This window comes from Chryseobacterium gilvum, from assembly GCF_025628965.1.
Classification (GTDB): Bacteria; Bacteroidota; Bacteroidia; order Flavobacteriales; family Weeksellaceae; genus Chryseobacterium; species Chryseobacterium gilvum.
This window is the reverse complement of the sequence record NZ_JAOTEN010000001.1, coordinates 230,686-461,371: the sequence shown is the minus strand read 5'-3', so window position 1 is coordinate 461,371 and position 230,686 is coordinate 230,686. Positions and strand designations below refer to the sequence as shown.

The 230,686-nt window shown below is 36.4% G+C and carries 213 protein-coding genes, 9 tRNA genes and 1 pseudogene (2 of these 223 running past the window's edge); 101 read left to right on the top strand and 122 right to left on the bottom strand.

Going from position 1 to position 230,686, the window contains the following annotated elements; translation table 11 throughout:
* Positions 1-352, bottom strand: partial view of an ATP-binding protein gene (locus N0B16_RS02195; RefSeq protein WP_262989081.1) — the beginning only. It extends 1,013 nt beyond the left edge of the window; 352 of the gene's 1,365 nt are visible here — the first part of the coding sequence; it begins with the start codon at positions 350-352; the stop codon falls past the left edge of the window.
* Between the two features lie 160 nt (positions 353-512).
* Between N0B16_RS02195 and N0B16_RS02190 the strand changes: the two genes are divergently transcribed.
* Together N0B16_RS02190 and N0B16_RS02185 are read left to right on the top strand one after the other, a co-directional pair.
* Complete coding sequence (locus tag N0B16_RS02190; RefSeq protein ID WP_262989080.1) at positions 513-1,421, top strand: ABC transporter ATP-binding protein; 909 nt, start codon at positions 513-515, stop codon at positions 1,419-1,421.
* Positions 1,414-2,259, top strand: a complete 846-nt coding sequence (locus N0B16_RS02185; protein WP_262989079.1) for an ABC transporter permease — start codon at positions 1,414-1,416, stop codon at positions 2,257-2,259. Before N0B16_RS02190 ends, N0B16_RS02185 begins: the two co-directional genes overlap by 8 nt.
* Before the next feature lie 134 nt (positions 2,260-2,393).
* Here the strand turns inward: N0B16_RS02185 and msrB are convergent, their stop codons facing one another.
* Positions 2,394-3,482, bottom strand: coding sequence for a peptide-methionine (R)-S-oxide reductase MsrB (gene msrB / locus N0B16_RS02180; RefSeq protein ID WP_262989078.1), 1,089 nt, complete (start codon positions 3,480-3,482; stop codon positions 2,394-2,396).
* Positions 3,483-3,791: 309 nt separating this feature from the next.
* On the opposite strand from msrB, the gene alaS reads away from it, so the two are divergent.
* The 3 genes from alaS to N0B16_RS02165 all read left to right on the top strand — a co-directional run bounded on the left by alaS (position 3,792) and on the right by N0B16_RS02165 (position 7,887).
* Entirely contained in the window at positions 3,792-6,395 is a 2,604-nt protein-coding gene (alaS, locus tag N0B16_RS02175; protein ID WP_262989077.1) for an alanine--tRNA ligase, read from the top strand.
* A gap of 74 nt (positions 6,396-6,469) precedes the next feature.
* Positions 6,470-7,219 carry a hypothetical protein gene (locus N0B16_RS02170; protein ID WP_262989076.1) on the top strand — a complete coding sequence of 250 codons (750 nt, stop codon included), beginning with the start codon at positions 6,470-6,472 and terminating at the stop codon, positions 7,217-7,219.
* Complete coding sequence (locus N0B16_RS02165) at positions 7,219-7,887, top strand: hypothetical protein (RefSeq protein ID WP_262989075.1); 669 nt, start codon at positions 7,219-7,221, stop codon at positions 7,885-7,887. The genes N0B16_RS02170 and N0B16_RS02165 overlap by 1 nt, the downstream gene beginning before the upstream one ends.
* A gap of 33 nt (positions 7,888-7,920) precedes the next feature.
* Here N0B16_RS02165 and N0B16_RS02160 read toward each other — a convergent pair whose 3' ends face one another.
* Genes N0B16_RS02160 through N0B16_RS02150 form a run of 3 tightly spaced genes read right to left on the bottom strand, consistent with a single transcriptional unit; the run spans position 7,921 to position 10,607 of the window.
* On the bottom strand, positions 7,921-8,826 hold the full coding sequence (locus tag N0B16_RS02160) for a hypothetical protein (protein ID WP_262989074.1): 906 nt from the start codon (positions 8,824-8,826) through the stop codon (positions 7,921-7,923).
* A gap of 5 nt (positions 8,827-8,831) precedes the next feature.
* On the bottom strand, positions 8,832-9,710 hold the full coding sequence (locus N0B16_RS02155) for a hypothetical protein (RefSeq protein ID WP_262989073.1): 879 nt from the start codon (positions 9,708-9,710) through the stop codon (positions 8,832-8,834).
* Positions 9,711-9,722: 12 nt separating this feature from the next.
* Entirely contained in the window at positions 9,723-10,607 is an 885-nt protein-coding gene (locus tag N0B16_RS02150; protein WP_262989072.1) for a hypothetical protein, read from the bottom strand.
* A gap of 235 nt (positions 10,608-10,842) precedes the next feature.
* On the opposite strand from N0B16_RS02150, the gene N0B16_RS02145 reads away from it, so the two are divergent.
* Together N0B16_RS02145 and N0B16_RS02140 are read left to right on the top strand one after the other, a co-directional pair.
* Positions 10,843-13,065 carry a hypothetical protein gene (locus tag N0B16_RS02145; RefSeq protein ID WP_262989071.1) on the top strand — a complete coding sequence of 741 codons (2,223 nt, stop codon included), beginning with the start codon at positions 10,843-10,845 and terminating at the stop codon, positions 13,063-13,065.
* Position 13,066: 1 nt separating this feature from the next.
* Entirely contained in the window at positions 13,067-13,303 is a 237-nt protein-coding gene (locus N0B16_RS02140; RefSeq protein ID WP_262989070.1) for a hypothetical protein, read from the top strand.
* Positions 13,304-13,328: 25 nt separating this feature from the next.
* On the opposite strand, the gene folP is transcribed toward N0B16_RS02140, so the two are convergent.
* Positions 13,329-14,174: a dihydropteroate synthase gene (folP, locus tag N0B16_RS02135; RefSeq protein WP_262989069.1), complete on the bottom strand. Its 846-nt coding sequence runs from the start codon at positions 14,172-14,174 to the stop codon at positions 13,329-13,331.
* Between the two features lie 77 nt (positions 14,175-14,251).
* Here folP and N0B16_RS02130 point away from each other — a divergent pair, with 77 nt between their 5' ends.
* The 4 genes from N0B16_RS02130 (at position 14,252) to tpiA (ending at position 17,140) form a co-directional block, all read left to right on the top strand.
* Positions 14,252-14,818, top strand: coding sequence for a DUF1599 domain-containing protein (locus N0B16_RS02130; protein ID WP_262989068.1), 567 nt, complete (start codon positions 14,252-14,254; stop codon positions 14,816-14,818).
* Between the two features lies 1 nt (position 14,819).
* Positions 14,820-15,929: a BT_3928 family protein gene (locus tag N0B16_RS02125; RefSeq protein WP_262989067.1), complete on the top strand. Its 1,110-nt coding sequence runs from the start codon at positions 14,820-14,822 to the stop codon at positions 15,927-15,929.
* A 35-nt stretch (positions 15,930-15,964) separates the two neighbouring features.
* Positions 15,965-16,315: a tellurite resistance TerB family protein gene (locus N0B16_RS02120; RefSeq protein ID WP_262989066.1), complete on the top strand. Its 351-nt coding sequence runs from the start codon at positions 15,965-15,967 to the stop codon at positions 16,313-16,315.
* 66 nt (positions 16,316-16,381) lie between these two features.
* Positions 16,382-17,140, top strand: a complete 759-nt coding sequence (gene tpiA / locus N0B16_RS02115) for a triose-phosphate isomerase (protein ID WP_262989065.1) — start codon at positions 16,382-16,384, stop codon at positions 17,138-17,140.
* A 71-nt stretch (positions 17,141-17,211) separates the two neighbouring features.
* On the opposite strand, the gene clpP is transcribed toward tpiA, so the two are convergent.
* Entirely contained in the window at positions 17,212-17,898 is a 687-nt protein-coding gene (gene clpP, locus N0B16_RS02110) for an ATP-dependent Clp endopeptidase proteolytic subunit ClpP (RefSeq protein WP_262989064.1), read from the bottom strand.
* A gap of 87 nt (positions 17,899-17,985) precedes the next feature.
* On the bottom strand, positions 17,986-19,962 hold the full coding sequence (gene dnaG, locus N0B16_RS02105) for a DNA primase (protein WP_262989063.1): 1,977 nt from the start codon (positions 19,960-19,962) through the stop codon (positions 17,986-17,988).
* A gap of 78 nt (positions 19,963-20,040) precedes the next feature.
* Between dnaG and tsaE the strand changes: the two genes are divergently transcribed.
* The 8 genes from tsaE to N0B16_RS02065 all read left to right on the top strand — a co-directional run bounded on the left by tsaE (position 20,041) and on the right by N0B16_RS02065 (position 27,473).
* Entirely contained in the window at positions 20,041-20,448 is a 408-nt protein-coding gene (gene tsaE / locus N0B16_RS02100; protein WP_262989062.1) for a tRNA (adenosine(37)-N6)-threonylcarbamoyltransferase complex ATPase subunit type 1 TsaE, read from the top strand.
* Positions 20,449-20,516: 68 nt separating this feature from the next.
* Complete coding sequence (locus tag N0B16_RS02095; RefSeq protein ID WP_262989061.1) at positions 20,517-21,710, top strand: alanine dehydrogenase; 1,194 nt, start codon at positions 20,517-20,519, stop codon at positions 21,708-21,710.
* Positions 21,710-22,081: a hypothetical protein gene (locus N0B16_RS02090; RefSeq protein WP_262989060.1), complete on the top strand. Its 372-nt coding sequence runs from the start codon at positions 21,710-21,712 to the stop codon at positions 22,079-22,081. Before N0B16_RS02095 ends, N0B16_RS02090 begins: the two co-directional genes overlap by 1 nt.
* 7 nt (positions 22,082-22,088) lie before the next feature.
* The gene (locus tag N0B16_RS02085) at positions 22,089-22,862 is read left to right on the top strand and encodes a histidine kinase (protein WP_262989059.1); all 774 of its coding nucleotides are present in this window, start codon (positions 22,089-22,091) and stop codon (positions 22,860-22,862) included.
* On the top strand, positions 22,828-23,547 hold the full coding sequence (locus N0B16_RS02080) for a LytR/AlgR family response regulator transcription factor (RefSeq protein ID WP_262989058.1): 720 nt from the start codon (positions 22,828-22,830) through the stop codon (positions 23,545-23,547). Before N0B16_RS02085 ends, N0B16_RS02080 begins: the two co-directional genes overlap by 35 nt.
* Positions 23,548-23,651: 104 nt before the next feature.
* On the top strand, positions 23,652-24,041 hold the full coding sequence (locus tag N0B16_RS02075) for a hypothetical protein (RefSeq protein WP_262989057.1): 390 nt from the start codon (positions 23,652-23,654) through the stop codon (positions 24,039-24,041).
* Between the two features lie 100 nt (positions 24,042-24,141).
* On the top strand, positions 24,142-26,424 hold the full coding sequence (locus tag N0B16_RS02070; protein ID WP_262989056.1) for a cation:proton antiporter: 2,283 nt from the start codon (positions 24,142-24,144) through the stop codon (positions 26,422-26,424).
* 203 nt (positions 26,425-26,627) lie between these two features.
* Positions 26,628-27,473 (top strand): prephenate dehydrogenase, encoded by an 846-nt coding sequence (locus tag N0B16_RS02065; RefSeq protein ID WP_262989055.1) that lies wholly within the window; start codon positions 26,628-26,630, stop codon positions 27,471-27,473.
* Positions 27,474-27,486: 13 nt separating this feature from the next.
* Here N0B16_RS02065 and N0B16_RS02060 read toward each other — a convergent pair whose 3' ends face one another.
* The 6 genes from N0B16_RS02060 to N0B16_RS02035 all read right to left on the bottom strand — a co-directional run bounded on the left by N0B16_RS02060 (position 27,487) and on the right by N0B16_RS02035 (position 32,878).
* Positions 27,487-28,905 carry an L-serine ammonia-lyase gene (locus tag N0B16_RS02060; protein ID WP_262989054.1) on the bottom strand — a complete coding sequence of 473 codons (1,419 nt, stop codon included), beginning with the start codon at positions 28,903-28,905 and terminating at the stop codon, positions 27,487-27,489.
* Positions 28,906-29,010: 105 nt separating this feature from the next.
* Positions 29,011-29,652 carry an alpha/beta fold hydrolase gene (locus N0B16_RS02055; protein ID WP_262989053.1) on the bottom strand — a complete coding sequence of 214 codons (642 nt, stop codon included), beginning with the start codon at positions 29,650-29,652 and terminating at the stop codon, positions 29,011-29,013.
* 106 nt (positions 29,653-29,758) lie between these two features.
* Positions 29,759-30,370: a YceI family protein gene (locus N0B16_RS02050; RefSeq protein WP_262989052.1), complete on the bottom strand. Its 612-nt coding sequence runs from the start codon at positions 30,368-30,370 to the stop codon at positions 29,759-29,761.
* 78 nt (positions 30,371-30,448) lie between these two features.
* The gene (locus N0B16_RS02045; protein WP_262989051.1) at positions 30,449-31,015 is read right to left on the bottom strand and encodes a YceI family protein; all 567 of its coding nucleotides are present in this window, start codon (positions 31,013-31,015) and stop codon (positions 30,449-30,451) included.
* A 128-nt stretch (positions 31,016-31,143) separates the two neighbouring features.
* On the bottom strand, positions 31,144-32,199 hold the full coding sequence (locus N0B16_RS02040) for a glucokinase (RefSeq protein WP_262989050.1): 1,056 nt from the start codon (positions 32,197-32,199) through the stop codon (positions 31,144-31,146).
* Between the two features lie 115 nt (positions 32,200-32,314).
* Positions 32,315-32,878, bottom strand: a complete 564-nt coding sequence (locus tag N0B16_RS02035; RefSeq protein WP_262989049.1) for a hypothetical protein — start codon at positions 32,876-32,878, stop codon at positions 32,315-32,317.
* Positions 32,879-33,115: 237 nt separating this feature from the next.
* Between N0B16_RS02035 and N0B16_RS02030 the strand changes: the two genes are divergently transcribed.
* Together N0B16_RS02030 and N0B16_RS02025 are read left to right on the top strand one after the other, a co-directional pair.
* Positions 33,116-34,489 carry a DUF1800 domain-containing protein gene (locus N0B16_RS02030; RefSeq protein WP_262989048.1) on the top strand — a complete coding sequence of 458 codons (1,374 nt, stop codon included), beginning with the start codon at positions 33,116-33,118 and terminating at the stop codon, positions 34,487-34,489.
* 79 nt (positions 34,490-34,568) lie between these two features.
* A complete protein-coding gene (locus N0B16_RS02025) occupies positions 34,569-35,759 on the top strand; it encodes a DUF1501 domain-containing protein (RefSeq protein WP_262989047.1) in 1,191 nt (396 codons plus the stop codon).
* Between the two features lie 33 nt (positions 35,760-35,792).
* Here the strand turns inward: N0B16_RS02025 and N0B16_RS02020 are convergent, their stop codons facing one another.
* Positions 35,793-35,924, bottom strand: a complete 132-nt coding sequence (locus N0B16_RS02020) for a hypothetical protein (RefSeq protein ID WP_262989046.1) — start codon at positions 35,922-35,924, stop codon at positions 35,793-35,795.
* Positions 35,925-36,248: 324 nt separating this feature from the next.
* Positions 36,249-39,026 (bottom strand): HD domain-containing protein, encoded by a 2,778-nt coding sequence (locus N0B16_RS02015; RefSeq protein ID WP_262989045.1) that lies wholly within the window; start codon positions 39,024-39,026, stop codon positions 36,249-36,251.
* Positions 39,027-39,383: 357 nt separating this feature from the next.
* On the opposite strand from N0B16_RS02015, the gene N0B16_RS02010 reads away from it, so the two are divergent.
* The gene (locus tag N0B16_RS02010) at positions 39,384-40,106 is read left to right on the top strand and encodes a hypothetical protein (protein ID WP_262989044.1); all 723 of its coding nucleotides are present in this window, start codon (positions 39,384-39,386) and stop codon (positions 40,104-40,106) included.
* A 157-nt stretch (positions 40,107-40,263) separates the two neighbouring features.
* Positions 40,264-40,497: a hypothetical protein gene (locus N0B16_RS02005; RefSeq protein WP_262989043.1), complete on the top strand. Its 234-nt coding sequence runs from the start codon at positions 40,264-40,266 to the stop codon at positions 40,495-40,497.
* A 93-nt stretch (positions 40,498-40,590) separates the two neighbouring features.
* On the opposite strand, the gene N0B16_RS02000 is transcribed toward N0B16_RS02005, so the two are convergent.
* The 4 genes from N0B16_RS02000 to rpsO all read right to left on the bottom strand — a co-directional run bounded on the left by N0B16_RS02000 (position 40,591) and on the right by rpsO (position 44,644).
* Positions 40,591-41,025 (bottom strand): cold shock domain-containing protein, encoded by a 435-nt coding sequence (locus tag N0B16_RS02000; RefSeq protein ID WP_262989042.1) that lies wholly within the window; start codon positions 41,023-41,025, stop codon positions 40,591-40,593.
* A 418-nt stretch (positions 41,026-41,443) separates the two neighbouring features.
* Positions 41,444-41,803, bottom strand: coding sequence for a hypothetical protein (locus N0B16_RS01995; protein ID WP_262989041.1), 360 nt, complete (start codon positions 41,801-41,803; stop codon positions 41,444-41,446).
* A gap of 94 nt (positions 41,804-41,897) precedes the next feature.
* Positions 41,898-44,141 (bottom strand): polyribonucleotide nucleotidyltransferase, encoded by a 2,244-nt coding sequence (locus N0B16_RS01990; RefSeq protein WP_262989040.1) that lies wholly within the window; start codon positions 44,139-44,141, stop codon positions 41,898-41,900.
* A 233-nt stretch (positions 44,142-44,374) separates the two neighbouring features.
* The gene (gene rpsO / locus N0B16_RS01985) at positions 44,375-44,644 is read right to left on the bottom strand and encodes a 30S ribosomal protein S15 (RefSeq protein ID WP_262989039.1); all 270 of its coding nucleotides are present in this window, start codon (positions 44,642-44,644) and stop codon (positions 44,375-44,377) included.
* A 173-nt stretch (positions 44,645-44,817) separates the two neighbouring features.
* Between rpsO and N0B16_RS01980 the strand changes: the two genes are divergently transcribed.
* From N0B16_RS01980 to N0B16_RS01970, 3 genes are all read left to right on the top strand, one after another.
* The gene (locus tag N0B16_RS01980) at positions 44,818-45,375 is read left to right on the top strand and encodes a pyruvate decarboxylase (RefSeq protein WP_262989038.1); all 558 of its coding nucleotides are present in this window, start codon (positions 44,818-44,820) and stop codon (positions 45,373-45,375) included.
* Between the two features lie 83 nt (positions 45,376-45,458).
* Positions 45,459-46,781 (top strand): magnesium transporter, encoded by a 1,323-nt coding sequence (gene mgtE, locus N0B16_RS01975; protein WP_262989037.1) that lies wholly within the window; start codon positions 45,459-45,461, stop codon positions 46,779-46,781.
* Between the two features lie 22 nt (positions 46,782-46,803).
* Positions 46,804-47,532: an ABC transporter substrate-binding protein gene (locus tag N0B16_RS01970; protein ID WP_262989036.1), complete on the top strand. Its 729-nt coding sequence runs from the start codon at positions 46,804-46,806 to the stop codon at positions 47,530-47,532.
* 107 nt (positions 47,533-47,639) lie between these two features.
* Here the strand turns inward: N0B16_RS01970 and N0B16_RS01965 are convergent, their stop codons facing one another.
* On the bottom strand, positions 47,640-48,089 hold the full coding sequence (locus tag N0B16_RS01965) for a GAF domain-containing protein (RefSeq protein ID WP_262989035.1): 450 nt from the start codon (positions 48,087-48,089) through the stop codon (positions 47,640-47,642).
* A gap of 13 nt (positions 48,090-48,102) precedes the next feature.
* Positions 48,103-49,530 (bottom strand): TonB-dependent receptor, encoded by a 1,428-nt coding sequence (locus N0B16_RS01960; protein WP_262989034.1) that lies wholly within the window; start codon positions 49,528-49,530, stop codon positions 48,103-48,105.
* A gap of 53 nt (positions 49,531-49,583) precedes the next feature.
* On the opposite strand from N0B16_RS01960, the gene N0B16_RS01955 reads away from it, so the two are divergent.
* A complete protein-coding gene (locus N0B16_RS01955) occupies positions 49,584-50,351 on the top strand; it encodes an MBL fold metallo-hydrolase (protein ID WP_262989033.1) in 768 nt (255 codons plus the stop codon).
* A gap of 67 nt (positions 50,352-50,418) precedes the next feature.
* Positions 50,419-50,498: transfer RNA gene (locus N0B16_RS01950), tRNA-Leu, on the top strand.
* Positions 50,499-50,596: 98 nt separating this feature from the next.
* Here N0B16_RS01950 and N0B16_RS01945 read toward each other — a convergent pair.
* Positions 50,597-51,601 (bottom strand): SDR family oxidoreductase, encoded by a 1,005-nt coding sequence (locus tag N0B16_RS01945; RefSeq protein WP_262989032.1) that lies wholly within the window; start codon positions 51,599-51,601, stop codon positions 50,597-50,599.
* A gap of 471 nt (positions 51,602-52,072) precedes the next feature.
* Between N0B16_RS01945 and N0B16_RS01940 the strand changes: the two genes are divergently transcribed.
* Positions 52,073-52,675: a Crp/Fnr family transcriptional regulator gene (locus N0B16_RS01940; RefSeq protein ID WP_262989031.1), complete on the top strand. Its 603-nt coding sequence runs from the start codon at positions 52,073-52,075 to the stop codon at positions 52,673-52,675.
* 45 nt (positions 52,676-52,720) lie between these two features.
* On the opposite strand, the gene N0B16_RS01935 is transcribed toward N0B16_RS01940, so the two are convergent.
* From N0B16_RS01935 to queG, 3 genes are all read right to left on the bottom strand, one after another.
* Positions 52,721-53,797, bottom strand: coding sequence for an acyltransferase family protein (locus tag N0B16_RS01935; protein ID WP_262989030.1), 1,077 nt, complete (start codon positions 53,795-53,797; stop codon positions 52,721-52,723).
* Between the two features lie 147 nt (positions 53,798-53,944).
* On the bottom strand, positions 53,945-54,628 hold the full coding sequence (locus tag N0B16_RS01930) for a TIGR02117 family protein (RefSeq protein WP_262989029.1): 684 nt from the start codon (positions 54,626-54,628) through the stop codon (positions 53,945-53,947).
* Positions 54,629-54,924: 296 nt separating this feature from the next.
* Positions 54,925-55,869, bottom strand: coding sequence for a tRNA epoxyqueuosine(34) reductase QueG (queG, locus tag N0B16_RS01925; protein WP_262989028.1), 945 nt, complete (start codon positions 55,867-55,869; stop codon positions 54,925-54,927).
* A gap of 106 nt (positions 55,870-55,975) precedes the next feature.
* Here queG and N0B16_RS01920 point away from each other — a divergent pair, with 106 nt between their 5' ends.
* Positions 55,976-56,275: a rhodanese-like domain-containing protein gene (locus tag N0B16_RS01920; protein WP_262989027.1), complete on the top strand. Its 300-nt coding sequence runs from the start codon at positions 55,976-55,978 to the stop codon at positions 56,273-56,275.
* 40 nt (positions 56,276-56,315) lie between these two features.
* Here N0B16_RS01920 and N0B16_RS01915 read toward each other — a convergent pair whose 3' ends face one another.
* From N0B16_RS01915 to N0B16_RS01840, 16 genes are all read right to left on the bottom strand, one after another.
* Positions 56,316-57,260 (bottom strand): NAD(P)H-dependent flavin oxidoreductase, encoded by a 945-nt coding sequence (locus N0B16_RS01915; RefSeq protein WP_262989960.1) that lies wholly within the window; start codon positions 57,258-57,260, stop codon positions 56,316-56,318.
* Between the two features lie 135 nt (positions 57,261-57,395).
* Positions 57,396-58,763 (bottom strand): peptidylprolyl isomerase, encoded by a 1,368-nt coding sequence (locus N0B16_RS01910; RefSeq protein ID WP_262989026.1) that lies wholly within the window; start codon positions 58,761-58,763, stop codon positions 57,396-57,398.
* Positions 58,764-58,852: 89 nt separating this feature from the next.
* On the bottom strand, positions 58,853-59,773 hold the full coding sequence (locus N0B16_RS01905) for a PfkB family carbohydrate kinase (protein WP_262989025.1): 921 nt from the start codon (positions 59,771-59,773) through the stop codon (positions 58,853-58,855).
* 122 nt (positions 59,774-59,895) lie between these two features.
* Positions 59,896-60,453, bottom strand: a complete 558-nt coding sequence (gene gldD, locus N0B16_RS01900; RefSeq protein ID WP_262989024.1) for a gliding motility lipoprotein GldD — start codon at positions 60,451-60,453, stop codon at positions 59,896-59,898.
* A 251-nt stretch (positions 60,454-60,704) separates the two neighbouring features.
* Positions 60,705-61,751 (bottom strand): A/G-specific adenine glycosylase, encoded by a 1,047-nt coding sequence (mutY, locus tag N0B16_RS01895; RefSeq protein ID WP_262989023.1) that lies wholly within the window; start codon positions 61,749-61,751, stop codon positions 60,705-60,707.
* Between the two features lie 38 nt (positions 61,752-61,789).
* Positions 61,790-62,245, bottom strand: coding sequence for a hypothetical protein (locus N0B16_RS01890; RefSeq protein ID WP_262989022.1), 456 nt, complete (start codon positions 62,243-62,245; stop codon positions 61,790-61,792).
* A gap of 83 nt (positions 62,246-62,328) precedes the next feature.
* Positions 62,329-63,690 (bottom strand): DUF5458 family protein, encoded by a 1,362-nt coding sequence (locus N0B16_RS01885; protein ID WP_262989021.1) that lies wholly within the window; start codon positions 63,688-63,690, stop codon positions 62,329-62,331.
* Between the two features lie 19 nt (positions 63,691-63,709).
* Positions 63,710-64,156, bottom strand: coding sequence for a type VI secretion system contractile sheath small subunit (locus N0B16_RS01880; RefSeq protein WP_262989020.1), 447 nt, complete (start codon positions 64,154-64,156; stop codon positions 63,710-63,712).
* Between the two features lie 218 nt (positions 64,157-64,374).
* A complete protein-coding gene (locus N0B16_RS01875) occupies positions 64,375-66,462 on the bottom strand; it encodes a M13 family metallopeptidase (protein WP_262989019.1) in 2,088 nt (695 codons plus the stop codon).
* 168 nt (positions 66,463-66,630) lie between these two features.
* Positions 66,631-68,667: a M13 family metallopeptidase gene (locus N0B16_RS01870; RefSeq protein WP_262989018.1), complete on the bottom strand. Its 2,037-nt coding sequence runs from the start codon at positions 68,665-68,667 to the stop codon at positions 66,631-66,633.
* A gap of 122 nt (positions 68,668-68,789) precedes the next feature.
* Positions 68,790-70,043, bottom strand: a complete 1,254-nt coding sequence (locus tag N0B16_RS01865) for a CinA family nicotinamide mononucleotide deamidase-related protein (RefSeq protein ID WP_262989017.1) — start codon at positions 70,041-70,043, stop codon at positions 68,790-68,792.
* Between the two features lie 158 nt (positions 70,044-70,201).
* Positions 70,202-70,582, bottom strand: coding sequence for a SpoIIAA family protein (locus N0B16_RS01860; protein WP_262989016.1), 381 nt, complete (start codon positions 70,580-70,582; stop codon positions 70,202-70,204).
* Between the two features lie 81 nt (positions 70,583-70,663).
* On the bottom strand, positions 70,664-71,857 hold the full coding sequence (locus N0B16_RS01855; RefSeq protein ID WP_262989015.1) for a VWA domain-containing protein: 1,194 nt from the start codon (positions 71,855-71,857) through the stop codon (positions 70,664-70,666).
* A gap of 30 nt (positions 71,858-71,887) precedes the next feature.
* Positions 71,888-73,483 carry a DUF4139 domain-containing protein gene (locus N0B16_RS01850; RefSeq protein ID WP_262989014.1) on the bottom strand — a complete coding sequence of 532 codons (1,596 nt, stop codon included), beginning with the start codon at positions 73,481-73,483 and terminating at the stop codon, positions 71,888-71,890.
* Between the two features lie 113 nt (positions 73,484-73,596).
* Positions 73,597-74,559 (bottom strand): hypothetical protein, encoded by a 963-nt coding sequence (locus tag N0B16_RS01845; RefSeq protein WP_262989013.1) that lies wholly within the window; start codon positions 74,557-74,559, stop codon positions 73,597-73,599.
* Between the two features lie 186 nt (positions 74,560-74,745).
* Positions 74,746-75,321: a hypothetical protein gene (locus N0B16_RS01840; RefSeq protein ID WP_262989012.1), complete on the bottom strand. Its 576-nt coding sequence runs from the start codon at positions 75,319-75,321 to the stop codon at positions 74,746-74,748.
* A gap of 130 nt (positions 75,322-75,451) precedes the next feature.
* Between N0B16_RS01840 and N0B16_RS01835 the strand changes: the two genes are divergently transcribed.
* From N0B16_RS01835 to N0B16_RS01825, 3 genes are all read left to right on the top strand, one after another.
* Positions 75,452-77,218, top strand: a complete 1,767-nt coding sequence (locus tag N0B16_RS01835) for a tetratricopeptide repeat-containing sensor histidine kinase (protein WP_262989011.1) — start codon at positions 75,452-75,454, stop codon at positions 77,216-77,218.
* A 52-nt stretch (positions 77,219-77,270) separates the two neighbouring features.
* Positions 77,271-78,005, top strand: coding sequence for a LytR/AlgR family response regulator transcription factor (locus tag N0B16_RS01830; RefSeq protein WP_262989010.1), 735 nt, complete (start codon positions 77,271-77,273; stop codon positions 78,003-78,005).
* A gap of 61 nt (positions 78,006-78,066) precedes the next feature.
* The gene (locus N0B16_RS01825) at positions 78,067-78,609 is read left to right on the top strand and encodes a lipocalin family protein (RefSeq protein ID WP_262989009.1); all 543 of its coding nucleotides are present in this window, start codon (positions 78,067-78,069) and stop codon (positions 78,607-78,609) included.
* 42 nt (positions 78,610-78,651) lie between these two features.
* Here N0B16_RS01825 and lipA read toward each other — a convergent pair whose 3' ends face one another.
* Positions 78,652-79,518: a lipoyl synthase gene (lipA, locus tag N0B16_RS01820; RefSeq protein WP_262989008.1), complete on the bottom strand. Its 867-nt coding sequence runs from the start codon at positions 79,516-79,518 to the stop codon at positions 78,652-78,654.
* Positions 79,519-79,627: 109 nt separating this feature from the next.
* Between lipA and N0B16_RS01815 the strand changes: the two genes are divergently transcribed.
* Positions 79,628-80,266, top strand: coding sequence for a hypothetical protein (locus tag N0B16_RS01815; protein WP_262989007.1), 639 nt, complete (start codon positions 79,628-79,630; stop codon positions 80,264-80,266).
* Between the two features lie 24 nt (positions 80,267-80,290).
* Here N0B16_RS01815 and N0B16_RS01810 read toward each other — a convergent pair whose 3' ends face one another.
* Positions 80,291-80,851 (bottom strand): RNA polymerase sigma factor, encoded by a 561-nt coding sequence (locus N0B16_RS01810; RefSeq protein ID WP_262989006.1) that lies wholly within the window; start codon positions 80,849-80,851, stop codon positions 80,291-80,293.
* A gap of 145 nt (positions 80,852-80,996) precedes the next feature.
* On the opposite strand from N0B16_RS01810, the gene tyrS reads away from it, so the two are divergent.
* Positions 80,997-82,292 (top strand): tyrosine--tRNA ligase, encoded by a 1,296-nt coding sequence (tyrS, locus tag N0B16_RS01805; protein ID WP_262989005.1) that lies wholly within the window; start codon positions 80,997-80,999, stop codon positions 82,290-82,292.
* An 82-nt stretch (positions 82,293-82,374) separates the two neighbouring features.
* Here the strand turns inward: tyrS and N0B16_RS01800 are convergent, their stop codons facing one another.
* Positions 82,375-82,821: a hypothetical protein gene (locus N0B16_RS01800; protein ID WP_262989004.1), complete on the bottom strand. Its 447-nt coding sequence runs from the start codon at positions 82,819-82,821 to the stop codon at positions 82,375-82,377.
* 261 nt (positions 82,822-83,082) lie between these two features.
* Here N0B16_RS01800 and N0B16_RS01795 point away from each other — a divergent pair, with 261 nt between their 5' ends.
* The 3 genes from N0B16_RS01795 to N0B16_RS01785 all read left to right on the top strand — a co-directional run bounded on the left by N0B16_RS01795 (position 83,083) and on the right by N0B16_RS01785 (position 85,689).
* On the top strand, positions 83,083-83,721 hold the full coding sequence (locus N0B16_RS01795; protein ID WP_262989003.1) for an alpha/beta hydrolase: 639 nt from the start codon (positions 83,083-83,085) through the stop codon (positions 83,719-83,721).
* A 116-nt stretch (positions 83,722-83,837) separates the two neighbouring features.
* Entirely contained in the window at positions 83,838-85,163 is a 1,326-nt protein-coding gene (locus N0B16_RS01790) for a PDZ domain-containing protein (RefSeq protein WP_262989002.1), read from the top strand.
* 1 nt (position 85,164) lies between these two features.
* Complete coding sequence (locus N0B16_RS01785) at positions 85,165-85,689, top strand: hypothetical protein (RefSeq protein ID WP_262989001.1); 525 nt, start codon at positions 85,165-85,167, stop codon at positions 85,687-85,689.
* On the opposite strand, the gene N0B16_RS01780 is transcribed toward N0B16_RS01785, so the two are convergent.
* The 4 genes from N0B16_RS01780 to N0B16_RS01765 form a co-directional block, all read right to left on the bottom strand.
* Positions 85,686-86,702 (bottom strand): L,D-transpeptidase, encoded by a 1,017-nt coding sequence (locus tag N0B16_RS01780; protein WP_262989000.1) that lies wholly within the window; start codon positions 86,700-86,702, stop codon positions 85,686-85,688. The two genes, N0B16_RS01785 and N0B16_RS01780, sit on opposite strands and share 4 nt — an antisense overlap.
* Positions 86,703-86,893: 191 nt before the next feature.
* Complete coding sequence (locus tag N0B16_RS01775; protein WP_262988999.1) at positions 86,894-87,085, bottom strand: cold-shock protein; 192 nt, start codon at positions 87,083-87,085, stop codon at positions 86,894-86,896.
* Between the two features lie 327 nt (positions 87,086-87,412).
* Entirely contained in the window at positions 87,413-87,829 is a 417-nt protein-coding gene (locus N0B16_RS01770) for a hypothetical protein (RefSeq protein WP_262988998.1), read from the bottom strand.
* Between the two features lie 55 nt (positions 87,830-87,884).
* Positions 87,885-88,667: a Rossmann-fold NAD(P)-binding domain-containing protein gene (locus N0B16_RS01765; RefSeq protein WP_262988997.1), complete on the bottom strand. Its 783-nt coding sequence runs from the start codon at positions 88,665-88,667 to the stop codon at positions 87,885-87,887.
* 127 nt (positions 88,668-88,794) lie between these two features.
* Between N0B16_RS01765 and xth the strand changes: the two genes are divergently transcribed.
* Positions 88,795-89,565, top strand: a complete 771-nt coding sequence (gene xth / locus N0B16_RS01760) for an exodeoxyribonuclease III (protein ID WP_262988996.1) — start codon at positions 88,795-88,797, stop codon at positions 89,563-89,565.
* Positions 89,566-89,573: 8 nt separating this feature from the next.
* Here the strand turns inward: xth and N0B16_RS01755 are convergent, their stop codons facing one another.
* The 26 genes from N0B16_RS01755 to N0B16_RS01630 form a co-directional block, all read right to left on the bottom strand.
* Positions 89,574-92,366, bottom strand: coding sequence for a hypothetical protein (locus tag N0B16_RS01755; RefSeq protein ID WP_262988995.1), 2,793 nt, complete (start codon positions 92,364-92,366; stop codon positions 89,574-89,576).
* Between the two features lie 9 nt (positions 92,367-92,375).
* Positions 92,376-93,398 carry a hypothetical protein gene (locus tag N0B16_RS01750; protein WP_262988994.1) on the bottom strand — a complete coding sequence of 341 codons (1,023 nt, stop codon included), beginning with the start codon at positions 93,396-93,398 and terminating at the stop codon, positions 92,376-92,378.
* On the bottom strand, positions 93,391-94,182 hold the full coding sequence (locus N0B16_RS01745) for a fimbrial biogenesis chaperone (RefSeq protein WP_262988993.1): 792 nt from the start codon (positions 94,180-94,182) through the stop codon (positions 93,391-93,393). The genes N0B16_RS01750 and N0B16_RS01745 overlap by 8 nt, the downstream gene beginning before the upstream one ends.
* A 64-nt stretch (positions 94,183-94,246) precedes the next feature.
* Entirely contained in the window at positions 94,247-94,768 is a 522-nt protein-coding gene (locus N0B16_RS01740) for a hypothetical protein (RefSeq protein ID WP_262988992.1), read from the bottom strand.
* A gap of 301 nt (positions 94,769-95,069) precedes the next feature.
* Entirely contained in the window at positions 95,070-95,513 is a 444-nt protein-coding gene (locus N0B16_RS01735; protein WP_262988991.1) for a hypothetical protein, read from the bottom strand.
* Positions 95,514-95,554: 41 nt separating this feature from the next.
* Entirely contained in the window at positions 95,555-96,400 is an 846-nt protein-coding gene (locus tag N0B16_RS01730; RefSeq protein ID WP_262988990.1) for a helix-turn-helix domain-containing protein, read from the bottom strand.
* 232 nt (positions 96,401-96,632) lie between these two features.
* Positions 96,633-96,706: transfer RNA gene (locus tag N0B16_RS01725), tRNA-Asp, on the bottom strand.
* A gap of 32 nt (positions 96,707-96,738) precedes the next feature.
* A tRNA-Asp gene (locus N0B16_RS01720) sits at positions 96,739-96,812 on the bottom strand.
* A 32-nt stretch (positions 96,813-96,844) separates the two neighbouring features.
* Positions 96,845-96,918: transfer RNA gene (locus tag N0B16_RS01715), tRNA-Asp, on the bottom strand.
* Positions 96,919-97,048: 130 nt separating this feature from the next.
* Complete coding sequence (gene trxA, locus N0B16_RS01710) at positions 97,049-97,366, bottom strand: thioredoxin (RefSeq protein WP_262988989.1); 318 nt, start codon at positions 97,364-97,366, stop codon at positions 97,049-97,051.
* A gap of 69 nt (positions 97,367-97,435) precedes the next feature.
* The gene (locus N0B16_RS01705) at positions 97,436-98,611 is read right to left on the bottom strand and encodes a cysteine desulfurase family protein (RefSeq protein WP_262988988.1); all 1,176 of its coding nucleotides are present in this window, start codon (positions 98,609-98,611) and stop codon (positions 97,436-97,438) included.
* Between the two features lie 52 nt (positions 98,612-98,663).
* Complete coding sequence (locus N0B16_RS01700; protein ID WP_262988987.1) at positions 98,664-99,251, bottom strand: HAD family hydrolase; 588 nt, start codon at positions 99,249-99,251, stop codon at positions 98,664-98,666.
* A 7-nt stretch (positions 99,252-99,258) separates the two neighbouring features.
* Positions 99,259-99,984, bottom strand: coding sequence for an SDR family NAD(P)-dependent oxidoreductase (locus tag N0B16_RS01695; protein ID WP_262988986.1), 726 nt, complete (start codon positions 99,982-99,984; stop codon positions 99,259-99,261).
* 1 nt (position 99,985) lies between these two features.
* Positions 99,986-101,302, bottom strand: coding sequence for an FAD-binding oxidoreductase (locus tag N0B16_RS01690; RefSeq protein ID WP_262988985.1), 1,317 nt, complete (start codon positions 101,300-101,302; stop codon positions 99,986-99,988).
* A gap of 82 nt (positions 101,303-101,384) precedes the next feature.
* Entirely contained in the window at positions 101,385-102,272 is an 888-nt protein-coding gene (locus N0B16_RS01685; RefSeq protein ID WP_262988984.1) for a decaprenyl-phosphate phosphoribosyltransferase, read from the bottom strand.
* Between the two features lie 112 nt (positions 102,273-102,384).
* Complete coding sequence (locus N0B16_RS01680; protein ID WP_262988983.1) at positions 102,385-103,074, bottom strand: YiaD family glycine zipper/OmpA-like lipoprotein; 690 nt, start codon at positions 103,072-103,074, stop codon at positions 102,385-102,387.
* 18 nt (positions 103,075-103,092) lie between these two features.
* Positions 103,093-103,584 (bottom strand): lipocalin-like domain-containing protein, encoded by a 492-nt coding sequence (locus N0B16_RS01675; RefSeq protein WP_262988982.1) that lies wholly within the window; start codon positions 103,582-103,584, stop codon positions 103,093-103,095.
* A gap of 121 nt (positions 103,585-103,705) precedes the next feature.
* Positions 103,706-105,388 (bottom strand): S8 family serine peptidase, encoded by a 1,683-nt coding sequence (locus tag N0B16_RS01670; protein ID WP_262988981.1) that lies wholly within the window; start codon positions 105,386-105,388, stop codon positions 103,706-103,708.
* Positions 105,389-105,457: 69 nt separating this feature from the next.
* Entirely contained in the window at positions 105,458-106,072 is a 615-nt protein-coding gene (locus N0B16_RS01665; RefSeq protein ID WP_262988980.1) for a WbqC family protein, read from the bottom strand.
* Positions 106,073-106,128: 56 nt separating this feature from the next.
* On the bottom strand, positions 106,129-107,853 hold the full coding sequence (lepB, locus tag N0B16_RS01660; protein WP_262988979.1) for a signal peptidase I: 1,725 nt from the start codon (positions 107,851-107,853) through the stop codon (positions 106,129-106,131).
* Positions 107,854-107,928: 75 nt separating this feature from the next.
* Positions 107,929-108,630, bottom strand: a complete 702-nt coding sequence (dapB, locus tag N0B16_RS01655; protein WP_262988978.1) for a 4-hydroxy-tetrahydrodipicolinate reductase — start codon at positions 108,628-108,630, stop codon at positions 107,929-107,931.
* Between the two features lie 16 nt (positions 108,631-108,646).
* Entirely contained in the window at positions 108,647-109,285 is a 639-nt protein-coding gene (locus tag N0B16_RS01650) for a DUF5683 domain-containing protein (RefSeq protein WP_262988977.1), read from the bottom strand.
* The gene (locus tag N0B16_RS01645; protein ID WP_262988976.1) at positions 109,286-110,176 is read right to left on the bottom strand and encodes a ParB/RepB/Spo0J family partition protein; all 891 of its coding nucleotides are present in this window, start codon (positions 110,174-110,176) and stop codon (positions 109,286-109,288) included.
* Positions 110,177-110,204: 28 nt separating this feature from the next.
* Positions 110,205-110,978: a ParA family protein gene (locus N0B16_RS01640; RefSeq protein WP_262988975.1), complete on the bottom strand. Its 774-nt coding sequence runs from the start codon at positions 110,976-110,978 to the stop codon at positions 110,205-110,207.
* 166 nt (positions 110,979-111,144) lie between these two features.
* The gene (locus tag N0B16_RS01635) at positions 111,145-111,981 is read right to left on the bottom strand and encodes an energy transducer TonB (RefSeq protein WP_262988974.1); all 837 of its coding nucleotides are present in this window, start codon (positions 111,979-111,981) and stop codon (positions 111,145-111,147) included.
* Between the two features lie 232 nt (positions 111,982-112,213).
* On the bottom strand, positions 112,214-113,500 hold the full coding sequence (locus N0B16_RS01630; protein ID WP_262988973.1) for an adenylosuccinate synthase: 1,287 nt from the start codon (positions 113,498-113,500) through the stop codon (positions 112,214-112,216).
* Positions 113,501-113,880: 380 nt separating this feature from the next.
* Between N0B16_RS01630 and hpt the strand changes: the two genes are divergently transcribed.
* The 5 genes from hpt (at position 113,881) to N0B16_RS01605 (ending at position 118,217) form a co-directional block, all read left to right on the top strand.
* The gene (hpt, locus tag N0B16_RS01625; protein ID WP_262988972.1) at positions 113,881-114,435 is read left to right on the top strand and encodes a hypoxanthine phosphoribosyltransferase; all 555 of its coding nucleotides are present in this window, start codon (positions 113,881-113,883) and stop codon (positions 114,433-114,435) included.
* Between the two features lie 114 nt (positions 114,436-114,549).
* Positions 114,550-115,128: an adenylate kinase gene (locus tag N0B16_RS01620; RefSeq protein WP_262988971.1), complete on the top strand. Its 579-nt coding sequence runs from the start codon at positions 114,550-114,552 to the stop codon at positions 115,126-115,128.
* Between the two features lie 79 nt (positions 115,129-115,207).
* Positions 115,208-116,191: a GTPase ObgE gene (gene obgE / locus N0B16_RS01615; RefSeq protein ID WP_262988970.1), complete on the top strand. Its 984-nt coding sequence runs from the start codon at positions 115,208-115,210 to the stop codon at positions 116,189-116,191.
* Positions 116,192-116,309: 118 nt separating this feature from the next.
* Entirely contained in the window at positions 116,310-116,798 is a 489-nt protein-coding gene (locus tag N0B16_RS01610) for a DUF6438 domain-containing protein (protein ID WP_262988969.1), read from the top strand.
* 159 nt (positions 116,799-116,957) lie between these two features.
* Positions 116,958-118,217, top strand: a complete 1,260-nt coding sequence (locus tag N0B16_RS01605; protein WP_262989958.1) for a DEAD/DEAH box helicase — start codon at positions 116,958-116,960, stop codon at positions 118,215-118,217.
* Positions 118,218-118,270: 53 nt separating this feature from the next.
* Here the strand turns inward: N0B16_RS01605 and N0B16_RS01600 are convergent, their stop codons facing one another.
* The 6 genes from N0B16_RS01600 to N0B16_RS01575 form a co-directional block, all read right to left on the bottom strand.
* On the bottom strand, positions 118,271-119,032 hold the full coding sequence (locus N0B16_RS01600; protein WP_262988968.1) for a TatD family hydrolase: 762 nt from the start codon (positions 119,030-119,032) through the stop codon (positions 118,271-118,273).
* 9 nt (positions 119,033-119,041) lie between these two features.
* On the bottom strand, positions 119,042-119,992 hold the full coding sequence (locus N0B16_RS01595; RefSeq protein ID WP_262988967.1) for a GSCFA domain-containing protein: 951 nt from the start codon (positions 119,990-119,992) through the stop codon (positions 119,042-119,044).
* Positions 119,993-120,049: 57 nt separating this feature from the next.
* Positions 120,050-121,021: a polyprenyl synthetase family protein gene (locus N0B16_RS01590; RefSeq protein ID WP_262989957.1), complete on the bottom strand. Its 972-nt coding sequence runs from the start codon at positions 121,019-121,021 to the stop codon at positions 120,050-120,052.
* Between the two features lie 237 nt (positions 121,022-121,258).
* Positions 121,259-122,401: an inorganic phosphate transporter gene (locus N0B16_RS01585; protein ID WP_262988966.1), complete on the bottom strand. Its 1,143-nt coding sequence runs from the start codon at positions 122,399-122,401 to the stop codon at positions 121,259-121,261.
* A gap of 13 nt (positions 122,402-122,414) precedes the next feature.
* Positions 122,415-123,053: a DUF47 domain-containing protein gene (locus tag N0B16_RS01580; protein ID WP_262988965.1), complete on the bottom strand. Its 639-nt coding sequence runs from the start codon at positions 123,051-123,053 to the stop codon at positions 122,415-122,417.
* Between the two features lie 160 nt (positions 123,054-123,213).
* Positions 123,214-124,929: a DEAD/DEAH box helicase gene (locus tag N0B16_RS01575; protein WP_262988964.1), complete on the bottom strand. Its 1,716-nt coding sequence runs from the start codon at positions 124,927-124,929 to the stop codon at positions 123,214-123,216.
* A gap of 263 nt (positions 124,930-125,192) precedes the next feature.
* Here N0B16_RS01575 and N0B16_RS01570 point away from each other — a divergent pair, with 263 nt between their 5' ends.
* From N0B16_RS01570 to N0B16_RS01560, 3 genes are all read left to right on the top strand, one after another.
* A complete protein-coding gene (locus N0B16_RS01570) occupies positions 125,193-125,870 on the top strand; it encodes a DUF2461 domain-containing protein (RefSeq protein ID WP_262988963.1) in 678 nt (225 codons plus the stop codon).
* Positions 125,871-125,964: 94 nt separating this feature from the next.
* Positions 125,965-126,759, top strand: coding sequence for an FkbM family methyltransferase (locus tag N0B16_RS01565; protein ID WP_262988962.1), 795 nt, complete (start codon positions 125,965-125,967; stop codon positions 126,757-126,759).
* 5 nt (positions 126,760-126,764) lie between these two features.
* Positions 126,765-128,246, top strand: a complete 1,482-nt coding sequence (locus tag N0B16_RS01560; RefSeq protein ID WP_262988961.1) for a lipopolysaccharide biosynthesis protein — start codon at positions 126,765-126,767, stop codon at positions 128,244-128,246.
* Here the strand turns inward: N0B16_RS01560 and N0B16_RS01555 are convergent.
* The 4 genes from N0B16_RS01555 to N0B16_RS01540 are packed head-to-tail and all read right to left on the bottom strand — an operon-like array spanning position 128,236 to position 132,673.
* Positions 128,236-129,306 (bottom strand): hypothetical protein, encoded by a 1,071-nt coding sequence (locus N0B16_RS01555; RefSeq protein WP_262988960.1) that lies wholly within the window; start codon positions 129,304-129,306, stop codon positions 128,236-128,238. The two genes, N0B16_RS01560 and N0B16_RS01555, sit on opposite strands and share 11 nt — an antisense overlap.
* 21 nt (positions 129,307-129,327) lie before the next feature.
* On the bottom strand, positions 129,328-130,182 hold the full coding sequence (locus N0B16_RS01550; protein ID WP_262988958.1) for a glycosyltransferase family 2 protein: 855 nt from the start codon (positions 130,180-130,182) through the stop codon (positions 129,328-129,330).
* Positions 130,183-130,200: 18 nt separating this feature from the next.
* Positions 130,201-131,601 (bottom strand): aspartate ammonia-lyase, encoded by a 1,401-nt coding sequence (aspA, locus tag N0B16_RS01545; RefSeq protein ID WP_262988957.1) that lies wholly within the window; start codon positions 131,599-131,601, stop codon positions 130,201-130,203.
* A 49-nt stretch (positions 131,602-131,650) separates the two neighbouring features.
* Positions 131,651-132,673 (bottom strand): N-acetylmuramoyl-L-alanine amidase, encoded by a 1,023-nt coding sequence (locus N0B16_RS01540; protein WP_262988956.1) that lies wholly within the window; start codon positions 132,671-132,673, stop codon positions 131,651-131,653.
* Between the two features lie 132 nt (positions 132,674-132,805).
* Here N0B16_RS01540 and N0B16_RS01535 point away from each other — a divergent pair.
* The 6 genes from N0B16_RS01535 (at position 132,806) to N0B16_RS01510 (ending at position 134,240) form a co-directional block, all read left to right on the top strand.
* Positions 132,806-132,892, top strand: a tRNA-Ser gene (locus tag N0B16_RS01535).
* A gap of 10 nt (positions 132,893-132,902) precedes the next feature.
* Positions 132,903-132,977: transfer RNA gene (locus N0B16_RS01530), tRNA-Pro, on the top strand.
* A 238-nt stretch (positions 132,978-133,215) separates the two neighbouring features.
* A tRNA-Arg gene (locus tag N0B16_RS01525) sits at positions 133,216-133,289 on the top strand.
* Positions 133,290-133,335: 46 nt separating this feature from the next.
* Positions 133,336-133,584 carry a GIY-YIG nuclease family protein gene (locus N0B16_RS01520; protein ID WP_262988955.1) on the top strand — a complete coding sequence of 83 codons (249 nt, stop codon included), beginning with the start codon at positions 133,336-133,338 and terminating at the stop codon, positions 133,582-133,584.
* Between the two features lie 166 nt (positions 133,585-133,750).
* A tRNA-Pro gene (locus N0B16_RS01515) sits at positions 133,751-133,825 on the top strand.
* Between the two features lie 341 nt (positions 133,826-134,166).
* Positions 134,167-134,240 (top strand) — tRNA-Arg (locus N0B16_RS01510).
* Between the two features lie 39 nt (positions 134,241-134,279).
* Here the strand turns inward: N0B16_RS01510 and N0B16_RS01505 are convergent.
* Positions 134,280-134,648 carry a helix-turn-helix domain-containing protein gene (locus tag N0B16_RS01505; RefSeq protein WP_368407539.1) on the bottom strand — a complete coding sequence of 123 codons (369 nt, stop codon included), beginning with the start codon at positions 134,646-134,648 and terminating at the stop codon, positions 134,280-134,282.
* A gap of 244 nt (positions 134,649-134,892) precedes the next feature.
* Here N0B16_RS01505 and N0B16_RS01500 point away from each other — a divergent pair, with 244 nt between their 5' ends.
* The 10 genes from N0B16_RS01500 to N0B16_RS01455 all read left to right on the top strand — a co-directional run bounded on the left by N0B16_RS01500 (position 134,893) and on the right by N0B16_RS01455 (position 143,460).
* Positions 134,893-135,093: a bacteriocin-like protein gene (locus N0B16_RS01500; protein ID WP_262988954.1), complete on the top strand. Its 201-nt coding sequence runs from the start codon at positions 134,893-134,895 to the stop codon at positions 135,091-135,093.
* Between the two features lie 66 nt (positions 135,094-135,159).
* A complete protein-coding gene (locus N0B16_RS01495) occupies positions 135,160-135,978 on the top strand; it encodes a GLPGLI family protein (RefSeq protein ID WP_262988953.1) in 819 nt (272 codons plus the stop codon).
* A gap of 99 nt (positions 135,979-136,077) precedes the next feature.
* The gene (locus tag N0B16_RS01490) at positions 136,078-137,247 is read left to right on the top strand and encodes a TlpA disulfide reductase family protein (protein WP_262988952.1); all 1,170 of its coding nucleotides are present in this window, start codon (positions 136,078-136,080) and stop codon (positions 137,245-137,247) included.
* Between the two features lie 37 nt (positions 137,248-137,284).
* Entirely contained in the window at positions 137,285-138,790 is a 1,506-nt protein-coding gene (locus N0B16_RS01485; RefSeq protein WP_262988951.1) for a vitamin K epoxide reductase family protein, read from the top strand.
* Positions 138,791-138,886: 96 nt separating this feature from the next.
* Positions 138,887-139,030 (top strand): bacteriocin-like protein, encoded by a 144-nt coding sequence (locus tag N0B16_RS01480; RefSeq protein ID WP_262988950.1) that lies wholly within the window; start codon positions 138,887-138,889, stop codon positions 139,028-139,030.
* 32 nt (positions 139,031-139,062) lie between these two features.
* Positions 139,063-139,209 carry a bacteriocin-like protein gene (locus N0B16_RS01475; RefSeq protein WP_262988949.1) on the top strand — a complete coding sequence of 49 codons (147 nt, stop codon included), beginning with the start codon at positions 139,063-139,065 and terminating at the stop codon, positions 139,207-139,209.
* Between the two features lie 10 nt (positions 139,210-139,219).
* Positions 139,220-139,372: a bacteriocin-like protein gene (locus N0B16_RS01470; RefSeq protein WP_262988948.1), complete on the top strand. Its 153-nt coding sequence runs from the start codon at positions 139,220-139,222 to the stop codon at positions 139,370-139,372.
* Between the two features lie 116 nt (positions 139,373-139,488).
* Positions 139,489-141,681, top strand: a complete 2,193-nt coding sequence (locus N0B16_RS01465; protein ID WP_262988947.1) for a peptidase domain-containing ABC transporter — start codon at positions 139,489-139,491, stop codon at positions 141,679-141,681.
* A 75-nt stretch (positions 141,682-141,756) separates the two neighbouring features.
* Complete coding sequence (locus N0B16_RS01460; protein WP_368407538.1) at positions 141,757-142,059, top strand: four helix bundle protein; 303 nt, start codon at positions 141,757-141,759, stop codon at positions 142,057-142,059.
* A gap of 105 nt (positions 142,060-142,164) precedes the next feature.
* Positions 142,165-143,460, top strand: coding sequence for an HlyD family secretion protein (locus N0B16_RS01455; RefSeq protein WP_262988946.1), 1,296 nt, complete (start codon positions 142,165-142,167; stop codon positions 143,458-143,460).
* 10 nt (positions 143,461-143,470) lie between these two features.
* Here the strand turns inward: N0B16_RS01455 and N0B16_RS01450 are convergent, their stop codons facing one another.
* From N0B16_RS01450 to N0B16_RS01420, 7 genes are all read right to left on the bottom strand, one after another.
* Entirely contained in the window at positions 143,471-144,310 is an 840-nt protein-coding gene (locus tag N0B16_RS01450) for an SH3 domain-containing protein (protein WP_262988945.1), read from the bottom strand.
* Positions 144,311-144,324: 14 nt separating this feature from the next.
* A complete protein-coding gene (gene prmA, locus N0B16_RS01445) occupies positions 144,325-145,152 on the bottom strand; it encodes a 50S ribosomal protein L11 methyltransferase (RefSeq protein ID WP_262988944.1) in 828 nt (275 codons plus the stop codon).
* 197 nt (positions 145,153-145,349) lie between these two features.
* Entirely contained in the window at positions 145,350-146,063 is a 714-nt protein-coding gene (locus N0B16_RS01440; protein ID WP_262988943.1) for a 3-ketoacyl-ACP reductase, read from the bottom strand.
* 152 nt (positions 146,064-146,215) lie between these two features.
* Positions 146,216-147,793: a calcineurin-like phosphoesterase C-terminal domain-containing protein gene (locus N0B16_RS01435; protein WP_262988942.1), complete on the bottom strand. Its 1,578-nt coding sequence runs from the start codon at positions 147,791-147,793 to the stop codon at positions 146,216-146,218.
* A gap of 32 nt (positions 147,794-147,825) precedes the next feature.
* Positions 147,826-149,277 (bottom strand): SusD/RagB family nutrient-binding outer membrane lipoprotein, encoded by a 1,452-nt coding sequence (locus N0B16_RS01430; RefSeq protein ID WP_262988941.1) that lies wholly within the window; start codon positions 149,275-149,277, stop codon positions 147,826-147,828.
* A gap of 11 nt (positions 149,278-149,288) precedes the next feature.
* Complete coding sequence (locus N0B16_RS01425; protein ID WP_262988940.1) at positions 149,289-152,261, bottom strand: SusC/RagA family TonB-linked outer membrane protein; 2,973 nt, start codon at positions 152,259-152,261, stop codon at positions 149,289-149,291.
* A 309-nt stretch (positions 152,262-152,570) separates the two neighbouring features.
* A complete protein-coding gene (locus N0B16_RS01420) occupies positions 152,571-153,314 on the bottom strand; it encodes a glycerophosphodiester phosphodiesterase family protein (RefSeq protein ID WP_262988939.1) in 744 nt (247 codons plus the stop codon).
* A gap of 233 nt (positions 153,315-153,547) precedes the next feature.
* Between N0B16_RS01420 and ligA the strand changes: the two genes are divergently transcribed.
* The 7 genes from ligA (at position 153,548) to N0B16_RS01385 (ending at position 164,023) form a co-directional block, all read left to right on the top strand.
* Positions 153,548-155,554, top strand: a complete 2,007-nt coding sequence (gene ligA / locus N0B16_RS01415) for an NAD-dependent DNA ligase LigA (RefSeq protein WP_262988938.1) — start codon at positions 153,548-153,550, stop codon at positions 155,552-155,554.
* 86 nt (positions 155,555-155,640) lie between these two features.
* Entirely contained in the window at positions 155,641-158,103 is a 2,463-nt protein-coding gene (locus N0B16_RS01410; protein ID WP_262988937.1) for a DUF7619 domain-containing protein, read from the top strand.
* Positions 158,104-158,214: 111 nt separating this feature from the next.
* The gene (locus N0B16_RS01405) at positions 158,215-158,859 is read left to right on the top strand and encodes an MgtC/SapB family protein (RefSeq protein ID WP_262988936.1); all 645 of its coding nucleotides are present in this window, start codon (positions 158,215-158,217) and stop codon (positions 158,857-158,859) included.
* Between the two features lie 96 nt (positions 158,860-158,955).
* A complete protein-coding gene (locus N0B16_RS01400; RefSeq protein ID WP_262988935.1) occupies positions 158,956-159,534 on the top strand; it encodes a Crp/Fnr family transcriptional regulator in 579 nt (192 codons plus the stop codon).
* 199 nt (positions 159,535-159,733) lie between these two features.
* On the top strand, positions 159,734-161,875 hold the full coding sequence (locus N0B16_RS01395) for a S46 family peptidase (protein ID WP_262988934.1): 2,142 nt from the start codon (positions 159,734-159,736) through the stop codon (positions 161,873-161,875).
* A gap of 82 nt (positions 161,876-161,957) precedes the next feature.
* Positions 161,958-162,947, top strand: a complete 990-nt coding sequence (locus N0B16_RS01390; RefSeq protein ID WP_262988933.1) for a polysaccharide deacetylase family protein — start codon at positions 161,958-161,960, stop codon at positions 162,945-162,947.
* Entirely contained in the window at positions 162,944-164,023 is a 1,080-nt protein-coding gene (locus N0B16_RS01385) for a GNAT family N-acetyltransferase (protein WP_262988932.1), read from the top strand. Before N0B16_RS01390 ends, N0B16_RS01385 begins: the two co-directional genes overlap by 4 nt.
* A gap of 56 nt (positions 164,024-164,079) precedes the next feature.
* Here N0B16_RS01385 and N0B16_RS01380 read toward each other — a convergent pair whose 3' ends face one another.
* Positions 164,080-166,947, bottom strand: coding sequence for a M16 family metallopeptidase (locus tag N0B16_RS01380; RefSeq protein ID WP_262988931.1), 2,868 nt, complete (start codon positions 166,945-166,947; stop codon positions 164,080-164,082).
* Between the two features lie 191 nt (positions 166,948-167,138).
* On the opposite strand from N0B16_RS01380, the gene N0B16_RS01375 reads away from it, so the two are divergent.
* From N0B16_RS01375 to N0B16_RS01335, 9 genes are all read left to right on the top strand, one after another.
* Complete coding sequence (locus tag N0B16_RS01375) at positions 167,139-168,464, top strand: sigma-54-dependent transcriptional regulator (protein WP_262988930.1); 1,326 nt, start codon at positions 167,139-167,141, stop codon at positions 168,462-168,464.
* A gap of 521 nt (positions 168,465-168,985) precedes the next feature.
* Complete coding sequence (kdpA, locus tag N0B16_RS01370; RefSeq protein ID WP_262988929.1) at positions 168,986-170,680, top strand: potassium-transporting ATPase subunit KdpA; 1,695 nt, start codon at positions 168,986-168,988, stop codon at positions 170,678-170,680.
* 142 nt (positions 170,681-170,822) lie between these two features.
* The gene (gene kdpB / locus N0B16_RS01365; RefSeq protein WP_262988928.1) at positions 170,823-172,862 is read left to right on the top strand and encodes a potassium-transporting ATPase subunit KdpB; all 2,040 of its coding nucleotides are present in this window, start codon (positions 170,823-170,825) and stop codon (positions 172,860-172,862) included.
* 12 nt (positions 172,863-172,874) lie between these two features.
* A complete protein-coding gene (gene kdpC / locus N0B16_RS01360) occupies positions 172,875-173,432 on the top strand; it encodes a potassium-transporting ATPase subunit KdpC (protein ID WP_262988927.1) in 558 nt (185 codons plus the stop codon).
* Positions 173,433-173,473: 41 nt separating this feature from the next.
* Complete coding sequence (locus tag N0B16_RS01355; RefSeq protein WP_262988926.1) at positions 173,474-174,844, top strand: outer membrane beta-barrel protein; 1,371 nt, start codon at positions 173,474-173,476, stop codon at positions 174,842-174,844.
* Between the two features lie 173 nt (positions 174,845-175,017).
* The gene (locus N0B16_RS01350) at positions 175,018-176,139 is read left to right on the top strand and encodes a sensor protein KdpD (RefSeq protein WP_262988925.1); all 1,122 of its coding nucleotides are present in this window, start codon (positions 175,018-175,020) and stop codon (positions 176,137-176,139) included.
* A gap of 2 nt (positions 176,140-176,141) precedes the next feature.
* On the top strand, positions 176,142-177,863 hold the full coding sequence (locus N0B16_RS01345) for an ATP-binding protein (RefSeq protein ID WP_262988924.1): 1,722 nt from the start codon (positions 176,142-176,144) through the stop codon (positions 177,861-177,863).
* A 141-nt stretch (positions 177,864-178,004) separates the two neighbouring features.
* Entirely contained in the window at positions 178,005-178,568 is a 564-nt protein-coding gene (locus N0B16_RS01340; protein ID WP_262988923.1) for a DUF4256 domain-containing protein, read from the top strand.
* 78 nt (positions 178,569-178,646) lie between these two features.
* A complete protein-coding gene (locus N0B16_RS01335; RefSeq protein WP_262988922.1) occupies positions 178,647-179,045 on the top strand; it encodes an immunity 22 family protein in 399 nt (132 codons plus the stop codon).
* A 328-nt stretch (positions 179,046-179,373) separates the two neighbouring features.
* On the opposite strand, the gene N0B16_RS01330 is transcribed toward N0B16_RS01335, so the two are convergent.
* From N0B16_RS01330 to N0B16_RS01320, 3 genes are read right to left on the bottom strand one after another with little or no spacing between them, the layout of a single operon-like run.
* Positions 179,374-179,826, bottom strand: coding sequence for a hypothetical protein (locus tag N0B16_RS01330; protein ID WP_262988921.1), 453 nt, complete (start codon positions 179,824-179,826; stop codon positions 179,374-179,376).
* Between the two features lie 2 nt (positions 179,827-179,828).
* The gene (locus tag N0B16_RS01325; RefSeq protein ID WP_262988920.1) at positions 179,829-180,428 is read right to left on the bottom strand and encodes a DUF6705 family protein; all 600 of its coding nucleotides are present in this window, start codon (positions 180,426-180,428) and stop codon (positions 179,829-179,831) included.
* Positions 180,429-180,438: 10 nt separating this feature from the next.
* A complete protein-coding gene (locus N0B16_RS01320; protein WP_262988919.1) occupies positions 180,439-181,938 on the bottom strand; it encodes a hypothetical protein in 1,500 nt (499 codons plus the stop codon).
* Positions 181,939-182,118: 180 nt separating this feature from the next.
* Here N0B16_RS01320 and N0B16_RS01315 point away from each other — a divergent pair, with 180 nt between their 5' ends.
* A complete protein-coding gene (locus N0B16_RS01315) occupies positions 182,119-182,484 on the top strand; it encodes a helix-turn-helix domain-containing protein (RefSeq protein WP_262988918.1) in 366 nt (121 codons plus the stop codon).
* A 53-nt stretch (positions 182,485-182,537) separates the two neighbouring features.
* Here N0B16_RS01315 and polA read toward each other — a convergent pair whose 3' ends face one another.
* From polA to tssO, 17 genes are all read right to left on the bottom strand, one after another.
* Entirely contained in the window at positions 182,538-185,405 is a 2,868-nt protein-coding gene (polA, locus tag N0B16_RS01310; protein ID WP_262988917.1) for a DNA polymerase I, read from the bottom strand.
* A 99-nt stretch (positions 185,406-185,504) separates the two neighbouring features.
* Positions 185,505-185,894 carry an META domain-containing protein gene (locus N0B16_RS01305; protein ID WP_262988916.1) on the bottom strand — a complete coding sequence of 130 codons (390 nt, stop codon included), beginning with the start codon at positions 185,892-185,894 and terminating at the stop codon, positions 185,505-185,507.
* Positions 185,895-185,995: 101 nt separating this feature from the next.
* Positions 185,996-186,400 (bottom strand): type VI secretion system tube protein TssD, encoded by a 405-nt coding sequence (tssD, locus tag N0B16_RS01300; protein ID WP_262988915.1) that lies wholly within the window; start codon positions 186,398-186,400, stop codon positions 185,996-185,998.
* A gap of 248 nt (positions 186,401-186,648) precedes the next feature.
* On the bottom strand, positions 186,649-187,533 hold the full coding sequence (locus N0B16_RS01295) for a lytic transglycosylase domain-containing protein (RefSeq protein ID WP_262988914.1): 885 nt from the start codon (positions 187,531-187,533) through the stop codon (positions 186,649-186,651).
* 60 nt (positions 187,534-187,593) lie between these two features.
* Positions 187,594-190,092 (bottom strand): ATP-dependent Clp protease ATP-binding subunit, encoded by a 2,499-nt coding sequence (locus tag N0B16_RS01290; protein ID WP_262988913.1) that lies wholly within the window; start codon positions 190,090-190,092, stop codon positions 187,594-187,596.
* Positions 190,093-190,246: 154 nt separating this feature from the next.
* Positions 190,247-190,936 (bottom strand): hypothetical protein, encoded by a 690-nt coding sequence (locus N0B16_RS01285; protein ID WP_262988912.1) that lies wholly within the window; start codon positions 190,934-190,936, stop codon positions 190,247-190,249.
* Positions 190,936-192,267 carry a zinc metalloprotease gene (locus tag N0B16_RS01280; RefSeq protein ID WP_262988911.1) on the bottom strand — a complete coding sequence of 444 codons (1,332 nt, stop codon included), beginning with the start codon at positions 192,265-192,267 and terminating at the stop codon, positions 190,936-190,938. The genes N0B16_RS01285 and N0B16_RS01280 overlap by 1 nt, the downstream gene beginning before the upstream one ends.
* A gap of 11 nt (positions 192,268-192,278) precedes the next feature.
* Complete coding sequence (locus tag N0B16_RS01275; protein WP_262988910.1) at positions 192,279-194,219, bottom strand: type VI secretion system Vgr family protein; 1,941 nt, start codon at positions 194,217-194,219, stop codon at positions 192,279-192,281.
* Between the two features lie 275 nt (positions 194,220-194,494).
* Positions 194,495-194,899 (bottom strand): type VI secretion system tube protein TssD, encoded by a 405-nt coding sequence (gene tssD / locus N0B16_RS01270; RefSeq protein WP_262988909.1) that lies wholly within the window; start codon positions 194,897-194,899, stop codon positions 194,495-194,497.
* Positions 194,900-195,075: 176 nt separating this feature from the next.
* The gene (locus N0B16_RS01265; RefSeq protein ID WP_262988908.1) at positions 195,076-196,041 is read right to left on the bottom strand and encodes a hypothetical protein; all 966 of its coding nucleotides are present in this window, start codon (positions 196,039-196,041) and stop codon (positions 195,076-195,078) included.
* Between the two features lie 59 nt (positions 196,042-196,100).
* Positions 196,101-197,030 (bottom strand): hypothetical protein, encoded by a 930-nt coding sequence (locus N0B16_RS01260; protein WP_262988907.1) that lies wholly within the window; start codon positions 197,028-197,030, stop codon positions 196,101-196,103.
* The gene (locus N0B16_RS01255; RefSeq protein WP_262988906.1) at positions 197,030-200,215 is read right to left on the bottom strand and encodes a glycoside hydrolase family 19 protein; all 3,186 of its coding nucleotides are present in this window, start codon (positions 200,213-200,215) and stop codon (positions 197,030-197,032) included. Before N0B16_RS01255 ends, N0B16_RS01260 begins: the two co-directional genes overlap by 1 nt.
* Positions 200,216-200,234: 19 nt before the next feature.
* Entirely contained in the window at positions 200,235-200,738 is a 504-nt protein-coding gene (locus N0B16_RS01250) for a DUF4280 domain-containing protein (RefSeq protein WP_262988905.1), read from the bottom strand.
* A 92-nt stretch (positions 200,739-200,830) separates the two neighbouring features.
* A complete protein-coding gene (gene tssR, locus N0B16_RS01245; RefSeq protein ID WP_262988904.1) occupies positions 200,831-203,230 on the bottom strand; it encodes a type VI secretion system protein TssR domain-containing protein in 2,400 nt (799 codons plus the stop codon).
* Positions 203,231-203,277: 47 nt separating this feature from the next.
* Positions 203,278-204,189, bottom strand: coding sequence for a PKD domain-containing protein (locus tag N0B16_RS01240; RefSeq protein WP_262988903.1), 912 nt, complete (start codon positions 204,187-204,189; stop codon positions 203,278-203,280).
* 38 nt (positions 204,190-204,227) lie between these two features.
* The gene (locus N0B16_RS01235) at positions 204,228-204,746 is read right to left on the bottom strand and encodes a type VI secretion system transmembrane protein TssO (protein ID WP_262988902.1); all 519 of its coding nucleotides are present in this window, start codon (positions 204,744-204,746) and stop codon (positions 204,228-204,230) included.
* 18 nt (positions 204,747-204,764) lie between these two features.
* Positions 204,765-205,295: a type VI secretion system TssO gene (tssO, locus tag N0B16_RS01230; RefSeq protein ID WP_262988901.1), complete on the bottom strand. Its 531-nt coding sequence runs from the start codon at positions 205,293-205,295 to the stop codon at positions 204,765-204,767.
* 165 nt (positions 205,296-205,460) lie between these two features.
* Between tssO and N0B16_RS01225 the strand changes: the two genes are divergently transcribed.
* The 7 genes from N0B16_RS01225 to N0B16_RS01195 all read left to right on the top strand — a co-directional run bounded on the left by N0B16_RS01225 (position 205,461) and on the right by N0B16_RS01195 (position 211,824).
* Positions 205,461-206,132, top strand: coding sequence for a response regulator transcription factor (locus N0B16_RS01225; protein ID WP_262988900.1), 672 nt, complete (start codon positions 205,461-205,463; stop codon positions 206,130-206,132).
* A 138-nt stretch (positions 206,133-206,270) separates the two neighbouring features.
* Positions 206,271-206,561 (top strand): HU family DNA-binding protein, encoded by a 291-nt coding sequence (locus N0B16_RS01220; protein ID WP_034674127.1) that lies wholly within the window; start codon positions 206,271-206,273, stop codon positions 206,559-206,561.
* Between the two features lie 347 nt (positions 206,562-206,908).
* Positions 206,909-208,468, top strand: a complete 1,560-nt coding sequence (locus N0B16_RS01215; RefSeq protein ID WP_262988899.1) for an Rne/Rng family ribonuclease — start codon at positions 206,909-206,911, stop codon at positions 208,466-208,468.
* 104 nt (positions 208,469-208,572) lie between these two features.
* Complete coding sequence (locus N0B16_RS01210; protein ID WP_262988898.1) at positions 208,573-209,202, top strand: NUDIX hydrolase; 630 nt, start codon at positions 208,573-208,575, stop codon at positions 209,200-209,202.
* Between the two features lie 29 nt (positions 209,203-209,231).
* Entirely contained in the window at positions 209,232-210,035 is an 804-nt protein-coding gene (locus N0B16_RS01205; RefSeq protein WP_262988897.1) for a lysophospholipid acyltransferase family protein, read from the top strand.
* Between the two features lie 7 nt (positions 210,036-210,042).
* The gene (locus N0B16_RS01200) at positions 210,043-210,477 is read left to right on the top strand and encodes a hypothetical protein (RefSeq protein ID WP_262988896.1); all 435 of its coding nucleotides are present in this window, start codon (positions 210,043-210,045) and stop codon (positions 210,475-210,477) included.
* 9 nt (positions 210,478-210,486) lie between these two features.
* Positions 210,487-211,824: a UDP-N-acetylmuramate--L-alanine ligase gene (locus tag N0B16_RS01195; RefSeq protein WP_262988895.1), complete on the top strand. Its 1,338-nt coding sequence runs from the start codon at positions 210,487-210,489 to the stop codon at positions 211,822-211,824.
* A 59-nt stretch (positions 211,825-211,883) separates the two neighbouring features.
* Here the strand turns inward: N0B16_RS01195 and N0B16_RS01190 are convergent, their stop codons facing one another.
* Positions 211,884-212,759 (bottom strand): aldo/keto reductase, encoded by an 876-nt coding sequence (locus tag N0B16_RS01190; protein WP_262988894.1) that lies wholly within the window; start codon positions 212,757-212,759, stop codon positions 211,884-211,886.
* A gap of 122 nt (positions 212,760-212,881) precedes the next feature.
* Positions 212,882-213,784 carry a LysR family transcriptional regulator gene (locus N0B16_RS01185; protein ID WP_262988893.1) on the bottom strand — a complete coding sequence of 301 codons (903 nt, stop codon included), beginning with the start codon at positions 213,782-213,784 and terminating at the stop codon, positions 212,882-212,884.
* Between the two features lie 195 nt (positions 213,785-213,979).
* On the opposite strand from N0B16_RS01185, the gene N0B16_RS01180 reads away from it, so the two are divergent.
* From N0B16_RS01180 to N0B16_RS01170, 3 genes are all read left to right on the top strand, one after another.
* On the top strand, positions 213,980-214,594 hold the full coding sequence (locus N0B16_RS01180) for an NAD(P)H-dependent oxidoreductase (protein ID WP_262988892.1): 615 nt from the start codon (positions 213,980-213,982) through the stop codon (positions 214,592-214,594).
* Positions 214,594-214,881 carry a putative quinol monooxygenase gene (locus tag N0B16_RS01175; RefSeq protein WP_262988891.1) on the top strand — a complete coding sequence of 96 codons (288 nt, stop codon included), beginning with the start codon at positions 214,594-214,596 and terminating at the stop codon, positions 214,879-214,881. The genes N0B16_RS01180 and N0B16_RS01175 overlap by 1 nt, the downstream gene beginning before the upstream one ends.
* Positions 214,882-214,995: 114 nt before the next feature.
* A complete protein-coding gene (locus N0B16_RS01170) occupies positions 214,996-215,751 on the top strand; it encodes a type 1 glutamine amidotransferase domain-containing protein (protein ID WP_262988890.1) in 756 nt (251 codons plus the stop codon).
* Positions 215,752-215,826: 75 nt separating this feature from the next.
* Here N0B16_RS01170 and N0B16_RS01165 read toward each other — a convergent pair whose 3' ends face one another.
* Positions 215,827-216,264, bottom strand: coding sequence for a carboxymuconolactone decarboxylase family protein (locus N0B16_RS01165; RefSeq protein WP_262988889.1), 438 nt, complete (start codon positions 216,262-216,264; stop codon positions 215,827-215,829).
* 65 nt (positions 216,265-216,329) lie between these two features.
* Positions 216,330-216,902, bottom strand: coding sequence for a Crp/Fnr family transcriptional regulator (locus tag N0B16_RS01160; RefSeq protein ID WP_262988888.1), 573 nt, complete (start codon positions 216,900-216,902; stop codon positions 216,330-216,332).
* A gap of 66 nt (positions 216,903-216,968) precedes the next feature.
* On the opposite strand from N0B16_RS01160, the pseudogene N0B16_RS01155 reads away from it, so the two are divergent.
* Positions 216,969-217,330, top strand: a pseudogene (locus N0B16_RS01155) (DUF1304 domain-containing protein).
* Here N0B16_RS01155 and N0B16_RS01150 read toward each other — a convergent pair.
* Positions 217,319-217,810 carry a thioredoxin fold domain-containing protein gene (locus N0B16_RS01150; protein WP_262988887.1) on the bottom strand — a complete coding sequence of 164 codons (492 nt, stop codon included), beginning with the start codon at positions 217,808-217,810 and terminating at the stop codon, positions 217,319-217,321. The pseudogene N0B16_RS01155 and the gene N0B16_RS01150 sit on opposite strands and share 12 nt — an antisense overlap.
* Complete coding sequence (locus N0B16_RS01145) at positions 217,807-219,879, bottom strand: TonB-dependent receptor plug domain-containing protein (protein ID WP_262988886.1); 2,073 nt, start codon at positions 219,877-219,879, stop codon at positions 217,807-217,809. Before N0B16_RS01145 ends, N0B16_RS01150 begins: the two co-directional genes overlap by 4 nt.
* Before the next feature lie 121 nt (positions 219,880-220,000).
* On the opposite strand from N0B16_RS01145, the gene N0B16_RS01140 reads away from it, so the two are divergent.
* From N0B16_RS01140 to N0B16_RS01110, 7 genes are all read left to right on the top strand, one after another.
* Positions 220,001-221,188, top strand: a complete 1,188-nt coding sequence (locus tag N0B16_RS01140; protein WP_262988885.1) for a homogentisate 1,2-dioxygenase — start codon at positions 220,001-220,003, stop codon at positions 221,186-221,188.
* Positions 221,189-221,287: 99 nt separating this feature from the next.
* On the top strand, positions 221,288-222,073 hold the full coding sequence (locus N0B16_RS01135; RefSeq protein ID WP_262988884.1) for a hypothetical protein: 786 nt from the start codon (positions 221,288-221,290) through the stop codon (positions 222,071-222,073).
* A 221-nt stretch (positions 222,074-222,294) separates the two neighbouring features.
* Positions 222,295-223,425, top strand: coding sequence for a 4-hydroxyphenylpyruvate dioxygenase (hppD, locus tag N0B16_RS01130; protein ID WP_262988883.1), 1,131 nt, complete (start codon positions 222,295-222,297; stop codon positions 223,423-223,425).
* A 67-nt stretch (positions 223,426-223,492) separates the two neighbouring features.
* Positions 223,493-223,951: a hypothetical protein gene (locus tag N0B16_RS01125; protein WP_262988882.1), complete on the top strand. Its 459-nt coding sequence runs from the start codon at positions 223,493-223,495 to the stop codon at positions 223,949-223,951.
* Positions 223,952-223,986: 35 nt separating this feature from the next.
* Positions 223,987-225,234, top strand: coding sequence for a fumarylacetoacetase (gene fahA, locus N0B16_RS01120; protein WP_262988881.1), 1,248 nt, complete (start codon positions 223,987-223,989; stop codon positions 225,232-225,234).
* Positions 225,235-225,336: 102 nt separating this feature from the next.
* The gene (locus N0B16_RS01115) at positions 225,337-225,747 is read left to right on the top strand and encodes a GxxExxY protein (protein ID WP_262988880.1); all 411 of its coding nucleotides are present in this window, start codon (positions 225,337-225,339) and stop codon (positions 225,745-225,747) included.
* A 96-nt stretch (positions 225,748-225,843) separates the two neighbouring features.
* Entirely contained in the window at positions 225,844-226,665 is an 822-nt protein-coding gene (locus N0B16_RS01110) for a flavin reductase family protein (protein WP_262988879.1), read from the top strand.
* Between the two features lie 101 nt (positions 226,666-226,766).
* Here N0B16_RS01110 and N0B16_RS01105 read toward each other — a convergent pair whose 3' ends face one another.
* Positions 226,767-227,627 (bottom strand): alpha/beta hydrolase family protein, encoded by an 861-nt coding sequence (locus N0B16_RS01105; RefSeq protein ID WP_262988878.1) that lies wholly within the window; start codon positions 227,625-227,627, stop codon positions 226,767-226,769.
* 126 nt (positions 227,628-227,753) lie between these two features.
* Here N0B16_RS01105 and N0B16_RS01100 point away from each other — a divergent pair, with 126 nt between their 5' ends.
* Genes N0B16_RS01100 through N0B16_RS01090 form a run of 3 tightly spaced genes read left to right on the top strand, consistent with a single transcriptional unit; the run spans position 227,754 to position 229,916 of the window.
* Complete coding sequence (locus N0B16_RS01100; protein ID WP_262988877.1) at positions 227,754-228,527, top strand: HipA family kinase; 774 nt, start codon at positions 227,754-227,756, stop codon at positions 228,525-228,527.
* Entirely contained in the window at positions 228,514-228,897 is a 384-nt protein-coding gene (locus tag N0B16_RS01095; RefSeq protein WP_262988876.1) for a DUF3037 domain-containing protein, read from the top strand. Before N0B16_RS01100 ends, N0B16_RS01095 begins: the two co-directional genes overlap by 14 nt.
* 20 nt (positions 228,898-228,917) lie before the next feature.
* Entirely contained in the window at positions 228,918-229,916 is a 999-nt protein-coding gene (locus tag N0B16_RS01090) for an alpha/beta hydrolase (RefSeq protein ID WP_262988875.1), read from the top strand.
* Positions 229,917-230,039: 123 nt separating this feature from the next.
* On the opposite strand, the gene N0B16_RS01085 is transcribed toward N0B16_RS01090, so the two are convergent.
* Positions 230,040-230,686 carry the 3' portion of an alpha/beta hydrolase gene (locus N0B16_RS01085; RefSeq protein WP_262988874.1) on the bottom strand. It continues 181 nt past the right edge of the window, so 647 of the gene's 828 nt are visible here — the last part of the coding sequence; the start codon falls outside the window, past its right edge — the gene reads right to left on this strand; the stop codon is at positions 230,040-230,042.

Below are 230,686 nucleotides of genomic sequence, written 5' to 3'. Positions count from 1 at the left end.
AGACAAATTTGTAATTCCCCCCTAATTTATGATCAATTCCGTAGCTGGAAACGGAAGAGCGGAACAAACCGTTATCAAAAATATTAACGTGGGATTCTTTCAGTGCTTCCTCTACTTTTTCTTTCGGTTGATTGATGAGGTCTGCAATCTGTTCGGCGGTTTTATTCTCATTTAAATCTTTATCGTATTGTCTTAAAAAATCTCCGTTTTCGTACGCAAATTTTTCGAAATCTTCTTTTACGTCAAAGCGGGTATTGATGCAGTCTTCCAGATCAAGATCAAAATCCTGGATAAACTGTTTGATACTTTCTGCAGAGATCTGTAAATCTTCTGCGAGTGCGGTAAGCTTCATAAAATCATCGTTAGTTCTATCAAATTTAATATTTTTGAGTGACTTTTGAAAGATTAATTTAATAGAAAAAAGTACTGTTTCCGTTTTATCCTCTACCTTTTAATATCATCCTGTAACATTTTATAAAAAACACGACTATTTATGATGTAAAACAAATTACATGGAAACAATCTTATCGGTAAAGAATCTGACCAAAAAATTCAAAAGAGTGGTCGTCAACAATATTTCCTTTGATGTGGAGAAAGGAAATGTGTACGGACTTCTCGGTCCCAACGGAAGCGGAAAATCTACCACTTTCGGGATGTTGCTTTCAACCATTAATCCTACCAGTGGAGACTGGTTTTGGTTTGGTAAAAAAGGAACGGATGCCGAAACCCTGAAAAGAATCGGGGCCATTATCGAGCAGCCCAATTTCTATCCTTATCTGAGTGCGGAAACCAATCTGAAAATCGTTGCCGAGATCAAAGGGACTCCCCATTCAAGAATTGATGAAGTTTTGCAGACGGTGGGACTTCTTGAAAGAAAAAAAGACACCTTTAAAACTTTTTCTCTGGGTATGAAACAGCGTTTGGCGATAGCCTCTTCTTTGCTGAACAATCCTGAAGTTCTGATTTTGGACGAACCTACGAACGGACTGGATCCGGAAGGAATCATTCAGATCAGGGAAATCATAGGAACCATTGCCAAACAGGGGATCACGATTATTATCGCAAGTCACCTTCTGGATGAAATCGAGAAAATATGCAGCCACGTTATTGTTTTAAAAGACGGAGATGCAATTTATTCGGGATTGGTAGACGGAATGACCAGCAACAGCGGGTATTTTGAATTAAAAGCGGATAATAATGCTTTGCTTTTAAATACTTTAGAAGAACTTCAGTGGTTTGTTTCCGTAAAGATCGATGGCGAAATCATCAAAGCTCAGATCCGTGAAGATGTTTCTGTTTCCGCTTCAGGGCTGAATCAGAAGCTTAGCGAGAAAGGCATTTTTCTTTCCCATCTTGCTAAGAAAAAACAGTCGCTTGAAACTCAATTCCTTGAACTTGTAAAAAACACTCCTCATGCTTAAACTATTAAAACTCGAATATTATAAAAATCTGAATTACAAGCCTTTTAAGATTTTTACAGCATTATATTTTGCAATTTTGATTGCTTTTCTTTTTATAGGTCTCGTTGATCTTGAGGTCTTTGGAGAAACGATTAATCTAAAAGAACAGGGGATTTACAATTTCCCGGAAATCTGGAATTTTACCACATGGATTGTAGCGCTGCTCAAGATTTTCCTAGGGCTGATTATTGTTTTTTCAATTTGCCAGGAATTCAGCAACAGGATGTTTAAGCAAAATACGATTGATGGGTTGAGCAGAGAAGAATTTATCGGATCCAAATTATTAACGATCAGTATATTCACCATTGTTTCTACTGTAATTGTATTTGGGATCACTATGTTTTTGGGATATCAGTATTCTAAAGTGACTGATTCTGCAAAGGTTTTTGCAGAGATTTTCTTTATTGGAAATTATTTTCTAAAGCTGTTTACCTTCTTTTGTTTCCTGATGTTTCTCTCTGTATTGCTGAGAAAATCAATCTTTGTATTTCTTGCTTTTTTTGTTTTTTGGATACTTGAAGGTATTTTATCTGCAGTAGAAAAATACCAGAAAGTAAGTGGTGTAAAGCCTGCTGAAAGAATGAAAATTTTGCATGACGACTTTTTTATTACTCATCTTTTGCCTCTTGAGAGTATGTCTAATCTGATTCCCAATCCTATGATGAGACTGAATATGGCAAAAATGATGGGAATGAAATATGAATTCCACTATCCTACAGAAAGCCTAATTGCCTGTCTGGTTTGGTGTGCTATTTTTATCTTCGGATCTTATTTTATTTTGAAGAAGAGAGACTGGTAATTTATTTAATTAAAAAATAAAAGTGGTTCATTTTTGAATCACTTTTATTTTGTCATCCGAAATAATCAATGTTCGATTCAGTGTTGAAATAAAAAAGGCTGTCTTCCGACAACCTTTATTTAATCACTTTAAAACTACTTTTTATCTAAAAGAGAAATATATTCTCCGTACCCTTTTTTCTCCATTTCTGCTTTAGGGATAAACTTCAGTGAAGCACTGTTAATACAGTAACGAAGTCCGCCTTTATCTTTAGGGCCGTCTGTGAAAACGTGTCCCAAATGCGCGTCACCGGTTTTACTTCTTACTTCTACCCTATCCATACCTACAGAGCTGTCGAGTTTTTCTTCAATCAGTTTTTTGGTAATCGGTTTTGAAAAGCTCGGCCATCCGCAACCGGATTCAAATTTATCGGTTGAGATAAATAATGGTTCTCCTGTGGTAATATCTACGTAAATCCCTTCACGGGTTTCGTCCCAATATTCGTTTTGGAAAGGCATTTCCGTAGCATTTTCCTGGGTTACCTTATATTGTTCAGAAGTTAATTTTTCTTTTAAAACTTTTTTATCCTGCTTCTGGTATTTTGCTTTTGGAAGCGGATTTGCATTTTTTGCCATTTCAAAAAGTCCCGGCTCGATATGACAATATCCTCCAGGATTTTTATCCAGATAATCCTGATGATAATCTTCTGCTTTATAGAAATTTTTCAGAGGAACGGTTTCTACCACGACAGGCTTATCATACGCAGCAGCTAATCTCTTAACTTCTGCTCTTATAATTTCTTGAGTATCTTTATCGGTAGAATAGATTCCTGTTCTGTACTGGTCTCCCCGGTCATTTCCCTGTTGGTTTAGGCTTGTAGGGTCAATGGTTTTAAAATACAAATCGATCAGAAGTTTTAGGTCTACCTGTTCAGGGTCATATTTTACTTTCACCGTCTCTGCAAAACCTGTGGTGTGGCTTACCACTTCCTCATACGTAGGATTTATTTTATTTCCGTTGGCATATCCTACTTCGGTTCCTACAACACCACGGATCTGTTGAAAAAAGTGTTCAGTTCCCCAGAAACATCCTCCTGCAAAATAAACTTCCTTTACATTTTTACTGTCCATATTGGTCTCATTTTCTATTTTTGTCTTTGTTTTTGAGTGTAAAGAATCTCCACAACCTGTAGCAAATACGGCTATTCCCAGAATCACTCCAAGTAATACTAATATATTTTTCATTTTAAATTTATTGTTCATTTTAATTATTTTTTCTTCATTTAAAAACCTACAGATTCTTCTGCAAATTTCGGACTAAAAGTCATTATTTTCTAACGATACTGTCTATGATAATGATGGTTCAATTTCCAGCTTTTACCTGTAATTATATACGAGTAATAATGAAAAATAGTTTTAGAATTAAGAATTTTATCCGTTCGGTTACGTCTGTTTCGTTATGCAATAAGCATATAATTTATTGATATAAAATCAGGTAAAAACATTAAATTTGCATCTTATCGAAAATTTTTAAAAGCAAAGCAAATATATCATATGACATCACAAGAGATCCGTCAAAAATTTTTAGATTATTTTAAAAGCAAAGACCACCTTATCGTTCCTTCGGCTCCTATCGTGCTGAAAGACGACCCTACTCTCATGTTTTCAAATTCGGGCATGACGCAGTTTAAAGATTTTTTCTTAGGCTATAAAACTCCGACGGCGCCAAGAATTGCCGATACTCAGAAATGTCTAAGAGTTTCCGGGAAGCACAATGATTTGGATGATGTGGGGAGAGACACGTATCATCACACCATGTTTGAGATGTTGGGAAACTGGTCTTTCGGGGATTATTTTAAAAAAGATGCTATTGCTTTTGCCTGGGAATTATTGACGGAAGTGTACGGAATTCCGAAAGAGAATTTATACGTTACCATCTTTGAAGGGGATGCTTCCGAGAATCTGGAAAGAGATCAGGATGCCTATGATTTCTGGAAATCCCATATTTCCGAAGACCGAATTATTAATGGAAACAAAAAAGATAATTTCTGGGAAATGGGTGAAAGCGGGCCATGCGGACCGTGCTCAGAAATCCATATTGACATTCGTTCGGAAGAAGAAAAAGCCAAAGTTTCAGGATTAGAGCTGGTGAATAATGACCACCCGCAAGTGGTTGAAGTATGGAACCTGGTTTTCATGGAATTCAATAGAAAAGCTGACAAATCTTTAGAAAAACTTCCTCAACAGCATGTAGATACAGGAATGGGTTTCGAACGTCTTTGTATGGCGCTTCAGGGAAAATCTTCCAATTACGATACCGATGTTTTCACGCCTTTAATTGCTAAAGTTGAAGAACTTTCCGGTAAAAAATATACCGGAATTTTAGAAGATGAAAAAGATATTGCGATTCGTGTTGTAGTCGATCACATTAGAGCGGTTTCATTCGCAATTGCAGACGGACAATTGCCTTCAAACGGCGGTGCCGGTTACGTAATCAGAAGGATTTTAAGAAGAGCTATTTCTTATTCTTACCGATTTTTAGACATGAAAGAGCCTTTCCTTTTTGAATTAGTGGCAGTGCTTCAAAATCAAATGGGAAAATTCTTCCCTGAGCTTGAAAAACAAGGTAAACTGGTCACTGAAGTAATAAAAAGTGAGGAAGAATCATTTTTGAGAACCATTGAAACTGGCTTGATCAGAGTTGAAAAACTAATTCAGCAGACGATTTCGGAAAATTCCAAGGTTTTACCAAGCGAAGAAGTTTTTGAATTGTATGACACATACGGTTTCCCGGATGATTTAACGAGAATTATCGCAGAAGAAAAAGGTTTGACGATCGATGAAGATGGTTTTAACGATGAAATGAAAAAGCAAAAGCTTCGTTCAAAAGCAGATTCTGCCCAAAAAGTGTACGATTGGGTTACTTTAGAAGAAAGAGAAGAAAAATTCGTAGGGTATGATCAGATCGAGGCTGAAACCTACATTACAAGATACAGAAAAGTAGAAAACAAAGACGGCGAATTTTATCAGGTGGTACTTAGCAATTCCCCTTTTTACCCGGAAGGCGGCGGACAGATTGGTGATAAAGGTATTTTGGAAAATGCGGTAGAGCGTTTCGAGGTATTGGAAACAAAAAAAGAAAACGGATTGATCATTTCGTTAATTAATGGTCTTCCGAAAGATGCAGGTGCTGTTTTTTATGCCAAAGTAAATGCATCTGAAAGAAAAAATTCTCAGGCAAACCACTCTGTAACTCACCTGTTGCACGAAGCCTTGAGAGATGTTTTGGGAACGCATGTAGAGCAAAAAGGTTCTTACGTTGGCCCTGATTATCTGCGTTTTGACTTTTCTCATTTTAATAAAATGACGGAAGAAGAATTGGCTTTGGTGGAAGAAAAAGTAAATGCAAAGATTAAAGAAAGCATTGCTTTACAGGAATTTAGGAATATTCCGATCAAAGAAGCGATTGAGAAAGGCGCAATGGCTTTATTTGGTGAAAAATATGGCGATACTGTGAGAATGATTCAATTCGGAAGTTCAAAAGAGCTTTGCGGAGGAACGCATGTGAAAAATACAAGTGAAATCGGCCATTTCAAATTGACTTCAGAAAGTTCTGCAGCAGCAGGAATCAGAAGAATTGAAGCCATCTCTGGAGATCAGTCTGATAAATATTTTAAAGGTTTGGAAAATCAGATTACCGAGCTTTCTCAATTATTAAAATCTAAAGATGTCGTAAAATCGGTCGAAAAATTAATTGAAGAAAACGCTTCATTAAAATCAGAAATTGAATCTTTCAAAAAAGAAAAAGCAAAAGGGGAAATTGGCGATTGGAAAAATGCGTATGAACATAAAGGCGACAAACAGCTTTTAGTAAAAAAAACGTCTCTTGATGCGGGATCTGTAAAAGATATCGTGTTCCAGCTGAAAAAAGAAATCCCGACTTCGGTAACGATTATTCTCTCTGATGCAGACGGAAAACCGATGATAACAGTGGGAGTTTCCGATGATTTGGCAGCAAGTTATCAAGCCGGAACTATTGTAAAAGATTTAGCGAAAGAAATTCAGGGCGGCGGCGGCGGAAATCCTGGTTTTGCAACCGCTGGAGGAAAAAATCTTGACGGGCTTGAAAGTGCGTATCAGAAAGCCTTAGAAATATAGCCCACTTGATCAATAAAATCACTCAACAGAGACTCAGGTCTCTGTTTTTTTATTATCTTTCCAAAAAAATTAATATGAAAAATTTCTTACTAGTATTTGTAACGGCATTTCTTTTAGTGGCCTGTAAAACAAAGAACGATAAAGTTCAGGATTTTGTGAAAATGTATAACCGTTCTTCAGAAATGATGCACAGTCCTATGATCAAGTCTACAAAAGCAACTTCATCCAATGCCGAAGAAGTAAATATTGAGGTTAATACATCGTATCAAAGCAATGATATGGAAAGCAGCCTTGTAAGTTCTGCACTTCCGGATCTGATTGGTCAGGCGATAAAAAGCGACCCTCTGGGAAAAGAACTTTTTGAAAGCGGAGTAAAATTTAATCTGAAAGTATACGGTTCTGATGCAAGAGTGATTGTAGATAAAACCATTGACCAAAAAAACCTTGACAAATCCTCTGTTGATTTTAATGCCATTGCCAAAGGAGATAAGCCCAACAGCTCAGAACTTAATCAAATTCTTGAAGTGTTCAACAAAAACCTTCCTATGGAAGACAAAGCGACGGGCACAAAAATTATAAGCATAAAAGCAGACGAAAATAACAATATTGTGTATACCAACGAAGTTCCCGAAAGCTTTAAAACAATGCTTCAAGCCGATGGTGCAGAGCAAATGCTAAAAGATGAAATGCTAAGATCTCCACAAATTCAGCAGATTTTTGCCAAAACATCCGTACTGGGAGTTAATAATCTGAAATATGTGTATACAGATACTAAAGGTAACGTCATCAAAGAAGTTACCATCTCTAAAAACGACGTAAAATAGTGGATAATAAACCGATATGGAGAACTATACTCAGCGTAGGATTATGCCTGTTTGCAGTGGTAAGGCTTGTCATGACCTGCAGTAAATCTTCCAGAAACGGCAGCTATACCGATACCAGTTATCAGGACATGAACAGATTGATGGAGCAAAGCAGAGGATATCAGAATGAATCCCAACATTCAGATAATGATCTTTTCTATAAAAGTTATGAAGATCTTGCCCTCTTAACGGAGCCTGAGAAAGCCTTAAATAATGTAATGAAGCTGGACAAGGACACCCTGTTTCCTCTAGATATGACAGCTAAAATAAAAGTTATAAAAAACAGCTACATTCAGAAAAGTTACGATGATACCCTGAAAACAGCCATTAAGCTTCCGGATAATACTTCAATATTTGTGCATAGTTACGAAGGCAATGGAGACCTTGTTGATAATTTTAAAAGTGTAAAAAGAAAAAAGGAAATCAAGAATCTTACCTTTAAATTAGATCATCCTGATACAAAATATGTAAGTTACAACTATACAGATCAGGGTGAAAGATACAATGGTTTGGCATTGGTAACCAAAGAAAATAATCATTTTACCTTTATAGAATTTGAAAATAATAAAATCTCTAAAGATCAGCTGGAATTAAAAACGCTGGCTTTTATTGCAGAAATTGCAAAATAAAAAAAGACCTCTGAAAATTTCAGAGGTCTTTTTTTATTTTAATCTGTTAATCGTAAGTACTGTACGAGAAGAATTCCCAGAAGAGCCCAACGGAATAAATGATTTATACAAATGAAAATTGCTGTTATTCACTTCCAATTTAAAATTAATAGTTGCTCCGGCTGCAGGAACACTTAAAACTTCCTGGAAATCTGCAGTTTTCCTTGCATCAGTATCTTCAGGATTGGGTTGCCCACTGAATCCATCTGCACCTTCTCCTCCATATCCAGACACAATTCCCGGTTGGTAAGCATATAGATTATTATTTACCAGAAAATGAACAGAAGCGGTATTATTATCATTCAGCCCTTTAAAAATACCCACCAGTTTCAGGTTTAGGGAATACACCCCTTCAGGTAAAAAAATAGTATTACTGCCATCATTTACAGCACTTCCTGAAATAGTATTTATAACATTGTTGGCCCCATTAGGAGCGGTATCGTTTACTGCAGTAAAATCCAGATCTGTAATCGTGGTATTATAAATTTTATCAACAAAAGGCAGTCTGATAAACTGACCGAGTGAAGAGGGATTTGCCCTCACTCCTATTTCTGACGTGGAAGCATTAATAACCAAAAAATTAGTTAGATCTGAAGCAGAAAGTGATTTTAAATTTTGAAATTTTAAAGAATTGTTATTTGCGTTGATGTCTAGAGGATAAAGCGGAGTATTTTGGTTGAAACCTACATTTCCTGAATTATCTAGCGTAATTCTGGGAAGATTTCCTGTGAAAAAGGAAATATTATCCGTAGAATTTCGTTGAATCCCCGTATCATCATCGGTAATTGCCAAAGTGATTTTAGGAACAGTGTAGCTTGAATTATTCTGAAAAATTCCTACTTGTGCGTGAAGATTTTGCAACAGCAATCCAAAAGTAAAAAGAGATATATATTTTTTCATTATTCTTAAAGTCTTTCAATTATTAAAACATTTCTGTAAAGATTACTGGGAGCGCCATCCATATTAAATTGGTTATCGTATACTTTAAATTTGAACCTTATAAAATTTACAGCACCGGTAAATTTTATTACATCACGATAGTATCCTGTTTTTGTAGCACTGTTGCTCCAGTTTGAAATAATGCCTTCATTGTAAGAATAATCTACCCACGTTGTTCCATTGGTAGAATATTCCATTCCCATATCAATTCTCTGATTATCAGAACCATTTAGAAAAGTCCCGGCAAAACGAAGCGTGATTTTATAAGTTCCCGGCAAAAATCCGGTGATATTTCCGCTGTTTACCGTTACCGGAAAAGTGGTAAAATCATCACTTATGGTATTTGTGTAATTAGGAAATGTACCAAGACCAACTGGAGAAGGAATTGCGTTTCCTGCAGTATTGAAGCTCACAAAATAATCTGATCCGCTTACAGGATAATTATTACTGACAAGTGGTACACGCAAAACCTGACCTGCATAATTTTTAATGGTTGTTTTATTTATTTCTCCTGTTGCAGGATTATATACCAGAAAATCTTGTGTCGCAGCTGTATAATCTTTTGGATTCTGCAGCTTTAAAAAATCATTTTCAGTATTGAGATCCAGTATTCTGGTAGGGTTTTCATTATTAATTCCTATAAAACCATTATCCATTATTTTGATGCGGTTTTGTCCGGATGTTACTATAGATAAAACATTTTCTGCATTCTCCTGCAGTCCGGAATCATCATCACCCAAAGACAGATTTTGTTTTGGAGTACTCGTACTGATGCCTACATTTCCCGTTTGTGCTTTAGCAAACGTCACAGAAATAAATGTGAGACAAACTAATATTTTTTTCATATTTTTTTTGGATTATTTTAATCTTTCAATGGTGATGATACTTCGTACAGCATGATCTCCGGAATCCGGGAAAAGAGATGAATTGGATCCCGCATTATTGGCACCGGTTTGCTTTACATAGGTAAAATCTAGTTTACTGGTTTGCAGAAGATTTACCGTTTCCATGAAATAGCCGGTTTTATAAGCTGTTCCATCCCCATAGTTTACTCCATTGGCAAAAGAATACTCATTGTTATCTACTGCCAGTTTTATATCGAGAGAATTGTTTTTGTGATGTGCAGAAAATCTGCCGGTAAGCTTTACCATTATTCTGTAGACCCCTGCAGGAAGCTGAATCTGATCTGTAGTTCTGGCTGAAGTTCCGTTTCCTGCCGGTAAATTTTGTGCATATAAAATAGCAGATCCTGAGATATCATTAAAAAAATTGCTAAAACCGTTGATGGTAGAATTTACAGATTTCAGCGTAAGCGGCGTTTCCTGAATCGTAGTAGAATTTCCTGCTATATTTTGCGTCTCATTTACTACAATTCTCAATGTCTGAATACCGGTATACACATTTGAATTATTAAGATATCCTAAAGTTCCATCTGCAGGATTATGTTTTAACGGATACGCAAGCTGATTGTTTACGGAAGCCACATTCGCAAGATTTTCAATTCTCAGAAATTTGTTTCCGGCATTGATATCCAGAATTTTAGTAGGATTTACATTGTGAATGCCGACATACTTACCATCAACAGTGAGACGATCTGCATTAGCCGTAAGAGTGGAAATTTTATCATTTGCAGGGTTACTAAAACCGGTATTGCTGTCTCCAATACTCAATAACAGTTTTGGATCTGTTGTATTAATCCCTACTTGTGCAAATATTTTTGGAAACAGTAGTATTGTTCCCATCAGAAATGTTTTTTTCATCATTGTTAAATATCGTTGTGTTTTTAAAAAATCAAATATATAAATATATTTTATTTTAATGCATTTATTTTAGAATTTTAATAACAAAATTGACGAATACCTGATAAAATATCTGTAACTCACTATCAGATCATAATTATGATGTCCGAAAAAAATGTAAACTTTAAAAAATAAACAAACCGCTTTTTTGCTTTATGTATATTTGCAAAAATTATTTATGAGCTTTCTGAAAAATTTTTTAATCCTTTTTGTGTTGACTTTCTTTTTTACTTCTGCATTTTCTCAGAAAGAGCTACAAGTAAAAGATATCGAAGAGATTACCATAGTTGATAAAAGTGATCCGAGAGCCCTGGAAATTTTACGGAAAGTAGATCATCTTTTCAAAAGCAATTCGCCCCAAAGCCTGGAATCTTATACTTATAAGTCGTACGAGAAAGTTTCTTTAGATATTGATGAAGACAGCATTTCTGCATTCAACCAGGTATTTAACCAAAATTTTAATTTATTCAAAAAACAGAAAACCAAAGATTCTATCAGTGATGTTTCTGCAAAAAAAATCTTCTCAAAAAGTAAATTATTTCTCTGGGAAAGAGCGCAGGAATTTTTATATTCTAAAAAATACGGTGAAAAAGTAAACATTCTCGACAACCGCATTTCCGGGCTGAAGCAGCCCATTTACGAAATGATCGCACTTCAGGGTAACAGAAACAGAATCCCCTCCCAGATCAAACAGGAAAACAGGGGTTTATACAGATTCTACCTTACCGATACCATTGAAATTGAAGGCCGAGAAAACTACGTAATCCGGTTTCGGGAAGTGAATTATAAGAAAAGTGCAAAAAAACGCAAATTCAGTGGGTATCTTTATATTGATACGGAAACGTTCGGCATTAAGAAAATTGAAAGCATCGGTAAAAACGAAAATGAAGGAAATATAACCAGTACATGGACTTTTTTCCGAAACAAATGGTTCTTATCCGAGGAAAGTGTAAAGCTGAGAATGAGCAGAATGATGATGGAGGATGAGGGAAAGCCTGAAAAAGCAGAACAGCATTCAAAAAAAGACAAAAAAAGTTTTGGAACGTACGCGTATCTCAATTCAAAATATTTTGACTACGAATCTCCGATCAAAGAAGATCCTAGTGATTTTAAAGGCTACAGCATTGCGGTAAAAAATGCTGATGGAAAAACCCTCGATCTCTACAGAACAGAACCCCTTTCTGAAAGAGAGCGAAACACATACACCACCATCGACAGTTTAGGAAAAATGTATAATATTGACCGAAAAGCAAGAATTTTAACCGGTTTGATAAACGGACAGGTTCGTGTAGGAAGCTTTGACTTTGATGTGGGCGAAATCGTGAATTACAATTTATATGAAGGGTTCAGAGTAGGCTTAAAAGCTAAATTAAATGAAAATTTTAATCCTTATTTTTCTCCGGATTATTATCTGGCTTACGGATTTAAAGATGACAAATGGAAATACGGAATCGGACTCGACATCAAAACTACATTAGATAAAAACTCATTTTTCAGGATAGAATATAATGACGATGTCAACTCATCCGGCGAATTTTACCGCCGTCTCTGGAATTTTAAAATGAGAATGATGAATTATGGGAACAACATCAATAATGACAAATATTATCAATACAAAGGCGTTTCAGCATCCTATCTGAATGATATTACGAACGGATTGACGCTCGTTTTTGCGGCAAAAAGATATTCGGAAGAAGCAAAGTTTGATTATCAGTTTCGGGAAAGAGGCGCTGCTTTTGAAAATTTTAATACTTTGTTTACCCTAAAGTATTCTCCGAATTCTACCAACATCATGACTCCACAAGGGAAATCTATGATTGAGCAAAAATATCCCGAGCTTTATTTTAACTATGAACAGAGCTATAAGATTTTTGGGGGAGATTTTAATTATACCCGGTTTGATGCGCTTTTCGTCCATAACTTCAAAACCCGCCTCGGAACAACAGGGATGAGATTTTACGGAGGCCTCGTTTTGGGTGAAGCCCCGATCTGGAAACATTTTACGATGAACGGTTTGGCATCTCCAAAACGCGATATTAATTTTAACCTCACTTCTTACCTTGGCTTTGCGACTCTGGAAGGCGGAAAGTTTTATAATGATAAATTTATCGCATATTATTTTACGCATCAGCTTCCGTGGTATTTCAAAAGCATCGGCCAGAATGTTTCGAGCTTTAATGTCGTTTTACGAGGAACCATCGGTGATATGCAGCATCCTGAATATCATGATTTCAGATTCAAAAAATTAGACCATCTTTATCAGGAAGCCGGTATAGAATGGAACAATTTTCTCTCCTCCTACTTCAATCTGGGATTATTTTACAGAGTGGGATATTACACCACCAAAAATTTCAAACAGAATTTTGCCATACAGTTTAAACTTAAATTATTAGAATTTTAAAATGCAGAAAATAGAAATAAAAGCAGATCAGTTTTTTGAATTATTGAGACTAAAAGACGTATCAATGTGGGAAATTTTTGCCCAAATGATTACTGAAAATGAAAAAGAGCTTATTTTTCTAGATCATGAAGATAAAATCTTATTTAATTATATTTTGCCAGACAACAAAGAAAAACTCGAAGAAGACCGAAAAGAATTTTCGAAGCAGTTTTCGGATAAGCTGAATCATTTAAATTAACATGTAAGTTTTGTACATGACGCAATTATTTCTGTAAAAAAAGATCGATGGTTTTCTTCGCTTCGGCAACATCGTGCACCCTTAGAATTTTTGCACCTTTTTGTAAAACTTTCAGATGCAGTTTCTGGGTTTCTTCATTAATGTCTGAAGGTGATTTCCCTAAAGGTTTATAAATGAATGACTTTCTGGAAATCCCTATTAGCAGCGGAAATCTTTCAAAGCCAAAATATTCTGTTTCATCGATCATTCTCATTTGATCTTCAACCGTTTTTCCAAAACCGAAACCAGGATCAAAAATGATATCTTTCACGCCGGTTTTAAGCAATTCATTCTTTTTCTCAAAAAAATAACGGTTGATTTCCAAAGTTATATCTTTTGACTGTATTTTCTGATGCATCTTATCATATGAAGGATTGATATGCATTAAAATATAAGGAAGGCCTGTATTGGCAACCGTTTCAAACATCTTCTGATCAAACTGCCCGCCGGAAATATCATTGATAAGGTCAATTCCTTCATCAAAACCGAAATTCACCGTTTCCGCATAAAAAGTGTCGAGGGAAACCAAAATTCCGGGAAATTCCTTTTTGATTTTAGAAATCACTTTTCCTATCCTTCTGATCTCTTCATCGCTGCTCAAAAATTCCGCTTTCGGGCGTGTAGACTGTGCGCCGATATCAATTATTTCAGCACCCTCAAGAATCATCTTCTCGGCATGTTGCAAAGCTGATTTCTCATCATTAAACTGTCCGCCGTCAGAAAAAGAATCGGGAGTTAGATTCAGGATTCCCATAATTTTAGGAGTTTCTAGTAAAATGAGCTTTCCGTTGCAGTTCAGGGAATGAGGGATTATTTTAGATGCATGATTCATATCACAAATTTAAAAAACTAAACCTAATTCCTGCTACCTAAAACCTAATTCGTATATTTGGACTATTAAGAGAATGTATGCTAAAAACCTCAGTACAGTTCGAGAAAGTTATAGGAGAATGTCGTAATCTTTTCAGTAAAAAGTTATATGATTACGGTGCAGCTTGGCGTGTTTTAAGGCCGAGTTCGATTACCGATCAGATTTACATCAAGATCAACAGGATCCGCACGTTGCAGATGACGGAAATTCAAATGGTGGATGAAAGCGAAGAAAGTGAATTCATCGCTATAGTTAATTATTCCATCATCGGATTAATTCAGCTTGAAAAGGGAATTTCAGATGATTTTAATGAAAACAGGGACGAAGTTTTGTCGCTTTATGATCATTATGCCCAGGAAGCCAAAGCTTTGATGGAGCGAAAAAATCATGATTATGGTGAAGCCTGGAGAGATATGAGAATTTCATCAATCACCGATTTAATTTATCAAAAAGTACTGAGAACCAAACAAATAGAAGACAATTCCGGGAAAACGCTTGTTTCAGAAGGATTGGATGCCAATTATTTTGACATGCTCAATTATGCTGTTTTTTGCCTGATCAAATTCTCGGAAAAAGAAAATAATATAGAACACAAATTTATTTAATATGATTAAAAATATATTGCGTTTTTTAATTGCAGTCATTTTCATCCTTTCTGGTTTTGTGAAAGCCGTTGATCTGGTAGGTTTTTCATTTAAAATGGAAGAATATTTTTCACCATCGGTATTTAATATGCCTTTTTTTGAAAAATTTGCTTTGCTTTTTTCAGTTATCGTAGTGGTTTTAGAACTCTTTTTAGGCTTTATGCTTCTTTTAAAATTAAAGCTTAAATTCACACTTTCTGCATTAATAGTGCTTTGTGTTTTCTTTGGATTTCTCACGTTTTATTCAGCCTATTATAATGTTGTTACCAACTGCGGATGTTTTGGTGATGCGATTAAATTTACACCTTGGGAGAGTTTTGTAAAAGACATTGTACTTTTGGCAGGCCTTATCATTTTGTTCTTTTTATACAGAAAAGAATGGAGTAAAAAAGAAGAATATCATATCGAAAACCCGTCACAAAATAAGGTTAAATATATCCTTTTAGCCGTATTTTCTCTCGTAATGATATATTTTATGGCACAGGGAATCATGCATGAACCGCTGATTGATTTCCGGGATTATAAAACAGGGACCGATTTGGTAAAAGAGAAAAATAATATTGCTAAAAACCCTTCCGAATACAAAACATTCTACTCTCTTAAAAATCAGAAAACAGGGGAAGTATTAAAAATAAATCAGGACGATTATATCAAAGAAACAAAATATTGGGAAGAAGGTTCACCGTGGAAGATTGAAGAAGGTAAAAACGAATCTAAAATGGTAAAAGAAGGCTACAAATCTGAAATTTCAAAATTCAAAATCGAAGATGTTACCGGAAATGATCTTACCGACCCAATCATCAAAGCTCCAAAAGCCATATTGGTATTCTCTTATCATCCTAAAGAAGTCTCCAAAGATGTGCTTCAGAAAGTAGAAGCTAAAGTGAGTGCTCAAAAAAATGCCGTAGTGTATGGTGTTTCCACAGATCAGAATACATTCAAAACTATTAAAAATGTCATGATGGACGGTACTGCCATTAAAACCATTGCGCGAAGCAACCCATTTGTTCTCGTTTTACAAAACGGAAAAATTGTAGAAAAAATTCCTGCAAAGGATTACGTGCAAAATTAACACATTCAACTTTCATTATATTAAAATATATTTCAATGCAAAAATCAAATAAATCAATTGCTGGATATCACTTATTAATGATTCTTTCATCTGTAGACGGAGAATTTGCTCCCGAAGAAGGAATGATGGTGCAGCAATATTTAGCCGACGAATTTCCTTTCAATATTGATCTTGATAATGAGCTGGAAACCATTGCTCTTTTACAGCCTGAAGAATGGAAAAGCCATTTTGAATTTCACGGACGTTGTTTCTTCGACGATTCTACGGAAGATGAGCGTAAAAGCTTTATTCAGTTTGCAAAAACTCTGATCAAAGCTGATGACGTGGTGAGTGACGAAGAGCATACTTTTTATACCCTTTTGAAAAATCTTTGGAATATTAAATAAAAAATAATGTGAGATCATTGAATTCTAAAAAAAAGAATTTGGTATTTTTACCTTAATATAATAACTATGAGAAAAAAAATAGTTGCAGGAAACTGGAAAATGAACAAAAACGTAATCGAAGCACAACAGCTGATGATTCAATTATTAGGCTACAAAAATGACAACACTACAAATTGTGAAGTGTGGATCGCACCTCCGTCTTTGTACTTAATGATGGCAAAAGATATTTTTGAAAAAGAAGAAATCGGCGTTTTTTCTCAGGACATGAGTGAATTTGAAAGCGGCGCTTATACCGGTGAGCTGTCTGCAGATATGCTGGAATCAATTGATGTAAACGGATCTTTAATCGGTCATTCCGAAAGAAGACAATATCACGGTGAAAATGATGAAAGCTGCAATAAAAAAATAAAATTAGCCTTAGATAGAGGATTGACTCCTGTTTACTGTAATGGTGAAACACTGGAACAAAGAAAGGCAGGTCAACATTTAGAAGTAGTAAAAACGCAGACCGAAACTGCACTTTTTACGCTTTCTGCAGAAGAGATCAAAAAAGTTGTGATTGCTTACGAACCGGTTTGGGCCATCGGAACCGGAGAAACGGCAAGTCCGGAACAGGCACAGGAAATCCATGCGCACATCCGTGGCATTATTGCGGAAAAATATGGAAAGGAAGTCGCGGATGAAATTTCTATTCTGTATGGAGGTTCTGTAAAACCAGATAATGCCAAAGAAATTTTCTCGCAACCGGATATTGATGGCGGACTTATTGGAGGAGCCGCTTTGAAACTGGAAGATTTCTCTAAAATTATTGAAGGGTTTAATTAACATGAAATAGCTAAATTAAAAACCCGGCGCGCCTCTTCGAGGCGCGCCGGGTTTTTAATATTTAGAAAAAATTATTTCTTCTCTTTCGATCTCTGTAAAACCTCATCTACCATCCCGAAATCTTTTGCTTCGGTAGAAGTCATCCAATAATCACGGTCAGAAGCTTTTTCTACCCATTCATAGGTTTGTCCGGAATGTTCAGAAATGATATCGTACAATTCTTTTTTCAGCTTCAGCATCTCTCTCAGGTTGATTTCCATATCGGAAGCAACTCCTTGTGCGCCACCGGAAGGTTGGTGAATCATTACTCTGGAGTGCTTCAACGCAGAACGCTTTCCTTTTTCACCAGCAACCAATAAAACGGCTCCCATCGAAGCGGCAATCCCGGTACAGATTGTAGCTACATCCGGTTTAATGATCTGCATCGTGTCATAAATTCCTAATCCTGCATACACGCTTCCTCCGGGAGAATTGATGTAAATCTGAATATCTTTTGAAGGATCTGCACTTTCTAGGAATAAGAGTTGAGCAGTCACGATATTCGCAACCTGATCGTCAATTCCTGTTCCCAAGAAAATGATCCTGTCCATCATAAGACGGGAGAAAACGTCCATCTGGGCCACGTTTAATCTTCTCTCCTCCATAATGTACGGAGTGAGATTTGTAGGACCATAAATTCCCATATACTGATCGGTAGCCAAACCGCTGTTTCCTAAATGCTTTACAGAGAAATCTCTGAATTCTTTTTTAATGTCCATATTTCTATTGGTATTTTTTTTAATTAATTAAGCTTTAAATTACAACTTTTATTCCTAAAATTTTATAGGACTTTTTGGCAGAGATTATTATCTTTTTACGTAAATTCCTTTAATAGGAGAATATCCTAAAATCTCTGAAAGCTGCATAGAAGCCTGTTTCAGAATGGTTATTTTTTTGATCGATTCAAAATATTGCATTTCGTCATTATTTTGATTCTGAAGATCATCACTGATTGTTTTAATAAGGTAATCAATATATCTGAATTTATGAATAAGAATATCTCCTTCTACCTGCCCGTTGATCTTATCACCGTAATTTGGGGGATAAATATTTCTTGAAGCCCAGTTTTCAAGCTCATTTAATGGCATGATGGCGTCAACTACTTTTGAGGTGATGTCTTGGTTCTCATCCATATAGGTCATAAAAAAATTTCCCTTACGCAGTTCGTCGTTTTGAATCCCTTCTTTAATGCTGTCGATGATGATTTTATTTAATTCTACCTGAAATTCATAATGTTCTTCCTCAAAATGATGAAGAATTTCTTCTATGACCGTAATATCATATTTTTCCTGCGCTTCATTAACTTTATGAAGAACCACATCTCCAAAATTCAGCATGAGATTGATTAAAGTATTCTCCTGTTTTAACAGATCAAACAAAATAGGATCAACTTGTTCTACAGAAGCAGGAACAATTTCCAGTTTAGGCTGAATATTTTCTTTCGGCTGATTTTTAGGGGTTTGGTTCTGGGTGATTTGTTTCTGAATATCCAGCTCATTAAAAAGGCTTTGTTCAGAAAGGCCAAATTTATTGGACACTTCCTTTAAATAAACTTCTTTTTTTAAAGCATTCTGTACAAACCCCACAGACTTTACGATATTCCGGATGGCTTCCGCTTTTTTAATCGGGTCGTTTCCGGCTTCTTTTAAAAGAATTTCAGCTTTAAAATCGATGAAATCAGTCGCTTCATTTTCAATAAAATTCTCAACATATTCCTGAGGATGCTTTCGGGCAAAAGAATCGGGGTCATCGCCTTCCGGAAAGAGCAGAACACGGATATTCATCCCTTCCGTCAGCAACATGTCAATACTCCTGAAACTCGCTTTTATTCCTGCATTGTCACCATCAAAAAGTATGGTTACATTTTCTGTCAGCCTTTTGATGAGTTTAATCTGCTCAGTGGTGAGAGAAGTTCCGGAACTTGCCACCACGTTTTCAATCCCTGAAAGATGGAGCGAAATCACATCCATATAGCCTTCCACGAGAAGACACACATTTTTCCTTGAAATGGCCTGTTTTCCCTGATTTAAACCATATAAAACATTGGATTTATGGTAAATTTCGGTTTCCGGAGAGTTGAGATATTTGGCAGTTTTGATATTGTTTTTAAGAATTCTGGCTCCAAAACCCAGAACTCTTCCCGAAAAACTGTGAATCGGAAACATCACTCTTTCACGAAAACGGTCGATTCCGTTGGGTGAATTTTCAGGGAAAATAGAAAGACCGGATTTTTCTAAAATTTCTTTCGAATATCCTTTTTCTAATGCAAATTCTGTAAACGCATTTTTCTTTTCGGGAGAATACCCCAGTTGGAATTTCCTGATGATATCATCTTTCAGCTCGCGCTCTCTGAAATACGATAAGCCAATTGACTTCCCCTCTTCATTTTCCCACAAAATATTCTGAAAATATCCATTGGCAATTTCATGTATTTTATACAGCAGATCTCTTTCAGACTGTGCTATTTTAGCTTCTTCTGAAAATTCGCGCTGGTCTTCTTCAATTTCAATCCCGTATTTTTTGGCCGCGTGCCGAAGTGCTTCCGGATACGTGAAATTTTCAATTTCCATTAAAAAAGAAATGGCGGTGCCTCCTTTACCGGTAGAGAAATCTTTCCAGATCTGTTTGCTGGGAGAAACTACGAAGCTGGGTGATTTTTCATCATGAAACGGACTCAATCCTTTAAAATTGGATCCCGCTCTCTTCAACTGCACATATTCTCCTACAATCTCTTCTACTCTGATCGTGGAAAATATTTTGTCTATCGTCTGCTTGGAAATCATGTGGTAAAAATTCTAAAATAGAAATTTAGCTGATACAAATGTAATAGTTTATAATTAATTTTGCATCAAATTACTTGTATGCAATTTACTATAAAAAGTGTGAATGACTGGCAAAAAATTGCTGATGAAGTACAATCTCAGCTCAAACATCCAATTCTTTTATTAAAAGGAAACCTGGGTGCAGGAAAAACGACTTTTACTCAATTTTTACTAAAAAATTTAGAAAGCCAGGATGAAGTAAACTCTCCTACGTATTCTATTGTCAATGAATACAATACGCCAAAAGGAAAGGTTTTTCATTTTGATCTGTACCGTTTGAAAAATATTGAGGAAGCCTATGATATCGGGATTGAAGAGTATCTCGACAACGCTTTTTTATGCATTATAGAATGGCCGGAAGTGTACGAAGATGAGCTTTATGATGTAGGTTTTCATACGATGAGCATTCATAATACAGGTGATACACGTGAAATTACATTCGACTAAATAATATGTATCTTTGCCTGAAGAAATCAAATAAAATCATTGTCTGAAGTTATAAGTTAGTTTAAAAAATGAGTACTACCAATATTTTTACCCCTTTCACTGAAGAAGAGCTGATCCCGAAAGAAGAAAAACTTGAGGTCATAAAAAAAGGCAAACAATTCGGCATAGGAATCCCTAAAGAAACCTGCCTTAATGAAAGAAGAACTTGCATCACACCGGATGCGGTACAGGTTTTAGTAGAACACGGCCATGAAATTATTGTGGAATCCGGAGCAGGAGAATGCTCATTTTTTACCGATTTACAGTATTCAGAATCAGGGGCAAAAATTACCAATGATCCTAAAGAAGCTTTCGGACAGGATCTGGTTCTTAAAATAAACCCACCCACAGAAGAGGAAATTGATTTTTTCAAACCCAACAGTTACCTCGTTTCTGCGCTTCAGATTAACCTGAGAGACAAAGATTATTTTATAAAAATGGCAGAGAAAAAAATCAATGCCATTGCTTTTGAATTTATTGTTGACGAATACAAACAGCTTGCTTTAGTTCGCCTCATAGGTGAGATCGCAGGATCGGTTTCCATTTTATATGCATCAGAATTATTGGCATTATCCAACGGATTAATGTTAGGCGGGATTACAGGAGTAAGGCCGACTGAAGTAGTCGTTTTAGGAGCCGGAATCGTAGGTGAATTTGCCACGAAAGCTGCCATCGGTTTAGGCGCAAGTGTAAAGGTTTTTGACAATTCATTATCAAAACTCAGAAGGCTTCATACCTTGGTTGACAGCAGAGTTCCCACTTCCATTATTGATCCTAAAGAGCTTAGTAAAAGCCTTAGACGTGCAGATGTGGTGATCGGCGCACTTCCAAGGCTGAATATGCAACCCATCGTTACCGAAGAAATGGTGATGAAAATGAAAAAAGGCAGTGTGATCATAGATATCGCCATTGATAACGGTAAGGTGATTGAAACTTCTGAGCTTACCACGATGGATGATCCATATATCATTAAACATGGGGTAATCCATTGCGGGCTTCCGAATCTCACCTCGAAAATGCCGAGAACGACGACCAAAGCGATTTCAAACTTTTTCCTATCCTATATCTTAAATTACGACGAAGAAGGCGGTTTTGAAAACATGCTGATCCGCAAAAACGAAATGAAACAGAGTTTGTATATGTACAAAGGACGACATACCAAGAAAATCATCTGCGACCGTTTCGGACTTACCTATCATGATATCAATCTTTTAATTTTCTAATGAAAAAGCTGAAATTTTACCTTATCGGTCTCATTCCGGGACTTGTCATCGTATTTTTTATTTTAAACAAAAAAGGCGCAAGCTGCAGCGGATATCTTCCGAACAGCCGCGTTATTGCAGAAACACTGTCTAAAGATTTTACCTATTCCGAAAATTTCAAAGCTGAAATGAATACACTGAAAATCAGCGATAAATTTATAAAAGACAGTATCATTACCAAAGGAAAAATAGATTTTGAGCGCAGCCATGCGCAGCAAAAACCTTGTCCGGATTATGTTTTGGTATACCCGGAAACCCATCCGAAATATGAGATTACTTTTGAAAAGTGCAAAGAAAATGCAGTGTTCAACACCCTGAAAAAGTTAAAATAATTTTTCAATGGACGGCAATTATTACATGATTCAAGATCATTTGATTTTTATAGGAGTATTTGCCGTATTCTTTTTTCTCACCATAAGCATTTATTTGTGGATCCAAAACCGGAAAATCAAACAGAACAATAATAAACTTTCAGAAGCCAACAGCCTGATCGAACAAAGATTAAACGATGTTCAGCTGGAGCAGATCGGTAATAAGCTCAATCCTCATTTATTTAAAAACATTCTCAATTCTGTACAGTCACATGCTTACCAAACGTACATGTCTCTGGATAAACTGGCCAACGTTCTGGATTATATCCTATATGAAAGCAATCATAAATTTGTAAGCCCGAAAGAAGAATTCGGCTTTGCATTAAGCCTGATTGAGATTAATAAAATTAAAGTTAATCCGCTTTTTGATTTTAGAATTAAATCAAAGATCGACAAATCAGACCCCATTTATGAAGAAAAGGTTCTTGCACCGCTCATTTCCGTAGACCTCATCGAAAATGCTTTCAAACATACCGATTTTTTGGCGCAGGATTCTTTTATTGCTATACATATGGAACTTGAGGAAAGAGTTTTTACCATGAAAGTAAGCAATAAAGCTTCGCTGAAAAACATTCTTGAAAAGGAAAAAAGCGGCTTTGGCAGCCAGTCTTTGGATCAGAGATTAAAAATGATCTATCAAAACTTTTATCATATCAGCAAAAGCTCAAAAAACGGTATCTTCACAGCAGAATTAAAAATAAACTTAGGTGAATTCTACGATAAAATGCGTTATACTCGATGACGAGCTTCTTGCAATAAGCTATCTCAAACTTCTCTGCGAACAGATCGAAAATGTAGAAGTAATCAAAGCTTTCAATGATCCTAAAACCTTTTTAAATGAAGTTGAAGGCCTAGATTGCGATGTATGTATTTTAGACATCGAAATGCCCGGAATGACGGGACTTCAGGTAGCAGAACTCATTTCCGGCTCCAAAAAAATAATCTTTACCACAGCTTACAAAGAATACGCAGCAGAAGCTTTTGACCTGAATGTAGTAGATTACGTGAGAAAACCCATCAAAAAAGAAAGATTGGTACAGGCATTTGAAAAAATTAAGGAAATCAGCACCGTACCCCAGACAAAGGATTTTATAGAATGGAATACCAATATCGGGAAAACCATTATTTTTACAGATCAGATTGTTTACATTAAAACTTCAGAAATTGACAGCCGCGACAAAGATATTGTTTTGAAAGACGGTGCTGCAATCGTTCTGAAAAATCTCAGCTTCAGATCACTGCTGGAAATGTTACCCTCAAAAGATTTTGCACAGGTTAACAAAAAAGAGATCATTGCCGTCTCAGCCATCAAAGTATTTTCTACCAATGAGATTATTACTGCAGTTCCTGCTGAAGGAGATCAATATCTTAAACTCCAGATTGGAGACACCTACAGAACTTCCCTGAGAAAGCTTTTCGAAAAGTAAATCTTTCAGACCATCACACTTTCGCTTCAAAATATAACCTTTTGTTTACATCGATGTATTTAGAAGAAATCATACTGCTAATTTTATGAAATTTTAAAATTCTCATGAGAAAAAGTTTCACAATAACCGCATTGTTGATTTCTGCCTTATTCCTTGCCCAGGAAAATACAGATTCTGTAAACCTCGCATTCTTTGACGGCACCGCTGTTGCAGGATATGTAGACCACGGTGCATTTATTAATTTTACAGGGCCTAATGTAAGTTTTACGCATAAAAAAACTAAATATATGTTGGGAATGCTTCCTTCATTAAGGATAAAGGAAGATCATTCATCCGGAACCAAAAACAGTATGGTAACTCCAAATCTCGGAGCAGGATTTGCCATAATATACAGAAAAATAGTGTTCCAGATTCCGTTTTATTATAATGCTAAAACGGCTGCTCAGAACGGGAAATGGGAAATGGGTGTAGGGCTCGGTTACCGTTTCAGGTGACTTTTATTACATAATTCAGGATATTCATTACATTTAAAAAAAAATATGATGATCATCCGTTTATTCTTTAGAAATTTACATGATATAATTGATTATGATTATGGGGAAATATAAAAATATCATCTTTTACGTTGCAACAATTACGTTCTTTTCGTGTCTGATGTATTGGTTTTTTATCGAAGGCAAAACATTGGAAATCGGAGAAAATCTGGCCCCGGTTAAAACGAGCGGCTCTACGATGTGGGAGAATTTTGCAGATTCTTTTATGACCAATCTTCATCATCCTTTAGCACTTTTGCTGGCGCAGATTGTAACCATTATTCTGGTCGCAAAACTTTTCGGATGGATTTGCGTTAAACTGAAACAACCCTCAGTAATTGGCGAAATGATTGCAGGGATTGTTTTAGGCCCTTCCCTTTTCGGAATGTATTTTCCTGAACTTTCTGCTTTTATTTTTCCTAAAGAATCTTTACCCAACTTACAGTTTTTGAGCCAGATCGGCCTGATCCTGTTTATGTACATCGTCGGGATGGAACTTGATTTAACCATTCTGAGAAAAAAAGCGCACGACGCTGTTGTGATCAGTCATGCAAGTATCATCATTCCCTTTGCATTGGGTGTCGGTCTTTCTTATTTTATTTATAAAGAATTTGCACCGGAAGGCATTCAGTTCAGCTCATTTGCCTTGTTTATCGCCATTGCGATGAGCATTACCGCATTCCCTGTTTTAGCGAGAATCGTTCAGGAACGGAATCTTCATAAAACAAAAATAGGGACTGTTGTGATTACCTGCGCCGCTGCAGATGATATTACGGCATGGTGTATTTTAGCAGCGGTAATTGCTGTAGTAAAAGCAGGATCTTTTTCAGGATCTGTATTTGTAATTCTGATGGCCATTCTGTATGTTTTTATCATGATAAAAGCGGTACGGCCGTTTCTTAATAAAATCGCAGAATCACAAAAAGGAAAGGGGTTTATCAGCAAAGCGCTGGTTGCGGTGTTTTTCTTAATTCTGATTATCTCTTCTTATGCCACGGAAGTGATTGGGATTCATGCTCTTTTCGGGGCATTTATGGCAGGTGCGATTATGCCGGAAAACGTAAAGTTCAGAAATTTATTTATCGAAAAAATAGAAGATGTCGCATTGGTATTATTGCTTCCGCTGTTTTTCGTTTTCACCGGATTAAGAACTCAGATCGGGTTATTGAATGACGTGCATCTCTGGAAAATCGGCGGACTGATCATCTTAACGGCCGTTACAGGAAAATTTGTAGGAAGCGCGCTCACCGCAAAGTTTCTTAAACTTAGCTGGAAAGACAGCCTTACAATAGGCGCATTGATGAATACGAGAGGACTTACCGAGCTTATTGTACTCAATATCGGGTATGATTTGGGAGTTTTAGGCCCGGAACTGTTTGCAATGTTGGTGATTATGGCATTATTTACCACCTTTATGACGGGGCCGTGTCTCGATCTTATCAATTATCTTTTTAAAGGAAAAAAATCAATGCTGGAAGACGATGAAGATGACAATGATCCTAAATATAAAGTGCTCTTGTCTTTCGAAACAGCAGAATCCGGAAGTACGTTGCTGAAACTGGCAGATAATTTTACCCAGAAAATGAACGGCAATAAAAGTGTAACCGCCATGAATATTGCCCCGGTTGATGAACTGCATGCGTTTGATATCGAAGATTATGAAAAAGAGCAGTTTAGAAATATCATAGAAACTTCCAATGAGCTGCAGCTTGAGGTAAATACCTTGTTTAAAGCTTCTACGGATATTGAAAGTGATCTTACCTCTATTTCAAATAAGGGAAACTATGACCTGCTTCTGATCATGCTTGGCAAATCAATGTATGAAGGAAGTTTACTAGGAAGGCTTTTAGGATTTACCACAAAAATTATTAATCCTGAAAAGCTGCTGAATACCGTAAAAGGTAAAAGTTCTATCTTCAACAATTCTCCGTTTGACGATTTTACGCTGCAAATTTTAGACAAAACCAATATTCCTGTGGGCGTTCTGGTAGATAAAGGATTTATTTCTGCTGATAAAGTCTTTGTCCCTATTTTTAACCTGAGTGATTTTTACCTTCTGGAATATGCTAAAAGATTAATCAACAACAATAATTCCCAGATCATTATTCTGGATGTTGCAGGGCAGATCAGAAACAATATTGAAGTCAAAGAACTAATCAGAAGCATAGAACAGGTAGCGCCTAATCACATTACTTTATACAATGAAAAAAAGATCGAAAAAGAATTCTTAAACACGCAGGATCTGATGCTGATCAGCAAAAAAAGCTGGCGAAGCCTTATAGATACCAAAAGCTTATGGTTATCTGATATCCCTTCTACGCTGATTATTTCAAATCCGCAATAATTCATATCAAACCTAAAATAGCATAAGGCCGGAACTGTATTCGTTTCGGTCTTTTTATAGAAAATAATTATCTTTGCGCTGTAATAATATTAAAAAGAACATCATTATAGAATTTTTTAACTCAAACACGGGGATAAAAATTCTTGACCATAACATGAAACCTCGTTCTCGGACGGGGTTTTTTTTATTTAATACTTCAAAAAATGAAAATAGGAATTGTTGGAATCGGCTTAATCGGAGGCTCAATAGCATTAAAGTTAAAACAAAAAGGAATTGCTGATTTCATTTACGGAATGGATAACAGTGATAAAAACTTAGACGAAGCATTACATCTCAATATCATTGATGAAAAAACAGATGTAAAAAACGGAATTCAGCAGTCTGATGTTATCATCATTGCTATTCCGGTAGATGTCACGCGAAAAATTTTACCGGAAGTTTTAGATATAATCTCCGAGTCGCAAACGGTGATGGATGTAGGTTCTACCAAAGCAGGAATTGTAGATGCTGTCAAAAATCATCCGAAAAGATCCAGATTCGTTGCCTTTCACCCGATGTGGGGAACCGAGAACAGCGGACCGAAAGCGGCCATTGCCGAAAGCTTTTCAGGAAAAGCCGGGGTAATCTGCAATAAAGAAGAATCTGCAGCAGACGCGCTGCTTCTGGCAGAAAATATCATAAAAAACCTTGACATGCACGTGATGTATATGAACGCAGAAGCGCATGACATGCACACGGCTTACATTTCGCACATTTCACATCTTTCTTCTTATGCGCTTGCCAATACGGTCCTCGAAAAAGAAAAAGAAGAGGAAACTATTTTCCAGCTGGCAAGTTCCGGTTTTTCAAGTACCGTACGATTGGCAAAATCACATCCTGAAATGTGGGTTCCGATTTTCAAACAAAATAAAGAAAATGTGCTCGATGTGTTGAATGAACATATGTTGCAACTTCAAAAATTTAAATCTGCCTTAGAGAAAGATGACTTCGAATATGTAGGTGAATTAATAAAAAACGCCAATAAAATCAGAGAAATTCTGGATAAATAGCTTTTTTAGGAATTTAGCATTCCGGAACATTCACTGCAATTGCCAATCCGCCTTCAGAAGTTTCCTTAAAACGGTCGCTCATGGCCAAAGCGGTTTCCCACATCGTCTGAATTACCTGATCTAAACTTACTTTTGCCTTTGCAGGATCACTTTCGAGAGCAATATTGGCTGCTGTAATTGCTTTAATAGCACCCATTGTATTTCTTTCGATACAGGGAATCTGCACAAGTCCCATAATAGGATCGCACGTTAATCCCAGATGATGCTCCATAGCGATTTCTGCTGCCATAAGAACCTGCTGTACACTTCCTCCTAAAATTTCAGTTAAACCCGCTGCTGCCATTGCCGAAGAGACCCCTACTTCAGCCTGACAACCGCCCATCGCCGCAGAAATGGTGGCATTTTTCTTAAATAAAGTTCCTATTTCTCCGGCAACCAGTAAAAATCGTACGATGTCATCGTCACTGGTTTGGGGCGTAAAAGCCTGCGCATACATCAGAACTGCCGGAATAACGCCGCTTGCGCCGTTCGTAGGAGCTGTAATGATCCGCCCGAAACTGGCATTTTCTTCGTTGACAGCCAGAGCAAAGCACGCAATCCATTTATTGATATTGGTAAATGTTTCCTCGGCATCTACAACCTGCTGAAACCATTCGTCTTTGTTTCTATAAATTTTTTCTCCTAAAAGTCTTCTGTTGATTCCGGCCGCTCTTCGGGAAACATTGAGGCCTCCCGGTAAAATGCCTTCTTTATTGACTCCTTTATAAATGCATTCTTTAATATTGTACCAGATGTTTAACGCTTCCTGTCTGGTTTCCTCCTGCGTTCGCCAGCTTTCTTCGTTTACTAAAATAAGATCTGAAAATTTCTCAAACCCAAATCTTTCACAATATTTGATGACATCGGAACCATGATGACAAGGATATAAAGTACGGATGCAGTCTTTTTCGATAGAATTTTTTTCCTGTGTGGCGATAAAACCGCCGCCTACTGAATAGTAATCTTGAACAAGTTCGGTTCCGTCTTCAAAAAAGGCTTTAAAGATCATTCCGTTGGGATGAAAATCAAGGGATTTGGATTTATTTAAAATTAAATGATGACCGTATATAAAAGGAATTTCTTTTTCACCGCCTAAATTGAGGGTTTGGTGTTCTTTAATGAAATTTACTTTTTCATCAATCTTGGTAGTATCAATGGTTCTGAAATTTTCACCGTTTAAGCCCAACATTCCTGCGATATCTGTACCATGTCCTATTCCTGTTTTGGCCAGTGAACCGAAAAACTCCAGGAATACTTCTTTGACTTCAGCAATAGATTTTTCTCTTTTAATTAAGTTGATAAAAGAGGTTGCCGCATTCCACGGTCCCATAGTATGAGAGCTGGATGGGCCGATTCCTACTTTAATAATCTCAAAAACCGATATAGACTCCATAAGAAACTTTCATTTTCATTAAAGCAAATATACATGATAAATTGTTAAAAAATCCATTTTTGGCAGCAGGTTAATTCAATAAAAATACCGTAAGAAGCTTAACTCTTAAACAAAAATATCAGTCAGCAGTTTTGAGACTTCTCTGTACTTGGTAGCGGGAAAAAGATGGGTACCACCTTTGATAACATGATTGGGTTTTGAATTTTTTAACGGAAAAACAATATCCCGGTCTCCTAAAATCTGTATTACATTTGGGCTTTCATCAAACTTCCATTCTGAGATTCTTTCAACAGACCATTTAAGGTAATACGGGTCGCGTACTTTGAAATACTGTGTGATTCTGGGATTTTTCGGATCAAAAAAATTTCTCATTACCGCATAAAAACTGGTCGTCTTATCAGTGAAAAAACCAATGGGCATTAATTTTGGGATTTTGGTAATCTCACCTGCTTTTATGAGTTTTGATTTTTCTTTGTCAGATCTAATGCTTCCCAGAATGACTACTTTTTCTGCAGGTTTCAACAGATTGATTTCCTGTACGATAATTCCCCCGAAAGAATAACCTAAAAGGTAAAACGGCTCTGAAGAATCTACTTTGTCTGCCATTTTCTTTACATAATCTGCAAAGTTTTCATTTTTTTCGGGAATGATCCAGTCTAAAAAAACAATCTCATGATGTTCGGGAAATTTTAATTTTTCCAGGACTTTAAAATCGGCTCCCAAACCACTTACTACATATATTTTCATCAGAGAATTCTATTTATCCGCAAGTAACTGCGATTTCGTCCTACTAAAATAAAAAAAATGGACAACTTAATGAAAAGCTGTCCATATAGATTGTATTAAATTCTGATTAAAGCGGTCTCGCGTTGTCTACTTTCTGGGTAGAAAGGTTGAACTGGATGTCCATCTCGTCTTTAATAAAATAATCTTTTAAAGAATTCTGATAGAAAATTCTAAAATCTTTTCTGTTCAGAGAAAATCTTGATGATTCAATCTCTACGGTAAACTGGGTAATATGAGCATTCGCAGGGAAAGAAATTGTTTTTCTGATTCCTTTAATGGTAATATCGCCGATAATGGTAGAATTGTATTCGCTGTTGGCAAGCGGAATAATTTTTTTAAGATGGAATTTTGCAATCGGGAATTTTTTAACTTCAAAGAAATTGGTGCCTTTCAGCTCATTTGTCAGTTTTACCTGATCGTCTCCCGAAAGATCGGCTACCACAAGGCTTCTCATATCAATCACAAATTCACCATCTACCAAAACTGTCTTATCGAAGGTAAATTTTCCGCTTTTCAGTTTTAGGCTTCCATAATGAGAGGTAGCCTGGGTTTTTACCACTTTGTGCCCCCACCATTTTATTTCTGATGTAACGACTTTTGAAATCTTATCTCCTTTTTTTTGTGCAAAGGCAAATGATATACTTGCACACATCATCACAAACAATAGTAATCTTTTCATTCTTTTTTATTTACAATTCAACAAAAATAAAAAAAAGTGTAGAACTTCTACACTTTTAACAATCTTTTTTTAATTAAATTATTTAGCACTCACTTTTACGAGCATATCGATATCATCTTTCACAAAAACATCTTTCATGGTAGATTTGTACGCAACATCATATTTTTGTCTGTCGAAAGAGAATTTATTAGATACTAAACTCACCACTCCATTGGTATATGTGATTTTTGCAGGGAAAGAAATTGGGCTTGTTTTCCCTTTCACCGTTAAATCTCCGGTAACAAGATTGGGATACGCCTTATCGTTGTTTTTCTTTACAGAAGTAATTTTAAAAGATGCGGTAGGATATTTTTCCACTTCAAAGAAGTCACCGTTTTTAAGGTGTCCGTTCAGTTTTGTCTGGTATTCTCCGGAAAGATCTGTTGAGGTGATAGAATTCATATCTAAAACGAAAGATCCGCCTACCAATTGGTTTCCTTTCATAACCATGTTTCCGGATTTTACTTTTACCGTCCCGTCATGAGAGCTTGCTTCAGATTTTGCAACTTTGTATCCCCACCAGTGAACGTCAGAAGATACTACTTTTTTTGACTGCCCGAAAGCCAATCCACCCGCTAAAACGGCTAACAAAAATATTTTTTTCATGAATAAAATTTATTTAATTATTATTTGAGACTGCAAATGTAAGATCTTCTGTAGAAACATGATCTTGATGTACATCAATAAATCATTATTTTTAAATAAAAAAACCCCGAATGAATCGGAGTTTACTATTATTCTTGAGAATAGGCAGTGTAAAGCGCTGCACCATGCAGACTGGTATTGTCCGGATCGACCAGATAAATGGGAATGTTTTTAAGCATATTTTCCATTTTATCACTGATCATGAATTTCTCGTAAAATTTGTCTTTATTAATGTAATTTTTTATAATCTGCGGGATATCACCGGTAATCAGCAATCCGCCGGTTGCTTTCAGCTTTAAAGTAAGATTGTTAGCTTCTCTTGCCAGAAATTCCAGAAAGGTATCTAAAGCGATTTTACAGATCAAAATATCTTCATTTATAGCAGCTTTAAAAATCTCTTCAGTAAAATTGCTGTTACCGTTGTTTAGTTTTTCAGCGAGCCATTCCGGTTCAGGATGTCTTTTCACATCACGTAAAAATCTGTAAATGTTGAATAATCCCGTTTTAGATAAAACATTCTCCCAGCTTACGATCCCGTAAATATTGTTCAGGAACTGATAAAATTCTACCTCAACATTGGTTCTCGGGGAAAATTCTGAATGCCCTCCTTCTGTTGCAAAAGGTCTGAGATATTTTCCGTCAAAAAAATAGCCTGCCTCTCCCAAACCATTTCCCGGCGCCAAAATGGCAACGTTGCCTTTTTCCAGATGGCCGCTGCTGTAAATGGCATCCAGATCCTGATCTTCCAGCAAGCCGATTCCGTATGCGGAAGCTTCCTGATCATTCAGCATATTGACTGTTTCAAAACCGAACTGATTTTTATACTCTTCAATATCCAAATCCCAACCCAATCTCGCAGGGCTGCTTTTTCCGTCAAATACAGGTCCCGGAACAGATATTCCCAAACGCTGCACATTTTCAAGCTGCTCATCTTTAATAAACTGAGAAAGGATATCTGAAAAAGAAGAAAATTCTTTAGTAGGATAGTTTTTTTGAATTTTAGTTTCGATTCCACCGTTATTTGACATATAATAAGCCAACGTCGTCATATCTTCACGGAGGTTTGCACCAATGATGGAAACACGATCATTATTACTGTTTTTTACACCCGGTAAAAAAAGTGGAAATTTTGGATTTAAGTTCATAATCACAAATTTTATCAAATATAATAATTGTTTTGGAATTCTGTCCCGGTAAAAGAAAACCTTTTCAAAATTTTCGAAAAGGTTTTGGTTTCTAACTCGTTATCGTTTTATCTCATTACTTTCCTAACGGGATATTGTAGGAAAATCCTGCTCCGATGCTTCCCACATTGTAATCCTGGCTTACAAGATTTCCGTTATCCCCTGTAAATACTTTCTGGTACTGAAGGAAAAAGTTCCAGCTTCTGTTATGATACCCGATTTCAGGTTTTAGGTAAAAACCTCCATCCGGCCGGTCTGCTAATGTATTTGAAGCGACTTTATCATCTCCTACAAGGAAACCGTATCCCAAATCTGCTCCGAAGTAAAAACCGGTCTGTTTAGGATAAATTCTAAACAAAGCCGCTACAGGAACCACCCCAACATCATTATTATTATATCCGTTATTTTCTTTACCAAAATAATGGGTATAGCCAGTTGCAATCCCCAAACCGAATCCCGGTGTAACAAGATTCTGATAAGCAACATCAAAACCAACTGCGGCAGAAAGATTATCTGAAGGCACAGCGGCACCTACAGTTGCCCCCACTTTGATCATATTATTCATCTGAGCACTTTGAGCGCTTACTAAACCTGCTGTTAGAATTCCGGCTCCTGCTATAACTTGCTTTAACATTTTCATAACTTTGATTTTAAAAATTTACTGAGTGTCAATATGTAAAAATCATGCCAAATTAACATAATAATAGGTTTAGAAAAACTTGCAAACACTGTAAAATACTGATAATTTGCATATTAAAATAGGTAATAATTAATAAGTGTTTAATGATCAAAATCGCTTTACAATAAATAATTGTTAACAGAACGATTTTTATTTTAACCTCATCTGTATTTCCTGATCAAAAATAAAATAACCATAATGGCTTCAACCTTTTTAAACAACAAACATCTCCTCTGGCGCGCCGGCTTCGGAATCGGGATTGAACAAATAGAAAACATAAAAGACCAAAAAACTCAGGATATCCTCAAAGAACTGTTTGCGGAACAGAAGTTTTCTCCCATTGATTATGACACGCAAGATCCTGAATCGGTAGAATATACCGATCCTAAAGCAACTGCAGAGCAAAAAAGAGCCATTCAGAAGATCAATCAGAAACAAAATGTAGAACTGAATCTCAATTTTCTGGAAAAAATGATCAACAGTAAAGATCAGCTCAGAGAAAAGATGGCTTTTTTCTGGCACGGTCATTTCGCAACGAGAGTTAATAATCCAAAATTCAACAGACAGCTTATTAATGTACTCAGACAAAATGCACTGGGAAGTTTCAGGACCCTTTTGTTTGAAGTGAGCCGTTCTCCCGCCATGCTGAATTTTCTGAATAACCAGCAAAATAAAAAAGACCATCCCAACGAAAATTTTGCCCGCGAAGTCATGGAACTGTTTACCATGGGAAGAGGGCATTACACCGAAAAAGACATCCGCGAAGCGGCAAGAGCATTTACAGGATGGGGATATGATAAAGAAGGAAATTTTAAAGAACGTACCAATCTTCACGATACCGGAACAAAAACTTTTCTCGGGAAAACCGGAAATTTCAACGGTGATGATATCCTGAACATTATTTTGGAGCAGAAGGCAACGGCAAGATTCATAACAACCAAAATATTCACTTTTTTTGTGAATGAAAAGCCTGATGAAAAAATCATCAATACCCTCAGTGAAAACTTCTATCAGTCAGATTATGATCTTACAAAACTGATGTCTGACATTTTTTCAGGCTCATGGTTTTATGACAAAAAAAATATCGGCAACAGAATAAAATCTCCTACCGAACTAATGGTTGGGATCATGAGAATCCTGCCGATGGATATTCAGAATCCTGAAAATATTACCGTTTATCAGAAACTATTGGGACAAATGCTGCTGTTTCCCCCCAATGTTGCGGGATGGCCCAATGGAAAGTCATGGATCGACAGTTCAACGTTAATGCTCCGGATGCAGGTTCCTCAGATCTGGTCGGGTTTAAGGCCATTGGAACTTTCACCAAGGGAAGATGATGATATGGATATGGGAATGAAATCCCGGGAAGCGTTAACAAAATCTTTTAAAAGCATGAACATCACCATCGACTGGAACCGTGTAGACAAAGCGCTGCAAAATAAAAAAGCGGAAGACTACCTGATTCTGAATTCTCAATCTGTAGACATAAAAACTGTCAGCAGCTTTTCTGATAAAAGCACAAAAATAAATGTCATCAATCTGATGTCTACACCGGAATACCAATTAATGTAAATATGGGTTAGCAGGTGATAGATTTAATAATCTAATTACAGTAACTGCAACCTAATATCTATAATCTAAAACCTAAGTTATGCTTATCAAAAGAAGAGAGTTTTTAAAAATAAGTTCATTGGCATCCGCATCATTGCTGATTCCTAACTTTTTGCAGTCGATGACGCTTGATCATGCTTTCAAACCAAGTCAGAAAATCCTGATTGTCCTCCAGTTTACGGGCGGAAATGATGGCTTAAATACCATTATTCCTACCAAAAATGATATTTATTTTAAGGAAAGAAACAACATTGCCATTACAGATTCTCTACCACTGAATGATGAAACCGGCATCAATCCTTCCCTGTCCTATTTCAAAGAGCTGTTTGATAACGGAGAACTTTCCGTGATGAATAATGTAGGATATCCCGATCCTGAAAAATCCCATTTCAGAAGTATGGATATTTGGCATTCGGCAAGCAGAAGCGATCAGTTTCTGGAAACGGGATGGCTCGGAAGATATTTAGACGAAGAATGTTACCAATGCGAACATCCGACGCAGGCTTTGGAAGTGGATGATATGCTGAGCTTAGCTTTAAAAGGCGAAAACAACAAAGCATTTGCTTTTAAAGATCCTAAAAAACTGTATCAGACCAGCCAGGAAAAATATTTCAAATCATTATACGATCAAAACCATCATCATGATGATGAGACGGTCTCCTATTTGTATCAGACTTTAGGCTCAACCATCAATAATGCCGATTATATTTTTGAAAAAAGCAAATCTAAAAAGACCGTCCAGGAATATCCGAATTCTAAACTGGGAAAAGATTTCAAAACGGTAGCTTCACTGATAAAATCAGACATCAATACACAGGTGTATTACCTATCCATCGGGAGTTTTGATACCCATGTCAATCAAAACGAAAGACAGCAGAAGCTTTTCGGGGAGATTAATGATGCTATAAAATCTTTTGTTGCGGATATGAAAGCCAACGGACTTTTCAATGACATTTTACTGATGACTTTTTCAGAATTCGGACGTCGTGTCGCTCAGAACGCCAGCAAAGGGACAGATCACGGCACGGCAAACCAGATGTTTTTCATCAGTGGAGGTTTAAAGAAAAAAGGAATATTAAATGCACTTCCCGATCTTCAGAATCTGAACGAGGGAGATCTGATCTTTACGGAAGATTTCAGAAAAGTATATGCGACTATTCTTAAAAACTGGCTCAATGCCGATTCTTCAAAAATTCTGGGCTGGAAAAACGGGATCTACGATTTTATATGAAAAAGCCTTACATTTTGTAAGGCTTGGAATAAATTAGTGTGGAGAAGGAATTTGTCTGTTCGGATCTTTCACGACATCCTTTTTTCCTGTAAATTTCTTGATAACATATTCAATAGCAATAGGAACAACCATTGCCAATACTGCTTTTAATATTCTTGATTTCATATCATATTTATTTTCAGAATAATTACAATTTCTGCGCCACAATTTTTACGTAATGATTACTTACAAAAGCGCCAAAAACGTAAGAGCGCAGATTGAAGAATACGGATTGTGCGAAGTACTTGATGAAGTGATGCCTTACGGATGTATTATGGCGTGAGATATGCAGATGATGCGCCTTGGAAGAGGAAGAGGGAGTTTATGAAAATTAAAATTAACAACCGCTACCTTGTGCAGGCGGTTGTTAATAGTTTGAAAAACATCGTTTTTCAAATCTCTTTATTATTTTTGTATCGATTACTCATAATAATCTACAATTCATATTCACTATTTAGTAAAATAGTAAGATAATTCTTTAAAGGCTTCTTTATATAATTCTCTACGTTTAGACATCTCGTAAGGAATAATATAATGTGTTTTAATATACTTTTTAAAAAGTTCATTTAGAATATTTCCCTCTTTTTTGGTAAAGGACAAATTTGTAATCTCTTGTATAGAAGTTGCTCTACTCAAAAGATTTTTATCAATATTATTTAATCCTGTTAGTATTTTTGGATTAGTATAATCGTAATCATACATTGTATAAAGAACATATTTCTGATTTTGATCAATTATATTAACATTATCTAAAACATATCTATTGAGTCTTTTAACTTTATCTTGAAATAACGATTCATATTTATTTTTCTCCAATAATATTAAACCTCCACCATGGGGAGCAACATTGTTCTCCTGATAAGTGAGATTAATTTTAGTATCTAACTTAAAGTCAAATAGGCAATCTTCATATCCTGAAATATCAACTTCAATTTGTTTATCATCACTAATGATTCGTATAAATTGAAAATCATCTTTTACGCCATTAATAAAATATTCTGAATCGATAATGAAACCGTCAGTTCCAAATAAAAAATGAGGGCTATGAATGATTTTGGGATCAGTAAAGGATTTAGTATCAATTTCTCTGAATAGTAATTGAGCAATAAAATGTTTAGCAGTTTCTATCTTTAAATCATTTTCGAATGGAAATTCATCGCAATCAATATCATTTCTATCAAGTTTGACTGGAAATACTCCCTCCTTATCTACAATAAGTAAACTTGGTTTCCGATTGATAAGCATTTCCTGATAGTAACCATAGGGAGAAGTTTGATAATTTTCTGGATATCTAAAATAATCGGAACTGTGATTTTCAGTGATTATAATTCCATTACAAGCAATTAAACTTGAATAATTTCTATTTCTAATATTTAGATCATATGACCAAGATACTTTTTCAAAATCGTTAGTAGAAAAATCAAAAAATTGAATATTTTCTAGAATGTTTTCACGACTTACGCTTTTTTGATCTACAGAAAAGTTTATTTTAGGTTCATCATACAAATACCAATTGGTCCATTTTATAGAGTTATCTCGATAGTCCCATTTGGGATTAATTAATTTATTCCTGTCCTCATTATTAATTACAACAGATATTTTAGTGCCAAAATCATCTTCTGAATTTCCTTTATTTATATTTATATATGGTGCATCAATAGTCGCTGCAAAAAAATGGTATTCGCTATTGTAAATATTCTTAGTCTCGACTTTAATTTCTTTACCTAGTAGAAAGGATGCTAAAACACCAATACCAAATTTTCCATTACGATTTATTTTAGTTTTACCATCTTCATTAACAAATTGTTTCTTCCATTCCATACTTTTACGAAACGAATTCCCAACGTTTAAAAAATAATTAATAATTTCATCAGAAGACATACCTTTTCCATTATCCTCAATTATAAAGATACTTTCATCATCATTTAGCCTATCAATTGAAATTTCTATTTTTGGAAGATAATTATAATTCTTATTTTGATACTCAATCTCTTTCCTTTCGAAACATGCATCAATTGAATTTTGCAATAATTCGCGGACACCGAACGTTGGATTATCACCATATAGTGGAGCTACAAGCAATTTTGACAAATTGTTGTCGGCATTAAAAGTTATTTTTTTAGGAACATATTCTAGTTTACTTAGAAATTTTTTATTATCCAAATTTGATAAAATTCTTCTAAACTTTATCGATGGTTTATTTTGAGGAATGAATCCGTAAACTTCACCTAAAACTGCCCAAGATTTATCTAATTCATTTTGTATATCTGCTATAAGCGTTTTGATTTTAACAAACATTTTACTATCATTCGGACTACAGTCTACATAAATACTTTCCTCATCCACATTATTGAAGTTTATTGAATTTACAGCTAAATGACTTTGATTTTCTAACTGTGATATTGGACTATTAAATGTTTTTAGTTTTAACAGATAAGGATTAACACGAGAATTATCTATTTGTATATAGTCTGCAATTCTCAAAATGACCATCAAATAAATTATATTAACTCCATGTGGATTCCTCCAACTATCATGACCTATATCCATTAAGTAAGCAAAAGTGTCTCTAATATTCATACCATGACTTCTTGCCAATATTCCTGCTAACTCTTTTGTTTGTACATTTAATTTATCTGTTCCAAAGTTAACATGACCTTTCTCACTTTTTAGACCTCCTAATGAAACTTCCTGAGCAAATCTACAATGATGTCTACGAATGAATTCTCCGATTAATTTTTTATCGTAGCCCGTTAAATTATCTTTGTTATCAAGATTAGGATTTAAAAAAGGTATTGAGCTATCTCCAAAAATATTTTGTTTCTGTACACTACTAAATCTTTTTACCTCTGTTAAGTATTCATTCCATAACTGGCTCCAAGCTTTATCGTCTATAATATTGTTTTTACATTTATCATAATCACCATTAAGCATACCTTTAAAAGTAGCTAACTCAACATGCATCCCTATATCATGTAAAATGATTGAGAGTATTAAAATTGAAATTTCAGTAGCTGTAATATTTTTAAAAGAATCAATAGAAATAATAAATTCTGCAGATTCTAAAACCTTTTCAATATGGTCTATACCATGATCTGTATATTCTTCAAAAAAATATAATTTATTGTCTTTAAATATGGGTTCAAAAGAAGAAATAACATCTAGCACAACCGAATTAGCAATTTGATTTTTTGATAGGATATCTTTAAATTTGTCAGGTATTTTCATAAGAATTTAATAATATTATAAATAACTAAATCATACATTGCCTTTTGTTGTAAACTGTACACAAATATATTTATATTTCCAATAATAAATCATACCGACGGAGATTTAAATATAATATTTCACCTTCATTTTAGCACCATATTCAACAAACATCGATAGCACAGATTTGTAATATACATTATCCCTGCTATCGCAAGTCTCCATCGTGCTACCATAAAAATAGGCCCAGCCTCCGCGCCGTGGTTTTCCACTACCCTATTTAACAGAATATTTCGAATATCAAAATATTTTACTCCTAAAACTATTTTATTCAAAATAAATTTTATATTTGAAGCACTAATTTAAAAAAACACAAATATGTCAAGTACTTCCGAGGTAGGGCACGCCAAAAATGTGGCGAACCTGCAAAAAATTACACAGCAGGTTGCCGTGTATTCCCTCTACAATCCGCCGGTTGAAAACCTTACCGTAGCCAGTCTTCAGGCACTCTATGCAACGGCAACAGCCAGATTAAACGACGTGGAAAGTAAAAGAAATGCCAACAAAAACACTATTACCGCACGTCAGCTGGCGTTCGAAAATTTAAAACCCATCTGCACCAGAATCATCAACCTGCTTGACATTTTGGGACTGCCGGAAGGAACGCTGGATCAGGCAAGATCCCTCAAACGCGCCATCCAGGGCGGACAAAAGAAAGCCACCACACTACCCGAAGAAGGCAAAGAAACACCCACAACAGTTTCGAATTCCCGCCAATCCTTCACCCAGCAGACTGAAAATTTCGGGATTCTGTTGCAGCTATTGGCAACCATTTCCAACTATAATCCCAACGAAGAAGATTTACAGTTGAATAATCTTACGGCCTATCATCAGGCTTTAATGAGCGCGACACAGGCGGTAGACCAGACCGAAGCCGCGCTCAATACCAGCTTCATAGACCGGGACAAGATTTTATATGCAGACGGAACCGGGCTGTACACCATCGTTCAAAACGTAAAAAAATATGTAAAAAGCCTGTACGGAGCCACCTCTCCCGAATATGAAAACGTAGCGGGAATTAAATTTACCTCCCCGAAATAGTAAAAGAAAAACAGTTAAAGCATTCTCCAAACCAAATAACAATACCACCTTTCAAAATTGATATACTCCCATCCTCTCAGAACCTTCTGACAGGATGTTTTTATATACACCCATGCGAAAATTATAAACCTTCATCCGGTACGCATATTCTTGCATCATGACAGCATATTTCCCATCCGGAAACAATATTCTTGCGTCCGTAAGTTATCTTCTTCTGTCTGTAAGTTATATTCCTGCATTCGTAACTTATATTCTTGTATCCGTAAATTATATTTTTGTATCTGTAGGTTATATTCCTGTACCCGTAAGTTATATTCTTGTATCCGTAAGCAATATTCTATTCCGTGAACGGATATTTCAGGAAATCCAAAAACGATCTGTTTTAAGATAGAGAGCTATGCTGAGCCAAAGAGATTCAGAGGTTTACTAAAAACAAAAAACCGTTTCATCACTGAAACGGTTGTGTTTATTATAGTTTTAAAAACTATCTGATAATTTTAATATTAATTGCAGAGAAACCTTTTGGTGACCTTTCCTTTTCGAAAGCGACCTTGTTTCCTTTCTTAATGATATCAATACAGTTGTTGCTGTGGAAGAATACATTCTCTTTAGAATTGTCTTCCGTGATGAATCCGTATCCTTTATCGCTGAAAAAAGTAACGATCCCGGATTTAATCGGATCTTCCTCCTGGATAGGAGCTGCACCCAGCTGAATGTTGTTTACATCAATAACGCTTGCATTGCTGTTATCGGGAGGAGTGCTTGTCAACTGACCATTTGCATCTACGTACATGATCATATCATCAAGGCTTTTCCCTTTGTCATTGGTGTTTTTTCGGTCTTCGCGACGTATCGCTTTTTCCTTTTGCTTTTGTAATTTTTTCTTAAAGTTTTCTTTTTTTGAGAAAGAATCCGCCATATAGTATTGTATATTAATTGTTATTCTGAGTATGTATATAATGATTAAACAGTGAAATCATCGGTAATATCAAAGAGAAATTATTACATTTCCTTTTGTGCAGTTTCATTCAGATGATAAATGCAAATATTTATAACCTGCTTCAGAAAATCATTGATGGTATGATCAATTCATTTCCTGAAAATAAAAAGGTTTCTAAGAGCTTTTCAGTATTGATGATTACGTTGCCTGCAAAGAGATTAAGTAATAAAAATGCAGCAGTCAGAATAGTGAAAACTGAGGAAAATAAGTATCTCAACTTTATGGGTTAAAAACAGAAACCTCCTTAATTAAGATACAAATATACGACATTTCTATGAAATAATCACCATTATCTTGTGATGGAATTTTAAGCTCTTCAGAAATATATACTTTACATTCACGGACGGCCTTTTTTCTTAAGAATATAATACACGGCGTTGTCTTTCTCATCATTGGTGGTGTAGGCAAACTGAAAGGCATATCCGTTTTCAGACATAAAATTAAGCGCATCCATCATCGAATTGAATTTTACATTCCTCCCCTTTTCATCCTTGATATTGGTTCCGTTTTTAAACGAAATCGATTTGGTTTCCTGCCCGAAATCAATCTCTACATTGACCTTTGTGCTCAACGATCTTCCCGTTCCGATAATCTGAACGTATTCCACATCAATATCTTTAAGTGGAACATCATTCACGGTCTGTGAAAACGAATAGGAAGACAAAATAAGTGCGGAAAGAAGGAGTAGCCTTTTCATAAGTTTTTGTTTAAAGATAAATAAAAATCCTGATCATCATTGCATAAAAAAATCCCTCAACATTGAGGGATTCTATTATAGATAAGATTTAATCTTAAGCTTCATTTAGAGGTTTATGTTCACCGGGCTGATCTCTGCCTTCAGGATTTGTTTTTCCCTCCGGTCTTCTGTCACCTTGAGGCCTGTCTTGGCCTTCCGGTCTTGGTTTAGATTCCGGTCTTGGTGGTCTTGGCAATAAAACTTTTCTTGAAAGCTTCATTTTCTTACGATCATCAAATCCCATGAATTTTACTTCCACTTCATCACCTTCATTATAAGGCACTTTATCCAGACGCGCCCATTCGATTTCAGAGATGTGAAGAAGGCCTTCCGTTCCTTTCGCAATCGCTACAAAAGCTCCGAAATCCATTACTTTCACCACTTTACCCTGATAAACCTCACCAACTACCGGTACGAAAGTTATCTCATTGATCTTCGCAATCGCATTGTTGATTTTTTCTCTGTCTTTACCGGAGATTTCAATTCTTCCGATCTCACCCACTTCTTCAATAGCAATAACGGTATCGGTATCTTTCTGTAACTGCTGAATGATTTTTCCTCCAGGTCCGATAACAGCACCGATGAAATCTTTAGAGATCTCAAGCATCACCATTTTCGGAGCATGTGGTTTCACATCAGCTCTTGGAGCAGAAATCGTCTCATTCAATTTATCTAAGATATGTAATCTTCCGTCTTTCGCCTGTAAAAGGGCTTTTTCCATGATGTCCATAGACAATCCCTGGATTTTGATATCCATCTGACAAGCGGTAATTCCGTCTGCCGTTCCGGTTACTTTAAAGTCCATATCTCCCAAGTGATCTTCATCACCCAAAATATCGGAAAGTACCGTGAATTTTCCTGTTTTAACATCCGTTACCAATCCCATCGCAATCCCTGAAACCGGTTTTGTGATCTGAACACCCGCATCCATTAATGCTAATGTTCCTGCACAAACCGTTGCCATAGAAGAAGAACCGTTCGATTCTAAAATATCAGAAACAATACGGATCGTGTACGGGTTTTCTTCCGGGATCATGTTTGCCAAAGCTCTCTGAGCCAGGTTTCCGTGTCCTACTTCTCTTCTTGAAGTTCCTCTCAAAGGTCTTGCTTCCCCTGTTGAGAACGGCGGGAAGTTATAATGTAAGAAGAATCTTTCGTCGTAATTTACCATTACGCTGTCTACCATATTTGCATCTTTCACCGAACCTAACGTTACAGCAGTCAAAGATTGGGTTTCCCCCCTTGTGAAAATTGCAGAACCGTGCGCTCCCGGCAAATAATCGATTTCGCTCCAGATCGGGCGGATCGTTTGAGGATCACGGCCGTCAAGACGGATTTTGTCATTCAAAATCATCTGACGCATCGCTTCTTTTTCCACATCGTGGAAATATACTTTAGCAAAAGGCGTTACTCTTTCTAATTCTTCAGCATTTTCTACATACTGCGCTAAAAATTCAGCTAAAACCGCTTTGAACTTTTCCCCTCTTTCTTCTTTTCCGGAAGGGTGCTTAGCAACTTCGTATACTTTATCGTAAGTTTCTTTCCACACTTTCTCACGAATCGCTTCATCGTGATTTTCGTGGCTGTATTCTCTTTTTGGGAATGATTTGCCTACTTTTTCGGCTAATCTTTCCTGAGCTTCCACCTGTTTTTTAATTTCAACGTGAGCAAACTGGATCGCTTCCAGCATTTCCTGCTCAGAAATTTCTTTCATTTCCCCTTCTACCATTACGATAGAATCTTTTGTTGCTCCTACCATGATATCAAGGTCGGCAATTTTAAGATCTTCGTAATTAGGATTTACCGAAAGTTTTCCGTCGATTCTTACCACTCTCACTTCAGACATCGGTCCGTTGAAAGGGATATCGGTAATCGCGATCGCTGAAGATGCGGCAAGACCTGCCAAATCATCCGGAATAGATTGCCCGTCATACGAAATTAATGAAATCATCACCTGAACTTCCGCATGGAAATCTTCAGGGAATAATGGTCTTAACACCCGGTCTACCAAACGCATCGTCAGAATTTCCTGATCCGATGGTCTTGCTTCTCTTCTGAAAAAGTTTCCGGGGATTTTTCCACCTGCGTAGAATTTTTCTCTGTAATCTACCGTTAAAGGTAAGAAGTCTACACCGTCTTTGGCTTCTTTGCTGGCTACAACAGTGGCAAGAAGCATGGTTCCGCCCATTTTTACGACAACAGATCCATCGGCTTGTTTCGCTAATTTTCCTGTTTCAATTGTGATCTCTCTGCCATCTGCAAGAGTAATCGTCTCTGTAATTGCTTGAGGTATACTCATAAATTGTTTTGTTGTTGCACTCCGTATTGAGTGCTTTAATAATTATGTTTTCGTCTAAAATTTCGTTGGCAAAGATAATGTATTATAATGGTTTATTAAATTTTCGGCATGAAATATCTGTTTTTGCCCTTATTTTCTTTAATAAAAAAACCGGTTACTTACATTTTGATGATTCTAAAAATAAAAAAGCAACCTCTTTCGAAGTTGCTTTTATCGTGGAAATCTAAAATAGATTATTTTCTTAGACCAAGTTCAGCAATAATTGCTCTGTATCTTGTAATATCTTTTTTCTTAAGATAATCTAATAAGCTTTTTCTTTTACCTACTAATTTCACCAAAGATCTCTCTGTAGCAAAATCATGACGGTTTGCCTTCAAATGCTGAGATAAGTGATTGATTCTGAAAGTAAAAAGTGCAACCTGTCCTTCAGCACTTCCTGTGTCTTGTGCAGATTTTCCATGTTTTGCGAAAATTTCTGCTTTTTTTTCTGTTGTTAAGTACATTCCAATATTGTTTAATGATTATTATGTAACGGCTGCAAAAATACAACTATTTTGTAATCCTGCAAAACATTTGTGGCTCATTAATTGATTAAGATAGAAAACAGATGTTAAAAATTTCTTAATAATATTATGCCATCCCATTAAAAGACAGTACTTTTGCAATTGATAAAGAGATGAAAAAAATTCTATTTTCCGCCATTATTTCTTACATTTTTGTGATAAGCATATCTGCAGTAAGTGCGCAGAGTAATGCTTCGCATGATAAAATAAAGAAAATCCTATACTTCAACCCGGAAGTAGAACCCAATCTCGAAGAGATCAAAGAACCTACGCATCATGCTTTTTTCAGTGCTGTTTCAGATAATGTAAGCGCACTGAGAAAAAATAAGATGCTGAGAAGCGAAGTTGAAATTTCATTCGACAGCATTGATTCTAAAACACTTGTGGAATACTGTAAAAACAATGATGCAGATTTTGTGATTGTTCCCAAAGTAAAATATTTTAAAGTAGGCATCGGAAAATACGTTTTCTCCAATCAGGTCATCGTGAGCATGAAACTCTTTGATGCCGAAGGCAATTTTCTGGCTGCTTCAGATTATGATACTTACCGCAAAAACATGCGCCTTTTAGGCTCTGCAGAAAATTCCATTAAAATAGGAACCAACGGAGCGATGAAAGGCATTCTTAAAGAATTACGAAAAATAAAACATTCTTCTGAAGCTGGTTTTTAGCTTTAATAAATCCTTAAATTTAAACCGGCTCCCTCTATTTCTTGAAAATTTGGGTTATTTTTGCATATCAAAAAATTCAGGTTTTGAATTATAAAGACGAACTCACTTTTAATCCTGCTGATATTGCCGAAATCCTTAGCGAACTTCCTGCTGATGAACGGTTACTGGCATTTTTAAAAGTTCCGAAAGAATACAAAGCCGATGTTTTTTCCCATCTCGACCCGGATTTTCAGGAAGAGACCATCCGAAGTATCGGAAGCGACGAGGTTTCTGAAATCCTGAACGCCATGACGCCCGATGACAGGACGGCACTTTTTGAAGATTTTCCGGATGAGCTGATCAAATATTCCATCAATCACCTTAATCCGCAGGAACGCAGAATTGCCCTGAAACTTTTAGGCTACGATTCCAATTCTATTGCCCGACTGATGACACCGTATTATATTCAGATCCGGAAAGAATGGACGGTAAAAAGATGTCTTCAGCAAATTAAAAAAGTAGGGAAAAGAGTGGAAACCATCAATCATCTCTACGTAGTGGATGAAAGAAACCGTTTGATCGATGATTTGGCTTTAGGATCTTTATTACTCGTGGAAGAAGACACATTGGTTTCTGACCTTACGGATAACCAATTTGTTGCGATTACCACCACTACTTCAAAAGAAGATGCAGTAACGTACTTTGAAAAATATGACCGTACCGCGCTTCCGATTATTACTGAAGCAGGTGTTTTGGTGGGCATTGTAACCATTGATGATATTCTGGATCAGATTGAGCAGCAAAATACCGAAGACATTCAGAAATTCGGGGGTCTGGAAGCTTTGGATCTTCCTTATACCCAGACTTCTCTGATTGAGATGGTCAAAAAAAGAGGGATGTGGCTGATTATTTTATTTTTCTCTGAAATGCTTACTGCTTCCGCGATGGGATATTTTGAGGATGAAATTCAGAAAGCGGTGGTTCTGGCCTTATTTGTTCCGCTAATTATTTCAAGCGGCGGAAATTCCGGTTCGCAGGCGGCAACGTTGATTATCCGAGCCATGGCTCTTCAGGAAATCGGTTTGAAAGACTGGTGGTACGTAATGAAAAAAGAAATTTTCACCGGATTATTTTTAGGCGGAATTTTAGGAATTATCGGGTTTTTCAGGATTATGATTTGGCATAAGGCGGGATTCTTCGATTACGGAATCCACTGGGCTTATATTGGCCTGAGTGTGGGTTTTTCGTTGGTCATGATTGTTTTATGGGGAACACTTTCCGGTTCTATGGTCCCATTTATTCTTAAAAAATTAAAGCTCGATCCTGCTACTTCTTCTGCCCCGTTTGTGGCAACTCTGGTAGATGTTACCGGATTGATTATTTATTTTTCCGTTGCCGGGCTTTTCCTTACCGGAAAACTTTTGTAATTTTAAAAAAAAGTCTATCCTAATGAAAGTAATTTCTCTGGTTCCTTCTATTACTGAAGCTTTATTTGATTTGGGCTTAACTGAAAATGAAGTCATAGGAAGAACAAAATTCTGCATTCATCCCCAGGAAAAGGTAAAAAATGTTGACATCATCGGCGGAACTAAAAATCTGAATATTGATAAAATTAAAAATTTGCAGCCTGATCTTATTTTAGCCAATAAAGAAGAAAATGTGAAAGAACAGGTTGAAATTTTAATGAAAGATTTCAACGTAAAAGTGTATAACACCGAAACGATTGAAGATAATTATTATTTAGTGAAAAATTTAGGAATGCTGTTTCACAAAGAGGAAAAAGCACAGTTATTTAATCTGAAAATGTATGAAGTTCTGCATCAGACAAAAATAAAAACTCCTTTAAAGGCAGCCTATCTGATCTGGAAAAATCCTTATATGAGTGTGGGTTCAGATACCTTCATTCATCACATTTTAACGGAAATAGGATTCGAAAATCTATTTAAAACCCAAACGAGATACCCGGAAATCCAGATTGAAGATTTAGCTGACGCGGATGTCATTATGCTTTCTTCGGAGCCATTTCCTTTTAAAGAAAAGCATCTCAAAGCGTTACAGGACTTTTATCCCGATAAAAAAATCATAATCGTGGACGGTGAAGCTTTTTCCTGGTACGGAACGCATATTGCCAAATGTGAGGCTTATTACAAACAATTAATTGCAGAATTTAATAATTAAGTTTTGGCTAAAGCCAAATAAGATTGATTATTAAAGCGGCTAAAGCCCGCTCCTATTCATATTGTATTCAAGAAAACTCCGATAACCGGAATTAATTATTTATTACATTACAAAATTTTTGAAACTTCGTTGCAGAGCCATTCCAGCAATTCCAGATCTTCTTTTGTAAAAGGATCTATGGTATGAGAATCGATATCGATCTGGCCTACATTTTCTCCGTTTTTGAAAATAGGCACTACAATTTCTGCTTTAGTATCGATTGAACAGCTCAGATAATTGTCCTGCAAGTGTACATCCGGTACAATAAATGTCTCATTGGATACAGCAACCTGCCCGCAAATACCTTTACCATAAGGAATAATGGTATGATCGGTCTCCGCTCCTACGTAAGGGCCTAATTTCAGTTCGTTTTTGTCACCGTTTTTAAAATAAAAACCGGTCCAGTTGAAGTGTGAAATTTCCTGGTCCAGAAGTGCGCAGACTTTCTGCAGCTTTTCTTCGGTATTATGTTTTGGACTTTCAAGAATGAAAGAAAGCCTTTTTTTAAGTTCAGACATTGTATTTTTATTTTTATGAGAATTGTTTTAGAGAAAGTTCCTGTTTGTAACCGAACATTCCTCTTTCTTTTATCATTTCGGCAACCCCTTCCGGAACCTGATTTTCCCAGCCGCTGATGTTGCAGGTTATTTTTCGTAAGATTTCACGGGAGTAGATTTCCAGAAACTCAGGATTGTAATTTTTGATATCTACAATACGGTTGTTCAGCTTGAAATATTTGTATAATTCTTTCAGGCTTTCTTCCACTTTAAGGTTGGATGAATCTAATAATTCATGTGTTTCAGGGTCTTTATAAGGATAGAGGTACACTCTCATTCCGTTACGGAAAAATTTACCGAACGCCTCTAGAATACCGCCAGACAAATCTTTATAATATTTCTCATCAAACACCATCAGCATATTATTTACACCCATTGCAACACCGATATCTCCGTTTGTATAATGGGAGAAATAATCGATCAGCCTGTAATATTCTGAGAAGTTGGAAATAATTACCGTATATCCTAATTTTCCTAAAACATCTACCCTGTCCATAAAATCCCGCTCATCAATATCACCGTCTGCACGGAGGTTTGAGATGGTAATTTCAATTAATATTTCAGTTTCTTCCTGCGTGCAGGTTGCATCTTTCATAAACATATCCATCCCGTTTTGAAGCATGTCTATATTTACTTTCGTAACGGGCCTGAAACTTCCCCGTACCGCAAAAATATTTTTTTTGTATAAAATATCAGCCGGGAGCATATTATTCCCCTGAGAATTAAAGATTACCGCATCGGTCATGTTGTTTTTAACCAGCTGCAGAGACATCAGTCTGTTGTCTACATACGCAAAAGCGGGACCGCTGAAATCGATCATATCGATCTCCAGATTGTCTGTCGCTACATCATCATACAGAGATTCTATTAATCTTCTGGGGTTGTCATAGTACGTAAAAGCTCCGAAAATAAGATTTACCCCAAGATTTCCTAATGTTTCCTGCTGCAGAGTAGCATCATTTTCTTTAAACTTTACGTGGATAACAATTTCGTTATAATCTACATTTTCGGCTACCTGAAAACGGATTCCTACCCAGCCATGGCCTTTTTGCGTTTTATCAAAATTGATTGTAGTTACCGTATTGGCGTAGGAAAAAAATTTTCTGCCCGGATTATTTTCTCTAGAAATCCTTTCCTCAATCAATGCAACTTCATATCTAAGCATTTTGCGAAGCCTGTTCTGAGTTACATATCTGTTGCGGACCTCCTTACCGTAAATGGCATCACTAAAATCTTTATCGTACGCCGACATCGCCTTAGCAATGGTACCGGAAGCTCCTCCTGCTCTAAAAAAGTGTCGTACAGTTTCCTGTCCTGCTCCAATTTCCGCGAAAGTACCATAAATAGTAGGATCTAGATTAATTGTTAATGCTTTTTGTTTAGGAGTTAATTTCTGATACATTAGGACATTAAATTTTTGTAAATTTACCAAAATTAAACCAACCTCAAAACAAAATGAAGTTGAAATTTTTAGGAACCGGAACTTCTCAAGGTGTACCCGTTATCGGCTGCACTTGTGAGGTTTGTACCTCAAAAAATCCGAAAGATACCCGTTTCAGAGCTTCTGTCATGGTAACAACTGATGAGAATAAAAAAATTCTTATTGACTGCGGCCCCGATTTCAGACAACAGATGCTGATTAATAAAGAAAACCATATTGATATCGCATTAATTACCCACGAGCATAATGATCACGTGATCGGTCTGGATGACATGCGTCCGTTGATTTTTAAAAGCGGTAAGGATATGCCGATCTATTGCAATCAAAGAGTGGGACATGAAATTAAAAACCGTTTTCCCTATGCTTTTACGGATGTAAGATATCCTGGTGCGCCCGCTTTTGACCTTCACACGATTGAAAATAAAACTTTTGAAGTTTTAGATGTTACCATTACCCCGATTGAGGTGATTCATTTTCAAATTACTGTTTTTGGCTATCAATTTAAAAAACTGGCTTACATTACAGATGCCGGTTTTATTTCGGATACTGAAAAAGAAAAACTGAAAAATCTTGATGTACTCATCCTGAACTGCATCCGGAAATATGATCCGCATCCCGCTCATTTTATTTTACCGGATGTGATTAAACTCTTTGAAGAGCTGCAGCCTAAAAAATTATTTTTAACCCATATCAGTCATCATTTGGGCTTACACGACATTGAAGAGCCATTACTTCCCGAAGGGATGCATCTCGCATATGACGGCCTTGAAATAGAATTTTAAAGAAATTTTCTGAAAAACTTTTGAGCGTTAAAAAAAGTTTCTATATTTGCACACCAAAATAATGCGAGCCCAGGTGGCGGAATTGGTAGACGCGCTGGTCTCAAACACCAGTTCTTAGGAGTACCGGTTCGATCCCGGTCCTGGGTACAAAAGAGAAGAATTTTTAAATTCTTCTCTTTTTTTTTACAATTATCATAAAAAAAAGACTGCCGTTAAGCAGTCTTCATCTCAAATAATATATGACATTAAGGCTGTCCGTTTCCACCGGCGGCTCCATAAATCTGCCCGGTTGCAAAACTGGCGTCATTGGCCGCCAACTGTACAAAAATAGAAGCTAATTCTGCGGGCTGCCCCGGTCTTCCCAATGGTGTATCTCCACCGAATTTCTGCAGGTTTTCCTGGGTTTGTCCGCCACTTACCTGCAAAGGTGTCCAAACAGGTCCCGGTGCAACGCCGTTTACCCTTATTCCTTTCGGCCCCAATTGTTTTGCCAATGATTTTACATAATTTGTTGTTGCGGCTTTTGTCTGGGCATAATCATACAAATCTTCAGAAGGATCATATGCCTGAACGGAAGATAAACCGATAATGCTCGATCCTGCTTTCATATGCGGCAGTGCTGCTTTGGTGATCCAAAAAGGTGCATAAATATTGGTCTTCATCGTCCAGTCAAATTCTTCTGTGCTGATATCCAATATGGATGGTTTAGATTTTTGATGCCCTGCATTGTTGATCAGAATATCCAGTCCTCCAAGCTGCTGTACAGCCTGCTCTACCAGTTTTTTACAAAACGCCTCATCACGGATATCACCGGGAATCGCAATGGCTTTCCGTCCTTCTTTTTTAATAAGTTCAATCACTTCCTGTGCGTCTCCTTCTTCTGCAGGTAAATAATTAATGGCCACATCGGCTCCTTCCCGTGCATATGCGATGGCAGCAGCACGGCCAATCCCGGAATCACCTCCTGTAATTAAAGCCTTTCTTCCCATTAATCTTCCTGAACCTACATATGTTTTCTCACCATGATCCGGAACCGGTGTCATTTTTCCTGCCAAACCCGGAAATGGCTGCGACTGTTTCTGAAAAGGAGGTCTTGGATACTTGGTTGTAGGATCTGTAAGATCCGGATTACCCGTATTTTTAATTTTGTTATTTTGAGATTGCGCCAGAGATCCGGGAGCAACTGCAGCGACAGCAATGGTCGCAGCTATTTTACCAATAGCATTTCTTCTTGTGATTTGATCTTCCATAGTATAGGATTTGGTGTTATTATAAAACTCTTGTTTAACAATGAAAAAATTTTGCCATTCACAACTTATTCAGGTTTAAAAAATTTTTTAATTTTTCATCATTAATTTAGTTTCAGGATATGGTGATGCTTAAGCTGTCCCAGAAATCTTGGATATAGCAAAAAGCGGCAAGTAAAGAGCCTGTGAAGTATGGTGTTCATAATAATTTTGGTTTGGTCTCTCAAAGCTAAAAAATGCACTAAAATAAACTTATGACTACGATCATAAACCAGTATTGGTTACCAGCGGTTATACATGCTTGCATTTATTACAAATAATCTCTTTATAATTAATATAAAATACGAAACTTATCACAGTAGGATCCTGACTCTAGTCATAATATAGAAATTACTTTACCCCGATATTTGTTATTGAATTCAGAGAGCTCCGGTTAATCAGCCTGATCATTTGAAATCAGTTTAATTAAAAGTTATGGTCATACAGGAAGACTTACTTATTAATTTTGGCGCAGACATTCTTCAATTACAAGAATCTGAATTCCTCTTTGAAGAGAATGCGCGGCCCAACTATTATTATCAGATCAGAGAAGGAAAAATCAAGCTTTCAAACATTAAGCCAGGAGACGGTGAATTTATTCAAGGTATTCACAAAGAAGGTGAATCTGTGGGCGAGGTTTTTCTGTTTTGTAAACATCACAAATATCCTATAAATGCCGTAGCGACAGAAAAATGTACCATTTTACGGCTGAAACGTGCTAAAATCCTTAAACTATTGAAATCTGATTTTGATATTCAATTAAAATTTCTCCGGATCTGCGCAGAAAGAACATACTATAGCTACCTTCTTCTAAATAGCCTCACTTCAAAAGATGCAGTACATCAATTGCTGACTGTTCTGAACCATCTTAAAGAAAACCAGCAGGAAAATACAGCGCGTTTTTCTTACAAAGTACCTTATACCCGGAAAGAACTTTCTGCTTTGACAGGATTACGGATTGAAACAATAATCCGAATTTTAAAAAAGCTGCAAAGTGAAAACGAAGTCAAAATTATTAAAGGAAAAGTTTATTATTAGAATCAGGAAAAATTGTGTTTGATTTTTTTTAAATGAACCGTGAAACTAAGATAATTTCTTTATTATTTTTTTGCCGATACCCTGAAACGGAACTTCGATACAACGGTAAAAGAGTATCGAAAATATTGATGAAATACCCAGTGTTATTACAAAGCGTATAACATAATCTGTCAATCCTTTCCCAAAATAGTCGGCTATGCCAAAATGAGTGAGCCAATACAGAACCGCAAAATGAACTAAGTACATACTAAAGCTGATTTCGCCGATATATCGTATAACAGCATTATTAAAAACTTTAAAATCAGACCTGCTTAAGGCATATGCCAAAAATAAAAACCCAATACTGAAAATAATATGATCATCAAAGATTTTTAATAAAGGCTTGCAAATACTTAAACAAATCAAGAAGCAAAAGACTAATAATGATTTTGGAGAAATATCTTTCAGTGTTTGATTTTCAATCACAAGAAAATAGAAAAGCAGCCCTAAAGCAAAAACGGGCAACTGACTGAATATATATAGAAATAAAAATTCCTGCCATAACTGAAAATCTCCAATCAAAGGATATTTTAAAAAATAAAACCGTAATAAAGCATTCAGAATCAATGTACAAGTTAAAAAATTAAAAGAATGAGAAATATTCTTAATCCACAAAAATAAGAGCGGGACCATTGCATAAAACATAAACTCAACCGTTATAGACCAGCCTCCGGGAACCAGTGAATTGATATAATAAGGATTCAGGCCGTGAGTAAATGTGAGATTAGCCATAACAAGGAAAGCAGAAGAATGCTCTTCACCACCTAATTTGAATATTTCCCCAAAATTATTTTGCCATAAAAAGTAAAAAATACCTAAATAATACATGGGTGCGATTCTGAAGAACCGACGAATAAAAAAATTTCTAACTGCATTTTTTTCTGTATGTATCCTGTTTCTAAAGGAAAGAAAAAGGGTAAATGCACTGGCCAGGAAAAAAAGCTGAACCCCTCTTGCACCCTGGTTTACAAAATCTGAAATATAATTCGGTAATTTATTGCTTCCATATTGGCTGGTATGTACTGCTATAACTCCTAAAATGGCAAGACCTCTCAGTGCATCAATATAATCTAATTTTTTCAATATTTGTATGTTTGTTCAAATATAAGGATTTATACACAGTAGAATTATTATGATTAAATTTTGGAATATTTATTTCAATTCTTGTCAAAATAATACTGGTAGGAAAAACAATTGTAAGTATTACCGTAAAAATCAATATTTCAATTGTTACTTATAGTGCAGAAATATCCCATAATCAGAAGGAGTCCAGAGTGCAGCTTTTTGTCCGGCCGCTTTCAGTGCATTATTTGCCCAAGTATTGCAGGTATTGAGAAAACTGTATCTTCCCTGCGCATCGTAAAATGCATCGTTATCGCCATATACCGCTTTGGTAGGAATCAGAATATAATTCCCGTTTTGGTCTTTATCAAATTTATCATCTACAAATTTCACCAGATCTGCATATTGTTTTTTGCTGATCATTATTTTTTTACAGTCTGCCGCTTCTGTCATAGAATTGTAATAAGAGCAGTGCATTGCAGATTCGCTCAGCCAGAAAGCGGCTTTAAAAGCCGTAGAAAATTTCAGGTCTGCCCAGGTTGGGGTATCCAGATAAAAACCTTTATCACCCCACCCGATTCCTACAAACTGATACCCGGTTTTCTTTGAAATGGTATTGGCAAAAGGAATTTTTGCACTCCAGTCGTGAAGATCATTTTTTACGGGCATCACAATATCGGTGTGCACACCATTGGTGTAAATGTAAACAGGAATTTCTTTTTTCTCGCCATCTTCTTTCGCTGAAACCTCTATAAAAGGAAGCAGATAACCCAAAAGAGCATATATAACGACAATCCCCAGAATAATTCCCAATGTTTTAAGAATATAGATGATTATAACTTTTGCACGCATGTTTAATACAGATTAATAAAATTTAATGATAATTTCCAGTAAAAATATTTTATTTAATTCAGAAATCCTTAACTTTAGAATACAAACCTCAGAAATATGCACAAAAACACCAAATCTCAGAAAAGAATTAAAGTAAGAGTAAAAACAGCGCCTAAAAGAGTCCCTAAAAAACGCTGATCAACTTTTTTTTCTACTGTTATTTTCCGTTCTCCTTAAATTGTTGTTTAAGGTAAATTGCACCGCTCTCGTTTTTTGGAAAATAAAATTTTCCGAACCGCTATTTCTACCGATATCAACTACTTCAATGGCTCAGAACGGCTCAAAAACTCAATATTCCTTATTAACCCTGAAAACTTCGTTCTTTTTACCGGGGATTTTTTAAATATTTCAGAAAATATTTCCTGTGTAAGCTCTTTCCATTCGCCTTTTTTGAAATTTTTCAATGCGTCATTCGGTCGAAATTTAGCCTGAAAATTAGGCGCCGCAAAACGGTTCCACGGGCAAACATCCTGACAGATATCGCAGCCAAACATCCAGTCTTCCATCCTATCTTTAAAAAATTCTGGAATTTCGCTTTTAAGCTCAATAGTCGCATACGAAATACACTTGCTTCCGTCAATGATCTTATCTGAAACAATGGCATCTGTTGGACATGCATCAATACATTTTCTGCAGCTTCCGCAATGATCTGTCGTTTCATGATCGGGCAATAATTCTAAATCGCATATGATCTCTGCCAAAAAATAAAATGAGCCGCTTTGTTTTGTAATTAAATTGGCATTTTTCCCGACCCAGCCAATTCCTGATTTTTTTGCCCAGCTTCGTTCCAGAACCGGGGCCGAATCTACAAAAACACGGAATGCAAAACTGCCGATTTCCTCTTGTAGTTCTTCCATCATTTCGCGGAGAATATCTTTTATTACTTCATGATAATCTTCCGCATAGGCATATTTTGAAATTTTGAAATTCTCTAAAGTTGAAATCTTTTCTTCGGGGAAATAGTTATAAGAAAGCGAAATAACCGATTTTGATCCTTCCACCAATAATCTTGGGTCAAGTCTTTTGTCAAAATGGTTTTCCATATATTTCATCTCGCCATGAAAATCATTTTTAAGCCAGTTTTCGAGATTCTGCGCTTCTTCTTCCAAAAAACCGGCTTTTGAGACCCCACAATTTTGAAACCCAAAACGTTTAGCTTTGGATTTAATGATTTGCGTATATTTTTCGGTTATAGAATTCATGATTTCTCATTGCAAAACTAAGATTATTTTATAAATTTGTTGGGATTGGGATAAATGAAAACGTTATTTATCTTTTTTCTTAAATTAATCACTAAATATCAACAGTATGTCATTAGCAGAAGTTTTAAAAGCAGGAAATTACGAATTGATTGACGTCCGCGAACCTATGGAACTGGAAATGGACGGAAATATAGAAGGGGCAAAAAACATCCCATTAGGAGAAGTGGAAGACCGAAAAGATGAAATTTTATCCATCGAAAAACCTGTTGTCCTTTTTTGCAGAAGCGGAAACAGAAGCGGAAAAGCATTGGAATATCTTAATGCTGAAGGCCTGAAGGAAGGCTACAACGGCGGTGGCTGGTCTGAATTGAAGGCACATCTAGAAGCAAATAAAGGAACTTTTTAAAGTTCCTTTATTCATATATAACTTTTAATTGAAATCTTTGTTACCACTGAGGCATTTTCACTTCCTCAAACTCTTTCAGCAGATTATTGAAAACTGTTTCTACCGGAAGTACCTCATCAATTAATGCGGAAACCTGGCCGATTTCCAGCTCACCTTCTTCCATATCACCTTCAAACATTCCTTTTTTAGCTCTTGCCCTACCTAAAGATGCAATTAAAGACTCCTTATTTCTTCCGGTATTGTAGATATCTTCAAGCTCATTAAAGAATTTATTTTTAACCATTCGTACAGGTGCCAATTCCTTTAATGTCAAATGGGTATCACCTTCCTCAAGTTCTGTAATTTTCTTTTTCCAATTGTCGTGTGCACTCGCCTCAACCGTTGCTGCAAAACGAGAACCGATCTGCACTCCGTCTGCACCGAGAATCATTGCTGCTTTTATTTGTGATCCTAAGGCAATTCCACCGGCTGCAATTAATGGTTTTGAAATATGTTTTCTTACATTCGGAATCAGACAAAAAGTTGTCGTTTCATCCCTTCCGTTGTGACCGCCTGCTTCAAAGCCTTCAGCGACGATGGCATCCACTCCTGCATCTTCACATTTTACGGCAAATTTTGTTGAAGAAACGACATGAGCTACTTTTATTCCTTCCTTTTTAAGGGTTTCTGTATAGGCTTTCGGACTTCCGGCAGACGTAAAAACGATTTTTACGCCTTCTTCCAAAATAATATTGATAATTTCTTCTAAATTTGGATAAAGCAGGGCAACGTTTACCCCAAAAGGTTTGTCAGTAGCTTTTTTACATTTCTGAATATTTTCCCGTAAAATATCGGGATACATACTTGCAGAACCAATTAAACCCAACCCGCCACAATTGGATACCGCAGAAGCCAGTTTCCATCCGGAATGCCAAATCATTCCTGCCTGAATGATCGGATATTGAATATTAAATAATTGTGTGATCCTGTTGCTGTTTTCCTGCATCTGATGAAGTTTTTTTGCCGAACTGAAATCTATAAAATTGCTCATGCTGTAAAAATAATAAAAACGCAGATTTTATAAGGTATCCCGGTTATTTTTTACATAAAAAAACCTCCAGAAATCCTGAAGGTTGATGTTTTATTTTTTAAGAGATTCTTTTTTCCAGTTTCCTTTAAAATTACAAGAATCATAACGGCCGTCGATAGAGATGAAGGTGGTTGGCAATTTTGAGTTAACAAACTTTTCAATCATTTCATTCCTTTTTTTGTTGAGCGCCATCTGTTTTATCCTGTCGTAATCTGTCTCCAGAGTGATCTGATGTGCGGGGATTACATCTTCGATTTTAATAATTTTCACTACTTTTCTTTTTCTTTCGTCTTCATCATCAAAAGCGGTAGTAATGTCATTCTTATTTAAACCCGCCAATTCGTAGCTTATGGTTCCCGGGACACTTTCTCTTTCAATCTTACTTGAACCGTCCGCGCCTGAAATTACTCCTGCATTGAATTTGGTTTTTTTGTCATCCGAATATTTGAAAGAAGCATCTTTAAACGTCAATTTACCGGCAAGAATGAGGCCTCTTATACTGTCTAATTTCTTTTTAGCAGTATTGATTTCATCCGTTGTAGGTGTTGCCATCAAAAGAATATGTCTTGCATCGTATGCTTTTCCTGATTTTTTAACCAGCTGGATAATATGAAAACCGAATTCAGATTCTATAGGATCCGAAATATCACCTTCCTGTAGATTAAGTGCTGCAGCTTCAAACGGTTTTACCATTTGACCTTTATATACATTCTTCATCAAACCTCCATTCGGGGCAGAACCCGGATCTTCGGAATAAATTCTTGCCTGGCTTTCGAAAGTTTCGCCTGCTAAAATATCCTGCTTTATTTTTTTCAGCTTATTAATCAGCTCGTCTTTATGAGCTTCCGTTAATTTAGGGTACGCCATAATCTGTGACAGAGAAACTTCGTCTTTGATTTCAGGAAGCTGGGCTTTATACAAATTATAAAAATCTGTTACTTCATTGGGTGTAACATCTGCTTTCTCGGTAATTCTCTGATATTTTGCCTGACCGTAATAGGTATCTGTATCTATTTTTTCGATCGCATTTTTCATTTCATAACCTGTTCTGAATTTGTATGCAGTCAGCATTGATTTCTCATCCGGAAACTGGGACAGCAACTGATTGTATTTTGCATTTGCCTGCTCTTTGATTGCTGCAGAACGGTTTTCGATCAGGGTATCTTTTTTCGCTTCGTATACGAGAAGTTTGTTATTGATCAGATTTTCAAGAAAATCACATTTATCTGCGCTCGCAGCACCTTGCTGTTTTGCATAATTCATCTGCTCATCTACATCAGATTCCAGAACAATTTCATCGCCTATCACCGCTGCAATACCGTCTATTAGCTGACCTGGCTTGAGCTGAGCTTTTACCTGTGTAGAAAACAACAGGACAAAAATCCCAAAAAGAAAAGCGATTTTTAATTTATTTATCATTTTACTATTTTAAACGAGTTGCAAATTTAGAATTCTTAATGAATTTACCTTAATTTTTTATTATAAATATTTCTTAAAAAGCTTGATGATTAAAGCTCAACCTCAAAAGTAGTCAATTCTTTGAATTCTTTTACCCTTTTCAGCATATCTGCTTCGGTCACTTCTTCGATTCTTTCGGTCCCGAATTTTTCAACGGTAAAAGATGCCATTGCAGAACCCACGATCAATGCAGATTTCATGGTTTCAAAATCAAATTTTCCCTTTTTGGCTAGATATGCCGCGAAACCTCCCGCAAAAGTATCTCCGGCTCCTGTAGGATCGAAAACTTCTTCCAGAGGAAGCGCAGGAATCGCGAAAATCTTATCATCATGGAAAAGCAATGCACCATGCTCCCCTTTTTTGATAATCACAAATTTTGGTCCCATTGTATGGATTTTCTTTGCCGCTTTTACCAGAGAATATTCCCCTGAAAGCTGTCTTGCTTCCTCGTCATTGATGCTGATCACATCAGTTTTGGCAATCATTTCCTTCAAAATATCCATTGCAGAATCCATCCAGAAATTCATGGTGTCTAAAATGACAAGCTTCGGACGCTGATTCATTTTTTCAAGAACCGAAAGCTGAACTCCGGGATGCAGGTTTCCTAAAAGAAGTACATCTGCATCCTGCATAGAAGCTGGGATTTTAGGATCAAAATTCTCCAGAACATTCACTTCTGTTGCTAAAGTATCCCTTGTATTTAAATCATTATGATATTTTCCGGACCAGAAAAAAGTTTTCCCTTCTTTTACGATCTCAATGCCTTCAATATTAATATCTCTGCCGGTGAACATATCAAGATGCTCTTGTGGAAAATCACCTCCCACGATAGAAACAATTCCAGATTTTACCCCTAGAATTGATGACGTAATCCCAATATACGTGGCTGCTCCGCCTAATATTTTATCCGTTTTCCCGAATGGTGTTTCTATCGCATCAAATGCTACACTTCCTACAACTAAAAGTTTCATATGTATTTTTATATTTTATTTAAAGGCCATATGGAATCTTGCGATGTCATATGTATTTTTATATTTTTTTTTAAAGGTCATATGGAATCTACGATGTCATATGTATTTTTATATTTTTAAATTTATTTTTTCCACTCAAAAGTATCCAGCAAATGCATCATATCTTTTTTGATGTAATTCACAGCAGGAGCTAAAGAATCCGGTTTTGGTCTTGTATTAAAATAGAGATAAGCGGTTACAAAATGTTTCGTGCTGTCTGTCGCATAAAACTGAAGATTGGAAGCACTCTGCCCTTTCAGCTCATAAAAATTTCCATAGACTTTTTTCTCAGGATATTCGAACGATTTTGTGTCTATGGAGCTGGCTTTGATGGTATGTTCATACACCATTTTTTCAGCTTCTCTTACGTGATCTGCAAAATCATTCTGAATAGGATAATAGGTAACGAATATTTTCGCTTTCATTTTCGGGTAATTCAGATAAAACCAACACGGCTTTTTTGCATTTGTCATTTTTGCAAAAGCTGAGTACTCGAAAGTATACGAACAGTCAGATTCAAATTGATGATATTTCGGAGCCGGGTATTCTAACCGCAATTCACCGTAAGGCTTTGGATTAGCCTCTTTTTCGCATGAAAATAAAACCAGTGAAAGAAAAATAAAAATGACTTTTTTAATCATTTTGCAAAAGTACAAATTAGATTTCAGATTTCGGAAGACAAATTTCAGGATTAAATGAGTTTATGGCTGAATTTATTTAAACCTTATTTGTTTTAATGCAAAAGATATTAAGATTTGATTATTAAACTTTATAAGTTCGAAAGGACTTTTTAGCAAGAACGATTTACCATGCGATTGTCATTCTAACGAAGGAAGAATCTATTACTAGTTATTAATTACCATCGCATTTATGTAGAGCCCTTACTTTATAATCATAAAAACCTGTACGCTGTGTGATAATTCTGAATATAATTTTCCAGTGGTTTTGGAAAAGACTTTTCGTGAGATCCTTCAAAATCGGTTATAACATACTCGTTTTTGCCGATGAAATCTTCCCAAACTTCAGCTGAATCAACCTCGACATTAAAAATCTCAATGCTCAAATTCTTGTGGGTCAATTTGTGACTGATCATCTTTACGCTTTTGATAAACGGAATTAATTCTTCAGGAATCTCAGATGGAAATTCAAATAATTTTTTCCAGATAAAGTCATCTTTTCGCTGCTGAATTAAAAACCTGCCGTCTCTGTGAACAAAATAATATTTTAACGCTAAATCTACTGTTTTTACTTTTTTCTTCTTAACCGGGAATTCTGAAACCCGGTCAAGCGAAAATGCAAGACAATCTTCCCGCAAAGGACATTCCGGACAAAGCGGATTTTTGGGTTTACATATTTCCGACCCTAAATCCATCATCGCCTGATTAAAATCTCCCGCATTTTCCGGAAGTATCAAATGTGCCAATTGTGAAAAATAAGTAAACGCCTGTGAAGTGGAAACATCGAAATCATCTGCAAAAATCCTGCTCAGCACTCTGTAAAAATTTCCGTCAACGGCAGGAAGTTTTGCTCCGAAGCAAATGCTTGAAATGGCAGCGGCAGTATATTTTCCGACACCTTTTAATTGTAAAATTTCTTCATATTCTGAAGGAAAAACCCCGTGATATTCATTAATAATCTGTTGTGCAGCTTTATGAATATTAATGGCCCTGGAATAATATCCCAAACCTTTCCAATATAATAAAACCTCATCTTCTTCAGCAGTGGCTAAAGTCTGTACATCCGGAAATCTTTTGATGAAATTATTATAATGATTCAGGCCCTGTGTGATTCTTGTCTGCTGAAAAACGATCTCACAGATCCAGATTTTGTAAGGATCTTTTGTATTTCTGAACGGCAAATTTCTCGCATTCTTTCCGTACCAATCCAGAAGCTTGTGACCGATATGATGGAAACCCGAATCGTGTTCTATATTTTTCAAAAAAGTAATTATTTATGATACTTCTGCAAAGATAAATTTTATTGTTCAGCTTTCACCTGATAAACCGGAGCCGCTTTGAGCCACTGATATTTTATCTTTTTTTCTTCCGCAATCAATCTGTATCCACTCAGCTTTTGCAAATAAATGTATACAGAATCTTTATTTTTAAAATTCAGTTTTTGATTTGACAGAAAAGTAAACGGATAACGAATTACAGAATCTGTTTTTGTTTTTAAAAGATGCCCGGAATTCAGCCTGTAGATATAAAATGGTTTTCCACGGCCGACAGAGCTGTCTGAAACGGTTATATCTGAGGCGGTAATAACCATTTCGCTTGCATCGTAGGCTTCATCTTCATTCATAATATAAGGCTGATTGGCCTGGTTGCGTTCGTTTTCAAAAAGATCAACCTGATATTCTGCAGGCCTTTGATATTTTTTCTCACAGCTTGTGATAAGAAAAATAAGAGAAAATAAGAATACACTATTTTTCATCAGCATTGTTTTATAATCTTATATTATTACAGAAAAAAACCGATGTTTTTAACGCATCGGTTTATGTATGATTATTCAGGAAATTAGTCCTGTGTATATTGTGCATCCCACTCGTTTCCATCATCCCCTTTGTGACCGTCTAATTTGATCACAAAACTTTTGGTCGGGAAATATGGCGTCAGTCTGATATCGAGCCAGACTCTGTCTTTATTCACTTTGTCCTGCTCGAAACGAACAATTTTGAATTTCTCAATCAGCTTATCCGGACCTTTGATATTATCTAAAAAGGTAACAATCTGCTTTCTCAGGTCATCTTCATTTCTTGCATTCCAGTTTTCAAATGCTCTTCTGTTGAGGAAATCCAGTAAAACCTTGGTCACATAATCAAAAACACGTACAACTGAATAGGTCTGAAGCCCGATATTATCTCCTGTAAATAATGTTTTTGCTGAAAATGCCATGATTTTCCCGTATTCATTCACCATCGGAACAAGCCCCATTTTTTCCAGCTGTGAAATTTCACTTTTCTTTAGTTCAAATTTTACGGCATCCACTTCATTGATGTTTCCGTGTTTTTTACCGGCGGCAACCTGAGACATTAAAGTTTTATGGATTTTTCCTGCTAATGAAGTTGATGGCGGAAGCTCTACATTTTCCTCCTCTCCCACTTCTTCAGCTTTACCACGCCCTACAAGCCAGTTGCAGGTCATAATCACGTTACTTCTGTGCAATTCGCCACCTGTAAGATTCGCTGAATGGAAAAGATCTACCACGTCATCCGGCTTATCCAGATTGGCAAAATCGGTCACCATCATCACTTTATTTTCGTTACAGATTTTTGCCCATTTTTCGATTACTTTATTTGAACCCAAATATCCGGGAATTGCCAATATCGAATAGTTATCCCTTAAATCCAAACGGTCATAATACTGCTTGAATTCTTCTGAGATCGCATCAATAAACAATGGATTATCCAAATCTGAAACCTGTTCTAAAGTAGCATTAACGATACTTACGTTATCTACCTTATCTAATTCTGTATTTTTGTAAAACTGAGCTACCGTTCTGTACGAAGTTTCTAACTGACGAACAGCATCCAACGTATTTTTTAAGTTTGATTTTAAGCTTTCTTCCGCTTTATGGGCTTTGTCTTTGCAGGTTTCCGCCATTTGTTCTGCAGATTCGTTGGTACTTAAAAGCTCTACCCAAAGATTGATTTTCTGAGCCAGTTCCTTTCTTTCTTCCGCTTTATTGGCGTCGTTGAGGAAAATTTCTTTACGTGCTTTTCTGGTAGGGTTCATATTGGCGATTCCGTCTACGACAGATTCTATAAAACCAAAACCTCCTATTTTGCTAAGCTCTTCAATGGGATTCCCTTTCGGTTTTCCGGATTGCTGCTGTTGATTATGTTGCTGGCTTTCTGAAGCCTGTAATTTACTGTCCATGATTGTGATAGGTGTTTAATTATTTTTCAAGTTCCTGTGCTACTTCTTTCAGGGCTTCGATAAAGGCAGCTCTTGACTGCTCATTTTCCAGCATATTGCGCAGGATCTTGTTGTTTTTAAGCTGGCGTACAATTTTATTGTACTGCTCCTGCTCCATGCTCAGCTGCTGAAGATACCCTGATTTTTGAGTAAGATTTTTGGGAGTAAAGTCTGAAAGACTCTGAAAACGGAATTCTTCTTCCACAACTTTTCCGTCTTCCGCCTCATGCTGTACCGCAACGGAGGGCTGAAAATGTCTGAAAACGTCATCCATCGTTTTTAAACCTGTCACAATTTCGGGAACATAGGATTCATCGGTGGTAAGCTGGCTTACAATGAGTGATTTATTTTCCTGGATTTCCTGAATCGCTTCATTAGCATCGACTTTGACTTCGTTTCCGCCAACACCATAATTAAACATTGCCATATTATTATTATTTTGAGATTTTTGATTTGGTTTTGAATCAGCAAAAAATTGACCAATCCAATGCTTAAATTTAAAAAAAAACTGGAACATACAACATCTTTTTCATGAATAATTCATCATAAAGATTTTATATTAACAATAATTATTGTTTAATTCATTACTATTTAAAAAGCAATAAAGCACATTCTACTGATGTGCTTTATTATTCTATTGGCTATTTACCAGATTTTTATTCTTTCTTCCGGAGCTTTATACAATTTATCTCCCGGTTTGATATCAAATGCTTTCATAAAGCTATCCTGATTCACCAAAGGCCCGAATGCCCTGAAATATCCCGGAGAATGCGGGTCTGTTTTTACCTGATTCATCATATATTGATCGGTAGATTTGGTTCTCCAGACCGTTGCCCAGCTTAGGAAAAACCGCTGATCCTGCGTATAACCGCTGATCGGGCCGGGATTTCCATGGTCTTTAAGATACATCTGAAGCGCGTCGTATGCAACCGCAACACCGCCTAAATCACCGATATTTTCGCCACTTGTAAATTTACCGTTTACGAAGCTTCCTTTTACAGGCTCATACGTGCTGTATTGCGACGCCAACTGCGCTACTTTTGCGTCAAAGTTCTTACGGTCCTGTTCTGTCCACCAATTATTCAGGTTGCCGTCTCCGTCGAAACGAGATCCGCTGTCATCGAAGCCATGAGAAATTTCGTGACCGATTACAGCACCGATCCCACCGAAATTAACGGCAGCATCTGCTTTCGGGTTATAAAAAGGCGGCTGGAGAATGGCTGCAGGAAATACGATCTCGTTATTCGAACCGCTATAATATGCATTTACCGTTTGCGGAGACATTCCCCATTCTGTTTTGTCAACCGGTTTTCCTACCTTCTCAAGGCTTTTCTGATATTGCCATGCAGAAACATTCTGCAGATTTGAGTATAAACTTGCACCCTGATCGACTTTCAGTTTTGAATAATCTTTCCACTGATCCGGATACGCGATTTTCACAGTGAATTTTGATAATTTTTCCTGTGCTTTTACTTTGGTTTCCGGCGACATCCAATCCATCTCGTTGATATGGTTTTTGAATGATTTTAGAATGTAATCGATGTACACTTCCATCTGCTGCTTGGATTCCGGGCTGAAATATTTTTCGACATATAATTTACCGAAAGCTTCTCCCAAAACTCCGTTCACGAGCGCCAAACCTCTCTTATCCATCGCACGCTGCTCTTTCTGGCCCTGCAGATATTTAGAATAAAAATCAAAACGGATGGTGTCTAAATTTTCATCCAGGCTGCTTGCATTGCCATTGAGAATATGATATTTAAGATAATCTTTCAGCAAAGGAAGATTTTTCTGCGTCAGAAACTGATCCATATTCTGGTAATATTTCAGCTCGCCTACAATCACTTTATCGGTATTTACGCCTGCATCGGAAAGATATTTTGCCAGATTAACATTTTTAACCAAACCTGAAAGTTCAGATACCTTTTTAGGGTTATATCTTAAATTGGCATCTCTGTTCTGCTCAAGAGTCAATAAATAATTAGCCAGCTGTTTTTCAAAATCCACTACATTTTTTGCAGCCTGATCTGAATTTTTATATCCTAAAACTCCAAACAGTTTCGCTACATAATTCTGGTATTCCGCCAAAGTTTTTGTGTTGGCTTCGTTTACTTTCTGGTAATAATCTCTTCCCAGACCAAGATCCGGACCTCCAAGATACACTGCATTCATTTTAGAATCTTTCAGATCTGCACTTACTCTCCATCCATAGAAAGAATTGTCTCCCAATTTTGTGGCTTCCAGTAAATATTTCTGAAGGTCATTTATATTTTTGATCGCATCAATCTTTGCAAGATCACTTTTAACCGGTTTTAAGCCTTCCGCATTTCTTTTGCTGACATCCATAAAAGATGCATACAGATTCTGAATTTTCTGGCCTTCGGATCCTTCGTCATATTTTTCGGATAAAATTTTATTTAAAATATCGAGAGAAGCATCATCTACGTTTTCTCTCAGCGCATTGAATGATCCCCAACTTGCTTTATCGGAAGGAATCTGTGTTGTTTTCATCCAGTTTCCGTTGACATAAGTAAAGAAATCGTCTTGTGGGCGCACAGTTTTATCTATATAAGACAGATTGATCCCTTCTTCTTTCATTTCCTGTTTTACGGGTTCTTCGACCATCACTGCAGTTTCTTTTTCCGGAGATGTGTTCACGGTTTTTGCGGTTCCGCACGAATTTAAAAATACAATTCCTGAAAAGGCAAGTATTGCGATATTTATCTTTTTCATAATACTATTTTGATTATTACATACTTACCAAATATAATGAAATTATGTTAAATCATTAATGCTTCATAGAATTTTAAATAAGTTTTTATATCAATTGAGTATTCAGTATATATTAAATTAAAAACATGGGCCATAAAAAAACCGCTCATTTCTGAGCGGCTTTGAATATTACCAGATTTTAATTCTTTCTTCCGGTTTTTTGTATAATTTGTCTCCCTGTTTCACATCAAATGCTTTGTAAAATGCATCGACATTGGTAAGAGGCCCGAAACTTCTGAAATATCCAGGCGAATGCGGATCTGTTTTTACCTGGTTGACCATATATTTTTCACTTGATAGTGTTCTCCAAACCGTTGCCCAGCTTAGGAAAAACCTCTGATCCTGCGTGTAACCACTTATTACACCCGGATTTCCTTTATCTTTTAAATACATTTGTAATGCATCATAAGCGATATTTACTCCGCCTAAGTCAGCAATATTTTCACCGTTTGTGAACGTACCGTTTACGAAAGTTCCTTTTACCGGCTCGTATTTATCGTACTGAGAAGCCAAAGCTTTTGTCGCTTTTTCGAAGTTGGCTTTATCTTCCGGAGTCCACCAGTCTACCAAATTACCGTCTGCATCAAACTGTGCTCCCGAATCATCAAATCCGTGGCTCATTTCGTGACCGATTACGGCACCGATTCCTCCAAAATTCACTGCAGCATCAGCTTTAGGATTAAAGAAAGGCGGCTGTAAAATTGCAGCAGGGAAAACGATTTCGTTGTTTACCGGATTATAATAAGCATTCACGGTTTGAGGCGTCATTCCCCATTCAGATTTATCTACCGGTTTTCCGATCTTTGCTAAATCTTTGTTGTATTGCCATTCTGAAAGGTTTTGAAGGTTTGAATATAAATTTCCGCCTTTTGCTTCAGAAACGATCTGTAATTTAGAATAATCTTTCCATTTATCCGGATACGCAACTTTTACAGTAAACTTATTCAGCTTATTCATTGCTTTTTCCTTTGTTGTAGAAGACATCCATGCTAAATTATTGATATGAACGGCAAAACTTTTCTTTAAATAATCGATCAATTCTACCATCTGAGCTTTTGCTTCAGCAGGGAAATATTTTTCAACATATAATTTACCGAAAGCCTCACCCAAAGAACCGTTGATCAATTCATATCCTCTTTTGTTTAAAGCTCTCTGCTCTTGCTGACCTCTAAGATATTTTCCGTAGAACGCAAATTTCATGTCTCCTAATTTCTCACTTAGATAAGAAGCACTCCCATGAACCATATGAAATTTAAGATAATCTTTGATTACCGGAAGATTCTGAGTACTTACCAGTTTATCAAAGTTTTTATAATATCCCAATTCACCGATGATTACTTTATCTGTAGAAACCCCTACTTTTTTAAGATACGACGGCAAATCTACATTTTTCACCAATGCAGAAAGCTGAGCCATCGTTTCCGGGTTGTACTGTAAGGTATTATCACGGCTCTGCTCATTGGTAAGATATGTTTTAGCAATGCTTTTTTCGTAATCTACAATACCTTTTGCAGCAGCATCAGCATTTGTATATCCTAATTCTTTAAGCATAGAAGCTACATATTTCTGATATTCAGCAAGAGCTTCCGTATTTTTTTCGTTTACTTTCTGGTAATAATCTCTTCCCAAACCAAGCGAAGCATTGCCAAGGTAAACGGCGTTCATCTTAGAATCTTTAAGATCTGCATCTACTCCCCATCCGTAGAATGTGTTTTCACCTTCTTTTGTAACTGAGGTTAAATAATTCTGAAGATCATTCAGGTTTTTGATTGCATCGATTTTGTTGAGGTTTTCCTGAATAGGCTTGATCCCGTCTGCATTTCTCTTCTGCATATTCATGTACGTTGCGTACAAATCCTGGATTTTTTTGCCTTCACTCCCGTCTGCAAATTTATCTTTTAAAAGAGAATTTAAAATCGTCATGGAATTGTTATCCGTATCATCGGCTAACTTGTTGAAGCTTCCCCAAGTAGGTTTATCAGAAGGGATTTTAGCGGTTTTCATCCACGTTCCGCTTACATAATTATAAAAATCATCCTGTGGACGGATAGATTTATCCATCAAAGTGATGTCTAATCCTTTATCTCCTGTACTGGTTTGTGCATTTACTATAGTTTGGGTACAGATTCCTGCTAACAGAGATAAAGAAAGGGTTAATTTTTTCATATTTTAACAATTTATACAATAAGTATCTGTTTTTTTGAATTCGTTACTGATCTTCATAACAAATTTAATTAAATATTACAAAATGATCATTTTTTGTAACAATCACTTTATATAATCCTGAATTATTGTGTATTAATCAGCAGTTCCACCAAATCCTGGATAATTTTCTGCGATACGAAATAAGAAAAATCTGAACGTTCCAGATGAGGAAGATATAATTTTGAGGTTTTTTCCTGATCATGGATTCTTATGGTATAATACACTGTTCCCACTTCTTTACCGTCTTCTCCTTTTCCGGGACCCGCAACTCCTGTGGTGGAAAGCGAAATATCTGTCCCGAACATTTTCTGACACCCTTTTGACATTTCTGACGCAACCTCTTCGCTTACTACAGTATATGCATCGACGGTGTTTTGTGAAACTTTTAAAATTTCGATTTTCTTTTCTGTTGCGTAAGGAATTACCCCGCCCATAAAATATGTAGAGCTTCCGGGGCTGGAAACAATTAATCTCGCCAATTCACCTCCGGTACAGCTTTCTGCCGTAGAGACGGTAAGTTTTTTTTCCGTTAAGATTTCGCCAAGTATTTTTTCGATTTTATCTTCAGTAGTCGCAATAATATGCTCTCCGATAATGGGAAACAGCTTTTTAATTTCATCTTCAAGCTGCTTATGGAGGAAAACATGATCTGTACCTATGGCTGTCAGTCTTAATTTAACCCTGGTTCCTACGGGAAGATACGATAAAGACAGATTTTCGGGAAGCGCAAGTTCCCAGGATTCTATCCTATCTGCTAAAATACTTTCCGGAATTCCGACCACCGAAACAATTCTCGATGTTATATAATTCAGATTAAATTTTTCTTTTAAATAAGGAATGATCTGGTCTTTTAATAACGGTTTTACCTCATAAGGAACTCCAGGAAGACTGAAAGACAGTTTCTCACCGAGTTGCATCATCATGCAGGGCGCGGTTCCGTAATGGTTTTGAAAAACCGTAGATGTTGTAGGAACAAAGGCCTGTTCACGGTTTCTTTCTAAAATTTCCAGTCGCCCCCTTTTTGCCATATATTTTTTGAGATGCTCAAAAGTAACCTCATCCAAAGCAATTTCATCATTGAAGAACTCAGCAAGCGCTTTTTTTGTTTTATCGTCTCTTGTAGGGCCCAATCCGCCGGTTGTAATGACAACATCCGCAGATTCAAAAGCCAGTTGTAAAGTGGATTTAATTTTCCCGATCTCATCCGAAATGGTAAAAATCTCTGAAACTTGTATCCCGATATTTTTAAGTTCAGTGGCTATAAAATTTGAATTGGTGTCTATTGTATTTCCTGAAAGAATCTCGTCACCAATGGTAATCAGAATGGCTTTTTTCATATTGATAGTTAAAAAAAATTCTTTACAAATGACGGTAAAATCTACAGAGAAAACAATACAATGATTCTATATCTTTGATGAGAAATACTGCATTATGAACGGATGATTTGTATCTTCGGCAATAAAAAAGAGAAGCAAACGCTTCTCTCCTTCTAATTTTAATTTTCAACTTCGTTTCCGTTTTCGCACCAATAAAATGCGTTGTACAGGTTGTCTTTGGGGAAAGACTTAAATTCTCCGGGCATAACCACACTGAAAATATCTGTAAATTTCTGGACTCCTTCTTTATCTGTAACGATTGCCGCACGATTCCATTTTGTGATGTTTTTTAATCCTAAAAATACATCCTGAAGCCATGCTCCTGCTGTAAACTGGTCTAAATCGGTATCTAAATACAGCAGATAATTCAATTCTCCGAACTGCTCTACTTTTTTCTTTACATGAGGAATGACGAGATTCTCAAAATCTTCTTTTGTTATTTCGCCTGTAGCTTTGAAGGCAGCAACATTTTCAGGGGCATCATTAATAATTGTGATCATATTATATTTTTTTGATTGAGTGATTTTTTATTGTATCAATAATTAAACCATACAATCATATAACCTCTTCCGAAATTATTTTTATAAGTGATACCCATTTTTCCGGGCCAGTTCTACGATTGATTTTTCGATGGCTTTGCCCAGATCATCAGAATCTGAACTTCCTCTTTTTTTCATTTCTCCATCAATAAAATCCTGTCTCTTTTTAGCCAGACTTTCTATTTCCTGCTGAATTTTTTTGCGGTCTTCAGATTTCAGCGCAACAATTTTTTTAATCTCTTCCTTGCTTTTTCCTTTCAGCTCGGAAGGAAGTTCCTCCTGCTTGATGGTTGCAATATATCCCATGTCTTTTTCAGCCTTGTCTACCAGATCCCAATGATCATTTTTATAAGCATTTTTCTTTGATTTGCTTACTGTACGTTCTACAGCATTTGACACTGACTGCATTTCTGCATTAGAATCCTGGGTTACCTGCTTGCTTTTATATTCTGAACCTCTGATTCCGTAGGAAATATAAGTATCATTTAATTTTAAATTGTATTCTGAAATTTTTAGATCATAAGGTGTTGCGATATCGATTACTTTCCGGTCACTGTCGATATTAAAAAATTTTCCTTCTCCCAGATTTGCTCCGTTTTGCCAGAAAGACTGAATCCCTTCATCTCTGCTTCCGCAGAAAATGGTATTGGTATAAATTTTCTTGTTTTTGGCTTTAGAAATAACTTCTTTATAATTTATTTTACCCTGATCAAACGCTTCATTTCCTGCGATATAAATCAACTTCATGCTTTTTTCGTTAGTATCCCAATTCAGATTCATAGATGCATCACGAATTACCGCTCCGCAATATTCACTTCCGCCGTTGGTTCTCAGCGCAAACAGTTTTTCCGAAACAAGATCAAGGTCCTGCGTCAACGGAGTAACTTGTCTTATGTAGTTTTCATCTTTCAGCCCGTCGTTTCCATATTCGTATAAGGCGATTTCGATTTGTGGAGCCTGTCCGTTATATTTAAGCGTGGTTAACGTGTTTACAATATTCCAAAGCCTGGATTTTGCCTGATCAATCAGCCCATCCATACTGTTTGAAGTATCCAGTAATAAAGCGACCTGAATTTTGTTCTCTTTTATCACGGGTTTTTCCGGATTGGGCAAAGTTTGAGTTTCTATGACCTGCCTATTTTGGTTATTATTGCTGCAACTACTGTCTGAAAGGTTTTTAGCACTTAGAAAAGCGGCGGCACCTATTGCTAATGTAAAGATTTTTAAAGTTGTCATTGTGTATTTTTTAGTGATTACTACTATTAATTATCTGTTATAATATTGTATCTGCATTTCTTTAGGATATCTCACTTCGAATGAGAAATTGATCTTTTCAGAATCCCCGCTGTTTATTTTCCGGTTCCAGAGAATACTTCCTGTTTTAGCATCCAGAATCCCATCACCTATATTGAGCGTTTTTACTGTAATTTTTGAGTTTTCACTGATTGGCAGCTGATCCAGAATTTCCAGCTCGATACTTTCTTTGGTGTTATTTCTGATCGTGATCTGATAAGATTCGGTATCCCATTTATTGGTATTGAAATTTTTTTGTGCAGTTTTATCTTCAATTTTTGTTCTTTTTACGACAATTCTTTCATCAACACCCAGCGAAATCGGGAATTCGTCTTTTATGTAATTGCTCGTAATATTGGTTTTTCCGATGTAATTGTCTTCAAAATAAATATTGGCTTCTCCGGAAATAAGATTGAAGGTTTGCCAGTTTTTCACAAAAGCCATCAGGAAAACTTGATTATTCAGCTTTGGAACCGTATGATATTTGTACGTCGCATCAACCGATTTTTTATCTAAAATGACATATTGTTCTTTGTCCTGACTTACAATACTTTGCTTGTAGTTCAGTTCATACAGAACATTCATCTGGCTGTCTGAAACAGTCGCTACGGGAACCTGACTTGCCACTACAGATACATCTCTCATCTGATAAGAATTCACTTCTTCCGACACTTTTTTTGCGTCATACCCTACTTTGTCTTTATCATAATTGTATGGAGTATATTCGGCGACATACAATGGTAATAAGATAGGCCTGTTTTGGTTGTACGACGGTTTGTAGGTAGAGACGAAAAGTTTTACATTATTCCAATCCTGGCCGGTTCTCTGATAAATTTTTCCTTTGTAGACAATTTCAAAAGGCTTTTTGGTAGATTCTGCTCTCAGATCGTATGAAGGAACCCATCCTGCATTGGAAACGATATAGCTGATTCCTAAATCTAAACTCATCTCGCGGTCTGCAAGAATTTCCAGTAGAAGTTCTTTTCTGATCTTATTTTTATCGGTCTGCTGATCTGAAAATTGCTTATTGATTTTAGCGATTCCTTCATCAAAAACGCTTTTCTGCTCGTTGAGCAAGAAGATCTGATTATCAATTTCCAACATTCTTTTACGGTAAAATGAAGTGAGTTTGATGAGCTGTTCCTGCGGTGTAGCCCTGTCATTGGTCGATACTTTCAGATTATCATTAATAATATTCTGTTCTCCCGTAAGATTATTAATCTGAATGTTTAAAAGAGCGGCCTGTCTCTGCAGTTTTTTTCTTTCATCATCCAGTTTTTTTTCTTCCTCTGATAATTCGTCACCTTTTGGCAAGCTACTTTGAGGCGTTATAGAAAGCAATGTGGTGCTTTTCTCAAGATTGATTTTGTAGGTATTTTCATCAAGATCATTTGGAAGATTGATGATTTTTACAATATTTCTCCCTTTCTGAAGGTTCACCTGAGTACTTCCGAACACTTTTGCACCCTGCAGAAAAACGGTAGCCTGTTTTACTTCGATTTCTTTCCTGATTTCCTGAGATTTAAAAAAGGAAAAAGAAAATATGAAGATTAAAAAGTAATGTCGCATAGTTTATTATTTATTATTGTACTGTAAAGTTATTCTGAAATAAAACCTTACTTACAGAAACTTGGTAAATGGGAGTTTTGACTTGGTGAATAGTTATTTGCCACGATTAATCATTAATCTATCAACATATGCAATCTGTCTTGCAATACATTCATTTTTTCAGAATTGACCGCTTTAGCATGTATGATCTGGTTTTTAAAAGAAAAAACAATAGTACTGTCCTGATGATTTTCTAACAATATATGCTTAGAAATATGGTGTTGGTTATCTTCAAGAATTATGTAGTGATCTACATACATATCATAATGAAATACAGTCATTTTTTCAGAATGTTTTTCCATAAAAATCAGATATTGGTCTTTATGGAAAAATAAATATTGATAGGGGCTTCCTGAAGATGTGACAAGATAAGTTCCGCTTATATTCAATGCGTTTTTTTGATCTTCTTTCTTCAAATACGGCATTGCTATTTTAACCAGTACAATTCCTACAACCAGGATTTTAAAAAAAGTGGTGTAAGGCAGAAACGAAGACTGGTCAAAGAAAGTTTCTTTAGGAAGATGAATCATCTTTAAAATGAGCTTCCATCCTTCTTTTCTTACAAGGAAAATACTCATTATAAGTAAAATAGATGAAAAAAGCTTTACAGAAATATCAAATCCGATATTGATGATCAGTATCTGAGTGAAACTGATGATCGCCAACAGCAATCCGAAAACACGAAAACGCCTGAACAACAATAAAATACCCGTAAAAAACTCAATAAAGCCTATAACCGAATTGTAGATTTTTGACGTTCCTATTGTACTCCAGAATACAATATCTTTATCCAGATTCCCGAATCTTGTCAATAAAATATTAGATTCAGGCTTCGGAAACTGAGTGTGAAAAATTTTGTCACTGCCGTATTTTATCAGAATAACAGAAATATACAGTACTCCTACATATTCTGCTATTACTAAAAAATACGCTGCCCATTTTTTCCTGATAGCAAAACTGAAAACTCCAGATGTAAAAAGCAAAATAAGAATTAGGATCAACATCGAACTGCTATCTGAACTGTAATCTATTCTCACATTTTTTTTATGAAGAAAATATTGTAAAAAAAACTGAGTGCAATTCCCGAATATAAAACGAGTAATTTTCAACTGAAAACTATTCAAAAAGCCCAACGGAAAAAAAAGGATGAATTGCAGAAAAAAAACACCGCAAAAAATATTGAATTTTCTGAAAACAACTGATGTACTGCCCATTTCAAATTTCTAACGCTGTTTTTTATAGATAAATAAAGCTCCCAAAACCGCGATACTCATCACCAATGAATACATTGTTTTCTCAGATATTACAGAATTTCTTATTTCGGCGGTTCTTTTTAATTTTTTTACACGGAACGGCTTGTACTTTTTTGTCTTACGATCATACCTAAGAAATACTGTGCTGTCAATATCATTTTTAAAATGGTACTCTTTTCTGAGCACATTTTTTATACTGTCTAAATTGCCTTCAGAAAAGACGGGATGATTATAAACGGTATCTCTTCCGGGCTTCCATCTTTCGGTGTTTCCGCTTCGTACGTTTTTGCAGAATAAAGAAGTGACAATGACACTTTTTTTGCTGTCGATGATAATGACGCTATCCAGTTTCGAATTGGTGACATACCTTTCGGGTGCCATTCCCAGATTGGAATAATTGGTATTGTAGCGATCTTCTGTAATGCTTTTTTCAAAATATTTCATATCCCCGCTATGGCTTTTGTAGGAGATTAATTTGGTTTGAGAATGCAGATTGCAACTCAGGCATAAAAGAATAAAATGAATTAAAAGCGAGCTGTTTTTCATAACAATTAATTTTAAATTATACTGCAAACTTAGCGGTCGGATCAAAGTCTACAGCAGTCAACTTGGTAAAGCCGTATTTTCACTTGGTGAATAGTTTTTGCCAAACTGTATATATGCATATCTTTGTTTTATGAAAATTTGGATTGTTACGCTTCTTTTTTTATTGGGTTTTGGGAATTTTTATTCTCAGAATGTCAGTGTTGCAAAAGAAGTTCAGGCAGAATCTGAAAAGCTGAAGCAGGCCGTAGATACCAAAAACGAATCTGCACAGGCAGATTCATACTATAACATTGCAGAAACGTTTTTCAATAATGGCAATTTTCCCAAAAGCGAAGAATATCTCTTAAAATCAAAAAGCTTATACGAAAAACTAAACGATAAGCAGAACCTGGAGAAAGTAACCCGAAAGCTTGCACAGGCACAGGAAAAACAAAACAAAGTAAAATCTGCAGTTGCCAATTACGAAACCGCCTCTAATATTGGATACTCTAAACAGAAAAAAGCATTAAATTCGAACGATGCCGCAAGATTATCTTCATCATCCCAAACCATACAGGCAGAAGCTATACAAAACAACATCGACATCATTGACAAAGGAAGCGAAAAAGCTGAATTAGCAGACAGCTATAGTCAGATGGCAGATATTTACATCAAACAGAATGATATCCCAAAAGCGGAAAAAAATTTAAATAACGCCTATTCAATTTCTAAAAAAGATGCGCCGCAGCAGGCTCTGGAAATCAATCAGAAATTAACTGATTTTTATCTTGAAAATAAAGATTTTGATAAAGCGATTAAAGCCAAAAAGAAAGTTTTACAGGAAGATTTCGTCAATAAAAATTCGCAGGAAAAAGTAGAACAGATTCAGGAACTCGCAGATATTTATATTAAAAAAAATGATCCTACAGAAGCCATCAAGCTTTTAAAAAATGCCTACGGAATTGCTTTACAGAAAGGGCATACGCTTGAAGCACAGAAAAGTGTAAAAAGACTCGACAGCTTATACCAGATTTCAGAAAATACAGAAGCCTCCGTACAGTTGTATCGCGATTTTCTTGGAAAATTGCCCGACCTGGTTTCTAAAGACAGAAGTTTGGTAGATAACAAGATTCTGGAAGATACAGAACAGAGAATCAGCCAGCTGGAGAAAGAAAAACAGCTGAAAGACGAGCTGATCCGCAAAAAAAACATCTTCAATTACAGTTTAATAGGAACATTATTCGTTTTGATTATTTTAATCGGATTTATATTCAGAACATTAAAAAAAGTTCAGGTCAAAAATAAAAAAATCGCATTGCAGTCGCTCCGCCGCGAGATGAATCCGCATTTTATATTTAACAGCTTAAACAGTGTCAATCAATTCATTGCAACCAATAACGAGCTGGAAGCCAATCAGTATTTAACCAAATTTTCAAAGCTTATGCGCGGCGTGATGGAAAATTCAACGGAAGATTTTATCCCGTTTCAGCAGGAACTGGATCTGCTTGAAAATTATTTAGCGTTAGAAAAAACACGTTTTGCAGATAAGTTCGATTACCAGATTACCGTAGATGAACATCTGAACCTGCAGAATCTACAGCTCCCGGGAATGTTGGTTCAGCCGTTCTTAGAAAATGCAATCTGGCATGGGTTGCGTTATAGAAGCGAAAAAGGATTTTTAAAGCTCAGATTTGAAAAGAAAAATGAATTTCTGAATATCTTTATCGAAGACAACGGAATCGGAATAAAAGAAAGTAAAAAACAGAAAACCATCCACCAGAAAAGCCGGGAAGGCCGAGGAATGAAAAACACGTTAGAAAGGATCAAACTTTTGAATGATCTCTATAAAAAAGACATAACGTGTACTATAAAAGATTTGGAAAACGGCGTTTTGGTAGAAATCCTGATGATTATTTAGATTGAAATGTAAACTGTATAAGTATAAACATTCCTTTAATCAATAATAAAGTATGAAAATAAAATCTGTACTCGTCGATGACGAAAAAATTGCAAGGGATGTGCTTAGAAATTACCTATCCAAGTACTGCCCGCAAATTGAGATTGCAGGCGAAGCTGAAAACATAAAAGAAGCCGTTCCGCTGATCGCAGAAATTCAGCCACAATTGGTCTTTCTGGATGTGGAAATGCCTTTCGGAAATGCTTTTGACGTGTTGGAAGCCACAAAAGAGTTTTCTTATGAAACCATTTTTATCACTGCATTTTCTCAATATTCTTTACAGGCACTGAATAAGTCTGCGAGTTATTATATATTAAAACCTATTGATATTCAGGAACTTATTATAGCAGTAAATAAAGTCGCAGAGAATATTCAGAATAAAGATGAGCTGAACCGGAATAAAATTTTACTTGAAAACCTGAAACTGAAACCTGAAAAACAGCAGCTGATTCTTCCTACGCTTCAGGGATTTGATGTGGTGAGAACAGAAGAAATCGTACGACTTCAGGCAGACGGAAATTTCACCCAGGTTTATCTTGCGGATCATTCTAAAAAAATGGTCTGCCGGTTTTTAAAGCATTTTGATGACTTGCTGGAACCTCCGTTTGTGCGGGTGCACCGTTCTCATATTATCAATACTTCCTTTGTAAAATCATATCAGAAAGGAGGTACTGCAACCTTATCAGACAATACCGAAATTGAAGTTTCCGGAAGTTTTAAAGACCGTTTTCTCAAAATGTTTTCATAATCATGTATTGATCATTTTAAAGGCATTATTTTTGAATTTAAACGTTCACAAATAAAATCGTATGAAAGTATTTCAAAAAATAGCCGTTCCCGTTTCTTTAGGGATTATAGGATTACTGATCCTGAATTCCTGTTCGGTAGGCATTCCAGAAGGTGCAACAGCCGTTTCCAATTTCAATTCTGAAAAATATCTTGGCAAATGGTACGAAATCGCACGTTTCGATTATAAATTTGAGAAAAATATGGACAACGTCACGGCTGAATATTCCCAAAATCCTGATGGAAGCATCCGTGTTCAGAACCGCGGCTACAATTATGTGAAAAAAGAATGGAAGGAATCGGTAGGTGAAGCCCGGTTTGTGAATGACAAAACAGAAGCAAGATTAAAAGTGTCGTTCTTTAAACCTTTTTGGGCAGGATATAATGTTATCGATATTGATGATGATTATCAATATGCATTGGTCTCAGGAAATAATGTGAAATACCTCTGGATTTTGTCCCGCACCAAAGAAATTCCTGAAAATATCAAACAGCGATTTTTAACAAAAGCAAAAAAGATAGGATATCAAACCGATGCATTAATCTGGGTAAAACATAATCTGTAATAATCATAAAAAAAATCGCTCCTGAATTGGAGCGATTTTTATTTAGTGAATATGTTTTTCTGCGTGGTAAGAACTTCTCACAAGCGGCGAACTTTCAACATGTCTGAAACCTAAGCTTCTTGCGAAATCTCCCAGTTCGTCAAATTCTTCGGGCGTAATGAATTTTTTTACCGGCAGATGTTTTTTGGTAGGCTGCAAATACTGTCCTAATGTAATCACATCCACATTCGCATTTCTGATATCTTCAATAGTCTGAAAAACCTCGTCTTTTGTTTCTCCCAAACCAAGCATTACACCGGTTTTGGTTCTTCTTTGTCCTGCCTCTTTTAAATATCGCAGTACTTCAAGGCTTCTCTCATATTTTGCCTGGATTCTCACTTCTCTTGTCAGGCGTTTTACTGTTTCCATATTATGAGAGATCACTTCCGGCGCTACCTCTACCATTCTGTCGAGGTGTTTTGTCAGTCCCTGAAAATCAGGGATTAGAGTTTCCATGGTTGTTCCGGGAGATATTCTTCTTACCGCATTTACGGTTTCGCCCCAAAGAATAGATCCCATGTCTTTCAAATCATCACGGTCTACAGAAGTCAAGACGGCATGTTTGATTTTCATTAATTTGATTGATCTGGCTACCTTTTCAGGCTCATCCCAATTTACATCAAGCGGTTTACCTGTTTTTACACCACAAAAACCGCAGCTTCTTGTACAGATATTTCCTAGAATCATAAAGGTTGCTGTACCTTCTCCCCAACATTCACCCATATTCGGACAGCTTCCGCTTTGGCAGATGGTATTTAATTTATATTTGTCAACCAAAGTTCTGAGCTCTCTGTAATTTTTTCCGGTAGGAAGTTTTACACGAATCCATTTGGGTTTTTGAACGGTTGTATCCTGAACTGAATTCTCCATCGATTTCTAAAATTGACCTCAAAGTTAAGGATTTTTTTATCGAAACCATCAAACAGCAGCATTGATGAAACAGATAATTCTGTATATTTAAATCATTAAGAATGATATCATGAATTGTATACTTTGTTTTTTAACCGTTATGTTCAGCAATATATATTTTGCCCAAAAAGAACTTCAGCCTGAAGGTTCGGAGATTATCGAATCAATAGACGGAGATCTGGATGATGATACAATTCCTGAAAAAGTAATCGTATACAACACAAAAGATTCAACTGATTTTGGAAATATCCGTGAAATTCAGATCCTAAAAAATGTAAACGGAAAATGGACTGTACTGGAAAAATCAAGAAACGCGATCTTAAAAAGCCAGGACGGAGGAATGATGGGTGACCCTTATGGCGAAACCAAAATAGAAAAAGGGATTTTAATCATTTCGCAATCGGGCGGAAGCAGTTGGAAATGGGGCGTTACCGATAAATACCGGCTTCAGAACGGCCATTTTGAGCTGATTGGTTTTTCTTCAACCTATGGAAGACCGGGAGATTATTGGGTGGATGTTGATTATAATCTTTCAACAGGACAAATTATCTATGAAAAAGAGGTGGAAAGCACGGATATTCCTGATAATGGAAAGTCTGAAAAAGAAATTTTCTTCAAAAAAGGAATAAAAATCAACCTTCAAAACAGAAATCAGGAAAAACAGAGACAGATAGTGCTGCCAAAAACGAAGGAAAAGATTTATATATAAAGATTACCATATATTTCAGGCAGATTATTGGTCTTCAAAATCATTGTTTTTCAATAGTTCTGCCAAAACTTTTTTCGCACGCATAACCCTGACTTTGGTATTGGCAATAGAAATTCCCAATTCTTCGGCAATTTCTTTAATACTTTTTTCGTCAAAAAACCTGAGCTTGATAATATCCTGATAATTAGAATCTAAGGACTCTATGGTTTTTATAATTTTCTTTTGCTCTTCCGCGGAAATCATGAGTTCTTCAGGGGATTTTGCATACTGATTTTTAACCTCTTCCAGATTTTCAGTGGGATCCTGGTTTTCTCTTGATTTTTTCCGCCAAAAATCGATAATGGTATTTTGAGCAATTGTTAACACCCAGGTTTTAAACTGAAAATGAGGATCGTACATATCCAGCTTCGACAATACTTTGGAAAAAACATTAACCGTAATTTCGTCTGCGTCATTTTCGTCCCGTACTTTTTTCATGACAAAAGAAAAAACATCTACCCAAAACACATTAATGAGCTTTGTCTGCGCTTTCTGGTCTTTTTCTTTTGCTTTCTGAATGAGTAAAAATAGTTGTTCGTCCTTCATTGATCAAATATAACAGATTACGCTGAATTTTCAAAATTAATACTGAACAGCACTTCTTATGACGCTTACATCATCGGCAAGATACTTCACATATGACTCTAAGAATAATTATTATCTTTGCAACATTAAATTTTAAAGAAAACATATGAATTCCTTTATTGAAGAATTAAAATGGCGTGGCCTTTTTGCCGATATGATGCCCGGAACCGATCAACAACTGGATAAAGAGGTCACCACAGCGTATATTGGTTTTGATCCCACTGCTGATTCTTTGCATATCGGAAGTCTTATTCAGATCAAAATTCTGGCACATTTCCAGCAGCACGGCCACAAACCGATTGCTTTGGTAGGAGGCGCAACAGGAATGATCGGAGACCCTTCAGGAAAATCTTCTGAAAGAAATCTTTTAGATGAAGAAACGCTTTTACATTATGTAGAATGCCTGAAAAGCCAGCTTTCCAGGTTTTTGAATTTTGACGGGAATGAGCCGAATAAAGCTGAACTGGTCAACAATTATGACTGGATGAAAAATATTTCTTTTCTTGATTTTGCTAAAAATGTCGGGAAAAATATTACCGTTAATTACATGATGGCCAAAGATTCTGTAAAGAAAAGGCTTTCCGGAGAATCCGGTGTAGACGGAATGAGTTTTACCGAATTTACCTATCAGTTAATCCAAGGATATGATTTTCTCCATTTATATCAAAATAATGGGGTAAAACTGCAGATGGGCGGTTCTGACCAATGGGGAAATATCACGACCGGTACAGAACTGATCCGAAGAAAAGCGCAGGGCGAAGCATTTGCATTAACAGTACCATTAATTACCAAAGCAGACGGCTCAAAATTCGGGAAATCCGAAAGCGGTGAAAATTACTGGCTGGACAAAAAGAAAACCTCGCCTTATAAATTTTACCAATTTTGGCTGAATGCAACCGACAAGGATGCTGAACGATTCATTAAATTTTATACATTTTTAGCAAAAGACGAAATTGAAAATTTAATTGAAGAACATAAAACTGCCGAGCATGAGCGGAAACTTCAAAAGAGATTAGCAGAAGAAGTAACTGTTTGGGTACATGGAAGAGAAGAGTTTGAAAAGGCAGTAAAAGCCTCTGAAATCCTTTTTGGCAAATCTACTGCAGCAGATCTTGTCAGTCTTGATGAAGATGTTTTCTTAGAGATTTTTGATGGTGTCCCTCAAAAAGAGCTTTCAAAATCTGATGTTTTAGGTATCTCAATTATCGATTTGCTTTCAGAAAAATCCGGATTTTTAAAATCTAAAAGTGAAGCACAGCGAGAGATCAAAGGAAATTCTATTTCTGTAAACAAAGAAAAGGTAAATGAAGTATACACTGCCAATGAAAATGATCTTATCGACGGTAAGTTTTTACTTCTGCAAAAAGGCAAAAAGAATTATTTTATCGTTAAAGCAGTTTAATATAAAGGTTATTGATTAATCGATATCATAAAAAAGCCACCAAATTACTGGTGGCTTTTTATTTATCTGTATAACTTATTTATTATAATTCTAAGAAACTGTGATATACCGCAGCATTTTTGGTTCCGCTACCTACGACAGTATCTGTTTCCGCAATTTCGCCGTCGATCCAGATGGTTACAATCAGTTTAGAATCAGAATTCAAAAGTTCTGCATTGGCAGCTAAGTTAATCTGAGACTGGCTTGAATTCACAAAAAACTCACCGCTTGACCAAACAAGTCCGGTCGGATTAAAGATTGTTTCCTGCTGAGTTCCTACCTGCTTCACCACCGTTTTGAAAGTGCTGATCGGAGGTGTAGGAGCCGTACCGCCGTTTACTATTTTTGCTTCAAGTTGTACCAAGTGATCTGTAAACTGATCATCATCGTCATCATCTTTACAAGAATTAAACACAGAAACTACAGAAAGTAGTAAGACTGCTAAAAATGAAAGTCTAAGTAAACTTTTTGATTTGTAAAATTGCTTCATTTCTCCAAATAGATTTTTAATGTTTCAAATATAGGTTTTTTATCAATATAAAAATAACTTTTATGAAAAATTTCCAACAAAGATTTGCAAACAATATCAAATCAATAAAAGTTTATTTAAAGGTTATTCGGTCTTTTTGCTGGGTTTAAACTAAAGAGAAATCTTATCTAAGATTAAAATTTTTTTTAAAATACATGAAAATTGCTGCTCGTTTTTTAATGAGAAAATTTTTCAGATTCCATTTATTATTATCTTTGCCGGATGAATTTAGATTACATTGTAAGAGAACCGGAAAGCATTACCGCAAAAACGCCCATTCTCTTTATGCTTCACGGATACGGAAGCAATGAGCAGGATCTTTTCAGCTTCAGAGAAAGTCTTCCGGCTGATTGGATTATTGTAAGTTTCCGCGCGCCGAAAACGACAGAATTTGAAGGATTTTCCTGGTATGATATCAATTTTAATAATCCTGACCAGTTTGTAAATACAGATCAGGCAAAAGAGTCTCTGAATTCTGTCTTAGAAAGTATCATGAAAGTGGTCAACCATTATGGCCTTACAGAAAGCAAAACGCATCTCTGTGGCTTTAGCCAGGGTGGAATATTGTGTTACAGTTTGGCATTGCAATATCCCGAACTTTTCAATCTTGTCGCATGTCTGAGCTGTTATCCCGAAGAAAAGCTTCTTACCGATATTGTAAAAGACAAGAAAAAACTCGAAAACCTTCGATTTTTTATCTCACACGGAACTGATGACGCGATCATCCCTTTAGAATGGGGAAGAAAAGCGGCAGATCTGCTGTATGATCTCAGCTGCTATTTTACTTTCAGAGAATATATGAGCGGACACGGCGTCAATCAGAAAAATTATATGGATCTTATGGAATTTTTTGCTAAATAAAATAATAATTTATAAGAAACAGAAAAGCTATCAGTATTTTTCTCAATACCTACAGACATTCTCAGATTTGAGAATGTTTTTGTTTGATATATGAAAAATTTTACTACATTCATTCGATGAAACTGGTGTATTGTCTTTCGATTCTTTTATTGGGCATTTCTGTAAGTGCTCAGAATAATTTTGAAATAAAAAATTCAAAGAAAGTAGTTATACCCTTTAAACTGATCAATAATCTCATTTTTATTCCCATTACTGTCAATGGTGTAGAACTCACTTTTTTATTGGATACGGGTGTTGCAGAAACTACACTCTTCAGTCTTGAAAACAAAGAAATGAAATTAACCAATCTGGAGAAAATGAATTTTTCAGGATTAGGAGGTGATGTAAGCATAGAAGGGTTTAAATCTGATCATAATGTCGGTAAAATCGGGGAACATTTTATCAATGATTCTTTTTCACTTTTTATTATTCTGGATCAGGAATTTAATATTTCCACACACATGGGAATTCCGGTAAACGGAATTATAGGCTATCATTTTTTTAAAGATCATCCCATCATCATAGATTACGCGTCTAAAAAAATTACGGTATATCATGATGCAGATATTTTTACAAAAAAAATTAAAAAATTTGAAGAATTTTCAGTTACAATAGAAAAATATAAGCCTTATGTGTATGCAGATATAAAGATGACAGACGAGAAGAAGAGTTCAAAATTATTGGTTGACTTGGGAAACAGTGATCCGATCTGGCTCTTCCCTACCCTTATCAAAAACTTCGTTTATAACCGTCCCAATATTGATGATTTTCTCGGCAGAGGATTTAATGGTGATGTGTATGGAAAACGAAGCAGAATCCATAACTTTTACCTCGGAAAATTTAAATTTGAAAAACCGCTTACCGCAATGCCCGATGAATTTTCGATACAGCATGTCAATTTAGTAAGTGAAAGAAAAGGATCTTTAGGCGCAGAAATTATGCGGAGATTTACTGTAGCTTTTGATTACCCAAACCAAAAAATGTATCTAAAGAAAAATGGCGATTATGATGATCCTTTCCACTTTAATATGAGCGGATTAGACTTTAAACAGGATGGGATGCAATGGGAAAAAGACGTGGTCAATCTGGAATCTAAAACTAAAAATCAATCTACCAGCAATGTAGAAGTCATTAATAACAGCCTGCAATATAAATTTGTTTTAAAACCTATATTTTCAGTTGCCGGAGTCCGAAAAAATTCACCTTCTGATAAAGCCGGGTTACAAAAGGACGATCAACTCATAACCATCAACGGAAGGAAAACATCTGATATGACCCTGGAAAAAATAATGGAGATGATGAAATCTGATGAAGGAAAAACCATCACAATGGTCATTTTAAGAAAAAATAAAGAACTTACTCTCAGCTTTACCCTGGAAGACCCTATACCTTATCAAAACTAATATGGAAACAGAAGAAAGAACAATTGATAAAATACGAAACAGGCCCCGGTTTAAAATGTTTACGCATCTGGATAAAGAATCGTATGCCGAAAATTTAAAGATATATCTTGCTGCACATAAAGATGAGTTCAGCGGCAATATTAATAAAGAAATCGCCACCATCTGTGTTGAAACGGGATATGATAATTTCTGGAAACCAAGATTATCTCTCCGTACAGAAGTAGAAGATGACCAAACCGTGATAAGAGGTGTTTTTGGACCGAGCTCTGCAGTGTGGACATTTTTTATGTTTCTGTATTTTTTGTTTTCAATACTCTGGATGACGTTTTTCAGTATGTACTATGTGGAAAAACAAATCAACAGCCATGAATATCCGTGGGCGCTTCCTGCATCGTTTGTAATGATTTTCTGTATTGCAGCAACTTATGCGGCAGCAAGATTCGGACAGGTAAAAGCCAAAGACGAAATGAAAAAACTCAGGAGATTTGCTGAAGAATCTACGCTGCAATTCGAGAAAAAAGATTAATTAGGTGCCGTTTCAGAATCTTCAACAGGAGATTCTGCCATTTTAGCCAGCTTGATAGAATCTGCTACTTTTTCTCTGTTGGTTTGTTCGTAAAGCATTTTTTCCACATTAGGCTTAAGAAGAGTATTCATTTCTTCTACAGAAATATTATTGGCATTGGGATCGCTGAGTAATTTTCTCCACGGTTTTCTTCCTCCCCATTTATAATCACCGAAAACCATTACGGCAGTACCTTTTGCTTTAGTCGTTGCACCTCCGGGATTTAGAATCCAGGTATCTGCATAATTGTAAAGCCATTTGGCGTCATTCAGCAGTAATCTTAAGCATGAATGGGATGCAGGATAACCCGGCAAATCATACTGATGCCATCCTATTCCTCCGGAATTGTGAATATTAAAATTATAGGGCAGTTTCCATTCGCTTTTAACGGTGGAAATGGCAAGTTTCTTTTTCCAGTTGGCAAAAGTAAGCCCTCTTGTCGTCTGAGCAGACTTTTTGCCCATACTTGTAGGTCCCCATTTTACTAATGCTCCGTTGGAATATACTCCGTACGCCTGGATTTCATAGGAAAAAATAACGAATTTTTTGACTTCACTTAATACATCCAGCTGCATCGGAAATGGTGAATATGACATGAGTGTGGTATCAATTTTTGCAGGTACTACTAATGTATCTGCATTCCATCTGTTTTTGGAATCCAGCCGGTTTAATGCCAAAATAGCGTATCGCTCTCTCTCATTATATTTTTTACTGAAAACTGAATACAATGAATCTCTCAGCTTTTTATCCTTAGGAAGTATAAAAGCGTTATAAAAACCATTTTCCTGCATTGCAGGCGGAATAGATTCTTTAACCTCCTTTTTCACAGAATCAGACTTCGCTTCATGGGGTAAAGTTCCTGATGATGAAGTGCTCTGATCGCTAATTTTTTCTTTGTCTTTTTTACATGAAACTAAAAATAGAGATAATAATAAAGTATAAAGAATGGTTTTTTTAAAAAAGGAGTTTTTCATAAATAGAAATGGTCATTGAATCTAACATTGAAATACAAATATCAGACCTAAAAGAAGGATTTTTGTGATCGCAATCAAAAACATTCAGAAATATAAATAGATGTCATTTAATCTCAATCACAAAAATAAAAAAGCAGATAAAAATTAATTTATCTGCTTGTATATTAGAAAGATTATTCTTCCTTTTAAGATTATGCTACGCGTACGTTTACCGCGTTCACACCTTTTTTACCGTTTTCTAAATCGTAAGTTACGACATCGTTTTCACGAATGTTGTCTACTAAACCTGAAGTATGTACGAAAATGTCCTGACCACCATCTGTAGGTGTAATAAAACCAAATCCTTTGGTATCGTTAAAGAATTTTACTGTTCCTTGTTGCATTGTAATATGTATTAATTATGAATATTCTTTTTTTAGGATCAAGCGATCCTTTTGTTATGATGTTTCCACCAGAACGATATTAATCTTTTGCGAAAAAAAACTGATGATTATGATAAGAATTATTCTTAAGAAAGTACACCTGAAATATTGACAACAAAATTGAGCGTCTGTAAGCAAAATCTGATTATTGGGTAAACCCAGTTTCTCAGCGTATTATTTGGCAGTAGCCTGATTATTCCACAAATGTATGATTAATAATCGGATAAAAAAAATTATTTGCCATTATTATTATAATCGGTGTGACAATTTCTTACAACCTATGGAGCATTATGCAGATATAGAACGGGTTGCCGATGTTTCTGCCCCGTGAAAATTATTATACGTATGATAGAGATCTTTAAAATACAGATCTGCATATACTTCATAATAATCTACGATATGAACTGTACTTTTTGTAATATAAGATTTTTTATCAGCAGATTTCTGCAATGCCTTTTTAGAGCAGTGACAATACTGGTGATCATTAGCTCTGTGTTCAGATAGCTTCAAAACCCGTATTTCTGTATTTTCATTTTGGGTAATTTTTTCAAAAGTAGTGTTGTCAAGAGTAAACCAAGGCTCACCATGATAAAAGAAATGATCGACAATTTCAGGATGTTCTGCATGTTCTTTTTTATAAGGAGTTGCTGCATAATATCCTTTACATGATGTACAAAACGCTACTTTGATATTGATAGAAACCATAATGATATATTTGCTCTGTTATATCAGATTTTATGCCACAAATACCTTATGACGATTATGATAATCCAGAATTATCATTGATATGAAAAAATACGGGATCCGGATAAGTGAAAACAAAATCCAATTCCGATATCATTTTTTGAGAAAAAATAACACGGCCAATCTCTCTGTTATTTTCTTCATACGGTATATTTTTCTGCCTGTTGATAACCTCAGCTTTTGTAGGATGTTGCGGTGCTGTTACATTATATAATTTTCCTGAAGATTTTACTTCAATCATCTGATCAATGACAGCTGCAATGTCTGCATAATGAATATGATTCACAGGGGATTGCAAATCAGAAACGTTATACCTGCTCAGAAGCCTGTCATCACCCATTAATCCCGATAACCGTAAAATATTGATTTGCGGAAAAAGACTTTTCATCATATTTTCACCCAAAACATCTTCCGAAGGCAGATCAAACTCAAAAAATTCTTTTTTGATATCCGGATAAACCCCGGTAGAACTCATAAAGAATACCTGGCCCTGAAAATCACCTGTAAAAGAATGCAACCGGCTTAATTTTATTTTCAGCTGTTCGGCATTTTCTCTTTTTTCAGAAAAAGGCAGGGTAATAATGACTGCATCCAGAAGATCGATTTCTTTCCATTGAATAACCTTTTCCGAATCTTTATCTTTCCTGAAATTGATCAGCGTTGGAATTATACCTTCGTTTTCTAAAAGCCGAATTTTATCTACACTTGTTGTCGTCGCGTAAATGGTATATTTTGCAGAAAGAATTTTTGCAATTCTGGAACCCAACCAGCCACAACCAATAATCCCTATGTTTTTCATGAATCTGTTATAAAACATAAAGGTACGCTATCTCTAAAAAAGTGAAGAAAATTTAATAAATATCAATATTCCCATCGTGGAATAATCTTTGTGGTCTTATACAATATAATTTAGCATAATAAGATAAATGAAAATCGCAACCTACAATGTCAACGGAGTGAATGGCAGATTGCCGGTACTGCTGCGGTGGCTGAAAGAATCACAACCCGATGTTGTCTGCCTGCAGGAATTAAAATGCCCTCAGGAAAAATTTCCTGTAAAAGAGATCAATGCAGCCGGTTATAATGCCATATGGAAAGGACAAAAAAGCTGGAACGGTGTCGCTATCCTTGCAAAAAATTACGAAATACAACAGGTGCAGAATACGCTTCCCGGCGATGAAGAAGATGTTCAAAGCAGATATATTGAAGCGATTATTGACCAAAAAGTGATCTGTTGCCTGTATCTTCCCAACGGAAATCCGTATCCGGGGCCAAAATTTGACTATAAGCTCGCCTGGATCAAACGTTTTAAAAGAAGAACCAATCAATTAATCAAAATGGAATTACCCGCAATTCTCATTGGTGATTTTAATATAATCCCTACAGAATTGGATGTTTATAAACCTGAAAAATGGGTTGATGACGCATTATTCAGAACAGAAGTAAGAAAAGCATATATGGAGCTGGAAAAAAAAGGGTGGACAGATTCTATCCGCAAAATCTTTCCAAAAGAACAGATTTTTACATTCTGGGATTATCTCTATCATGCTTACGACCGAAATGCAGGCATCAGGCTCGATCATATTCTGTTAAGTCCCTATCTTACCCCTCAGCTTAAAAACGCGGGAGTAGACAAATATGTTCGGGGATGGGAAAAAAGCAGTGATCATGCACCCACCTGGATTGAATTGGAATAACATGATTATCAATTACCAAACTTTATAGTATTTATTTTTTTCTCTTTTACTTTAATCACAAAATCCGGAATTTTTGAGATTTTCCCGGCAGTAATCTGCACTTCATAGCTTCTCATGTCACAAAACGTATTGGCAGGTAAAGAAGGCTCATCCAGCAAAATAGTATATTTTCCGGTAGGAAGAAATGCGGTAAACTCTCCCTCGTCATTCGTATATATTTTCTGCAGCAGCTGGTTTTCTTTAAAAATACTGAATCCGATTGCGGAACCTCTGTGCTCAAAATCTAATGCGGTTTTGGTATTATAATTAAATAAAACTTTCCCCTGAAGCGACCCATTCTGATGAAGAGGAATATCGAGCGCATATGCATAACGGTCAACTTCAAAATGCATCTCATCGTAATACCATCCTTGTTGAATAAACGGCTTCAAAGTATATTTTCCGAACGGAACGCTTTTATAAGATGCTTCACCTTCACTATCGGTTTTCAGGGCAACGTTTTCGATCGTCAGAATATAATCACTGGCTGGTTTTTCACCTTCGTCAAAAATATTATTAGTATTGTCATCATAAAATGCAAAGGCTTTGATAACCGATTTTTTCTCTTTATTTAAAATTGTTTTTCTCAGATTTAACGTCATTCCTACTTCAAAAGTCATGAGATTGTTACGGATCAATCCCGACGAATAATGATACCATGAAGAATTTATAAAAGCATCAAATTTTTTACCGCTGTATTTTGCATTGAAAAAAGCAGACGGAGATTTTCCGTACACCTGATCATTAATGTAGGAAACTCCTGTGCTTAAATTAATTTTATCCTTCATCACATTATCATTGTAAAATAATGATACAGAGAATTTCTTGTACACCGCGTTTGCATCAGTAAGCGTAGAAAAAGCATATTCTGAAAGATAATAGCTTCCCGACTGATAAATGGTATTGAAATTAAACTTCCTAAAGCTGTAATTGGCATTTACTTTCATCTGAAGACGGTTTTCCTCGGCTGTAGGATACTGTACAGTTCCCGTTTCCAGAGACAACACTGCAGACTGTCTCGACGCAGGATGAATCCATGAGATCTGTTCGACGATACGATGAGCAGTCATATGTTGTACATCAGTATTGAGCTGATTTCCAAAAAAATTATTGTAGCTGTTTGAGCTTTCGTTCTGATATTGGTACAAAATACTGATATTGAAATCTTTTATTTTCGGAAATCTATTACCTACCTCTATCCTCGTATTCTGAGACTGTTGTGCTCTTTCAAAAAAATAAAATTTTGGCGAAAAATTAGAAATACTGATATTGCTGTGAAGTGTATGTTCCTTGATATCTTTTGAAATATTCTGTTGTATTTGCATGCTTCCTCTCCTATTTCCCGGGTAATAATCGGTGCTGAAAAAATAATTTCCGTTAAGATTAAAATTTTTGATCTTCCCCGAGTAATTAGATTCTGCAGAAAAAGAAGGCTTTGTACGATTTTCAGATTCATAAGAACTTATTCCGCCGTTTACTTTTGCATTCAGAAACCATAGCTGATTGAAACTGTGATTGATCTCAGTTCCCAAAATGCTGTGTTTTACCTTCTCAAAAGGATCATACCTGTAAATATAGGTTGCCGCCATATTTCTTGAGCTGTTGTTGGAGTGCAATGTTCCTTTGGCAAAAAAACCATACCCGTTTTTCAGCCAGCTGTTTTTCTCTGCTACGTTAAAATTCTGATCTACAAACCCGATTTCCAGTTTTTGATATTTTGAAAACACATGGCTGTATTCTGCACCCCTCCCTACAATTGTCATATCCAGAAGCTTATTGACACTGCCAATACTGTATTCATTGTTTCCCTGCCTATATACCAAATTGGTATTGGTTACCAGAAGATTCTGCTGGTGATCCAGAAAGGCAATATTTCCTCTCATGAATATATATCCTGAAGATACATTGACTCCTCCCGATCCTGTAATCTGATACATATTGATATCTTTTCCTACTTTTCTGTAGCTTGCCGTAATTTGATTTTTTGTTTCTTCTGAAAAATTACTGAACTCGAGATTATGATATTTTTGCACGCTGGATATATTCTGAACAGCAATTGATGCAGATCCGAATATTTCTTTATCCGGGTTTCTGAATCCTGATATATTGATTATAAAATTAGACAGCCTTGCCAAACTTTTTGTAGGGATATAGGTAAACGTGAATATTGAATCTTTTTTTGCTTCAATGGCTGCTTCCTGTTCCATAAAAAGATTAGAATCTTCGGGATCCGGAAATTTGCACACTACCGTAATATCCTGTTTCACATTTCCTGTATTTGAAACCTTTATTTTGATTGATAGAGGTTCCTGATCAGACGATCTGTAAATACTTGTTGCGATAGGATTAATGATAAGGCTCTGGTCAATATCAATGGTGTGGCTTGTAGACTGTTCGGAAATTAAAATCCCGGATTGTGTGAATAATTTGGCAATAATTACTGAAGAGCCCGCTTGAGCATCTTCTCCTATTATGATTTTAATAGGGATGTATCTTGTCTCCTGAGGAGCAAGCTCTATTGATGCATCTTCGGCATTGACATTTCTAAAACCCTTCGGACAAATCAGCTGTACTTTACCTTTAAAACGCTCTGACTCTAAATTCTTCACCACCATCACAAGATTGAGAAGCCTTGATTTTTGAGCATCATTACTTTTTTCAAATTCCATAACCACATTCGGCCGGGTAATTTGAGAAAACAAGAGGTGGGTCGTAAAAATAAAAAGCAGGCTTAGAAATACCTTGAGATTGAAAGAATGCATGATCAAGAATTATTGTGGCATAATTTCGTATTGCAATGTAGTAGAATAATCTTCGGGTTGTGCATTGATCAGCCTTACATCCTGCGGCGCCGTAAAATATTTGATATCATAACTGTATGAATATTGTGAAATATTTGCCTGGGCTAAAGTCTGATTGGCAAGACTGAGAATAATGGGGAAAACAGTCTGATTTGCGTTGGTTAAAGGTAATAAAGTAAGATGAATCACTTCAACAGGAATCGATTTACCTGAAGCCGACCGCAGATCGCTTTGCAGCGAACGCACTTTTATCTGAAAATTGCTGGTACAGTTCACAGTTAATCCATTGGTGTAAATCACACTGGTTCCGTTGTTATAATCCTGCATGCTTTTAAATTCCAAAATACCGTTTGCAGCGTTCATATTAATATTCAGAGACATTTCTTCAGCACTGGATGGAGTTCCGGAAATGCTTCCGATCTGAAACTGAAAATTATGAGTTACCTTACCAATCACAGCATTATACTGATCATAAGCTGTAAATTCTACCGGTGCGATAAATTTTGTCCAGGCAGGATAACTTCCCAAATAGGTACCTCCTACTACTGTTAAACCGTATTTCAGCTGTAAATTATAATATCCGTTGGGTTTTGCAGGAACATTATATAAGGCAGCATTTGACTGTGGGATCAGAAAGACTTCACTATTTTGCTGCAGCAATACATTTAACGGCGCTCCTATTTGGGAAAGAGACGGAACAGGATTAGGATAAGCCTGCCCTGTAGAAGAGATCGGCTGGAAAGATATTTTATTGGCCGGAATGGTAAATTTGCCATCGGATGATGTAATATTCTGAAGTAATCTTGCAGAAAGCTTCCAGTTTGGGATATTAATATTTCCGTTGCCAGCAAACGTTACGGTATAGGCGTCCGGATTGGTGTTTCCGCTGTAAGAATCAATCTGAAGATAGCTGTTGATCCAGGAAGTGAAAGAAATCTGGGCAAAAGCGGAAGAATAAATAAAAAAAAGAGCACAGAAGAACAGTTTACTCATGATTAAAATTTAGTTCTGCTATTTCCAGTGATGAGGCATCACCGTAATCAATCATTACAGAAGCATTATAAGAACCTTTTTCCAATGGTGTGGTAATAGGTATATTGATTTTACGTACATTTCCCGAAAGCGTATAAAATACGATATCATTTACGGGAACTTTTTTTCCGGTCGTGGTATTGATAATTTCTGTTGAGACTTTACCATCTACCCATATTGAAGACTGGTTTTCAAATTGCAGAGCTAAACTATTTTTAGCCTGATCGAATTTTAAGTCTTTAATTTCAATCTTTTTAGGAACAACATCCGGCGATTTATGGAAAATTTTTATTCCTGAACGGATGCTTACTTTAATATTTGCGCCTTTATTATCAACATCATCTACGGGATTCATCTGGCTTACGTATAAAACCGCAGTATGGGATGAGAGATTGTCTTTTCCTGCAGCAGGTGGAGTAATAGTGATATCTAAATCTTTTCTTTCCCCCGGAGCAAGTGAAAAATAATTGTCGTTTTTATTAACAGAGATCCAGCTTGCACATGAGTTTTTAAGTGTATTTGCAGGATACATCATATTTTCCCCAAATTCATCATATTCCCAGTCACCAAGGCTTACGGCAAGATCCAGAGAATTTTTTGCGCTTACATTCGTTACCGTTATTTTTTGCGTACTGCTGGTTCCCGCGCCCGATTCAAAGTAAATTCTGGGCGGCGATACAGAAATCCCGGTCTGTGCACTTATCTGCACGATCAAAAAATAAAATATAATGGTGAGTTTATTCATCAGAATCATTTAAAAAACAAAAGTGCCACTTTGCCTGTGACACTTTGTTTGAGAATTGTATTTCTTATTGGCTTACAATTGTGTAAGTAAGTTCTGTTGTATACACTGTAGGATCCTGTCCTGCAATATAGTTATCAAGATATGCATTTGCACCTGCACCTTTATATTCAATGCTTATTTTTTTGTTAACACCACCTGTTGTAGAAGTTACCAAAGTAGATTCATTTGCAGACAACTGAACGTTTTGTGCATATTGAGCTCCTGTAACCGCTTCAGAACCGGCAGTAGCTTTAATTTGGATTGTATTGGCCTGAATATTTTTTCCTCCGTTTTGCATCGCTGCGTTGGCACTTTTTACTTTTACCTGAAATCCTCCGGTGCTGAAAATATTTAAGTGATCAGCATTAACAGAAGTTACACCATTGGCATAATCATCTTTTGTTGCGTAATCAAGGTTTACGATTTTTTGAGCATTGTTTACTACCAAAGTCTGGATTGGCTTTAATCTCACATTCAAAGTTACGTTCTGTGCACTCACGGTACCTACGCCTAAAATTGCTAAAGAGGCGATGATAAATTGTTTCATTTAAAATTGTTTATTGTTTATACTTAGTTTCAGCGTGCAAAATTACTGGCTTTGAAGATGTGGTAACTTGTGAAAAATTACATTTGTTTTGTGAAATTTAACACAAAGTTAAACCGCTGTTAATCAATATGTATTATGGAAAACAAGGGGTTTTAAAAATTATGATACCGGTACTTGATTCATAAAAAAATATGAATATGATATTTTCAACATAATATTGATTATGTTATATTTTTCATATAATTAACAATACAATAAATTAATATGCATTGAATAGCAATTTATTGTCTAGTCATAAAAATTACTGTGATATAATAGTGTAAACCATCAGTGGAGTTCCAGAATTTTCGCTGCATGCTGCGTTTTTCACGGCCTGTTCGATAGCCGTATAAGCAACAGGGATTTTTTTTTCGGCTACCCCTGTATTGATTTGAGTTAATGCAACCGCTTTGTAACAAGTATTTTCAGGAACTGTGGGAATCTGTTTTTCTTCAGAACATTGCTGCAAAACCTTTATTTGAAAACCGTATATATGTGAAACTGTCAGATAATTCATTCCTGACTCAGGTACATTGTTTTGAAATTGCTTACTTTCTAAATCACTCTTAGGTTCAACAGATTGATTCAAGGATAAAATCTGCACCGGAAGAATTCTGACATTCAGAACATTAGCTTCCGAATACTGTGCGCATACAGGCATTAAAGCACCTGTAAAGAATAAGAAAAGAATAATTTTAGCATACATATAATACAAATGAGTGACGTTGGTATTATAAAGCTACGCATTTATACCAATAACAGCCTCATTTCGGAAGGTTTTTTTCCGGTGTGTTTTTTTACAAAATTGCTAAAGTTTCCTTCATCATTAAAACCCATCTCATATGCTATTTCAGAGATGCTTAAATTAGAATATTTGATGGCCTTCTCAGATTCGAGCTTGATTTTCTCAATAATAATCTGTTTTGCAGATTTGCTATAGACATATTCTGTCATTTCGGTAAGTCTTCTTGGAGAAATCTTCAGTTCATCAGCATAGTGTGAAACTTTTTTTGCTGTTTTAAAATCACGCTGCAGCAAAATTTTAAATCTGTTAACATAAGAAACATATAATAACTTTTCTTCATTTTCAGCGTGATGATTTTCAATGTGTAGATAGGCATCCAACAAAAGACCTTCAATCGCATTATGAGCTGCAGAAACATACAAGCTTTCATCCTTGTTTTTAAATTTCATAAGCCGGTCTACCAAAATAACCTGATTATATTGAGTGTTCCCAAAATATGGCGCAATGAATATTTCAGAATTGTAATTAAAAAATATCTGTGAATTCAGAAAAATACTGTCTTTAGAAGACCGGTCATAAAAATCAGACGAAAAAGCGATAATGTATATTTCCTTATTAAGGGCATTTTCAAACTCTACATCTTTTTGCGGGCCTATAAATACCGCATTCCCTCCTTTAACAGCATATAATACACCCCCTACAAAAAGGTTGATGTCTTCTGCAACCAGATAAATGCAGAAATATTCTGAAGTATTGAATTTTTTCTGATAACTGTTTCTTTTAATAATATCGCTAACGCGGGTAATGCTAAAGCCTATTTGATTAAGTTGATTTGCTATGGTATACATCTTAATTTTCGATAAGTTTTATTGAATTCTCAAAAATAGAATAATAATACCATACTATTGCTATAAACTTAAAATATTATCATTACTGATGCAATATACATAAGTATAAAAATTTACTGATAGATTTAATTATAAAACATAATAATCAAAGTACTCTTAAAAACAGTGTTATCGTTTTAAATAAAAAAACTCCTTAAATATAATTTAAGGAGTAATAAAAACTAAATTCTTGCGATCCGGACGGGACTCGAACCCGCGACCTCCGCCGTGACAGGGCGGCATTCTAACCAGCTGAACTACCGGATCAATTTTTTTAAAGTAAATTGACAAAACTTTTGCGATCCGGACGGGACTCGAACCCGCGACCTCCGCCGTGACAGGGCGGCATTCTAACCAGCTGAACTACCGGATCAATTTTTTTAAAGTAAATTGACAAAACTTCTGCGATCCGGACGGGACTCGAACCCGCGACCTCCGCCGTGACAGGGCGGCATTCTAACCAGCTGAACTACCGGATCTTTTTACAATATCCTAAGATTACCTTTGTTTATTGTGGTTGCAAAAATACAACTTTTAAGATAATCCACAAGTATTTTTATAAGAAAAATGCTTCCCGAAACGGAAAGCATTCATTATCAAAGCATTTTTTTATAAATGTGCGCTCAGTTTTTCAGCAATAACCTCTTTCGGGGCTACTCCTACCAATTTATCAACCACTTCACCGTTTTTGAAAATCAAAACGGTAGGAATGTTTCTGATCCCGTACTTCATTGAAATCTCCTGGTTGTTATCAACATCTACTTTCCCAACGACAGCCTTTCCTTCAAAATCAGTTGCCACTTCCTCAATGATGGGACCCAACGTTCTGCATGGTCCGCACCATACTGCCCAAAAGTCTACCAATACCGGTTTATCAGATTTTAAAACTGTTTCCTGAAATGAGCTGTCTGTAATTTCTAAAGCCATTTTTATATTTTTTATAATTAATATTTCACTTAATTCCGAGATCAAAATTACCACTTTTAAGTGATAAAATTATCTATGCTCTACATTTGTATTTTCTATAATCAAATCGTGTGAAATTTCCTTCAATGCTTGCACAAAAGTATCAATTTCCTCTTTTGTCGTCAAATGACTGAATGAAACCCGCAAAGGCGTGCAATGCTCCATTTCATCTTCAGAAAGCACCATCATCATGACCATAGAAGGTTTTGAAGCTCCTGAGGAACACGCGCTTCCCTGAGAGACAGCAATTCCTTTCATATCCAGCTGCAATCCGATTAACGGGTTTTTATACGGCAGTAAAACACTCATTACCGTATAGAGGCTGTTTTCTTTTTCAGAACTTCTTCCGTTGAATTTTACACCGGGAATTTCTTCAGAAACCCGGTCAATAGCATATTGCTTGATTTCCTGCATATGCTGTGTATATGCATTCATATTTTTAATGGAAAGTTCAAGAGCTTTTCCTAATCCTGCAATACCGCAAACATTTTCTGTACCGGCTCTTAAGCTTCTTTCCTGCGGACCGCCTGTAATAATACCTTTCAAGCCGCTTGATTTTCTAAGAAAAGCAAAACCGATTCCTTTAGGACCATGAAATTTGTGTGCGCTGCAAGAGGCAAAATCAATCGAGATTTCAGAAAAATCCAAATTCATATGTGCCATTGTCTGTACCGTATCTGAATGGAAAAGTGCCTGATATTTTTTGCACAGTTCCGCAATCTTTTTAATATCTGTAAGGTTTCCGATCTCATTATTGGCATGCATTAAGCTCACCAATGTTTTTTTATCTGAATTTTTAAGTAATTCTTCTAATTTATGAAGATCAATATCCCCTTTTTCATTAGGACGGATGTAAGTTACTTCCACTCCTTTTCTGTTTTTCATATCCAGAATACTTTCCGAAACACATTTATGCTCCAAAGGAGAACTGATGATTCTTTCAACGCCCAAATGTTCTACAGAGGATTTAATAATCATATTGTTAGACTCGGTTCCGCAGGAAGTAAAGATAATTTCTGCCGGACTTACATGAAGATAATCTGCAATCTGCCTCCTTACATTTTCAATTAAAATCTTGGCTTCCTGCCCGAAACTATGGGTAGAAGAAGGATTTCCGAAAGTCATTTTCATGGTTTCTACCATGGCATCGATAACTTCCGGTGAAAGTGGCGTAGTGGCTGCGTTATCTAAATATATTTTATCCATTTTACAGTGACGGTTTTTTACTAGATCTGAATTGATTTATTCAGCGTCAAAATTAGTGAAAAAATTGATAATGACCTTCATTTGCCCACTTCAACATTGGCTTATCTCCGGAAGTGTCTCCAAACGCTATTATTTTATCATATTTGGCATTGGTGATTTCCTTTTTTATTCTCTCCAATTTCTCATTTCCGTTACAGTTTTTTCCAATAAAATTTCCTGTAAAAACCCCGTTTTTAAATTCTGCTATTGTAGAAACGAGTTTCATCTGAAGTTTTTCAGCGAAAGGCTTTGACCAGATGTCTAAAGAAGCAGTTACCATAAGGCTTTCGGTATTGTCGCGGTCTATATTTTGGATGAAATCCAATGCATTTTCCCTGACTATCTTAGGATAATGAGTTTCAAAAAACTGTTGGGATTTTTCTTCGATTTTTGTCTGAAGCTGGCCTTTTAAAATAGATCCGATAAAGCTTTTTTTGACTTTTTCCGTTTCTGCCAGTTTTAATTTCAGAAGGATAAAAAGCGGGATATGTTTTATAAATTGTATTCTGAATCTTGAGGGGTTATAAAATTTCAGATACATAAACATGGTATCTTTATAGGTAATGGTGCCGTCAAAATCAAAACAATATAATTTTTTCATTCTGGAATTAAAGTTTTAATTTTTTAAAAATAAATTCGGGGATATTTCTGATAATCATCATAATAACGCTCCAAACCGGCAAAACGTATATTGTATTTTTCTGTTTTTTATATGCTTTATATATACATGCGGCTGCCTGTTGAGGAGTAGCCGTTAATTTCGGGTTTAAAGGAAGACCTTCAGTCATTTTAGTCGCCATAAATCCCGGTTTCACCGTTAAAACATGCACTTTCTTTTCATAAAGGTAATTTCTTAACCCACTAAGATATGCAGTGAAAGCTGCTTTTGCACTGCCGTAAATAAAATTGCTCTGTCTCCCTCTGTCACCCGCTACAGATGACAAGCCGATGATAGTTCCTGATCTTCTGCTTTCAAATTTCTGGGCAAAATAATTGATTACCGGAATTAGTTTTGAATAATTGATCTCTACAATACGCTGTGTATTTTTATTGTCATATAGAGCTTCTTCTGTACTTTCACCTAAATATCCTGTTGCACAAAACAACAGATTTGAATTGATATAATCAAAATTCTGATAATGGATTTCTTTTGTTACATCCAGCTCAATCACTTCCGACTGCTGCAAAAATTTCACATCGATATGCCTTGCAAATCTTTCCGTAGTTTCTTTGTTTGAGGTAAAAAGATATATTCTTTCAAATTTTTCGCCTTCCTGCAGCATCTTCTCTACAAAAGCCTGCGCTACTTCTGATGTACTTCCTAGAATAATCATTTTACTTGTTATTTAAAATTCTTTTGTGCTGTAATGAGACAAATTTTGAGCTCTGAACATTCTTCAGATAATCGGTAAGCGTTGAACGGCTCATGCTGTCTTTGGTAAGATAAATTCTTCCTCCGAATTCCTGAACAATCTGATCTAGCTGATCAATCAGTTTTTTCAGCGTTGAATTGACTTTAAAATCCAGGGCCAGCGTATATCCCTGAAATGGAAAAGAGTTGTAGGCTTGCGGATTATTTTCACCGAAAAGCTTCAATACCGCCAGGAAAGATCCGTTGCCACTATTGGCAATCGTTTCAAGAATTTTTTTCATGCCTTCTTTGCCCGTTGCTTTAGGAATGACCATCTGATATTGGATAAACCCTGCTTTGCCGTAAATTTTGTTCCAATCATTGACAACGTCTAAAGGATAAAAAAAAGTTTCATAATCTACAAAGTTCTTTATTTCTTTTTGAGACTGTTTTTTAAAATAAATAAAATTAAAAATCTTAACCGTAACTGCATTCAACACAAATCCAGGAAAATAGAAAGGAACAGTGGGCTGCAATTTTTTCTTGAGGAGTAATGGATTTTTTGCCTGTTTGTCAGATAACTCATGTCTGAAAGCATGCTCACCGCGCATCATAATGCTTCTCCCAAGATTTTTCCCTTTTTGTAAACAATCAATCCAGGCAACATTATAGGTCCAGCTTTCACTTTCTTCAAATAATGTGAATATTTCATCCAGGTTTTCAGCTTTTATACTTTCCTGGCGGATGTAAGCGGTTTCAATATTTTTAAGTTTGAAGGTAGCACTGAGAATAATTCCAGTAAGTCCCATTCCGCCGATCGTTGACCAAAATTTATCTGAATTTTCTTCTCTGGAACATTTAATAATGTCGCCATTTTCAATCATTAATTTAAAATCTATGACATATTCTGAAAAGCATCCTTCCGCATGATGGTTTTTTCCGTGTACGTCGGAAGCTATGGCACCTCCAACCGTTATGAATTTGGTTCCCGGCGTTACATATAAAAAATACCCCTGCGGAACCGAAATTTCCAAAACTTCGGAAAGTAAAACGCCGGATTCGCACTCTATGATGCCATTTAAACGGTCAAAACTGATAAATTTATTTAGTCTTTTGGTAGAGAAAATATTTTCGCCCAATGAAGCATCTCCATAGCATCTTCCGTTTCCTCTTGCAATGACTTCGTTATGATTAAGTATAAAATCTTTTATTTTTCTGAAACTGTCTTCAGACCTCATCTCTTTTTCAACGATAGGGAAATTGCCCCAATTCGTAACCTTCTGTGTGAAATTCGGCTTCATCTGTAATTATTTATTTTTGTTCGTTCAGATGCAATCACCACAAAATTTCCATTACTGTTTAACGTCTTTAGTTTTAGTGATTTCATTTTTTAAAATAAATTTGAATTAAAAATGCGGCAACCCACAAAATTAGAGTAATCTGTATATATCGGTCACGGTAAACAATTTTTGTAGGAGATTCTGTCCTGTTATAGACCAAAGTCTGTTGCAGGTATCTTAAAAATGCGAAAACAACGAAGATAACGGTGTAGAAAACTCTTTCGTGAAATTTTTGCTGAACTTCAGCTGATAAAGTAAACATCAGATAACAGATAATAGCCAGTGTCACAGAAATCGAAAGTGCTATATCTGCAAACTGCACGTTATATCCGTCTAAAGCTTTTCTCGTTTTTCCGGAAACCTGAGCGTTGATCAGCTCTCCTCTTCTTTTACCAATGGCTAAAACTAAGGCAAGGACAAACGTAAGTAAAGTGGCCCACTGAGAGATAAAGATTCCGGTAATGTATCCTCCCGCCTGAACTCTGAGTACAAATCCTGTGGCAATGATAAAAATATCTATAATAGGAACATGCTTCAATTTAAAAGTGTAAGCAAGATTCATCACAAAATAAAATCCTATAATGGTTGCAAATTTCCAGAGATTCTGCTGAAAGTAATATTGCGCAAAAAAGATCAGAATAATATCTGTAATAATAAGACCGGTAAGAATGGTTATTGCCGTAGATTTTGATATGGCTCCGCTTGCCAAAGGTCTTTTTCTTTTTTCGGGATGCTGTCTGTCTGCCTCAATATCATTATAGTCGTTTAATATATAGACAATGCTTGCGGCAAGTGAGAAAATGATAAATGCAAATATACTTTTGCTGAGTAAATCTATATTTTTAATATTTCCGGAAAAAAAAAGGGGTACAAAAACAAAAAGGTTTTTCACCCATTGCTCGACTCGTAGTAATTTGAGATATTTCTTCATTTATGTTATTTCATTTGCAAAATTAGTGAATTTACCACAAAAAAAAGACATTTAAAAGTACAAAAAAAAACCGCTAATGCGGTTTAATTTAAATATTATATTGTTTTAATGATTACTGACCCTGTTGAGCGTCCTGTATCATTTTTTCATTCGCTGTAATTGCAAACTCTACTCTTCTGTTTTTTGCTCTTCCGGCATCTGTTTCATTAGAGGCAACCGGCATACTTTCACCTTCCCCTGTAGCAAACATTCTGTTTGAAGAGATTCCTTTTGAAAGCAAATATGATTTTACGGAGTTTGCTCTTCTTTCAGAAAGGCTTTGGTTATATTCATCGGTACCCTTATCGTCAGTATGTCCGTAGATATTGATATTCGTATCCGGGTTGTTAATTAATACTTGTGCTAATTTATCCAAATTTGTCTTAGCAACCGAAGTAAGATCTGAAGAATTGAAAGCGAAATTCACAATGCTCTCATTCATGGTAATTTTAATACCATCTCCTACTCTTTCTACTTCTGCTCCCGGTAATGTATTTTTAATTTCTTTGGCCTGCTTATCCATTTTACTACCGATTACATTTCCGGCAACACCTCCGATAACACCCCCTAAAACAGCGCCTAAAGCACCATTGCCACCTTTTCCTACATTATTTCCCAGGATACCTCCAAGAACCGCTCCCGAAGCAACCCCAACTGCGGTACCTCTTTGCTGATGATTTGAATTCTGTACGGCTTCACAGCTTGTCAGCAATAAAGCTGAAGTCAGAAAAAGCCCTCCTATATATGTTTTACTTAATTTCATTTTATATATTTTAATTAATTATTTCATTCCTGTTCTTTCGAAATTATAAACCACCCTTACAGTACTTCCTTCAAATGGAACATTTTGTTCTAATGAAAACTGGTCCATCGCCTGATTGGTCACATCTAAAGTATAGCCTGATGTATTCTGTTTAGCTTTGGTACCGTCCATGATTTTTTTAAACGTAAACGTATTTCCATCTTTCACCTCAAACTTGATAGGCTGTGTAATTGCCGGACAGCTTCCGCCACCGTTTAAAGTATAAGCTCCTGTGTAATTATTTGGGATAAATCTCCAATGGCTTCCTACAAAACATTGTGCATCTGCTCCTTCGTCGAAGGGTTTTATTTTGTAGCTTTTATCATAATCAATGCTTACGATTTGCCAGTCACCTTTCATTTTAAGAAATTCTGATCTCTGGCTTTGTGCATCCCCAGCTTTTTTAACTGATGAACAAGATGCGGCGAAAAGTGAAGTTCCGATGATTCCTGCAAGTAGTAACTTTTTCATAACTAGTTTTATTATTTGAATGTATTATAACAAAAAACCGTGCCAAAAAAAATGGAGACATAAAAAAAGCCCGAAGAATCGGGCTTTATAAATATTTATTTTTTTAATAATGTTTTGACTGCTAATTTTTTACAGATTTTTTAGAAGATTTTACATTTTTCTTTACATTAGAAGATTTGCCATTATAAAAATTGGTATACGCATATTCTGCCGCTTTTTTAACGTCAATGACTCCTCCTGCCTGAGAAAAGTTTCCAAATTCATTGTCTGTATTCGGGTTGCTGGATTTTACCAACGCTTCAATAATCTGATCCGGCTTAAGATTTGGCATATACGCCAGTAAAACCGCAGCAGCACCTGCTACAACCGGTGAAGCCATGGAAGTTCCCTGCAGATATCTGTATTCATTTTTAGGAACTGTAGAATAAATTTGCTCACCCGGCGCAAAAACATTCACCATTTTCTTATTGTAGTTTGAAAAACCTGCTCTCAATGCGCTGTTTTGGTTGGTACTTGCTCCCACCACAAGCACATTATTTACAAAAGGTGCTTCATCTGTCACGTTTTTAAAGTTGGTAGGATATGCTAAATGTTCTGCAACATCTTCATTCTCGTTTCCGGCAGCTTTTACCAATAGTACCCCTTTATCCTGAGCATATTTGAAAGCATCCCAAACTACATTTTTACCTGGAGAAACAGGCTTTCCAAAGCTCATATTTAATACTTTAGCCCCATTATCTACTGCATAACGTATTGCATTGGCAACATCCTTATCTCTTTCGTCTCCGTTAGGAACGGTTCTTACCGACATGATTTTTGCTACTTTAGATGCAACACCATATTGAATTTCTTTACCTTGCGGCAATCCTGCAATGATCCCTGCAACGTGAGTTCCGTGCATCGCATCCGGACCTTCATAATGATTGTTTCCGTAATTTTTTTCTGTATAATTATCATAATTATCCCCTACGATTTCTTTTCTCGGATCATAATTAAGATCATACTGCTTTGCAGAAGGGCCTACTTCATCAAGGGCTTCTTTCATCTGCTCTCTCATTGTTTTTTCAAATTCTGCAGATGATTTGCCTTTGAATTCCGGACTTTGCGCAACCTGGTTCAAAACCTGCATTGCCATCGCATCCTTTTGGTCTGTAGGCGTTTTGATCGCTGCAACGTTCTCGGGAGTTAAAGGTTTTCCACCTAATAATTTAACCATATTGGGAATGATGTCATTAATGGTCGTATACATCTGGAATCCTTGTTTTGCCTCTATGCTTTTTGCCGTATAGATCTCTTTAGATTTCATATACATCGCAAATTCCTCCGGCATTTTGGACTGATTGGCTTTATTTTTCACAGAATCATCGCCTTCGAAAACAGGCTTATATTTAGCAACCACTCTGGTTACTTCCATATTATCTACATCGATATCTCCATTTTTGCCTCCTATAAAATTCCATCCGTGAATATCGTCTACGTATCCGTTTCCATCATCATCTTTACCATTATTCGGAACTTCATTCGGATTCGTCCAAATATTTTTAATTAAACCGGGATGATCTACCTGAACCCCGCTGTCTAAAACTCCCACAAGAACAGTTTTAGGCTTTAATCCTTTGGATTCCAAATATTTATATGCATTTTCCGTATCTACTCCATATACTTTTGTAGTGGCAAAATCTTTGTGATACCAAGTCATAAGATCTTTATCCTGCTTAGGATCAAGTTTTTGAGTTTGTGACTCCTGTGCGAAAGTAAAGCTGAAGCCAGTTAAAAAAACGGCAGCTAATAATACCTTTTTCATATGTAATTTTTTTTAAGGATCAATGGAATCGTTATCTTACCTTGTGAATTGCAAGAAACTGATTTCATATTACGATTGTTTACTATTTTTGATATAAGTCAAAGTTTCCGGCCCTTTGTTACAAATAAGGTCTAAAATTGATAAATCTTTTAAAAAACCGTGTTTATCTGTAAAGGTCTGATAATATTCATCCATTATATATTCTGATGGATTTTTTGCAGAAAACTTTTCTCTGAAACTCAGTTCAGTGGGATTTTTAATGTACTCCTGATTCAAAGAATGTGCCTTCTGTGTTTTTAAAATATTCTGAACGAGATCAATACTTTTTATATTAAAATCTAAGAGAAACTTTTCTTTGTCATCGTACAGCGTTTTGAGTTTATCTTCGTAATACTCAAAATATGGGGAGCTTTGATAAGCTGTTTTAACAGATTTCCAATGAAGCTTCATCCAATCTTCCCGGTAAGAGATTTCGATGTCTTTAAATTCTCTTTTGCCATTATGATTGATAGGAATGATGAGTGACAGCTTTCCGTTGGCTCCATAAATATTGGTTCGGTTTCTATAGGTCTGCTTTGGAAAATTTTCAAACTGTTCAAAAATAATTTCGTTGTCGGCATCTAAAAAAACCGAAAACCAGGAAATCGGTGGCAAATAAAATGCGGGTAATAATACGTTCTTCATTGTTTTACATAAAAATGAAGCATTTTTTCAAATACTTCATATTGCTTTATTAATTTTTATAAATCTTCTTCCTCTTTTTTCTTTCTGAATAATTTCATGAAATATTCCCACCCGAAGAATATCACCAGAATCATTACCGCAATCCACCAGTAGGAAGTTTTATTGGCTTCTCCCGTGTTGGTCGCCTTAAACATTCTATCCCAACGGATTTTCCATCCGTTTGCCTGATAAGAGGAGTTATTGTCTTTAAATGCTCCTTCCACACTCATCCAGGTAAACATCGGCTTCCCTACGATATTAGCTTCGGGAACAAAGCCAAAGAACCTTGCATCTAAGGAAGCATCTCTGTTATCTCCGATCATCATATAATAATCCTGCTGAATGGTGTATTGGTTGGTTTCTTTTCCGTTAATAAAAAACTTTCCATTTTTATTTACCAATGTATTATGTTCATAATTTTTAATAATCCATTGATATTCAGGTAAAGTTTCTTGATTTATTGTTACAACATCTCCTTTTTTCGGGATTTTAAGTGGACCATATTGATCTTGATTCCATTTTTTATTGATTGGGAAAATACAATTTGTAGTATCAATTTTACTAGAAAACAATGCCATTCCTGATGGATTTCTTAACACTTCTCCGCTTTTATCCTTTCTTGGAAAATTTCTTATATCAAAAAAGCCTTTTTCTTGAATTTCTTCCTTAAAATCTAAAACTTGAGGAAGAGTTTTAATTTCTTTAGCAACAGAATTTGTCAGACCTTGAAACATATATGTAAAGCCACTGACAGATTTTTGCTTTGTAATAGAATCTTCTTTATAAACTGGCATTTCCTGAACTGGCAAAAAACCGTAGGTTTGATATAAAGCTGGAATATCTAATTGACTGGATGTATTTAATATATAAGCATGCTGCACTTGCTGATCACCTAACACTGTTTCAGGCTTTCCGTTGACAAAAAGTCTTCCGTTTCTCATTTCAAAAGTATCTCCTGCGACAGCAACACACCTTTTTACATAAGGATCCGCACGGTCTAGTGATACATGCACAGAATCTCTAGGATAATTGAAAACGACAATATCATTTTTCTGCGGCTTATTGAACTGAAATATTCTTGCATACGGTAATTTTACACCTTCTACGTAAGATTTCGGATCGTCTTTAGGATTTCCAGGTTCTCCGGTATCCATAATGGTTCCCTGTAAGAAAGGAATTGCCAAAGGACGCATCGGTAATCTGTATCCGTAACTCCATTTATTAACAAAAAGAAAATCTCCTACCAATAATGTTCTTTCCATGGATCCTGTAGGAATTCCGAAAGGCTGCGTAAAAAAAACGTGAATGATGGTTGCAAAAACTACCGCAAAAGTAATAGACCCAATAAATGTATCTTTCTTCTTGGCATTTTTTTCTTCTTCTGTAAGATAAAGCGCATTTTCATCTTCCAGCTCAAGATCTTTGGAATAATTGATGGTTGCCATATAAATAAAAGGCAGTATCACCGTAAGCAGCTGATCTTTAAAAAGCGTTTTGCCAAACTTTTTTACTAAATATAAATGAAAAACACTCATCATAATGGGACCTACAATTGGCAGATAAGATAAAATCGCCCACCATTTCGGATGCTTCGTCTCTTTTAAAATAATAAAATAATTATAGAAAGGGATAAATGCAAACAATGGGCTGTATCCCATTTTTTTAAACATCTTCCAGGTCGATATTCCCATTAATACGGATAAAATGAGAACATATACGGTATACGTTAGAAAATAATTCATAAATTTCTGTGCCTAATCTGTTAATTTTTGTTGAGCAGCTTATTATTAGTTTACCACTTTGATGATTTGTTACAATTACAGTCCCAAAACATCTTTCATAGTAAAGTTTCCTTTTTTATCTTTAATCCATTCTGCGGCAACCACTGCTCCTAAAGCAAAGCCGTTTCTGTTGAAAGCAGTATGTTTAATCTCGATTTCGTCTACTTCACTTCGGTAAAATACACTGTGTGTTCCCGGAACTTCATCTTCGCGGATCGCAAAAATACCCAGTTCATTGCCTTTTGTATTTTCTAATTTCCAGGCGCTGAATTTTGGATTGTTTCTGATAATTCCTTCCGCCAGGGAAATTGCCGTTCCACTTGGAGCATCCAGTTTATGGATATGGTGAATTTCTTCCAGCTGACAAGAATATTCATCTGCATTTTTCATCAAACCGGCCAGTTTTTCGTTTAATGCAAAAAAAAGATTTACCCCTAAACTGAAATTTGAACCGTATAAAAAAGCAGTTTCGTTTTCTATAGCAATTTTTTCTATCGCTTCTTTGTGTTCGAGCCAGCCTGTCGTTCCGCAGATCACGGGAATTTTATTTTCAAGGCAGGTTTTAATATTGTTAAATGCCACTTCCGGCAAAGAAAATTCGATGACCACATCCGGCTGATTCAGGTTTTCTGCAGTAGGCGTTTCTTTAAGCCTTGCAACGATCTCATGGCCTCTTTTTGTGGCAATTTCATCAATGATCTTGCCCATTTTTCCGTATCCGACTAATGCGATCTTCATGGATTAATTACTTTTATTAAAATCTATAGCTTAAACTAAGTCCCGTTTTGGGAGGATTTGAATTATTAAAATCATCGTAAATAACAGCAGGTGCAAAAGACAGATCCGGATCTTTACGGCCTTCATATAAATGCGCATCTACGACGGCATCTACAATATTCAGGATGTACAATAATCCTGTAATTGCGATGGCGTAATCGCGCTGTCTTTTTATTCTGTCCTGCGCATTTCCTAAAGCGATTTTATCAAGATACGGCCGGGAATCTACAAATTCGTTCGGTGTTCCGTTCAATTTTGCAATATAATATTCCCTGTATTTAAGATATTGATTCTGGTTCCAGATGGCAATTCCGGCTCCGGCTCCTACAGCGCCCCAAACGATCGGGATTTTCCAGTATTTTTTGTTGTAAAACTGTCCCAAACCCGGTAAAACAGCAGAATATAAACCTGCTTTTGTAGGATTAAGCTTTAATAATTTCGGTTTTGACGGTGCATTTACTTTTTCGATATTTTCAACAACGGAAACTCCGGGGTTTTCAGTAACGACAATGCTGTCCTTTGGAAGAGATTCTACCCGGACTGTATCATTGGGAACGACCTGTGAGGATACAAAAGCGAACCAACACAGGAAAAATGTAAAAAGTACCTTTTTCATTTATTTAATATGAGACAAAATATATTCTAACTCGTCTTCATTTTTAAAATCAAGAAGAATTTTGCCTTTTTTACCATTACCGGTAGTTTTAATTTCTACTTTGACATCCAAAATGTCAGAAATTGTCTTTTGCGCTCTTTTATAATTATTGGAGAGTTCGGCTTTTACTTTTTTTGCTGCAGGAGACTTCGGGGTTTTCAGCGCTGTTGCGGCCTGCTCAGACTGACGTACATTCAACTTATCTTTAATAATAAGATTAAACAGAACCTGCTGAAGTTCCTCATTATCCATACTGATAATGGCTCTTCCGTGTCCTGCGGAAATCTCGCCGCTTCGGATGGCATTCTGAATATCCGGACTTAATCTCAGTAACCTGATCGAATTGGTAATGGTACTTCTGTCTTTCCCCACTCTCTGACTCAGATTCTCCTGAGTCATCCCGATCTCATCCAGAAGCCTTTGATAGGTCAATGCAATCTCTATAGAATCCAGGTCTTCACGCTGAATATTTTCTACAAGCGCCATTTCCAGAAGCTCCTGATCGTTCACCAAACGAATATAAGCCGGAATAGATGTTAAGCCTGCTAATTTACTGGCTCTGAAACGCCTTTCACCCGATATAATTTCAAACTTTTCACCGTCTTTTCGTAACGTTACAGGCTGTATTACGCCTAAATTTTTGATAGACTGGGCCAGTTCGTTGAGTGCTTTTTCGTCAAAATAAGTTCTTGGCTGGGTAGGATTGGGATAAATATCTTCAATGGCCACTTCAACAATATTTCCCACAAATTTATCGGCTCCTTCATCGGTCGCAGAATTGATCGTAGCTTTGGATTCAGCACTTAAAATCGCTCCCAAACCTCTTCCCATCGCTCTTTTTTTATCTTTCATACTATGCTTATTGCCTTTGGCTTTAGCTTTAATTCTTTACTAAATTTTCGTTTTTCAACAACACTTCTTCTGCAAGCTGAAGATACTGTATGGCACCTTTACTTTCTGCATCATAATTTAAAATGCTTTCCCCGAAACTCGGCGCTTCGCTTAACCTTACATTTCTGCTGATGATGGTTTCAAAAACCATTTCCGGGAAATGGGCATTTACTTCTTCCACGACCTGATTGGAAAGTCTCAGTCGGCTGTCATACATCGTCAACAGCAAACCTTCAATATCCAGATCTTTATTATGGATTTTCTGAACGTTTTTAATGGTGTTTAATAACTTTCCTAATCCTTCTAAGGCGAAATATTCGCACTGAATAGGGATGATGACAGAATCAGCCGCTGTAAGTGCGTTAATGGTGATTAAACCTAAACTCGGCGCACAGTCTATAATAATATAATCATAATCGTCTCTCACGCTTTGCAATGCTTTTTTGAGCATGTACTCACGGTTGTTTTTATCTACCAATTCAATTTCGGCAGCAACCAAATCAATGTGAGACGGAACAATGTCTAAATTGGGAGTGGTGGTTTTCTGAATACAATTTCTTGTTTCCACACTGTGCTCCAACAAATTATATGTTGAATACTGAACCTCTTCCACGCCTAACCCGGAAGTTGCGTTTGCCTGCGGATCTGCATCAATGATTAATATTTTCTTTTCCAATACCCCTAATGCTGCAGCTAAATTTACAGCTGTGGTGGTTTTTCCTACCCCACCTTTCTGATTAGCGATACCTATGATTTTTGCCATTGCTTGAACTTTAAGTTTCAAAAATACACATTTTTCTCTGCTTTCAAGGAATCACAAAAACGAAAGATGAGTTAAAATATTGTTAATAAGGAATTTAGTGATTAAAAAAATTATCCACAAAAAATAGTATTTTGTGGATAAGTGTTAAGATTTGTTTTGAATAATACTAATTGTCAAACTTCATAGAAATCGGAAATTTGAAATAGCTTCTTACGGCTTCACCGTTTTTATTTTTACCTGGAATCCATTTACCTTTTACTGCTTTGATTGTTCTTAATGCTTCTGCATTGAAGGTAGCATCTTTTCCATTTGTTTTGATATCTGAGATTGTTCCATCTGTTTCAACAATAAAAGTAACAACAGTAGCTACACTGCCTCCATCTTCAAAGGCTGAAGTATCAAACTTATTCATTACTTTATTTCTGAAAGAATTAATACCTCCTTCAAAATCAGCCTGTACGGCAGGGAAGTTATCAATTGCTTTAGGGTCTTTAGTGACCACATTTACTGGGGGTTGTATTTGATTAACAACGGTACCTTTTCCAGGAATTGTAGTTGGTGGAACATATGTATTTGAAGGAGCAATTACTCCAGTAGGTTGGTCTTTAACTCCCGCAACTGCACCTTCTATTTTTTTTACAACTTTTTCTGTAACAGGATTTGCTGTTGGTTCAGGAAGCCTATAATCCATAGTTTTTACAGCAGGAGATGTTGTTATTTTAGGAGGTAAAACTACTCTAGGATTATCTGGTATATCAACATTATCTAGTACTATGGGTGCCGGGTATGTACAAATAATAGTATTAGTATTATTGGATTTAAAAGTATTAATAATCAAAGGCGTAATAGAAATTGTAGCTAATAAACTAACTCCTATAAAAAGAGCCTTGGTTAAAATCCGGTCTGATTCATTTCTTAAAACGTAAGCGCCATACTGTTTATTACGGCCTTCGAAAAGGATTTCGTTAAAATAGAAATCCTGATTTGATTGTAGGTGTTTCATTACTGTAAAATTAAAATTGTTATTGTATTCGGATTATTAATTTTTCACACACATTGCAATAATCCTTTAAAACAATATCAAAATAGTTGCCAAAATTTTATCAAAACCTAAATCAATTAGCAAATTATGTGATAAATTGAAAATTTAACTATGCGTTAAATATAAAGTAAATGTCTATAAAACAAAAAAAATCCTGCATAAGCAGGATTTACTATATATATTTTAATAAAAATTAAAACAATTCTTTTCGGATAATATTCTGACTTCTCTCAGGGCCTACTGAAACCAAGTACACATTAATTCCTAAATACTTCTCAATAAATTCAATGTATTTCTGAGCCGTGTCGGGAAGCTCATCGTAGCTTCTCACCTTGGTCAAGTCTTCGTTCCAGCCCGGTAAATCCTGGTAAATCGGTTCGTAGTTGTATAATTTTTCTGTAGAAGAAGTGAAATAATCAATGATTTTTCCGTCTTCCGTTTTATAATGTGTTACGATTTTCAGGTTTTCGATTCCTGTAAGAACATCTAATTTAGTAATTACTAAATTATTGATTCCGTTGATCATACATGCATGCTTCAAAGATACAAGATCTAACCAGCCAGTTCTTCTCGGTCTTCCTGTTGTCGCTCCGAACTCACCACCGATCTGCCTGATCTTTTCTCCTAATTCGTTATCCAATTCAGATGGGAAAGGTCCGTTTCCAACTCTTGTACAGTACGCTTTGGCAACTCCGATCAGGTTTTTAAGGGACGTTGGCGGAACTCCTGCTCCTGTACACACGCCTCCTGTAGAAGGCGAGGAAGAAGTAACGTACGGATAGGTTCCGAAGTCGATGTCTAACATTAACGCTTGTGCACCTTCAAATAAAACGTTTTTGCCGTCTCTGATGGCTTCATTCAGCTCGACTTCCGTATCTACGATTCTGTGCTGAAGCTGTTTTCCGATTTCTAAAAATTCGTTGTAAATTTCTTCAACGTCTAAAGTCGGTTTTCCGTAGTATTTTTCGAAAAGTGAATTTTTAACTCTTAGGTTTTTTTCAATTTTATCTCTCAAAATTTCAGGGTTTAGAAGATCTACCATTCTGATCCCTATTCTTGCGATCTTATCTTCGTAACATGGCCCTATTCCTTTTTTCGTGGTCCCAATCTGCGTTCCACCATGTTCTTCTTCACGGTATGTATCCAGAAGAATGTGATAAGGCATAATGACATGTGCTCTTCTGCTAATAAAAATATGATCAGTTCTCATATTTTTGCTTTCGATTTGTCCCACTTCTTTAATGAAAGATTTAGGATTGACCACTACTCCGTTCGCAATGATACACTTCCCTTTGCACTGTAGAACTCCTGAAGGAAGAAGGTGTAAAACAAATTTCTCTTCACCCACATACACCGTATGACCCGCGTTGTCTCCGCCCTGAAAACGAACAACATAATCTGATTTTGCCGATAAAACATCCGTGATTTTTCCTTTGCCTTCATCTCCGTACTGAAGACCTACAACTACGTAAGTTGACATATTTTACTTTTATTTTAGATTCGCACAAAATTACTTTTAAAAAATAGGGTGGGCAAATTTGAGGGGGATTTTATTTTTTGGGGACTGGAATTTTTGAATTGAAAAAACCAGTTAATTAGCAGATCTCATTGAGGACAGATTAAATAAATAGTCAAACCTAACAGGTTTTTGAAACTGTTAGGTTTAGATTAACAATTACCTCAACAAAACTCACCATCTTTCCAAAACTTTCATTGTTTGAAACCATTAACGAATTTCGAGGATAATTTGAAATTCACAAACCCAACCTTTAACACCAAATTCTTTTATCCAAATCCTCAACAAAAACACCAAAACACTTTCATCAAAAATCCGTAACTTTGCCACCTACTAAAAATTGTATGGAAAGTATTCAAGTTCACGACAAAACTTTTGTTCCTTATTTAGAGGATGCTGAAATTCAGGAGATCGTAAAAGCGACCGCTTTAAAAATTTATGAAGATTATAAGGACGAAGTTCCTGTGTTCATTGGTGTTTTAAACGGGGTGATCATGTTTTTTTCAGACCTTTTAAAGCATTATTCCGGTCCTTGCGAGATTGCATTTATTCAGATGAGCTCTTACGCAGGAACCGAATCTACAGGAATTGTATATCAGAAAATGGAACTGACAAAAGACGTAAAAGACCGTCACATCATTCTGGTAGAAGATATCGTAGATACAGGAAACACCGTGGAAAGCCTTTTCAAATATTTTAACGAAACACAACGCCCGAAATCGGTAAAAATTGCTTCATTCCTGCTAAAGCCGGATGTGTACAAGAAAGATTTTAAGCTGGATTATATCGGAAAAGAAATCCCAAACAAATTTGTTTTGGGGTATGGTTTAGATTATGATGAGCTGGGAAGAAACCTGCCCAATTTATATCAATTAGCCGATGGGCAGATCAACCATTAAAAGTAGCGTTAGTACTTTTTCTGATTTTAAAAAGTAAAAAGAAAGAAATTTAATAATAATTAAAATGCCGAAAGCAAAAAGCAGTCTGCCCATTGCCGGAAGCGCTTCAATACTATGATAAACATTGTGCTGTTCGGTCCTCCGGGAAGTGGAAAAGGAACTCAGGCTCAGAATCTGATTGAGAAATTTAATTTAAAGCAAATCTCAACAGGGGATCTTTTCAGATTCAACATGAAAAATGAAACTGAATTGGGAAAATTAGCAAAATCTTACATTGACAAAGGAGAATTGGTTCCTGATCAGGTAACGATTGATATGCTGGTTGATGAATTGAGAAAGCCAACTGATGCTGCGGGATTCATTTTTGACGGATATCCACGAACTGCAGTTCAGACAGAAGCGTTGGAAAAAATCGTACAGGAAGAATTAAATGACCATATTGATATCTGTCTTTCACTGATCGTAGAAGATAAAATCCTGGTAGAAAGATTACTGAAAAGAGGAGAAACCAGTGGCAGAACCGATGACAGCAACGTAGAAATCATTGAAAACAGAATTAAAGAATATTACGCAAAAACTGCAGAAGTTGCCGAACTGTACAAACAGCAGGGAAAATATGTAGAAGTAAATGGAGTCGGCGAGATCAACGAGATTTCTGAAAAGCTTTTTGCCGAAATAGAAAAAATAAAATAAGGAAATTAGGTTTTGGATTTAGGTAATACAATTTACGCTAAACCCTGAGCTCTAAACCCTGAATCCCAAGTAAAATTATATGTCAAATTTTGTAGATTACGTAAAAATTCATTGTAAAAGTGGACATGGTGGTGCAGGTTCTGCGCACCTGAGACGTGAAAAATATATTCCCAAAGGAGGTCCTGATGGTGGAGACGGCGGTAGAGGCGGTCACGTAATTATGAAAGGAAACGCTAATGAATGGACCCTGCTTCCCCTTCGTTACACCCGTCACGTGAAAGCGGAACGTGGTCAGAACGGAGCCAAAAACCAGCTGACAGGAGCTTACGGAGCCGATGTTTACATCGACGTTCCGATTGGGACTATTGCAAAAAATGAAGAAGGGGAAATCATCGGTGAAATCATGGAAGACGGCCAGGAAATCATCCTGATGGAAGGCGGAATGGGAGGAAAAGGAAATGAGCATTTCAAATCTTCTACCAACCAGACTCCCAGATTTGCCCAACCGGGAATGGACGGACAGGAAGGATATGTTGTTTTTGAGCTTAAAATCTTAGCAGACGTAGGTTTGGTAGGATTTCCAAATGCCGGAAAATCAACACTTTTAGCCTCTGTTTCAGCGGCAAAACCAAAAATTGACAACTATGCGTTTACGACCTTAACACCCAATTTAGGAATTGTTGATTACAGAAACTATAAATCTTTTGTAATGGCAGATATTCCGGGGATTATCGAAGGTGCTGCAGAAGGGAAAGGTTTGGGGCACCGTTTTTTAAGACATATTGAAAGAAATTCAATTCTGTTATTTTTAATTCCTGCCGATTCTGAAAATCATTACCAGGAATTTAAAATTCTGGAAAACGAACTGAAAGAATACAATCCTGAGCTTTTGGATAAAGATTTTATAACTTCCGTATCAAAAGCCGATCTTCTGGATGATGAGCTTAAAAAAGAAATCGCGGCAGAATTTCCCGAAAACAGAAAACCGCTGTTTTTCTCCGGCATTACCGGTGAAGGATTGATGGAACTAAAGGATGCTATCTGGAAAAAACTTCATGGATAAAATTTAATCATCAATAAATGAAAGGATAAGCAGAAATGTTTATCCTTTTTTATTGAAGACCCCCATTAATACGCACTTTGGAACACTTATTGAGAGACCCCATTCAAATTTAAAAACAATGAAATATTTATTAAGTCTCTTTGCCATTGCAGTTTTATTCTCGTGTCAGTCTCAGAAAGTCCAGTCAAAATATTCTACCATAGAATATGAAGCCGGGGCATGTTTTGGATTTTGCCCGATTTATAAAATGACGATCAATGCAGACCGTACTGCTGTTCTGGAAGCAGAACATTTCAACTTTTCAAAAGGAACTTCAAAAGACGAATTTTCAAAACCAAGAGAAGGGACTTTTACAACCACCATTAAAGAAGCAGATTATAACAAATTGGTCGCTTCATTGGATAACCTCAATGTACAATCACTGAACGAAAAATACGGAGAAAGGAATGTCACTGACCTTCCGACTTCGTACCTAAGAATAAAATTTGCAGACGGTACCTCAAAAAATGTAGAAGATTACGGTAAAAGAGGGAGTGAAAAGCTTATGCAGACCTATCAATTATTTGAGGAATTAAAGCAAAGCCAGCAATGGACGAAAGTGAAATAAGAGATTTAAATTAATTATCTTATCTTTGCAGTATATTTCGCGGCATTCTCAGCCAGTAAAGTAATTTTTACTTAAAAAAATTCTGTTAATTTTTTAGCAGATTTGCTAAAAATGATGAAGTATACTGCTTCACCCGCACTATTTAATACACGATTTATTTTGTTATTTACAGACTTAAACATTATCAAGCCCATTTTAGATGCGCTTCAAAAGGAGGGTTATGAAAAACCAACTCCTATTCAGGAACAGTCGATTCCTTCTATCTTAGAACACAGAGATGTATTGGGAACCGCTCAAACGGGAACCGGGAAAACAGCAGCATTTGCGATCCCGATTTTACAAAACCTTACCGAAAGAAAAGGCCCTAAAAACAACCATATTAAAGCCCTTATTCTTACTCCGACGAGAGAATTGGCGATACAGATTGAAGAAAGCTTCAATTCGTACGGCAAAAATTTACCTTTAAGAAAGCTTGTAGTTTTCGGAGGCGTAAAGCAGGGAAGCCAGGAAAACGCTTTGAGAAGAGGGGTTGACATTTTGGTAGCCACTCCCGGAAGATTATTAGATTTTATTGCTCAAGGAATCATCAGTTTAAAACACCTCGAAATTTTTGTACTTGACGAAGCCGACAGAATGTTGGATATGGGTTTTGTGCATGACGTTAAAAGAATTATCAAGCTTCTGCCACCAAAAAGACAAACGCTATTTTTCTCTGCGACCATGCCTACAGAAATTCAGAAACTGGCCGACTCTATTTTAAGCAATCCGATTAAAGTTTCAGTTACTCCTATTTCTTCTACTGCGGAAACCATTAAACAGGCTGTTTACTTTGTAGATAAAGAAAATAAGCTTGACCTTCTCACACATATTCTTCAGAACAATATTTCAGATTCCGTTTTGGTATTCTCTAGAACGAAACACGGTGCTGATAAGATTGCAAGAAAATTGCAGTCCGGCAATATTTCCGCCGAAGCCATTCATGGAAATAAATCTCAGAATGCAAGACAAAACGCGCTGAATAATTTTAAATCCGGAAGAACACGCATTCTGGTCGCAACAGACATTGCTGCGAGAGGGATTGATATTGATGAACTGAAATATGTAGTGAATTTTGAACTTTCTGATGTTGCGGAAACGTACGTTCACAGAATCGGGAGAACGGGACGTGCCGGTGCAGAAGGATCTTCTATCTCATTTGTTGACGGGTTGGATTTACTGAATCTGAAAGACACTGAAAAATTAATCGGGATGAAGATTCCTGTTGAGAAAAACCATCCTTTCCATACCGACAATCTGGTGGTTGAAAAAAGAGATTCAAACAACAAACCTTTTATTCCGAGACCGAAACCTGCGGGACAGCAAAAATCGGATCACAGCAAAAAACCGAAAAATAAGAATAATTTTTCCAGAAATAAATAAAAATAAAACCTTCCATCCGGAAGGTTTTTATTTTAAACAAGATTATTGAATGATTACCGGAATATTTTCTTTGCATTTTCAGTCGTAATCCTGTCAATTTCTGAAAAATCACGGCCATAAATATTCACCAGTTTCCCCGCCACCAGATCGAGATAAGAACTTTCATTTCTCTTTCCACGATGCGGAACCGGTGCCAAATAAGGAGAATCTGTCTCTAAAACGATTTTATCTAATGGAATTTCATGTAAAAACTGATCAATCTTGCCATTTTTAAAAGTCACTACTCCACCGATTCCTAAAGCAAAGTTTAAATCGATGGCCTGTTTTGCCCGCTCAAGATTTCCTGAAAAACAATGGAAAATGCCTCTCAGTTTAGGGTGCTTTTTCCGTTCTAAAACTTCAAAAGTTTCGTCGAAGCTTTCTCTGGTGTGGATAACGATCGGCACGTCTTTTTCAATGGCCCAGTCAATCTGTTGCTCAAAAGCTTTAACCTGAATATCCAGAGTGGTTTTGTCCCAGTATAAATCAATTCCTATTTCTCCGATTGCCGGAAAACTTCTCTGATCAAGATAATCCTTAACAATTTCCAGCTCTTTTTCCCACGATTCCGGTTTTACATAACACGGATGCAGTCCCATCATTGAATAGATCTGACCCGGATAATCATTTTCAAGCTGAAGCATATTTCCGTGTGATTCCGAATCGATTGCCGGAAGGTAAAATTCAGTAATCCCTTTATTTAGAGCTCTTTGAATCATCTCTTTCCGGTCTTCATCAAACTCTTCAGAATATAAGTGGGTATGTGTATCGATCATTTTTTAGATTTAAAATATCTTATGTTTTGCTTTTTCCTGCTGATTTGCGATTCTTTGATTTAATTTTTCCCGAAACTCTATAAATTTTGGATCTTTTTCGTCCTCAGAACGATGTTCCAAAGCTTTCTGAATTTTAAAATTTTCTTTAATAAAATCCTGAGCTTCTCTGGAGAAATAAGCTTGTCCAAACTTTTCAAAAATATAATTGACTGCCTGAGAATTCGGGTGAATCATATCGTCTTTGTAAAACCGGTAATCCCGAAGATCGTCCATTAAGATCTCATACACCGGAAGATAATAACAATCTTGCATCTCAGAAATCACTTCATGAATAGCAGTAATCAGCTTTGATTTGCTCAATTGGTTTTCAATCATCCCATCTTTAGTGTGACGAACGGGCGAAACCGTGAAGAGAATCTGTACCTCATCTCTGCAGATATCTTTAAGATTAATAATGGTATTGTATACAGAATCTGTAATCTCCTGTTGTGTTAAAAGCCGTTTCTTAAAAAAGCTCTGCGGAATTTTGTGGCAGTTGGCGACTAATTTTTTTTTAGGCTCAAATTCGTAAATGAATGAAGTCCCATATGTAATAATTATCCAGTTGGCGTCTTGAAGAAACCGGTTTCCCTCTTCAATTTTATCATTTATTTTCTGTAAAGTCTGATGAATATACCGCGTATCAAAACTGGTATGATGATCGAGGGAAATATATTCATCATTAAAAACAATCAATTCCTCTTCATGATACCATTCTGCATCGTGCAGCCTTTGTATCGCAGTATTGATGGAAAAAGGATTAAAAACAGTCCCGAAAGGGTTATTAACCGTTTGTAATTGCCCTTGTCTGAAAAGATCAGACATTTCGGAAGCAAAACAGGAACCGATTGAAAATATTTTATCTTCAATTTCAATTTTTTTCAGGGATTCATTAAGATCAACTTCTGTCCTGAATTTCATGTTTGCAGAATTAATAACGTACGGTAAACTTTAAACAGAATCTGTTATGGTTATGGTTTAGCTTTCTCTTCTCAAAAGGTAATTGGCAAGCTCTGTAAATGGTTTTTTCTTATCGTCTGCAATATTAATTTTTTGAAGGTAGCTTTGTCCGATTTCGTTGTGTTTTTCGATCAGGCGTAATGCTTTTTCGTCTACTTTCGTTCTTCTGAAAATCTTTTCTACCCCGTAAACTTTATCAATATTGTCGGTCTTTTTAGAATACCAATAGTCTAATTCTTTGCGTTCTTCATCCGTTCCATGCTCTCTTGCTAAGAGATACAGCACCGTTTTTTTGTTTTCATAAATATCTCCTGCATGTTTTTTACCAAACTGAGCCTGATCCCCGAATACATCCAGATAATCATCCATAATCTGAAATGCGATCCCAATGTGTTTTCCAAAATTAAAAATCGCTTTGGCATCTTTAAACTGTGCTTTGGCAATCAGTGCCCCGATCTCAAAAGAACAGGCGCTCAACACTCCGGTTTTATAGGTAATCATCCTGATATAATCGTCAAAAGTTACGTTTTCCTGAGTCTCAAAATTAATATCATATTGCTGGCCTTCACATAATAGCAATCCGGTATGCGTAAAAATTCTTACACATGCTTTGAATATTTCAGGTTCAAGATCTTCAAAAAACTTATAGGCCTTCAGCATTAAACCATCTCCGGAAAGAATCCCGACATTAATGCCGTGTAAAGTATGAATGGTCGGTTTATTTCTTCTCAACGGTGCCTCATCCATAATATCATCATGAATCAGGGTAAAATTATGGAAAAACTCTATGGCCAAAGCCGGTTTTATCGCCTGTCTCATATCCCCGCCAAACAAATCACAAGCCATCAAAACCATGATGGGGCGAAGGCGTTTACCACCATGAGAGATGATATAATTCATCGGGTCGTATAGCTCTGCCGGTTTGTCTTTAAAAGTATATTTAGTAACAGCATCATCAACAATCTGTTGGTAGGTGTCTAAAAATTCCATAACATCTAATAGTTTGAACAAAAATACGATTTTTAGAGGGCTTGTAAAACAAAAAACTTTGCCCATTTGAGCAAAGTTTTTTCTTATTTCTACAAAATTATGTTTTACAATATAAGTATCATAAATAAAACAACTCTTCCAGCGTTTAAAACGCTGGAAGGGTTGAGAGTGGAAAAAATTAGCGGACATTTATACAAATGTCCGCTTCAATTTATACTGTAATCTATTATTTGAGATCTAAGAGAAAAAGGTAAACACCAAATAAGTAATGGCAGCTACAACAGCAGAAATAGGGATGGTTAAAACCCAAGCCCACAATAAGCTTACGGTAATTCCCCAACGCACGGCAGAGATTCTTTTGGTAAGCCCTACTCCGATAATTGAACCTGTAATCGTATGAGTGGTAGAAACAGGAATCCCGAAGTGATCGGTGATAAATAAAGTTATTGCACCTGCCGTTTCTGCACTTACCCCTTCAAGAGGAGTTACTTTTGTAATTTTTGTCCCCATGGTTTTAATAATCTTCCAACCTCCACTCATGGTTCCCAATGCAATGGCTACGAAAGAAACCAGCGGAACCCAAAGATAATGCTGGGCAAAATAATCGAAACGTCCTGCCGAAGGAATATTAACGTAAACAGGATCCTGAAGCATATTCACATGATAATAGATGAGTGCCGCTCCAATAATTCCCATTACTTTCTGAGCATCATTCAAGCCATGTCCCAGACTGAATAATGCTGAAGAAGCCAGCTGCAGTCTTTTAAATGCCTTATCTGCTTTATGCGGATTTGATTTTTTAAAGAGATGAACAATAATAAGGGTAATAATAATCGAAATGACCATCCCAATCACCGGAGCCATGAAAATGAATAAAAAGATAGGAATTACTTTATCAAATTTCACGACACTTTGTGTGGTGACTTTTACAAATGCTTCCTTCAGGGTTTCAAATACCCCTAAATCCGGATGCGCCGCAACTACTTCACGGTAGTCTAACAAGAAAGCGTGCATTAGAGCAGCTCCTAAAAACCCTCCAATCAAAGTGTGTGATGATGATGAAGGGATCCCAAACCACCATGTTAAAAGATTCCAGGCGATTGCGGCAATAAGACCTGAAAAGATCACTTCAAGGGTAATAAAGTTTTCGTTGACGGTTTTGGCAATCGTATTTCCAATCTTAAACTCCCCGATAATATATGCTGCAATAAAAAACGCTGCAAAATTCCAGAGTGCAGCCCAGAGAACCGCCTGAAAAGGAGTTAAAACTTTTGTGGAAACTATGGTTGCAATAGAGTTTGCCGCATCGTGAAAACCATTGATATAGTCAAAGATTAACGCCAATGCAATAATCACTATCAGTAAAATCGGAAATTCCATTTATAAGAGTTGTTTAGGCGTATTTAATCATGATGTTTTCAATCGTATTGGCAACATCTTCTGCCTTATCGGTCACGACCTCAAGATAATTAAGTACAGATGATACTTTAATGATATTGATCGCATCGTTGGTTTCAAAAAGCTCTACCATTGAGTTTGAAAGCAGATCATCTGCAATATTTTCGATGGAGTTTACTTTAATACAGGCTTCTTTTACCTGATCCATATTTTTAAACCCTTTAAGGTTTTTCATGGCATTCTGAATTTCCAGGCATGCTTTATAAATCAGCAGCGAAAAATCTGCATACGCCTTCATCATCGGAGATTTATACAGGAAAATATATTTTGTAGAGGCGTAAATATAATCTGCAATATCATCTAAACCTGTAGCCAGGGTATGAATATCTTCACGGTCAAACGGCGTAATGAAGTTTTTTCCTAATTCAATAAAGATCTCGTGGGTAAGCTCATCATTCTTATGTTCGTAGTCGCTCATCATTTTAAGCATAGAATCATCATTAAGATCAAAATCTCTAACTCCGTTGTTAAAATCATTGGACATCGCTACTAAATTCTCTGTAACTTTTTCGAAAAGCACAAAGAAGATTTTATCTTTTGGCTGAAATGCGTGGAAAATATTACCAATTGCCATTTGTAAATTTTTGTTTATTTAATTTGGTGCAAATTTCTTAAAAAACGCTCTGAACAGGAAACATAAGACATTAATTTTTGTTAATATTGAATTAATATTTGTCATCCAAAAGAAAAAACCGACTGAATAAGCCGGTTTATATTATCATGATGGGGAAGAATTAATTTGCTTCTTCCGCTCTCATTTCTTTTCCTTTGAACTTCATTGAAGAAAGATTATCTAACAGTTCGTTTTTGTAAGATTTTTCAATTTCAAAAAATGAAAACTTCTCAAGAATCTCGATATCTCCTATTTCAGCTCTTTTATTTCCTTTGCTTGAGGTGGCTTTGTTGATGATTTCCAAAACGTCCAATTTCTTCAGCTGGTCTTTTTTTCCCAGGTTAAAGAAAAAACGGGTCATATTTTCATCTTTACGCTTTGGTTTTCCGCCGCGTTCTCTTCTGTCTCCGCTTCTTTCGTTTCTGTCTCCTCGGTCACGGTCTCTTCCTCCTCTGCTGTCACGGTCTCTTCTGTCACCTCTGTCACCTCTTCTGTCATCGTCTCTTCCGGCGCTGAATTTCTGGTCTGCAAGATCATGTCTGTCTTTATAATACAGCGCAAGGTCTTTCAACTGAAACTGCAGTAACTGTACGACCAATTCTTCTTTCGTAAAATTGCTCAGGTCAGGAACTAAACTTTGATCAAATTCGAAAATATGCTCATGTTCCGTCATTAATTTTTCAAAAACTCCTTTTACCTGTGCCGTAATTACTTCATTTCCGGTAGGTATTTTTTTCTCTACAATATCAATCTTTGTAGTTGATTTAATCTGTTTCAGCTTTCTGCTTTCTTCAGGCTTGATCAAAGACATAGAAATTCCGTCTTTTCCTGCTCTTCCTGTTCTTCCGCTTCTGTGAACGAAAACTTCAGGATCGTCCGGTAAAGAATAGTGGATCACATGGGTAAGAGAATCTACATCTAAACCTCTTGCTGCAACGTCTGTTGCTACAAGAATATCAATGTTTTTCAGTCTGAATTTCTTCATTACCGTATCTCTCTGCGCCTGAGACAGATCTCCGTGAAGCGCATCTGCCGCAAAACCGTTCTGCATAAGAAAATCTGCAACTTCCTGAGTTTCCATTCTTGTTCTGCAGAAAATAATAGAATATTGATTTGGATTTGCATCGATCAATCTCTTCAAAGCTTCTTTTTTGTGACGGTAGCCGGCTACGTAATATTCGTGTTTGATGTTTTTCTTAACTTCGTTAATAGAACCAACAGAAATACGGTGCGGGTTTGTCAAATAATTTTTAGAAATCCTCTCAACTTCCTTGCTCATTGTTGCAGAGAACAGGAAAGTTTGCTTGGTTTCCGGGGTTTCCTTCATAATGGTTTCCAATTCGTCTTTGAATCCCATAGAAAGCATCTCATCTGCTTCATCTAATACCAACCAATGGATGGCTGAAAAATCAAGCGCTTTTCTGTTAATCAGATCAATCACCCTTCCCGGCGTTCCCACAATAATCTGCGGTTTTTCTTTTAAAGAGCGAATCTGATCCATAATACTGCTTCCACCGTAAACTGCTGTAGTTTTGATGTTCTGCATGTACTTAGAATAGTTTTTAATGTCTTTCGTAATCTGTAGACATAGTTCTCGTGTCGGGCAAAGCACCAAAAATTGGATTTTGCGACTCGTATCGTCAATCATATCCAAAATCGGAAGCGAAAACGCTGCTGTCTTGCCCGTCCCAGTTTGCGCAAGTGCGATTAAATCGCGAATATCTGAAAGAATAAAAGGGATGGTCTGTTTTTGGATTTCTGTCGGGTTTTCAAAACCCAGTTCGCCAACGGCCTTAAGGATGTCAGGACTTAAATTGGTCTCCGTAAATAAATTCATTAAGTATTATAAAATTTCTGCAAAGATACACTATTTATTTGAATTTTGAATTAAACATTATTAAGGAATCGATAATTTTATTTTAGAAAAGTTTAAACATTTTTAAATTTCGGCAAAAAATAGACAGGTTTTTTATTTTAAATTTAATAAAATTTCAAAATAGTTTCTGAAGCCGATATTAATATTGTGACAATATTTCTTGTACCTCAACTAACAGCTTTGAAAAATACAGCAAATTATCTAAATTTGATAAAAATTGAAAAATGCCGGCAACTGTTTCTCCCAAAATATTTGATTTTCTGAAAAAAATTGAAAAAAACAACACCCGTGAATGGTTTAACGAAAACAAAGACTCTTTCCTGGAAGCGCAGTCAGAATTCGAAAAATTCATTGAAGAACTGATTGCTGAACTGGGAAAATATGATGAAAATATCCTAAAGATCAATGCCAAAAAATCGCTGCTGAGAATCTACCGCGACACCCGTTTTTCTAAAGATAAAACTCCATACAAAACGTATTTCGGGGCATCTTTAGGAATGGGAAAGAACAATATGAAAGCCGGACACTACATTCATATAGAACCCGGAAAATCTTTTTTAGGAAGCGGCATTTATCTGCCTGAAGCTCCCGTTTTAAAAGCAATACGAAAAGAAATTTCTTTATTTAAAGATGATTTTATAACGGTAATTGAGGATAAAAATTTTAAAAAACATTACGGCGAACTTGACCGCGAGAACGCCTTAAAAAACGTTCCGCAAGGGTTTGAAAAAGAAGATCCGATGGCAGAATACCTGAAACTTAAAAGTTTTATCGGTGTTCATCATGTAACCAATGAAGAAGCTTCCGGGAAAAATGCTCTTAAAAACATGACCGAAATTTTAAAATCTTCTCAACCACTGATTGATTTTCTTACGCATGCGATTTCCAACGGTGAAGAGTAATATTGCCCAATACAGCATTATCATTACTGTCTTCTGATTTAAAGAAAATTTTAACATTTTTCATTACCTTTGTCGGTCGTCAAAAAATTAAGCAATGTCTTTATACCAGCAATTCGCAGAAAAACTTCAGTACATCAGTCCGCGTTTTTATAAACAACGATATTTTAAAAGCCTGCATCAGCTCAGCAAAGAAAATTTTTCGCAACGGAATGTAGAACCGGAATTGATCTGGATTAAAAATTATCTTTCAGAAGATGCTGTCATTCTGGATATTGGCGCCAATGTTGGTACTTTTCTTTATCAGCTCGAAAACAAACTGCAACCTCAGAATATCTACGCTTTTGAACCGAACAAAAATCTGAATGCAAGGCTTAAAAGACTTTTTCCTAAAATGAATGTTTTGTCCTATGCGCTTTCAGACGAAAACACCACTGCAGAGTTTAAAGTTCCTGTCATTAACGGGAAAATGGTGGCATCGCGAGGCACTTTAAATACTTCATACAAAGAAATCGGGGAAGAAAAAAGCTATACTGAAACTGTAGAAGTGATAAAACTTGATCATTGGGCAGGAATGGAAAATTTAAAAAAATTAGATTTTATCAAGATTGATGTAGAAGGAAATGAGATGAAAACATTGCTGGGTGGTAAAAATATTATTAAGAACTTTAAGCCTACTCTAATGGTAGAAATGGAACAGAGACACCATCAACAACCCATATGGAAAGAGATTTCGGAAGTGGAAAGCTGGGGTTTTGAAGCCCGGTATCTGAACAGGGAAACTTTTGATCTTGATTTGCTGACTGAAGAAATTTTAATTAAAAACACCACCGACGAAAAAAATAAAACCGAATACATCAATAATATTATTTTCATCCCGAAAAACCATTAAGTGCAATGAGTGTAGTGGCAAGACAGGGGTTTAAATACTCTATAATAGGCTATGTCGGTTTTTTAATCGGTACATTTTCGGCGATTTTTATTTTTCCGAATGATTTCGAATTTTACGGAAAATTAAGATATGTTTTGCCCACTGCAGAAATGCTTGTTCCTTTTGTCGTATTGGGAATTTCATATTCCAATGTCAAGTTTTTCCGACAGGTGGAAGCAGATGGTAAAAAACAGAATATGCTTTCGCTTTCCCTTCTTGCTATTGTAATTAATTTTGCGGTTTTCAGTTCGGTTTTTTTTATTTTACCTTATTTTTATCCGAAATTTAAAGAACTTCAGGCCTGGAAAATCAAAGAAATTATTCTTCCTCTGGTTTTACTGCTTTCGTTTTGTGCTATTTTTAATAAATACACGTCAAATTATAAAAGGATCGTTGTTTCCAATATTTTCGATAATTTGTTTCCGAAAATTGCCAATTTAGGAGCCTTTTGCCTCTTTTTTTACTTTGCGCTATCTCAGAAAATTGCTTTTGCTTTTTTCTTCGGAATGTTTTCTTTAATGCTTTTCGGATATATTTATTACACCAATAGGTTAGAAAAAATCAAATTAGATTTTAATACCCAATATTTTAAAAAAGATCAATTCTGGAAAGAGTTTTCTACCTACAGCTTTTTTGGTTTTTTAGGCACTTTCGGAAATTATCTCGCCATCAACAGCTTCATGATCGGGGAATTCATGGGAATGGAAGAAAACGGGATTTATGCGGTTTTATACGCGCTCATTTCTCTTATTTCTATTCCTCAGCTGGGATTATTCAATATTTCTGCGCCCATTATCAGCAAAACCCTTGCGGAAGGCGATATGGAAGAGCTGGACAGGTTTCATAAAAAAACATCTTTATCTTTATATTTTTTAGGTGCCGTTTTATTTTCTTGCATTGTAATCGGGTTTCCTTACCTCACGTATTATATGCCTAAAAACGGAGTTATGCTGCGGGAATATCAACCGGTTATCTGGATTTGGGGTTCTGCAGTTTTGATAGATCTTGCCACAGGATTCAACGGAAACATTATTTCACTCTCAAAATATTACCGTTTTAATATTTTGGTCATGCTTTTATTGGCCGGACTTACCATCGGATTAAATTATTATTTCATTAAAAACACAGATCTTAAACTCATGGGAATTGCCCTGTCTACCGCTATTTCTCTTACGATTTACAATGTGATCAAAATTGTTTTTAATTATATCATGTTTAAGGTTTCGCCTTTATCAATTGAAATGATATTTGTATCGATTATCTGTACATTGGCAATTACCGTATCTATTCTTCTGCCGGATTTTGGCAATAATTTTCTTAATATGATCTACAAACCGGCCGTAGTGCTGATTTTGATTTTTACCGGAAACTACTTTACCAGGATTTTTCCTGTAGAGCAATATCTTAATATGGATTTTATTAAAAGTATCTTAAAATTTAAGCAGTAATCAATTGATGCAGAACATATTCTAATTTTTTCTGAATTTTTTCCCGGCTGTATTTTTCTTCAAAACCAAAAGTAAAATTTCTGATATCTTGAAACTGCTGAAGGATATTTTCTTCTTCAGGAATGATAAATTCATACGCTGATTGATAATTTGCGGGGAAAACAGCAGGTTTTCCGTAAGAAATAGCATCACCCAAATTCCCGGTCATTTTAGTTTTTCCATACACTTCTTTCTGACTGAAAAATTTGGTTTCCGGCTGAATCGGGCACCATAAAACATCCGCTTTCTGCATCCATTGGGTAAATTCTTCAGCAGAGACTCGTTCTGTAAAATATTTTATGTTAATATAATTCAGCGCATCTTCAAGATCTATCATTTTTTTTAGCTCATTTCCTTTAGCCTTGCCTAAAAAAACAAATTCCAACAATTGATTATCAGATGTTAATTCATTTTTAAAACTCATTTCAAATTCAGAAATCTTCTGAAAAACTGTATGATAATCTCTTCTTTTTTGAGAAACACTTCCGGGAATGACTATTGTAAGAACATGAGTATTCATGTTCTTTTGATTTCTAGTATAAAAAAGCGGTAAAAAATGAAGTTTCTCTGTAGACATCTGCTCGTCTAAAACTAAAAGATTTTTTGCATTTTTATACACCTTTGTGGCATCCGAAAGACCTTCCTTCCACCATAATTTCAGGCGGTACATCACATCTTCTTTAAACGTGTTTTTTATTAAATCTAATTTTGTAATCTGTGAGAAATGAAGGTTATGCACAATGACAGACGTATTATATTCTCGTGTAATCTTCAGAAAAGTATTGAAATAACGGTGGACCGTACCAATAATCACCAGATCATATTTTTTGTTTTTCAATTGATCTGAAATCACAGAGCTGTCTGAAAGATAAACAGTATCATCATTTCCAACAATTTGTTTATTTATCTTTTCCGAAAAATAATAATCTACTGAAAAAATTTCAGAACCTTTCATAATATCCATAAAATGCTGAGCAATTTCAGCATGGGTATCAAGTTCTATGTAAGCGATGTTCTTCAATAGTTTTCAATTTAATTCAGGTTACATTTTCAGCCATTTCTTTTTCAAAGTATTCCAACGTTCATTATTGATGATTTTTTGCTCAGCATCAGAAATTTTCAATTCCAACTGCTTTGATCTGCAATGCTCATAAGACTGAATAATGCTAAAGAAAAACAAAACCGACCTGCTCTTGGCTGCTTCCTTTGATGCGGCAACGTAAGCTAAAAATCTATTTAATCCTAAAAAATAAAAATATCTTCCATAATAATCAGAAGATTTAACAGTATAATCTGCGCCTTTTATTTTAATAAGTTTCACCTGCAATTCCGGCAAAACGACTTCTTCCCAACCGAGGTTTTTCAGCAGAACAGCATCAATATTATCCCATCCCAGAGTTTCCCGTAAACCTCCGATTGCAATAAAACATTCTTTGCGGTAAGCTTTTACAGGTCCTCTTACATGATGCTTATTAGAATTTCCTTCGTAAATCCATTTGCCATTTTTTTCAATATACAGTAATCCTCCTACCAAACCGTATTTTGGATGATGCAAAAAGGCATTGTCTATTTCCTGAAGATAATTTTCATCTAAAATAATGTCGGCATCGAATTTACAGATGATCTCAAAATTTTCAATATTTTGTGTCTGCAAGCCGTTTTTAAAAGCATGTATAACTTTCGAACCCGGCTGATGAAGAGATTTTTCAAGATTTACCGTTTCAAAACGGGAATCCTGATCCGTATATTTTTTTATAATTTCTGAAGTTGCATCGGTAGAACCGTCATTCACCACCACAACTTTAAAATCCTTACAGCTTTGCCGCTGTAAAGAATCTAAGGTAAATGCGAGATGATCCTGCTCGTTGTGCGCCGGAATGATGATTAAAAATTTCACTTCAGGTTTTTAGTTTATTTATAAATGATGAGGTTTCAGCATGTTTTTAGGATCAAGAATCTCATCCAGTTTCTCCTGGGAAAGAATTTTTTTCTCCAGAACCAAATTGTAAACACTTTTGCCGGTCATTAAAGCTTCTTTGGCAATTTCCGTAGAAAATTTATATCCAATGTAAGGATTCAGAGCGGTCACAATTCCGATGCTGTGCTTTACCATATTGAGGCAGACCTCTTTATTGGCTGTAATTCCTATCACACATTTATCATGAAGTGTGCTTAAAGCATTGCATAAAAAGTGAATATTCTCCATTATAGCATGAGAAAGAACCGGCTCCATCACATTTAGCTGTAACTGCCCTGCTTCTGCAGCGAAAGTAACTGTAAGGTCATTTCCGATTACCTTATAACACACCTGATTCACCACTTCCGGAATTACCGGATTTACTTTTCCCGGCATGATAGAAGAACCCGGCTGCATTGGCGGAAGATTAATCTCAAAAAGCCCGGCTCTCGGTCCTGAAGACAATAATCTTAAATCATTACAGATTTTAGAGAGTTTAACGGCAAGGCGTTTCATTGCCGATGAATAGATTACATAAGAACCCGTATCCGGCGTTGCTTCCACCAGATTGGGTGCAGAAACAATCGGGAAACCTGTAATTTCTGCGAGGTTTTTTGCGCAGAGTTTTGCATATCCAATCGGAGCATTAATTCCTGTTCCGATCGCAGTCGCGCCCATATTCACTTCTACAAAAAGATCGGCGTTGTTATTCAGTTTTGAAATATCTTCTTCAAGGGTAGCCGCAAAAGCTTCGAATTCCTGTCCTAAAGTCATAGGTACCGCATCTTGAAGCTGAGTCCTGCCCATTTTTATGACATCCTGAAACTCATTCCCTTTTGCCCGGAAAGCCTCAATAATTTTTTCAAGATTTTTCACCAGAGTCTGGTTCATCTGCAGTAAACCCATTTTTATAGCTGTAGGATATGCATCGTTGGTAGACTGCGAAAGATTAATGTGGTCGTTAGGCGAACAAAAGTGATATTCGCCTTTATTTTTTCCTAGTTTTTCTAAAACCCTGTTGGCAATCACTTCATTGGCATTCATATTAATGGAAGTTCCTGCCCCACCCTGAATCATATCAACCGGAAACTGCTCGTGAAGTTCTCCTCTTATTAGCTCATCACAGGTTTCCAGGATTTTAGAATATAAATCCTGATCCAGAAGACCCAATTCATAATTGGTTTTTGCAGCCGCTTTTTTTACGAAAGCCAGTCCTTTAATAAATTCAGGATAGGATGAAAGAAGCTGTCCCGAAATCTTGAAATTGTCTATGGCTCTTTGGGTCTGAACGCCATAATATGCATTGATCGGAACATTTAATATCCCTAATAAGTCACTTTCTTGTCTGAAATTTTCCATTACACTTGTTTAATTATGATAAAACGCATCCGGAGATGCGCTTTATTATTTATTTTGTTGGATATTTTTGATTTAAAGCCTGAAGGATTGCCCAGGTTTCTGCATCCATGATGCCATCGTAATTCTGTGGCCTGAAATGATATTGCAGCGCCTCAATGGTGCTTTTGGTAGCATCGTCCCATTTACCGCTCGGCTCTACAGCATACCCGAATTTCTGCAATGCAGTCTGAATAACAAAAACAAATGACGGCTCGTTGTATTTAGCAGCAAAATCTATTTGGGCAGCATCATAAAAACTTTGTTTTGCAGATTCATCGTACCACATTCCTATTTGATATTCATCATACAGTTTTTTCCATGGAAAAAGCGGTCCCGGATCTTGTTTTCTGGTGGGTGCGATGTCAGAATGCGCCAAAACATTGGTGGCAGGAATCTGATATCTTGTTATAATATCTTTCGCCAAAGCAGCTACTTTTTTGATTTGATCATCATTAAAGGAAACAAAAATTTTCTTCCCGGTAGAATCTGCTGTATATCCTGAATTAACGATTTCAATCCCTATTGAAGTATCATTAAGATTTTTGTCTGCTCTCCACGCGCTTACTCCCGCATGGTAAGAACGTTTGTTTTCATCAACCAACTGGTAGATTTCGTTATCCCCTGAATTGTTTACCAGATAATGTGCACTTACTGCCTGTTGTGTGAGCACCGTAATGGATTTGTCATCCGGAAGAGCTGTATAGTGGAGGATCAGATATCTTTGTCTGAAATTTTGCGCTATTGCCGGAAAATAGGTTTTTACGACTTTATATCCTGCAGGTTTTGCAGACACCAATGACCCATAGCTGATGGTATTGTCATTTTTTGCAGGATCTGCGATATTGGTGGTAAAAAATTCTACACCGCGTTCATTAGTAACCTGTGATTTTGATTTATCCACACCGGGTTTAACTGTTGTTTTCGGCTGTATTGTTGAGGTTTTGGGCCTGTAAGAAGTTGTTTTTACATTTTTTTGTGAGGTACATGAAAAAACAAAAACACTTAAGCCGATGATATATAATGTTTTACGCATGGGTGTTAGATTTTTAGCAGTTTATTCCTTCAAAAATACACAATTTTTTCTGAATATTATTTGGTATATAAGGAAATCTATTCTATATTTGCACTCGCAATAACGGGTTAACAATTGTTTAACGTTATGACAGGAGAGTTGCCTGAGAGGCCGAAAGGACATGTTTGCTAAACATGCGTACTGGAAACGGTACCAAGGGTTCGAATCCCTTACTCTCCGCGACCATTTTCGGGGCGTAGCGTAGTCCGGTCATCGCGCCTGGTTTGGGACCAGGAGGTCGCAGGTTCGAATCCTGCCGCCCCGACTGTTTTAGTAGTTTTCTCAAAACTACTTAATGGGTGCGTAGCTCAGCTGGATAGAGCATCCCGATTCATCGGGACGGTCAAAGGTTCGAATCAGTACTCAAATGTTTTCAGTAGTTTTCTCAAAATTACGTAACGGGTGCGTAGCTCAGCTGGATAGAGCATCCCGATTCATCGGGACGGTCAAAGGTTCGAATCGGTACTCAAATGTTTTCAGTAGTTTTCTCAAAATTACTTAACGGGTGCGTAGCTCAGCTGGATAGAGCATCTGCCTTCTAAGCAGACGGTCAAAGGTTCGAATCCTTTCGCGCTCACAAACAGAGAAATCAGTATTGGTTTCTCTTTTTTTTTAGTTTAATTATGTGTTTCTGTTACATTCTTTATTCACAATCTCTCGACAATTATTATATTGGACATTCCTGCAGATCCTTAAATGAAAGACTGCAAAAGCACTTATCAAACCATAAAGGTTTTACGGGCAGATCAAAAGATTGGATCATTATATACTCAGAATATTTCAATTCAAAATCATCTGCCTATGCCAGAGAAAGAGAAATAAAAGCTTGGAAAAGCAGATCCAAAATACAGGAACTAATTTATAAATCTTAAGCCTACAATAATTTAGAAGATTATTTTTCCCTTAAACCATTCTGTCAAAAGCAGATTTTAAAATTAAAATTATGTTTTTGGAAATTTTTACTTTCATAAAACAAAAAATAATCATACATTTGCACCCACAAAAAACAAGGTAATATTGTTTTTAGATGGCCATTATCGGGGCGTAGCGTAGTCCGGTCATCGCGCCTGGTTTGGGACCAGGAGGTCGCAGGTTCGAATCCTGCCGCCCCGACTGTTTTAGTAGTTTTCTTAAAATTACGTAACGGGTGCGTAGCTCAGCTGGATAGAGCATCCCGATTTATCGGGACGGTCAAAGGTTCGAATCAGTACTCAAATGTTTTCAGTAATTTTCTCAAAATTACGTAACGGGTGCGTAGCTCAGCTGGATAGAGCATCCCGATTCATCGGGACGGTCAAAGGTTCGAATCAGTACTCAAATGTTTTCAGTAGTTTTCTCAAAATTACTTAATGGGTGCGTAGCTCAGCTGGATAGAGCATCCCGATTTATCGGGACGGTCAAAGGTTCGAATCAGTATTCAAATGTTTTCAGTAGTTTTCTCAAAATTACGTAACGGGTGCGTAGCTCAGCTGGATAGAGCATCTGCCTTCTAAGCAGACGGTCAAAGGTTCGAATCCTTTCGCGCTCACAAAAAAACTCACAATTTTTATTGTGAGTTTTTTTTATTTTAAGATTTTAAGGTTGTAATTTCTTCTTTTAGATTTTCGATTTCCTTTTTAAGCAATGCAATGTAGTCCTGGAGATTTTCGATGATAGAATTTGGAATATTAAAATTTTGATTATAATAATTTCCAGAATTATCATTAAATGTAGAATTATCATTATGAACTATTCCTGATAAATTTTCCTCTTTAATTTCTTCAACAGGAACGTTTAAAGCTTCTGCCAATTTTTCCCACTCTTCGTCGTGCATTCTGGTTTCACCGCGCTCTTTTCGAGAATAGTTGGAAGTATCTGTAGAGAGTATTTTTGCCATTTTTTCCTGAGACATACCTTTTTGTTTTCTTAAATTTCTGAGCTTTTCCTTAATCATCATTTTTTATGTTTGATACAAATATGCAAAATTTTGCGCAAAATTTGTTCAAAATTATCAGAAAATTACCAAAAAATCGCAAAAAGCATCCCGTCGTATCGAAAGTTTATTTTATATTTTTGAATACTATAAAGTTTGTTTTTTTGTATGTGTACAGTACAAGTAAACAGATTTTTAATCGCTGATCAGCAAAAACCCATGTCAGGGTTTATATGGCAAGGAATAATTATTAAACTATATTAATAAAATGAAAAAGTTGAAAAAAATTTCAAGAAAAGAACTAAAAACCTTAATAGGCGGAAAAAAAATATCTGCAGGTATTGAAGCTCTAAATGAAGAAGGTTCAATTGCAGAAAGCTGTTATCAATGTTGTAAAACTCTTTATGAATGCGGTGATTGCAGTACAAGTAGCAATTGTCCTTCAGGCCAATTTTTACGAGCTTGTTAAAATTGATCAAAATAATTAAGACTGTTAAATAATTATTTGACAGTCTTTTGTTTTAAATAAAAATATATGAAAATCATTAAAATCATAATTCTTTTTTTTGTCTCAATTAATGTTTTGGGTCAAAACAAACAATTTTTCTATGAACACCTATTTATTCCAGATTCTACTAACCTGAAAAATTTAGGGAAAGAAATAATGGTTTTGAATGTTAGTAACGATAAATCAGAATTCTATAGTTTTGAAAAATACGAATCAGATTCAGCATTGAACGCAGATGCAAAGAAAAGAATCTCTTCTAAACTCTCTAACATAAAAATGAATAATGATAGGGTAATTAAAAATATTAATACTCAAAAAATTGAGTTTGTTACAATTCTGCCTCCATATAGATATTCAGTTAGTCAGAATATAAATTTAAAATGGAATATACTTGCAGAGTTTGATTATATTTTGGGGTATAAAGTGCAAAAAGCAACCACAGAGTTTGGGGGCAGAAATTGGGTCGCATGGTTTGCAAAAGAGATCCCGATACAAAGTGGTCCATATAAATTTTTTGGACTTCCAGGACTGATTCTTAAAATTGAAGATGTTCATAAAAGCCATATTTTTGAACTAAAAGGAATAAGAAATGCAAAAGGCGACTTTAATTATCCTTACGTGAATAATTTTAAAGATGTGAAAATCACGTATCCAAAATATGTAAAAATTTATAAAAATTTTCGAAAAAATCCGATGGCAGGTTCAGTTGGGGCTTTTCCAGACCAAACAGATGTTAATGGTGTTTTTCACTCCGGAAATGAAATTTTTCGTCAATTTGAAAAAGCAGCGTTTGAAGACTTGAAAAAAGACAATAATAGTATTGAACTTGACTTACTTAAAAATTAATTGTCATCTTCATAAAATAATCACACACTAAATACTGTATGAATTTCGATAAACTCATAGATTATTTAAACTCTATCCTTGTGCATCAGCTTTCATCAAATGGAGGAGCATCTCGATGCTAAAAAAACAAAGAGAGAGATTTTGAATAAGAGAAATCTCTCTCAATTTAAAAATATTACAATGAAATTATATTTTATTATCATTCTTGGACTTCTTTGCCATATATCTTGTAATCAAGAAAAAAAACAAACATTAATAACAGGTAATATTCCCAATCTACCTGACGGAATAATGTATCTCTATGAAGACAATGGAACCAATAAAATTGACAGTATACAGACAAAAAAAGGAAAATTTAATTTTATTTACCATTGGAAAAATAATGAACCTGTATATCTTGGACTGAATCATGTAGATAATCATAATATATTCACATATATAGGCTTCCCTACTAAAGCTAAATATAAAGGAGCTCCATTAGAACAAACCCGATTTTTATCAGATTCTACAATAATCATAAATGGAAAAACCTTTGATAATACTCCGACTAGTTTTCCAGAAAATGTAAAATCAATAACTTTATTCTCTCCAATTATAACAGGAAAACAAACGGACGCACTCTATCATATAGATGAGGACTTATTCGAACATATCACTCCTAAAACCGTTTCAATTATTAAAGAAAAATTAATTGAATATCCGTTTTCATATCATCTATTGTATAAGATTAGTGAAAATAAAAACAGTTTTTCTGCACTGCAAACGCAAGATTTATTACACTCATTTAAAGGCGAAATTACTGAAAGTAATACCTATAAGAAACTGTACGCTTACAACGAAAAAAGATTTAACGAGAAAAATATCTTACTTCCTCTCCTTGAAAATAACCGACACACCAAAGAAGAAATTCTCAATAAAAAATATAAAAAACATTTAATTGTTTTCTGGGCGAGCTGGTGCGGACCGTGCAGACAAGAAATACCTTTGCTAAAAAAAACCTTTGCATCGTATGCTAAAGAAACTGAATTTATTTCAATATCGATAGACGAAGATCAATCAGCCTGGCAAAAAGCATTAGCACAGGAAAACATGAGCTGGAAACAGCTTATTGCTGATAAAAAAAATTCGGCTTATGAGACCCTGCAGATTCGTTTTAAATTGAATGGCGCTATTCCTTATACTGTGTTGGTTGATAATGATTTACACATTATAGCATCATCTACCGGTTTATCTTCTGAAAAAGATTTGGTTGATTTGATTAAAAAATAATTAAATTTGGCTACCACCAAACTTTACAACCTATCATATGAATTTCGATAAACTCATAGACTATTTTAAGCTCGACAAACAGGAGTTTTATTTTCAGTTTAATTCTCACCCCAACTACCCTTCTGCATTGGCTTTCAGCGATACACTCAATTTTATGGGACTCCAGAACGACGCCTACGAACTAGACAAGGAATATTGGGAAGAGCTTCCGGAAGAATTTATGGCTTTGGTAGATCAATCTTTTTCGTTGGTCAAGAAAAAAGGAAATACATATACCATTTATTCCGATAAAATTAAAAATCTTACCAAGGACGAGCTGTATCAACAATCAGGGGATTTTGTTTTTCTGTTTGAAAAAAGTGAAACGGTTAAAAGCACCGCTTTTTTCAACATACAACCTTTCATTTATATTGTATTCGGGATTATACTGCTCTATTCTTTATTGCAATTTGCCTGGTACGAAACTGTTTTTAACCTCTTATCATTAGCCGGAGTATACATCTCTTTAGAATTGTTTAACCAAAAATTCGGTAATGAATCTGCCATAGTAAGCAACATTTGCGGAGGCACCTCAAATGTACAGTCTCAAAGCTCATGTTCTAAAATATTTTCGTCTGATAAAACCGACATTCTAGGGCTTAAACTTTCAGATTTCAGCCTTATCTATTTCCTGGGAATTTCAATGCTTGGATTGCTATTTCCCGGAACGCAGTTTCTCCTTAAAATCATTACTCTGATTTCTATTGCGGTCATTATCTATTCTTTATACATTCAGACATTTGTAGAAAAATCGCTCTGCAGAGTATGTTTGGTCATCATTCTTATCCTATTGTCACAAATTGCGGTAAGTGCATTGTATTTCAGCTGGAATCCTTCAACAGCGGTCATTTTCATCAGTGCTGTTTTATTTTCTGCCCTTTTTTTAACGGTGGCTTTTATAAACAATACGTTGAAACAATATGAAGAACTAAAAAAATCAAATGCTAAAAACCTGAGATTTAAGAGAAATTATGATTTGTTTAAAAGAGAGCTTTTAGACAGAGAAAAAATTGAGTTTACCGATCAATCGACTTTTTTTGTGGGAAATCAGAACGCAAAACTTCACCTGTCAATCGTATCAAATCCGTACTGCGGTTTTTGCAAAGGCGCGCATACCATCATGGAAGATCTGCTGAAAAAATATCCGGATGATATTTCTGCGCAAATCAGGTTTAATTTTTCTCAGAAATCTGATGAAAAACAAACGCAGCTGATGTCAGATTTTTTTCATATTTATAAAAACAGATCGCAAAAAGAATTTTTAACTACAGTAGATAGCTGGTTTGAAAATAGAGATGAAAATGCAATCAGAGAAATATCACAATCAGCTACGCCTGAAGATTTAAATCCTATTCTTGCCATGTCTGCAGAAAACAATGAGGCGGGAATCAATTTCACCCCCGTTTTTTTGCTGAACGGATATCAGTTTCCTGAAAAATATGACCGTGAAGATATTTATTATTTTATCAGTGAATTGATTGAGGATGAAGATTTTTCAGCATAATTGTTATCATTTAATTTAAATTGATTAATTTTAAATGAATGAAAAGCGATATCCGAAAAGCTTAAAAAGAGTAGGAAAATTACCAAATCAATCAGTATGAAAAATTTAAAAAAAATCAACAGGCACGAACTGAAAACGATTCAGGGCGGCATTACCTGTCAAGGCGGACAACTCTGCCTGATCGACGGAAAATGGAAATGCATGCCGTACGACGGATGCGGCGGCGGAAACCAACCCTAATTTAATCATCAAACCAACCAAACTATTTTATTATGAAAAATTTAAAAAAAATCTCAAGAAACGAAATGAAGAACCTTAATGGTGGAGCTTTAACCTGTTCTCAGGCTTGCTGCCCTCCTCCGGGAATAAAAAGATGCCCAAACATCTACTGTTTTGCACCATGTCCTGTAGAATCTTAAAAATAAGAAGATGAATAATCTGAAAAAATTGGCAAGAAACGAAATGAAAGACATTTTTGGAGCTGGGCCGATCATCATCGGATGCTCAAAAGAATGTTGCCCTACCGATGGCAGACCACGGTGTCCGAGACTTATTTGTCCGGCTGTCGTTTGTCCGCAATAGGTGTAAGGATTTTTATAAAACAACAAAATAATATTGTATTTTTAAATCCTAAATAATTTTAAGAGATTGGGGCTGTTTATTCAGCCTCTTTCTTATTATAAATTTTAATTCAAATTTTGAAAAAATTTCCTTTTTATCTTCAGCCCGACTCCAAAGATTGCGGACCAACCTGCCTTAGAATTGTCAGTAAATTTTATGGCAAAAGCATTTCATTACAGCAGATTAGAAATCTTTCGGAAACAACCCGGGAAGGAAGCAGTTTATTAGGGTTAAGTGACGCGGCGGAAGATTTGGGCTTCCGTTCTTTAGGCGTACAGATCGACTTTAACACCCTTACGGAAGAAGTGCCTTTTCCATGTATTGTACATTGGAACAAGCAGCATTTTGTAGTCGTTTATAAAATTGATAAAAATAATATCGTGTATGTTTCAGATCCCAGTTATGGTTTAATTACCTATACGAGAGAAGAGTTTATCAAGTTCTGGATCGGAGAAAACGCCAATGAACATACAGAAGAGGGAATTGTCTTAATTTTAGAAACAACCCCGGCTTTTTTTCAGACCGAGTTTGATGATAAAGAAAGCAAAGCCAGCTTTTCCTTTCTTTCAAAATATCTGCTAAAATATAAATCGCTCATCATACAGCTTGCGCTCGGATTGCTCGCCGGAAGCCTGCTTTCGCTTATTCTGCCTTTTCTTACGCAGAGCATTGTCGATGTCGGAATTCAGAATCAGGACCTGAATTTTATTTATCTGGTACTCCTCGCACAGGTCATGCTTTTTCTGGGAAGAATGGGTATTGAAGTGATCAGGAGCTGGATTTTACTGCATCTTTCCACCCGCATCAATATTTCCATTATTTCCGATTTCTTTATTAAATTAATGAAGCTGCCCATCAGTTTTTTTGATACCAGAATGACGGGTGATATTATGCAGAGAATCAACGACCATCACAGAATTGAGCAGCTCTTAACCAATTCTTCTCTGAACACTTTATTTTCTCTGGTTAACTTAATTATATTCAGTATTGTGTTGCTGTTTTACGATTACAGACTGTTCGTGGTCTATTTGGTAGGAGCAGTTTTATATATCGCATGGATTACGTTTTTTCTCAGAAAAAGAAAAGAGCTGGATTATAAAAGGTTTTCCCAGGTTTCGCAGGAGCAAAGCAAAGTGATTGAGCTGATCAACGGGATGCAGGAAATCAAGATGTTTAATGCTGAAAAACAAAAAAGATGGGATTGGGAGTTTTTGCAGGTGAAACTGTTTAAATTAAGAATAAAATCTTTATCATTAGAGCAATGGCAATCGGTAGGTGGAAATTTCATCAACCAGATGAAAGATATTCTGGTAAGCTTTCTGTCTGCCAAATTGGTATTGAGTGGAAACCTTACTTTGGGAATGATGCTTTCCGTACAATATATTATCGGGCAATTAAACAGTCCGCTTTTACAATTGATCGACTTTATCAAACAGACTCAGGACGCTAAAATTTCTTTGGAAAGATTAGGCGAAATTCACGATAAAGATGATGAAGAAAATAAAGATGAGCAATATGCCACCGAAGTTCCGGAAAAAGACATTGAAATCAGTAATATGTCGTTCCGCTATATCGGTTCTGATCAGTTTGTTTTTGAAAATCTAAACCTTCAGATTCCTTACCAGAAAACCACAGCCATCGTCGGAGCCAGCGGAAGCGGAAAAACCACTCTATTAAAATTATTAATGAAATTTTATGAACCCAATGAGGGCGAAATAAAAATCGGGAACACCCAGATGAAAAACATCTCCCCAAGATTCTGGAGAGATCAATGTGGTGTTGTCATGCAGGAAGGTTATGTTTTTAATGATACGATTGCCAATAATATTGCTGTAGGTGAAGATTATGTAAACAAATCAAAACTGAGAAAAGCAGTAGAAATTGCGAATATCAAAGATTTTATCGAAGGGTTGCCTTTAAGTTATAACACAAAAATCGGTAACGAAGGTCTCGGCGTCAGTGGCGGACAAAAACAAAGGCTTTTCATCGCACGAGCCGTTTACAAATCCCCGGAATACATTTTCTTCGATGAAGCAACCAGTGCTTTGGATGCTAATAATGAAAAGATTATTATGGAAAACCTGGAGCAGTTTTTTGAAGGAAAAACAGCGATTGTCATTGCCCACCGATTATCCACTGTAAAACACGCAGATAAAATTATTGTTTTAGATAAAGGAAAAGTAGTGGAAGAAGGAAATCATACAGAATTAGTGGCTTTAAGAGGTGAATATTACAGACTCGTTAAAAATCAGTTGGAACTGGGTGATTAATTAAGAATTAGCATTTAGAAATTAGTAATTTAGTTTACAATTACTAAATGCTAATTCCTAAATACTAATTTTAAAATGAATGTACTTCAAAGTAAGTCTAAAAAATTTGCAATCCGTATCGTTCATTGCTATAAGTTTTTAGCTGACAGTAAAAAAGAGTTTGTCTTGTCTAAACAACTATTAAGAAGCGGAACAGCAATCGGTGCGCTGATAGCAGAAAGTAAATTTGCGCAGAGTGATAAAGATTTTTTAAACAAATTATATATTGCCCTGAAAGAGACTAATGAAACTTTATATTGGCTAGATCTTTTGCATGAAACTCAATTTTTGTCAGAAGAAGAGTTTTTTCCATATCAAAAGATGCTACAGAATTATTAAAATTATTAGTATCCATAACAAAAACATTAAAATCAAAATAAGTGATTTAGTGAATATTTAGAAGTAGTAATAATTTCTGATTGCTAAATCCTAATTTCTAATTAAATGAAAGACATTTTAGACAACATAGAGCTCCGTTCAGAAAGTGTTCAGGATATTCTTACAGAGCCGCCTCACTGGATGTTCCGGTGGGGAAATACCATTATTCTTATCATTCTGATGCTGGTTCTGGTGATGAGCTACATCATCAAATACCCGGAATTTGTTCCGGCGCCTATTATTGTCACTTCTCAGAACCCGCCTGAGAAAATCGAAGCGAGAAGCAGCTCTAAGATCGAAAAAATATTCATTAAAGACCACCAGAAAGTCAAAAAAGGGGATGTGATGCTCGTTTTGCAGTCTACTGCACATTATGAAGACGTTTTAAAATTAAAAAAACTTGTAGATTCCATTGCTTCGGATCAGCTGCTTTCTTTTCCTGTAAATGAAGTTGCTCACTATAAATTGGGCGAATTGCAGGGAGATTACAACAGTTTTGCAAAAGCTTTTCAGGACGAAAATTTATTTACACGACTTCAACCGTATGCCCCCGAAAACCTTGCCGCCAATCAAAGCATTTCAGAATCCAGAAACAGGATAACAACGCTGAAGCAGCAAAGAAATCTTGAAGCAGCAAAAACCGAACTTACCCGAAAGAATTATCTAAGATCGCAGGAATTATTCAATCAGGGGGTGATTGCGGCAGTGGAACTCGAAGGTGAAAAACTGAAATATCTGCAGGCACAGCAGAATTTGGAAAACCTTAATATTTCTCTTTCTCAGGCGCAGGAAAGCATTTCGAATCTCAACAAGACAAAAAGCGGAACAGCCATTAATACAGAAAAAGATAAAATTACCTATTCATCTCAGACTTTACAATTGTTTGAGCAGCTGAGAAAATCATTAAAAGAATGGGAACAGAATTATCTTATCATCTCTTCTACCGACGGAATAGCTAGTTTTCAGCAGTTTTTTGGGGAAAATCAATTCGTGAAAGCAGGTGATCCTATAGTATCTGTATTACCGGACCATACTGAGCAATTGGTGGGAAGAATGTCTGTTCCGACAGTGAATTCGGGTAAAATTATTCCGGGAGAAAAAGTATTGATCAAACTTGACAACTACCGCTTCCAGGAATACGGAATCATCGAAGGAAAAGTGCAGAATATTTCACTGATCCCTGATGAAAAGGGAAATTATTATGTTGACGTCATTCTTCCGAAAGGCTTAAAAACCTCCTACAACAAAACCCTGAAATTTGATAAAGAATTGCGGGGAAATGCAGAAATTGTGACGCAGGATTTAAGATTAATTGAAAGATTCTTTTACCAGATCCGAAAATTGCTGGGATATCAGTCGTAATAGAGTTATCTTATTTTTTCAAATGATAAGCATTACCGTCCCAAAGATAGATTTTGGAGGCGCGTTTTTTCTTTTCCCGGTCACGGTCATCTTTTTCCATTTCTTCCATTTTTAAAATAAAAGCATTGGCTATTCCGCCTTTGTCATTTGGGAAAATGAATTTTTCGCTGTGGTAGTACACATCGGCATCACCCACATTCATCAATTGAGGAAGAGCGATCAGTTTCTTATTTTTAAAAAGAATATACTGGTCATACCCGGCAATTCCGCAGGCTTCTCCTGAGACAGACGCTTTTAGCGTATATTCAACGTCTTTCAGCTGATGGCTGCTTTCAATACTGAATGTCCCAAAATTTAAACTTTCTCCGGAACCGGTTTCAAAGAAAATTTCATCAACTAAATCATTATTTTTTAAAACTTTAATACTTGCGGTATTCTGCTGATAGTCCTGATTAAACTGCCGGTCTTTTTTATTGATGGTCTTTGAAATTCCATACAGAAAGTCATACCCGTTTTTGTTTCGGTATCCAATGCAGAGATTTCCGCCCCAAATGTACCCCTGCAGCGTTTTATCACCTTTCTGGTACGATATTTTATACCAGTTTGCAGATCTTTCACCCAGCTTCAGAACAGCTTCCTCTTTTTTAAGAATTAAAATCTGCTGATTGGCCTGTAAAGAATCTATGATTTGAGCATCAGTTTTGGGTGATTGTCTTATCCTTGACCGATCTGTGAATATTTTCTGGGGCGTATTATCTTCAAAACCAAAAATTCCGTTGGCATACACTTCTTCCTGCGCAGAAAAAATCTGGATGATGCATAAACATAAAGCTGCGAATAAAGATTTCATAGTACATTTTATGATTATTTCTCAAGCAATAAGCTTACCCATTCTTCACGTTGCAGTTTATTTTTCAGCTTTAAATTATTTTCGTGACAAACTTCAAGAATATCATCTACATCGAAGAAACACAATCCGGAAAGCAGTAATTTTCCGCCTTCATTCAGCACAGAAACATACGTCGGAATATCTGAAATCAGGATATTACGGTTGATATTTGCTAAAATAATGTCATAATTTTCATTGCCTAAATTTTCAGCAGTTCCAAGTTCAATATCCAACTCCACATTGTTTCTAATCGCATTTTCTTTTGAATTTTCCACGGACCATTCGTCGATATCAATGGCTTTTGTTTCGCCCGCTCCTTTCTGTTTTGCATAAATGGCCAGTACTGAAGTCCCGCAACCCATATCCAGAACTTTTTTATCTTTAAGATCTATATTCATCATCTGCTGAATCATCAGATGCGTTGTGGGATGATGCCCTGTTCCGAAAGACATTTTCGGCTGAATGATGATCTCATGCATCCCCGGAATTGATTCGTGAAACTCAGCCCTGATCAACACTTTATCATCGATATTGATGGGTTCAAAATTCTTTTCCCATTCTTCATTCCAGTTGATATTGGGCATTTCTTTAAAAGTATATTCAATACGGACATCCTTGTTCTGGAACAGCGGCAAATTTTTCAAATCTTCTTCATTGAACAAATCTTTCTGAATATAGCCTAAAATCCCTTCAAGCTCTTCTGTAAAGCTGTCGAAACCTATTTCTATCAATTCTGCCATTAATATTTCGTTCCAGGGCTGAAGAGGGGAAATTTTGAAATCGAATTCTAAATAATTTTGCATGAGAATAATTTGCTACAAAAATAAAACTACTTTTTTGATTTATTAGAATATCGCGGTGTTGTTTTTAAAGTGAAGAACACAAGTTTTTTTTGAATGCTTTATGTTTTATAGGATTGCTTCGTCGCTTCGCTCCTCGCAATGACATAATAAAAAAAGCGGGCTAAAGCCCGCTCCTATTGAGGTGAAAATTATTTTAATTACGGATTTGTAGAAAAAATAGAACCGTTGGCAATTAAAGCCCTTCTGTTCATTTTCAAAATATCTTTTACCCATTCCGCAAAATCTTCCGGCTGAAGAACGGTTTCCGGATTTCCGTCTGTCAAACCACCCTGAATAGACATGTCAGAAGCAATGGTACTCGGCGTTAAGGTAACCACACGGATGTTTTGCTTTCTCCATTCTGCCATCATAGATTGGGACAGAGAAACAACCGCTGCTTTTGAAGCCGCGTATGCCGACATATTTGGCCCGCCTTTCAAGCCTGCGGTGGAAGCAACATTTACAATATCACCTTCTCCTTTTGCTTTCATAAACGGATAAACTGCTTTTGCTGCGTAATATACACCGAAAAGATTGGTTTTGATTACCTGTTCCCAGGTTTCTGAAGGCATTTCTTCGATCGTTCCGAAGTCACCGATTCCGGCATTGTTAATTAAAATATCAACGCCTCCCAACTGTTCGGCCAACAATTCAATCCCTGCTTTTACCTGAATTTCATTATCCATTGAGAAGACTGCATAGGTTGCATTCACGCCAAAACTCCTGATTTCTTCCACTGTCATTTTGAGGTTTTCTTCATTCCTTCCGGTAATTCCGATATGGACACCTTCATTGGCCAATGCCAATGCAACTGCTTTTCCGAGACCTCTTCCTCCACCTGTAATAAAGGCGGTTTTTCCGTTTATATTCATAGTATTACATATTTGTATGCAAAGGTACAAACTAAGGATCTGAAACCATTTTTTTGCAAGTAGATTAATCAAAACTGGATCATTTGTAATTTCTATAAAAATAAAACCGGCTTACAATAAGCCGGTTTCTGAAAGTAATATAAAAAATTAAATTAAGGAATAAGAACCGGATTCTGAACTTCAAATTCTTCGGATGCCGAGAATTGATTTCCGTACATATCCGTTGCTTTTACCTCAACTTTATGTTTTCCCAGAGGAAGTTTTTTCGGGAAAGCGCCTGTCCAGATATGTTTTGACATTTCCGGGTTTGAAGGCCTTCTTCCCGGTAGTAATGATGGCGTTACATCCCATTTAAAAACTGACATCGCAAAATTCGGATCTATGGTTTCGTCATACTCCATTGTTTCCCACTGATCGCCGTCAATTTTGTATTCTACTTTATCGGTTTTGGTTCCCATAAAGAAATTGGCCAGGATTTTTGCTGAGGTTTTCCCGGGAATTGCTTTTGGAACATATAATTTGATCTGATAATCTTCCGGTTTTCCGGCAGTTTTGTATTTCACTTTATACTGATTATCATTGAAACTGATGAAAGAATATCCTTTTGCCGTACCGTCTCTCATCGTTGAAGTAGGCAATCCTGCATCATCGGCCGTTCCGGACCACCAATCGCCGCATGTAGTTCCTGCATTATATTCGTGAAGGTCTTTTGAACCGTTCCAACCCGCTTGTTTACCGTAGAAGATCTGTTGCTGAATGTGCGTATGGGCCGATAAAATGAGCGCGTTTTGAAATGGGGTCAAGTAATCAAATAATTTCTGACGGTCTGCATTTCTGAAATTGTCTTCGTTTTTATGCTCCAAAGGAATGTGAAAAGAAACAACCACCAATTTGCTTTTATCTACCAATTTCAAGTCATTTTCCACGAATTTCAATTGATCTTCCCGGAAGCCTCCCCAATATCCTTTTCCGTCTCTGGGATCGGGATACAAAATATCATCCAGAATAATGAAATGAACATTTCCGTAGTTGAAAGAGTAATTTGCAGGCCCGAAATTCGATTCAAAAGTTTCGTCTGACAGCAGATCTTCTTTCGCGTCATAATTCATATCGTGGTTTCCCATAACGTTGTACCATGGCAAGCCCACATCTTTCATTACATCTGCATAAGGCTTTTGTAAACTTAAATTATCCCCTACCAAATCTCCCAGACTGATTCCCAATACTGCATTTTTCTTGGTATTTTTCACCTCATTGACGATGGCTCTTTTGAAGTAATCCAATTCTTTTTCCGTGTACGGTTGCGGATCTCCGAACACTAAAATGTCAAAATTTTTGCTTTCGTTTTGTTTATGTAATGCAAAATTCAATTCTTTAGGAAGCTCTCCTGTCGGCGCAGTTCCTTTATATTTAAAATCTGCAGGAGAACCTTTTGGTTTATACTGATAATAGTACTGAGGAAGATTGTTTGCATTTAACGGAGTCATATATCCGGAAGGTTTGATCACAAAAACGGTCTGATTTTCCTGAATAGGAAGGCTGTATCTGCCGCTTTTGTCTGTTAAAACCACCTGCGTTCCATTTGAAACCGCTACTCCTTCGATTCCTTTTTCGCGGTTTTCTTTTTTAAGATTTTTGTTGCCGTCTTCAAAAACATATCCTGAAACGGAAGTCTGTGAGAATGCCATTGCTGAAATGAACAGACAGGGCATAAAAAATTTTATATTCATTTTACTTTTTGATTTTTAATGATAATTGATAATTACTGATTCCACCAGGTTTTAAGATTGATATCATCACCGCCCATCTGCTGAACTGCTGCCTGATAATTGGTAGTGTTCAGTACTTTCGGATTGGGAGGATACATGAGTCTCTGAGGAAGATTTCCGTTATTAAGCAATCCTCCGTTGTTTGGTAACACAGGGAAACCTGTCCTCCTTTTTTCAAACCATTGCTGCTGATCTACGAAGAATAATGAAACATATTTCTGAAGCATGATTCTTTCTAAAGTCCCGTTATAGGCAACATTGGGATTGGTAAAATAATTTGTTGGCATAACCGCGCCCCACTGCTCAATTGTTGCTTTTACTCCGTTTTCGTAATATGTTTGCGCGCTTCCCGGGATGATTCCTTTAAACGCCAGTTCGGATAAGGTAAACTGCAGTTCGGCGTAAGGATAAATTAAAATATTCAGCGGAGCTTTTGCCAGGTTCTGGTTCATATTCGAAGGTTGGTAATTGAATGTCGTACCGTAAGCATATCCTGTTGGGGCGCCTTTATAGCCGATATTTGCGTTAGTAGCCAGATCTTTTGCCTGACCGAAAAACAATGCCATTCTCGGGTCGTTATTTGCTTTTAAAGTTTCCACAAAAAATGCTGACGCCGCTCTTCCGGTTGTAAAATCCTGCGGCCTTGCAATAGGAGGCAAAACCGGTGCGACTCCTGTAACGTTTAATTTTGCCGTATCTGCATTGCTCTGGAAGATCGGGAATGTCGTAGGATTACTAATGATCTCCTGAATTCTTTCATACACATTCACTTCTCCGTTTTTCTTTAAAATCCTGGTTAATAATCTCAAAGAAAGTGAATTACAGAATTTTTTCCAATTGATAATTCCATTGGCATCCGTTTCCGCTTTGTAGAAAATATCTGCTCCGGTAAGCGGTTTCGTGGTTACAAAAAGTGAATTGGCTGTTTTTAAATCATTTAATAATTTAATATAAATATCTTTCTGCTTATCAAATTTTGGCTGTGTAATGCCTCCATCTAAATTTGAAGCTTCTGAAAACGGAACATCACCGTACGTATCGGTAAGGTTGGAATACACCCAGGCGTTTAAAACCATAGCAATCGCCTGATAATTTACATCATTATCTCTCAGAGCTGCTTTTTTCATATCGTTGATCTGCATCAGCCATTTATAGCTATTGTTCCAATACCCTGCGCCGGTATTTTCGGTGACGTAATAACGGCTCAGAGAATTTCCTTCATTCGGAAAATCAAGAGAAACCTGCATGATATCAAAGGTAAAATCATTGGCTCTCATGTAATTAACCGCAGACATATTGTATTGAATGGGAACCAGTAATTTGGAAGCAACGGCTTCATTAACTCTGCTTTCATCGACATTCACTTCATCCAGATTTCGGTCACAAGAGACTGATACAAGGCTCAATCCTGTAATAAGTGCTATATTTAAAAGTAATTTTTTCATGATTTAGAATTTTAAAATTTAACATTAAGTTGAATTCCCACCGTTCTCGCAGTCGGCAGCTGCCCCATTTCTACGCCGGGAGTAATCTGATTGTCATTCAGGGTTGCGGCTTCTGGATCAAACAGCGGAAACTTGGTCCACATCCAGAGATTTCTTCCGAATAAGGCTAATGTAAGATCGGTGATCTTCAGCTCATCAGTAATTGTTTTCGGGAAAGAATATGAAATTCTGGCATCTCTTAGTTTGATGAAAGAGGTATCAAACGTGTTGGTTTCCACATTGGCTCTTCGGTAATAATCTGCATAGTAAGCAGAGACCAAAACTCCTTTTGTATTGGTTGAAAACGAACCGTCCGGATTTTGCACCACTCCTTCTCCTATGATAATCCCACCGGCGTTTTCTCTTCCTGCCAAAGTATGCTCCAGTTTTCCCTGTTCTGTCATTTTATGATGAGATTGTGAATATGCCATTCCTTTGTATTGTCCGTCAAATGAAATACTTACTGTAATATTTTTATATCTGAATTCATTCTGAAGACCAGCTCTCCATTCCGGATATGCATTTCCTATTTTTTTCATTTGGGTAGGTTTAGCCGTTAAACCATCGCTGCCGAAAATCACCTGACCGTCCGGAGAATACATCAACCCGTATCCGTACATATCACCTAATGAACCGCCAACAAATGCATTGTAATACACTACACCTCCTACACTTGCCATGGTATATGGCTCACCATGAAACTCTTCAGGGAGTGATAAAATTTTGTTTCTGTTTAAAGACCAGTTTGCATTAACACTCCATGAGAAGTTTTTGTTTTTCACAGGATAGGTATTTAAAGTCATTTCCACCCCTCTGTTCCGTACTTCTCCTGCATTGATCATTCTGTTGCTGTATCCTGTTTCCCAAAGTGTCGGAATTTTTACGATCTGGTCTTTAGAATTATTCTGATATGCTGTGATGCTGTAATTGATCCTGTTTTTAAGAATACTGAAATCCATCCCGGCTTCGATATTGGTAATCATGTTTGGTTTCAGATTCGGGTTCGGATATAATGACGGTGATTCTATAGAGCCTGAAAAATCACTGTTGTTATAGTATTTTTCTAATAGATAAGGATCTGTATCATTTCCTACCATAGACCAGGAAGCTCTTAGTTTCCAGTAATTAAATTGATTTGAAGTTAATTTAAAAATATCAGAAAGAATGAATGACGTTGCCACCGATGGGTAAAAGTACGAGCGGTTTTCCTGAGGAAGCGTACTGCTCCAGTCATTTCTTGCGGTAACATCCAGAAAGGCTACATTTTTGTACCCCAGAGTCGCCAATGCATAGGTACTGTTTACCTGTTTATCGCTTGGTTTGGCAAATTTTATAATGGTTGAAATTCCGTTTGGCATTGTGTAAAGTCCTGGTTTCAGAAGTCCTTCTGCCAAATAATCATTCATGGTATATTCTGTGTATCGGATATTTCCTCCTACGGATGCACTGAAATCAAAATCACCGAATTGATTTTTATAGGTAAATAATACATCATTATTTAAATCCATCAATCTGATATATTGCTCCCTGTACATCCCCTGAAGATAATTGGCAGAACTCCACGGTCTTTTCTGGGTACGCTCTTCGTTGGTTAACTCCATTCCGGATCTCAGCATTACCTCAAAGTTTTTGGTAATTTTATAGTTGAGGTTCACATTTCCGGTAATGAAGTTTTTATCCACCCCGTTTAGCATTTCGTATGCAATCAAGTAAGGATTATCAATAAATGAGCTGAACGGATGAATCTGATCAACCTGTTCTTTTCCCGCTTTCCAGATAGGTGCGTACCACGAAAGATCCACGTTCGGATTCTGGAAGATCATGAAATAGGAGATCGACTGGTTGCTGTAACCGGTGGCCGGTAAATTATCACTTTTTGTCTTATTGTAATTGAATTTAATCCCTATTTTCAATTTTTCATTCAGCTTATGATCTACTGAAAATGCAGCATTGAATCTGTTAAATCCTGTATTTGGCATCATCCATTCATTCTTTAGATAGGTTAAAGATGATCTGAATGACGTATTTTCGTTTGAAGCTTCTAATGAGATATTGTTTGAAAAAGTAGCTCCGGTCTGCCAAAATCCTTTGATATTGTCTTTGTAAGGTCGCCAAAGCTGTCTTGTTGCACTCTGCCCTTCCGTTGCAGGATCATACTGGAAATAATACTGCCCTGCGAATCTTGGCCCGAAAGCACTGCTCGTTCCGCCTGTATTGACACCGTCTGGTGAAGCCTGATAAGAATAAAAATAGTTTCCGTTGGTATCTTTCTGCATCGTTCCCTGCCCATATTCATACTGATAGTCCGGCCATTTCAGTACCGAATCATAACTTGAATAAGAATTTAAAGATATCTGAACCTTCCCTTTTTTGCTTTTTCCTGATTTTGTGGTAATCATAATTGCGCCACCCGCACCTCTGGATCCGTATAAAGCGGATGCGGTGGAACCTTTTAATACCGTAATCGACTCAATATCATCCGGATTAATCGTGTTGATCCCGTTTCCGTAATCGATTGGCAAATCTGCTTTGGCTCCTGCCCCGTACGCGGAAAAACCTGTTCCGGTCGTATTATTATTCAGAGGAACCCCATCTACAACGATAAGCGCATTATTCTGATCGGCATTCATGGAGATGTCTCCACGCAATTTGATAATAGAGCTTCCCAGAGGTCCTGCTCCTGCTGTCTGAATTTTAAGCCCGGCCACTTTGCCTTCCAAAGCCTGAGACCAGTTGTTATTCTGCGTTCTCAGCAATTCTTCCGATTTGATGGTTTCAGCTACGTATCCTAAAGACCGGTCTTGTCTTTTAATCCCTAAAGCGGTTACTACCACTTCATCGATATTTTTAATCGTATCTTTTTTGGCTTTTTCCTGAGCAGCTACATTCACAGTGACTAATCCCAGAAGTGCCAAAACCAACAGCTTTTGTTTTTCTTTACGCATGTCCTTTTTTGTTTGCGCAAAATTAGAACGACATTATGATTAAGGTTTTAACATGATTTTAACTTTTATTAAAGGATTATTAAACGCAATATGAATTTATATTTAACAATAACCAATATCAAGATGGTTATCAGCAGCTTAAAACCATTACATAATATTAATATAAAAATGTACTATGATTTGCATAACTTTACATGCTTGATCATTGATGAATACTAAAAATATCAAATTAAGACAATAATATTCTTATTCAAAATAAAAAACCTGCCTTTAAAAAGACAGGTTTTATAATCTCGATTGTATTTAAATCTAGTTTTTTAACTGATCCGGAATATTGGTGGTAATGAAGCCGATTCCCTGCGCCTTTAATTCGTTGAAAACTGTAATATCATTCACTGTCCATGCATTGGTGATTAATCCTAAAGCTTTTGCCTCCGCAATCCATGTCGGGTTTTTCTGAAAAATGCTGAAATGATAATCGATGCCATCTAAACCTTCATCTTTAATCTGCTGTGGAGACAGCTCTCCCTTCAGATACTGAACTTTAAAGCCGGGTTCAAGCCTTTTAATTTCTTTGCAGATGTTCAAACTGAAAGAAATGAATTCGCATTGAGACTGCAGCTTCATATCTTTTATCATTTTAATGGTTTTGGCAGTCAGTTCATCCTCTTTTTCCTTCGTTTTATTGGGCTTAATTTCTACAATCAGTTTTAAAGATTTATCTTTTTTACCTTGTTTTAAATACTCTTTTAGAGTGGGAAAATTTTCGCCGTTTGATAATTTTACTTTTTCTAATTCTTTGAAATCAGTTTCAGAAATTTCCATTTTTGCATGATGCTCATCATGGTTGATGACCAAAACGCCGTCTTTCGTCATTCTCACGTCAAATTCAGCTCCGTAAATCTTCAAATTCTGGGCGTTTTCCAATGATTTTATAGAGTTTTCAGTGGTGGGCGGCTGCGTTTGCCAATATCCTCGGTGAGCGATGACCTGGGTTTGTGCCTTCATCATAATGGTGCTTAAAACGGTTAATCCTACGATAAAATTTTTCATGCTGTAATGGGCGGTACATCGCTATCAATGTTGAACCTTTAATATTAAACGATAATCCATGCAAATATATTTATCTTTTTCTACCTGTAGTTTAATGCAATTTTAATTTTAAAAAAAAATGACGAGCCATCCATTATTTTGGAAAGATTTCAATGCAATCGGTCCTTAATTTTTTAAATCACTTATTTTTTAATGTAATTAGTTTGGTTATTTTTGTCAAAAGAAAATACCGTATGTCTCAAACCGTTCAGCAGAAAATCGAGCAGCTTCGTAAAGAACTTCAACAGCACAATGAGAATTATTACCTGCTGGACGAGCCGAGCATTACCGATTTTGAATTTGATTCACTGTTAAAAGAGCTTCAGGATCTGGAAGCTCAGTACCCGGAATTTTATGATGACAATTCTCCGACCATTCGTGTAGGCGGCGGTATTACTAAAATTTTTCCGACGGTTCAGCACCAGTTCAGAATGTATTCCCTTGATAATTCTTATGATTATAATGACCTTGAAGACTGGGAAAAACGTATTATTAAAACCATCAGTGAACCGGTAGAATTTGTTGCCGAATTAAAATATGACGGTGCTTCTATTTCTATTTTATATGAAAACGGAAAGCTGACCCAGGCTGTAACACGAGGAGACGGCTTTCAGGGGGATGAAATTACTTCCAACGTGCGTACGATTTCAGATATCCCTATCACATTGAAAGGCGATTTTCCTGAACGTTTTTTTATGCGTGGTGAAATCTATCTGACCAGAAAAAACTTTGATAAGATTAATAAGCTTCGCGAAGAAGAAGGTTTGGATCCATTTATGAATCCTCGAAATACCGCCAGCGGAAGCCTCAAAATGCAGGACAGTGGCGAGGTAAGAAAACGCAGGCTTTCATCGGTTCTCTATCAATTTATCTCGCAGGAAGTTCCAGCAGAAACCCATTGGGAACTGCTTGAAAAATCTAAAGAATGGGGTTTCCGAACTTCAGACCATATCAAACTCTGCAAAAATCTGGATGAGATAAAAGAATTTATTAATTTCTGGGACGTCGAGCGTCATCATTTACCCTTTGAAATTGACGGGATTGTACTTAAAGTCAATTCATTACAACAGCAAAGACAGCTTGGTTATACGGCAAAATCCCCACGCTGGGCAATGGCGTATAAATTTAAAGCTGAAAAAGTAGAGACTGAGCTGCAAAGTGTTTCCTATCAAGTTGGGAGAACCGGAGCGATTACACCGGTCGCGAATTTAAAACCTGTTTTACTGGCCGGAACGGTTGTAAAACGGGCTTCCCTTCACAATGAAGATATCATTAAAAAACTGGATCTTCATGAGCATGATTTTGTTTTTGTGGAAAAAGGAGGTGAAATTATTCCTAAAATTATTGCCGTAAACCCGGAAAAAAGAGACGCAGGAAGTAAAGAAGTACAATACATCAAAAACTGTCCGGAATGCGGTACAGAACTGGTAAAAGTGGAAGATCAGGCTATTCATTTCTGCCCGAATTATCTCCACTGTCCGCCGCAGGTTGTAGGAAGAATGATTCATTATGTTTCCAGAAAAGCTTTAAATATTGACAATCTCGGCAGTGAAACCATAGAACAGCTGTATAGAGAAAAGCTGGTTGAAAACCCGGCAGATTTTTATGCTTTGACGAAAGATCAGCTTCTTCCTTTAGAAAGAATGGCCGAAAAATCTGCACAAAATATTATTTCAGGGATTGAAAAATCAAAAGAAATTTCATTTGAAAAAGTTTTGTACGGTATTGGAATCAAGCATGTTGGAGAAACCGTTGCCAAGAAATTAGTTAAAAATTTCAATACGATTGACGATCTGAAAAATGCTACGTTAGAAGAACTTTGTCAAGTAGAAGATATCGGGATGAAAATTGCGGTAAGCATTGTCGATTTTTTTAATAACCCGGAGAATATTCTCATGATCGAACGTCTTCGGTCTTTTGGGGTACAGCTGGAAAAAGGAGAAAATACCAACGAAGTTGTCTCAAATGTCTTAGAAGGAAAAACATTCCTCTTCACCGGGAAATTATCTTTATTTACCAGAGAAGCAGCGGAAGAAATGGTAGAAAAACACGGTGGTAAAAACATTTCGGCCGTTTCTAAAAATCTGAACTTTCTGGTAGTGGGCGAAAAAGCCGGTAGCAAACTAAAAAAAGCGCAGGACATCGGTACAATCGAAATTTTGGATGAGCAACAGTTTTTGGATTTGATTGAAAAACAATAAATATAAAAGAAAATTCATATCATAAACCATTAGATTCTACTCTCAATGGTTTATTTTTGCCCTTTAAATAAAGATAAATAATAACCATGAAAAAAATTTATTTTATACCTTTTTTACTGATGTTTGCCGTATTTCAGGCGCAGATTGTGAATATTCCGGATGCGAATTTTAAGGCAAAATTGCTTGCTGCAGACGTTACAAACAGCATTGCCTCTACAAGTTCTGGTAATTTCAATATGAAAATTGACACCAATAACAATGGCGAAATTGAAGTATCGGAAGCGTTACAAGTTGGAAATCTAAGATTGTATGGAGGAGGAATATCCGACATCACAGGAATTGCTGCTTTTGCAAATTTAGGAACACTGGAAATATCAGGAAACAGTGTAACTTCTGTAAACTTAAGTTCCAACACAAATTTGGGGCAAATCAGTTTCGATGCCGCACTTTCCATAAGCTCTCTTAATATTACCAATTGCAATAATTTAAACAGGGTTTACCTTAGCAACACATCCATTACTTCACTGGACTTGCAGAACAGACCTAATTTAAAATACATATATATATTTGATACTCCTCTTACAAGCTTAAATGTTTCCGGATCTACCCAGATTATTGAACTGGATGTGGAAAATACTCAGCTTACATCATTTGATGCATCTAATCTGCAGAATGTTTTTGCTTTCTACCTTAGAAAAAACCCTCTGTTATCCAGTATTAATTTCACCAATGCCAATATGGAATTAATAGATATCAACAAGAATAATTTGTCAACTGTCAATATTCAGAACCAGAGCAAACTTCGTATGATAGATTGCGGGGAAAATCATCTGACAAATCTGTATGCTCCGGGATGTCCGGACATGAGAATCATTTATTGTGATTATAATTTACTTACAAGCCTGAATACTTCGATATATCCTCTTTTGAACTCATTATATTGTAATAATAATTCTATTCAGTCTCTGGATCTTTCCCAAAATCCTGAATTTAATACAATAAATTGTACCACTAACGGGATGAGTTTCCTAAACCTGAAAAACGGTAAAAACCAACTCAACAATTCAACAGGCATTACTTATAACTCCAACCTTGTAATCTGCTGTGATGAAAGTGAATTGGCCATGATTCAGAATATGATCAACAGTGCTCCTGTCTTTTTCTCTACTTATCAGGCCACTACTTACTGTTCATTTACCCCGGGTGGAATTTTCTATACTGTTCTGGGAAATACAAAATATGATAGCAATAATAACGGCTGTGATGTTAATGATCTCGGTAAAGCATTCCAAAAATTTAATATTACCAGTGGAACGACTTCCGGGAGTGTGATAGCCAATAACTCAGGAAATTACTCCATTCCGCTGCAAGCTGGAAATCATACTATTACTCCATTTTTTGAAAACCCGGGATACTTTAATGCTACACCGGCAAGTTTAGCTGTTAATTTCCCTTCACAAGCAAGCCCTTTAACGCAAAACTTCTGTCTCACAGCAAACGGCATCCACAATGATCTGGAAGTTATCATTATTCCACTGACAAATGCAAGACCTGGTTTTGATGCAAAATATAAAATCGTTTACAAAAATAAGGGAAACACAACTCAATCCGGAACATTGTCATTTAACTTTAATGATGACTTGATGAATTATGTAAATTCCACAATTACTCCGGCATCTCAGTCCACTGGATTACTAAACTGGAACTTTACGAACCTACTTCCATTTGAAACAAAAGAAATTACAGTAACCTTTACATTAAACACACCAACACAAACTACGCCATTGAACGGTGGTGATGTACTTCACTATACCGCACAAATTAACGGGGCAACAGATGATACCCCTTTGGACAATACACTTGTATTAAACCAAACCGTTGTAAATTCTTTTGATCCGAATGACAAAACCTGTCTTGAAGGAACTTCAATTACGCAGGCGAAAGTGGGAGATTATGTACATTATTTAATCCGATTCGAAAATACAGGAACAGCAAATGCGCAGAATATAGTCGTAAAAGATGATATTGATGCTTCCAAATATGATATATCAAGCTTAGTTGCACTACACGGAAGTCACAATTTTGTAACAAAAATCACCGGAAATTCTGTAGAATTTATCTTTGAAAATATCCAGCTACCTTTTGATAATGCAAATAACGACGGATATATTTCATTTAAAATCAAAACAAAATCTACGTTAAATCTTGGTGACAGCTTCAGCAATACTGCAAAAATATATTTCGATTATAATGCTCCAATTATTACGAATACATATACCACAACTGTTCAGAATATATTGGGAACTTCTGAGATCCGCAAAGGAAGCAATGACGTTTCTCTCTATCCGAATCCTGTAAAAGATATTTTGCATATTCAGTCTCAAAATGAAATCGTAAAAGCAGAAATTTATGATGTTGCAGGAAGAATTGTAATGTCTACATCAGTTAAAGGAAATACGATTAACGTTGCTGAACTTCCAAAAGGAAATTACCTTATTAAGTTATCTACAAATGATAATATATTCACACAGAAGTTTATCAAAAATTAATCTGAATACATGATAAAAATTAAAGACTGTCACAAAAGGCGGTCTTTTTTATTGCTGTAATCATAAGACGCTGAAAAATTTTATTGTAATTTTAAATATAAATTATAAAAAATGGACTTTTTAAAAGATCATTCGATTCAGAATGAATTGCTGCTTATATTTTTTTCAGTAATTCTCGGCCTTTTTATTGGCGCCGAAAGAGAATACCGGAACAAATCTGCGGGATTACGAACTTTTATTCTCGTCTGTTTCGGAGCATGCCTGTTTACGATACTTTCCATAAAAATAGGAGTTGATGATCCGGACCGTATTGCCGCCAATATCATTACCGGAATCGGTTTTCTCGGTGCAGGTGTTATTTTTAAAGGAGATAATAAAATTGACGGAATCACTACCGCGACTACGATATGGGCAACAGCTTCTATAGGAATGGCGGTCGGTTCGGGATATGTTTATCTTTCTGTTTTGGGGACTGTTTTGGTTCTACTGATCCTAAATTCGCTCACCTATCTACAGAATATCATCGATAACAACCACAAAATCAGGGAATATAAAATTGAAGTAACCGATATTAAGGATCTTGAATACTGCGAAAACTTATTTAAAAACAATCATTTGAAATACTCTGTAATCAAGCAAAAACTGAGCGGTCAAAGCAGCATTACCTTGTGGATATTAACCGGTAAAAACAAAAATCATCAGGCTTTTATCAGGCACATTCAGATTGATGACAAAATAAAAAGCTATGAATTTTAGACCTTCAGCCCGCAGGTAATTTTTTATCAATATTAAATTTTTTATAAAATATTTTGTGGTATGTCGTAAATAAGTAAATTTGATAATTCTCACTTTATGGAACAATTATCATACTTTTACACATCTATTATCGGGCTTTCTGAAGAAGAAGCTTTAATACATACCAGCAGATTTGAAAAAATCACAGTTCCCAAAAAAACAATCATCCTGCGTAAAGGCACAACAGAAGATTATCTGTATTTTATTGCTGAAGGAATTATCCGGTTTTTTGTGCAGAAGCCGCACCCTACAGAACCCGATAAAGAAATTACCTTTTCATTTGCAGTAAAAAATACATTCTGCAGCGCATACGACTCTTTCATCACAAGAGATCCCTGTCAGTACAGTATAGAAACCATAAAGCATACTGTTCTGTACAGAATACATTTTGATGACCTGCAATATTTGTATGAAAATACTGCAATCGGAAATTATCTGGGAAGAATTTCGGCAGAGCAGCTGTATGTAAAAAAAACACAGCGTGAAATGTCTTTATTGATGTATTCGGCTGAAGAAAAATACCAAAATCTTCTTAAAGAGCATCCGGAATATATCCATGAAATTCCATTGAAATATATAGCTTCATACTTAGGAATTACGCCACAGGCATTGAGCAGAATCAGGAAAAACGCTTAACATAGATTCATTTTTTTACATTTAGAAAATTCATTACTTCGCAGCGTCAAAAAAGATCCGAATGATGGAAATAATTTGAAAGGTCAAATTAATTTCATATTTGAATCGTAATTCCCACACCCTTTCAGAATGCAAATTTTGGAAGGGATTTTTATTTAAAGAAAAAATTAATTGCGTATTTTAGGCAAAATTTTTTGTAATGATAAAACGTAATATGGTAATTGCTTCAGCATTCTTCTGTTTCTCATGGGGAATTGCGCAGCAATACGGCGGAATGTGGATCCCAACTGAGCTTAATGAAAAGGAAATGAAAGATATGGGAATGAAAATTTCTGCCAAAGATATCTTCAATACACAAAAACCAAGCATTAAAGATGCCGTGGTACAGTTCAACGGAGGATGTACCGCTGAAATCATCTCTCCTAAAGGACTGCTTTTAACCAACCATCACTGCGGTTACGGACAGATTCAGGCACATTCTACCGTACAGAATGACTTGTTATCCAATGGTTTCTGGGCAAAAAATATGGGCACCGAGCTTCCAAACCCGGGATTGACGGTAGATTTTATTATTGACATTAAAGAAGTAACCGGTCAGATTCTGGAAGGTACAGAAAGTCTTACGGAACCGGATTTATCGAAAAAGATTGCCGCAAACATCGAGATCTATAAAAATTCTCAGAAAATACAGCCGTATCAATCGGTTTCTGTAAAATCAATGTATTACGGAAATAAATATTATGCATATGTGATCGAAACCTATAAAGACGTTCGTCTCGTAGGTGCACCGCCACAAAGTATCGGGAAATTCGGAAGTGATACCGACAACTGGGTCTGGCCAAGACATACCGGAGATTTTTCGATGTTCAGGATTTATGCCGATAAAAACAATAAGCCTGCAGAATATTCTAAAGATAATATTCCTTACGTTCCGAAGCATTATCTTCCGGTTTCCATCAAAGATAAAAACGAGAATGATTTTACGTTCGTATTCGGCTTTCCGGGAAGAACGACAGAATACCTTCCGGCTATTGCAGTAGAAAAAATCATGACCGAGATTGATCCTGCAAGAATTGCCGTGCGCGATGTCGCTTTGAAAACATTAGATGAAAAAATGCGGACAGATGATGCAACACGTATTAAATATGCATCAAAATATGCATCAGTAGCCAATTACTGGAAAAAATGGATCGGTGAGGCAGAAGGTCTTAAAAAATCAAACGCAGTACAGAAGAAAATCACGTACGAGCAATCTTTAATGGCTAAAAATCCTGAATTAAAAACGACTCTGGACGAATTAAACAAATTATATAAAGATCAGGCTCCGTATGCTTTAAACAATGCTTATTATTCTGAAGTATTGAGAAACGCGGAAACCTTAATGCTTGCCAATATTTATTCCAACTATATTGCATCTGTAGAAGCCGGCAGAATGGACACCAAAGCTTTGTCTGCCTTAAAAGAAAGATTAACTGCCTTTTACAAAGATTACAGCGCCGAGCTGGATGCTAAAGTAACTGCAAAACTGGTAGCTCTTTATGCTAATAAAACTGCTCCGCAATTTTTACCTGCAGGCTTTGAAAAGTATAAAAATGAGTCTCAGAATATGACTGAGATGGAAGAGATTTCAAAAAGTTCGATCATTACAGGCAGAGCAGAAGTCAATGGTGCTTCTCTTAGTCAGGACATAGAAAAAGCTTTTTCAAATCCGGACAAACTGATCAAAACATTGAAAAAAGATCCTGTTTATCAGCTATTTATGAGCATGAAAGATACATATACCAAAAATACAGATCCTCAATTTACTTCATTACAGACAAAAATTGACGGCCTGCAGAAAAAATATATGGCTCAGCAAATGACTGCCGATAAGAATAGAAAATTCTTTCCGGATGCCAATTCTACGCTTCGTGTAACCTACGGAAAAATAAAAGGCTCTACCCCGAAAGATGCCGTTTCTTATGATTACCAAACGCATTTAGCCGGCGTTATGGAAAAATATGTTCCCGGAGATTATGAATTTGATGTTCCGAAAAAGCTGATTGATCTGTACAGCAAAAAAGATTTCGGAAATTATAAAGATAAAACCGGAGATGTTCCTGTAGGATTTACGGCAACCAATCACACCACCGGCGGAAATTCCGGAAGCCCGGCTTTGGATGCCAACGGAAATTTAGTAGGGTTAAACTTTGACAGACAATGGGAAGGAACGATGAGTGATATTAATTATGACCCCCGTTTCAGCAGAAATATCATGGTAGATACCAAATATATTCTTTTTATCATTGATAAATTTGCCGATTCTAAATGGCTGATCGACGAAATGAAAGTGGTAAAATAATTTTTAAACAATAAATCTTAAAAAATCTATTTAAATTGCCTTTCCGGTTTAATTTAAATAGATTTTTTCATAGTAATAACCAATGATCAAAAACAGAATTATCCATTTTTTAGCAAATTTTGAAAAGGAACATTTCAAAGAAACGTTTCCACTGGATTATTGTCTTCCTGTTTATCATTGCGTTTCTGATGAATATCTGCCGCATCTCAATCAAATCATACAATATAAAAATACAAAACAGTTTGAAGAAGATTTAGATTGTTTTTCAAAGCATTTTCAATTTGTAAGCTGGAATGAATTTAAAGATTTTATAAAAGGGCATTTCAAACCTAAAAAAAAGATCGCTTTACTTACTTTTGATGATGGTTTCAGGGAATTTTATGATCTCGTGGTTCCTATTTTGGAAAGAAAAGGAATATATGCAATCAATTTTATCAATCCCGCTTTTGTTGATAACCAAGATTTAATGTTCCGCTGTAAAGCGAGTTTGATCATTAATGAAATTGAGAAAAGTAAAACCATTAATCCCAAGATTTACAACATTTTATCATCAAAAGAAAATCTTAAACAGCAGATTTTAAAAATCAGCTATTCAAAAAAACAACTTCTTGATCAGCTCGCCGAAATTCTTGAAATTAATTTTAATTTATTTTTAAATGAACAAAAACCGTATTTAAGCTTTGACCACTTAAATATTCTAACTCAGAAAGGATTCGGAATTTCATCTCACAGTTGGGATCATCCCTTATACAATGAGCTGACTTTAAGCCAAAAGCTGGAAACCACACAAAAAACATTTGATTATTTGAAAGAAAATAATTTTTTATATGATAGTTTTGCATTTCCGTTTACGGATTTTGGGGTCGAAAAAAATTTCTTTGACGAGTTATTTAAGAACGAAGATCTGTTTTGCAGCTTTGGCAGCGCAGGTATAAAATCAGACACTGTTAAAAAAAATTTCCAGAGAATCCCAATGGAAACCAGAGAAAATGCAGAAACAATCTTAAAAAAGGAAATTGCCTATTACAGTTTAAAGAAGTTTTTTAACAGAAATACTATTGTAAGAAAATGATACATCTTAGAACATTAGATAGAAAAGGTCTTGAAGAATTTGTATCATCCGGCGATTTTGAAAAATACGGTTTTTTGCCTATTACGAAACACAGAGCCCTTTCGCAGATCAAAAATCCAAAAGCAGATGATGATCAAACCTTGCTTTTTCTTGCTTTTGATGACGAAAAACTAGCGGGATATTTAGGATGTTTTCCGGATCATTTTAAGATCGAAGGAAAAATATTCAGGTACGCGTGGCTAAGTACGTTGTACGTGAGTGATGAATTTCGTGGAAAAAGAATTGCTCAGACGCTTTTAAATAAAGCATTCGAAGATTACAAAGGAAATATCGCCATAACAGAATTTACCAAAGAAGCTGAAAGCTTGTACCAAAAAACAGAGATGTTTGAGTATATTCTACCTAAAATCGGGAAGAGATATTATTTCCGTTCTGATCTTGCAACTTTAATTCCTTTAAAAAAACCTTCAGCAAAAAGTTTTAAACCTATTTTTAGTGTTTTAGATTTGGTGGTTAATTCCTTTATTTCGGTTAAAAACAGTTTTACAAAAAAACCGGATTTCAGATTTGAAATTTTAAAAAAAATAGATTCTGAAAGTGTCCCATTTATCGCAAAATTTCAAAGCAACAGAAACGCTGAAGAAATTAACTGGCTGATAGAAAACCCATGGGTTTTGGAAGGTAAAACCGAGGTTGAAAATTATCTTTTTTCAGGTTTTGCAAAACAATTTGAATATTTTTGGATTAAAATTTATAATGAAAACGATACTCTGATCACCTGTGCACTTCTGCTTTTACGTAACGGCCATTTAAAAATCCCGTATTTATTTTCGAGTGCAGATACAGATAAATTGGTCCGTTTTCTTAATGATTTCATCATAAAAAATAAAGTTAAAACCTTAACCAGCTATCATACTGATTTGAATCAAAAAATAGATTCAGCGAAAAATTTTAGAAAAATGTATCAAAAAAATTTCGAAAGAAGGTATTTGTTTCATAAAGAATTAATACACCATCTTCCACAGCATTTTACTCCCGATTATCAGGACGGCGACGGCGATTGCGCTATGACTTAGAACAAAAAAGAGGCTGTAAGAAAATCTCTTTTGCTCCAAATGTCAGTCAATGATGATCAGTAACCGAAAATATCTTCCAGACTTACTTCTTCAAATAACCCCATCTGATCAACAGCTTCCCTGTTCAGGTTTTCTTTCTTACCGATGAGCGCAGTATTGAAGCGGATCGGTTTGATTTCTGTACCGTAAAAACTTTTCACGTCCTCAAATTTCAGGCTTTCGATCTGTTTAAAGATATCTTTCCTGAAATCATGATCAAGCCCTAATTTTTGTAATCTCAACGTATTAAAAAACACGTTGGTTCTGGTAATTCTTGTGGATGCAATTTGTTTTAAAGCGGCATTTCTGGCATTTTCAAACTGCATCGGAACATTAGGAAGTTCAGCCATCAGTTCATCCATGGTATCTACAGCAATCTGTAACTTATCTGGTTGTGTACCGATATACGTTGTCACATAATCCGGATGCTGAAGCTCTGAATTGGGCGCGTAAGACACATAGGCAGAATAAGCAAGGCTTTTGCTTTCACGGATTTCCTGAAAAACAATTGATGACAATCCTCGGCCGAAATACTCATTAAAAACATTAATTTTTCCGAAATTTGAAATATTAACTTTATTTCCTTTTCCTATTTTGCTCATTTCCATCTGTACCATATCATAATTGATAAAATACACTCGATCAGATGTTTCCTGTTCCGGATATTTTTTAGGATCAGGAATTTCAGAAGTCTGGTTTTCTATATATTTTGGAATATAATTTTTAAATTCTTCGAAATTTTTCCCGTAAAAAAATACCTGATACGGAAAAGTGAATATCTTTTTTATTCTGTCGGTAAATACCTCAACTTTAGCGCTTTCCAATTCTTCTTTAGATATAATATCCGTAAAGCGGGAATACTTTCCGAGTTTTGTATAATTGGTAAGTGCCGTCATGATTCTGTTTTTGTCTTTTTTTGCGGCGGTTCTGTTTTCAAGAAGGGTATCTACAAACTGGCGGTAAATTTCCTGATCAGGTTGTATATTAAACATCCAGTACTGAAGCAGCTTGATGCCTTTTTCGATGTGTTCTTCAAGTCCGCTCAGGGAAATCTGAAGCTGATCATTTGTTGTTTTAAAATCATTGCTGATTCCTATTTTAAAAAATTCTTTCTTAAGGTCTTCCGGCGATAAATCCTGTGTTCCCAGATATTGCAGAACTTGTGTCGAAATGCCTAAATCTCTGTCATGATCGCTTCCGAAAGGAAAGATAAAATGCACTTGTGCAATCTCACTGTATTTGTTTTTTACAAAACTGATTTTTTTGTCTTTAATGATATCCGTGATGATTTCTTTATGATAATCAATAAATTCCGGCTTAATATCATCTGTTTTTTCTGCGATGATCTGCTGAAGAAATGCTGACTGGGCTTCACGGTCAATTTTTATGGGCGTAATTCCCGGATTTTCTACTCGTAATAAAGTATCGTTAATCCCTTTTTCTTTATTAATCACCACATAATTGTCGTTGAAAAAGCTGTTGGCAAAATGTATCACCTCTTCTTTTGTAAACTCGGCATACTGATCCATTTCATTCAGTTCTTCAGCCCATGATCTGCCTTTGATATAGGTGTCGTAAAGATTGGTTGCAAGGCCATCTGCAGTGTCAAGCGCTTTCATTCTTTGCAGTTTAAAATCGTTGATGATGGCAGGAAGCATCCAGTCCGGAAACTCTCCTTTTTTTACGAGTTCTATCTGGTCTAAAACCATTTTTTTCGCTTCTTCCAACGTCTGCATTTCTTTGGGAACGGCCACGATTGAAAAATAGCCGTACTCTTTTAATCCTACCGAAAAAGCTTGTGCCCAAAGCAGTTTTTGCGTTTGATTGATATTTAAATCCAGTAACCCGGCTTCTCCCCTGTTGCTCAGAACATTGGCAAAAATATCAGCCAACATTGCTTCTTTTGTTCCATAACTTTCTGTTCTCCAGGCAATTTGTACTCGTGGTGTTGTAGGGCTTTTTACAGTTCTTTCAACGATTTCGGTAATAGGTTTTTCAGTAATAGGTGTTTTTACCGGCAATTCTTTGTAAGGAATCACCCCGAAATACTGATCTACAAGCTGGATCGTTTCTTCAAAATCCAGATCTCCCACCAAAACCATTGCATAATTATTAGGAACATAATATTCATCAAAATATTTATGAATGGCCTTCATAGAAGGGTTTTTTAAATGTTCGGGTTTTCCTAAGGTAGTTTGCTGACCATTCGGATGGGTAGGAAAAAGCGCATCCATCAATTCATAATTTACCAATCGGGAATCATTATCCTGCGCACGGTTGAATTCTTCATAAACAGACTCCAGTTCCGTATGAAAAAGCCGTAAAGCAATTTCCGAAAAGCGTTCTTTTTCTATTTTCAGCCATTTTTCCAGCTCATTATTCGGAATGTTGTTTTTATATACTGTCTCATCAAACCAGGTATGCGCATTGGTCCCGGTTGCTCCCAACGAAGAAATTACTTTATCATATTCATTAGCAATAGCATAACGGCTTGCTTCCTGAGAAACGTCGTCTATTTTTCTGTAAATTTCTTTCTTTTTTTCAGGATCCTGTTCAGCTTTATGCTGCTCGTATAAATCTGAAATCCGATCTAATAGAATCTTTTCTTTTTCCCAATTCTGGCTCCCCATTTTTGAGGTCCCTTTAAACATCATATGCTCAAGGTAATGCGCTAAACCTGTATTGTCTGCAGGATCATTATTGCTGCCGGTTTTCACCGGGATATACGTCTGAATTCTAGGAGCGTCTGTGTTTTTGGCAAGAAAAACTTTGAGCCCGTTTTTTAAAGTATAAATTCTGACTTTATGCTCGTCATGAGTGACTGTGGTGTATGAATAGTTATTGGTATCGGTATGAATCGTTTCCTTATATTTTCTGTCTGTCATATGTAAATTCATTTCATTCTCAGAATCAGAATGTATTACAAATGTAAGCAATCAAAAAGGAACATTTTTACTATTTTATACTTATTAAATCTATCAGAATGATTATTTATTTAAAATTAATGATAAAAATTATGCTCATTCTACGATCAAGTTTATTTAAGTTTGCATTACGTTTTCCAAAAAACTAACCTATGTCCGGAAATATTCTGATCATTGATGACGAGATCAAGCTCCTGAAACTTTTGGGAATGATTCTTTCCCAGGAAAATTTTACTGTAAAAGAAGCCTCCACTGCGCGTTCTGCAATGACCATGCTGGAACAATATGCTTTTGATGTGGTATTAAGCGACGTTCGTCTTCCCGATGCCTTCGGAATCGATATGGTAAAATCTATCAAGGTCAAATACCCTCACCTTGAAATCATTTTGATGACCGCGTTCGGAAATATCACGGATGCCGTTCAGGCCATGAAAAACGGAGCATACGATTATCTGGTAAAAGGTGATGATAATGAGAAAATTATTCCGCTCGTGTATAAAGCACTGGAAAAATCAAAAGACAACCATTCTAAAATCGTTCAGAAAAGCAATATTCAGAAAGGATTCAATCAGATTATCGGAAATTCCCCTTTAATTCTCCAAGCTAAAAAACTGGCAGAAAGAGTGGCTTTAACCAATGCAACTGTCCTTTTGACAGGTGAAACCGGAACCGGTAAAGAAGTTTTCGCCAGTGCTATTCATGAAGGAAGCGACCGAAAGAAAAATAATTTTGTTGCCATCAACTGTTCTGCTTTCAGCAAAGAGATTCTGGAAAGCGAACTTTTCGGGCACAAGCAAGGTTCTTTTACGGGTGCTATAAAAGATAAAAAAGGACTCATTGAAGAAGCCAATGGAGGAACCTTATTTTTAGACGAAATTGGCGAAATGCCCATCGAACTTCAGGCAAAGCTGCTCCGCGTATTGGAAACGAAAGAATTTATCAAAATGGGCGAAACAAAAGTTTCAAAGTCAGATTTCAGGCTTATTGCTGCCACCAACAGAAATCTGGAAGACGAAATAAAACAGGGTCATTTCCGGGAAGATCTTTATTTCAGGTTAAATATTTTCGACATTCATCTTCCTCCTCTCCGGGAAAGAAAAGAAGACCTTAAAATTTTGGCTAAAAACTTCATTGATATATTTTCTCAAAAACTCAACCTATTATCGGTTCACGTTTCTTCGGATTATTATAAAGCCCTAGAAAAAAACGACTGGAAAGGAAATATCCGGGAATTAAGAAATACAATTGAAAGAAGCCTGATCCTAATGAATGACCAAATCTTAGATACAGAAAGTCTTCCTCACTATTCTGAAAAAAATACTGCAGAAAATGATTCTTTAAGTATGCGATCTTTAGAAAAAGAGCACATTCAAAAAGTGATTCAATACACAAAAGGCAATAAAGCTGAAGCGGCACGATTGCTGGAAATCGGTATTGCAACGCTATATCGCAAATTGGAAGAATATGAATTACGATAAATATTAAGGTCTGAGAATTATAGTGTTTGAGAATTTTAAATTTTTATGCTATAATTTGCTTACAGCCTATTGCTGATAAAACGCCTTATCATTTCAATAACGAGCCTATCATTTTGATAGGCTTTTTTCTTTTAGGACATGATCCCGAAATTCTGTAAAATACTATTATTCAACAATTTAAAAGCAAAAATTTCAAAACGGACTTTCTTTTGGCATATAGAATTCAAATAAAATATTCTAAAATGACAATTTCAGGAAAAAAATCCAAAAAACAAGAGCATTCAAAATTTAGTCTGCTGATGGTATCCTATACAATTTTTACCATTTTAACATTAATTGCAACGATATGATGTTCATTATTTTAGTGCCGCTTTGTGCCGCGATGTTTTGGCTTTTATATGAATCTGTTGAATTTTTTGATACCCTATAAAATGATGTTGAGTTTATTTTTGCTTTCGATACTCGCTTTTGTATACATCTGCTACGTTTTAATAAAACCTGATAAATTTTAATCAGTTACTATGAATACAGAAATTTTGGGCATTATTGCCATGTTCGCAATCACGCTCGTCATGGGTATTTTCTTAGGAAAATATATTGCTGATGTTTACGGGTATAAAAAAACTTTTTTAGATGCCATTTTTCAGCCGGTTGAAAATTTTATTTATAAAATTTCAGGCATCAATCCAAACCGTCAAATGACCTGGAAACAGAATATGTTTGCCATGTTAACCATCAACTTGGTTTGGTTCATCATCGGGTTTGTTATCTTATCAACTCAATTTTGGCTTCCTTTAAACCCCGACGGAAATCCCAATATGTCACCGGATCTTGCCTTTAATACCGCAATTTCTTTCCTTGTGAATTGTAATCTGCAGCACTATTCGGGTGAAACAGGAGTGAGCTATTTGAACCAGCTGTATCTCATGTTTTTGCAGTTTGTAACGGCCGCAACCGGAATGGCAGCTATGGCAGTACTTTTTAAAGCATTTAAAGAAAAGACCACAACAGAATTAGGAAATTTCTATGATTTTTTTACGAAATCGGTCATCAGAATTTTAATTCCGATCAGTATTATTGTGGCTTTTATCCTTTCTGCCAACGGAACGCCAATGACGTTTGAAGGTAAAGATCACATCATTACTTTGGAAGGCCAAAAAGTTGATGTTTCCAGGGGTCCTGCTGCAGCTTTCATAGCGATTAAGCATTTAGGAACAAATGGCGGTGGATTTTTTGGAGCCAATTCAGCGCATCCGCTTGAAAATCCGAACTATCTTACGAATATAACCGAAATGGTTACTCAAATGGCCATTCCTTTTGCTTTGGTTTTTGCGTTAGGATTTTATCTAAAGAAAAGAAAACTCTCATGGACCATTTTTACCGTCATGACGATTGGTTTTCTGGCATTAACTGTTCCGACAATTATAAATGAAACAAATGGGAATCCATTAATTACAGAAATGGGAGCCGACCGTCATCTGGGAGCCATGGAAGGCAAAGAAATCCGCTTCGGAAGCGCAGCTTCAGGATATTGGAGTATTGCAACAACTGTCATTTCTACCGGTTCTGTGAATGCGATGCACGACAGCATGATGCCACTTTCTGGTATGAATCAACTGCTTGCGATGATGATCAACTGTTTCTACGGCGGTTGTGGAGTTGGAATTTTAAACTATTTCATTTTCATCATTCTCGCGGTGTTTATGAGTGGTTTAATGGTGGGAAGAACACCCGAATTCATGGGTAAAAAAATTGAAGCCAAAGAAATGAAAATCGCAATGATTGTGGCTTTATTCCACCCGTTTTTAATTCTTGTAGGAACCGCTTTAACAGCTTATTTCCCTGAATTCGGAGCAAAAACACTGAATAATCCCGGATTTCATGGTTTTAGTGAAACCTTGTATGAATTTACTTCTTCTTCGGCCAACAACGGTTCAGGATTCGAAGGATTAGGCGACAATACGCCTTGGTGGAACATCTCGACAGGAATTGTGTTATTATTCTCAAGATTTATCCCAATTATTGGTCCGATTGCGATTGCAGGCTGTTTAGCTCAGAAAAAATTCATTCCGGAAAGCTCAGGAACTTTGAAAACAGATACCGCAACTTTCGGATTTATGACTTTGGCCGTTATTCTTCTGATCGCAGCATTGTCATTTTTTCCTGCGCTTACTTTAGGGCCAATTGCGGAACAACTTCAATATTTTTCTAAATAAAATTAAATAATCAAACCATTAAGATTTATTTAAGGAATTAAGAATATTAAGTTTAAAATTCAGAGAATTCTTTTTTAATTCAATATCAATTCTTAAAAATAAATTTTAACAGTTCAAATAAAAAATACAACCATTCAAAGCAATGAAAAATCAATCACAGACATTGTTTCAAAAAGATTTGGTAAATGAAGCGATCAAACAGTCTTTTGTCAAGCTGAATCCGAAAATTATGTTTAAAAATCCGGTCATGTTTCTGGTAGAAATCGGAACGGCCGTCATGCTTATCGTAAGTATATTCAGCGTATCGGGAGGTCAATCCCAGGGAAGTTTTACCTATAATTTCTCAGTTTTCATCATCCTTTTTTTCACGGTTTTATTTGCCAATTTTGCCGAAGCCATCGCTGAAGCAAGGGGAAAAGCACAAGCCAATACGCTCAGAAAAACACGTGAAGAAACTCCGGCAAAACTGATCATTGATAACAGACCCGGATTTCAGGTAGAAACAGAACTTAAAATATCTGCCGATATGAAATTAGGAGATATTTTCCTTTGTGAAACAGGCGATCAGATCCCAATGGACGGGGAAATTATCGAAGGTTTGGCAACTATTGATGAATCTGCTATCACCGGAGAAAGCGCACCCGTAATAAGAGAAGCCGGAGGTGATAAAAGTTCCGTAACAGGCGGTACAAAAGTACTTTCTGACAGAATAAAAGTCAAAGTCACTACAAAACCGGGAGAATCTTTTCTTGATAAAATGATTGCTCTTGTAGAAGGCGCTTCAAGACAGAAAACACCCAACGAAATCGCATTAACCATACTTTTAGCAGGCTTTACGCTTACCTTTATTATTGTTACCGTCACGTTAAAACCTTTTGCAGATTATTCGCAGACGCCGATCACTATTGCAGCATTAATATCACTTTTCGTTTGTCTCATACCCACAACGATCGGCGGTCTGCTTTCTGCAATCGGAATCGCAGGAATGGACAGAGCATTACGCGCCAATGTTATCACAAAAAGCGGTAAAGCCGTTGAAACTGCAGGAGATATTGATGTTTTATTGCTCGATAAAACAGGAACCATCACCATCGGAAACCGTAAAGCAACTCAATTTCATCCTTCAAATGGAATTCAACTTGAAGAATTTATCAAAGCTTCGGCATTAAGTTCTGTTGCCGATGAAACTCCGGAAGGAAAATCGATTATTGAATTAAGCCAGTTAAAATCAGAAGATTTATTGGTAAGTAACCCTGTTTATATTGATTTTACGGCTGAAACCCGGACTTCAGGAATTGATTTTGAAAATAAAAAAATCCGAAAAGGTGCCTATGACACAATTAAACAATTGACCGAAAAAGCAGGAAATATTTTTCCACCAGAAACCCAGGAAGCAACCACTAAAATATCTGAAAACGGCGGAACCCCTTTAATGGTTTCTGTAAATGACCAAGTTTGGGGTGTGATTGAGCTTCAGGATATCATCAAAACCGGAATTCAGGAACGTTTTCAGCGACTGAGAAAAATGGGTGTGAAAACCGTAATGGTCACTGGAGATAACCCGTTAACTGCAAAATTTATCGCAGAAAAAGCCGGTGTAGAAGATTTTATCGCGGAAGCCAAGCCTGAAGATAAGATGAATTATATCAAAAAAGAACAGCAGGAAGGGAAATTGGTAGCAATGATGGGCGACGGTACCAATGATGCCCCTGCTCTTGCCCAAGCCGATGTGGGTGTTGCCATGAACAGCGGAACTCAAGCCGCAAAAGAAGCCGGGAATATGGTCGACCTGGATAATGACCCGACAAAATTAATCGAGATTGTAGAAATCGGGAAGCAGCTATTAATGACCCGTGGAACATTGACAACGTTTAGTATTGCCAATGACGTTGCTAAATATTTTGCCATTATTCCGGCACTGTTTATCACATTTATTCCGGCGCTTCAGAAACTAAACATTATGAATCTTCACAGCCCGGAATCGGCCATTTTATCAGCCATTATTTTCAACGCGGTGATTATTCCATTCCTAATTCCATTGGCTTTAAAAGGAGTTGCCTACAAGCCGATCGGAGCAAGCGCGCTGTTGAGAAGAAATCTTTTGATTTATGGTTTAGGCGGTATTATCGCCCCATTTATAGGAATTAAGGTTATTGATTTAGGTGTCAGTTTATTATTCTAAAATTTAATTAAAATGAAAAATCATATTTTATCAGCATTCAGATTAACATTCGCTATGTTGGTGATCGTCGGAATTTATTTAGGAATCGTTTATGTAGGTTCAAAAATTTTACCGACACATGGAAACGCCGAAATTATTAATCATAACGGGAAGAAATTCTACGTCAATATCGGACAGGACTTTAAAGCAGAAAAATATGTTCATGGCCGTCCTTCTGCAGTCAATTATAACGCGGCGGGAAGTGCGGGAAGCAATAAAGCACCGAGCAATCAGGAATATTTGCAAACCGTACAAAAAAGAATTGATACGTTGAAAATGAAAAATCCGGAAATGGAAAATGCAAAAGTTCCTGTAGAGCTGGTTACCGCAAGCGGAAGCGGATTGGACCCCGATATTTCTCCGGAAGGCGCGCTGTACCAAGCCAAAAGAATTGCAAAGGCAAGAAATATTTCTGTTGAAAAAATCGAAAATTTAATTGAAAATCAAACGGAAAAACCTCTTTTAGGACTTTTTGGACCTTCTAAAGTCAATGTTTTGAAATTAAATATTGCTTTGGGTCAAATCAAATAATAAGTTTTAAATAATAAACATTACTATCAATATTTTATATCATGAAATCAACAACTATTCAGGCTGCATTTTTTTTAGGATTGACAGCATTAAGTCAAATGAATGCTCAGGAAATCAAGAGAGATTCGGTCTCAGAATCACCAAAAGATTCGTTAATAGTAAAAACGGATTCAAAAATTCCGTTTGAAGGATATGATCTGACCTGGATCAATGGCCAAAACCGCCAGACAGATTTTCCTTTAACCTTAAAAGATAAAGATGGAGAAACAATTTTAACAGGGGTAACCTACGTAGATGCTTACTATAATTACGATTTCCGGAATCCAAAAGATAATACTCACACGATTTCAGCAGCGATCGGCCGTTCCAACGAATTTACTATCAATATGACAAGTATTGGCCTGGAAACCAATTACAAAAATATGATCGGACGTTTATGGCTACAATATGGGCAAATGGGTTCTATTGTTCAGGATCTCGACGGAACGGTAAATCACGGGAAAAATACCAGTGTAGATAATTTAAAAAACATTCGCGAAGCTGCGGCAGGTTATCATTTTAACGTCATGCATGGCTTAAATGTGGAAGCGGGGATTTTTATGAGCTACATCGGTTTGGAAAGCTATGTTTTAGGTGAAAACTGGAATTATCAGAGAAGTCTGGTCTGCGATTTCACACCATTCTATTTTCAGGGAGCCCGAATTCAGGCGTATCCTTCAAAAAAATATAAAGTTGAACTTTGGATACTAAACGGTTGGCAAAGTTATAATTCCTGGAATAAAGGTCTCGGTTTGGGTGTTTCCAATTATTACCGCCCGAATGAAAATCTTCAGTTGGTGGCCAATTTCTATTTAAACGGAAAAGACACGAGAAATAATTCTGATGTACGTCGTTTTCACCATGATCACAGTATTGTAGCGAGATATTTTCATAATAAAGAAAGCAACGGATTGTCACAGGCTGCTTTCAGCATCAACAACCATTACGGATTCCAGAGCGGAGGTGGCCTTAAAGCAAAAGACAATTACATGATCGGAACATCTATCGCCAATAGGCTCTGGTTCCATCATAATAAAGTTGCTTTGTCTTTACGAGCAGATGCCATCTCAAATCCTGGAGCGTACTTGGCATTCTCTCCATCTCCGGTTCCGAATAACGATTTTAATGATGCCCTTGCAAATGGTGAGAAACTTAAAATGCTTCAAGGGACGGCAACCGTTGATGTCATGCCGAATCAATTTGTAACGTTCAGATTAGAATATGGTTTTAGAAAAAGCAATATCCCTTATTTCGCAGGGCCTCAAGGAACGACGAGTCCGGATGGATGGATGGACACACCTGTTGATTCCTGGAGACCGGATTTGAGAAAATCGGATAGCAGAGTGACATTGGCAGTGATGTTTAGATTGTAATTTTAAAAAAGAAACCCTATTGTTTATCATCTGACCAAGGAGAGTTTCAACATTATAATTTAGATTCCTCATTCCGCTTCGCTTTGGTCAGAATGACAAACTAAAACAGATTTTATGTTTTAAAAACACCATTTAGTACTTTCATTGTGACTTTACATTTAAAAAAAATAAAAATGAAGCCCGAGAAAAGAGAAGCTGAACATTTTTTAGAACTCATTCAAAAATCCCGAAAAGGAAAGTTTAAAATCTATATCGGAATGAGCGCAGGCGTAGGAAAAACATTTCGTATGCTTCAGGAAGCTCATGCATTATTGAGGAACGGAATGGATGTAAAAATTGGATACATCGAAACGCATGGTCGTGAAGAAACAGCCGCATTAGTAGACGGAATTCCTGAAATTGAAAGGCGTTCTGCATTTTATAAAGGTAAAAACCTGGAGGAAATGGATCTTCAGACGATTATCAATACGCATCCTGAAGTGGTTTTGGTAGATGAATTGGCACACACCAATATCGAAGGCTCAAAAAATAAAAAAAGATGGCAGGACGTTTTAGAAATCCTTGACAACGGAATCAACGTTATCAGTGCTATGAATATTCAGCACATTGAGAGTTTAAACGAAGAAGTAAGAAAAATAACCGGCATTGAAGTTACAGAACGGGTTCCCGATAAAATTCTTGCCCTTGCAGATGAGGTGGTGAATATAGACCTGACTTCAGATGAGCTTTTAACAAGACTGAAAGAAGGAAAAATCTATAAAAAGGATAAAATACAGACCGCCCTGAACAATTTTTTTCAGAGCGGCCATATTCTGCAGCTTCGCGAACTGGCTTTGAAAGAAGTGGCCACTCATGTCGAAAAAAAGGTAGAAACAGAAATTAAAACCGAACATTTCAAACCTATAAAATTTCTTGCCTGCATCAGCAGTAATGAGAAAATAGCGAAAAATATCATCCGGAAAACGGCACGACTGGCGAGTTATTACAACAGTCCTTGGACGGTTTTGTATATTCAGAGACCTTCTGAAAATCCTGAAAAAATAGCACTGGACAAACAGCGTTATTTGATTAATAATTTTAATTTAGCACAAGAATTGGGAGCCAAAGTCATTCGGGTAAAAGAAAACAGCCTGCAGAAAGGAATTTTGGAATACGTTATCGAACATCATATCACCACCGTCTGCATCGGGAAGCCCCATCCCGGATTCTGGCGGGGAATATTCGGATACAGCTGGATTTATACGTTAATGAACCGATTAAACGAAAGGCAAATAGACATTATTATTTTATCTTAAATATGAAAATCAAAACTAAACTCACATTGGGAGTAGGTATTTTGTTTATACTCATCGTTTTACTTTCCGTAATAGGTTCGGTATACATCAACAGGTTAAAAACCGATACAGAAAAAATTCTTACTGCCAATTACAACAGTTTAGAGTTTTCCCAGAATATGCTTCTGGCTTTGGATAAAATAAAAACCGACAGTGCGATTGCCGTTAAGGATTTCAGGAAAAATACTATTTTACAGGAAAAAAACCTCACCGAATTTGGAGAAAAAGAAGCCACCCAAAACCTTAACCTTCATTTTGAAAGCTATTTAAAATCTCCCGATACGGAAAAAGAAAAACACATCCGCGAAGATCTGGTCAGGATTATGTCTATCAACATGAAAGGGATTGAACGGAAAAGTGATATCGCCATTCTCACCGCAGAAAACGCAACGTTCTGGATCGTAAGTTTAGGAACGGTCTGCTTTCTGATTGCTTTCATTTTACTTTTTAATCTCCCTCAAACCATCGCAGAACCGATCAACCAGCTCACGTTCAGCATCCGCCAAATCGCCAATAAAAATTATAACGAAAGGGTGCATTTTAAAGGAAGCGCAGAATTTAATGATCTGGCCAATTCTTTCAACATCATGGCAGAAAAACTCGAAGAATACGAAAGCAGCAACCTTTCTAAACAGCTGATGGATAAAAAAAGAATCGAAACGCTGGTCAACAACATGCATGATGCCGTAATTGGCCTGGATGAAAATCATTTTATCTACATGATCAATGATGAAGCTTTGAAAATCACCAACCTCAACAAGGAAGAAATCATCGGAAAAACAGTGCACGAAGTTGCCGTAAACAATGATCTGATCAGAGAATTATTAAAAAATATCGATCATCCTTCGAAAGACTCACTTAAAATTGCAGCCGATAACAAAGAAAATTATTTTGAGCAGGAGATTGTCCCCATCAATATTGTAAAAACAGGCGAAAAAGAAAAAAAATACATCGGCAAAGTGATTTTGTTACGGAATATCACCCCTTTTAAAGAGCTTGATTTTGCAAAAACCAACTTTATTGCCACCATTTCCCACGAACTTAAAACCCCTATTGCTGCCATAAAAATGGGCGTTCAGCTGATGGAAAATGAAAAATTCGGTGCATTGAATGAGCAACAGAAAGAGCTCCTGAAAAGCATTAACGAAGACGGACAGCGTTTACTGGATATTACCGGAGAATTGCTCAACCTTTCTCAGGTAGAAAGCGGAAACATCAAATTAAAAATAGAAAGCTGCCTTCCGAAAGACCTGCTTCAGGCTTCCGTCAAAAATGTAGAAAAGCTTGCCGAACAGAAAAATATCTCCATCACCACATCGTATATTCTGGATGACAATGATGCTGTTTTGGCAGATTTTGATAAAACGGTTTGGGTGCTCAATAACTTTCTTAGCAATGCGATTAAACATTCTTTTCAGGATGAAAATATCACTGTAACTGTTGAAAAAATCAGCTCCTTCATACAGTTCAGCATTACAGACACCGGTTCCGGAATTGATGAAAAATACCACCGCCAGATTTTTGACCGTTATTTTCAGGTTCCCGGAGAACATCAGAACGGAACAGGTTTGGGTTTGGCAATCTCTAAAAATTTCATTGAAAAACAAAACGGAGAAATCGGAGTAAAAAGCGCTGTCAATCAGGGCAGTACTTTTTATTTCATGTTGCCTTTGGCTGAATCGTAAGTGCGAAACAGAAAAAAACACAAAGATTAAGATTCAAAAAGACAATTTCTAAAAGTGAAAAAGAAGAGAGAATGAAGTAAAATATCACATAAACTCCTTATTTTTGATTAATTCTTAATCTATATCAAATAATTAACACATATGGCTTCTAACAAGAAAATCTCTTCCGAACAGACAGCAGAGTTATTGAAAATTCTTAAAACCCGTTTTGAGAAAAATATAAACCGTCATCCCAATCTGGAATGGCGGAAAATTGAAGAAAAATTAGAAGCAAATCCTGAAAAGCTCTGGTCTTTACACGAGATGGAAATCACCGGCGGCGAGCCGGATGTGATAGATTATGATACTAAAACAGGAGAATATATCTTCTTCGACTGCGCTGCAGAAAGCCCGAAAGGAAGAAGAAGCTTCTGCTATGACCGCGAAGCCTTAGATTCAAGGAAAGAAAACAAACCGCAAAACGACGTTTTTACAGTAGCTTCAGAAATGGGTATAGATATTCTTACCGAAGAACAATACCGTTTTTTACAAACTTTAGGATCGTTTGACCTGAAAACCTCAAGCTGGATCAAAACACCTGCAGAAATCAGAGCTTTGGGAGGTGCATTGTTCTGTGACCGAAGATACGACACGGTTTTTGTATACCACAACGGCGCCAATTCTTACTATGCCGCAAGAGCTTTCCGTGGAATGCTGAAGGTTTAAAAAGCATGAATTTTTTCCTGAATCTTTGCCTGCAAAAACTATTGTCATACCTTTGAAAATTTTAAAATATAAAGTATTATGAATACACAGATTTTAGATTTTTGGGTAGGAAATTTTAAAACGGAAGAAGATTTTTACCAGTTTGCAGAAGAAGATGAAAACTATTATCTGCAGGAAGAAGATGATGACAATTATGTTTCAAAATTTGCAGAATCACAGGATACGGTATGGTTTGACCATGATCTTGCAGAGTACGGTTTTGAAGATACAAATCCTAATATTTATGAAAGTTTTTCTGAGTATTCATTTGCAGATCAATGGCTTCCGATTTTGGTAAGTAAAGTCAATGAAATGAATCTGAAGTTTGAAATCAATTCTTTATTATTTGTAAGTCAGGGACAGATTCCTAAACCTGTCTCTGTGGAAAATGAGGAGTTTTCTCTGGTATATTTGGGTGGGATTGAAATTGAGTATTAATGGTTTGTTTTATCATTTAAAACAGTATCTTTGATAGTATCAAATGATAGTATCACATGAAACCACCCTATCAGATTAATTCGAAAATTTTACATTTAATTTCTACTATTTATTTGAAAACCAGAAAGTAATGTAACCTATTTAATTAAATCAACACAAGTTGAGATTAAAAGTAGCGGTTGAAAAAGGGTATATTAAAAATTAGTTGATAAGTTTCGGCATTTTATGCTAAATTAAAAGCCGAAGAGGCTTTATATTATCACTTTGTCAAAATTATAATGTAAAATGGTTTTGAAAAAGGATGAATTCTATACTTCAAATTGTTGTTTTATTTGATAGCTGTAATATCAAGTCCTGCAGATTTTGTGATCAATTCGCATAAACGATAAAAACTACTGTTATAATCTTTATTAATAACTTTGGAATAAAATTTTTTAATCACATGTCCTTTTCTATATTCAATTATATTAGAACCTCCGTCTGTATAAACCATTGTTGAATCTTTATCTTTTTCCTTTATTTTTAAAACAGAATCAATAATATTTTGATACTCTTCTTCACTAATAGGTTTTCTCATATATGATTTGCCATGATACGTCAATTCAAAAACTCTTTCTTTGTTGCGTTTTTTCTGAGAAGGAAGAATTCTAACTAAGATTTTATCGCTTATTTTTCTTATTGAACATTCATGCTCAAACTCTACATATTCGATTTCATTTTTTTGAGATGCACAAGAAGATACTATAAATAAAATGGATAGGCAAAAAAGTCGAATATTCATATTTACTGCTTTATCATTGTAAATTCTCCTTTTGGCAAAGAAAATTCTAGGGGACTCACATTTTCAAAATCGGGTAAAACATCTCTTACTTTTACCTGTAAAACTTCTTGTCCATTTACTATTGTTTTACGAATTAAAATGGTTGCATGTCTATCCGTAGTCCTATCAATTATTTTTGCTCGCAATCTTTTTTCGTTCAGATTACATTGTGGACATTTCCATTCTCTGTTATTATTATTAATTGGCGATGATCCAGCAATAGCATGTTTTGCAAATTGATTATTGTATACAACATTAAGATTAGATAATGTATTAATTTTTTCTACGCCATTTACTATATACTGGTATTCTCCTATTATCAAATCCTCATAATAACTATTATTATATTGTTTTATTTTTTTTACTAAGACGATCTTTAGGCTGGTATTTCCATTAGTAAATAGGTAAGTGCCTTCAAATTGATTAAGAACATTGTTCATGTCTTTGCTATAATATCCAGTTGGTTGATTTAATTCAGAATCACTAATATCAATTACTACACTTTGAGATTTAAATAAAGATGATATTAATGTTATAGTGATAATTAGAAATATGTTTTTCATTTTATTAATTTTAATTACAATTAACAGGAGTTACTACTGCTGTATTTGAGTTTTCATTGATAATAAGTTTGCTCCAATTGGTTAAATCACTATTAGCTTTATAAAGACCAATATTAGTACCAAAATTAAATTGCAAAAATACTCGTTCATAGTTAGGATTGCTTTTTTCTGATTCTTTATCATATGCCTTTTTAAGGTTTTTGTTCATCTGATCTATTAAATCTTGTTTTGAACATCCAATATTTTCAGGATTATTCCAGACCTCTTCCACCATTTGCCCACTACTTTCAAAAACAATTGCATACGTTTGTTTTACTCCAAAATCATCTTCACAAACCAATATAAAAGATGATTGTCCAGAATTATGCGGTGTTCCTTCAACCTCTAAAGTATATAGACTCATCATATCGTCATACGAAAACATAGGATAGGTATCTTTTGGATGTGTATGAACTGCTGAGTAATAATTATCATTAACTTTAATTTTTAAATGATTATCTCCACTTGGAGGGGCAACTTGAGTACTTATATTTCCTCCTGAATCTTTTTTAATAAAAATACCCGCTTCACCTATACTATTATTTATGTAAGAATACATACCGTTTGTAATAAGTGGTTTAAGATTCGCCTTCGCAGGATCTAAAAGTGGTTTTAATCTTTCACATGGAGTTAAAGGATCTGTAATAATCACTCCGGCTCCTTCTCCGTTACAATCCGGCGATAAGTTAGGGATTTCTCCTGTTGTCGTTGTTTTATGAACATTAGGATTGGGATAATAGTTATTGTTACAGTGGTCATACCAACCTTGTGTATTGCCGTGGCTGTCCAGGATAATGTCAGTACAGTCTCCGGGAACATTACTGAAAGGGACAGTGTTATTGTTACTGCCACCTTCTCCCCAGTTATACCATCCTCCGTTGGGTGGAGGAAGATCAATAGGATTAATTCCGCCTCCTTCCGAAGTATTGTTTCCACCCGGAACTCCCGTTGCAGGAGAACAGTTTCCCAAACCGTCATTATAATTTACCGTAGAAATTGCTTTTCCGTCTAAACCGTATGAACTGATGCTTCCCGTAAAATGCTGAAAGTCTACGGTGGTTCCATCCTGTGGATCGTATTCAATAATTTCCGCTGTTACCGGGATTCCGTCCGCTTGCTTTACTTCCAGATTGTACACTGCGTCTCCGGAATCCATGTTGTCTATTTTGAAGACGTAATATCCTTCATTTCCGTTGACTGTTTCTACAATGGTGGAAGTTTCTATAGTCCCAATAGTAAGATCTTTTCCAGTAAGGGAAGCTTTACTTAGAGGCACCTGAAGATCTGCTCTTCCGGATTGCTGATGGATGAATTGTTCAATGTTCGGGATGTCTTTCAGCTTAACCATTCTGAATCTGGAAGCGTTAGGATTTTGAAGGGTGTTGTTTTCAGGAAAGAGATCGTTCCTGCAGGAAAAAAGCGACAGCATCACTGCCAACATCAGACAAAGCCTGAGAGATTTGTTTTTCATACAAATGTGTTTGTGTTTGAGAGTTAAAGATATAAATTTTCTTCAATAACCATTGTAGTGATTAATATTTTTTAAAAATACACTTTAATCTCTATCTGTACATACAACTTTGGTTGTAATATATCTAAACTTTGGTTGTTTTTTTATTTTTTTAGCTATTTTAGCTAAAAATTTAAGCTCATGACTTTGGGAACCAAACTCAATAGACTAAGAACAGACCGGAATCTTACACAAGTTCAGATTGCTGAAAGATTGCACGTTTCTCAGAATGCCTATAATAAATGGGAGAGTGATAAAGCTAAACCCGCTATGGAAAACCTTATGAAAATTGCAGATTTTTATGAAACGGATGTCTATGATTTATTAGATGAAAAATCTATTGTTCAAACTAATAACGATAAAGCAATTGGTTATATTGAAGGAGCTGTAACCATTAATCATACTATTTCAGAAGAACTTATAGAAAGCATTTTGAAAAACCAGCAGGATATTACCAAACTGGTAGAGTCCCAGAGTAAACTGATCGAAAGCTTATTAAAAAAATAATATAAATAAATATACTCAACAGATTGTTTGAGTATATTTATTTATATGATGAGTTAATGCGCTTCCAGCCAGTTGTTCCCCACTCCTACTTCCACCAGCAAAGGAACCTGCGTTTCAATGGCGTTTTCCATTTCCATTTTAATGATATTTTTCGCCACTTCTACTTCTTCGATGGGAGCTTCAAACAACAATTCGTCGTGCACCTGGAGCAGCATTTTGGTCTGCAGCTTCTCTTTTTCCAGTTCTTTGTCAATTTTAATCATCGCCATTTTTACCACATCAGCTGCACTTCCCTGAATGGGAGCATTGACCGCATTTCTTTCAGCATGGGCTCTCACCACAAAATTTCCGGAATTGATGTCCTTTAAATGACGCTTTCTTCCTAAAATCGTTTCTACATAGCCAATTTCACGGGCTCTTTTCACTTGTTCCGCCATGTATTCTTTCAATTTCGGGTAAGTCTCATAATAGGCTTCGATCATTTGTTTGGCTTCCGATCTGGATAAACCGGTTTGTTCGGCTAGTGCAAAAGCACCTTGACCATACAGAATCCCGAAATTCACGGTTTTTGCCTGTCCACGCTGCGTTTTTGAAACTTCTTCCAAAGGAATATTAAACAGTTTCGCCGCGGTAGACGCATGAATATCTTCCCCATCCTGAAACGCTTTGATCATATTGTCTTCCCCGGAAATTTCAGCAATCAGCCGCAGCTCAATCTGGGAATAATCGGCAGAGATAATTTTTTTGCCTTCTCCTGAAACGAAAGCGCCCCGAATCTGCTGCCCTCTCAAAGTACGGATCGGAATATTCTGCAGATTGGGATTCACACTTGCCAAACGTCCTGTCGCTGCTGTCGTCTGAGAAAAGTTGGTATGAACACGGTTATCATCTTTATCAATCTGTGAAGGCAACGCATCTACATACGTAGATTTAAGTTTCTGATAGGTTCTGTATTCTAAAATATGCTGGATAATTTCGTGCTTTGAAGACAGCTTCTGCAAAACATCTTCTGAGGTGGCATATTGACCGGTTTTTGTTTTTTTGGCTTTCGGGTCAAGCTGCATTCTTTCAAATAAAATCTCACCGAGCTGTTTCGGTGAATTCATATTGAATTCTTCTCCTGAAATTTCAAAAATCTTCGCTTCCAGCTGTCTTAAATCATTTTCTAAATCAACACTTTCCTGGGCGAGCCATTCTTTATCCAGAGAAATCCCTTCCAGTTCCATTTTTGCCAGAACTTCCATAAGCGGCATTTCAATATTGTAGAATAAATCTTCGAGGTTTTCTTTTTTCAGTTGCGGCGCGAACAATTCGTACAGCTGAAACGTGACATCGGCATCTTCCGCAGCATAATCTGTCTGCGTTCTCAAATCGGCATCCCTGAAATTACCCTGATTTTTTCCTTTCTTACCAATGATCGTTTCTATAGAAACAGGTTTGTAATTAAGATACACCTCAGAAAGATAATCCATACCGTGTCTTCCGTCAGGATTCAGAAGGTAATGGGCGATCATGGTATCAAACATGGCGCCTTTTACCGTAATATTATATTGTTTAAGGATTTTATAATCGAATTTTAAATTGTGGGCAATTTTCAGAAGGTCTTCTTTTTCAAAAAACGGCCTGAAAATTTCAAGAGTCTGCAAAACTTCACCCTGATCTTCAGAAAGCGGAACATAATAAGCAAGCCCTTTTTTATAAGAAAAACTCATCCCTACCAATTCGGCTTCCATTTCGTTGAGAGACGTCGTTTCCGTATCAAAACAGACTGCTTTCTGCTGCAGAAGATTTCTGACTAATATTTTCTGCGCTTTAGGATTATCGACAAACTGATACAAATGATCATTTTCCGCAATGGTTTCTTTGGTAGAAGTTGCCTGGTCGAGCTCTTCAAAATTGGCAAAAAGATCGAGCTGTCCTACATTTCTTGCCACTTTTTGCTGCGGTGTTTCAGAGATAGAAATTTCGGTTTCGCTGATGGTGGTACCGTCTGATTCTACGACGGTGGTCTTTACAACGGCTATTTCTGCCGGCGCAAAGGCGCGGTAAAGGTTTTCGTACAATCTCCGGAATTCGATTTCGTCAAAAACTTCTTTTACCTTTTCAAAATCCGGAATATCCAGATCATATTGCTCCTGGTGAAATTCTATAGGAGCATCACAAATGATGGTGGCTAATTTTTTAGAAAGAATTCCGCGTTCGGCAGAAGCTTCCACTTTTTCTTTCAGCTTCCCTTTTAGTTGATCGGTATTGGCCAATAGATTCTCGATACTTCCGAACTCCTGAAGAAATTTCATGGCAGTTTTTTCTCCGACGCCTTCCAATCCGGGAATGTTGTCTACCGCATCGCCCATCATGGCTAGAAAATCAATCACCTGCTTCGGGTCTTGGATCTGATATTTTGCCTTTACCTCTTCCACGCCCAAAATCTCAACATCACTACCTTTCAAGCCCGGCTTGTAGATTTTAATTTTATCGGTAACCAGCTGTGCAAAGTCTTTATCCGGTGTTACCATGAAAGTGGTGTAACCTTCTTTTTCGGCTTTACAGGCAATCGTCCCGATGACATCATCGGCTTCATATCCCGGAACTCCCAAGTGCGGAATATGCATCGCATCTAAAATTCTCTGAATATACGGAATGGCAACTTTTATGGCTTCAGGCGTTTCACTCCGGTTGGCTTTATAAGCAGCAAAATCATTGGTTCTGATACTGGCTTCTCCCACATCAAAAACTACCGCCAAATGCGTAGGCCGTTCTCTTCTGATCAATTCGATTAAAGAATTGGTAAAACCGAAAATAGCCGAAGTATCTACACCGGCACTGGTCAGCCGCGGATTTCTGATTAACGCGTAATATCCCCTGAAAATCATCGCATATGCATCGATGAGAAATAACCTTTTATCTTGTGTTGCCTCCATGTTTTCTATAATGAACAAATATAAGAAAATAGGAATGTTTTTTTCCTGAAATGATAGGGCCGGAATAAAAATTTAAGAAAAAATTCAGAAAGCAATGTTTTAGTTTTTAACCGGGATCAGCTCAAGACGGTCTTTGTCAATGGTAAATGTGTAGGTTCCCGTAAATGTTTTTGGCTCTTTACAATCGCTGGACATATCTGCAGTCCCCTCACTTATTTCTACCTGGTTATCTTCGTAAACACTGTAAGTTCCTACCATTTGAAAACAGGTACTTCCCGAATAATATTTTTTATCTTCATTAAACTGAATATAATTAAACGTTGGTTGCTCCGATGGAAATTTGATGGTTTTTGCTCTGGTAAAAATGGCACTCCCGTTTTGTTTAATGTCTTCAACTTTCCAGGTTGTTTTTGCGAGTATATTGGTCTGTGCCTGTACGGAAATGAAAGAAATAGCAGAACAAAGAATTGTGAAAATAACTTTTTTCATGAGGTTATATTTTTTGATTTAGTAATAATTAAAAAATAGCACACGTTCTGTATGCTATTATAATCTAACTTTAAATGTGCTGTTGAAATGAGGGAGTTAGTTTATTTTCCAGGCCATATACCTTCATAGGCCGCGTTTCCGTAGTTTATTTTTTCTGCGCTTACGATAAAGCTGATCAGCATGCTGTTTTCATCTACTGCGTCGAAGTCTACTTCGTGCTGAATCACATATCCGTTTTCCCAGTTCAGGGTAATCAATGTACCTTCTTCATGAGACTTGTTGAATGTGATTTCACCGCTTGTCGGCTTATATTTCCCATTCAGCAGACTTTCCAGGATTTCAGATTTTTCTGTAGCTTCTATGGTCAGTTTAATGATTGCATTGGAAGGATCTGAAGCGACTCTTCCCGATACATCTGTAGATCTTGAAACGCTGTAATTCAGCTTTAATAATTTCTGACCTTCGCTTCCGTTGAATTTTAAGATTCCTCTTGAATTTGTTGCCATAATAGTGAATTTTTAACTGTTAATATGTTTGGTTTGGTGTTATTTATATCTCAAAGATAGAGCCATATACCACGTATAAAAAGTTTTTGTAGGCTTAATTGACATTTTGTAGTAATACTACGATTTTGTGTAGTAGTTCTACTACTTTCAGGCTAAGACATAAAAAATCCCTTATATATAAGGGATTTATGGCCATTTCAATAATTATTTTGCACCCATTTGAGAAATATCATATTCTTGGATATATTTTACGGTTGATTAAATGATTCAGCGTTATTTTTATTTACCTGCTTTATGGATCTTGAAAGTATTTTGTTTTTCTTCAGTAAAAAATCAGGCATAAGATCGGTGGGAAGATAAAAAACACTTTCGCCACTGCTCTGTAATGCTTCTTCAATTCCGGGATTCCAGACAAGAATCTGACGGATGTCTATATGAAGCTCATCAGCAATAATATTCAGATTAAAACCCGCATTGATCTCTGTCTCCGAAACATTGGCTACCGTTTTACTGCTTCCTGAACCTGTGACGAATACCGCATTCATCCGTGAATTGTTATAATTGCTCAACACGCTCGACAATTCTCCCGTTGCATAACACGCGTTGAGGTATTTTTTAACATGATTAATCGTTTCCTCCGGTAAATATTTTGAAAAGATATGATATTGAGAAGAGTTGGCAGACTGCATGGCTTTGGCAATATTCCCTTCGCCACAATTGTATGCAGCGACAACAGTGACCCAGTTGTTGTATTTTTTATACAAATTGGCCAGCGAAACTACTGCGGTCTGCGTACTTCTGTATAAATCTGAACGCCGTTCTTCAGTAAGGCCGTATTGATTGGCATGTGCTGTCATAAACTGCCAAACTCCTACAGCACCCGCATTGGAAGTGATGTTTCTGTCAAAATGAGATTCTATTAACGCTAAATTTCTCAGGTGTTTCGGAAGGCCTTTTTTTACGAGAGAATATTCTATAAAATCTACAATTTCCTGGTTTGAACTGATGATATTTTTATATTTTCTGACGCTGCTTTCTGAAGTGTCTGTTGCCGAAAGAAACTGTGCATCAAGAAACTGACTGAAGAGCAATACCCATACAAAACACACTATTTTTGTGATATTCGTTTTCATTTCTATGTTTTCATAAAATAAGAACATTTACAGTAAATGTTCTTATTTTTATTGATTCAATTATTCTACGTTCCAAGTAAGCTGTTCTTTTTCCTGATCCCAGTCTACACTGATGATTTGTCCGGATTTCACCTCTTCTCTCACGATCATTTTGGAAATTGGTCTTGCCAACTGTGCTCTGATCACTCCGGAAATCTGTCTCGCCCCATATTTACTGCTGAAGCCTCCCAAAGCAAGATTTTTAACCGCTTCATCTGTAATGGAAAGTGTAATTCCTAATCGTTGAAGCGATTTATGCAATGATTTTAACTGAATATTAAAGATTCGCTCCGCAATGGATTCTGTAATCGGTGCAAAAGGGATAATTTCTGTAATCCTGGCTAGGAATTCCGGCCTGAAACGCCCTGAATTTGACATGATCTGCATTAAAGCTTTCGATTCCGGAACGGTACCTTCTTCAAACTGCTTTACGATTTCTTCGCTTCCGATATTGGAGGTAAATAAAATCAAAGCATTGCTGAAATCGCCTTCTTTTCCTAATTTATCATGTACTTTCCCTTCATCCATAATCTGTAAAAAGACATCAAAAACCGAATGATGCGCTTTTTCAATTTCATCAAATAAAACAACTGTATAAGGTTGCTGACGAATTTTATTTACCAGCATTCCGCCTTCTTCATAGCCTACATATCCCGGAGGAGCACCATATAAGAGTGCCGCAGAATGTTCTTCTTTAAATTCTGACATATCAAAACGGACCATTGCTTTTTCGTCATTGAAAAGCAATTCTGCCATTGATTTTGCCAATTCGGTTTTCCCGGTTCCGGTAGGTCCTAAAAGGAAGAAAGAACCGATCGGTTGTCCGGGTTTATTTAATCCGCTGCGGTTTTCCACAATTGCATCTGCCAGAATTTTCAGTGCATGATCCTGGCCGACCACTCTTTTCAGAAGAAGCGATTCCATTCCGAGAAGTTTTTCTTTTTCCTGCGCCTGAATCTTACCGATCGGGATATTGGTTTTAGCCGCCATAACTGCAGCCAGTTCCAGCCTATCGACTTTTTCTCTTTTGATTGAGGCATGCTGCTGAAGTTCTGCAAAAGTATCGTCAATGATCTTTTGAATATGCTCAACAGGCATCGAATTGTCTATTTGCGGCTGCTCACTCAATGATCCCCATAAAATAGGACTGATTTTATCCCGCAATACATTATAATTCCAGATCAGTTCGTCTGCTTTATCTTTTTCCGTAAAATATTCATCTTTGAGAATGGTTTCGTACCCCTCTTTCCAACTTTCAAGCTCTTTTTCTGAAAGCTCGTCGAGCATTTTAATGGCTGCCATTGTTCTGTCTAGCAAATCGATGGCTGCATCGGGCAGTTTTTTACCTTTGGCATATCTTTTTGCCAGACGCACACACTCCGGAAGCGCCGTTTTTTCTACTTCAATGCCGTGATGTTTTTTATACCCTTCCAGAAGGACATCAATCATTTTCACACAAGTCTGGTCATCCGGTTCGTTGACCGTCAACACTTCAAAACGTCTGTTGAAAGCTTGTTCCGGCTCTATAATTTTTCTGTACTCTTCCTGTGTTGTGGCCCCGATTACGGTAATTTCGCCTCGTGCCAATTCAGGTTTCAGAATATTTCCGATGTTTCCGATGCTTCCTTTCGGGTCTAAAAGCGTGTGAATTTCATCAATAAATAAAATGGCTTTTTCTATTTTTTTGCATTCGTTGATTACTTTTTTCAGGCGGTCTTCAATTTCGCCTTTATAAGAAGTTCCAGCGAGCAAAGCTCCTGTGTCAAGCTCTAAAAGCGTTGCATTTTTAAGCATTTCAGGCACATTGCCTTTGGTAATTTCTGTCGCAAAACCTTCTACCAAAGCTGTTTTCCCTACTCCCGGCTCCCCGATGATAATGACATTGGGCTTGGTTCTGCGACAAAGAATTTCGACCAAAGTTCTGAGTTCTTTATCTCTTCCGATGATGTTTTCAATCTTGCCCTGTCTTGCCTGTTCAGTCCGGTCTACACAATAATTTTTGATGGAAGGGAATGATGCTTCTGAAAAATCTGAACCGTTATTTGAAAAAAGTGAAGAAAATTCTCCGTTTTCAGAAGTTGCAAACGGAGTGTCTTTTCGATACAGATTAAATATTTCGTGCTCTCTGAGCGGTAACGATTTGAGTTGCTGCAACGTAAATGCAACCTGTGGTTTTACAATAGCTGTTAAAATACAAATTGGAGTGATCTCATCAAGGCCTAATTTCAGACGGATATCATCGGCTTCTTCCAGAATCTGGTCTACCGATTCCCCGGTCTTTACTTCATCGGGAAGATGCGTGGTCTTAGGATAATCTTCAATCCGGACATCTGCCCATTCGTAAAAATAACCCGGATCTTTGTCTATATTTTTCAGAAAATCATTCAGCCCGATGTCTTTGTGCATTAAAGCCTGCAAAATGTGCGGACCATCATAGGTTGCATTGTAATTTTCTCTTGCGATAGACTGCGCTATATGGAAAAGCTGTTTGACTGTTTCGTTGGTTACAAGTACTCCCATGGATTATTTTATATTATTATTTTGGTGATTTTTGGTTAAACTAAAATAATGATTTTATTTTATGTAAGAGTACTTTTTACAAATAATCGTATTATGTAATGTTAACAGCAATATCCGTTGTAAAAGTTGTTAAATACTACTTTTCGGATATGATTTATTTAATTTCACTCACAGTTCCTGTTACAGCATCAATTTTATATACTTTTTCGTTTACCGGCTCCTCATCGTGCGTTCTCAGGTCTTTTACGACCTCCCAGAAGGGATTTTCGCCGTCCGCGTATTTCAGTTTATTCCAAACCATTTCTTTAGATTTTACACTCTTATCGTGAAACCAGATCGAAAGCCTGTGTTTAGCCGGGTTATTGATTTTGAATATGTTTTTTTCATCTAAAATCTGGAAAAGCCTATCTGGGTTTACTTTTACATTCTGGTATAACTTTTCGTTGTCGGTTTCATTAATTAACTTCCCGTTTTTATCGTATTCATATTCCATTCCCCATGGTGCGAAACCTTCAATATAACTGACAAGATTTTTGGTTCTCAGTTTTTTTACCACTCCGCTTTTGTAGTATTCTTTATACACTCCGAAAAAAGAGTTCTCGGGTTCTACATTTTCCGTATATCCTTCATCAAATAATGCCCGGATCCTGGTTCCTTCTTTTACGGTATCGGTTACCGAACCTGATACTATTTTTTCGCCGTCATATACCGTTTCCCGGTCTTTATCAAATTGAGCAATGTCAAAATTTGCAGTTTTCATGTTTTTATTCTTTAAATCATTCTTATCCTGACCGTTACAGCCTATCAGGAAAAAAGTGGTGATGATTATAATTAGTTTATTCATTATTTTACAGGTATTTTGTAACCGCTTAAATTATTCTGCAACAATTTCCATTGCCAATGGGTGGTAGATATTCTGTTGATATGGTTCCAGTGAGAATAATCCATCACATTATCCAAAACCGCTCTTTCAAACGTAAAACCGGAATCATTATCAAAAGTATGATACAATCCTATCGCATGCAAAATCTCGTGAACTGAACTTCCCATACTCGGATCGCTGGAAATTCTTCCCGGAAAAACAATGGCACTTTTCACATGGCCTACATCTTCCGCAATCCCATTGAGACCACCGGAAGCCGATCCAAAAACATATACTTTATAATAATTTTTGTATTTACTGTCTTTGGCGTGTATTTTTTCGTTCAGATATTTATGAAGCTCATGTGTTTTTACCTGACCTTTCTGTGTAAACCACCAGTTGAACCATGTAGAAGTGAAAAAACCTGTTAAGTCTAAACTGTCTTCTTCCGCTGTACTTTCAACATACGACTGCGCCAATACCTGTTTCAGTTTTATCTTTTCAGCGGCACTCACCGTTCCGGTTTGTACGGTACCATTGATTTTTGTGGTAATGGTGACGAAAACGGTTTTTATATTGTAACTGAAATTATTAGGCAACACATTCAGCTTTCCGCAAACCTGCTTATCGGCTAAAATAGTAATGCTTTTCTGGACGTTAAACACACCTTTGCATTTAATTTTTATCGGTATTGTTCTGCTGCCCTTACTTTTATCGTGAATCTCGTCATTTTTATAATCAATGATTTCAAAAACGGCTTTATCATACTCAAATTTCAATTCTTTGGGTGATTCGTCAATTTTAATTTTCAGGATTAAACTGGCCTCTTTATTTTTTCTGAGTGTCATTTTTGGCACATAATACATATAATCAGACTTTCCGGCATTTTTCTTAGCTTCCAGTAAAAGCTTTTCAAATGTGCTGCTTATTTTGGTGAATTCCGCAGCGCTTTTCTTAAAAACACCGTTATCGTAGATCTGCTGTAATTTTGTAGCATCGGCAGGATTTCTGTATTTTCCGACGTAATTTAAATACCAAACGTCTCCTGCGTATCCTGTATCCGCAACTTTGATCCAGTCGAACCCAAAAGACGGAGAATCTTTGTACTTCTGATCGGGCCTGAAATGAATGACACACTTTGCTTTTGTGGTAGGTGGAGGCGGTTTTGAAGCACTTCCGTAACTTACCCCTTTGCTTCCCCCTTTTTCTTCCACTCTTTCTGCAGCATTGAAGACAATATCTTTCTCAGAGTATAGATTGTAATCTTTCTCAATACTCTCGAATATTTTCCCTTTAACGATTCTGGTTCTCATACATCGTGGGATTAATAGTTTTTGCTTTTTTCTCCGCTATTATTCTGAACCTCATTCTGTGCATGCTTATTGATCGAAGCATTCGAATTGGTTTCGATACCCTGATCCGCATTAATGACGGTTTTTCCCTGTTTTACCTCACTTGTTACATCTCCATCGATCATTTCGGTCAGTTTCCCCGTGATATACATACTGGTATCGCCCAAAACGGAAGTCATTTTCATTGCACCCACGCTTTGAGTATGGTTTAGACTGATGGTATCAGATTTATTCATCCCGACATTGGTTGTCATATTCTGTCCTACATTGATATCTAAATTTGCACCGGCATTGAAGGTCATGTTGTTGGGAGCTGTTACGGTAATATTTCCTTTTCCGTCCATGAGATAGGTATTTCCGCTTGGGTCAATGATGTTTACACTGCCTTCTGCATCATTCATGAGTATCCTGATTCCGCTTCTGGTCTGGATTGATTTTAAATGATTATTCATTCCTCCGCCTAAACCGACCAATCCATGAAACATTCCGCCCATCACAAAAGGACGATCCGGATGGCTGTGTACAAAATTCACCATGACCTGATCTCCCACTTCAGGAATTGCCACATACCCTCTATTCTGCGTAATCTGATCTGTGCCTCCCGCATCGGGACTCATCATTCTTATAAAATGGGTGGTGTCATTGGTCTGCCAGTCGAATCGAACCTGTACCCTTCCTTGTCCTTCAGGATCGGCATTAGAAATCACGGTTGCCAACTGAGGTTCAGCTTTGGGAACCGTAAAATCCGGGGTAGGAAGAAAGCCCGTATCAGAAGCAATTCCTTCGAAGCTTCCTTTATAATGACCAATGGTATCAATCTCATGAACGGTCTCCGTCACCATAATTCTGGTAAAGTAAGAGGTTTCATTAGTATCCGGTTTCCGCATTTCTACATCAACGCTGCAACCGGGATGCAAAAACGGAACGGTAGTAGAACCGGATAAACTGAAAACATTTACCGCTTCGCTTCCTGCCGTGCTTTTTTGAGAATATTCTACATCAAGATGAGTAGTTGCCTTAATCGGAGCGACTCTTAACGAAGGTGTTTTATAGATGGTTTCGTTATGCTTATATGCAGTTTTTGCCAGATCTCCCACATGCTGAATAGGAGTTGCACCGGAGGTAAGCTTCTCATGTTTGCTGCTGTTGTAGCCATAAAACTGAGGTTTGGTATGAACTGCTTTTAATTCTACTTTAATATCATTTGCGCTGCTTCCGTAAGTAAGCTTAATAGGCTGATTTTGCGGGGGAAGTTTTCCGAAGTGTAAGACTTCGCCATCGTAATAGAATTGTTCACCGTACGCCTCTGCCATTCTTGCAAGATAATTGTAATGCGTCTCATCATACTGGCTGCTGTAAATGATCTGAGAGTAATCATTGGTATCGATCCTGATATCAAAACGGCTCTTATCAAGACCCTGACTGATGACTTCTTCCGCAATGATCCCCATATTCACCGGCTGGCTGCCCCCGAAACTCTGTACATGGGGTGCGCCGTCCAGCAAAACAGTCGGGCTGTATCCTGATAACACGATATTTCCCAAACTCATCTTTTCCTGGCTGAATCCCACTCCGGTAATGACTCCGACAAAAGTACGTTCGGGACTTTTATCAATATCTTTATATGAAATAACAGCCGTTAATCTTTTTCCTAAAAACGTATTGGCTTCTTCGAGTGTATGTGTTTGTCTGTCGCCTAATGTATCGTGAGCCAGCGTAAGGGTAAACTCGTGATGGCGCTGTGCACTTTGCTTCAAGGTAAAATGTTTGTAATAGCTGATTACTTTACCTTCGATAACCAAAGATAGTTTTACCAGACGGTTGATCCCCGTATGATGGCTATCTGAAACGCCTTCCGCGTTTTGCGACGGACGAAAACCAGAACTCCGTGTTTGTTCAGATGTTATAGACATAATTTTGTGATTGTGTGGTGATCTAAAGTTATTAAATTTTATTCAATCAATCGCCTTAATCATAAAGCTTTATGATAATTTTATCATCAATAATTCTGAATTTTAATTATTCATTATAATAAATGATAAAGAATACAATGCTGTTTGCAAACCGTTTGAATTTATTGAAGATCAATTGCCTCAATTTTTTTAGCTGTAAGGCGCTTCAAAGGCAAAAAAGACCGTCTTTCACGGACAGTCTTTTTGTATCTTGTTCTTTTTCATAAGCGAAAATTCTAGCTAGACGGCCAAAGTCCTTCGTATGCTGCATTTCCGTAGTTGATTTTTTCTGCACTTACGACAAAGCTGATCAGCATAGAATTGTCATCTACTGCGTCAAAGTCTACTTCGTGCTGAATGACATATCCGTTTTCCCAGTTCAGGGTAATCAATGTACCTTCTTCATGAGATTTGTTGAATGTGATTTCACCGCTTGTCGGTTTGTACTTCCCGTTGAGTAAACTTTCAAGGATGTCAGATTTTTCTGTTGCCTCGATTGTTAATTTGATAATAGCGTTAGAAGGGTCTGAAGCCACACGTCCTGATACGTCTGTGGATCTTGATACGCTGTAATTCAGCTTTAATAATTTCTGACCTTCGCTTCCGTTGAATTTTAAGATTCCTCTTGAATTTGCTGCCATGATCTGTGAATTTTAAATGTTAATATTTTGTGATCGTAATTTCTATATCAAAGATAATAACTCAGGAATCAACAATCAATCCAATTACCATATTTCTTTAATTTTGTAGTAATTCTACGATTTTGTGTCGTAATTCTACGATTTTCAAACAACATAAATAATTATTAAAACAGATATTATAATAATTCATCTATCATAAGATCCGTCGAATACTGAATATCATATTCTGAGTAGCCGTAATACACGTTTATATTTTTAATCATCCCAGATTGGGCATCAACCGAATATTTCCCGCTGTATACTGCATCTCTTTTAAATTCTGAAGACAGTGTCTGGATCAGCGTAATTTCATCATCATCACCAGAAGATTCGGCTTCCTGTATCATATTTACCATCAGTTTCTGATCTTCCAGAAAAAGGTCGAAAAAAGATTTTCCGTTTTTAAAGGGATTTCTGATAGGAGCAAAATAGGCTTTTATAAACCAGTCTGATTTCATTTTTTTATTAAACAAATCATAATTTTTAACCACAAATTCAAATTCATCAATATACATTCGGGCATACTGATCCGGAAAACGGTCATATAATTCTTCTTTAATATCCTCAAAACGATCAGACACTTCTTTCGTTATATTGATTCTAAGAAGCTCGCCTTTTGCATTGAGCCTTATTTCCAGAGGATTCAAAGATTCTATGCAGCCTATTGCAAGATCGCCTACTTTCGTCTCGAGCCGGTTAGAAAAACTGTGTTTCGAATAATGAAAAACATGCTCGTTGTATTCATTTCTGATCCACTGCAATGAGGCAGTATAAGAAACGAAAGAGTTTTTCATGTCATCCTCACTTTTCGCAGATTCTGTAATGCTGATGCGGTAATTTTTATGGCTCCCTTCGGGTTTAAAACCGATAACAGGATTTCTCTCCAGGCTTTTAAAGGGCGCGTCATTTTTGGCATTGTAATTCTGAATAGCCGAAATATCCGGCAACAGCAGCTTTTTCCCTGAAATAAGGTCATCATCAATATAATCTTCCCTTCCGCAAAACCGATTGTGATATTCTTTAAGATAAACAGGATTTTCTAGATTGATTTCCTTTGCAATACTTTTTAAGGTATCTCCCGGTAGAATAAAATGAACCATCATAAAGGTAATGTTCTTTGAATTTAGGATAACTGAATCAATTTATTTTATTTTCAAATGAATCAATAGGCTTTTTTAGTGACACATTTAGCCTTCTTTTCCGCTTCAATCAGTGTATTGAAAACCTCATCGGAATCTTGCTGAAGAGTAAGGTGAGGATTAAACTCACAAACTTTTACCGTTTCATTTTTCTGCTGCCATGAGCTTATTTCGTGAACCACTTTATTCACCATAAAATGGCTGTTTTCATAATTCACAAAATAGGTATATTTATCTGTTCCCTGCGGGAAATTAGTTTCAATGGTAAATCCGTTCCCGTTTTTCATGATCTTAGAAACCTGATTTCCTCCGTCCTGAGAGAAATTAGTTGATTGCAATTGTTCAGAATATCCATTACGATTTGATAAAAAGACGACCAAACGGTCTCCCATGTTTCGTTTGCTGCTAAAGATTTGATCCTCTTTTCCGTCACCATTAATATCAAATGTAAAGGAGGTAAATTCATTATTTTGGGCATATTCATCAATACCTGAATTATTTTTTTCGGAAATATTATTTTTTTGATCCAGCCGGCTGTAAAAATCAGTCAGTGAATAGGTTTGAGGTTTATTTCCTTTATTATAATCAATAATCAGCCATGCATTTTTTTGCGCCTTTTTATCAAATACAAACTGTTCATCTTTGAAATTGATATTCTGAAATTTGACCGGCACTAATCTTTCTTTAACCCGGGATGAGATTTTTGAAATATAAAAATTGCTGTCGTCTGCGGCAGTGTAGAAATTCTCTTCCCCCATAGACTTTTTAAGGGAATTGATTTCTTTCTCGTCCGGGGAAACCAGATAAATTCCTGAGGTCGCAATCACTGTATCATTAGGAATCTTGTCTTCTGTAAAAGGAGCTGCTGAAGCTTTTACAGCATGCTCCTTACAGGAAACATTAAGAATGAAAAGTAAAAATACTCCTGAAAAAATATGATGGATGTGTTTCATTACTGGTTTATTTCAATATGGTACGCTCCGTTTTCATCGAGTAATTTATGAAGCTCTGTTCTGCGCTGCATTTCGGTTTTAAAATCATTCGGATTGGTGAGTCTTTGGATAGATACATCGAATGTATTCATCACGGTGGGATCAGCCAAATGTTTGGATACCGAAGAGGGACCAAGCTCATTAATTTTAGCCTCCATCTCCTGGATAATCTGCGCTTGTGTTTTATGTGCATTCTGTCCTGCTGTGTATACGTCAATCACCTGATCACCCGCGTTCGCATAAATTCCTTTTTGCTCAGCAGCTCCGGTTCTTGCGATATTTCCATACATAATTCTTGCCTGTTCGGCAGGAGTTCTGGCGGTACTTGTGATATAAATATCATTGTTTTTAGACGCCGCACCTACTTCCTCAAGAATGGTTCTGGTTCTCTGGGAAATACCTGACTCTACCGCGGTATCTCCCACAAAATGAATGGTTACCGAACTGTTTCCTCCGGAAGCTCCTCCAGCATTGGCACAATCTGCAGGATAATTAAAGATTTTCTTAATTTCTTTCAAATAATCTCTCCTTTCCTGTCTTCCGTTTCCGCCGCCGTTCACGAGCCAGCTTATAGTATCGATGTAATCTTTATCGGCAAGCAGATTCATATTAATAGTGGCATACGAAACTGTGCCATTGGTAATCTGTGTTTTCGGAAACTGTTTTCCCGTAGAATTATCATGCTGACTGTAAGAGGTGTTTGGAACTGTCCAGGTAGATCCTGCGCTCAGAACTTTACCCTGTGTCCAGAACCATCCTGCGGAATCTACGGCGAGATCTAGCTCCTGCGCAACCCGAAGCGGACTTGCTACCACATCTTCTCCTGAATATCCTTTGTATTTAGAATAATTGTTTTTCCAGGTAAGCTGCATCAAGCCTTTTCCTTTGTACTTTTCACCATCTCCCGCGACAGTATTTCCGTTGTTGACCGCATCATCGTGATGGCCTGGATCATATTTAACGCCGTTTGCATATTCTAACGTCGTCTGGAATTTATCGGTTTCATGGTATACCTGCGTCAGAAAATGGATTTTACGGATACAGGTATTAATTTCAAACTCTTTAAATTTCTCATTCAGTTTAGCCAGGAAACTTGCATTGGTTTTATCGGTTAAAGGACAGTTATCCGCATAAAAAACACCGGTTTTATTGGCTACACCTTCTGATTCCCTTAATTTTCTGAGAATAGATTCAAATTCGGTTAAGGTAATATCCCGGTTGCAGAAACAGTTTTTCCCAATAATGAAATATGCACCTTCAGATTTTAAGAATTCTTTATCGTGCTGCTTTTCTCCCTGTGCTTTTGCTTGAATAAAGAGCAGTTCTTTTTCTTTTTTATACAGCTTAAATTTGACCGTCTCGTCTTTCTGATAATTTTTTATCTCGAGTGCTTTAATAATGTCATCTACGTAGGCCGTTTTTCCATCCGCAATTTTCGGGTTGGCTGCATTTCCCGCTTTAGCATTTCTGAGTATGGTTTCGGCAACTGTTTTTTTGCTGTTTTCATCAGTAATGTTATTCGCTCCTCCGAATTTATAAGTGTACTCGCCGTCTTCTTTTCCTTTGCTTAATTTTTCTTTCCATTTTTTAAGATCATCATCCGATTTTGGTCTTAGATGAATAGGAACTTTTGCCAATCCGTTTTCGATGGTCGCTATAAATTGTGATTTTTCAGTTCCCGGAACTTCTCCCGAAGTGGAGGTTTGCTCCATTTGAGCCTCTGTGATTTCCAAAATCGGTAAAACGGCTCCTGCAGAGCCTTTAATCAAGCCGTCTTTTTCTTTGATGATTAATGTCGCCTGCTTTCCGTTAAGACCTGAAGTTCTTGCGACCAGATACAGTTTTGCTTCCAGAGGAGCACTGTTCACTTTTTTAAATTCCGGACCTAATTTGAACGTCTGGAAAGTTACTTTTTTATGATCTGCCGTATCTTTACCGTATTCATTTGCTGTAAGCGACTGAATAATGGCTTCTTTTGTCGTGTATTTTTTATTGTTTTTTAAAACATCCTGAACCTTGCCTAAAATGGTATTGGCTACCGTTTCTTTCTGAGCTGCCGTTCCGGTTTGATTGCCAGATTTTCTTCCTCCGAAAGTATATTCGTGGGTTCCGTCTGCTTCGCCGGTCTGCTTTGTATATTCCTTTTTTGCAAAGTAAGCATCCAGAATATCTTCCGCCCCGGAATCATTAACCGTTGTTACTGTTTTTCCTCCAGCGGGCTGATTGGCCGGTTTTTGTTCAGGTTTTATGGTTCCTTTAGATTCTGCCCAGTCCCAAAGTTCTCTCAGGTAATCTGTTACCGTATCTACAATTCCTTTTTCTTCTTTTTTAGACTCAGGCTTTGAAGCGGCAGGCGAACCTTGTGCTCTTGGCGGAACATTATTTACAGCCGGCTGCGGTGAAGATGGAGCTGCAGATGGTCTGTTTGCAGGAGTATTTTGAGGAGCAGGATGATTTGCTGCTGAAGGATTCTGAACATTTACGTTATCACTTGCATGTTTTCTGTTCTGATAATATTCTACTGTTACGTAGAATTCAAGCTGTTTCGGATCAGATTCTCCCTGCATTGCCTTCTGCATCATTGCTCTGGAAAGCACAAATTCTACGGTGGCCTGTCCGTTTGATCCTACGGTAGCCTGTTTGCTCTCAATGACTAGATTATTTGCGTTGTGACCGTCTCCGGCAGCATCATCTTCCCAAAGCGTAAACGTTAATTTTTCTCCTGTAAGATGTACACATTGGGCATTGGCTCTTAGTTTTTCCGTATAACTGAATGTTGTTCCCGGCGAATCGTCAACATACCGCAATTCCACTTTATTGATGACCGGCACAGCAGTGGGTTGAGGTGTAATATCTATGGTACTTGAGCCGCTTCCTTCGGGATCATACCGATAAGCTTCCAAACGATAGGTATGTTTTTGCGCCACTTCTCCGAAAGTAAAATTTCCGGAACCTGTTTTTCTGATATTGGTGGTGGTAAAGCTTCCATTTGAGCGCTTTTTAAATAATTCCCAGGTTACAGCTGCAGGATTTCGCTCACTTTGCGGTGTGGCAGAATACCAGTCTGTTATGGTGTATAAGGTTTCTTCTCCTACTTTCGGCGCAGGATTTCCTGATATTTTTGAAACTCCTTTTTTTGTTGACATCACAGAAATTGTTTAAGGGTTAATAAGCGTCTAATTCGCTTTCCATTATGGTTTCCTGAAAGTCATTCATATCAACAAGCGGATTGATGTTGCGGATTTTTTTTGGATCTGCTTTTTTTACATTCTGTTTGCTGATTTCACCACGCTGACCGTGGTCTTTGATCGTGATTTTTCCACCTACAACACACTGAAGCTCAGAAACTTCGGTAACGCAACTTTTGCCCATGATTTTTATCTTCTCATAGGTTTTTTGCCATTTACCGGCAGGAGCATACGAACATGGAAGATATCCTCCTGATGAAGGTTTTAATTTGCATTGTCCAAAACTGGGACCGGGAGGAGTAAACTGCAAATCATCTTCTGTAACAGCAAGATAATCTGCACTGCCATCTGAATCATTCCAGTAATGTTTCTGATGGGTCGTAACTTTGTGCTGCGGAAACTGGTTCCCTTGATTGCACTGACACTTCCCTTTCTGAACGACAAGATGCTTGCCGTCATGAGATGACGATTGATCTGACATATTTGTGATGTTTGGTACTCAAAGATAGGAAAAAAGTAACTTACCATAAAAAAAACGGAGATTAAATTTTCCGTTTTTTTTATGGTAAGTAATTAATGTTGAGTATACTCCGGTTCTTCTACCGGAAGCATGGTCGGCATAAAATATTCATTCAGCCAGTAAAATTCCTGCCCGTTCTGTTTTATTTTTACTGCAGGATTGTTTCTGTGGGTAAGCATTCTTTCTGCCAAATCTTTGTAATGTCGGAAATACGTATGCACCGTTTCGGCAGTAATAATTTTAGATTTTTTCCAGCCTTTAAGCTTATAATTTGACATCAGTTCTTCTTCAGAATTATCAAAACCCGTACTGATTCCTACAGCATATGCCATCGGCTGCTCGTATAAATCGCTTTTATCTAAAAATTTCAGGGTTGGATTGTATTTTTTAAGAAGCTTAATATATTCTTTAACTGCTCTTGCCTGATTAAAATCTGTTCTCGCAGCACCTGTATTATCATATACTTCAGTATAAAATGCTTTAAGATTGTCATATTCTGTTTCTGAAATCAGGATCCCTTTTTCAAGCCCTGGTTTAAAATCTTTCAATTCTTTAGGAATGTATCCTTTCACCAAAAACGGGTTTCCATAATTAATCAGCTGTGCTGCGATGCCTGCAGGAACAGGATTTGTAAGTCCCGGATACAGATATTTATATTTAACATCAACATCAGTTCTTCCTGCGCCTACCGAAGAGTGAAAATAATCATTCAATGACTGATCGATACTCGTATTATCTAGTGTTACCTGAGAAATTAAGCTGTCAACCGATTTTTTTAAGAATCCCGGTGTAGTAATATCGCCTTTTTTAGGAAAAATTACAAATCCCTGAGACATGCTTTGCTTTGGAAAATCCAGTGAGTAAAATCCGGCATCGCCTTCCACAAGGCTAAAATTATTTTTTGTTAATACATCATTCTGATTGATGATTTTTTGTTTCTTGAGCTCGGCAACATTTTTTGCAGTATTGGTCACTACATTTTCTGCCATCAAGACAAAATCATTGTAGGTATCTGAAGATCTTGCACTGGTTTGAAACATGATCACTCTAGCCTGTGCCTGTGTAAGTGAATTGATCACACCATACATATTCCCGTCTCTGTTTGCCGATGTCCCAATAGTAATGACGATGTTGGTTTCATCCGGAACTTCGGAGAGCATATTTCCGGCAGCCATTAAACCTTCGTTGACAGGCTGGTTTCCTCCTGTACTCTGGCAATTCATCTCATTGACTTTCTGATCAATAAAGGTGGTGATTTTGCTGTAATCTGTACTCAACGGTGATGGCGCAACATTTTCTCCGCACGGATTGTTTTTATAAAGCACTACTCCGTATTTTATAGTATTAAAGTAAGAAGGCTTTTCAAAACGAAGCTGCAAATCCTGCAAAAGTGATTTTACAATCGGTGCATACGGTGCGTTTGGAGCACTTACATCGAGAACAAAAACGATATTGGCTTTTTTATTTTTTTCTGTAATCTCACGGTAACGATCAAAGTAAATAGGCTCTCCTAAAACGTTATACACATAATTTTTACTGTAATCTAAAATATTGGTGAAGTATTTTGTTTTAGAATCCGGGGTTGCAGGCTCATTTAAAGGCAGATTTACCGGGAAGATATTTTCCAGAGGCGTTCTTTTGTCGGTGTCTGTAAGAAGCACTGCTATTCTGTTTTCGGCATCTGTGCCGCCCGGAGAACCTTCATGAATTCCCAGAGAAGTTTCTTTAACACCGGTTGTGTTTTTCATTTTAACGGCGGAACGTTCTCCCCATGCTGAAATGACGTTGGAACTTACCCAGCCGTACAAACCGGAATTGATACTGTCCATATCAATTGTTGGCTTTCTACCCACCAAAAATCGTTTGTTATTTTCTGCCTGTTTATAGACATACACCATCTGTCCGTTGGGAATTTTGACATCGGCCGCTTCGATCAGGCTTGGAGAATTAAACACCATGATCGAATCATTTTTATAATATCTCTCTGCGCTTCTTACGACATCACTGTTACTCGGCACTACGGCTACCTTTACAGGATATCCTGTCTTCTCGCTTTTTAAAGCGCTGCTCCATAAAAGAAGATCAGATTCCGGAATCCAGCCGTAGGTTTTTATAGATTTTGAAGATACTTTTTTCATTAAAGCATCAGGAATATATTCGGCTACTTTAACCATTCCGTCTCTGCTTTTTAAGACCATTAAAGGTTCTAAAAATTTAACTTCTTTGTACGATTTTTCATCACTTTTATCTAAATAAGCCGTATTTCTGGATCTGTCTGAAATCGCAATCCACGGAACTGATTTTTTAGGAAAACCATCCACAACAGATGCGTTATCAATCTGCCCGTACTGTTTTGGTTCAGGCGTTTTTTTTGAAGGCAGCCTTACCTGACAGCTTGTAAGCAGTACCGATAAACCTATGTAATATGCCGCGAGAGGAAATTTGTTTTTCATCTTAATTTTCTTTATGATTGGTAATATTCCAGGTAAACCGGATGTGATTATTTACTTTGGTTAATGTCTACTTTGGTGACACAGTTCTGTGCATCGTCAAAATTTAGTTTCACAGTCTGAATCACATTGTTTTTATCAAACTGAAGACCTGCACAATACAGATAGAAATTATTTACTTTGCTGTCACTTACCTGTACGATGGTATTTTCATTGTTACACAGATATTTACCGAGCAGATAATTGTAATGGGTATTAAAACTGTTTCCGTTGGCAATTTGCTGCAGGTGATATTTAAAATCATTATCCATCTTTTCGTATGCATCGTCTACACTCACCTCTTCATCATCTAAGGCGTCGTAAGCCGGAAGGATTTTTATGTTGTGAATGATGGGTTCTGCGTCTTTATCCGTATATAGGGTAATGGTATAATTTCCGGGTTTTTTATAGGAATAAATGGCCAGTTTATCTTTAGAATCTATATTTCCGGACTCCCCGAATCTCCATGTAAACTGATTGGCATCAGAAATAGCCCTGAACTGTACGTTTTCGTACTGCATCGCCTGAGTCTGGGCATCAATGGTAGTAATGGAAACAATACTGTCTTTCGGTTTAGGGAGACCTCTCGCCGAAACCAGGATCGGGAAAGATTTCGAGTATTTATTATCAATGATTAAAGTTACGTTATAATATCCCGGTTTGTTGTAGAAATGATATCCTTTGTCTTTATCTGAAGTCGTGCCATCTCCGAAATCCCATTTTTTGAATTTTGCAAACTGGGTTTTGTCCCCGAAGTTCAGGGTATCTCCTACCGAAAGAGAAGCGGGATATACCACTCCTACAATATCATCTGCGGAATGGATCACTTTTTTCTGAAGCCACAATACGACCAAAGCGGCAATGAGCAGAGTGGCAATGACACCGATAATGATGTTTTTTTTGTTTTTTTCAAAATAGTTCATAGTTAATTTTTGTGGTGTGTGGTGCGGCTGAATTGCATTTACCTTAATTTTAATGCATTCTCGCGCTGTATCAGATTTTGTTTTTTCTCTTTGAAGCCGATGGAGCAGTCTTCAAACTGTTTTTCGAAGTTTTTTATATTTTCCGTGATTTTAGAGATCCGTTTTTTGTCATCAAAATACATTTTATAAAACTGGGCGATCTGTGGATATGCCTGTTTTCTCAAATCATTGACATTCGCATTTTCAAAAGAATTCTGAATATCATTAATGCCATATTTGATTTCGTTTTCTTCAAAAGGCTGTGGCACTTCCTCGGTAAGCTTGGTAATTTTGGTAAACGTAGAATCTAATAACTTCTGAACCACCTTCTGCTGATTGTCGAATTTTGATTTCTGCTCAAGCGTCTGAAGAGAAGTCACATCTGCCGAAGAAAATGGAGATTCAAACCCTTTGAGGAAAATAATACTCAAAAGTACAATAGCTGCAATAAGCATCAATATCAGGTAAACAAACTGATAATGCTTTTCTTTTCTGGATAATGTAATTTGTCCCTGCATAAATTTTACTTTTAACTATTACCTTCTTCTTCCTGTAAATTTTCTGGTAGGATCTACACGGAGCTGATGATTTACCCGGTCAACTTTTCCCATACAGGCATTGAGATCGCGTATTGCGGTCTGCTCTTTATTTGAAACCATGATAATCTGGGATTTTAAAGCCAGCATAGGCTCTATTTTCTTTAAAAGAATAGAATAATGCTTAAAATTCTGAGCGCTGTCTGCACCCATTATTTTTTTTGCATCGCGTACATTTTCCATGATATAATTGCGGAGAAGAATGTCATTATCTACCTTATTGATGTCTAACAGGGTCATTCTGTACTGAATACTGTCTACCTGAATTTTTAGTAATTCGTTGCGGCTCAGCAGATTTCTATAGTCATCTATTTCTTTCTGAATGCCTTTTCGCTGAATATCATAGCTTTTAAAAAAGAAAAAAACTGCACAGAAGGATACCACAGACAGTATTATGAATGAAAGAATAAATTTCCAGATGCCAATTCTTACATCAGAAGTGTTTAATTTCTTTTCTCTATTCGTAGGCATAATTGTGATTTGGTTTGAAATGTGAAAATATAAAAAAATATACTTACCTCAAAATTAAATTATAATCATATTTACTATTTTTTGCGTAAACTTAATTTACACTTTAGAAAGATTTTCATACTTTAGTGACGAAATTTATTTCTACCACACCAAATTACAATTAGAATGAGCAAAACATTAACCAGTATGGTTCGTTTTTCTATCGCTGACAGTGATTTTTATTTTAAAAAAATAATGATCAAAATGCTCTTGGAAAATCCGTTTTACATGCTTCTGAATGACTGCAATAACGGTCACGAATTGATCAACAGAATATACAGAAGACAGGAAGATGTTTTTATTATAGAACTGTTTATGCCCGTTCTCAGCGGTGTAGAAGCCATAAAATTTATTCGTAAAACCAACACAGAAACCCCCATCATTACCTACTCCGGAACGTATCAGGAAGATATGGCAGAGATTATTGCCAAAATCCCAAATGTATACTATTGTCAGAAAAACAGCCATATCATCCGCGATATCATTAAAGGCAATATCGCATCCAATACCTTTGATTATCAAGCCTATACGCAAAAATGGCAGGAACAGCCTTTAGCCGTTCAGGAGTATATGGACCGGCAGAAGAAAAGCCAGGAAGAGCTGTCTTCTACCGAGATCATTTTAATGAAATTCTGCTATGAAGGCTTCAGCAATAAAGAAATCGGGGAAAAACTCAACCTCAGTACCAGAACCATAGATACGTATATCAACCGGCTTACAGAAAAGCTGGGGCTGAAAACAAAACTGCACCTGATTCGCTTCTGTGTAGAAAACGGCTACTACAATTCTAGCATGTAAATCATATTAACAGCGACAGTATCCCTACTAAATATAAAATTCTCAGCAGTTTAAGCCAAATATTTTTCATACTAATTTGCACCAATTCATTTTTTTTAACTAAATTTGCACACCTAAAATTTAAAATTTAAAAAGGAAATGACAAAGGCAGAATTGGTAAACACCATCTCAAACAAGTTGGGAACAGAAAAGAATGAAACACAGAAAGTTGTAGAAGCTTTTATGCAGGAGATCAGGACTTCTATGTATAATGGAGACAATGTTTACTTAAGAGGTTTTGGGTCTTTTATTGTTAAAACCAGAGCAGCAAAAACGGGAAGAAACATCTCTAAAAACACTGCAATAGAAATCCCAGCTCACAATATCCCTGCTTTCAAACCTTCAAAATCTTTTGTGGAAAAAGTAAAAACGAAAGTTGCAGTAAAATAAAAATTAATTAAATATTAACTAGTTACATAAAAATTTAACATTATGCCAAGCGGAAAGAAAAGAAAAAGACACAAGGTTGCAACTCACAAGAGAAAGAAAAGAAGAAGAGCGAACAGACATAAGAAAAAATAATCTCACTGGAGATATTTCATATAATCATATAGTTGGTGTTTTTTATTTTAAAATTCACCGACTATATTTTTGTTTGTTACCATAGGATTTATGGAAAAAAAATCAGACATGGTACCACATTTTATTCATTTTTACAGATTTAATTATTAAATTTAAAATGATATTAATCGCCCAATCTGATTCTCTAATCTTACAAAAAATTTATCTTTAACAAAATGAAGAAAGAACTTATAGTTTCTCATGAGGATGAGCTTACAAAAATTGCTTTGCTGGAAGACGGAAGACTATGTGAACTTCATGAAGAGGAAGACAAAAATGATTTTGTAGTCGGAGATTTATTCATCGGAAAAGTAAAAAAAATAGCACCCAACCTTAATGCAGCATTTGTAAATATCGGCTACAATAAAGATGCTTTCCTGCATTATCAGGATCTGGGACCGCAGTTTCTTACGTATAAAAAGTTTTTAAAAGATTCTATTTCAAAAAAACAAAGCACCTCGAGCTTAAAGAATTTTGAGATCCAGCCCGAAATCGATAAAAACGGAACCGTAGACAAAATCTTCGCAAAAGACGATATTATCCTGTTACAGATTACCAAAGAACCCATCTCTACAAAAGGGCCGAGAATTTCTACTCAGATCTCTTTAACCGGCCGTTTTTTGGTGTTAATTCCTTTCGATAATAAAGTTTCTATTTCTAAAAAAATCGCCAGTACCGAAGAAAAAGTAAGGCTTCGTACACTTATTGACAGCATCAAGCCGGAAGGCTTCGGAGTGATAATAAGAACCGTTGCCGAAGGCAAAAAAGTAGCAGACCTTCATAACGATATGAATCTGCTGGTTCAGAAATGGGAAAATACTTTTAAGAATATTCAGAAGAATAAAATCCCTTCAAAAGTATTGAGCGAAGATGATAAAGCATCCTCTATTTTAAGAGATAACTTCAACCAGGATTTTGTAAACATCTTCTGTGATGATGAGCAAATGGTAGAAGAAATGAAGATGTATATCGAAGTCATTGCTCCCGAAAGAAAAAACATTGTACAGTTTTATAACTCTCACATTCCTCTTCTGGAATATTACAACGTAGAAAAACAGCTTAAACAAAGCTTTGGCAAACACGTTAATATTCCAAGTTCAAAAGGCGCGTATCTCGTTATTGAGCACACAGAAGCCTTACACGTAATCGACGTGAATTCCGGAAATAACATCACAAACGGAAATTCTGCCACCAAAGAACATGCACTGTATGTGAATAAAATGGCAGCGACAGAAATAGCAAGACAGCTTCGTCTTCGCGACATGGGCGGCATCATCGTTGTAGATTTTATCGACATGATCAACCCAGACCACAGAAAAGATTTGTACGAACATTTCAAAAACGAAATGAGCCGTGACAAAGCCCGTCATAAAATCTTACCGCCAAGTAAATTTGGACTGATACAGATTACAAGACAGAGAAACCGTCCGGAAAAACAAATCGACACCAAAGAAGAAAACCCTAACAAAGACGGAGAAATCGTAGCGCCTATTGTTATTGTGGAAAGGATGGAAGAAACCATCAGAAATATTATGCAGAAAGATAAAGGAAAGCTTTATCTTCATGTGCACCCTTTCGTGGAAGCGTACCTTACCAAAGGCATTAAAAGCATCCAGATGAAATGGTTTATAAAATATAAAAAATGGGTAACCATCATTCCAAGGGATTCTTTCAAGTATTTAGAATACAAAATTTACAATTCTGAAAAAGAAGAAGTATCAGGATATTCTAATTAAAACAAAATCACAGCCTCCGGTTTTCCGGAGGTTTTTTTAGTAAGATTACTTTAATTTTAAATCAAAATTATACTTCCTCAAAGATATATTGCTAAATTTGAGATATGGAAAGTTTTGGAAAAGATTTACTTACGAAAATCAAGAAAGCGGCCTTAGAAGGAGCCAATGCACACGGGATTTTTTCACCCCCTTATCGTGCAGTCCTTACGCATGAGCAGATTTTAGAAAAAAATCCGAAATTCGCTGCCGTAAACATCGTTTTATATCTCAGAGATCATGAATGGTATTTTCCACTCATACAACGGACAGAAAATGAGCGGGACCGTCACAGCGGTCAAATCTCTTTACCCGGTGGAAAACGTGAAGAAACAGATCAGAATTTTGCAGAAACTGCCATTCGTGAAACATCGGAAGAGATCGGCCTCGAAAAGCATTATGTGAGAATCATCCGGGAAATGTCCCCCATCTATATCCCGCCCAGCAATTTTTATGTGTACCCTTATATTTCTTACACATCCAAAAATCCGGTATTTGTTTTACAACAAAGTGAAGCTGTAGAGGTTATTGAATTTCCCATTACTTCATTTTTAAACCTTCCGGACAGGCCGGAAATCATGGCTTTACCGGGAGCAGGAGGCAAAGAAGTTCCGGTTATCAATTTTAACGGATACATTATCTGGGGAGCCACCGCAATGATCCTCAGCGAATTCAGCCAGTTGATTAAAAAAATGTAACTTTGCACTTTATTATGTTTAATTGAAAAATGGCGAAGAAAAACATTTTTACTGATTCATTCGGTACCCCCTATTTTTTAAAGAGGTTTATCATTTTCATTCTGGGAATCGTTTCATACAGAAGATTTAACGGCTTTAATAAACTTAAAATTACCGGAACAGAAAATTTGGTTGATCTTCCGGATTCCAATGTGCTTTTCGTTTCCAATCATCAAACCTACTTTGCAGATGTGGCGGCAATGTATCACGCATTTTGTGCCGTTAATAACGGGTATCTGAATACCATTAAGAATCCGATCTACCTGCTTAATCCGAAAATTGATTTCTACTACGTTGCCGCTGAGGAAACCATGAACAAAGGCATTCTTCCTAAAATATTTAAAATTGCAGGAGCCGTAACCGTAAAAAGAACCTGGAGAGCAGAAGGGAAAAATGTAAACAGAATGGTGGATCTTAATGAGATCGACAATATTATGAAAGCTTTAGATAACGGTTGGGTGGCCACTTTTCCACAAGGTACAACGGCAGCTTTCGCACAGGGAAGAAAAGGAACCGCAAAACTGGTGAAAAATCAGCGTCCTATCGTGATTCCCATTAAAATAAACGGGTTTAGAAGAGCGTTTGACAAAAAAGGGCTTCGGGTAAAAGTTACCGGTGTAAAACCTACGATGGAATTTAAAAAGCCGCTCGATATTGATTATGATAAAGAAAATGCGCAGCAGATTCTTCTCAAAATAATGACAGCGATTGAGCAGACCGAAGACTTCAACATTCTTCATACCTATGATGAAGAACTGAAATCAAAAAAAACAGACAGCTCAACGGATAGCTAAAATAGTGATGAAAAAATTAATAGGAATAGTATTACTGATCTTAATCACCGTTTCCTGCAGCAGCCAGAAAGCGTATTCGGATTTTGACATCAGTTATTCTCAAAGCGGTGGTTACGCCCCTGTTTATGAAAATCTTATCATCAAAGGAACTCATGTTCATTATTCTTTTGAAAATAAGGAAAAAACTTTTAAAACTGATTTTACACTTACCGATAACGAGCTTGAAAACCTCAATGAAATCATTAATCAGAACAATTTCAGGCAGATTGCAGAAGATCACAAGAAACTGTATGACCACGTTTCTATTGTGATCACCGTTAAAAAAGGCAGAAATAGCGCCAGTAAAACAGATGCAAGTCTTATCATGCCTCAACACAGGAAAAACTGGAACAATATTGTTGAAGCTTTTCAAAAAATCATACAAAAAAACATTAAAAATTAACACATACAATTGAAAACTCATTTCATTGCCATTGGCGGAAGTGCGATGCACAACCTTGCTATTGCCTTAAAAGATAAAGGCTATGAAGTTTCCGGCTCAGATGATGCTATCTTTGAACCCTCAAAATCAAGATTGGAAAATAAAGGAATCTTACCTCTGGAACTGGGTTGGTTCCCGGAAAAAATCACTTCCGAAATTGATGCTGTCATTCTCGGTATGCACGCACATCAGGATAATCCCGAGCTGGCAAAAGCAAAAGAATTGGGTCTGAAAATTTATTCTTACCCGGAATTTCTCTACGAGCAGTCAAAAAACAAAACCAGAGTGGTTATCGCAGGTTCTCACGGGAAAACCACCATTACCTCCATGATTCTTCATGTTTTGAACTTTCACAGTAAAGATGTTGATTATATGGTGGGAGCGCAACTGGAAGGCTTCGACTGCATGGTCAAATTGACCGAAGACAATGATTTTATGGTGTTGGAAGGAGATGAATATCTTTCTTCCCCGATCGATCTGCGCTCAAAATTTTTGCTGTATCAGCCGAATATCGCTTTAATGAGCGGAATTGCATGGGATCATATTAATGTTTTTAAAACATTTGACGATTATATCGAGCAGTTCAGAAAATTTACGGCAAGCATTACCGCAGGAGGCGTTTTAGTCTATAATGAAGAAGATCCTGAAGTAGTAAAAGTAGTGGAATCTGCCGAAAATTATTTCAGAAAGATACCTTACAAAACACCGGAATACGAGATCATCTCCGGAAAAGTACATCTTAAAACAGAGATTGGTGATATCCCACTTTCTGTTTTCGGCGCTCATAATCTCCTGAATCTGGAAGGAGCAAGACATATTTGCCATACTTTGGGAATTATGGATGAAGATTTTTATGAAGCGATCATGAGTTTCAAAGGGGCTTCAAAACGTCTTGAAAAAGTAGAAAGAGAAGACAATGGAACGCTTTATAAAGATTTTGCCCATGCTCCTAGTAAAGTAAAAGCTGCTGTGAAAGCCCTTAATGAGCAGTTTAGAAATGAAAAAAAATATGGTTTCCTGGAACTTCATACCTATTCTAGCCTGAATCCAATATTTCTAGAACAATATGACCATGCCATGGACGGTCTTGATGAAGCAGTGGTTTTCTATTCTGAAGATGCTTTAAAAATCAAAAGAATGGATGCGATTTCACCGGAACTGATCAAAGAAAAATTTAAAAATGAAAATTTAAAAGTCTTCACCAATGCCGCAGAACTTCACGCGTATTGGCAAACTTTAGATAAAAGTAAAGGTGTTTTTCTCATGATGAGCTCGGGTAATTTCGGAGGATTGGATTTAACAAAATAATAATTTAAAAAGCTCTTTCAGAATGATCTGAAAGAGCTTTTTAAATTACGTTTCTATCGTTATATATCTGCCACAGAATTCAGCATTTTTTGTTCCCAAACCGGATCTTTCGGGTCGAAAAACAATCTCTTTCCGGTGTCTAATGAACGGACAATATTCATTTCTTCTTCCGTAAGTTCAAAATCAAAAACATTAAAATTTTCTTCAATTCTGGACGGCGTTACCGATTTTGGAATCACACAGAACCCTTCCTGCAGATGCCATCTTAAAATAACCTGAGCAACCGTTTTATGATGCTTTTCTGCAATATTTTTTAAATCTTCTTGCTCTAAAAGTTCGGCATTGCCGTTTCCAAGCGGGCTCCATGGTTGAGTAATGATATTATTTTCTTTGTTATACACCTGCAGCTCTTTTTGCTGAAACAAAGGATGCAATTCGATCTGATTTATTACAGGGAGTACGTTTGAATTTGCCTTTAATTCCTCCAGCTTTTCAATGGTAAAATTACAAACCCCAATTGCCTTAATCTTTCCTTCCTGATACAATTCTTCCATCGCTTTCCAGGCTCCCAGAAAATCTCCGAAAGGCCAATGAATAAGGTACATATCAAGATCATCCAACTGCAGCCTGTCGAGCGTTCTCTGGAATGCGCTTTTGGTATTTTCATATCCGTGGCTCTGAACCCAAAGTTTTGAAGTGATAAACAGCTCGTCCCTATTTATCCCGCTGTTTCTTATGGCATTCCCTACCGCGGTTTCATTTTGATAAATAGAAGCAGTATCGATCATTCTGTAACCGGTCTCAATGGCTTTAATAACAGCACTTTCACATTCCTGCAGATTCTCCATTTGCCAGACTCCAAATCCTAAAGCCGGGATTTCAACCCCGTTATTCAATGTGATTACAGGTTGTCCTGTATATGTTTTTTGTTGCATAATTGTTTATTTTAATTTTAGTTTGATTCAAATTTCCGATAAAATTTTTAATTTTTTTAATTCTCATTTTACCGAAAATTGATGATATTTATCTGTTCTTATTCCTAATCTCTAATTTCTAATTAAATTCTAACCATTACCTGCCTGAACAAACTTTTAATATGATCAATTTCCTGTTGATACATCGTCTTTTTGCGACATCCAAAATACAGTGTATTTTCCAGTTTTTTGTTGCCTTCCCAGATCTTTTTTACATCGCCGGTTTCTATTTCATTTTTACATAAAAAATCAGGAATCACGGCTAATCCGGTTCCGCCTTTCAGACAGCGGATGATTGAATTTAAATTCGGAACAATATAATTCGGCCGGAAATTCGGTTTATGTCCAAAATTGAGCAGCCAAAACTGGAAAAGATGTTCCATATCACCCGTTGTTCCGTACCATTTTTCCTGTTTCAGCCATTCTTCAATTTTTTTAAAATCTTGGGTCTGTACTACTTCATTAAAATCTTCTGCATCTACGTTTTTTCCGCCAACTAAAATGATTTGCTCCGAAGAAAAAGCTTCGTGCACAATATTTGGTGAAACTCCTTTTTTGGGTGTAATGATTAAATCTAAAATTCCTTTATCCAGTTGATCCAACATCTCAGGATATTCACCGAAACTGATAATGAGATTAAAAGGCAAGGTTGAAACATATTGCTCCAGAGTCGTCTGAAAAGTTTCAAAACACATTCCCACACTAATGGTCGGTGTATGCTTTTCTGTGGATTTCTGAAAGCTTTTCTCAGCATCCTCCAGCTTGATCAATGGCTCAGAAACAGCATTAAATAATACTTTCGCTCGTTCTGTCGGTATCATTTTCCTGCCTGTCCTGTCAAATAACTTGTAACCGACGTAGGCTTCCAACGAGCTTAGATGCAGGCTTACTCCAGGTTGTGAAATGAATAAAGTTTCTGCGGCACCCGTTAAGGTTCCTGTCTTATAAATTGCTTTGAAAGTTCGGTACCATTCTAGATTAACCATAATTCTAATTGTATAGTGAAAGCCAATTTGTATTGCAGTCAATTATCAGATTCACTCTGCAAAGTTAAAAGTAAGTTTTCAAAAAACGACACTTTTATTATCATAATTATAATACAAAGCTATAATTTATATTATTTTTATTATACCTAATTGCGCTATAACTTTGCATCATAAAATATAAACAATCATAAAACAATGAAAAAAGTATTCATCATCAATGGTGGCCAAAACTTCGGACATTCCGGAGGAAAATACAATCAAACCATTGCAGACAGCACTTTAGAAGTTTTAAAAGACTTTGGAAATGTAGAAATAAAAATCACAAATGTAGATGCCGGTTACGATAAAAATGAAGAAGTAGAAAAATTTGTTTGGGCAGACTATATCATTTACCACACTCCAATATGGTGGTTTCAGTTACCAAACGGTTTGAAAAAATATATTGACGAAGTTTTTACGGCAGGACATGCCAAAGGAATTTATATGAGCGACGGCAGATCTTCCGACAATCCAAAAATCAATTACGGAACAGGCGGAATGCTTAGCGGAAGAAAATATATGGTTACCACAAGCTGGAATGCACCAGAAACCGCGTTTACACTTCCCGGAGAATTTTTCAATGAGACAAGTGTAGATAACGGACCGTTATTTGGATTCCATAGAATGAACGCCTTCATTTCTTTAGAGAAAATGGAAAGTTTTCACTTTCATGATGTTGAAAAGAATGCGGATGTCGAGCGTGATATGAAAATTTATAAGGAACATATAAAAAAAGTTTTCGAACAAGAATTAAAACCGCAATTAGCCTGATGAAAATTTATCTCACCGCCATTATAAAAGCCAAAGAAGAATACAGAACTGAAGTGCTGAAAATTCTCCAAAATATGGTTACAGAAACCCAAAAAGAAGAAGCCAACGATTTGTACACGCTCCATCAGGGAATTGAAGATCAAAACCATTTTGTCTTCTACGAAATCTGGAAAAGTGAAGAAGGATTGGCGCAACACAATCAGCAACCTTATATTCAAGCTTTTGGAAATTTGGTTGAAGGAAAACTGCAGGAAAAACCTCAGATGTATATAGCCAATAGGATTTAAATCTAAATTAAAATTCAGATATAATTAATGAAAAACCATTTCTTTAAGAATAAGTTTAGGCTAAATCTTTAATCTAACTTCTTACAGGAAACTTAACGGTTAAAATTATCCAATATGAAAAAAATAACATTTTTACTGTTTGCACTTTTTGCAATAGCGCTTGTACAATCACAAACCAAAAAATCGAAAAATATGAAAAAGAAAATTTTATTTGTCGTGACAAGTCATGATAAGAAAGGAGATACCGGCGAAAGTACAGGATATTATCTCGGGGAAGTTTCGCATCCTTGGGAAATTCTTCACAATGCCGGTTACGAGATCGATTTTGTGAGCCCGAAAGGCGGAACACCTCCGGTTGACGGTTTTGATCTGAAAGATCCGGTTAACAAAGAATTTTGGGCAAGTAAAGACAAAGCTAAAATCGACCATTCTCTACAGCCTTCACAAGTAAATGCAAATGACTATTCGACCATATTTTACGCAGGAGGTCACGGTGCAATGTGGGATTTTGCAGATAATGAAAAACTGGCCGCTATCGCTTCAAAAATCTATGATAACGGAGGAATTGTTGCCGCAGTTTGTCACGGCCCGGCTGGTTTGGTGAATATTAAGCTGAGCAACGGTACATATTTAGTGGATGGTAAAAAGATCAGCGCTTTTACCAATGAAGAAGAGTCTGAAGTGAAATTAACGAATGTGGTCCCTTTCCTCTTAGAAGATAAACTGAAAGAAAGAGGTGCGATATTTGAAAAATCCGGGCTTTGGCAAAATCACGTTGTCACAGATCAAAGAGTAATTACAGGACAGAATCCTCAGTCAGCAAAAAGTGTCGGTGAAGCAATTTTAAAAGCATTAAGCAAAAAAAATTAATCTAAATTATTATAAAGAAAGAAGCTCTTCAAATATTTGATGAGCTTTTTTAGTGAATAATGAATGTCTGAAAATTTATTTTCCGATTTGCAGGTGTGTTGAGATTGCGATTCTGTTCCACATATTAATGGTAATAATAGCCATGATAATGCTTTTGATCTGATCTTCATTAAAAAACTGCATTGCCTCTTGATAGGTTTTATCTGATAAACCTTGCTGATGAATCAAGGTGATTTCTTCCGTCATTGCCAAGATCACTTTTTCTTCTTCCGAAAAAAGGTCGGTTTCACGCCATGCGTTTAAAAGAAATAGCCTTTGCGGCGTTTCACCATATTTCAGGGCATCTTTCGTATGCATATCCAGACAAAATGCACATTGGTTGATCTGTGAAGCTCGGGTTTTGATCAGCTCTTTCTGAATAGGGGTTAATGTTGAAGACTGTAAAGACATTTCCAGATGCAGCATGGCTTTGTAAGGTGCGGAGTTGGTTTCAATGTTTGCTCTTGTGTTCATTTTATTTTTGTTTTAATTTCTGAAACAAAGCTCCGACATAAAAACTGCAATAATCTTAAACTGGTTTAAGAACGTAATTTTGATCTGATTTCACTCAGATATTCCGGAGTAAAACCCAGAAAAGAAGCAATGAGATATTGTGGAATTCTCTGGATAAACCAAGGATACTGCGTGCTGAAATGAACATAGAGCTCTTCTCTGCTCATCTCATGTAAATAACGGATTCTCTTTTCTGCAGCGGCATATGCTGTCTGATAAATAATCCTGAAATACCTTTCCATCACCGGATGTTTTTGCAATAAAAGCTCCTGAGACTGATATGTAATCGCTAAAATTTTAGAATGCTCTACAGACTGAATGTTAAAAGTTGTTTTTATCTGTTTTTCAAAAGCAAAAGTATCGGAAATCCACCAGTTTTCTATGGCAAATTCTGTAGTTTGCTCTACTCCTTTTTCGTTGAGGAAAAATTTTCTCAAACAGCCTTCCAACACAAAATATTTGTATTTACATATTTCTCCTTCAAACATCAGAGTTTGTTTTTTCCTCACTTCCAACATTTCAAAAAAAGAAAGAATAGAAATATACTCTTCTTCATTAATCGTGATAAATTTCTTTAAATGTGCTCTGAAAGTATCCATTTTTAAAATTGCATAACCCAAACATAACTTTATTTTTTTAGTTTTACCATAACAAAACAATAAATCATGGAAATCGTTGCCAAAATTCTGATTGCATTCGTTGCCATAGAACATCTTTACATTCTCTGGATGGAAATGTTTGCATGGGAAACCAAAGGAAAAGAAGTTTTTAAATCTGCACTCCCTGCGGAAATGTTTAAGCCTACAAAAGGTTTGCCAATCAAGGACTTTATAACGGATTTCTCTCGGCAGGATTATTCTGGTCTTTTCTGATAGAAGATCCGAAATGGCAGACCAATATCGCTTTGTTTTTCCTGAGCAGTGTTGCCATTGCAGGAATTTACGGTGCAATATCCGCGGCAAAAAAAATATTTTTTGTTCAGGCTTTGCCGGCGATTTTGGGAATTATTGCGGTTTTATTGAGATAATTCTTGCGGTTGCTGCCCGGAATCACCCGTAATTTTCGCCAGAGTTTCTTTCATTTGTTTAGGGGTAAATTGCCCTTCATGATAATAAACCAAATTCTGTTTTTTATCTAAAATAATCCACAAAGGATATACCGGCTGGTTTTTATTCTTCGACAAAGCCAGAGCCAACTCATGAATTCCAGAATTTCCATTGGGCAAATATTTAAATTCTTTTCCCTGAAAATGAATTTCATTTTTCGTTTTTTCCGCTTCGAAATTAATGAAATAAAAATCCTTATTAATTCTTTCTGTCCAATCTTTGTCCCTACTCAAATTATATTTTTCAATCTTACAAACTGAACACCAATCTGTGTAAAGATGGATGATAACCGGTTTTGGATGATCTTTCTGTACAATTTCAAGGTCAGAAAAAGTGACTGTTTTGAACTGCGAAAGATAAAAACAAGGTATCAGTAGCGAAAAAAGTATTAAGTTTTTCATTTCAAAATATATTTCATCCCCATAAAACCTCTTATTTTCTGCATCGGAGCAAATCCGTAAGTCGTATCGAAAGTATAATGATTCGGGTTATTTATTGGATCATTGACGTGCTGATCAAACGGATCAAAAGGCCGCATCAACGGATTTTTCGGAGTGAAATTGAACAGGTTTTTAATCCCGCAATACACTTCAAACCCTGATTTGAAACTTTTAGAAACCTGAATATTCGCCAAAGAATAAAATGGAGAATATTCCGGTCGGTAATCATCCGGTAAAACCGGCAATCGCATCGGTCCGTAAAACTGTCCCGTAAAATCTATCGTCAGATTATCGGGAAATTGATAGGTCAAACTGTACGTTCCACTCCATTTTGGGGCATGCAACTGCTGTACTTTTTCATTTTCACCATCAAATTTCTGATACACATCAAGATACGTCACGCCTAAATTAATACTCAACGGAAAACTAAAACTGTAATCCACATTCATGGAAGCACCCCTTGAAATCCCATAACCGTTAAGATTATCGTAAATAATTTTTTCAGGATCACTATCAAAATCACCAACAATTTTATTGCTGAAATACGTATAAAATGCTGAAGCATCAAGATTAATCAAACGACCTCCCATAGAAATTTTCCAGACATAATTTAAATTTCCGTTAATAGATCGTTCAGGTTTTAAATCTGATTTGATCACGACTTCCCGCGAGCCGGTTAATGCCGCATGATCTTCGGTAAATAGGTTTACCACACGAAAACCTGTCCCAAAATTGAATCGTAACGTATGATACGGATTGGGAGAATATTTCCATGCAAAACGTGGTGAATGGACAGAATGATGGATTTTATCGTAATCAAATCTATAGCCCAGTAATACCGTATTCCTTTCATTGATTTCCCATTGATCCTGAATAAATGCTCCTAGAATAGGTGATTTCATCGGATCGTTTGTAAATCCGTCTCCTGATAAAGTTCCGGGTGTATTATCATCGTAAAACGTTTTCTTGTAGGTAATTCCTGAAATCAGGTCATGATTTCCGAACTTTTTGTCCCAATATGTCTGCACAAAAGCCACTTTTTGTGTCGCATTAAAAGGATTGCTTCCATAAAAAGAATCCTGATCATGAAAATTATAGGAAAACTGAGTAATAATGTTTTCTTTTATCGGCCATTGATACATCCCGAAAGCCTCTATTCTGTTTGTATAAATACTTTCTCCGTATACTGTATTGCTTCCGCGATACGATGTATTCCACTGCATTTCCCCGCCAAAACGGTCTTCATACAAATACCGCAACGCAACGCTTGCCATTCTGTTTTCCTTTCTTTTAAAGTTCCACTTGTTGAAAACGGATATTCTGTTTTGTAAAGCAGAATCGGTGAAATTATCTTCGTTTTCATCAATTTTTCGTTTATAATTGAAATAATTTAAACTTAATAATGATGCGGCATTTTTTCCAACATTGAATTTTGTTGACAGATCCATATTATTTTCACTCCAGGATGTTGTCATAAGATCCATACTTAATTTCGGAGCGGTCAAAGCATTTTTGGTAATAATATTGATGACTCCGCCCATCGCTTCAGAGCCGTAGAGAGAGGAAGCCGGACCTTTCACTACCTCAATTCTGTCGATCAGGCTGTTCGGGATTCCGCTTAAACCATAAACGGTTGAAAGCGAGCTTACAATCGGCATCCCGTCAATCAGAATCATTGTGTATGGACCTTCCAACCCATTGATATGAATGTCTCCTGTATTACAGACCGAACAGTTTAACTGAGGTTTTACTCCATTAACCATCGCAATTGCTTCAAAAATATTCGGAGTGGGATTTTTCTGAAAAAATTTCTGACTGTAAATTTCCACCGCCACCGGACTTTTTGATCTGCTGATCGGCTTTATTGTTCCTGTAATGACTATATCGTCGATATCTTTTGTTTTGAGCTGTTTTTTTGCTGGAATTGTAACGGAATCAGTTATTTTCGGCTGATTAAGATCTAAACTATCGGTCTCCTGCGAAAAACAGCAGACTGAAATAAAAATAAAAATTGATAATATTCGCCTCATAAAATTAAATTGTTAGACAAAGCTAACAAATATTTTTCAATAAGGAAACTTCATCTTCAAACTCGTTGAAATTTATTCATCAAAAATTATTAAATTTGATGAAACTCCATATAAAAGTAAAATGAGATATAATCAAGCGGGGAATATTCCTCAAAAACGACATACGGTTTTCAAATCTCCCGAAGATAAATTCTATTATGAACAGCTTTTCGGAACGGAAGGATTTCACGGAATTTCCTCATTACTATATCATATTCATCGCCCGACTCAGATAAAATCAATCGGCGAAGCAAAAGATGTTACCCCTAAAATTGCGATTGAAAAAAATGTGACCCCAAGAATGTTTAAGGGAATGAATGTTACTCCTGAAGACGATTTTATGGACAGCCGAAAGTTTCTGATGGTAAACAATGATCTTAAAATGGGATTGTCAAAACCTAGAAAATCTATGGATTATTTCTACAAAAACGCTGAATGTGACGAGCTTTTATATGTACACAACGGAAGCGGCATATTAAAAACTTTTGTAGGGGATCTGGAGTTTTCGACGGGTGATTATCTTATCATTCCGAGAGGAACGATTTATCAGGTTGAATTGAATGCTGATGATACTGTTTTTTTTGTGGTGGAAAGCCATTCTCCGATTTATACTCCGAAGAGGTACCGAAACGAATTCGGACAGCTTCTGGAACATTCTCCTTTCTGTGAAAGAGACATTATTGCACCCACTTTTAAGCAGCCTAAAGATGAAAAAGGAGAATTCTTAATTAAGGTAAAAAAAGAAAATCAGATTACGGATTTTATCTATGCAACGCATCCTTTTGATGTTGTAGGCTGGGACGGATATTTTTATCCTTATAAATTTAATATTAAAAACTTTGAACCGATTACCGGCAGAATTCATCAGCCGCCACCGGTTCACCAGACTTTTGAGGCACACAATTTTGTAGTTTGCTCATTCTGTGCAAGAATGTATGATTATCATCCGATGGCAATTCCTGCCCCTTACAATCATTCAAATATCGATTCTGATGAAGTTTTATTCTATACGGAAGGTGATTTTATGAGTCGAAACCATATTGATCTGATGGACTTTACCCTTCATCCGGGAGGAATTGTTCACGGGCCTCATCCGGGAGCCATGGAGAGAAGCATCGGGAAAAAATTTACAGAAGAATATGCAGTGATGGTAGATCCGTTCCGTCCTTTAAAAATAACTGAAGAAGCACTGAAAGTGGAAGATCCTTCTTATAAAACTTCATGGCTGGAAAGTGAAGATCACGGTTTGGAAGACCGATCACAGGAATAGACTGAATATTTAAAGTTTAATAAATTTTAAATCTTAAAAAAGAGATCATTAATAAGAACATAAGCAAACTTTTGCTGAAATTTCTTCAAACCAAATCATTTGAAAACGATATATAATTTGATTAAACAGGAGGTCATCAAACATCCTAAAATCAGGAACTCGGTTTTGGGAAATGTTGCTGAATGGAAAAGAAGCCATTATATCATCCTGTCAGAAATTATAAAAGAAGAACTTTCTTTTTCTGATCAGCTTAAAAATGATAAAAGATTTGAATTAGGAAATACCATTTCACACATTACGCTGCAGCGTTTCTTTGAAAATAATTATCAGGATAAAACTCACAGTGATCTTCGTTTTCTTAAAACATTAGATAAAATCTGCATTTTTTTGGGGTTTAAAGATCTCAATGCTTACATCCGGTTTTCCGGACTGAACAGTTCTGCGTCTGAACCTTCCGAAAAGAATATATTTTCAATGGATATGATTGTCAGATATTGCTCAACAGTATTTGAGCTGTATAAAAATTTTCCTGTTTTGAGACTGGATTTATTTGACGATCTTGTGTTTGAAAATTCCCCTTTCATCGAAAGAGCATCACAGTTTAGCAGAGAACTTTGCGAAAGAAAGTTTGAACTGATTACTAAAAACAACCGTTCAAATTTTGAAGTGTTTGATATCAACATCGTTTCCGATGAGCCTGATAAAAAAATACTGGAAACAAAAGAATTCTGGAACCTCCTCTTTAAGGTAAGTCCTACCGGAGAAAAATTTTTTGTGAATCAGCTGAATACACAAATCTACTTTTTCCGTAAGATTGATGATACCTGGAAAATATGGGACAATTATAATCCAGATGCAGGAAGACTAAACTATAAAAAAAAATAAAGCCGTGATACTTCACGACTTTATTAATAATCTCTTTTCGACACTTAGTTTCTAATTGCAAATATAGAATAAATAATGATTCAACAATAAACTTATGTATACTTAAATAAACTTTATTTTATTTTGAGAATCAGATAAATCATTACAGATCGATTTTGTTTTAAAAATATACAGGAATTTCGTAATTTGCAGAGTCATAAATAAAAAGTAAAACAGAAAATATGTCAACACTTACATTTGCCGAAAAAATAGCTCAGGCTGAAAATTTTTTGCCGATCAACGGTACAGATTACATTGAGTTTTATGTAGGGAATGCCAAACAGGCAGCTCATTATTATAAAACCGCTTTCGGGTTCCAGTCTGTCGCGTATGCCGGTCCGGAAACAGGAGTTAAAGACAGAGCATCATACGTTCTTCAACAGGGGAAAATCAGGCTGATCCTAACAACAGGCCTTAAATCTGACTCGCCCATCAGCGAACATGTAAAAAAACACGGCGACGGAGTGAAAATCCTGGCATTATGGGTAGATGACGCATACAGTGCTTTTGAAGAAACCACAAAAAGAGGCGGAAAACCCTATTTAGAGCCTGTTACTTTAACAGACGAGCATGGCGAAGTAAAAATGTCCGGGATTTATACTTATGGAGAAACCGTGCATATGTTTATAGAAAGAAAAAACTATACAGGACCATTTATGCCGGGTTATCAAAAGTGGGAAAGCACTTATCAGCCAGAAGATGCAGGTTTACTTTACGTAGATCATTGTGTAGGAAATGTTGGCTGGGACAGAATGATTCCGACCGTAGAATGGTACGAAAAAGTAATGGGATTTGTAAATATCCTGTCTTTTGATGATAAACAGATTAATACAGAATATTCTGCTTTGATGTCTAAAGTAATGTCAAACGGAAACGGATTTGCAAAATTCCCGATCAATGAGCCAGCTGAAGGCAAAAAGAAATCCCAGGTAGAAGAATACCTTGATTTCTACGAAGGTGAAGGAGTACAGCATATCGCCGTAGCCACAAAAAATATTATCCATACCGTAACTGAGCTTAAAAAAAGAGGGGTAGAATTTTTATCTCCACCGCCGGAAGCGTATTATAATATGGTTCCTGAAAGAGTGGGACATATTGACGAAGATCTTAAAAAGCTTCAGGAATTGGGAATCTTAATCGATCACGATGAGGAAGGATACCTGTTACAGATTTTTACAAAACCGGTAGAAGACCGCCCGACACTTTTCTTTGAAATTATTGAAAGACATGGTGCACAAAGCTTCGGTGCAGGTAATTTTAAGGCATTATTTGAGGCATTGGAAAGAGAGCAGGAAAAAAGAGGAAATCTTTAATCTTATATTAATAACACCGTTTTGCCAGGATGCAGATCTTGGCAAAACTTTTTATACCTAAACACTTATGGGAAAAATATTAATTTTGGGGCTTTTTTTATTTGGGCTTTTGCTTAAAGCTCAGAACTACGGAGCAATGAATGACATTCTTAACCGCCTTGAAGAAAGAAAGGGCATTAATCAACATCTTGAAAATGTAGCGGTAGATCACAAAAAATTTGTGCTCATCAAAGACTTTTCAGATCATACGGAAAGAAGCTTTATTGTCATTAACGGAAAAAACATCACTTATGTGGAAGTATTTGATGATAAAGCAACCGGACAAAGCACATCTAATGTATTTTCTGGAGATATGATCCGTAAGAAAAACATCCTTTCCCTCCGTGCAGACCATTTAGAAAATAAAAAAATTCCGATTCCGGTCGTCAAAACATTACTGCTGACCAAACAAAAAGATATTCTTTATCTGATCGATATCAATTCCAGAGACCGGTGGATTGATGAAGAATCCTACACCAAAAAATAATTCAATCTTATTTAAACAAACCATAATTGCACACTATGAAATCATTTGTAGAATATAACGCAGATTCAGATTTTTCAATCTATAACATTCCGTTCGGAGTAGCGGTTTTTAACAAAGAATTCATCGGATGCTGCACAAGAATCGGCGATCAGGTTATTGATCTCGCAGGTTTATACGACCTTGCTTATTTTGAACAAATTGAAGGACTTGATGATAATGTATTTGAAGCATACACTTTGAATGAATTTATCGAATTGGGAAAGCCGGTAACCAATGCGGTAAGACTGAGAATTCAGGAACTGTTGCAGGAAGGTTCTCTCCTGTCGAAAGACCAGAAAACCATAGAAGATGCTTTTTATGATTTAGATAAAGTGAAAATGATGATGCCGGTGCACGTTCCGAACTACACCGATTTTTACAGCAGCATCGAGCACGCAACCAATGTCGGAAAAATGTTCAGAGATCCGGCCAATGCTTTATTACCCAACTGGAAACATTTGCCTGTAGGATACCACGGAAGAGCTTCCTCAATCGTAGTTTCAGGAACCGATATCAACCGTCCGAAAGGGCAGACAAAACCTGCCGATGCAGAAAAACCAATTTTCGGGCCTTCAAAACAGCTTGATTTTGAACTGGAAATGGCTTTTATTCTTAATAAAAACACCGAAATGGGCGAAAGCATTTCAACAAAAGAAGCTGAAGATGCTATTTTCGGAATGGTGGTTTTCAATGACTGGTCGGCAAGAGACATCCAGTCTTGGGAATATATTCCGTTAGGACCTTTTTTAGGTAAAAATTTCGGCTCATCCGTCTCACCATGGGTTGTTACAATGGAAGCTTTGGAGCCGTTCAGAACTGCATCTCCAAATCAGGATCCTGAAGTTTTAGAGTATCTGAAATTTGAAGGTGATAAAAATTACGACATCAATCTTGAAGTTTTTCTTCAGCCGGAAAACGGGGAAGAAAACCTTATTTCTGAAAGCAATTATAAATACATGTACTGGAACATGACACAGCAGCTGGCTCATCATACCGTAAATGGTTGTAACGTAGAAGTAGGCGACCTGTATGCAAGCGGAACCATTTCAGGAACCGATCCCAAATCTTACGGCTCTATGCTTGAACTCACATGGAGAGGGCAAAATCCTATTACACTAAACAACGGGCAGGAAAGAAAATTCATTGAGGATAACGATACGGTTATTATGAGAGCATGGTCTGAAAAAGATGGGGTGCGAGTTGGTTTTGGTGAAGTTTCCGGTAAAATTATTCCTACAAAATAAACAGTTTTATATTCTTAACACATAAGTCACAAAGAAATTTTACATACTTGTAAAAGAACACATTAGTTTAAAAATCTTAAGATTTTTAAAAACACAGTGAGAATGGAAATAACAAAGAAATACATCAATGAACTAACTTATAAAATTGTGGGGGCATGCATTGAAGTTCATAGAATTGTTGGTCCTGGTCTTTATGAAGAGGTCTATCATAAATGTTTAGAGCGAGAATTCTATTTACTGGGTATTAATTATAAAAGTGAATTACAAATTCCACTTATTTATAAAGAATTAAAGATTGATTGTAAGGTTAAGTGTGATTTTTTAATTGAAGATTCAATTGTTTTAGAATTAAAATCAGTATCAGAAATCCATCCGATTCATAAAGCACAGACGATGAATTATATGAATTTACTAAAAGTTCCAAAATCAATATTAATAAACTTCAATGTTTATAATTTATATCATGAAGGAACAGAAACTTTTGTAAATAAAAATTTTGAAAGACTTACATAAAAGAAAATCTATAGATTTTCAAACTAATGTTTTCTAAATATCCGCAAAAAATCAATATAACTAATGTGACTTATGTGTTAAAAAGAAATAATAGTAATGAAAACACTTTCCCCATCAGATATTACACCCGTTCAGCTACAAACCATCATGCAGACAGCCGTTTCACCACGTCCGATAGCATTGGCTTCTACCGTTGATAAAGATGGCAACAGCAATTTGTCGCCGTTCAGTTTTTTTAATATGTTCAGTACGGTTCCTCCAATTCTGATTTTTTCACCTTCAAGAAGAGTCCGAGATAATACCACCAAACATACGTTGGAAAATATTCTGGAAGTTTCTGAAGTAGTAATCGGAACTGTAAATTTTCCGATTGTTCAGCAGATTTCTTTAGCTTCCACAGAATATGGTGACGGCGTGAACGAATTTATCAAATCCGGTCTCACGATGAAAGATGCTGATTTGGTGAAACCTAAATTAATTGCTGAATGCCCCGTGAATTTCGAGTGCGCGGTTTTAGAGGTAAAATCTTTGGGAGATCAGGGCGGCGCAGGAAATCTGGTGATTTGTGAGGTTAAAAAAATCCATATCAGAGAAGAATACCTGAATGAGGAAGGAAATTTAGATCAGGCAAAATTAGATATGGTGGCACGTCTTGGCGGAAACTGGTATTCGAGAAACAACGAGACTCATCTTTTTGAGGTTCCAAAACCATTAGTCACCAAAGGAATCGGGTTTGATCTTCTTCCGAACGAAATAAAATACAGCAAAATATTCACTGGGAATGATCTGGGAATGCTTGCCAATGTTGAAGTTTTACCTGGTGAACATTTTCATGGTGATGAAACCATTCATCAAGAAGCACAGAAATTATTACTGGAAAGCAAAATTGAAGAAGCGTGGAAAATTTTAATTAAATAAACCATCAAGATATACATTAAGATTTTAAGATTATCAGCGTTACTTGATCGTTACAAACGTAGATTCTATTATAATCCGGTTCAAAAAAGGAGTGAATATGATCACTCCTTTTTTATTCCTTGAAGAAATTTACTGTTGAGAAATTCAATACACTTTTCGGTAACGATATTTAAATATTCAGGTAATCCTTCTTCTGTCCACGGTTCTTTAGCTCCGAAAGTATGATCTGCATTTTCAATTAAAAACAGTTCAGAATTAGGGTTTAAGATATGGAGATGTTCGGCATTTTTTACATTAACGCTTTCATCATCGGTTCCATGGATGATTAGAATATGAGCCATAGCCATTTCCATTGAGCGTTCAACATCAAAACGGTGAATATTCTTTTCAAAATCTTCGTAAAACTGATAAAAGTGAGGCATTTCCTGTTTTGTTCTTCCATTGGTCACATAATAAACTCCTTCCTTTTTCCAATGTTCCAGCGCTTCCTTTTTTGGAAATCTCTCTAAAGAATCTACACTTGCAAGGGTGATCAAACCATTGATTCTTTCATCTTCACACGTCTTGATAATAGAAATTCCCCCTCCTCTGCTGTGACCGATTAAAATTACTTTCTGAGCATCCACTTTCGGATCTTTGATAAAATAATCAACAACCGCGCTCAGGTCAGAAAGTTCTTTAGAATAATTATTATTTCCAAAAGCATTAAGGTCTGCAAAATTATGCGGATCTTCTATAGTCGTTCCGTTATGGGAAAAATTAAATGTAACGAAAAAAAAGCGGGCTTGTGCAAATTTCTCTGCCATCAGATTCCAGGCGCCCCAATCTTTATATCCTTTATACCCATGAACGAAAATAATCAAAGGCAATGGACGATCAGTTTCAGGATAATATGCATCAGCAAGAAAATCTTTGGTGTCAGGATTTGAAACTTTTATATTGAGATTTTTTATAATATTCATTATTTAAATTTAGTTTAAGTAATTTGAAAGAAATCTTAACTAACTAAAGACAGTCATCAAACCTTATTTTAGTTTAAAAATATTAAAATTAGAACGAAACACAAAGTAAAATCTTATTTTTGCGCTATGTTGAATCTAAGAACAGTAACGGTAATGCGCTATATCCTGCCACTTCGCGAAGGAGGTTCACTTCCCGCTTTGGCAGAAGCAGATGATGATTTTAAATATGTTTTAAAATTCCGTGGTGCGGGTCACGGTGTAAAAATGCTGATCTCTGAGCTTTTAGGAGGAAAAATCACTCAGGCTTTAGGACTGAAAATCCCGGAATTGGTTTTTGCTTATCTGGATGTAGATTTCGGGCGCACCGAAGCGGATGAAGAAATCCAGGACCTGCTGAAATTTTCTGAAGGGTTAAATTTAGGGCTGCATTATCTTTCTGAAGCGATTGCTTTTGATTCCAGTATAAAAGTTGATCCTCTTTTGGCTTCAAAAATTGTCTGGCTGGATGCGTTTATTACCAATATCGACCGTACTTTTAGAAATACCAACCTTCTGATGTGGCATAAAGAGCTTTGGGTAATTGATAACGGCGCTTCTTTTTATTTTCATCATTCATGGGAAAATTTTGATGCGGCTGCAAAAACACCTTTCAAATATGTGAAAGATCATGTTTTACTTCCACAAGCAGCCATGCTTGACGATGCAGACCAATTTGCACACGAAATGTTAAACGATGAGATTTTCAGAGAAATTGTCAATCTGATTCCGGAAGACTGGCTTTATTGGAATGACGCTGATGAAAATCCGGACGAAATCCGTGAGGTTTATTTCAATTTTCTAAAAACACGCCTGGAAAATTCTAAAATCTTTTTAAACGAAGCCAAACATGCAAGAGGATAAAATTTACGAATATGCCGTGATCCGCCTGGTTCCAAAAGTTGAGAGAGAAGAGTTTTTCAACATCGGACTCGTGATGTTTTCAAAGAAAGAAAAATTTATCCGGGTAGAATTTTATCTGTGTCCCGATAAGTTTAAACTGATGCAAAGCAAACTTGATTATGACGACATTATCACAAATCTTGAAAGTTTTAAAAAAATTGCTGATGGCGCAAAAGACGGCGGGCCGATTGCCCAAATGGAAATTCCTGACCGTTTCCGGTGGTTAACAGCGGTAAGAAGCGCTGTCGTGCAAACCTCAAGACCTCATCCGGGAAAATCTAAAGACTTGGAAAAGACTTTTGGTAAACTTTTTGAGGAGTTAGTAAAATAATATACTTTATTAAATTACTTATGAATTTATTTTCAGCACATATCCATATCTACAGGTTTTTTCTAAACCTGTTTTTTATTTTCTTTTTTACAGCATCCACATTCGCACAGACGGCAAAAAGCATTCTTCTTCAGGAAAAGACAGCTGTTTCTGAAAACATTACTTATAAAAAAGACGGTACAGGTAAAGATCTTCTTCTGGATATTTACAAACCAAAAAATCCTACTGACAAAAAAATACCGGTTGTTATCTTCTTACATGGCGGAGCATGGGCTCTCGGTGACAAAATAATTACTCCGGATAATTATATTGAACAGACCATTTTAAAACTTACCGAAAAAAACTATGCGGTTTTAAGTGTCAATTACAGACTGGTGAGCGAAGATGTTCATTTCCCGGGTCCGGTTGAAGATTCCAAAGACGCGGTGCGATGGGTAAGAAAAAATGCCGAAAAATATGGTTTTGACCCGGAGAATATTGGTTTTTGGGGAGTTTCTGCAGGTGCACATCTTTCATTGCTTTCTGCGTATACTCCCGATAATGAATTTGTAGGAGATCCCGATCTTGCGAAATATTCCGGAAAGGTCAATTATGTGGTTGATAATTTCGGCCCTACCGATATCAACAAGCTTCTTCACACCCGAGCGCCAAAACCATTATTGTATATCGTAGGTTTAATAGCCGAAAAAATCATTGACATCAGATCAAAAATCGCTAAAGGAATAACAGGATATGACATTAATACAGACCGGAAAAAAGTGATAGAATTCAGCGAAAACATTTCTCCTATTAATTATACTCAAAATACCGTTCCTACCTTGATTCTGCACGGAAATAAAGACAAAGTAGCACCTCTGAAACATTCTAAAAGACTAGTAAAAATGCTGAAAAAAGCAAATACAGAAAATACTTTGATTGTAGTTGAAAAAGGTGATCATGGTTTTAAAACCATCGATAAAGCATACCAAAATGAATTGAATGATGCAATGGTGAATTTTATTATTGCGCACAAACAATAGCACTTTAATATTTAAGCATTAACTACCATAATTTTCCATAATAGAATGCAGCAGACCCTGTTCCATCTTGCCTTTTCAGGTTTTGATGATCTTTATTGCAAAAATAAATGTGGTCATTCATTCTTAGCCTCTTCTTTTTCTAAGATTTTCAATTCGTTTTATTTCATTTAAAAGCAAAGGAAAAGCAGGATGCGCCATTCCACCGTGATCAAAACCATCAAGTTCATATAAGGTAGTCTCTTTATGCCCTTTCAACTTCATCATTCGCCACATGTAAGCGTTTTCCTCGTAACGTCCGAGTAATTCTTTCTCTCGGTCTCCTGTAATTAAAAGTAAAGGAGGTGCATCGGCGCGGATAAAATGAAGCGGTGCCATGTCATCAATTCTTGCATCCAGCTCATCAATTCCTTTTTCTTTTCTGGTTGTAAAATGAGAAATCATCTGTCCGCTGAAGGGGATGATTCCTGCTAATTGATTGGCGTCAATTTTATATTTATTCAGATACGATTTATCCAAACCAACCATTATCGCAAGATAACCTCCCGCAGAATGTCCGGAAATGAAAACTAAATCTTCACTTCCTCCGTATTTTTTAATATTATTAAAAACCCATGCCGTTGCAGCTGCGGCATCTTCTATATATTTCGGGGCTTTTACCTTGGGAGAAAGCCTGTAATTGACACCTACCACAGCAATCCCTTTATTCTTTAGTTCTTCCGGAATTTCTTTTTGTCCACCTGTCAAACCTCCACCGTGAAACCAAATAACAG

Bases quoted from the DNA above. Each gene is read 5' to 3' on its own strand.
- N0B16_RS01640 (WP_262988975.1), bottom strand. From the start codon at position 110,978: ATGGCAAAAATCATAGGTATCGCTAATCAGAAAGGTGGGGTAGGAAAA.
- N0B16_RS01375 (WP_262988930.1), top strand. From the start codon at position 167,139: ATGTCCGGAAATATTCTGATCATTGATGACGAGATCAAGCTCCTGAAA.
- N0B16_RS01750 (WP_262988994.1), bottom strand. From the start codon at position 93,398: ATGAGTAAACTGTTCTTCTGTGCTCTTTTTTTTATTTATTCTTCCGCT.
- N0B16_RS01930 (WP_262989029.1), bottom strand. From the start codon at position 54,628: ATGCGTGCAAAAGTTATAATCATCTATATTCTTAAAACATTGGGAATT.
- N0B16_RS01505 (WP_368407539.1), bottom strand. From the start codon at position 134,648: ATGATGATTAAGGAAAAGCTCAGAAATTTAAGAAAACAAAAAGGTATG.
- N0B16_RS01990 (WP_262989040.1), bottom strand. From the start codon at position 44,141: ATGAGTATACCTCAAGCAATTACAGAGACGATTACTCTTGCAGATGGC.
- N0B16_RS01905 (WP_262989025.1), bottom strand. From the start codon at position 59,773: ATGAAACTTTTAGTTGTAGGAAGTGTAGCATTTGATGCGATAGAAACA.
- N0B16_RS01695 (WP_262988986.1), bottom strand. From the start codon at position 99,984: ATGATTATTCTAGGAAGTACATCAGAAGTAGCGCAGGCTTTTGTAGAG.
- N0B16_RS01435 (WP_262988942.1), bottom strand. From the start codon at position 147,793: ATGAATATAAAATTTTTTATGCCCTGTCTGTTCATTTCAGCAATGGCA.
- N0B16_RS01765 (WP_262988997.1), bottom strand. From the start codon at position 88,667: ATGAAAAACATAGGGATTATTGGTTGTGGCTGGTTGGGTTCCAGAATT.
- N0B16_RS01140 (WP_262988885.1), top strand. From the start codon at position 220,001: ATGAGATATAATCAAGCGGGGAATATTCCTCAAAAACGACATACGGTT.
- N0B16_RS01870 (WP_262989018.1), bottom strand. From the start codon at position 68,667: ATGAAAAAATTAACCCTTTCTTTATCTCTGTTAGCAGGAATCTGTACC.
- N0B16_RS02130 (WP_262989068.1), top strand. From the start codon at position 14,252: ATGCTAAAAACCTCAGTACAGTTCGAGAAAGTTATAGGAGAATGTCGT.
- N0B16_RS01385 (WP_262988932.1), top strand. From the start codon at position 162,944: ATGATACATCTTAGAACATTAGATAGAAAAGGTCTTGAAGAATTTGTA.
- N0B16_RS01315 (WP_262988918.1), top strand. From the start codon at position 182,119: ATGACTTTGGGAACCAAACTCAATAGACTAAGAACAGACCGGAATCTT.
- lepB (WP_262988979.1), bottom strand. From the start codon at position 107,853: ATGAATTATTTTCTAACGTATACCGTATATGTTCTCATTTTATCCGTA.
- N0B16_RS01325 (WP_262988920.1), bottom strand. From the start codon at position 180,428: ATGAAAAACATATTTCTAATTATCACTATAACATTAATATCATCTTTA.
- N0B16_RS02075 (WP_262989057.1), top strand. From the start codon at position 23,652: ATGAGAAAAAGTTTCACAATAACCGCATTGTTGATTTCTGCCTTATTC.
- N0B16_RS01815 (WP_262989007.1), top strand. From the start codon at position 79,628: ATGAATTGTATACTTTGTTTTTTAACCGTTATGTTCAGCAATATATAT.
- N0B16_RS01420 (WP_262988939.1), bottom strand. From the start codon at position 153,314: ATGAAAAATTTTATCGTAGGATTAACCGTTTTAAGCACCATTATGATG.
- N0B16_RS01645 (WP_262988976.1), bottom strand. From the start codon at position 110,176: ATGAAAGATAAAAAAAGAGCGATGGGAAGAGGTTTGGGAGCGATTTTA.
- N0B16_RS01255 (WP_262988906.1), bottom strand. From the start codon at position 200,215: ATGTCAACAAAAAAAGGAGTTTCAAAAATATCAGGAAATCCTGCGCCG.
- N0B16_RS01675 (WP_262988982.1), bottom strand. From the start codon at position 103,584: ATGAAAAAGTTACTACTTGCAGGAATCATCGGAACTTCACTTTTCGCC.
- tssD (WP_262988909.1), bottom strand. From the start codon at position 194,899: ATGGCAGCAAATTCAAGAGGAATCTTAAAATTCAACGGAAGCGAAGGT.
- tsaE (WP_262989062.1), top strand. From the start codon at position 20,041: ATGCAATTTACTATAAAAAGTGTGAATGACTGGCAAAAAATTGCTGAT.
- N0B16_RS01470 (WP_262988948.1), top strand. From the start codon at position 139,220: ATGAATAATCTGAAAAAATTGGCAAGAAACGAAATGAAAGACATTTTT.
- hpt (WP_262988972.1), top strand. From the start codon at position 113,881: ATGGAAAGTATTCAAGTTCACGACAAAACTTTTGTTCCTTATTTAGAG.
- tpiA (WP_262989065.1), top strand. From the start codon at position 16,382: ATGAGAAAAAAAATAGTTGCAGGAAACTGGAAAATGAACAAAAACGTA.
- N0B16_RS01670 (WP_262988981.1), bottom strand. From the start codon at position 105,388: ATGAAAAAGGTATTATTAGCTGCCGTTTTTTTAACTGGCTTCAGCTTT.
- N0B16_RS02040 (WP_262989050.1), bottom strand. From the start codon at position 32,199: ATGAACTTAAATCCAAAATTTCCACTTTTTTTACCGGGTGTAAAAAAC.
- kdpC (WP_262988927.1), top strand. From the start codon at position 172,875: ATGAAAAATCATATTTTATCAGCATTCAGATTAACATTCGCTATGTTG.
- N0B16_RS02140 (WP_262989070.1), top strand. From the start codon at position 13,067: ATGCAGAAAATAGAAATAAAAGCAGATCAGTTTTTTGAATTATTGAGA.
- fahA (WP_262988881.1), top strand. From the start codon at position 223,987: ATGAAATCATTTGTAGAATATAACGCAGATTCAGATTTTTCAATCTAT.
- N0B16_RS02070 (WP_262989056.1), top strand. From the start codon at position 24,142: ATGGGGAAATATAAAAATATCATCTTTTACGTTGCAACAATTACGTTC.
- N0B16_RS01160 (WP_262988888.1), bottom strand. From the start codon at position 216,902: ATGGATACTTTCAGAGCACATTTAAAGAAATTTATCACGATTAATGAA.
- N0B16_RS01610 (WP_262988969.1), top strand. From the start codon at position 116,310: ATGAAATATTTATTAAGTCTCTTTGCCATTGCAGTTTTATTCTCGTGT.
- N0B16_RS01500 (WP_262988954.1), top strand. From the start codon at position 134,893: ATGAAAAAGTTGAAAAAAATTTCAAGAAAAGAACTAAAAACCTTAATA.
- dnaG (WP_262989063.1), bottom strand. From the start codon at position 19,962: ATGATTTCCAAGCAGACGATAGACAAAATATTTTCCACGATCAGAGTA.
- N0B16_RS02005 (WP_262989043.1), top strand. From the start codon at position 40,264: ATGACAGCATATTTCCCATCCGGAAACAATATTCTTGCGTCCGTAAGT.
- N0B16_RS01340 (WP_262988923.1), top strand. From the start codon at position 178,005: ATGGCTTCTAACAAGAAAATCTCTTCCGAACAGACAGCAGAGTTATTG.
- N0B16_RS01485 (WP_262988951.1), top strand. From the start codon at position 137,285: ATGAATTTCGATAAACTCATAGACTATTTTAAGCTCGACAAACAGGAG.
- N0B16_RS01745 (WP_262988993.1), bottom strand. From the start codon at position 94,182: ATGAATAAACTCACCATTATATTTTATTTTTTGATCGTGCAGATAAGT.
- obgE (WP_262988970.1), top strand. From the start codon at position 115,208: ATGTCAAATTTTGTAGATTACGTAAAAATTCATTGTAAAAGTGGACAT.
- N0B16_RS01260 (WP_262988907.1), bottom strand. From the start codon at position 197,030: ATGAAACACATCCATCATATTTTTTCAGGAGTATTTTTACTTTTCATT.
- N0B16_RS02025 (WP_262989047.1), top strand. From the start codon at position 34,569: ATGCTTATCAAAAGAAGAGAGTTTTTAAAAATAAGTTCATTGGCATCC.
- N0B16_RS02010 (WP_262989044.1), top strand. From the start codon at position 39,384: ATGTCAAGTACTTCCGAGGTAGGGCACGCCAAAAATGTGGCGAACCTG.
- tssR (WP_262988904.1), bottom strand. From the start codon at position 203,230: ATGAAAAACAAATTTCCTCTCGCGGCATATTACATAGGTTTATCGGTA.
- N0B16_RS01635 (WP_262988974.1), bottom strand. From the start codon at position 111,981: ATGAAACACCTACAATCAAATCAGGATTTCTATTTTAACGAAATCCTT.
- N0B16_RS02050 (WP_262989052.1), bottom strand. From the start codon at position 30,370: ATGAAAAGATTACTATTGTTTGTGATGATGTGTGCAAGTATATCATTT.
- N0B16_RS01430 (WP_262988941.1), bottom strand. From the start codon at position 149,277: ATGAAAAAATTACTTTTAAATATAGCACTTATTACAGGATTGAGCCTT.
- N0B16_RS01495 (WP_262988953.1), top strand. From the start codon at position 135,160: ATGAAAATCATTAAAATCATAATTCTTTTTTTTGTCTCAATTAATGTT.
- queG (WP_262989028.1), bottom strand. From the start codon at position 55,869: ATGAATTCTATAACCGAAAAATATACGCAAATCATTAAATCCAAAGCT.
- N0B16_RS01910 (WP_262989026.1), bottom strand. From the start codon at position 58,763: ATGATAAATAAATTAAAAATCGCTTTTCTTTTTGGGATTTTTGTCCTG.
- N0B16_RS01345 (WP_262988924.1), top strand. From the start codon at position 176,142: ATGAAAATCAAAACTAAACTCACATTGGGAGTAGGTATTTTGTTTATA.
- N0B16_RS01795 (WP_262989003.1), top strand. From the start codon at position 83,083: ATGAATTTAGATTACATTGTAAGAGAACCGGAAAGCATTACCGCAAAA.
- N0B16_RS01740 (WP_262988992.1), bottom strand. From the start codon at position 94,768: ATGAAACAATTTATCATCGCCTCTTTAGCAATTTTAGGCGTAGGTACC.
- N0B16_RS01355 (WP_262988926.1), top strand. From the start codon at position 173,474: ATGAAATCAACAACTATTCAGGCTGCATTTTTTTTAGGATTGACAGCA.
- N0B16_RS01320 (WP_262988919.1), bottom strand. From the start codon at position 181,938: ATGAAAAACAAATCTCTCAGGCTTTGTCTGATGTTGGCAGTGATGCTG.
- N0B16_RS01390 (WP_262988933.1), top strand. From the start codon at position 161,958: ATGATCAAAAACAGAATTATCCATTTTTTAGCAAATTTTGAAAAGGAA.
- N0B16_RS01685 (WP_262988984.1), bottom strand. From the start codon at position 102,272: ATGAAGAAATATCTCAAATTACTACGAGTCGAGCAATGGGTGAAAAAC.
- N0B16_RS01800 (WP_262989004.1), bottom strand. From the start codon at position 82,821: ATGAAGCAATTTTACAAATCAAAAAGTTTACTTAGACTTTCATTTTTA.
- N0B16_RS02045 (WP_262989051.1), bottom strand. From the start codon at position 31,015: ATGAAAAAAATATTTTTGTTAGCCGTTTTAGCGGGTGGATTGGCTTTC.
- hppD (WP_262988883.1), top strand. From the start codon at position 222,295: ATGTCAACACTTACATTTGCCGAAAAAATAGCTCAGGCTGAAAATTTT.
- N0B16_RS01780 (WP_262989000.1), bottom strand. From the start codon at position 86,702: ATGAAAAACTCCTTTTTTAAAAAAACCATTCTTTATACTTTATTATTA.
- N0B16_RS02030 (WP_262989048.1), top strand. From the start codon at position 33,116: ATGGCTTCAACCTTTTTAAACAACAAACATCTCCTCTGGCGCGCCGGC.
- N0B16_RS01275 (WP_262988910.1), bottom strand. From the start codon at position 194,219: ATGTCTATAACATCTGAACAAACACGGAGTTCTGGTTTTCGTCCGTCG.
- N0B16_RS01770 (WP_262988998.1), bottom strand. From the start codon at position 87,829: ATGGTTTCTATCAATATCAAAGTAGCGTTTTGTACATCATGTAAAGGA.
- kdpA (WP_262988929.1), top strand. From the start codon at position 168,986: ATGAATACAGAAATTTTGGGCATTATTGCCATGTTCGCAATCACGCTC.
- N0B16_RS01735 (WP_262988991.1), bottom strand. From the start codon at position 95,513: ATGTATGCTAAAATTATTCTTTTCTTATTCTTTACAGGTGCTTTAATG.
- N0B16_RS01180 (WP_262988892.1), top strand. From the start codon at position 213,980: ATGAAAAAAGTATTCATCATCAATGGTGGCCAAAACTTCGGACATTCC.
- N0B16_RS01210 (WP_262988898.1), top strand. From the start codon at position 208,573: ATGGAAAGTTTTGGAAAAGATTTACTTACGAAAATCAAGAAAGCGGCC.
- N0B16_RS02035 (WP_262989049.1), bottom strand. From the start codon at position 32,878: ATGAAAATGTTAAAGCAAGTTATAGCAGGAGCCGGAATTCTAACAGCA.
- N0B16_RS01380 (WP_262988931.1), bottom strand. From the start codon at position 166,947: ATGACAGACAGAAAATATAAGGAAACGATTCATACCGATACCAATAAC.
- N0B16_RS01240 (WP_262988903.1), bottom strand. From the start codon at position 204,189: ATGAACTATTTTGAAAAAAACAAAAAAAACATCATTATCGGTGTCATT.
- N0B16_RS02000 (WP_262989042.1), bottom strand. From the start codon at position 41,025: ATGGCGGATTCTTTCTCAAAAAAAGAAAACTTTAAGAAAAAATTACAA.
- N0B16_RS01450 (WP_262988945.1), bottom strand. From the start codon at position 144,310: ATGAAATCTTTATTCGCAGCTTTATGTTTATGCATCATCCAGATTTTT.
- N0B16_RS02160 (WP_262989074.1), bottom strand. From the start codon at position 8,826: ATGAAAAAATATATATCTCTTTTTACTTTTGGATTGCTGTTGCAAAAT.
- N0B16_RS01960 (WP_262989034.1), bottom strand. From the start codon at position 49,530: ATGTATCAGAAATTAACTCCTAAACAAAAAGCATTAACAATTAATCTA.
- N0B16_RS02015 (WP_262989045.1), bottom strand. From the start codon at position 39,026: ATGAAAATACCTGACAAATTTAAAGATATCCTATCAAAAAATCAAATT.
- tssO (WP_262988901.1), bottom strand. From the start codon at position 205,295: ATGCCTACGAATAGAGAAAAGAAATTAAACACTTCTGATGTAAGAATT.
- N0B16_RS01920 (WP_262989027.1), top strand. From the start codon at position 55,976: ATGTCATTAGCAGAAGTTTTAAAAGCAGGAAATTACGAATTGATTGAC.
- N0B16_RS01395 (WP_262988934.1), top strand. From the start codon at position 159,734: ATGATAAAACGTAATATGGTAATTGCTTCAGCATTCTTCTGTTTCTCA.
- N0B16_RS01540 (WP_262988956.1), bottom strand. From the start codon at position 132,673: ATGCGTAAAACATTATATATCATCGGCTTAAGTGTTTTTGTTTTTTCA.
- N0B16_RS01880 (WP_262989020.1), bottom strand. From the start codon at position 64,156: ATGGCAATGTTTAATTATGGTGTTGGCGGAAACGAAGTCAAAGTCGAT.
- N0B16_RS01585 (WP_262988966.1), bottom strand. From the start codon at position 122,401: ATGGAATTTCCGATTTTACTGATAGTGATTATTGCATTGGCGTTAATC.
- polA (WP_262988917.1), bottom strand. From the start codon at position 185,405: ATGGAGGCAACACAAGATAAAAGGTTATTTCTCATCGATGCATATGCG.
- N0B16_RS01965 (WP_262989035.1), bottom strand. From the start codon at position 48,089: ATGTCTGAACTTAAAAAAAGGCTTTCTTTCATTCTTGAAAGTCCAAAA.
- N0B16_RS01875 (WP_262989019.1), bottom strand. From the start codon at position 66,462: ATGAAAAAGATAAATATCGCAATACTTGCCTTTTCAGGAATTGTATTT.
- lipA (WP_262989008.1), bottom strand. From the start codon at position 79,518: ATGGAGAATTCAGTTCAGGATACAACCGTTCAAAAACCCAAATGGATT.
- N0B16_RS02095 (WP_262989061.1), top strand. From the start codon at position 20,517: ATGAGTACTACCAATATTTTTACCCCTTTCACTGAAGAAGAGCTGATC.
- N0B16_RS01830 (WP_262989010.1), top strand. From the start codon at position 77,271: ATGAAAATAAAATCTGTACTCGTCGATGACGAAAAAATTGCAAGGGAT.
- N0B16_RS01220 (WP_034674127.1), top strand. From the start codon at position 206,271: ATGACAAAGGCAGAATTGGTAAACACCATCTCAAACAAGTTGGGAACA.
- kdpB (WP_262988928.1), top strand. From the start codon at position 170,823: ATGAAAAATCAATCACAGACATTGTTTCAAAAAGATTTGGTAAATGAA.
- N0B16_RS01775 (WP_262988999.1), bottom strand. From the start codon at position 87,085: ATGCAACAAGGAACAGTAAAATTCTTTAACGATACCAAAGGATTTGGT.
- N0B16_RS01650 (WP_262988977.1), bottom strand. From the start codon at position 109,285: ATGAAAAAGGTACTTTTTACATTTTTCCTGTGTTGGTTCGCTTTTGTA.
- N0B16_RS01755 (WP_262988995.1), bottom strand. From the start codon at position 92,366: ATGCATTCTTTCAATCTCAAGGTATTTCTAAGCCTGCTTTTTATTTTT.
- N0B16_RS01190 (WP_262988894.1), bottom strand. From the start codon at position 212,759: ATGCAACAAAAAACATATACAGGACAACCTGTAATCACATTGAATAAC.
- clpP (WP_262989064.1), bottom strand. From the start codon at position 17,898: ATGGACATTAAAAAAGAATTCAGAGATTTCTCTGTAAAGCATTTAGGA.
- N0B16_RS01295 (WP_262988914.1), bottom strand. From the start codon at position 187,533: ATGAAAACGAATATCACAAAAATAGTGTGTTTTGTATGGGTATTGCTC.
- N0B16_RS02150 (WP_262989072.1), bottom strand. From the start codon at position 10,607: ATGGGAACAATACTACTGTTTCCAAAAATATTTGCACAAGTAGGGATT.
- gldD (WP_262989024.1), bottom strand. From the start codon at position 60,453: ATGATTAAAAAAGTCATTTTTATTTTTCTTTCACTGGTTTTATTTTCA.
- N0B16_RS01810 (WP_262989006.1), bottom strand. From the start codon at position 80,851: ATGAAGGACGAACAACTATTTTTACTCATTCAGAAAGCAAAAGAAAAA.
- N0B16_RS01620 (WP_262988971.1), top strand. From the start codon at position 114,550: ATGATAAACATTGTGCTGTTCGGTCCTCCGGGAAGTGGAAAAGGAACT.
- N0B16_RS01410 (WP_262988937.1), top strand. From the start codon at position 155,641: ATGAAAAAAATTTATTTTATACCTTTTTTACTGATGTTTGCCGTATTT.
- N0B16_RS01225 (WP_262988900.1), top strand. From the start codon at position 205,461: ATGAGCAAAACATTAACCAGTATGGTTCGTTTTTCTATCGCTGACAGT.
- N0B16_RS01690 (WP_262988985.1), bottom strand. From the start codon at position 101,302: ATGAAGCCGAATTTCACACAGAAGGTTACGAATTGGGGCAATTTCCCT.
- N0B16_RS01995 (WP_262989041.1), bottom strand. From the start codon at position 41,803: ATGAAAAGGCTACTCCTTCTTTCCGCACTTATTTTGTCTTCCTATTCG.
- N0B16_RS01235 (WP_262988902.1), bottom strand. From the start codon at position 204,746: ATGCAGGGACAAATTACATTATCCAGAAAAGAAAAGCATTATCAGTTT.
- N0B16_RS01595 (WP_262988967.1), bottom strand. From the start codon at position 119,992: ATGAAATTCAGGACAGAAGTTGATCTTAATGAATCCCTGAAAAAAATT.
- N0B16_RS01280 (WP_262988911.1), bottom strand. From the start codon at position 192,267: ATGAGAACCAGAATCGTTAAAGGGAAAATATTCGAGAGTATTGAGAAA.
- tssD (WP_262988915.1), bottom strand. From the start codon at position 186,400: ATGGCAACAAATTCAAGAGGAATCTTAAAATTCAACGGAAGCGAAGGT.
- trxA (WP_262988989.1), bottom strand. From the start codon at position 97,366: ATGGCTTTAGAAATTACAGACAGCTCATTTCAGGAAACAGTTTTAAAA.
- N0B16_RS01205 (WP_262988897.1), top strand. From the start codon at position 209,232: ATGGCGAAGAAAAACATTTTTACTGATTCATTCGGTACCCCCTATTTT.
- N0B16_RS01700 (WP_262988987.1), bottom strand. From the start codon at position 99,251: ATGAAAAAATTATATTGTTTTGATTTTGACGGCACCATTACCTATAAA.
- N0B16_RS01565 (WP_262988962.1), top strand. From the start codon at position 125,965: ATGTCTTTATACCAGCAATTCGCAGAAAAACTTCAGTACATCAGTCCG.
- N0B16_RS02145 (WP_262989071.1), top strand. From the start codon at position 10,843: ATGAGCTTTCTGAAAAATTTTTTAATCCTTTTTGTGTTGACTTTCTTT.
- N0B16_RS02190 (WP_262989080.1), top strand. From the start codon at position 513: ATGGAAACAATCTTATCGGTAAAGAATCTGACCAAAAAATTCAAAAGA.
- N0B16_RS02170 (WP_262989076.1), top strand. From the start codon at position 6,470: ATGAAAAATTTCTTACTAGTATTTGTAACGGCATTTCTTTTAGTGGCC.
- N0B16_RS01440 (WP_262988943.1), bottom strand. From the start codon at position 146,063: ATGAATATAAACGGAAAAACCGCCTTTATTACAGGTGGAGGAAGAGGT.
- N0B16_RS01520 (WP_262988955.1), top strand. From the start codon at position 133,336: ATGTGTTTCTGTTACATTCTTTATTCACAATCTCTCGACAATTATTAT.
- N0B16_RS02090 (WP_262989060.1), top strand. From the start codon at position 21,710: ATGAAAAAGCTGAAATTTTACCTTATCGGTCTCATTCCGGGACTTGTC.
- N0B16_RS01125 (WP_262988882.1), top strand. From the start codon at position 223,493: ATGGGAAAAATATTAATTTTGGGGCTTTTTTTATTTGGGCTTTTGCTT.
- N0B16_RS01825 (WP_262989009.1), top strand. From the start codon at position 78,067: ATGAAAGTATTTCAAAAAATAGCCGTTCCCGTTTCTTTAGGGATTATA.
- alaS (WP_262989077.1), top strand. From the start codon at position 3,792: ATGACATCACAAGAGATCCGTCAAAAATTTTTAGATTATTTTAAAAGC.
- N0B16_RS02085 (WP_262989059.1), top strand. From the start codon at position 22,089: ATGGACGGCAATTATTACATGATTCAAGATCATTTGATTTTTATAGGA.
- N0B16_RS01885 (WP_262989021.1), bottom strand. From the start codon at position 63,690: ATGGACAGTAAATTACAGGCTTCAGAAAGCCAGCAACATAATCAACAG.
- ligA (WP_262988938.1), top strand. From the start codon at position 153,548: ATGTCTCAAACCGTTCAGCAGAAAATCGAGCAGCTTCGTAAAGAACTT.
- N0B16_RS01785 (WP_262989001.1), top strand. From the start codon at position 85,165: ATGGAAACAGAAGAAAGAACAATTGATAAAATACGAAACAGGCCCCGG.
- N0B16_RS01575 (WP_262988964.1), bottom strand. From the start codon at position 124,929: ATGAATTTATTTACGGAGACCAATTTAAGTCCTGACATCCTTAAGGCC.
- N0B16_RS01090 (WP_262988875.1), top strand. From the start codon at position 228,918: ATGAATTTATTTTCAGCACATATCCATATCTACAGGTTTTTTCTAAAC.
- N0B16_RS02120 (WP_262989066.1), top strand. From the start codon at position 15,965: ATGCAAAAATCAAATAAATCAATTGCTGGATATCACTTATTAATGATT.
- N0B16_RS01860 (WP_262989016.1), bottom strand. From the start codon at position 70,582: ATGATCACAATTATTAATGATGCCCCTGAAAATGTTGCTGCCTTCAAA.
- N0B16_RS01175 (WP_262988891.1), top strand. From the start codon at position 214,594: ATGAAAATTTATCTCACCGCCATTATAAAAGCCAAAGAAGAATACAGA.
- N0B16_RS02155 (WP_262989073.1), bottom strand. From the start codon at position 9,710: ATGAAAAAAATATTAGTTTGTCTCACATTTATTTCTGTGACGTTTGCT.
- N0B16_RS01790 (WP_262989002.1), top strand. From the start codon at position 83,838: ATGAAACTGGTGTATTGTCTTTCGATTCTTTTATTGGGCATTTCTGTA.
- N0B16_RS01185 (WP_262988893.1), bottom strand. From the start codon at position 213,784: ATGGTTAATCTAGAATGGTACCGAACTTTCAAAGCAATTTATAAGACA.
- N0B16_RS01200 (WP_262988896.1), top strand. From the start codon at position 210,043: ATGAAAAAATTAATAGGAATAGTATTACTGATCTTAATCACCGTTTCC.
- N0B16_RS01265 (WP_262988908.1), bottom strand. From the start codon at position 196,041: ATGATGGTTCATTTTATTCTACCGGGAGATACCTTAAAAAGTATTGCA.
- N0B16_RS01940 (WP_262989031.1), top strand. From the start codon at position 52,073: ATGGTCATACAGGAAGACTTACTTATTAATTTTGGCGCAGACATTCTT.
- N0B16_RS01330 (WP_262988921.1), bottom strand. From the start codon at position 179,826: ATGAATATTCGACTTTTTTGCCTATCCATTTTATTTATAGTATCTTCT.
- N0B16_RS01150 (WP_262988887.1), bottom strand. From the start codon at position 217,810: ATGAAAAACTTAATACTTTTTTCGCTACTGATACCTTGTTTTTATCTT.
- N0B16_RS01250 (WP_262988905.1), bottom strand. From the start codon at position 200,738: ATGTCAGATCAATCGTCATCTCATGACGGCAAGCATCTTGTCGTTCAG.
- N0B16_RS01630 (WP_262988973.1), bottom strand. From the start codon at position 113,500: ATGTCAACTTACGTAGTTGTAGGTCTTCAGTACGGAGATGAAGGCAAA.
- N0B16_RS01600 (WP_262988968.1), bottom strand. From the start codon at position 119,032: ATGATCGATACACATACCCACTTATATTCTGAAGAGTTTGATGAAGAC.
- N0B16_RS01955 (WP_262989033.1), top strand. From the start codon at position 49,584: ATGAAGTTGAAATTTTTAGGAACCGGAACTTCTCAAGGTGTACCCGTT.
- N0B16_RS01840 (WP_262989012.1), bottom strand. From the start codon at position 75,321: ATGAAAAACAGCTCGCTTTTAATTCATTTTATTCTTTTATGCCTGAGT.
- N0B16_RS01115 (WP_262988880.1), top strand. From the start codon at position 225,337: ATGGAAATAACAAAGAAATACATCAATGAACTAACTTATAAAATTGTG.
- N0B16_RS01100 (WP_262988877.1), top strand. From the start codon at position 227,754: ATGTTGAATCTAAGAACAGTAACGGTAATGCGCTATATCCTGCCACTT.
- prmA (WP_262988944.1), bottom strand. From the start codon at position 145,152: ATGCAAAATTATTTAGAATTCGATTTCAAAATTTCCCCTCTTCAGCCC.
- N0B16_RS01480 (WP_262988950.1), top strand. From the start codon at position 138,887: ATGAAAAATTTAAAAAAAATCAACAGGCACGAACTGAAAACGATTCAG.
- N0B16_RS01970 (WP_262989036.1), top strand. From the start codon at position 46,804: ATGAAAGTAATTTCTCTGGTTCCTTCTATTACTGAAGCTTTATTTGAT.
- N0B16_RS01290 (WP_262988913.1), bottom strand. From the start codon at position 190,092: ATGGGAGTACTTGTAACCAACGAAACAGTCAAACAGCTTTTCCATATA.
- N0B16_RS01215 (WP_262988899.1), top strand. From the start codon at position 206,909: ATGAAGAAAGAACTTATAGTTTCTCATGAGGATGAGCTTACAAAAATT.
- N0B16_RS01980 (WP_262989038.1), top strand. From the start codon at position 44,818: ATGAAAAAAATTCTATTTTCCGCCATTATTTCTTACATTTTTGTGATA.
- N0B16_RS02065 (WP_262989055.1), top strand. From the start codon at position 26,628: ATGAAAATAGGAATTGTTGGAATCGGCTTAATCGGAGGCTCAATAGCA.
- N0B16_RS01170 (WP_262988890.1), top strand. From the start codon at position 214,996: ATGAAAAAAATAACATTTTTACTGTTTGCACTTTTTGCAATAGCGCTT.
- N0B16_RS01680 (WP_262988983.1), bottom strand. From the start codon at position 103,074: ATGAAATTAAGTAAAACATATATAGGAGGGCTTTTTCTGACTTCAGCT.
- N0B16_RS02185 (WP_262989079.1), top strand. From the start codon at position 1,414: ATGCTTAAACTATTAAAACTCGAATATTATAAAAATCTGAATTACAAG.
- folP (WP_262989069.1), bottom strand. From the start codon at position 14,174: ATGAATCATGCATCTAAAATAATCCCTCATTCCCTGAACTGCAACGGA.
- N0B16_RS02055 (WP_262989053.1), bottom strand. From the start codon at position 29,652: ATGAAAATATATGTAGTAAGTGGTTTGGGAGCCGATTTTAAAGTCCTG.
- N0B16_RS01165 (WP_262988889.1), bottom strand. From the start codon at position 216,264: ATGAACACAAGAGCAAACATTGAAACCAACTCCGCACCTTACAAAGCC.
- N0B16_RS01945 (WP_262989032.1), bottom strand. From the start codon at position 51,601: ATGGAAGATCAAATCACAAGAAGAAATGCTATTGGTAAAATAGCTGCG.
- msrB (WP_262989078.1), bottom strand. From the start codon at position 3,482: ATGAAAAATATATTAGTATTACTTGGAGTGATTCTGGGAATAGCCGTA.
- N0B16_RS01705 (WP_262988988.1), bottom strand. From the start codon at position 98,611: ATGGATAAAATATATTTAGATAACGCAGCCACTACGCCACTTTCACCG.
- N0B16_RS01590 (WP_262989957.1), bottom strand. From the start codon at position 121,021: ATGGAATTTTTAGACACCTACCAACAGATTGTTGATGATGCTGTTACT.
- N0B16_RS01570 (WP_262988963.1), top strand. From the start codon at position 125,193: ATGCCGGCAACTGTTTCTCCCAAAATATTTGATTTTCTGAAAAAAATT.
- N0B16_RS01305 (WP_262988916.1), bottom strand. From the start codon at position 185,894: ATGAAAAAAGTTATTTTCACAATTCTTTGTTCTGCTATTTCTTTCATT.
- N0B16_RS01490 (WP_262988952.1), top strand. From the start codon at position 136,078: ATGGAGGAGCATCTCGATGCTAAAAAAACAAAGAGAGAGATTTTGAAT.
- N0B16_RS01475 (WP_262988949.1), top strand. From the start codon at position 139,063: ATGAAAAATTTAAAAAAAATCTCAAGAAACGAAATGAAGAACCTTAAT.
- N0B16_RS01460 (WP_368407538.1), top strand. From the start codon at position 141,757: ATGAATGTACTTCAAAGTAAGTCTAAAAAATTTGCAATCCGTATCGTT.
- N0B16_RS01850 (WP_262989014.1), bottom strand. From the start codon at position 73,483: ATGCGACATTACTTTTTAATCTTCATATTTTCTTTTTCCTTTTTTAAA.
- N0B16_RS01915 (WP_262989960.1), bottom strand. From the start codon at position 57,260: ATGCAGGAAAACAGCAACAGGATCACACAATTATTTAATATTCAATAT.
- N0B16_RS01455 (WP_262988946.1), top strand. From the start codon at position 142,165: ATGAAAGACATTTTAGACAACATAGAGCTCCGTTCAGAAAGTGTTCAG.
- N0B16_RS01285 (WP_262988912.1), bottom strand. From the start codon at position 190,936: ATGAATAAACTAATTATAATCATCACCACTTTTTTCCTGATAGGCTGT.
- xth (WP_262988996.1), top strand. From the start codon at position 88,795: ATGAAAATCGCAACCTACAATGTCAACGGAGTGAATGGCAGATTGCCG.
- N0B16_RS02020 (WP_262989046.1), bottom strand. From the start codon at position 35,924: ATGAAATCAAGAATATTAAAAGCAGTATTGGCAATGGTTGTTCCTATT.
- N0B16_RS01890 (WP_262989022.1), bottom strand. From the start codon at position 62,245: ATGAAAAATAGTGTATTCTTATTTTCTCTTATTTTTCTTATCACAAGC.
- tyrS (WP_262989005.1), top strand. From the start codon at position 80,997: ATGAATTCCTTTATTGAAGAATTAAAATGGCGTGGCCTTTTTGCCGAT.
- N0B16_RS01835 (WP_262989011.1), top strand. From the start codon at position 75,452: ATGAAAATTTGGATTGTTACGCTTCTTTTTTTATTGGGTTTTGGGAAT.
- N0B16_RS02060 (WP_262989054.1), bottom strand. From the start codon at position 28,905: ATGGAGTCTATATCGGTTTTTGAGATTATTAAAGTAGGAATCGGCCCA.
- N0B16_RS01405 (WP_262988936.1), top strand. From the start codon at position 158,215: ATGGACTTTTTAAAAGATCATTCGATTCAGAATGAATTGCTGCTTATA.
- aspA (WP_262988957.1), bottom strand. From the start codon at position 131,601: ATGGAAAATTTCAGACAAGAAAGTGACTTATTAGGGATATTAAATGTT.
- N0B16_RS01105 (WP_262988878.1), bottom strand. From the start codon at position 227,627: ATGAATATTATAAAAAATCTCAATATAAAAGTTTCAAATCCTGACACC.
- N0B16_RS01425 (WP_262988940.1), bottom strand. From the start codon at position 152,261: ATGCGTAAAGAAAAACAAAAGCTGTTGGTTTTGGCACTTCTGGGATTA.
- dapB (WP_262988978.1), bottom strand. From the start codon at position 108,630: ATGAAGATCGCATTAGTCGGATACGGAAAAATGGGCAAGATCATTGAT.
- N0B16_RS01400 (WP_262988935.1), top strand. From the start codon at position 158,956: ATGGAACAATTATCATACTTTTACACATCTATTATCGGGCTTTCTGAA.
- N0B16_RS02125 (WP_262989067.1), top strand. From the start codon at position 14,820: ATGATTAAAAATATATTGCGTTTTTTAATTGCAGTCATTTTCATCCTT.
- N0B16_RS01855 (WP_262989015.1), bottom strand. From the start codon at position 71,857: ATGACAACTTTAAAAATCTTTACATTAGCAATAGGTGCCGCCGCTTTT.
- N0B16_RS01560 (WP_262988961.1), top strand. From the start codon at position 126,765: ATGAGTGTAGTGGCAAGACAGGGGTTTAAATACTCTATAATAGGCTAT.
- N0B16_RS01730 (WP_262988990.1), bottom strand. From the start codon at position 96,400: ATGTATACCATAGCAAATCAACTTAATCAAATAGGCTTTAGCATTACC.
- rpsO (WP_262989039.1), bottom strand. From the start codon at position 44,644: ATGTACTTAACAACAGAAAAAAAAGCAGAAATTTTCGCAAAACATGGA.
- N0B16_RS01145 (WP_262988886.1), bottom strand. From the start codon at position 219,879: ATGAGGCGAATATTATCAATTTTTATTTTTATTTCAGTCTGCTGTTTT.
- N0B16_RS01335 (WP_262988922.1), top strand. From the start codon at position 178,647: ATGAATACACAGATTTTAGATTTTTGGGTAGGAAATTTTAAAACGGAA.
- N0B16_RS01110 (WP_262988879.1), top strand. From the start codon at position 225,844: ATGAAAACACTTTCCCCATCAGATATTACACCCGTTCAGCTACAAACC.
- N0B16_RS01580 (WP_262988965.1), bottom strand. From the start codon at position 123,053: ATGGCAATTGGTAATATTTTCCACGCATTTCAGCCAAAAGATAAAATC.
- N0B16_RS01350 (WP_262988925.1), top strand. From the start codon at position 175,018: ATGAAGCCCGAGAAAAGAGAAGCTGAACATTTTTTAGAACTCATTCAA.
- N0B16_RS01095 (WP_262988876.1), top strand. From the start codon at position 228,514: ATGCAAGAGGATAAAATTTACGAATATGCCGTGATCCGCCTGGTTCCA.
- N0B16_RS01865 (WP_262989017.1), bottom strand. From the start codon at position 70,043: ATGAAAAAAGCCATTCTGATTACCATTGGTGACGAGATTCTTTCAGGA.
- N0B16_RS01665 (WP_262988980.1), bottom strand. From the start codon at position 106,072: ATGAAGAACGTATTATTACCCGCATTTTATTTGCCACCGATTTCCTGG.